Genomic DNA, 226,756 nt, shown 5'->3' on the forward strand with positions numbered 1-226,756 from the left:
CGATCCGGTAGCGGCCCTCGCCCGCGCCGTCGTCGGCGAAGAGCACCGAGCAGGGTCCGCACACGCACCGCACCTCGGCGGCGCCGGTGTCGTACAGATGGGGATGGTCCGGGGCCACGCGGGCGGCGCACAGCTCGCAGACCTCGGCCTCCGCCCGTGCCGCCCGGTCGGCGGCGGAGCGGATCACCCGGGCGAGCGCCCCGTCCGCCGTCACCGCGTCTCCTGGGGCACGGCCCGTTTCTTGATCGTGCTCAGCGGTACGAAAGCGGGCGCCGCCTTGCGGTCGGCGGACTCCGGCACCGTCTCCACCGAGGTCAGCTCGGGGGCGACGGCCAGCACCGCGGCGCGGACCGCCTCCAGGACGTCCGACGAGCCGCCGCCGCACCCGGAACCGCAGCCGCCGGTGCTCAGCCGCACCCGCGCCACCTGTCCGTCGACGCCGGCCCACTCCAGGTCGCCGCCGCGCTCGCGCACGGCGGGCCGCAGCTTCTCGACCGCACGGGCGGCGCGGGTCTCCGCCGGCTCCGGGTGGATCTCGTGCAGCACCATCAGGTGCCCGAGCAGCTCGTCACCGGTGAGGAGGCTTCCCAGCCGTTCGTCGGCGTGGTCCAGGACCCGGGCGAGGGCCTCGCCGTAGACCTCGGTCAGCAGCCGCACCGCCTCCAGCACGGGACCGGGGTTGGCCTCCAGGCCGGCCAGCACCTCGTCGAGACGGGCGAGCCGCGCCTCCACCGCCGGGTCGGGCAGCCGTACGGCGGTGTCAGCCATGGTTGGCCCCGTACGTCGGCGAGTGCACGGTGGTCAGGGTCTTGCCCTTGCCCATGTACATGTGGACACCGCACGGCAGACAGGGGTCGAAGCTGCGGACGGTCCGCATGATGTCGACGCCCTTGAAGTCGTCGGGCCCGTTCTCCTCGAAGATCGGCTGGCCCTGGACGGCGTCCTCGTACGGGCCCGGCGTGCCGTAGATGTCACGCGGGCTGGCGTTCCACGGGGTGGGCGGGTAGGGGTGGTAGTTGGCGATCTTCTTGTCGCGGATCACCAGGTGGTGCGAGAGGACACCGCGCACGGCCTCGTGGAAGCCGCAGCCGATCGACTCGTCCGGCACCTCGAAGTTCTCGAACACCTTCGTGTCGCCGGTCTTGAGCATCCCCATGGCCTCCTCCAGGAACTGCAGGGCCATGGCGGCGGCGTACGCGATGAAGTACGGCCGGGCGCGGTCCCGTTCGAGGGTGTTGCTCCACTTCGGGATGCGCCACTCCAGGGTCGTCTCCGGCAGCTTCTCGCCCTTGGGCAGGGTGATGCGGATGCCGCCGCCGGTCGCCTTCACGTACGGCGTGTCGACGATGCCGCTCAGCGCGGTCGACCAGAGCCGGGCGAGGGGGCCGCCGCCGGTGTCCAGGGCGAGGTGCTCGCCGGTCTCCTGGTGGTACCAGCGCGGGCTCATCACCCAGCTGTAGTTGCCCTCGAAGTCCCGCTTCTGCGGCACCGGGACCGTGGTCTGGTTCCACGGGTGGCGCATGTCGACGGGGTTGCCGAGCGGGTCGTGGGTGACGAAGGGGTCCTCGTTGACCCAGTCCTCGTAGAAGGAGCTGCCCAGCATGATGCGCAGGCCGAGGTTGATGTCGATCAGGTTGTTGGTGACGAGCTTGCCGTCCACGACGATGCCCGGGGTGACGTACATCGCCCGGCCCCACTCGTTCATCGTCGCGTAGCGGTAGTCGACGACGTCCGGGTTCTGGAAGGCGCCCCAGCAGCCGAGGAGGATGCGGCGCTTGCCGACCTCCTCGTAGCCCGGCAGGGCCTCGTAGAAGAAGTCGAAGACGTCGTCGTTCATCGCCACCGCCTTCTTGATGAAGTCGATGACGCGCATCAGCCGGCTGAGGTAGTCGGTGAAGGTGCTCGGCTGCGGCATCGTGCCGACCCCGCCCGGGTACAGCGTGGAGGGGTGCACGTGCCGCCCCTCCATCAGGCAGAACATCTCCCGGGTGATCCGGCTGACCTTCAGCGCCTCCTTGTAGACCTCGCCCTCGAAGGGGTTGAAGGCCTTCATGATGTCGGCGATGGTCCGGTAGCCGTGGACGTCCCCGCGGGGGGCGTCGGTGCGCTCGGCGCGGGCCAGCACACTCGGGTTGGTGGCCTTGACCATCGCCTCGCAGAAGTCCACGAAGACCAGGTTGTCCTGGAAGATCGTGTGGTCGAAGATGTACTCCGCCGCCTCGCCCAGGTTGGTGATGTGCTCGGCCAGCTTCGGCGGTTTCACACCGTAGGCCATCTGCTGGGCGTAGTTGGAGCAGGTGGTGTGGTTGTCGCCGCAGATGCCGCAGATCCGCGAGGTGATGAACCCGGCGTCGCGCGGGTCCTTGCCCTTCATGAACACCGAGTAGCCGCGGAACAGCGACGAGGTGCTGTGGCACTCCACGACTTCCCGGTTGGCGAAGTCGATCTTCGTGTAGATGCCCAGGTTGCCGATGATCCGGGTGATCGGATCCCAGGACATGTCCACGATCTGGGCGGGTTTGCGTCCTGCTTGCCGGGACTCGGTGGTGGTCATCTGCGGTACTGCCCCTCGCTGTTCGGGTTCGGCGGTGTGATGGCGGAATGCGGGACGGGCGCGGTCACCGGCGGGTTCACGCGCGCCAGTGCGGGTCGTAACCGCTGGTCAGCTTCTGCTTGTTGTGGCGCCACTTGGGCTCGTGGTTCACCATGTCGTTGGTCAGCCCGCGCAGTCGGCGGATGACCGCCCCGTACGGCCTGATCACCATCGACGACAGCGTGCCGCCCGGAGGCTCGTCCATGAACGGCATGAAGGCGTCGGGGAAGCTCGGCATGGTGCAGCCGATGCAGATGCCGCCGACGTTCGGGCAGCCGCCGACGCCGGCCATCCAGCCGCGCTTGGGCACGTTGCAGTTGACGACCGGGCCCCAGCAGCCCACCTTCACCTGACACTTGGGGGAGTTGTAGTCCTTGGCGAAGTCGGCCTGCTCGTAGTATGCGGCCCGGTCGCAGCCCTCGTGGACGGTCTTCCCGAACAGCCACTGCGGCCGCAGCATGTGGTCGAGCGGCGGCGGGGGAGCGGTCCCGGCCGCGTGCTGGAGCACCCAGACCAGGGTCTCCATGAAGTTCTCCGGCTGGATGGGGCAGCCGGGCACGTTGACGATCGGGAGGCCCGAGCGGGCCTTGAACTCCCAGCCCAGGTAGTCCGCGAGACCCATGCAGCCGGTCGGGTTGCCCGCCATGGCGTGGATGCCGCCGAAGGTCGCGCAGGTCCCGGCGGCGACCACCGCCCAGGCCCGGGGCGCGAGGTCGTCGATCCACGAGTTCAGCGTCTGCGGCTCACCGGTCTCCGGGTCGTTGCCGAACGACGTCCAGTAGCCGTCGCCCTCGATGATGTTCTGGTTCGGGATCGAGCCCTCGATGACGAGGATGAACGGCTCCAGCTCACCACGGGCCGCCGCCCGGTACGGGGCGAGGAAGTCCTCTCCGCCCAGGCTCGGCGACAGGACCTTGTTGACGAGGTTCACCTTCGGCAGGCCGGGGATGAGCCCGAGAACCACGTCCTCGATGGACGGCTGGCCCGCGGCGGTCAGCGACACGGTGTCGCCGTCGCAGCTCATGCCCTCCGAGATCCACAGGATGGTGATCTCGTCGAACCCCTCCCGGGCGCCGTTGCCGCCGGGCTCGCCCTGGACTTCGGTGGTACCGCTCTGTGTGGTCATCTCTGCGGCCTCCGTTGCAGCCGGTCTCGATTCGAGGAATGGGCCGCGGCCGACGGGGCCGCGAGGGTAGGTGTGGGGGGTACGCCGGTGGCGTTCGGGCGCGGTCGGCCCGGTGGGCCCGACGCGCGCCGGCCGGGCGGCCCCTCAGAGGCGTCCATCGGGCCGCCCCCTCTCCGGCCGGTCGGCCGGACGCGCGGGCCGCGGGGCGTGCGGCCGGGGCGGCTGCACCGGACCGGACGTGCCGGCGCGGTCGATCGGTTCGACCTCGTCGGGCCGGAAGTAGTGGTAGCGGCCGTACCAGTCGTGCAGTTCGGCGGCCGGGTCGTCGTCCACGGTGACGGCCAGGCGCACGCTGCCGTCCACGTCGTGGAAGACCGCGGCGACCTGTGCGGTCCGCCCGTCCAGGAACATGTCCTGGGCGTCGGCGCCCCGCACGCGCGGACGCAGCCGCACCCGGCTGCCGCCGCCGACCGGCACCCCGCCGACGTCCACCGTGTCGGTCGCCGGGGAGAGCCCCTCGTCACCGCCCTCCTGCCACCAGGCGGGCCGCTGGGCGGCCGCCGGACGCACGGCCGCCATCGAGCGGATGGTGCCGTGCAGCCGGGCGAACACCTCGGGCGGCATGGTGTCCACGCGGTCGAGGATGTCCGCGGCCCGCGGATCGGTGGCCCGCGCCTCGGCCTTCTCCTCGTCGGTCAGCAGCATCGTGCGCAGCGTCAGGATCTCGTCGATCTCCGCCGCGTCGTGCAGATCGCCCGGGCTCTCCGGAGCGACCTGCGGAAAGTCGGGGAGGATGATCGGGGCGGACAGCAGCACCGTGCTCGTTCCGCCGTCCCGCGACGCACCGCCGAGCACGGGGAACGTGAACGCGTTGCGGCAGCCGCGGGCCTGCTCGGCGAGGTCCGCGGGCGGATCGACGAGGGACACGAACTCCGCGCCGTCCCCGCCCAGGAGGGTGTGCGTGGCGATCAGCGCGTTCCGCAGGGCCTCACCGCGCAGCGCCCGGGGGTCAGGAACCTCCCCGGTGTTCTCGGTGCGCACCCGCAGCCGGTAGAGGTCCGGCGCGACCGGCTCGGCCACGGCCGTCGTGACGGCGCGCAGCTCCCGGCGGCGGCGTACCGTCCGCCCCGGCCCGGCGGGAAGGGGCGCGTACTCCGTACCGGCGGGTGCGCCGACGGCGACGGATCCGCCGCCGCGCAGCAACTCCGTCAGGGGCAGGACCAGTTCGGTCTCGCGCGGCACCGCTTCCTCGAACGACAGATGGGTGACGCCGTCGTCCGTGCGCAGGGACTCGACCGGGCGGTGCCCGCCGCTCCCGTCGGCCGCCTCCACCTGCTTGTCCTGCATCTGGAGGTACCGCACGCGCACCCGTACGACCGCGTCCTCGCGCCGGGCCCGCAGCAGGACCTGCGTCTCCTGGTACCACGAGTCCGCCGACCCGGAGATCCCGGGCGTCACCGGCCCGTCCCGCTCCACCCAGTCCCGGGGCAGCAGTACCCCGAACTGCCAGCGGACCCGGTTCTTCGGCGAGGACCGGCGGTACGGGTAGAGCAGGTAGCCCTCGTACAGCACGGCGTCGGCGACGGCGCTCAGCTGATCGACGCGGGCGCCCGAAGGGTCGTCCGACGCGTCGGCGTCGTCCACCACCGCGCTCGCCGTGCCCCCCATGCCGACGTGGTCCGCCATGCCGCCTCCTCGTCACCGATGCACCGCGCATCCCTTCCACCACGGTCACACCCGTCACGGACCCTCGCCCCTCCGGCGCACCGACATTGGGCCGGTCAGGGGAATCGGGACGGGGGGACCTGGGGGAACGCACCCGCCGTCGGGGTGCGGTGCGAGCACGCGGCGGCGGAGCCCCTGGTGGGCCGGCGCCGGGGGGAGCGGTGTCAGCCGAGTGGACGCGGTCCGTACAGGGCGTGGTCGGCGCCGGTGGCGAGGGCCCGGTAGCGGTCGCCGCAGGACCAGTGCCACCACTCGGTGGGGTGGTTCACCCGGCCGGAGGCGGTCGGCGCCGCCCCGAGCAGCCGTCGGTCGGCGCGGGCCCCGGGACCGATGCCGGGCGCGTCCGTGCGGCAGGCGCAGCCGCTGTCCTCCGGGCCGGCGTCCACCTCGCTGCCCATGTCGAGTGCGTGTCCGTCGGCGGAGGAGGGTGGGGTCCACCGCCGCTCCCGCGCCGGGCGGTGCGATCTCCGGTGGAGACACGTACCGGCCGGCGGCGTCGCGCACCCGCGTGGCCGGCCGGTCCGGATGCTCGGTGCACAGCCGGTCGGCGTACCGCTCGAAGTGGGCGCGTTGCGGCGCGGGCGGCCGGTACCCCTCGACGAACAGCAGTCGCACGCCGTCCGGCAGCAGCGACAGCGCGGCGAGCAGCCGGGTGAGGACGCTTTCCCGCAGATGCGCGAACGCCCCTGTTTCCTAGGCCCGTCGGGGGCGACGGCGAGGGAGCCTTCGCGGCGGTCGTCGACGAGCCGTTCGCCGCAGTCGACGACCGGAACGGCCGCGATCCTCGGATCAGCCAGGACCACGATGCCGTTCACGGTCGTGGGGTTCACCGCATCCGTGCCGTGGCGATGTGGCCCCGGAAGGCGCAGGGGACGGTCCCGTCGGGCGCCGTGATGTCGCGGACCTCGGCTTGGAAGGCGGTCCGCAGGCGCTCCACGGCCGCCCTGTCGAGCGGGCCGAGGTCGTAGAGGCCGGAGACGGCGGCCCACACCTGTGCCACCGGACCGCCCAAGTCGATGGGCACGGTCTCCCAGTCGACCGCGGCGAAGCCCGCCGGAGCGAGCACCTCGTCGAGTCCCTCGCGGCTCCGCGTCCTTCTGTCACCCAGCGCGGGGATGCGCTGCGAGGCGGGCGCCTCCTCGATCGTGCGCCGCAACAGCCCGAGGAACCGCTCGTACGCCTCCCCGCCGAAGGCGCCGCCTCCGACGACGCACGCCAGAACTCCTCCGGGGGACAGGACCCGGGCGACCTCCGCCACGACCTGCTCGATCTCTCCCATCAGCATCAGCGCCATGTGGGAGACGCAGGCGTCGAAGCTGCCGTCGGCGAAGGGGAGCGTCTGCGCCCGCCCCTCCGCCAAAGCGGCCCCGGACAGCGCCGGTCGAAGCCGTGCCAGCGCCAGAGAGTGCGCAGACAGGTCGAGCCCCGCGAGCCGTCGTCCGTTCTCGCGGGCCAGCAACTCGAGCAGCAGGCCGTCACCGCAGCCCAGGTCCAGCACCCGCCCGCGTCCGGCCACCCGGTCGCACAGGAGTTGATAGCTGGACCTGCCGTCCGGGGCGCGGCCGCCGCCGAACGCCTCCGCGGTCACCGCCGGCCGCTCGGCGTGGAAGGCCTGCAGAAAGGCTTCTTGCGCTGCGGTGGTCGTCATCCGCCCAACCTACGGCGCGGGCCGCACGACGGGGAACGGCACCCGGGGCTCGTCCGCGTCTACGGGCAGGATTCCCCGTACTTGACCGCGTCGAGGGCGACCGGCCGCCCGGTCAGCTTCGTCCCCGCGGCCGGTTTCTGCGTGCAGACCTGCCAGTTCGACTCGATGAGCACGAAACGGCTCGCGCCCGTGGCGTCGTCCACGGTGATCGAGGTGCCGCTGTCGAGTGCCTGGCGGGCGGCCTTCACGCTCTTGCCGCGGAAGTCGGGCATGGTCCCGCCGGCGTCCGGGGAAGCGGCCTGGTCGTGCGCGGGGCACGTCTCGTCGAGCTTGACGGCGCCGAAGTCCAGTTCGGCGTCCGTGGCCCGGACGGTGCCCGCTGCGACGTTCTGCGCGCACACCTTCCAGTCGCGGTCCAGGATCTGCATGCGTGCCCGGCCGAGGGAGTCGTGGGACGTGAGGCGGTGGAAACCGGCGGCCTGGGCCGCGTCCTGGGCGGACTGCAAACCCATACCGACGAAATCGGGCACTGTCCTGCTGCCGCCGTCGGCCTTGCTGTCATGGGTGGACGTCGCGGCGGGGGTGCTGCCGCTGCTTCCGGTCGTGTCGGCCGACTTGCACGCGGTGGCCGTCCCGAGGACGGCGACGACGGCGACGGCGCAGGCGAGCGTTCGGCGGCTCATGGTTCCCCCCAGGGTCGTTCACATGGCGAAGCGGGGTGAGCGTACGCCGGTGCCGTGCCGGGCGGAGGGCGCCCTATGGCGCTGTCACCGGATCGGGTGGTCCGCGGACCGGGGCCTCGCCCCTGCGTCGCTAGGGCTCGGGCAGGCGCTCCACCGTCACCAGGGCCGCGTCGTCGTCGAGGTCGCCGCGGACGTGATGCAGGAGACCGCGGCGCAGCCCGGCCACCATGGCGTCCAGCGGGCGGGTGGCGTGCGCGCGCAGGTGCGCGGGCAGGTCGTGGAATCGGCCACGGCGGTCGCGGGCCTCGACGAACCCGTCGGTGTACAGCACCAGGCGGTCGCCCGGCACGAACGGCACGGTCTCGGCGACGGGCCGCGCGCCCAGCAGGTCACCGAGGCCGAGCGGCGCGCCGGGCTGTCCGGGCTCGAAGGGCCGCACCTCGCCCGCGTGCACGACGTACGGCTCGGGGTGCCCGCAGTGCACGATCCGGGCCAGGCCCTCACCGGGCGGGAACTCCACCAGCAGCGCGGTCGCGAACCGCTCCGTGAACAGGGCGCCCGTCCCGTCCCCCCTCCGATCGTCCGGGGTTCCGTCCACCGCGGTTATCTGGCGCCGGGCCCGCTCGTCCAGTTCCTCCGCCACCGTGGTCAACGAGGGCTCGCGGTGAGCCAGTTCACGGAACGCGCCGAGCAGGGCCGCCGACGCGCCGACGGCCGGCAGCCCCTTGCCGCGGACGTCGCCCATCAGGACGCGCGGTCCGAACGGCGTGTGCAGTGCCTCGTAGAAGTCGCCGCCGATCCGCGCCTCCGACTCGGCCGGCAGGTACACGCCGCGCAGGGCCAGGGTGCCGATGCGGCGGGGCAGCGGGTGCATCAGCGCGCGCTGCGCGGTCTCCGCGACGGAGCGGACCTGATGGAGCTGGCGTTCCCGGCGCTGCCGCAGGGAGCAGGCGGCGAGCGAGGTGAGCCCGACCACCAGCAGGGTGCCGAGGACGACGTCCGAGTCCTGACGGCCGCACTGCCCGGCGTCCCACTGGAGCAGGGCGGTCACCCCGACGGCGGCGCCGGCGAGCACCGCCGTCGCCCGCCACGGCAGCAGTACGGCCGCCAGGACCGGGACGGCCGCCATGACCGGTGAGACGTGCAGCCAGTCCGGTGTGAGCAGATCGGTGAGGGCGACGACCACCATGAGCAGCACGGGCGCGGTGGCCGGCAGCGCGCGTGCGGCGACGAGGCGGTGGGCACGGGGGTGTGCGCCGGGCCGGCGGGCGTGCGCGGGCGGTCCGGCGGGGTGCCGGGCATCGGTGGTCTCGGGGTGGGAGGGACCGGGGATCCGGGTGTGTGAGGTCATCGTCGCAGTGAGGTCCGTAGTGGGGTGGACGTCCGGCGGGGCCGGGCGGGCCGGGGAGGTGGGGCGGGCGCCGGTGCGGAGAGGCGGGTCAGGGCCTGGTCCAGATGGCGGAGCAGACGCCGGTCCTCGGCGTCGGCGCCCGTCGGCTCGGGGGCGGGAGCGCCGAGCCGGGCGACGGCCCGCCGCGCGGCGGGCAGCGCGGGGTGCGGCCGCCCGCCCCGGCAGGAGTAGACGCACAGCGCGGTCGTTCGCAGCAGCCGCGCGTACGGCTCCGCCAGGACGGCGGCGGTGCCGTGACCGCCGGCGACGGCGGGTGGCCGGGACTGAAGCGGTCCAGCGCTGCGGGGTGCGTGTGGGGGCCGCGGATCGCGGTTGTTCCGGGGTCCGCGCACCCAGGGCACACGGCTGACGCGGGCTCCCCGTGGGCGGGGGCGTCGGTGTGTGCCGCGCCGGGGCTGCCCGGGGCGCGCTCGGGAGCGGCCGCCCCGCTCGAGCCGGGGCTCGGTGGGACGTGCCCCTCGCGTGGGCCGGTGCTCGCCGGGTCGTGCCGGTCGCGTGGGCCGGTGCTCGCCGGGTCGTGCCGGTCGCGTGGGCCGGTGCTCGCCGGGTCGTGTCCTGTGCCCGGCTCCTCGGTTGGATCGGTGTTCCCGGGGCCGGGGTGGCCGGGGCTTGCGGCTGGTATCGGGTGCCGGTGGGCGGGGGCGTCGGCGTGTGCCGGGTCGGTGCTGCCCGGGGTGCGCTCGCAAGCGGCCGGCTCTCCTGGGCCGGTGCTCGCTGGTACGTGCCCCTCTCCTGGGCCGGTGCTCGCCGGGTCGTGCTGGTCGCGTGGGCCGGTGCTCGCCGGGGCGTGTCCTGTGCCCGGCTTCTCGGTTGCTTCGCTGTTCCCGGGGCCGGGGTGGCCGGGGCTTCCCAGGGCATGCTCGGGCGCGGCCGCCCGTACCCGGCCGGGGCTGTCGGAGGTGCGGTCGGTGACGCCCCCGCGCGCGGGGCTGAAGCCGGCGTCCGCGCCCGATGCGGCGGACGCCGGGCGCGGGACGCCGGCCGCGGACGGATGGGTGTCCAGGAGCCGGCCCGTCGCCGCCACCCGCCCGGCCACGTCCGTGAGCGTCTCCAGGACCCTGCGGTCCAGGTGCCAGCGGCGGCGCCTGGCCGTGGGCCGGACGTTCCACCGCATGCTCTCGTGCGCCTCGTCGACGGCGGCGCGGGCGCGGGTGAGTGCCGTGTCCAGGTCGTCCTCCCAGGTCGTGCCGAGAACCTTCCGGGGCCGCTCCCGCCGTACGGCCGCGTCGGCCAGGCCGTCGAGGTGCCGGGCGATCAGCACGCGCAGATCCTCCAGGGCTCGCTCGGCGGACCGGACGCGCACGGTGGGGCACAACAGCGCGCTGCACGCCAGACCGAACGCGATGCCCACGACGATCTCCGCGAGGTGGGAGGTCAGCTCGCCGGAGTGCCGGCAGCGGACGAGGGCGTAGGTGATCAGGGCGGTCGTGGGCACATGCAGCCCGTAGTGCCCGAGGAACCCCTGCCGGGCCGACAGCACCGAGGCGAACACGACGAAGCCCAGTCCCAGCATGGCGGGCTCCGCGTACAGCGCGCCGGGCACGGCGACGAGCACCCCGAGGAGGCAGCCCGCGGCGTAGCGCAGGGCAGCGCTGACGGTGCGGGCCACCGTCGTCTCCACGATGAGCAGCGCCGCGACGGCGCCCGCGTACGGATCGGGAGTGTGCAGGAGGGCCGCACACGTCTGCCAGGTCAGGCCCGCCGCCACCGTCGCCCGCGCGGCTTCGGCGCAGCCGGCCCGTGCGACCCGGGCCGTGATCGCGGACACCCCTCCGCCCTGCATGTCTCGTCCGCCTCCTTCCGTCGCCGTGCGGTCCGTCTTCGCGGTCGCGGGCCCCGGAAGGCCCGGCAAGCCGCCCAGGATAATCGGACAAATAGGGCAAGTGGCAAATAGGGAATGTGTATGGCCGGCGAGTGGCGGCGTCCCTCGCCTCGGGTGCGCGACCTGTTCAAACATCAATGACCGGGCCGGTGTTCGGGCCTCTGTCGGGTGCGCGCCGGCGCCCGTACACTGCTCGTCCGCGGTCATGGGGGGCGCGGTCGGTGGGGGGAGCCATCATGTCCGAAAATCCGTACGGTCCCGGCCCGGGGTACTCCGGGCCACCGGTGCCGCCCATGCCGCCGAGCCCACCGCCCATGCCGTCGGCCCCGCCGCCCGCGCCGCCGGACGCCCTGCGGGCCGTCGCGGTCGCGCTGCTCAACCTGAGCGGTCTCGGTCTGGGTTACGCGCTGGTACGGCGCCGGCTGCCGATGGCCGCCTGCTGGGTGGCGACCGCCGTCCTGCTGCTCGCCGTGCTGCCCGCCGACGCCGACGGCGCCCCGGGGGCCGCGCTCGTCGCCTACGCCGCCTTCCTGCTGCTGGCGGCCGTCCACGGCGGGCTCGTCGGACTGCGGACCGCGCTGTCCCGGCCGAGCCGCGCCCCGCTCGCGCTCCTCCTGGGCGTCGTGCTGCTGGCCGTACCGGCAGGTGGTGCCCTCTGGTACGAGGACGCCCACGACGAAGCCGTGGAACAGGCGCTCCTGGACCGGCTGGACCGCGCCGACGACCGGGTGGCGGCCGCCGGACGGCACCCGTTTAGCACCGCCGTGCCGGACTACCGGTCGGCCCTGGAGGTCTACCGCGACCTCGCCGTCGGCCACCCCGGATCCCGCGCGGCCCACCGGGTCCCCGGCAGTCTGCGGACCTACTACACGACGGTGGGCGCGGCCTACGGCCACCAGGACTACTGCGACGCCGTGGAACCCCTCCAGTACCTGCGTACGGTTCCCCGCACCATGCCGGAGGAACGCCTCGGATCGCTCGCCCGGTGGCCCGACGAGCGGCTCGCGACATCGCTGTACGAGTGCGGGTCGCAGCGCCTGGACGCCGGGGAGGCGGACTGGGTGACGCGCTTCGGCGAACTCCTGGACACCTTCCCGCGCTCCGGGCCCGCGGCCAAGGTCGCCCCCGCCGTCGACTCGGCCGTGGCGAAGGCGCAGAAGGACGTGGGCGGGGACGAACCCTGCACGGCCGTCGCGCGGCTGCACGACCTGAGCACCCGGATCGGCGACCTGTCCAAGGCCGCGCAGGACGCGGACGGCGGCCTGGCGAAGTCCGCCGGGCGCGCGGAGAGGAGCGGCGCCGCGGGGGCGTACGCGTGCGGGGTGGACCAGTACGAGGACGGTGACTTCGACGCGGCGCAGAAGACCATGGAGCAGTACGTCTCCGACAACGCGCACGGCGGGAAGCGGGACCGAGCCAAGAAGATCGCCATCGCGGCCGAGGTGGCCCAGACGCTCCCGGCGGCCGGCAAGAAGCTCCCCACCACGGCCTCCGGCGGCAGCATCTCCGTCACGGTCAAGAACGACAGCCCGGACGACATCACCGTCCTCTACACCGGTCCGGTCACCGGCAGCTTCACCCTCAAGGGCTGCGGCGGCTGCAAGGCGTACTCGCTCTCGAGCACGCTGATCGTCGGCTTCAAACCGTGCAGCGACAGCGGCAGGCACTATCCGCAGCGCACCATCGACCTCCCCGTCGGCACCACGTACTTCGTGCACAAGCCGCACGGCACGAGCACCGCGACGCCGGCCTCGGACACGGCCAAGATCCGGTCCGGCTACATCTACACGGAGTGCGCCTACACGACCCGGGGGCTGGGCTCCGGCTACTGAGCCGGGGCACACCGAGAGCGTGAGCGGCGGCGGTGTGCCCGACTCCCGCCGTTCCGCGGTCAGTTACTTTGTCCCGGGAGAGGAAGAAGTCTGCGGGAATCCGTGCGCGACTTCTTCCCAGGTTCGGCGGTCACTGCTACGTTCCCTACGAAAGCCCGACACTGGTGGCCGAAAACTGGCGGGGAGGGGCACGTGAGACGCATGACGGCACGACCGGCGAACACGCACCAGGCCCGGCTGTTGAAGCTGCTGCGTGACGGGGGGCCCAACTCCCGGGCCCAACTGGGTGATCGGATCGACCTCTCCAGGTCCAGGCTGGCCGTGGAGGTGGACCGGCTGCTGGAGACGGGTCTGGTGGTGGCCGACGGCCTCGCCGCCTCCCGCGGCGGCCGCCGTTCCCACAACGTCAGGCTCAACCCGGAGCTGCGGTTCCTCGGCGTCGACATCGGCGCGACCTCGGTCGACGTCGCCGTCACCAACGCCGAACTGGAGATTCTCGGCCATCTCAACCAGCCGATGGACGTCCGGGAGGGGCCGGTCGCGGTCTTCGAGCAAGTCCTGGACATGGCGGGTAAGTTGAAGGCCGCCGGGCTCGCCGAGGGATTCGACGGCGCCGGCATCGGCGTCCCCGGTCCGGTCCGCTTCCCCGAAGGTGTGCCGGTCGCCCCGCCGATCATGCCCGGCTGGGACGGCTTCCCCGTGCGGGAGGCGCTCAGCCAGGAGCTCGGCTGCCCGGTCATGGTCGACAACGACGTGAACCTCATGGCGATGGGGGAGCAGCACGCCGGAGTCGCCCGGACCACGGCGGACTTCCTCTGCGTCAAGATCGGCACCGGTATCGGCTGCGGCATCGTGGTCGGTGGCCGGGTCCACCGCGGCACCACCGGCAGCGCCGGGGACATCGGCCACATCCAGGCCGTACCCGACGGCAGGCCCTGCGCCTGCGGCAACCGGGGGTGCCTGGAGGCCCATTTCAGCGGTGCCGCGCTCGCGAGAGACGCGGTGCAGGCGGCCGGGCAGGGGCTGTCGGCCGAGCTGGCGGCACGTCTGGAGGCGAACGGCACCCTGTCCGCCGTGGACGTCGCCGCGGCCGCGGCAGCGGGCGACGCCACCGCGCTCGACCTGATCCGCGAGGGAGGCACCCACGTCGGCCAGGTCATCGCCGGACTCGTGTCCTTCTTCAACCCCGGCCTGGTGGTGATCGGCGGCGGGGTGACCGGCCTCGGCCACACCCTGCTCGCCGCGATCCGGTCCCAGGTCTACCGCCAGTCCCTGCCGCTGGCGACCGGCAATCTGCCCATCGTTCTCGGGGAGTTGGGCCCCAGCGCCGGTGTGACCGGTGCGGCCCGGCTGATCAGCGACCACCTGTTCTCACCCGCGTAGCCCACAAGGCTGCCCGAGCGGCCGCCAACCGAACACGTCCTCGTCAGCGCACGCCACGCCCGTTCAGCACGCCCACTGACTCGTGTAACACCGCTGCCCGCGCCCCCGCACGACGCCGGCTCCGCCCTGCCCGCACAAGCCCCGCTCCGCCCTGCCCTGCCCTGCTCCGCCCAGCTCCGCGCTGCCTTCCGAGCCGGTGAACGCCCGCCGGCCCGCGGGCGCAGCACGCCCTGCAACCGGCCCGCACGCCCGCCGAGGGGAACCACATGGCACCAGAACCACCCCTGCTCAGCATGTCCGGGATCACCAAGTCGTTCCCCGGCGTCCGCGCCCTGGACGGCGTCGACCTCGACGTCCAGGCCGGTGAAGTGCACTGCCTGCTCGGCCAGAACGGCGCCGGAAAGTCCACCCTGATCAAGGTGCTGGCCGGTGCCCACCAGCCCGACGGCGGCACCATCCACTGGCGCGGCGAGCCGGTCACCCTGCGCTCGCCCATCGCCGCCATGCGGCTCGGCATCGCCACCATCTACCAGGAACTCGACCTGGTGGAGCACCTGTCGGTGGCGGAGAACGTCCACCTCGGCCACGAGCCGACGGCCGCCGGCTTCGTCGTACGGGCGAAGACCGCGCGGACGTCGACGGGCGCCCTCCTCAAGCGGCTCGGTCACCCGGAGATCGATCCGGCCCGGCTGGTCGGGGAGTTGTCGGCCGCCCAGCAGCAGATCGTGTCGATGGCACGCGCCCTCTCGCACGACGTACGGCTCATCGTCATGGACGAGCCGTCCGCCGCGCTCGACCCCGACGAGGTGGACAACCTCTTCCGGATCGTGGGGGACCTCACCGCCGACGGGGTCGCCGTCGTCTACATCTCGCACCGGCTGGCGGAGATCCGGCGCATCGGCGACCGGGTGACCGTGCTCAAGGACGGGCGGGCGGTCGCGGGGGGACTGCCCGCCAAGACCACCCCGACCCGGGACGTCGTCGCCCTGATGACCGGCCGCAACGTCGAGTACGCCTTCCCCGGGCGTCCCGCGCACACCCCCGACGCCCCGCCGGTCCTCGAGGTCCGGGGCCTGGCTCGCGAGGGCGAGTTCGCGCCGCTCGACCTCGACCTGCGGCCGGGGGAGATCGTCGGGCTCGCCGGACTGGTCGGCTCCGGGCGCTCGGAGATCCTGGAGACCATCTACGGCGCGCGCAGGCCCACGGCGGGCCAAGTCAGTGTGGAGGGGCGGACGTTGCGCCCCGGAAGTGTCCGCTCGGCCGTCCGCGCCGGACTCGGGCTCGCGCCCGAGGAGCGCAAGGCGCAGGCCCTGCTGATGCTGGAGTCCGTCACCCGCAACGTCTCGGTGTCCTCCCTCGCCCGTTTCGCACGGGCCGGCTGGGTCGACCGGCGGGCCGAACGGGGCGCGGCACGGGCCGCGGTCCGTGAACTGTCGCTGCGGCCCGACAACCCGGAGGTACCCGTACGCACCCTGTCCGGCGGCAACCAGCAGAAGGCCGTGCTCGCCCGCTGGCTGCTGCGCGGCTGCCGGGTGCTGCTGCTGGACGAACCCACCCGCGGCGTCGACGTCGGCGCCCGCGCGGAACTGTACGCGGTGGTCCGCCGCCTCGCGGACCAAGGCCTCGCCGTGCTCCTCGTCTCCAGCGAGGTGCCCGAGGTGCTCGGCCTCGCCGACCGCGTGCTGGTGCTCCGGGAGGGCCGGGTCGTGCACACGGCCCCGGCCCGGGAGCTGGATGAACACCGTGTCCTCGATCTCGTCATGGAAGGAAGCCCGGCGTCATGACGCAGCCCGTCTCCCCGCCCCGGGACACCACCGGCAAGACAGTGCCGACCGGCGGGCTCCCCGCCTGGCGCGGCCTGCTGGCCCGCGCCGACGTCCGCACCCTGTCGCTGCTCGGCGTGCTCGCCGCGCTCGTCGTCATCGGGGGTGTCACCAAGCCCGACGAGTTCCTCGACACCCGGAACCTGCAACTCGTCCTCACCCAGGCGTCGGTGATCGGCGTGGTCACCGTCGGCATGACCTTCGTCATCACCTCCGGCGGCATCGACCTCTCGGTCGGCGCCATCGTGGCCCTCGCCTCCGTCTGGGCGACCACCGTCGCCACCCAGGAGTACGGATTCGCGGGCATCCTGTTCACCGCGATGCTCGTCGGCCTCGGCTGCGGACTGGTCAACGGCCTGCTCATCGCCTACTGCGGGATGGTCCCCTTCATCGCCACCCTCGCCATGCTGGCCTCGGCGCGCGGTCTCGCCCTCCAGATCACGGACGGCAAAACACAGATCGTCAGCATCGACGGCATCCTCAGGCTCGGCGAGCGCGACTCCTACGTGCTCGGTGTCCCTCCGCTGGTCCTGGTGTTCGCGATCGTGACGATCGTCGGCTGGCTCCTGCTCAACCGCACCACCTTCGGCCGGCGCACCGTCGCCGTCGGCGGCAACTCCGAGGCCGCCCGGCTAGCCGGCATCGACGTCCGCCGCCAGCGGCTCTACCTCTACCTGCTCTCCGGACTGTGCTGCGGCATCGCCGCCTTCCTGCTGATCGTGCTCTCCGGCTCCGGCCAGAACACCAACGGCAACCTCTACGAACTCGACGCCATCGCGGCCGCGATCATCGGCGGCACCCTGCTCAGCGGGGGCCGCGGCACCATCACCGGCTCCGTGCTCGGCGTCCTGATCTTCACCACGATCACCGACATCTTCGCCCTGAACAACCTCCAGAGCGACGTGCAGCAGATCGCCAAGGGCGCGATCATCGTCGCCGCCGTCCTGGTCCAGCGCCGTACCGCGAGCACGACCTGAGAAAGGGTTCACCGCCATGTCGCACATCACCAGTCGCAGAGGACTGCTCTTCGGGACCGCGGCGGTCTCCGCGGGAGCCCTGCTCACGGCTTGCACCAGCAACGACACCGACGACGGCAAGGCCGCCGCGAACGAGCAGCCGGCCGCCGACGACAAGCCCGGCAAGCACGTCACCATCGGCTTCGCCGGCCCCCAGGCCGACCACGGCTGGCTGAACGCCATCAACGACAACGCCAAGAGCCGGGCCAAGAAGTACTCGGACGTCTCCCTGGAGATCACCGAGGGCTCCAACGACACCGCCCAGCAGATCGGCCAGATCGAGACCCTCATCAACAAGAAGGTCGACGTCCTGGTCGTGCTGCCCGCCGACGGCAAGGCGCTCACCCAGGTCGGCCTCAAGGCGATGCGCGCCGGCATCCCGGTCGTCAACCTCGACCGCATCTTCAACTCCGCGCAGGCGTACCGCTGCTGGATCGGCGGCGACAACTACGGCATGGGCCTGAACGCCGGGCGCTACATCGGCGAGAAGCTCAAGGACAAGCCCAACGCCCGGGTCGTCGAACTCGCCGGACTGGACAACCTGGAGCTGACCAAGCAGCGCACCCAGGGATTCGACGACGCCCTGAAGAACTACCCCAACATCAAGAAGGTGGCCCGCCAGGCCGCCGAGTTCACGGTCGAGTCCGGCCAGGCCAAGATGGCGCAACTGCTCCAGGCCCAGTCAAAGTTCGACGCCCTGTGGAACCACGACGACGACCAGGGCGTGGGCGCGCTCCGGGCCATCCAGCAGGCCGGCCGGGACGACTTCCTGATGGTCGGCGGAGCCGGCGCGCTGTCCGCCTTCCAGGCGATCAAGCAGGACAGCGGCGTACTGAAGGCGACCGTCCTGTACCCGCCCACGATGGCCGCCTCCGCGATCGACCTCGCCCGCGCCCTCGGCCAGGGCAAGGGTGTCGGCGGTCTCGCCGAGTTCGAGATCCCGGCGTCGATCACGCTCTACTCGGCCGTCGTCGACAAGACCAACGTCGACCAGTACATGTCCACCGGCTTCCGGTGACCGGTCCCGCCCGCACCCCCCACCGCGCGAGGACGTAAGCCCCCTACCGCGCCACGACCAACAGGAGGACGAGCGCATGGAACAGCCGCAGCCGCAGCCGCAGCCGTCGGCGGAACCAGAGACGGAACCGAGCGCCGGGAAACCCCCGTTGCGTGTCGGCATGGTCGGATACGCCTTCATGGGCGCCGCCCACTCGCAGGGGTGGCGTACCGCGGGACGCGTCTTCGATCTGCCCCGGCAGCCCGTTCTGGCGGCGCTGTGCGGCCGGGACGGCGTGGCGGCGCGGACGGCGGCCGACCGGCACGGCTGGGCGGCCGTCGAGACCGACTGGCGTGCGCTGATCGCCCGGGACGACGTCGACCTCGTGGACATCTGCACCCCCGGGGACAGCCACGCCGAGATCGCGCTCGCCGCGCTGGCCGCGGGCAAGCACGTCCTGTGCGAGAAGCCGCTCGCGAACTCGGCCGCCGAGGCCGAGACGATGACCCGGGCGGCCGAGGAGGCGTACGGTCGGGGGCAGCTGGCCATGGTCGGCTTCAACTACCGGCGGGTGCCGGCCACCGCGCTCGCCCGCCGGATGGTCGCCGACGGCCGGCTCGGCACCCTGCGGCACGTCCGGGTGACGTACCTCCAGGACTGGCTGGTCGACCCCGCCTTCCCGCTGACCTGGCGGCTGCGCAAGGAACACGCGGGCTCCGGATCGCTCGGCGACCTGGGCGCCCACATCGTCGACCTCGCCCAGTACCTCGCGGGGGAGCGGCTGGCCGGGGTGTCGGCCCTGACGGAGACCTTCGTACGGGAGCGGCCGCTGCCGGGCGGCGCGGGCAGCGGGCTGACGGCGATGCCGGCGGCGGGCACGGGCACGGTCACCGTGGACGACGCCGCCCTGTTCACCGGCCGGTTCGCCTCCGGCGCCCTGGCCTCCTTCGAGGCCACCCGGTACGCCACCGGCCGCAAGAACGCCCTGCGCATCGAACTCAACGGGGAACGCGGCTCGCTCTCCTTCGACCTGGAGCGGCTGAACGAGCTGTGGTTCCACGACGCCACGGAGCCGGGGGCGGAGGCCGGCTTCCGCCGCATCCTCGTCACCGAACCCGACCACCCCTACATGGCCGCCTGGTGGCCGCCGGGCCACGGCCTCGGCTACGAGCACACCTTCGTCCACCAGGCCCGCGACCTCGTGCACGCCATCGACGAGGGCCGCCGCCCCGACCCCTCCTTCGCCGACGGACTCCAGGTCCAGCGTGTCCTCGCGGCGGTGGAGGAGAGCGCCGAGAAGAACTCCGTCTACACGTCCGTCGCGGACTGAGGAGGCCCGTCACATGCCCCGCCCGTTCACCCTGTTCACCGGTCAGTGGGCCGACCTGCCCCTGGAGGAGGTGTGCCGCCTCGCCCGTGACTTCGGCTACGACGGACTCGAACTCGCCTGCTGGGGCGACCACTTCGAGGTCGACAAGGCGCTCGCCGACTCCGGCTACCTCGCCTCCCGCCACCAGCTCCTCGACAAGTACGGCCTGAAGTGCTGGGCCATCTCCAACCACCTCGTCGGCCAGGCCGTCTGCGACGCCATCATCGACGAACGCCACCGGGCCATCCTCCCCGGTGACATCTGGGCCGACGGCGACCCCGAGGGCGTACGGCGCCGCGCAGCGGAGCGGATCAAGGACACCGCCCGCGCGGCCGCCGCGTTCGGCGTCGACACCGTCATCGGCTTCACCGGCTCCGCGATCTGGCACCTGGTCGCCATGTTCCCGCCGGCCCCCGAATCCATGATCGAGCGCGGCTACGAGGACTTCGCCGAGCGCTGGAACCCGATCCTCGACGTCTTCGACACCGAGGGGGTACGGTTCGCCCACGAGGTCCACCCGAGCGAGATCGCCTACGACTACTGGACCACCCGCCGCGCCCTCGAGGCCGTGGACCACCGGCCCGCCTTCGGCCTGAACTTCGACCCCTCCCACTTCGTGTGGCAGGACCTCGACCCGGTCGGCTTCCTCTGGGACTTCCGCGACCGGATCTACCACGTGGACTGCAAGGAAGCCCGCAAGCGCCTCGACGGCCGCAACGGCCGCCTCGGCTCCCACCTGCCCTGGGGCGACCCGCGCCGCGGCTGGGACTTCGTCTCGGCCGGACACGGCGACGTGCCCTGGGAGGACGTCTTCCGCATGCTGCGCTCCATCGACTACCGCGGACCGGTATCCGTGGAGTGGGAGGACGCCGGCATGGACCGGCTCCAGGGCGCCCCCGAGGCCCTGGCCCGCCTGCGGACCTACGACTTCGAGCCGCCGTCGGCCTCGTTCGACGCGGCCTTCTCCAGCTGACGCACACGTCGGCTCGTCACGGCTCCGGGATGACGGCGCATCCCGGCGTACGCACCCGCCCCGTACAACCAGCCCCTCTCTGGAGGCCATTCGTGCACGGGAACGACCGCACCACCCGCACCGGAACCCGCAGAACACGCCTGCGCAAGTCGCTCGCCCTGCTCAGCGGTGCCCTGCTCGCGGGCGCCACCCTCACCCTGACCACCCCCCAGGCCGGCGCAGCCGTCACCGGCCAGGACGCCGCCGCGGCGACGGAGGACTTCCAGCAGGTCACCCTCGCCAAGGGGGAGGCGGAGGTCGGCGAGCCGATGTCGCTCGCCGTCCTCCCCGACCGCTCGGTCCTGCACACCTCCCGCGACGGCGAGCTGCGCCTGACGGACGCCGCGGGCAACACCCGCGTCGCCGGCAAGCTCGACGTCTACTCGCACGACGAGGAGGGCCTGCAAGGCGTCGGCGTCGACCCGGACTTCGCCCAGAACCGCTTCATCTACCTCTACTACGCCCCGCCGCTGAACACGCCGGCGGGCGACGCCCCGGAGACCGGCACCGCCGCCGACTTCGCGCCCTTCGACGGCGTGAACCGGCTCTCCCGCTTCGTGCTGGACACCGACGGCACCCTCGACAAGGCCAGCGAGAAGAAGATCCTCGACGTGTCCACCACGCGGGGCCTGTGCTGCCATGTCGGCGGTGACATCGACTTCGACGCGGACGGCAACCTGTACCTGTCGACCGGTGACGACTCCAACCCCTTCCAGTCCGACGGCTACAGCCCGCTGGACGAGCGCGCCGACCGCAACCCCGGCTTCGACGCCCAGCGCACCTCGGGCAACACCAACGACCTGCGCGGCAAGATCCTGCGCATCAAGGTCAACGCCGACGGCTCCTACTCCATCCCGGACGGCAACCTCTTCGCGCCGGGCACGGCCAAGACGCGGCCCGAGATCTACGCCATGGGCTTCCGCAATCCGTTCCGGTTCAGCGTCGACAAGAAGACCGGCATCCTCTACGTCGGCGACTACGGCCCCGACGCCGGCTCCGCAAACCCCGGCCGCGGCCCGGCCGGCCAGGTCGAGTTCGCCCGGGTGACCAAGCCCGGCAATTTCGGCTGGCCGTACTGCACCGGCGCCAACGACCCCTACGTCGACTACGACTTCGCGACGAAGACCTCCGGCGCCACGTTCGACTGCTCCGCGCCGAAGAACGACTCGCCGCACAACACCGGTCTCACCGACCTGCCCCCGGCCCAGCCCGCCTGGATCCCGTACAACGGCCCGTCCGTACCGGAGTTCGGCGACGGCTCCGAGTCCCCGATGGGCGGCCCGGTCTACCACTACGACCCCGCGCTCGACTCGCCCGTGAAGTTCCCCGAGGCCTACGACGGCGACTTCTTCGCCGGTGAGTTCGGCCGCCGCTGGATCAAGCGCATCAGCAGCGACGCCGACGGCAAGGTCCAGTCGATCGACGACGTCCCCTGGAGCGGCACCCAGGTGATGGACATGGCCTTCGGCCCCGACGGCGCCCTCTACGTGCTGGACTACGGCACCTCCTGGTTCGGCGGCGACGACAACTCGGGCCTGTTCCGCATCGAGAACGCCACCGACGGCCACTCCCCGGTGGCCCAGGCCGCCGCGGACCGCACCTCCGGACAGGCGCCGCTGAAGGTGGCCTTCTCCGCGGCCGGCACCAGCGACCAGGACGGCGACGCCCTCACCTACAGCTGGGACTTCGGCGACGGCGCCACCTCGACTGCGGCCGACCCCACCCACAAGTACAAGAAGAACGGCACCTACACGGCCACGGTGACCGCCAAGGACACCACCGGCCGGACCGGCAGCGCGAGCGTCCGGGTCGTCGTCGGCAACACCGCGCCCAAGGTCACCCTGGAACTCCCCCAGGACGGGCAGCTGTTCAGCTTCGGTGACGCCGTACCGTTCAAGGTGAAGGTCACCGACCCCGAGGACGGCAGGGCGGTCGACTGCTCCAAGGTCACCGTCAACTTCATCCTCGGCCACGACACCCACGGCCACCCGCTGACCTCCGCCCAGGGCTGCTCCGGCACCATCCGGACCAGCGCCGACGGCGGCCACGACGAGGACGCGAACATCTTCGGTGTCCTCGACGCCCAGTACACCGACGGCGGGGGCGGCGGCCAGGAAGCGCTCACCACGCACGCCCGCAGCGTCCTCGAGCCCCGCCACCGCCAGGCCGAGCACTTCGGCGACTCCTCCGGCGTCACGGTGACCGCCCGCAGCAGCGCACACGGCGCCAAGGTGGTCGGCGACATCCACAACGGCGACTGGATCTCCTTCACCCCGTACGTCCTGTCCGACGCCAAGAAGATCACCGCGCGCATCGCCTCCGGCGGCGCCGGCGGCACCCTCGAGGTACGCGCCGGATCCGCGACCGGCACCCTGCTGGGCAAGGCCACCGTGCCCGTGACCGGCGGCCCGGACACCTACCAGGACGTCACCGCCGGCCTGTCCCGCGCACCGCGCGGCACCACCACCCTCTACCTGGTCTTCAAGGGCGGCAGCGGTGCCCTGTTCGACCTGGACGACTTCACCTTCACCACCGGCTGAGAGGAGGGCACACCATGCGACCAACGGGCAGAATCACCACCGCGGTGCTCGGTGCCGCCCTGCTCCTCGGCTGTGTGACCGCACCCGCCGTGTCGGACCCGGCCCACCCCAAGCGCGTCCTGGTCTTCTCCAAGACCGCGGGCTTCCGGCACGACTCCATCCCCGAGGGCATCGAGGCCGTCCGGCAGCTCGGCCGGGCGAACGGCTTCACCGTCGACACCACCGAGGACGCGGGCGCCTTCACCGGGGGGAACCTCAGCCGCTACGACGCCGTGGTCTTCATGTCGACCACCGGTGACGTCCTCGACGCCGCCCAGCAGGACGCGTTCGAGGGGTACATCCGGCACGGCGGAGGTTACGTGGGTGTCCACGCGGCCGCCGACACCGAGTACGACTGGGCGTTCTACGGCGGCCTCGCGGGCGCCTGGTTCCAGAACCACCCGGCGATCCAGCCGGCCACGGTGAACGTGGAGGACCGCGCCCACCCGGCGACCTCGCACCTGGGACGGACCTGGGAGCGCACGGACGAGTGGTACAACTACCGCTCCGACCCGCGTGACCGCGCCCACGTCCTCGCCTCCCTGGACGAGACGTCCTACACCGGCGGCACCATGAACGGCGACCATCCGATCGCCTGGTGCCAGGACTACCAGGGCGGCCGCGCCTTCTACACCGGGGGCGGCCACACCAGGGAGTCCTACGCCGACCCCGCCTTCCGGCAGCACCTGCTGGGCGGCATCCGCTGGGTCGTCGGCGACACCCAGGCCGACTGCCGGCCCGAGAACGGCTACCGGCCGCTCTTCGACGGAACCTCCCTGGACGGCTGGCGACAGGCGGGCCCGGGCGGCTTCACCCTCTCCGACGACGGCACGCTCACGTCGACCGGGGGACTGGGGCTGCTCTGGTACACCCCGTCGAGCTTCGGCTCGTACTCGCTCAAGCTCGACTGGAAGGCCGCCGGCGACGACAACTCCGGGGTGTTCGTGGGCTTCCCGTCCTCGGACGACCCCTGGTCGGCGGTCGACAACGGATACGAGATCCAGATCGACGCCACCGACGTGCCCGAGAAGACCACCGGGTCCGTCTACGGCTTCCAGTCCGCCGACCTGAAGAAGCGCGACCGTGCGCTGAACCCGCCGGGGGAGTGGAACACGTACGAGATCCGGGTGCAGGGCGAACGCCTGCGCGTCTGGCTCAACGGCGTGAAGATCAACGATTTCACCAACACCGATCCGGCCCGGAGCCTGCGCGACGGACACATCGGCATCCAGAACCACGGAACCGGTGACGACGTGTCCTTCCGCGACATCCGGATCAAGGAACTGCCCGCCAAGGGCAGGTGAGCGGCGGCGGGCGGGGGACGCCGGACCCCCGCCCGCCGCCCTGGTCCCCCACTCACCCGGGGCTCGCGCCCGTCAAGGAGGCTGCCCATGTCCGCGTCCCTTCCCCGCACCCGCGTGGGAGTGTGGCTGATCGGTGCCCGCGGCTCCGTCGCCACCACCGCCGTGGCCGGCTGCGCCGCCGTAGCGGCGGGCCTGCGCCCGCCCACCGGCATGGTCACCGAGACGCCCCCGTTCGCCGACAGCGGTCTGCCGGCCCTCACGTCGCTGGTCTTCGGCGGCCACGACACGATGGACTGCCCGCTGCCCAAACGGGCGGAGGAGCTGGCCGCGGGCGGCGTCCTGCCGCACGGCCTCCCCGCGGCCGTGGCGGCCGAACTCGCCGCGGCCGACGCGGAGATACGGCCGGGCGGGCCGGCCCCGGGTGACACCCGGAGCACCGAGCGGCTGATCGCCGCCTTCACCGCCGACATCCAGGACTTCGTACAGCGCGGTGGCCTGGAGCGGGCCGTCGTCGTGAACGTGGCCTCCACCGAGCCGGCCGCCGACGGCGCGGCCCTGCCGCCGAGTTCGCTGTACGCGGCGGCGGCCCTGCGCGCCGGCTGCGGCTACGTCAACTTCACCCCGTCGACGGGACTGCACCACCCGGCCCTGGCCGCGGCCGCCGCGGCGAGCGGTGTGCCGTACGCCGGCCGGGACGGCAAGACCGGCCAGACCCTGTTGCGCTCGGTCCTCGGACCGATGTTCGCGCAGCGGGCGCTGGACGTGCGCGCCTGGTCCGGCACCAACCTGCTGGGCGGCGGCGACGGCGCGGCACTCGCCGATCCCGCGGCCGCCGCCGCCAAGAACGCCGGCAAGGAACGCGTCCTCACCGACACCCTCGGCGGCAGCCCCGAGGGCGAGGTCCACATCGACGACGTACCGGCGCTCGGCGACTGGAAGACCGCCTGGGACCACATCGCCTTCGACGGTTTCCTCGGCACCCGCATGGTCCTGCAGACCACCTGGCAGGGCTGCGACTCGGCCCTGGCGGCGCCCCTGGTCCTGGACCTGGCCCGACTGACCCTCCGCGCACAGGAGTCGGGCGCCCGCGGGCCCCTGACCGATCTCGGCTTCTACTTCAAGGACCCGGTGGGGGAGGGGCCTTCGGCGCTCGCGGAACAGTACGCGGCGCTCGTGCGGTTCGGGTGGCGGCTGCGGGGGGCCGCGTGAGCGCCCGGGCCTGGGCCGAACTGCTGCGTCTGCCCGCGCTGTTCACCGTGCCCGGTGACGTGCTGGCCGGGGCGGCGGCGGTACCGGGCCGGCCGGGCGGCCGTACCCTGCTGGCGGCCGCCTCCTCCCTCTGCCTCTACGAGGCCGGCATGGCGCTCAACGACTGGGCCGACCGGGAGGAGGACGCCGTCGAGCGACCGCACCGGCCCCTGCCCTCCGGCCGTGTCCGCCCCGCGGCCGCCCTCGCCGCGGCCGGTGCGCTCACCGCGGCGGGCCTGGCCCTCGCCGCCCGCGCCGGCCGCCCCGCCCTCGCCGTCGCGACGCCGCTCGCGGCGACGGTGTGGGCGTACGACCTGGTCCTCAAACGCACTCCGGCCGGACCCGTGGCGATGGCGGCGGCCCGCGGTCTCGACCTGCTGCTCGGCGCGGCGGCCACCGGGCCGGCGCGGGGGGTGGTGCACCGGGCCCTGCCCTCCGCCGCGCTGCTGAGCGCCCACACCCTGGCCCTGACCGCGGTCTCCCGCCACGAGACCACCGGGGGAGCCGCCCTGCCGCCGCTCACCGCACTGATCACGTCGGGCACCCTGGGGCTCCTGCTCGCCCGTGAACTCCCGGCGGGCCGGGGTGCCGCACCCACCCCCGGCCTGCCGGGCAGCGCCGGCGCCCGGCCACGGACGGGCCGGCCCCCGCTCGGCAGCGTGCTCACCGCCGCCTACACGGCCCTGGCCGCCCGCCCCTACCTCCACGCCGCTCTCCACCCCTCACCCCAGCTCACCCAGCGAGCCGTCGCCGGCGGCATCCGCGCGACCATCCCCCTCCAGTCCGCCCTCTGCGCCCGCGCCGGCGCCCCCGTCGCCGCGCTGTGCACCGCCGCGCTCGCCCCGCTCGCGGCGCGGTTCTCCAGAAAGGTGAGCGTCACATGACCCTCCGTTTCGGGTACGGCACCAACGGTCTCACCGGCCTGCGGCTGGACGACGCCCTCGCCCTGCTCGCCGACCTCGGCTACGACGGCGTCGGCCTGACCCTCGACCACATGCACCTCGACCCGCTCGCCCCCGGCCTCGCCGGCCGCACCCACCGGGTCGCGCAGCGGCTGGCCGAGCTGGGCCTCGACGTCACCGTGGAGACCGGTGCCCGCTACGTCCTCGACCCGCGCCGCAAGCACGGGCCCTCCCTGCTCGACCCGGACCCGGAGGCCCGCGCCCGCCGCGCGGACCTGCTCCTGCGGGCGGTACGGGTGGCCGCGGACCTCGGCGCGCGGGCCGTGCACTGCTTCAGCGGAATCGTTCCGCCCACAGTGGACGAACCGGCCACGGCATGGCAGCGGCTCACCGCGTCCCTCACCCCCGTCCTGGAGGCCGCGGGCACCGCCGGCGTCCCGCTCGCCGTCGAACCCGAGCCCGGCCACCTCCTCGCCACCCTCGCCGACTTCCACCACCTGCGCGCCCTCCTCGGCGACCCACCCGCCCTCGGCCTCACCCTCGACATCGGCCACTGCCAGTGCCTGGAACCCCTGCCGCCCGAGGACTGCGTGCACGCGGCCGCGCCCTGGCTCCGGCACGTCCAGATCGAGGACATGCGGCGCGGAGTCCACGACCACCTCCCGTTCGGGGAGGGCGAGATCGACTTCCCGCCGGTCCTCGCGGCCCTCGACGCCACCGGCTACCAGGGCCTCACGGTCGTGGAACTGCCCCGCCACTCCCACGCCGGCCCCCACCACGCGCAGACCTCACTGCCGTTCCTCCGCCGCGCCGCCGCGAGTCCCGTTCCCGTACCGGAAGGGAGCGCGTCGTGAAAGCACTCCACCGAGACCGCGCCACCGCCGAAGGGAGCACACCGTGACCCACGCGACCGTCGCGGCGTCGCCCTCCCTCGGCGCCCTGCGCGACCACCTCGACGCCCACCCCGACCGGGCCGCCCGCGAGTGGTACCGGCGGGCCCTGGCAGAAGCCGCCGACCATCCCGGCGGACACGGCCCGATCACCGTGTGGGAACTGCGGCTCGCGGAGGCCGGGCGCCGCTGCGGCAGCGGGCACGCCGACGCCGCCCGCGTCCTCATCCTGCACGCGGCCGGCGCCGACACCACCGCCCTCACCCGCGTCTACCGGCAGGGCACCGCCGCCGAACGCCGGGCCGTCCTGCTCGTCCTGCCCCACCTCGTGCCCGGACCGGACGCGCTCCCCCTGGTCGAGGACGCCCTGCGCACCAACGACACCCGGCTGATCGCGGCCGCCGTCGGCCCCTACGCGGCCCGCCACCTGGACGACCACGGCTGGCGGCACGCCGTCCTCAAGTGCCTGTTCACCGGCGTCCCCGTCGACGCCGTTGCCGGCCTCGCCCAGCGCGCCCGCGCCGACGCCGAACTCGCCCGGATGCTCACCGACTTCGCGGCCGAACGCACCGCGGCCGACCGTCCCGTCCCCAGCGGCCTGTACCGCGTGCTGGCCCTGGCCGGCGCGGAGACCCGCAAGGAGTCCTGATGCGCCTGTTCGACCCCCACATCCACATGACCTCCCGGACCACCGACGACTACGAGGCCATGCGGGCCGCCGGCATCCGCGCACTGGTGGAGCCCTCCTTCTGGCTCGGCCAGCCCCGCACCTCACCCGCCTCCTTCCTCGACTACTTCGACTCCCTGCTCGGCTGGGAGCCGTTCCGCGCCGCCCAGCACGGCATCGCCCACCACTGCACGCTCGCCCTCAACCCGAAGGAGGCCAACGACCCGCGCTGCGCCCCCGTCCTGGACGAACTGCCCCGCTATCTCGTCAAGGACCAGGTCGTCGCGGTCGGTGAGATCGGCTACGACTCGATGACCCCCGCCGAGGACAAGGCCCTCGCGGCGCAGCTCCAGCTCGCCGCCGACCACGGCCTGCCCGCCCTCGTGCACACCCCGCACCGCGACAAGCTCGCGGGACTGCGCCGCACCCTCGACGTCGTCCGCGAGTCCGCGCTGCCCATGGACCGGGTCCTGGTCGACCACCTCAACGAGACGACCGTCGGGGAGGCCAAGGACAGCGGCTGCTGGCTGGGCTTCTCCGTCTACCCCGACACCAAGATGGACGAGCGGCGGATGGTGCAGATCCTGCGCTCGCACGGACCGGAGAAGGTGCTCGTCAACTCCGCGGCCGACTGGGGCCGCAGCGATCCGCTGAAGACCCGCGCGGTGGCCGACCTGATGCTGGCCGAGGGATTCACCGCGGACGACGTCGACCGGGTCCTGTGGCGCAACCCGGTCGCCTTCTACGGGCTCAGCGGACGTCTGGACCTCGACGTGGCCCCGCCGGACGCCACCCACGAGGGCAACTCCCTCGCCCGCGGCGGGGAGTGAGGGATGCGCTTCCGGCATCCGGACGGCACGACCGTCCACCTCGCCTACTGCACGAACGTCCACCCCGCCGAGACCCTCGACGGCGTCCTCGCCCAACTGCGCGACCACTGCGAGCCGGTACGCCGCCGGCTCGGCCGCGACCGCCTCGGCATCGGTCTGTGGCTCGCCCACGACGCCGCCCGCGCCGTGGACACCGACCCGTCCGCGCTGCGCATGCTGCGCGGCGAACTCGACCGGCGCGGCCTGGAGGTCGTCACCCTCAACGGGTTCCCCTACGAGGGCTTCGGCTCCGACGAGGTCAAGTACCGGGTGTACCGGCCGGACTGGGCGGATCGCGAGCGCCTGGAGTACACCACCGCGCTGGCCCGGATCCTCGGCACGCTGCTGCCCGACGACGTCACCGAGGGCAGCGTCTCGACCCTGCCGCTCGGCTGGCGCACCACCTGGACCGCCGAGCGCGCCCGCACGGGCCACGAGGCCCTGCGCACCCTCGGCGCCCGCCTGGACGCGCTGGCGGAGCTGACCGGCCGCTCGATCCGCGTCGGCCTGGAACCCGAGCCCGGCTGCACCGTGGAGACCACCCACGACGCCCTGGCCCCGCTCACCGCCGTGCAGCACCCCCGCATCGGCGTGTGCGTCGACACCTGCCACCTCGCCACGTCCTTCGAGGACCCGCGGACCGCACTGGACGCCCTCGCCACCGCACGGATCCCCGTCGTGAAGTCCCAGCTGTCGGCCGCCCTGCACGCCGAACACCCCGGCCGGCCCGACGTGCGCGCCGCGCTCGCCGCGTTCGCCGAGCCCCGCTTCCTGCACCAGACCCGCACCGCCACGCCCGCCGGCCTGCGCGGCACCGACGACCTGCCCGAGGCCCTGAACGGCGACGCCCTCCCCACGACGGCACCGTGGCGCGCCCACTTCCACGTCCCCCTGCACGCCGACCCCGACGGGCCGCTGACCGCCACCCTCCCGGTGCTCCGCGACGCGCTCACCCGCCTCGTCGGCGGACCCCGCCCGCTCACCCGCCACCTGGAGGTCGAGACGTACACCTGGCAGGCGCTCCCGCCCGGCCTGCGCCCCCGCGGCCGGGACCGGCTCGCCGACGGCATCGCCGCCGAACTCGCCCTCGCCCGCGACCTGCTGACCGACCTGGGCCTGAAGGAGCTGCCATGACCGGACCCACCCCGCTGCTGGTCCTCGACGTCGTCGGCCTGACCCCCCGGCTCCTCGCCCACATGCCGCACCTCACGGCGCTCGCCGACAGCGGCTCCCGGGCCCACCTCGGTACCGTCCTGCCCGCCGTCACCTGCGCCGCCCAGTCGACCTTCCTCACCGGGACGCTCCCCGGCGAGCACGGCATCGTCGGCAACGGCTGGTACTTCCGCGAGCTCGGTGACGTCCTGCTGTGGCGCCAGCACAACGGCCTCGTCGCCGGCGACAAGATCTGGGACGCGGCCCGCCGCGCCCACCCCGGCTACACGGTCGCCAACATCTGCTGGTGGTACGCCATGGGCGCCGACACCGACATCACCGTCACCCCGCGCCCCGTCTACTACGCGGACGGCCGCAAGGAACCCGACTGCTACACCAGGCCGCCCGCCCTGCACGACGAACTCACGGGAAAACTGGGCACGTTCCCCCTCTTCCGGTTCTGGGGGCCGGGAGCCGACCTGGTCTCCAGCCAGTGGATCATCGACGCCACCCGGCACATCCTGCACACCCGCCACCCCGACCTGGCGCTCTGCTACCTCCCGCACCTCGACTACGACCTCCAGCGCTACGGCCCCGACGACCCGCGCTCCCTGCGGGCCGCCACCGACCTGGACACGGCGCTGGCTCCGCTGCTCGACGAGGCACGCGCGGAGGGCCGTACCGTCGTCGCCCTGTCCGAGTACGGCATCACCCGCGTCAGCAGGCCCGTCGACATCAACCGCGCGCTGCGCCGGGCGGGTCTGCTGGAGGTGCACACCCAGGACGGCATGGAGTACCTCGACCCGATGGCCTCCCGCGCCTTCGCCGTCGCCGACCACCAGATCGCCCATGTCTACGTGCGCCGGCCCGAGGACCTGGCCGCCACCCGCGCCGCCCTCGACGGGCTGCCCGGCATGGAGCAACTCCTCGACGACGAGGGCAAGAAGGCCCACCACCTGGACCATCCGCGCTCCGGTGACCTGGTCGCCGTCGCCGAACCGGACGCCTGGTTCACGTACTACTACTGGCTGGACGACGCCCGCGCCCCCGACTTCGCACGGCTCGTGGAGATCCACCGCAAGCCCGGCTACGACCCGGTCGAGCTGTTCATGGACCCCCACGACCCGTACGTCAAGGTCAAGGCGGCCACCGCGCTCGCCCGCAAGAAGCTCGGCCTGCGCTACCGCATGGCGGTCGTGCCCCTCGATCCCTCACCCGTCCGGGGCAGCCACGGCCGCCTCCCCCCGAGCGACGACGACGGTCCGCTCCTCCTGTGCTCCACCCCCCGCGCCGTCGGCGACCGCATCGCGGCCACCGACGTGAAACCGCTCCTGCTCCACCTCGCCGGTCTCCGCCCCGAACACCTGTGAAGGAAGGCACCCGTGAACAACACGCCTGACACCGACGACCAGCTGCGCCGCACTCTCGGCATCGGCCGCCGTCGCTTCCTGAGCACCTGCACCGCCGTCGCGGCGGGCGCGATCGCCGCACCCGCCTTCGGCGCGAGCCCCGTCCAGGCCGCTCCCCAGCCGGGCGGTGAGCACGGCAACGGGCAGGTCCTCGTCCCGGCCGACAGGCGCGGCATCATCCTGTACACCGTCCGCGACGCCATCGGCCGCGACCCGCAGTCCACGTCGCTGCCGTCCGGCTTCCGGGAGGTGTTCGAACAGCTCGCCCGGTTCGGCTACCAGCAGGTCGAGTTCGCCGGCTACGGTCAGCACGCCAACGCGCCCGGCGGGGCGAACCTGGAGTCCGTCGAGGGCGCGAAGCAGCTGCGCCGCTGGCTCGACGACCACGGGCTGCGGGCCCAGGGCAACCACGGCTTCATCCCCGGTTCCTGGCCGCTGAGCAGCACCGACCTGGACACCTTCAAGAAGCACCTGGAGATCGCCAACATCCTCGGCATGGCCCACGTGGGCACCGGTGGCGACCCCACCGGCAGTGCCTACCAGGCGGACTGGGACGTGGCCGCCGACAAGTGGCACGCCCTCGGCGAGCTGGCCCGCCGCGCCGGCCTCAAGCTGTACACCCACAACCACGACGCCGCCTACGGCTTCCTCCTCGACGGCGGCCCGCTCGACGCCCAGGGCCGGCCGACCCGCAGCTCCGGCATCCGCAAGCTGGAGTACTTCCTCTCCATCACCGACCCGAAGCTGGTCTGGCTGGAGATGGACATCTTCTGGGCGCACGTGGCCCAGTACAAGTTCCGTACCTACACCGCCCACGACGGCTCGACGCAGACGAACATCTTCGACCCGGCGGGCCTCGTCACCCGCCACGACAAGCGCTACCCGCTCTTCCACGCCAAGGACGGCGTCGTCAACGCGACGAACGGCATGGGCTACGACATGGTTCCGTTCGGCACCGGTGTCATCGACTACCGGACGTTCTTCTCCCGCGTGGGCCACCGCAACTACCACAACCCGATGGTCGAGCAGGACAACGCCCCGAGCTCCACCAGCCCGGGGCAGTCCCTGGAGCACGCGGCGATCGGCTACCGCAACCTGGCCGCGCTGCGCCGCTAGCGGCGGCGCCCGGCACACGAGTGCCTCCCCGGCGACCCCGGGGAGGCACTCGCCCCCTTCTCTCAGCCGGCCGCGAGGTCGGCCCGGAGGCGCACCTGCTCCTCCAGGCGGCGCAGGCTGCCGTCGAGCGCGTCGTTGACCGCCTGCTCGCCCGGGTCGTGGCCGGCCTCGAAGAAGGACAGGTGGACGGTCACCTCGCTGGCACCGCTGCCGATGCCCGCGACCTGCAGCCAGCCGGTGTAGCTGCCCTGCTCCCGGGTGCCCCACTCCAGGCGCATCTGGTCCGGCCGGGCCCGCAGCAGGGCCGCCATGTCCTCCCCGGACCGGTCCTCGTGCACGGTGACGGCAGGCGGGTCCCCCGCGTCCACGTGCAGCGCGTCGGGCAGCCAGGCATCGAGCTGGGAGGTGTTGGCCGCCTGGTCGAAGACGTGCTCGGGCTGTGCGGGCATCGTGCGGGAACGTTCGTACTCGGCCATGGCCGTACCGCCCCTCCGGTCGGAAGTCGTACCCCGACCGCGTGCCCAGTCGGGAGCCACCGAAAAGTCGGCATCCTTCGCGAACGGGACGCGGGAGCGGCCGGTCGTCGCCGTCGGGCCCGTCACAGGCCCAGTGCGATCGCCACGCGGGTCAGCTCGGCGGTGTTGGTGATGTTGAGCTTGGCCCGGATGCGGCGCAGGTAGGCGTCGACGGTGTGCTTGGAGAGTCCCATGTGGCGGGCCGTCTGCAGGTAGGTGCGGCCGGCGGCGATGTGCCGGAGCGTCTCCCGCTCGCGCGGAGCCAGCTCGGGGGCGGGGGCTTCGGTCTGCGGAAGGGTGAGAGTGGCGCTCATGGGGGGTTCCTCCGGCGGGCGGCTCGGGGGTCGCTGTGCTTGCGGGACAGCGGGGAGGTCTCTGACCGTTTAGGGCGTTTTGCCCTTGTTTCAATAGATTGCGCGCCCGACTTCATGAGGATGTCCGCCGACTGTCACAGGCGCGTCACAGGGGCGGGGAGGTGGTTTGAACCACCTCCCCGCCCCTGTGTTCACCTGCGCCCGTGCCGGGCCGCCGTCACGCCGCGGCGTCGCGTACCGCCCGTTCCACCAGGGAGACCCCGTCGCTCATGGACGCGCTGCCGTCGGACAGGGCCGCCACGAGGTACCGGTGCCCCTTCACGGTGACCTGGCCGATGCTGTTGACGTCCCACAGGCCGGTGGTGTTGCGCTGCAGCCAGCCGTTCTTCAGCGCCTGACGGGCGCCCGACCCCGGGTACGCCGAGACCCCCCAGGTCTGCTCGGGCACGACCCTGTTCATCAGGGTGCGGACATAGGTCCGGGACTGCGCGTCCAGGGTGCCGCGGCCCGTCTTCGCGGTTCCGGCGTCGTCGAAGACGGCGCGGAGCAGCCGTATCTGGTCGCCCACCGTCGTCTTCGTCAGTCCCCACCTCGTGCCCGACCCGCCGGTCGTCTCGGTCAGTCCGAGGCGCTTGTTGGCCGCGGCCAGGCCGGGGGCCCGGCCGATCGCGCGCCACAGGGCGTTGGCCGCCGCGTTGTCGCTGCGCCGGATCATCGGCTCGGCGAGTTTCCGTTCCGCGGCCGTCAGATGCCGTCCCGCGTCCTGCGCCTCGAGCAGCAGCGCCGCGAGGATGTCGACCTTGACGATGCTGGCGGTGTCGTACGCCTTGTCCTGCCCGTGGATCACAGGGGTGCGGCCCGTGCCGTCCAGGTCGAGCACGGCCGTCGTGGCGTGCGGCGCCTGCTCCTTGCCGGCCGTGCCGGAGCCGGTGGCGGCCGCCGCCGTCGCGGGTGCCACCAGGCCGAGGGAGAGCAGTGCCGCCGTCGAGGCCAGGAGCGTGCCGGCCGCGGAGCGCGAGGTGGGGGAGGGGTACGACATGGCTCCTGAACGTAGACAAAATGTGCCTCCGGTGACGTGGCCGCCGTCACTTCCGACCCTGTTCGCACCGGATTGTGAGAAGAGCCACCGTCCGGGTCGTCGGTCGCGCATTGGGGTGCTCGCCCGTGCGCGGCGGCGTGTACGCGCGGCCGGATGATCGCCCTCACATATCGTCGCCCGGACACCGACATCCGGAGTGATGATGGACAAATCGGATGAGTTGGTCGGTGTGGCCGAGGGTGTGGCGGTCGTACCCGTCGCCCCGCCCCTGAGCCGCATCCGCCCGTGGCCGTTCGGCGCCGCCCTCGTGCTCACGGCCGGTGCCACGGCCGTCCTGCTCCTCGCGGGCGCCCGCTGGCTGGACCAGCCCGCGGTGCAGGCCTGGCGCACCGTCTGCCTGGCCATCACCGTCCAGGCCCTGCCCTTCCTCCTCCTCGGCACCGCCCTGTCCGGCGCCATCAACGCGTTCGTGCCGGCCGACCTGTTCACCAGGGTGCTGCCGAAGCGGCCCGCCCTCGCGGTGCCGGTCGCGGGAGTCGCGGGCGCGGTGCTGCCGGGCTGCGAGTGCGCCTCCGTACCGGTCGCCGACAGCCTGATCCGCCGGGGCGTGACACCGGCCGCCGCCTTCGCGTTCCTCCTGTCCGCGCCGGCCATCAACCCGGTCGTGCTGACCGCCACCGCCGTGGCGTTCCCGGGCAGCCCCGCCATGGTCGTCGCCCGGCTGCTCGCCTCGCTCGGCACCGCCGCCGCCATGGGCTGGCTGTGGCTCTGGCTGGGCAAGGAGGAGTGGCTGCGGCCCCTCGTACGTCACCGGCACACCGGCCACCGGCACGGCCACAGCCGCTGGACCGAGTTCCGGCTCGGCTTCCAGCACGACTTCCTGAACGCCGGCGGTTTCCTCGTGCTGGGCGCCATGGCCGCGGCCACCTTCAACGTCGCCGTGCCCCGCTCCGTCCTCGACACGTTCTCCGGATCCGCCTGGCTGTCGGTGCTCTTCCTCGCGGCGCTCGCCGTGCTGCTGGCCGTCTGCTCGGAGGCCGACGCGTTCGTCGCGGCCTCCCTCACCGGCTTCTCGCCCACCGCCCGGCTCGCGTTCCTGGTCGTCGGCCCGATGGTCGACCTGAAGCTCATCGCCCTCCAGGCCGGCACCTTCGGACGTGCCTTCGCCTGGCGGTTCTGCGCCGCGACCACGGTGGTCGCGGTCACCGCGAGCGCCCTGATCGGAGGCGTACTGCTGTGAGACGCCCCGTACAGACCATGCTCCTGACACTGACCGGCCTCGGTCTGCTGCACGCGACCCTCCTCACCGACACCTACCTGCGCTACGTGAAGGCCGGACTGCGCCCCCTGCTGATCGTCTCCGGGCTGGTCCTGCTGGTCCTCGGCCTGGCGGGAGCCGCCGTCCGGGGATGGCAGCAGACCGCGGCGGCCGTCGGCCACGAGCACGGCCACGACCACACCGGAACCCCGCGCGTCGCCTGGCTGCTGTTCCTCCCGGCCGTGAGCCTGCTCTTCTACGCCCCGCCCGCGCCCGGCGCGTACACCGCCGCACACGCGAGCGACAAGCCGATCACCGTGCAGCGGGGATTCGCCCCGCTGCCCGCCGGCTCACCCCTGCCGCTGACCCTCACGGACTTCACCAAGCGCGTCCAGCAGGACCGCAGCAGGGCCATCGCCGGCCGCACCGTCCAGCTGACCGGGTTCGCCAGTCCGGCCGGCGACGACGGCTGGTACCTCACGCGGATCATCTTCAGCTGCTGCGCCGCCGACTCCCAGACGGTGAAGGTGCGCATGTACGGCGGTGAGGTGCCCGCGGCCGACACCTGGCTCGCCGTGACCGGGACCTGGCACCCCCAGGGCACCCTCGGCACGAAGACCGCCCCGGCGGCACTCGACGTCCGGGACGCCCGGCCCGTCGCCCAGCCGGTGAACGCCTACACCGACGACCTGCCGCTCCGGCCGTCCTGACCCCGGCCGCGGATGCGCGCTGTCCGCGGGAGGCCGCCGCCCTCATGCCCCCGGCCGCTCATTTCTGGCGGTACGGCGGCACCGCGGGCAGCGTGGAAGGAGGGAACAACGCGCGGGCCGGCGCCCTTGCCGCAGGAGAGGTGGCACACATGGACAGGGAAGTCTCCCAGCCGCGGATCGTGGTGGGCGTCGACGGCTCGCCGTTCTCGTACGAGGCGCTGCACTGGGCCGTACGCTACGCCGCCCTCGTCGGGGGCACCGTGGACGCGGTCACCGCCTGGGAGCTGCCGGGGCTGTACGGATGGTCGGCACCGGCCGTCGACACGGACATCGACGTGGACGAGGCCCGGCAGCGGATGACGCGGGAACTGACCGACGTGCTCGGCGCGGAGGGGGCGGCCTCGGTCAGCACCCACGTGGCCCACGGCAACCCCGCCGAGGTGCTGCTGCGGGCCGCCGAGGGCGCCGAGGTCCTGGTCGTCGGCAGCCGGGGGCGGGGCGGCTTCGCCCGCGCGCTGCTCGGCTCGGTCAGCCAGCACGTCTCGCAGCACGCCGGCTGCCCGGTCGTGATCGTGCGCGCCCCGGCCTCGTGACGCGGCGCCGCCCGCCCGGCGGCCGGCCACCCGCCCCCGCCTGGGACGTCCTTCCGGCGCGCCGTCGCCGCTGAGGGGCCGGTCGGCCCCGGCCGGGGACCACCGGTCCCTCGCCCGGCCGACACCGCGCCACCACGCTGGAACCCGACCGCTCGTCCGGGAGGTGGAGACCACGCCCGCCCGGGGTACCGCGACAGACGACCCGCCGCTCGCCGTCGTACCCGGAGCCCGCCCGACCCTGCCGACCACCATCGGAGTTCCCATGACCGAGAAGGCCGTCCACCGGGACGCCCCCGCACTCACCGACGAGGAACTGCGCACCCTGGACGCGCACTGGCGTGCCGCCAACTACCTGGCCGCCGGCCAGATCTACCTCATGGCCAACCCGCTGCTGACCGAACCGCTGCGAGCCGAGCACATCAAGCCCCGGCTGCTCGGCCACTGGGGCACCTCACCGGGCCTCAACCTCGTGTACACGCACCTCAACCGTGTGATCAAGGCGCGTGACCTGGACGTGCTGTGCGTGTGGGGGCCGGGACACGGGGGACCGGCCGTCCTGGCGGGCTCCTGGCTGGAGGGCAGCTACAGCGAGACGTACCCGGACGTGTCCCGGGACGCGGCCGGCATGGGACGGTTGTTCCGGCAGTTCTCCTTCCCCGGCGGGGTGCCCAGCCACGTGGCTCCCGAGACGCCCGGCTCGATCCACGAGGGAGGCGAACTCGGCTACTCCCTCGCGCACGCCTACGGCGCCGCCTTCGACAACCCCGACCTGCTGGTGGCCTGCGTCATCGGCGACGGCGAGGCGGAGACCGGCCCGCTCGCCGCGTCCTGGCACTCCAACAAGTTCCTCGACCCGGCGCACGACGGAGCCGTGCTGCCGATCCTGCACCTGAACGGCTACAAGATCGCCAACCCGACCGTGCTGTCCCGGCTCCCCGAGGACGAACTCGACGCGCTGCTCCGGGGGTACGGCCACGACCCCCTGTACGTCGAGGGCGACGACCCGGCCGAGGTGCACCGCGCCCTCGCGGCCGCCCTCGACGAGTCCCTGGACCGCATCGCGCGCACGCAGCGCGCCGCCCGGGCGGAGGGGACCGCCGAGCGCGCGGCCTGGCCGATGATCGTCCTGCGCACCCCCAAGGGCTGGACCGGCCCCGCCGAGGTCGACGGCGTACCGGTCGAGGGCACCTGGCGCGCCCACCAGGTCCCGCTGGCCGGTGTCCGTGACAACCCGGCCCACCTCCGACAACTGGAGCAGTGGCTGCGGTCCTACCGGCCGGAGGAGCTGTTCGGACCCGACGGACGGCCCGGCCCCGACGTCGTCGCCTGCGTGCCCGAGGGGGTCAAACGGCTCGGGGCGAGCCCGCACGCCAACGGCGGCCTGCTCGTCCGCGCCCTGCCGATCCCGTCCCTCGACGACTTCGCCGTACCCGTCGACAAACCGGGCACGACCCTGCACGAGCCCACCCGGGTCCTCGGCTCGCTCCTGCGGCAGGTCATGGCGGACACCCGGGAGAGCCGGGACTTCCGGCTCGTCGGCCCCGACGAGACCGCCTCCAACCGGCTCCAGGCCGTCTTCGACGCCAGCGGCAAGGCCTGGCAGGCGGCGACGCTCCCCGTGGACGAGCATCTCGACCGGCACGGCCGGGTGCTGGAGATCCTCTCCGAACACCTCTGCCAAGGCTGGCTGGAGGGTTATCTGCTGACCGGACGGCACGGGCTGTTCTCCTGCTACGAGGCGTTCGTGCACATCGTCGACTCGATGGTCAACCAGCACATCAAGTGGCTGAAGACCTCGCGCACCCTGTCCTGGCGGGCTCCCGTCGCCTCGCTCAACTACCTGCTGACCTCCCACGTCTGGCGCCAGGACCACAACGGTTTCTCCCACCAGGACCCCGGATTCGTCGACCACGTCCTCAACAAGAGCCCCGAGGTGGTCCGCGTCTACCTGCCGCCGGACGCCAACACCCTGCTGTCGGTCGCCGATCACGCGCTCCGCAGCCGCGACTACGTCAACGTGATCGTGGCCGGCAAGCAGCCCTGCTTCGACTGGCTGACGATGGAGCAGGCCCGCGACCACTGCGCGCGCGGCGCCGGAATCTGGGAGTGGGCCGGCACCGAGAACGGCGGCGAACCCGACGTGGTCCTCGCCTGCGCCGGTGACGTGCCCACGCAGGAGGTGCTGGCCGCCGCCCAACTGCTGCGCCGCCACCTGCCCGGCCTCGCGGTACGGGTGGTCAACGTGGTCGACATGACCCGGCTGCTGCCGCGCGACGACCACCCGCACGGCATGAGCGACTTCGAGTACGACGGCCTCTTCACCGCCGACAAGCCGGTGATCTTCGCCTACCACGGCTATCCGTGGCTGATCCACCGCCTCGCCTACCGCCGCATCGGGCACGGCAACCTGCACGTGCGCGGATACAAGGAGTCGGGCACCACCACCACACCGTTCGACATGGTCGTACGCAATGATCTCGACCGCTACCGGCTGGTCATGGACGTCATCGACCGGGTGCCCGGGCTCGCGGTGCGGGCCGCCGCCGTACGCCAGGCCATGGCGGACGCACGGATCCGGCACCAGGCGTGGATCCGCACCCACGGCACCGATCTGCCCGAGGTCGCGGACTGGACCTGGGAGGGCTGAGCGCACAGCGCGCCGGCCGCCGGGACCGTCCGTCCCCGGCGGCCGCTCTCTCGGACGGCCGGGATCCGGGGGGAGGTGCACGATGGTGTAGTGACCCTCGGTGGCCGAAGCCGGGAGACCGTCCCGGTGCCGCTCGCCGTCCGCCCCGCGGGTTCTGTGCCGGGCGAAGAGAACGCGCGGTGCGCGCCGGCCGGCCGCCCCGGCACCCGGACCCCGGTCCGGGCGCGCCGGACGCCGAGCGCACGGGTACGCCCCGAGGCGTGGCCGCCGGCGCACGAGAGGAGGCGGTGACGATGACCCGGACACCTCCCACAACGGTCACCCCGGTACGGCTGTGGCGATGGCGCCGCAACCCGCTCAAACGCCACAGCGACGTCGTCGAGGCCTGGATCGTCCTGGCCACCTGGGTGCTCGTCCTCATCGGCGGGACCCTCGCCGGCATGCTGGCGGCACAGTCCTCCGACGCGGCGTTCACCGCGCGCCGGGCCCAGCTGCACTCGGTGTCCGCCGTGCTGACCGACGACGCGGCGCGGACCCCGCCGTCCTCGACCGGGTACGACGACGGGCGGGTCTGGGCTGCCGTGCGCTGGACCGACCCCGACGGCTCGGTGCACACCGACCGGGCCAAAATCTTCCCGGGCGCCCCAGCCGGGAGCCGGCTGACGGTGTGGGCCAACCGCTCGGACCACGTCGTGCCCGCCCCGGTGACCGGGTCCGCGGCCGACGCCCAGGCGGCCCTCACCGGTGCCATCGTCGCCCCGTCGGCCGCCGCCGCCGTCTGGGCCGCGGGCTGGGTCGTGCGCAACCGGCTCATCCGCCGGCGCATGGCCGAGTGGGACGAGGAGTGGAAGCGGATCGGGCCGCGCTGGGGGACCCCGAGCGGAGCCTGAGCGACGGGACCCGTCCCGGACGGGAGGCGATGGCGCCGGCCGGGCCGTGCGGACAGGGGAGGGCGGGAAGGGCCATCCGCTTCTCGCGGATCCTGATTGCGCGGTGCGCGACTCCCGGCCGCTTCCCCGCGTCTGTTTCGGATCCTTCCCGCCACCACCAGCACACCACGGAATCGGCTCGGGCACCAGGGGCGCACGGCCGGGTTCCGCGACCCCGCCCCCCTTCGGTGCGCCGTCCCTCGAAGGGGTGGTTCCCAAGGCCAGGCCGGAGTGTCGGCGCATGACCGGAAGGCAGCCGGTGAGAAACACGGCATGCAGCAACCGCATCCGGGCAGCCCGTTCCCGGTTCCGCGCACCCCGTCCCCGACCGACGTCGTCTTCACGGCGGACTTCGCCTCCACCGAGCAGTGGGTGGAGGGCCGCTCATGGGCCTATCCCGGCGGCGGCCCGGTGAACCCGGACGACGACAAACTGGACTACCTCGTGACCGACCCCTCCTACTGCCGCACGGGCCTCTTCCGGGCCGTACGCAGGCGGGACGGCAGGTGGAACACGGGGCTGCTGACCACCGAGGGCAGCGACCAGTCGTTCATGGTCCGCTCGGGAGACGTGCTGGAGGCCCGGGTGCGGCTGCCCCGCGAGGTCGGGGCGTGGCCGGCGATCTGGACCTGGCGCGACGGCGACCAGGAGATCGACGTCTTCGAGTACCACCCGGACAATCCGAACCTGCTGGAGTTCGGCAACCATGTGCGCGACACCGGCTCCGCCTTCCGCAGCGACGCCGTACGGCCCGGTGCCTGGATCGACCTGAGGACCGAGTTCGGGGCCGAATCCGTCGTCTGGTGGGTGAACGGCACCCGGGCCTTCGCGGACCGGCGCGGGGTGGGCCGCCGCTGGCACGCGTACCTCATCGTCAACCTGTCGGTGTGCGCGGGCCGCTACCACCCGGCGCCCGCTCCCGGGACGCGCGAGATGTCGTACGAGGTGAGCGGCCTCCTCGTACGCCGTCCCGCGCCGGCCGGGGGAAAGTCCCACGGGGCGCCGCACACCGAGGGCGGGGAGCCGGCCGTGCCGCCGCCCGCCGCCGGCGGGGACGCGGCCGCCCTGGACGACGCGACCGGATGAGCGGGCCGGATCAGGCCGCCATCGCCTCCCGCACGTCCGGGTAGCAGTCGATGAGCGTGGTGAGGCCGACGATCTCCAGGGTCCGCAGGACGGGCCTGCGGACGCCGGCCAGCCGCAGCCACCCGCCGGGATCATGGGCCTGATGGGCGCCGATGAGGACGTTGATGCCGCTGGAGTCCATGAAGGCGACACCGGCGAAGTCCGCGACCGTACGGGCCGCCTCCGGAGGGTCGGGGGCCAGGGCCTGGCGGAGCAGACCCGAGGTGTGGTGGTCGATCTCCCCGGCCAGCGTCACGACGGCGACACCGTCGACGACGGCACGGCTGATCGACAGCCCGTCCGGTTCTGCTGCTTCGTATATGTGTGCAGTGTCTGCCACGCGTTCCTCGACAACGCTCGACGATCCTTGACCACAGCTTCCCCCTCCCCCTGGCTGCCCAGGATCGCGCGGAGGATGCCTGACGGACCCGTCCTCGATCGGCAGGCGTGCGGGCCGGGAACCCGGGTACACGCGGCTCTGTGAACGGGGTGACGAAGTGTGTCCGGAAGGAATCGGGTTCCCTCGGTGAGGGGCCTTTGGGGCCGCGCCGCGAGCCGTTGCAGCTGGCGGTGGAGCTGGACGGTGGCGACGGCGGGTGCATCGCACGGGCCCGCGACCGGGCCGGGGCGTTCCTCGCCCGGGCGCAGGCGGCCCACGGGGTGCCGGTGACGGCCCGCACGATGGATCTGACCCAGCTCGTCGTCAGCGAGCTGGTCACCAACGCCTGCAAGTACGCGCCCGGACCGGTGCTGCTGGTCCTGCGCATCGCCGACGGCGCGGTGGAGACGGAGGTCTGGGACAGCGATCCCGTCCTGCCGGTGGCCAGGGCCGCCGACCCGGGCCGGGTGGGCCAGCACGGTCTGGAGATCGTGATGGCCGTCGTCCAGGGCTTCGAGGTACGGCGGGAACCGGTCGGCAAGCGCATCACCGCCCGCATCGCCCTCTGGGACGACCCCGTCCGGGACGTCGGCGACAGCGCCGCCCACTGACGGACGCGGCACCGCGGTAACGCTCGCCGACCCGTGAGCGCCCGGCGTGCGGGTGTGGTTTCGCCCGCGCCGGCGCCGGAAACCCGGCAGCGCGACGAAGGCCGCCCCGGCATCACGTCCGGGACGCGCCGTCGCGCCGTCGAGGGAAGGGGCGGGGCGATGACCTGGGACCAGACACCCGGCACGGCCCTGGTGACCGGAGCGTCGTCGGGCATCGGCGCCGAGTACGCCCGGCAACTGGCCGAGCGCGGCTGGGACCTGGCCCTGGTGGCCCGGCGGGCCGAACGGCTCACCGCGCTCGCGGACCGGCTGCGCGAGCACACGGGAGCGGCCGTGGAGACGCTGGTCGCCGACCTCGCCCGGCCCGCCGATCTCGCCCGCGTCGAGGCGCGAGCCGCCGCCGACGACGTGACCCTGCTGGTGAACAACGCCGGGATCAACGGGTACGGGCCGTTCGCCGAGGTCGACGCGGCCCTGCTCACCAAGGTGCTCCACGTGAACGTCGTGGTGCCCACGGTGCTGGCCCGCGCGGCCGTCCCGGGCATGCTGACGCGCGGCCGTGGCGCGGTCGTCAACGTCGCCTCGCTGCTGGCGTTCGCGGGGGACCTGGCCCCCGGCCCCCTGCCCCACCGGGCCGTCTACGGAGGCACCAAGGGCTACCTGGTGACGTTCACCAGGACCCTGGCCGCCGAACTCGCCGGCACGCCGCTGCACCTCCAGGTCGTCTGCCCCGGTCTCACCGCCACCGAGTTCCACCTCACGTCGGGCGAGGCTCCCGTACCGGGCGCGGAACGGGTCCACGAGGACGGCGGGATGGCGGCGTCCGACGTCGTCACCGCGTCCCTGGCCGCGCTCGACTCCGGCGAGGCGGTGTGCGTGCCCGGTCTGCGTGAGGCGGAGGCCGTGGATCGTCTCGCCGCCGCGGAACTCGCCCTGCGCGAGGGCTCCGGGCGGTCCCTCGCCCCTCGCTACCGCACCGTGGCGCCCTCGGACATCGGCGGCTGAGCACGGCCCCGCGCGGTCACATCCTGCGCAGGACGACGAGCAGGACGAGCAGCACGGTGGCGCCGGCCGTGGTGCCGTGGGCGACCACCGCCGTGAGCGGGAAGTGCCGTTCGGCCGTGGCACCGCCCTGCGAATGGCGGCCGGAACTCGGCAGCCAGCGCAGCAGCATCATGAAGCCGAACGCGGCGACGATCAGCACCACCGCACAGGCCGCCCAGGCCGAACTCCGCACCCCGCCCACGACATAGGCGGTCCAGGCGGCGAGGCCGGTCACGGCGAGGGCCACATGGCCCAGCACGAGCCACAGCGGCAGCCGTGTCACACCCGGTGTGCGCTGGCGCAGCCCGCCGTGGCGGATCCACACGGCGGCCAGGTAGCCGCCGAGGCCCGCGGTCAGCAGCCAAGCGCACAGAACGAAGAGCCGCATTCGTTTCGCCCCCCTGTCCTGGTACGGCCGGACCCGAAGCGGCGCGAGGTGGCCGCGTTCCTCAGGACAGCGCACGAGGCGGGAGGAGTCCGGACATCCATCCATCGATTCACCCTTAGGGGTGAAAAGAACAGGAGGGTCCCCATATGCGGGAACCCCGCCGGATCCTCTTCTCCGGCGGGGGTTCGGGCTGTGCCGGCCGACGACGGGCCGCGTCCCGGCGGGCGCCCTCAGTTCCGCACCATGACCCGGCTCAGGGCGGCCACGCCGAGCGCCGCGAGGGCGATCTGGATGAGCCATTCGATCCAGTCGACGCCCTTGGTGTCGGCGACACCGAGTCCGGCCGCGATGGCGGTTCCGATGAAGGCGGCGACGATGCCGACCACGATCGTCCAGAGAATGCCGATGTGCTGACGGCCGGGGACGACGAGCCGTCCCAGGACACCGATCACGATGCCGATGACGAGTGCGCTGATGATCCCGGATATCTCCATGGCTGGCAGGCCACCCCTTCGTCGTTGATGGCATACGTGTGCCCGCTCGACATCGCGGCACGCTCACGGGGGCCGCGGTCCGCGCCGTCCGTCCGGAGGTGACACCCTGCCGGAGGGTCTTCCAAAGCCGCGCCTACACTTGGTGAGCGTGTGTGCTCCGACGGTGACGAGCGTGGACGGGAGGGAACCGTGAGGGACGACGGCACCGGCTTCGAGGATCCGCCCGCCGAGGTGCTGTCGGATGCCGCCGCGGCGTTCGGTCTGCTCGCCTCCGCGGCCCGCCTGCACCTGATGTGGGCCCTGTCGCAGGGCGAGAGCGACGTCACGCATCTCGCCGACCGGGTGGGCGGAGCCCTGCCCGCCGTCAGTCAGCACCTGGCGAAACTCAGACTCGCCGGCCTCGTACGCTCCCGCCGCGAGGGCCGACGGCAGGTGTACTACGTCGACGATCCGGACGTCGTCACCCTGGTCCGGGTCATGGTCCGTCAGCTGACGGCACGGCCGCGCCACCGCACCGGGGGAGCGGACCGGCTGCGCGGGACCGGAGCCTGAGACCACCTGCTCGGCGGCGTGGCGCGCATGAGATGCCTCACCTGTGAATTGCGTGTGGATCTGTACGGTTCGCGCCGCGGGTTTGTTAGATTGCGCAACTACGCAACCGAGGTGAACCGCCCCTTCGCCTGCCCGCACACCGCCGCGCAATCCCGTCCGCCCACCGGACGGCCCGGCCCGACGGGCCCGACCGTTCCTGGGAGTGCAGATGAGCGACCCGTGGGACGGTCCTTCCGGTCAGGTCACGCGCAGCCGTGGCGCGCGGGTGCCCGGACAGCGTACGACCGGACCCGACGGGCCGAGGCCCTCCGGCGGCCGGGCCGCGGCCCGGCTCGCCGCCCGCTCCGCCGGCGGCCGGCGGCCCCACCGCGGCCGTCGGGCGGGCCGGGGCAGGCGGATCCTGAAGGTCCTCGCGATATGCCTGTCCGTACTGGTCGTGCTCACCGCGGGCGCGGGCTGGTGGTTCTACGAGCACCTGAACGGCAACATCCACAGCGTCTCGCTCGACGGCAAGGGCGGCACGGAGAAGGCCGACGCGTTCGGCCGCACCCCGATCAACATCCTGGTCATGGGCTCCGACGGACGGACCAGCAAGACCGACTGCAAGCTGGGCGGCGGCTGCCGGACCACCGGCGTGCAGACCGGCAGCAACGCGGACGTGCAGATGGTGATGCACATATCCGCGGACCGTTCCAACGCCACCGTGATGAGCATCCCGCGCGACACCATGACGAAGGTCCCGGCCTGCAAGGACCGGGAGACGGGCCAGTCGACGAACGGCTACTACGGGCAGATCAACAGCGCGCTGCAGTACGGCCCCGCCTGCCAGGTGGCCACCGTGCACCAGCTCACCGGCATCCCCATCGACCACTTCGTGAAGCTCGACTTCTCCGGCGTCGTCAAGATGTCCGACGCGGTCGGCGGGGTCTCCGTGTGCGTCAGCGACGACGTCTACGACACCTACTCCCACCTGAAGCTGTCCAAGGGGACCCACACCCTCAAGGGAGTCGCGGCCCTGGAGTTCGTCCGCTCCCGGCACGGCTTCGGCGACGGCAGCGACCTGGGCCGGACCCTCTCGCAGCACATCTTCCTCAGCGCGATGATGCGCAAGTTCAAGAGCGCCGGCACGCTCACCGACCCCACCGCGGTCTACTCGCTCGCCGACGCCGCCACCAAGGCGCTGACCGTGGACGACGGCCTGGGCACGGTGAAGAAGCTGATCGCGCTGGCCGACGACGTGAACAAGGTCCCCACCAAGCGGATGACCTTCACGACCATGCAGACGGCCCCGGACCCGGCCGACGACAACCGCCTGGTGGTGGGCCCGGGAGCGAAGACCCTGTTCTCGACCATCGCCGGCGACCAGTCCCTGACCACCGGGTCCGGCAAGAAGTCCGGGGCGGCGTCCGCGACCGCGAAGGCCGGGGCGACCGCCTCGCCGGTGCCCGCGTCGGAGATCGCCGTGACGGTGGAGAACGGCACCTCGATCACCGGCCGCGCCTCCGCCGTCGCCGCCGCCCTCGTCGACCAGGGCTTCAGCTCCGCCACCACGGCCAACGCCCCGAGCCCCGCGACGACCACCACCCTCACCTACGGCCCCGGTCGCAAGGACGCCGCCCGGACGGTCGGCGAGGCCCTGGGACTGCCCGCGTCCCATCTGAGGGAGGGGGCCGGCACCGGCCTGACCCTCGTGATCGGCAGCGACTGGCCGCACGGCACCGGCTATCCCGGCGGCTCCTCACCCGCGCCCGCCGACACCAACGCCGCGGTCTCCCACGCACACGCCTCCACGGCCGCCGAGGCCAAGACGTGCGCCAAGGTCAGCCCCTACCGGACCGTCTCCCTGAACGGGATCTCGATGACGCCGTCGCAGGCGTACGCCGCGGCACGGAGCAAGCCCGACTCCGACGAGTGACCGGGCCGGTCAGGGACTGGCGATGTCGAAGCCGTAGCGCAGGGGCTCCTCGGTGACGGTGTAGTCGCGGCGGTAGACGTACACCGCTTCCGCGCGCATCCCCTCGACGGACGCGCCCTCCACCTGGCAGGGGCAGGTCACCTGGATCGTGCGCGGCCGGTCGGAGACCTTCATCCGCAGCCCGTGCGCGGGTCCTCCGTCGAGCACCGCGATCTGCCAGCCGGTCACTTCGGTCGTCTCCACGGCCGACAGTTTAGAGGTTGCGCAAGTCTCCGCCCGGTGAGCCGGATCACGTCCCGGGCGGCCGGGTCCCCCCGTCCGCGGACCCGAGGCCGGGCCGTCGGCTCAGATCTTCCGCCAGCGCGCGTTGCACCACGAGAAGAGCCCGAACGCGGCCAGACCGAGCGCGATCAGGGCGAGCAGCCAGGGGCCGGCGGGCAGATCCCGGAACGCGCGCAGGGTGTCGTCCATGCCCTTGGCCTTGCCCGGCCGGTGCTGGACGGCCGCGACGACAGCGAAGACGCCGGCCACCGCGAAGACGAGGCCGCGCGCCGACCCGCCCGTGACGCCCAGGAAGTCGGTCACCTGCCTGGTCCGCTTCGACATCTCCCCGGTGCGCAGGTCCTCCCGGAACTTCCGCTGCACCGCCCGGAACGCGATCCACAGGCCGGCGCCCACCACGACGAGCCCCGCCACACCGACGAGCCACTGGCCCGCCGGCCACTTGAGCACCATGGCGGTGACGTCGTCGGACTGCTTGTCCGAGGAGCCGCTGCCGCTGCCCCGGGCCCCGGCCGCGTAACTCAGCACCGAGTACGACAGGAAGGCGTAGAACACGGACCGGCCGGCGTTGGCCGCGCGCTTCGACAGCTTGGAACCGTCCGGTCCCGTCCCGCCGAACACGGCCTCCGACAGGCGCCACAGCCCCATGCCGGCGAGCGCGATGCCCACGACCCACAGCAGTACCGACCCGAACGGCTTGTCGGCCAGCTCGCCGAGGGCACCGCCGCGGTCGGCCTGCTGGCCGCCGCCGTCCCCGGCGAAGGCGATCTGGAGCGCGATGACACCCACGAGTACGTAGATCAGCCCGCGTGCCGCGAATCCCGACCGGGCCGCCACCGCCATTGCCGTGCTGTCGGCCGCCCGGCGGGCCCGAAACCGTCCATGCAGTGCCCCAGACTGTGTGCCCATACTTCGCCGATGCCCCCGGCTCGCGGTCCGACACCTGCCCGGGGACCTCCGGCCGGGTCCGCCGCGCTACCCCGTCCGCTGCGAGGCCGCCGCGGTGGGGCGCAGGTCGGCGAGGGTGAGGGGATGGGCGGGCGGGTCGGGCAGGACGAGACGGGACGTGGTGTGCAGGTGGTCGTCGACGTGCAGCAGCTCGCCGGGCTCCATGAGCCGCCAGTGCGGGTTCTCGTCCATGGGCTCGCTGGCCACGACGACGGCGGGACGATCGCCCAGACCCGGCGAGTGCACGCGCATCCGGCCGTGACTGCCGGTGTGGTCGAGATGCCGCGAGCCGTGATGTCCGCCCGCCGGCCGCCGGAGGACGTACAGCTCGTGCGTGGCGGGATAGCGCAGAGCCCACAGCTCACTCGGGGTGACGAGAATGATGTTGAGGGCGTAGAGGGGCAGATTGCCTGCGGTCCAGCGGGCCGCCGCGGCGATCCCGGCGGACACGTCGCCGCTGTTCGCCGCGATCTCCCGGGTCACCAGGGCGAAGAAGCGCTCGGAGTCGGTGTCGCCCTGCACCAGGGAGAGGTCGTCGCCGAGATGGCGGTCGAGTTCGTCCAGCCCTTCGATCACGCCGTTGTGCGCGAGCAGCCGCCCCTGCTGCTCGAAGGGATGGGTGTTGCGGACGTCCAGGCCGCCGGTCGAGGCGAAGCGGATGTGGGCGATGAAGGTGGCCGACTCCACCTGCCGGGCCTCCTGCGCGAACGCGCGGTCCTCGTAGGCGGCGATCGGTGCCTTGTGCACCTCGGGCGTCCCGTCGGGGGCGAAGAACCCCAGACCGGTGCCGTCGGGTTCGCGGTGACTCTGCGCACTGAGGCTGTCGGGGGCGTCCAGCAGCCAGAACGTGGCGGGTGTGCGCAAGGGGGAGCTGCTCAGCCCGAAAAGGCGGCACACGGTGTCCTCCTTCGTCGCCGCTGTACGACCATCGTCGCGCGCCCGTCGCCGCCCCGCACGTGGCGCGGCGCTCCGCGCGGGCGGTGGCGCCCATACGCCGGGGTGCGGCCCACCCCGCAGGTGGACCGCACCCCGCACGGCGTGCCCGGTCGGGCGTCAGCCGCCCACGTGCCAGCTGAATCCGCCGTTGTGCGCGGCGACGGAGAACAGCACCAGCCACAGCACCACGTCGACGATGCCCAGGACGATGCCGGCCTTCGCCATGCCCGCGCCGTTCTTCACCGCCGCCTGCCGTCGGGCCACGGCGCCGAAGACGATCGCCAGCGGGCCGAGGACGATGTTCAGGATGAAGAGCCCGACGATGCCGCAGCACAGGCTCGCGATCGCCAGACCGTTGGTGCCCGAACGGGAGGAACTGGCAGAGTGACTGCCGTAACTCGTCATGACAACTCCAGTGTTGACGGATGTCGGGCCGAACGGCCCCCACACTTCTTGGTTTTCGCTTGACCAACCGGATGCCCTCTTTGCCCGCCCGCATGTCGGCCGGATTCTTCCGGTGGAGACGCCGGGCCGCCGTCGATCTCGCCGAGACAGGCATGCATGGCGACTGTGCGGGTACGCGGCGTGTCGTTGACAACACCGCAGATACGGACCCATCCGGGAGGGGAACACCATGACGACGCAGACCGTGGCGGGTCAGGACACGCGAACGGCAGCCGAGTTGCCGGAACTCGTCGACCCCTCGAGCGTGGCTCCCCGGGACGCGCGGGCGCTGTCCAAGGTGTTCTTCGACCAGCTCGCGGTGCTGGAGGAGGGCACGCCCGAGTTCCAGTACGCGCGCAACACGCTGATCGAGATGAACATGTCCCTCGTCCGTTTCGCGGCGGCGCGGTTCCGCAGCCGGGGTGCGGAGGAGATGGAGGACATCGTCCAGGTCGGCATGATCGGTCTGATCAAGGCGATCGACCGGTTCGAGCTGTCCCGTGAGGTGGAGTTCACCTCCTTCGCGGTGCCGTACATCGTGGGCGAGATCAAGCGCTTCTTCCGCGACACGTCCTGGGCCGTGCACGTGCCCCGGCGGCTGCAGGAGGCCCGCGTCCAGCTGGCTCGCGCGACCGAGGAGCTGCGCAGCCGGCTCGGCCGTACCCCCACGGTCAAGGAACTGTCCGAGCTGATGTGCCTCTCCGAGGACGAGGTCATCGAGGCCCGCCTCGCGGCGAACGGCTACAACTCCGCCTCCCTCGACGCGGCCATCAACAGCAGCGAGGACGGGGAGACGGCTCTGCAGGACTTCCTCGGGACCGAGGACACCGCGCTGGAACTGGTCGAGGACTTCCACGCACTGGCCCCGATGATCGCCGAACTGCCCGAGCGGGACCGCCTGATCCTGCATCTCCGCTTCGTCGAGGAGATGACCCAGGCGCAGATCGGCGAACGCCTGGGCGTCTCCCAGATGCATGTGTCGCGTCTGCTCTCGCGCACCCTGAAGCGGCTCCGGGAAGGCATGCTGACGACCCAGTGAGACCGTCCCCCGGTCGCGGACCGGGCGTACGGCGAAGGCTCCAGGAGGCCGCGGTGACCATGTCACCGCGGCCTCCTTGCCGTATCGCCGTGCGGTATGGTACGAGCTGGTTGGTTCAATCTTCAGCTTGAGGAGGGTCGATGGCTCAGCAGGAGCGAGCTGTCCGGACCCGACGCGCTGTTCTGGAAGCCGCAGCGGCCGTCTTCGCGGAGCGCGGGTACGCGGCGGCCACGATCGCCGAGATCCTCCAGCGGGCAGGCGTCACCAAGGGCGCCCTGTACTTCCACTTCGACTCCAAGGCGGCCCTCGCCCAGGGCGTGTTGCAGGAGCAGATCACCACCGAGTACCACCTGCCCCGCGAACTGAAGTTGCAGGAGTGGGTGGACGCCGGCATGACCCTGGCCAAGCGCCTGCCGCAGGAGCCCATGCTGCTCGCCGGGGTCCGGCTCTCCGCGGACCTCCAGGGACGCGACGTCTTCGGCAGCGCCTGGCCGGCCTGGGCCGAACTGACCGCCCGCGTGCTGGAAGAGGCCAAGGAGCGCGGCGAGGTGCTCTCGCACGTCGTCCCGGAGGAGTCCGCCCAGGTCTTCCTCGGCGCCTGGATCGGGGTGCAGTTCGTCTCCCAGGGCGTGGCGGGCTGGACCGACCTGGACGCGCGGATGTCGGCGTTGTTCAACCACCTGCTCCCCGCGATCGCGGCCCCGTCCGTCCTCGCCCGGCTCGACACCGCCCCCGACCGGGGTGCCCGGGTGATCGCCGAGGTACGACGAAGGCCGAAGGCCCTCGCGACCGCCACCGGCTGAACCACCCGGCCGGATCCGTTCCGCCGCCGCTGTGGGGGGGAGTCCCGCCCGGCCGTGCACCCTTCGGGACGCCGCCGGAAAATCCATGGAGGCGCCGTGGGCTCCGGTGTCATCATGTGCGGCATGACCACGACACGAAAGGCCCGTGCCGCGTAGACGGCCGGGAGAGGTCCGGACCGCCCTTCCCCGGCGGCACCGGACGCACGCCAGGACGACGGTGATCGACGGTCTGTCCCGCGGTGCGCTGGGTGAGATCGACCGGCTCGAACGCGCGCGGACCCACTGGGGACCGGGAGAGGTCGCCACGGCCGTGCGCTTGTGGAAGGACTACGTCCGGACCCCGGAACGCCTGTTGTGGCAGGACCACGAACGGGGCAACACGCACGGGGACTGCTGCGGCGGTGATCCCCGGGAGGCGCGTGCGCTCCTCGACACCGTGATGCGCGCCCTCCCGGCCCGCTCAGCGCGCGAACTCAGGGCCGTCGTCGCGAGGTCCGACCGGGTGTGGGGCTCCGAGGTAGGTTGATCAGGTGAGTTCACTGCCGATGATCCTGCTGCTGTCGGGGAGCCTGCGGGCCGGGTCCACCAACGAGACCGTGCTGCGTACCGCGCAGGCCGTGGGTCCCTCCGCCGGGGTCGCCACTTCGTTCTACGACGGCCTCGCCGGGCTTCCGCACTTCAATCCCGACGACGACAACGACCCCCTGCCCCCTCCGGTGGCCGAACTGCGGGCGGCGATCGAGGGGGCGGACGCGGTCCTCGTCTGCACGCCCGAGTACGCGGGCACGCTGCCGGGGTCGTTCAAGAATCTGCTGGACTGGACCGTCGGCGGCACCGAGATCTGCGACAAACCCGCCGCGTGGGTCAACGCGGCGGCTCCGGGCCGCGGGCAGGGCGCCGAGGCCACACTGCGGTCCGTTCTCGGCTACACCGGCGCCGACATCGTGGAGGCGGCCTGCGTCCGGGTCCCGGTGGACCGGGGCATGGTCGGCCCGGACGGCCTCATCACCGACGAGGAGGCCCGTCGGCGGCTCCGCGCCATCCTCGAGCTGCTGGCCGGCGCGTGCGCCCGCCGACCCAGCGGGCTTGAGTCTCCCGCAGGGGGAGACACCAAGCTGGAGGCATGAACGGCGGAATCCTGTACTCGATAGGCGAACTGGCCCGGCGCACCGGGCTCACGGTCAAGGCGATCCGGTTCTACTCGGACCGCGGCATCGTGCCGCCGGCCGATCGCACCCCGGCCGGCTACCGCCGCTACGGCCAGGACGCCGTGGCGCGCCTGGCGTTCGTCCGGACACTGCGCGAACTCGGCCTCGGCCTCGACGCGGTCCGCCGGGTGGTGGACCAGGAACTCACGCTCGGCCAGGTCGCCACGGAGCACGCCGCCGCCCTCGACCTGCAGATCACGGTCCTGCGGCTGCGGCGTGCGGTGCTGACGGCGGCGGCAGCCACCGGGGAACCCACGATCGAGGGGATGGAACGCATGCACCGGCTCGCCACCCTGTCCGAGGCGGAGCGACACCGCCTGGTGGACGACTTCCTGGGCGCGGTCTTCGACGGCGCACCTCCCCACCCGGGAAGCACCGCGATCCGGCGCTCCCTGACCCCCGAACTCCCCGACCGCCCCACGGAGGAGCAGGTCGCGGCCTGGGCGGAGCTGGCGGAGATGTCCACGGACCCGGGGTTCCGCTCCGGCCTCCGGCGCCTGCTGGACGAGCACGCGGCCGGACAGGGAGGCGGCACCGCCGGACCCCCGCGGCCGGACGTCGTGGCCCTGGCCCGCGACGCGGTGGCGCCGGCCCTCGCCTCGGGGGTCGACCCGGCATCACCGCGGGCCGACCCCGTCGTGGCCGCGCTGACCTCGCGCTGCGCGGCCGCCGTGGGCCGCCCCGACGACGCCCGGCTGCCCGCGCGGCTCCTTCACCGGCTCCGGGCCGCGCGGGATCCGCGGTGGGACCGGTACGTCCACCTGCTCGCCGTGGTCAACGGCTGGCCCGCCCCGCAGCCCCTCGGACCGGTGGTCGACTGGGCCGTCGAAGCCCTGAGCGTCCGGACGGCCCGGTGAAGGTCAGCCGCTCACACTCGTCGCGCCCGTCTCCAGGTGCCCGGTGAACCGCCGCGACCAGGTGGCGTCGGAGTCGACGGTCACCGTGAAGTCGTACCAGCCGTTCTGGTACGCGACGGCGTTGAAGAAGTCCTCCGCGGAGGCGCCCGCTGCGACGGTGTACGTCCACGGGCCGTCGCTGCGGTAGTGGTTCGAGGTGATGGTGAACTTCACCGACGCCGAACCCGAGTTGGTCATCCTGAAGTACACCGCCGGCTTTCCGGTGCCGGGCTCCACGGCGTAACGGGTGCTCACCTCGGCCCCCTTGCCCGCCTTGGTCGCGTCGCCCTCGAAGCGCCGCAGGAAGCGGTTCGGACCGAGCATCGTCAGGTCGTACCTGCCGTCACCGTAGCCCGCGCCGATGGAGAACCAGTCGGAGGCGGTGCCGCCCGCGTCGACGGTGTACTGCCAGGGCGTGGTGTCCCGGTAGGCGCCCGGATGGAGGGAGAAGTGTGCCGCCCGGGTCGCCGGCGCGCCCTGGTTGGACATGGTGAACCAGGCGGTGATCTTCCCGGCGTCCCCGAACTCCAGGCGGTCCAGCCAGCCGTTCGGCTGGTACGGCAGCGCACGCGCCGGGCGCGTGCCGCTCTCCTGGGCGGGCAGGGCGTTGTTCGTGGGCACCGGGTTCGGCAGGGGACCGCAGGTGCTCATGCCGAGGACACCGGTCGCCGGCAGGGTCGCCGGGCCGTACACCGGACGGGCGAAGTCGAAGACCCCGGTGAGGTCGCCGCTCACCCTGCGGCGCCAGTCGCTGATGTTGGGGCACTTGGCGGGCGTGCCCAGCGCGCTCGTCCAGGTCTCCAGGAAGCGCAGCACCGAGGTGTGCTCGAACACCTCCGAGGAGACCCAGCCGCCGCGGGTCCACGGCGACACGACGATCATCGGGACGCGGAAGCCGAAACCGTACGGCACCCCGTTGAGGAACTCACCGGCCGTACCGGCGGGGGGCGCCGGCGGGGGCACGTGGTCGAAGAAGCCGTCGTTCTCGTCGTAGTTGAGGAAGAGGACCGTCGAGTCGAAGACGTCCTGGTCGGCCGCGAGGGCCTGGTAGACGAGGCCGACGAAGTGGGCGCCGTCGCCGGGCGGGGCGTAGGGGTGCTCGGAGAAGGCCTGGTTGGGGACGACCCAGGAGACCTGCGGGAGGGTGCCCGCGACGACGTCCGCCCTGATCGCGGCGGCGATGTCGTCCGGGGTCGAGCCGGTGGCCCTCGGTACGGAGGACATGCCCCGGTCGTACAGCGCACTGCCCGGCTTGGCGCTCGCGAAGGTCTTGAAGTAGGCGCAGCCGTTGTCGCCGTAGTTGTCCGCCGCGTTCTGGTAGACCTTCCAGGTCACCCCGGCGCTCTGCAGGGCTTCGGCGTAGCTCTGCCAGGTCAGACCGGACTCGTCGCCGCCGTCGTAGCTGGACTGGTCGACCTTGCCGCTCCACAGGTAGGTGCGGTTGGGGCCGGTGGCGCTGAGCGTGGAGCAGAAGTAGGCGTCGCAGATCGTGTAGTTGTCGGCGAGCGCGTAGTGGAACGGTATGTCGGACCGGTCCAGGTAGCCGAGAGAGCGGACGTTGCCGACACCCGCGACCCAGTTGTCCATCCGGCCCTTGTTCCAGGCGGAGTGCTGCGAGGACCACGAGTGGGGCAGGTCGCCGTTGCACTGCGCGAGCGCCCCGCCGTCCTTGCCGCCCGCGGGCGGGGTCGCGCTGAGCTTCCACGGGTACTGGCGGCCCGTACCGTTGGGCTGGTTGAAGACGCTGTATCCGCCGTTCAGGGTGATGCCACTGCGGTCGTCGAAGCCGCGGACACCCTTCAGGCGGCCGAAGTAGTGGTCGAAGCCGCGGTTCTCCTGCATGAGGATCACCACGTGCCGAACGTCCTTGATCGTGCCGGTCGCCGTCGCCGTCGCCGTCGCCGTCGCCGTCGCAGGTGCGGCAGCCGCCGTACGCGAGCCGGCGCCGAGCGTCACACCCGCTGCCATGGAAGCGCCGAGCCCCACGAAGCCTCTTCGGCTGATCGGTGTCATTCGCCCCGTCCTCGTCTCAGGGGTGCCCCAGCGGCACATCGCCAAGGTGCCCGGGGCGAGGGTCAGGGTCCATAACGCGCGATGACACAGGGATGAAGAAGGGCGTCCGCTTCACGCTGCCGGCCGGCGGCCCGGGTCGGCCTTCGCCCGGCGGGAGTTGCGGGCCGTGTGGCCGCGCCCCGCCGGGGCAGGATCACCGGGTCCGGCGCCGCCGCCCGGGCACCGGGCGGCACCCGGGGGAGGAGCGCACACGGCGGCGGTGGCCGCCCCACCCCCGCACGAGTTCGGCCGGGCGCGCCGGCAGACCGTTTCCGTCGACGAAGGAGTCCGAGTCCATGACCGATGTCGTAGCCGAAGCCCTGCGGAGCACGCCCGTCGTCGACGGCCACAACGATCTGCCGGTGGCCCTGCGCGCCCGTTCCGGCTACAGCGTCGAGGGCCTCGCGGACGGCCGGCCCGATCTGCACACCGATCTGCCCCGGTTGCGCGCGGGAGGCGTCGGCGCACAGTTCTGGTCCGTGTACGTCTCCTCCGAACTGCCCGAGCCCGAGGCGGTCGTGGCGACCCTGGAACAGATCGACGCCGTGTACCGGCTCGTCGCCCGCTACCCGGACGCCCTGCGCATCGCCTACACCGCCGCCGACGTCGAGAAGTCCTTCGCCGACGGCCGGATCGCCTCACTGCTGGGTGTGGAAGGCGGCCACAGCCTCGCGGAGTCGCCGGGCGTGCTGCGGTCGTACGCGCGGCTCGGGGTGCGCTATGTGACCCTGACACACAACGACAACACCTCCTGGGCCGACTCGGCCACCGACGAGCCCGGTGTGGGCGGCCTCGACGACACGGGGCGCGCGATCGTCGCCGACCTCAACCGCACCGGGATCCTCGTCGACCTCTCGCACGTCGCCGAGTCCACCCAGCGTGCTGCCCTCGCCGCCTCGACCGCGCCGGTGCTGTTCAGCCATTCGTCGGCCCGGGCGCTCAACGACCATCCGCGCAACGTCACCGACCCGGTTCTCGAACTCCTCCGGGACAACGGCGGGGTCATCCAGCTGACCTTCGTGCCCTATTTCATATCGGCTCGAGTCAGCGCGTGGGCCGAGGAGTTGCAGGCGGAGCGCGAACGCCTCGGGCTCGCCGCCGACGCGTGGCGGTGGCCGCGCGCGCCTCGCCCCGGCGAGGACCCGGCGGCGGTCGCCGAGGAGCACGCGGACCTGTTCGACCCCTCCTCCGACGACCGCCTGAGCCGCTGGCTGGAGGCGCATCCGCGGCCCGAGGTGACCGTGGCCGAGGTCGCCGACCACGTGGAACACGCCCGTGACGTGGCAGGCGTCGACCACGTCGGCCTCGGCGGGGACTACGACGGCGTCGACCATCAGCCGGCCGGCCTCGCCGACGTCTCCGGCTACCCGGTGCTGCTCGGGGAACTCGCCGGCCGGGGCTGGTCCCGGACCGAACTGGAGGCCCTCACCGGGCGCAACGTCCTGCGGGTGCTGCGGGCGGCCGAGGAGGCGGCGACCGAGCCGCTCTGGCCGACGGCGCCCCTGCGGTGAGCAAGTTCCCGAAGCGGTACGGGTGTCGGGGCGCGCCGGCTCCGAGGCTGCCCACCGCCCGGTGGACGCGGCTCCGTCGTCGACGGTCGTTCGGCGCCGCACGCCTCGGTCAGGCGCCCGTGGTGGCGGGTGCCCGGAAGTAGTGGCCCGCGTCGAGGTCGGCCAGGAGGCCCGGGCGGGTCGGCTCCCAGCCCAGGAGCTCGCGGGTCAGCCTGCCGGACGCCGGGACGTCGGTGCCCAGGAAGCCGCTCAGCCAGGTGAAGTGCTCCGGCGCGGCCTCCGGGGTCACGGAGGCGACCGGCAGGCCGAGGTGCCGCCCGATCACCTCGGCGACGTCACGGATCGCCACACCCTTCTCGGCCACTGCGTGCAGCACTGATCCGGCGGGCGCCTTCTCGACGGCGAGGAGGAACAACCGGGCGGCGTCGAGACGGTGGACGGCCGGCCAGCGGTTGGCGCCGTCGCCGATGTAGCCGGACACCCCCTTGGCGCGGGCGATCGCGACCAGGGTCGCCATGAAGCCGTGGTCGCCCTCGCCGTGGCACGTGGGGGAGAGCCGCACCACGGAGGAACGCACGCCCCGCGAGGCGAGGTCGAGCGCCGCCTGCGCGGTGGCCGACCGGATCGAGACGGGTGAGCCGTCGACGGTCGGCCGGTCCCGCTCGGTCGCCACCCGCCCCGGCGCGAGGCCGACCACGCCGGAGGCGATGACGAGGGGGCGGTCGGTGCCGGCGAGAGCCTCCCCGAAGACGTCCACGGCCCGGCGGTCGGCCTCGGCGGCGCCCTGGAAGTCGCCGGTGAAGGCGATGTCGTGCTTGAAGGCGAGGTGGATCACGCCGTCGGACGCGGCGGCCGTGTCCCGCAGGACGTCCCGATCGTCGACGGTGCCGCGGACCACCTCCGCCCCGGCCGCGGTGAGCGCGGCGGCGGAGGTGTCGGAGCGGGCCAGCCCGACGACCCGGTGGCCCGCGTCGATGAGCCGGGGAACGACGGCGGATCCGATCCAGCCGGACGCGCCGGTCACGAAAATGCGCATGGGAGAGCTCCCGGACCATTCGATGTCAGTTACTGTCATCGACCTTACATCTGATGGCAGGCACTGTCATCGCGTACGATCGGCCCATGGGCAGATGGGAGCCGAACGCGCGGGGGCGCCTGGCGGAAGCGGCGTTGGAGCTCTACAGCGAGCACGGGTACGAACAGACCACCGTGGCGGAGATCGCCAAGCGGGCCGGCCTGACCGAGCGCACCTTCTTCCGGCACTACGCCGACAAGCGCGAGGTGCTCTTCGCCGGCTCGGGGGAGCTCCAGGACCTCTTCGTGCGGGCGGTCACCGGCGCTCCGGAGCGGGCGGCACCGGTCGACGCGCTGGCGGCGGGCCTCGACGCGGTCTCCGGGGCGTTCGCCGACCGGTGGGAGCACGCGCGCCGACGGCACGCCGTGGTCGTGGCCAACCCGGAACTCCAGGAGCGCGAGCTGATCAAACTCGCTTCGATGTCGGCCGCGGTCGCCGGCGCCCTGCGTGGCCGCGGGGTCACCGAGCCGGCCGCGAGCCTCGCCGCCGAGGCGGGGGTGGCCGTGTTCAAGGTCGGCTTCGAACGCTGGATCGCGGCGGCCGAGGAGGGGGAGATGGCGAGCCTGCTGCGGGCGGCACTCGCCGAGCTGAAGGCGGTGACGGCCGGACACGGGGCCGGCGTCTGACGCTGCCGCTCGGCCTCCGCGGCCCCCGACCAGGGCCGGTTGCGCGGGTTGGGGCGAGGGTGTCCGGGGCACTCGGCCGGGGTTCCGACCCGAGCCCGTGAGAGCCGGAGGCGTCCGTGGCCGTACGTCATCGCCTGATCAAAGCCAGCCCCGCAGCGGTGTGGGAGGTCCTCGCCGACGGCAGCAGGTACTCGGAATGGGTGGTGGGCACGTCGTCCGCGTCCCCCAGGCTCGGCCGGTGGCCGGAGCGGGAGGCGTCGATCGGCTACCAGGTACGGCTCGGCCCGTTCCGGCTGGGCAACGAGACCGTCGTACGGCACTGCGAGGAGGGCTCCCTCCTGGAACTGGAGGCCCACGCGGGCATCCTCGGCACGGCCCGTATCGCGATCGAACTGCGCGAGTGGGGCGAGGACTGTCTGGTCATCGTCGACGAACACCCCCTCCAGGGGGCCGGCGGGGCCCTGCACAACGTCGGCTTCGAGGCGCTGATACAGCTGCGCCACCGCGCCATGCTCGCCCGCCTCGCCAGAGCGTGCGAGGACGGGGAACGTGACCGGGGGCGGGCCGCCCGACGCCTGCCGCGCAGCGGAGGGACTCGCCATGCCTGACGCCGTGGTGATCGGGGCGGGCCCCAACGGGCTCGTGGCAGCGAACCTGCTGGCCGACGCCGGATGGAGTGTCCAGGTCCTGGAGGAGCAGCCGGAGCCGGGCGGCGCGGTCCGCCACGACCGGGGTGTCGACCGGGACTTCGTCAACGACCTCTTCAGCTCCTTCTATCCGCTGGCGGCCGCCTCCCCGATCCTGTCCGCGCTCCGCCTGCAGGACCACGGGCTGCGCTGGAGCCACGCGCCGCACGTGCTGGCGCATCCCCTGAGCGACGGCCGGTGCGCCGTCCTGGACCGGCACATCGACACCACCGCCGACTCTCTGGAGGCGTTCGCGCCCGGCGACGGAGCTGCCTGGCGGCGCCTGTGGGACCTGTGGGACACCATCCGCTCCGATCTGCTGGGCGCCCTGTTCACCCCGTTCCCGCCGGTCCGGGCGACCACCCGGCTGGCCCTGAGACTGCGGGCCGCGGGCGGTCTGCGCACCGCACGCTCCCTGGTCCTCCCGGTGCGCCGGCTGGGCGAGGAGGAGTTCCGCGGCGAGGGCGGCCGGCTGCTGCTGGCGGGCAACGCGCTGCACGCGGACCTCACCCCCGAGTCGGCGGGCAGCGGCGGTTTCGGCTGGCTGATGTCGATGCTCGGACAGACGTACGGCTTCCCCGTGCCGGTCGGTGGCTCCGGCGCCCTCACCGAGGCGCTGGTGCGGCGTCTGGCCGCGCACGGGGGAGAGGTGCGCTGCGGGCAGCGCGTGGCCGCCGTCGCCGTACGCGAAGGGCGGGCCGTGGGGGTGCGGACCGCCGGCGGGGAGACGGTGCCCGCCCGCAGGGCCGTGCTCGCCGACGTGGCCGTACCGGTCCTCTACCGCGAACTCGTCGGCCCCGAGCACGTGCCGGCGCAACTCATGGAGGACCTGCGGCGCTTCCAGTGGGACTTCGCCACCTACAAGGTCGACTGGGCGCTGGACGGGCCGGTGCCGTGGCAGGCCGAGCAGGCCCGCCGGGCCGGGACCGTCCACCTGGCCGACGGCATGGACGAGCTGACCCGCTTCGCCGCGCAGATCGCCATGCACCAGGTACCCGACCGCCCCTTCGCCCTGTTCGGCCAGATGACCCTGTCCGACCCCGCCCGTTCCCCCCGGGGCACCGAGTCCGCCTGGGCCTACACCCACGTCCCGCACGACATCCGGTCGGACGCCGGTGACGAGGGCATCACCGGCGACTGGGGACCCGCGGACCAGGAGCGCATGGCGGACCGCGTCGAACGGCAGGTCGAGCGGTTCGCCCCCGGATTCCGCTCCCGCATCCGCGCCCGCCGCGTCCTCGCCCCGCCCACCCTCCAGGAACTGGACGCCAACCTCCTCGGCGGCGCCATCAACGGCGGTACGACCGCCATGCACCAGCAGCTCGTCTTCCGGCCGGTACCCGGAACCGGCCGCCCGGAGACCCCGGTGGCGGGACTCTTCCTGGCCTCGGCCGGCGCACACCCGGGCGGAGGTGTGCACGGTGCCCCGGGCGCCAACGCCGCGCGCGCCGCACTGCGCGCGCACCGGGCACCCGGACTGGTCCGCGCCCAGCGTCTGCTCAGCCGCCGCGACCGGACCGGGCACCCGGTCTGACCGGCCGTTCCGGCCGGCGCATCCGGACATCCGACACAGCGAGAAGAGGTGCACAGAGGCGGTACGCACCGAGTCCCACGGGCCGGCACCCGGCCACCGCACCAAGGGAGCGCCATGAGCGAGCAGCAGGACGGACCCGACCGCCGGCACCGGCGGCCCGACGGCGTCAGCGACAAGACCGTCGAGGCCCTCGGATCCCTGTCCAAGGCCCTGGAGACCACCGAGCGGGCCCGCGGCCATCTCTACAGCTTCCACCAGCTGACCGGCGGAGCCGACCTGGAACTGGACCGGGCGGTACGACTGCTGAGGGAGGCCGGCCATCCCGAGTGGGCCGACAAGGTCCAGTCCGAGATCCTCGGCCGCAACGTCGTCCCCGGCCACTGGACGTTCCAGATCGTCGAGGCCTACGACGACACCTACTACCGGCCGTTCCGCGAACTCGAACGCAGCGCGGTCGACGAACTCGCCCAGGGCCGGGACCACCTGTACGAGGCGGAGATGAAGGAAGCCCGCCGTACCGCCGGTCATCCGGACCACTCGGCGGTGCCCGGCGCCACCGAGTGGTGAACCGTGCCGGACGCCCGCCTCCGCGGGCATGCCGGTGACCGGTCCGCAGGACAGAAAGGCCCTCCCGTGCGCAGCAGCCCCCTGAAGAACCGGACGGTCGTGGTGACCGGTGCCGCACGCGGCATCGGTGCCGCGCTCGCCCGCGAGCTGGCCGCGCGGGGAGCGAGAACGGCACTCCTCGGCCACGAGAAGGACCTGCTGGAGGAGGTCGCCACGAGCCTTCCCGCGCCCGCCCTGGCACTCGGCGCCGACGTGACCGACCTGCCCGCGCTGGAGGCGGCCGCGCGCGAGGTGCGCGCCCGGCTCGGGCCGCCGTCGGCGGTGATCGCCAACGCGGGCATCGCGGAGGCGGGCCCCTTCGACGCGACCGACCCCGCCGACTGGCGGCGGGTGATCGACGTCAACCTCACCGGCAGCGCGCAGACGGCGCGGGCGTTCCTGCCCGACCTGTACGCCACCGCGGGCTACTACCTCCAGGTCGCCTCCCTCGCCTCTCTCGGCGCCGCCCCCCTGATGAGCGCCTACTGCGCCTCCAAGGCCGGCGTGGAGGCCTTCGCGCACGCGCTGCGGGCCGAGGTCGCCCACCGGGGTGTCGGCGTGGGCATCGCCTACGTCAACTGGACCGACACCGACATGGTGCGCGACGGCGACCGGCAGGCCGCACTGCGTGAACTCCGCGCCCACATGCCGCCCCCCGCCCGGCGCGTGTACAGCGCCGAGACCGTCGTCGGTCGCCTCGTACGCGGGCTGGAACGCCGGCGCACCGCCGTGTACGCGCCGCCGTGGCTGCGTCTGGTGCAACCGGTACGGGCTGTGCTGCCTCCACTGGTGCTGCGCCTGTCCCGCCGTGAACTGGCCCGGCTGGGAGCCGGGGAACCGCTCGTCCCCACCGGGCTGCTCGGTGCCGGGGGCGAGGCCGACCGCGCGGCGACGGGACGCGCCACCTGACCCCCCTGCCCCGTCCGGGGCCGGGGAGACATCGGGCAAGGAAGGAAGACACCATGGCCAGGAAGTCACAGCGCACGTCGGACGACAGGTTCCGCAAGGGCGACAAGGTGGCCTGGAACAGCCACGGTTCGACCGCCGAAGGAGAGGTCGAGCGCAAGATCACCAAGCGCACCGAGGCCGCCGGACGCGAGGTCGACGCCTCCCCCGAGGAGCCGCAGTACGAGGTGCGCAGCGACAAGTCCGGCAACACCGCCGTGCACAAGCCCTCCGCCCTGCGCCGGCGGTGAACCTCACGACACCCAGGTAGGACGGCCACCATGCAGACGTTCCTGCCCGATCCCGACTTCCGGCGCTCCGCACTGCTCCTGGACCGCCGCCGCCTGGGCAAACAGCGGGTCGAGGCCCTCCAGGTCCTGCGCGGACTGACCGTGCCGGGACACGGCTGGCGCAGACACCCGGCCGTGCGCATGTGGAGCGGGTACGAGGAGGCGCTGGTCCGGTACGGCCTGGAGGTCTGCCGGGTGTGGCGGGAGCAGGGCCACCAGGACAGCTGTGCCGCCTCGCTGGTCGCCGGGTTCGCCCACTGCCGCCCGGGCTCGCCCGTGCGCGGGCAGGACGACCTGGCGGCCGCGGGTGAGCTGCCGCCCTGGCTCGGCGACGAGGGCTTCCACCGCAGCCACCAGTCCGCGCTCGTCCGCAAGGACCGCGACGTCTACGCCGACGAATTCCCCGGCGTGCCGGACGATCTGCCGTACGTGTGGCCCGGATCCGACCGGGAACGCGGGGAGGCCACCGTGGACGGCTGACCGGCACGCGGCCTCAGGCCCGTGCCGGGTCGCGGGAGGCCCGCGGCCCGGCTGCCGGGCGAGCGCGGGGCGCGGGGCGCCAGGTGGTGACCAGGGCCGCGGCGAGGAGGAGCTCGGCGACGTCACCTCCGTAGTACATGATCTCCGCACCGCCCTGGACCTCGGGCACCGGAGCGTGGACGTCGGCCCAGAAGCCGCCGTACATCAGCTGCGCGACGACCGAGTGCACGGCGATGGCGCAGCCGAGGAGGACGAGCCGGGTCCGGACGCCCGGACGGCCCGGAGCCGGGTCGGGCCCGGCGACGGCATGGGTGAACAGGCAGCCCGACAGCAGGAAATGGAGGTGCAGCAGCCAGTGGCCGGCCGGACGGTCCATGGCGGCGTTGTAGAGCGGCGTGAAGTACAGGACCGCGAGACTGCCCGTCGACAGCACCAGGCCGACGGCCGGGTGGGCGAGGAACCGGGCCGGGCGGCCGTGCAGGACGCCGGTCAGCCGGCGCGCTCGGGGTGCCGGCAGCACCCGCAGCAGCAGGGTGACCGGAGCCCCCAGTACCAGGGCCGGCGGGGCGTACATCCCGACGAGCAGATGCTGCGCCATGTGCCCGCGGAAGTCGCCGTGCGCCCAGGGCGCCACGGGCGGCAGCAGCGCGACGGCCAGCAGGAACAGCCCGGAGAGGAAGCAGGCGGTACGCCGGCGGCTCCAGCCCCGCACCGGGTTCCGCAGCCGCGCGAGCCGGGCCAGGTGCAGATAGCCGGCGGCCCAGAGCAGCAGGACCAGGGCGGGCAGCAGCGACTCCAGCGGGCCACCGCCCGTGGGGTGGTGCATGTGCGGGGTGTCCGGATGCATCAGGCGGCCCGTCCGGTACCGCCGGCCACCGGTCCGACGGGCCGGCCGCCGCGGGCGAGCAGCCGGCCGCCCGCGACGAGCAGCGCCCCGAGGGCGAGGAAGCCGAGGTCCCACCACAACTGGTGGGGTCCGCCGCGGACGTGGTGGATGCCCAGGATCTGGTGGTCGAGGACGCCTTCGACCAGGTTGAAGACGCCCCAGCCGACCAGGATCCAGCCCCACAGCACCCGTGAGGTCCACACCTGGCGCCGTCCGGCCGTCACCCGGGAGTACAGGATCGCGAGGCCGGTGAGCACGGCGATCCAGCACACGGTGTGGAAGACACCGTCCCAGACGGTGTTCATCCGCAGACCGGAGACGGTGTGCGGGTCGTAGTACCGCACCCCGATGCGGTCGTGATTGGTGCTGGTGAGCATGTGGTGCCACTGGAGAAGCTGATGCAGGAGGATCCCGTCCGCGAAGCCCCCGAGCCCCACCCCCAGCACGATCCCCGGTGACCGCAGACTCGTCGGCGTGCTCTCCACCACGGTTCCGCTCACGCTGGTCGCCCTGCCCCTCTTCTTTGTCGAAGTCGGCCGTCCTCAAGAGGAATTACCAGTTCCCCGCCCCCACCGCCGCAGCATCCTCGGCCATATGCCGACGGGCCCGGGCGCCCTCACCCGGCTTCCGCGAAGAAGTCGCCCAGCGCGGACGCGAGTTCCCCGGGGGCCTGTTCGGCCACGTGGTGCCCGGAGTCGATGCCATGGCCGCGGACGTCGACGGCCCAGCGCCGCCAGACGGCGACCGGGTCGCCGTACAGCTCCTCCAGGTCGTCCCGCTCGGACCACAGGACCAGGGCCGGGCACCGGATCCGCGCCCCGGCGGCCCGGTCCGCCTCCTCGTGCCGCCGGTCGATCGTCAGGCCGGCCCGGTAGTCCTCCAGCATGGCCCGGACGACCCGAGGGTCGCGGACGGCCCGCCGCCACTCGGCGTGGTTCTCCCGCCCCATGGTCTGCGGATCGCCGCGGTACCAGCTGTCCGGATCGGCGTTGATGACGCGCTCGGGGACGTCCGGCTGGGCGAAGAAGAACCAGTGCCACCACCGTGTGGCGAACTCCGCCGTGATCCGGGAGAGGTGCTCGCTCAGCGGCAGGCAGTCGATCAGGGCCACCCGGGACACCGCGCCGGGATGGTCCAGCGCCAGCCGGAGCGCCACCGGGCCCCCGCGGTCGTGGCCGGCGAGCGCGAACCGGTCGTGGCCGAGCTCGCGCAGCACGGCGACGACATCGCCGGCGACGGCGCGTTTGGCGTACCCCGCGTGGTCGGGCGTCGGCTCCGGGCCCCGCGACCTGCCGTAGCCCCGCAGGTCGGGACAGACGACGGTGAAGCCGCGGCGGACGAGGAGTGGGGCGACCCGGTGCCAGGTCGCCGACGTCCGCGGATGTCCGTGCAGCAGCACCACCGGCGGACCCTCGCCGCCGTGGCGCACGAAGATCGACGCGCCGTCCGTCCGTACCCATCCGGCCTCGAAACCCTCGAACACGAACCGGCCCTCCGTCCTGTCGGCCCCGCACACCGCGACGCGGTGCCACGGCTCGCGTGGCACCGCCCGCCGAGGGGTACCCCGTCCGGCGAAGAGCGCACCGGCCCGTGCGGCGGCGCCGGTGCCCGAGCCTCGGGCGAAGGGCGGCCGACCATGTCCGGGAACCACGCCGACCCCGCCGGCGACGCGGTCGACCTCCACTTCATCGGCAACGCGACCGTCCTGCTGCGCTACGGCCCGCTGACCCTGCTGACCGACCCGAACTTTTTGCACCGGGGCCAGTACGCCTATCTCGGTCACGGCCTGGTGAGCCGGCGTCTGACCGAACCCGCCACCGGACCGCACGAACTGCCCGGCCTCGACGGGATCGTGCTCTCCCACTTGCACGGTGACCACTGGGACCGGCAGGCCCGCCGGCACCTGGACCACGACGTCCCGGTGCTGACCACACCCCATGCCGCACGCCGGCTGAAGGTGGTCCAGGGCTTCGGCCGCACGGCGGGACTTCGGACCTGGCAGGCGCTCACCCTCACGCGGGGCGGGACACAGGTCCGGGTCACGGCACTGCCCGGCCGGCACGCCGGCCACCCGGTGCTGCGGGCTCTGCTGCCACCGGTGATGGGCAGCATGCTGGAGTTCGGCCCCGTCGCGGGCCCGCCCCGGCTGCGGCTGTACCTCTCGGGCGACACGCTCGTGTACGACGGCCTCGACGAGATCACCGAGCGCTTTCCCGCCGCCGACCTGGCCGTCCTGCACCTGGGCGGAACCCGGCTGCCCGGCGGCTTCGTGGTGACCATGGACGGTGCGCAGGGCGCGGAACTCGCCCGGCGCCTCGCGCCCCGCAGCATCCTGCCCGTGCACTACCACGACTACACGGTGATGCGCTCGCCGCTGTCCGCGTTCCTGAGCGAGGCGGACAGGATCGGTCTGGGCGACCGGATCGTGCACTGCGGCCACGGCGGACACGCCACGCTCCAGGCCGCTCCCGGAGCGGTGCCGGTGGTCCGCTGACGGCGCGACGGGCCGGTGCGCCCCGACCGGTGGCACCGGTGGGCCGTACCCGGGCACGGACGGGGTATGCGGGACGGCGACGGACCGACGAGTTGTGCCGCGGCGACGCGCCGACGAGCTGTGACGAGGAGTCGCTGATGACCGATGACGCCTACCTGTTCCTCGTGGAGGACCCTGACTCGCCGCTGGGCGTCCCGGTGCCCGCGGTGAGCGAACTGTCGTGCATGGAGACGGCCTCGGTGCGGGCCTGGCTGCACGCCCAGGGTGCGCCGGCCACCTCCCCGCGCCTGCGGGTGGTGGGCCCCGAGGACACGGACGACATTCCCGTCGACGCGGAGCGGCTGCCCGTTCCGCTGAGCGACGAGGAACTGAGCCGGCTGCGCCACCGGAGGGCCCCGGAGACGGTCGCCGCCGTGGAGAACGATCTGCTCGCCTACCGGGACTGCGCCGACGGCCGCGACGAACTGCTCGCACGGGCTCTGGCCGCCGGTGTCACACCGCACCGGATCGCCCGGCTCACCGGCGAGGACCTCGCCGCGGTGACGGCGGCCGCCCAGCGCTGACGCACCCCGGCATGGTCGACAGGGCGGCCGTGATGACGGAGGGTTCACCTCATGTCTGATCTCCAGGAGCGGCTGCCATGCGGTTATCGGGTCCGGTCGGCGGGCCCGGCCGACGCGCACACCGTCCACCGCCTGGTCACCGCCTGCGAGCGGGACCTGCACGGCCGCGCGGTGACCGACTTCGACCGCATCGCCGCCGACCTCGGTGTGCCGGACACGGATCCGGCCTCCGAGGCGGTGCTCGTACACGACGCCGGCGGCGAACCGGCCGGCTGGGGCTGGGTGAAGGGGCGCCGGGCCCGGGTCGACGTCCACCCCGGGCACCGGGGGCTGGGTCTCGGCGGCGCGCTGCTCGACTGGGCGGAGGTACGCGCCCGGTCCCTGGGGAACGACCGCCTGTCCCAGTCGGTCCCGGACAGCGACCCCGGGGCGAGCGCGCTGCTGCGGGCCGGCGGCTACTTCCCGCTCGTCACCGAGTGGCTGCTGGAGATCGGCCTGCCCGCCGGTGCGGCGGTGCCCGGGCCACCGTCGGGAATCGCGCTGCGGCCCTTCCGGCCCGGTGACGAACAGGCGGCGTACCAGGTCACGGAGGACGCGTTCGACGAATGGCAGCAGCGGCGCAAGAGCTATCCCGAGTGGGCCCGGCTCACCGTCGAACGCGCGACGTTCGCACCGGCCGCCTCACCGCTGGCCTTCGCGGACGGCGAGCTGGTCGGCGTCGTGCTGTCCGAGGACGATCCCGGCAGCGTCGACGGATACGTCGAGCGGGTCGCGGTACGGCGGGACCAACGCGGCCGGGGGATCGCCCGCGCGCTGTTGCACGAGGCGTTCCGCACTTTCCACGACCGGGGGAAGCGGTCCTGCACGCTGTGGACCCACACCGACACCGGCGCGCTCGCGCTCTACGAGGGGATCGGCATGACGGTGCGGCGCAGCTCCACGGTCTACAGCAAGGCGCTCATCGTGGTGTGACCCGGCCTTGTCAGCCGTCGGCATCGGCCGTCAGCGGCTCGCTCGCTGGGCGGCCACGATCGTGTCCACGGTCCGGTCCGCACCGGCGAGCCGCTGCACACGCTCCGCGAATCCGGGGAACTGCGACGCGACCTTCGTGAGGAACCGCAACTCCAGGGGCGCCACGTTGAGTTCGGCGACGTCCCGTTCGATCGCCCGTGCCACGCCCCTGACCACCCGGTCCGGCGACACGGTGCGGACGCCGCCCGGCGTCGGTGAGCCCGTCTTCGCGAACATCCCCAGGTCGCGCACGAATCCCGGCTGCACGATCGAGACGCCGACCCCCGTGCCGTGCAGATCCTGGCGGAAGGCCAGCGAGAAGCCGCGGAGTCCGAACTTCGAGGCGTTGTACATGGTCGACGACTTGGTGGCGGCCATACCCGACAGCGATCCGACGAAGCAGATGTGCCCGCGCCCGGCGGCGACCATCCCGGGCGCCAGCAGCCGGGCGAGGATCGCGGGGGCCCGCAGGTTCACCGCGAACGCCCGGTCGATCTGCTCCGGGGTGTAGTCCAGCACGTCGCCGCTGGACGGGAGGGCCGCGTTGGCGACGAGTATGTCCGTGCCGGCCGCCTCCTCGGCGAGGCGCCGCACGTCGTCGGGGTCGGCCAGGTCGGCCAGGACCGTGCGCGCGCCGTACCGGCCGGCGAGGGGTTCGAGAGCCTCCTTGCGGCGCCCGGTGAGTATCAGACGCGCGCCGCGGTCCGACAGCCCGGCGGCGAGTGCGCTTCCGATGCCCCCGGTGACTCCGGTGAGCAGAACTGTTGCCCCGGCAATGTGCACGGCCATCCTCCATGTCTGTTCGTTCGAACGAACAATATGCAGGGCGGGCGGAGCTGTCCACCGGTCCGTCGGGGCGGCCGGGCGCTGATGGAACAATGAGCGGCATGCAGAACGCCGCCCTCGCCGCCCCGACGCGCCAGCGCATCATCCAAGCCGTGCTGCGGATCATCGGTGAGGACGGAGTCGCGGCGGTCACCAACCGGCGGATCGCCAAGGAAGCCGGAGTGTCACTGGGTTCGGTCACCTACCACTTCGAGACCCAGCACGACCTGCTGCGGGAGAGCCTGCTGCACTTCGTGCGCGAAGAGGCGCGGCACTTCACCGAGTTGGCCGACCAGTGCCAGACGGAGGGCATCGCCATCGAGGACGCCGCCTCCCTGGCCGGCCAGGTCGCCTGCGGCACGGTGTTCGACAGCGCCCATCTCGCCCCCTTCGAGCTGTACATCCACTCGGGGCGCGACGAGCGGCTCCGGGAGGCGGCGGCCGAGGCGTTCCACGCCTACGACCGCCTCGCCACCCGGATCCTCACCGCGCTCGGCGTCCCGGACGCGGAACGCCTGGCGGCCACCACGGTCGCCCTGGTGATGGGCCTGCAGCTGCGGCGGCTGGCCACGGGCAGCCCCGCCGACGACCTGGTCGACGCCCTGCTGCTGCTCGTACGCGGGGCCGGTGACCGGCTGCCCGGCCAGGACCGGCCGGCGTGACGGCGACGGCGCGGCCCCGGGCCGGTCACCGCCGGGTCAGGGCAGTCGGCGGCACAGCAGTGCGTCGGGGCCCGGCCTGCTGCCGAACCTCGTGGTGAAGGCGATGCCGGCGGCGTACTCGTCGGCGGCGCACTGCCCCTTGTAGTCGCCCTGGGCGAAGTCGCCGCCCGCGGCGTCGGCGGGCCGGTTGTCCGACCGGTCGAACCACACGGTGCGTCCCGCACCCGCCAGGGGAGCGCGGCCGGGCACGCACAGCGCCGCCGACACGCGCTCGCCGCGCACGCTGTAGCCGGCGAGGAAGCCGCCCGCGGGGCACTGGAGCTTGGTGTACCCGGAGGCCCAGTCGCCGCCGGAGGGGACGTGGCGTTCGTCGGTGACGACCGTCTGGCCGCCGGTGGAGGAGCGGAGGTCGTCCGCGCCGCTGTCGGTGCACAGGCCACGGCCACGGGTGTGGCTGAGGCCGATGAGCCGCAGTCCGTCCGGGCAGGCGGCCTTGTACGCCCCCGGGTCCCAGTCGCCCGTGGCGCGGACGCGCAGGGACTCCGCCGCGTCACCGTGATCGACGGCGAGCATCCGCCACACGGGCACGGGGGCCACGGGGCCGGTCCTGCCCGCGGTCTCCCCGAGGCGCCGCCAGGCCGCACCGCGCCAGTCGTCCGCGTCGAGGACGCCGGAGCGGTGTCCGGCGTCGTCGTAGCGCAGCAGCGCCCAGTCGTCGTGTCCCGCGTGCCCCACCAGCGGCCAGTAGGCGAAGTCGGTGTCGTGGTCGGCGAAGTAGTCGGTGATGTTCGTGAACCAGGTGCGGGCGGCCTGGTTCGTCTCACCGGAGCCGATGCCGAACTCGCTGATCCAGACGGGCGCGGTGTAGTGCCGGCCGGTCTCCTCGACGAAGAACGCCTCGTCCTCCAGGGTCGCGTACAGCTGGTCGCGGTTCAGGTCCTGGTAGCGGGCGTCGTGGGTCTCGCCGATGCCGGTGGCGCCGCTGTGGTGGGGACCGGTGTAGCCGTAGAAATGGGCCGAGTAGACCAGCTTGTGGGCGTCGACGAGGGTGTGGGACAGGGTGCGGGCGGGCGAGAGGACGGGCCTGCCGTGGGGGAGTCCGTCCACGGGGATGCCGGTCCAGTTGATGCCTTCGACGACGATGAGCAGCCTGGGGTCGGCCTCGGTGAGGATGCGGTCGCCGGCCCACTGGGCCGCGGCGTACCAGTCGTGGGCGTCGCCCATGCCCCAGTTCGGGTCGTCCAGCACGTCGCGCCGGACCTCGTTGTAGAGATCGGCGCCGACGACGCGGGGCACGCCGGCGTAGCGCCGGGCCATGTAGACCCAGTCGTCGGCCCACGTCTGCGTGGACTGGCCGCTGTTCCACCGTTCGTTGCCGTCGACACCGCAGCACCAGCGTGAGGTGTTGGTGTGGTTGTTGAGGATCACGGCGAACCCGCTCCGGTCGAGCGCCTCGACCACGGCGTCGTAGACCTCCAGCGGTGTCCTGCCGCGGAGTCGGGGGTTGGCGGCCACGGCGGCGTCGGGGACGGGCGTGGTGCTGTGGATCATCTCGTTGGAGAACGGCAGGCGGACGGTGTTGATGCCCAACTCGTGGAAGTCGGCCATCAGTTGCGGCAGAGGGACACGGTCGAGACCGAGGGGTATGCCGTGGGAGTCCTGGCCCGCGTGGTGGTTGGCGGGGTCCAAGACGCTGCCACTGCCGGTCCAGGACCCTTGTGCGCCGTCCCAGTTGGCCGCCCTCAGCCGGAAGCGGTCGCCCCGGCTGTCGACGATGTAGCGGCCCCGGGTCGACAGGGGCGCCGACCAGGTGCCGGGGTCCGACGCCGCGGCGGTGTGCGCGGCGCGGGCGGGTGGTGACGGGGCGGCGCCCGCCGTGGTGGCGGTGGCGGCGACGAGCAGGAGACCCGCGGCTGTACAGGCCAGGCGGAGGCCGGCAGATGCGATCGGCATAAGGGCAGCCCTCGAACGTGGGGGTGGGGGAGCGCACGGTGGCCGGAGGTGCGGTGCGGCCCCCGGCTGAGCGGAGTCTCCACCACGGCCCGCGCCGAGGGAAGGGCGCGAGCGCGCCTCCGCGCTCGCCCGGAGAGGCCGGGAATAGGTGCAGGCCCCTTCCGGTTGTGGCCGGTGGACCTCGCGGGGCCGGGACCCACCGGGAATGACACGGCAAGGTGTGGTGTTCCGGGTATGTGTGACATGACCCGGTCAATCCAGGGTCCGGATGAAGGGAGAACCCCATGGCCCGCAGCACTCTGCGTCCCGTAGTCAGGCTCAAGTCGACGGCCGGGACCGGCGTCACGTACGTGACCCGCAAGAACCGTCAGAGCCACCCCGACCGGCTCGTCCTGCGCAAGTTCGACCCGGTCGCCGGCAAGCACGTCCCCTTCCGCGAGGAACGCTGACCCACGCCGCCGCCCACCGGGCGGCGGCCACCAGGAGGCAACACCCATGAGGCCCGGCATCCACCCCGAGTCCCGGCCGGTCGTCTTCCGCGACCGCGCCGCCGACGCCCTGTTCCTGACCCGCTCCACCGCGACCGCGTCGAAGACGATCGAGTGGCGGGACGGAAACACCTACCCGCTGATCGACGTGGAGATCTCGTCGGCCGGCCACCCCGTCTACACCGGCAAGGCGCGGGTCGTGGACAGCGCCGGCCGCGTCGAGCGCTTCGAGCGGCGATACGGCCGCCAGGCGGCGCTACGCGGCTGATCACGCCGTAACCACCCAGCACGAGGAGGCCCAGCCATGAAGGTGCGCAAGTCCCTGCGCTCCCTGAAGTCCCAGCCCGGCGCCCAGGTGGTACGCCGCCGTGGCGTGGTCTTCGTGGTCAACAAGAAGAACCCCCGTCTCAAGGCCCGCCAGGGCTGACACGGCTCCCCTGACGGCCACGCACACGCACGGCCCCGGCCGGCTCGCCGCCGGCCGGGGCCGTTCCCCGTGCGTCGTCAGCGCCCCGTTCCGGAGGACGACGTGGGCGTGAAGGGCGTGACCGGACGATCGAGGAGCTCGCCGTCCACGGTGATGTCGACCGCCTCGTTGTAGAACGCGAGCAACCCCCTGACGGCGCCGGCCGCCGGCAGGGGCTCGGCGTAGCTCCACACGATGTCGGCGGGGACGTCCCCCTCGCCGCGCCAGGACCAGTACGCGGCGGTGCCCTTGTAGGGGCAGCCCGTCCGGTGCTCGGTGGGCTCGAACAGGTCCAGGCGGACGTCCTCTCGCGGGATGTAGTAGCGGGTGGGCAGCCCCGTCTCGAACAGGAGGACCGGACGGCCGGTGTCGGCCACGACGGTGCCGCCGATCTCGATCCGCACGTGCCGGCTGCTCGGCAGGGCGTCCACGCGCTTGTACGGATCCCGCGGGTGCACGAAGATCTCCTCTTCCTCCTCGTACCAGTGGTCGAGCCCCCTGCCGGTACGCCGGAACCACTCGAAGGCGATGTGCCCGGCCAGGTCGGCCGCCGGGAACGTCCAGGCCGCGTTCTCCAGCAGCTCGCCGCCGATCAGGAGGTCGTAGAAGACCGTCGAGCCGGTGTGGGCGCCGGTGCGCGGGCTCCCCGCCGGGCGCAGCAGGTCCGTGCGGACCTCGTCGCGCGGGAAGGCGTACAGCGGCACGGGGATGTCCGGCTCCCACACGAGGACGGGACGACGGCTGTCGACGACCGTGACGTCGCCCTTCCGGCCGCGGACCCATCGTGCGCTGGGCTCCCAGCGGAGCCCTTGAGGAGTGCTGCGCGGAGGCTGGGCGGTGCTCGGTGTGGTCATGCCGGATTCTCCCTCTCCCCGGGTGCGCGGGCGACTCCGGCGGCGGACGACGGCCGGCGGGGTCCGCCGTCGTCCGTCGCCGGTCGGGGGCTTCCCGGTCCTTTCCGGACCGGCCGCGGGCGGTGCCCGGGGCCCCGGACCGTCCGTGCGGGACCGCGTGCCGAGCACGGTGCAGGGGCGTAGCGTCCCCGTACGAGCGACGTCCGGCGCGTGCGGTTAAGGTCGTTCCGCGCGTAGCGGGAAGACGAGTCGTATGACATCGCCGTGAGCCGTCCCCACGGGCTGGAGGTGCGGCGTGACCGGATCGGTCGATTCGCCCAGGAGCGCGCAGGCGCGGGACGCGGCGTTCGCCGAGACGGTGCGCCGCACGGGTGCCTCCATCGGTGCCCTCTACCTGCTGGCCCCCGACGGGCAGCAACTGATGCTCGACGTCCTGTGCGGAGCCCCGGCCGAGTTCGCCGCGCCGTGGACGAGGATCCCGGTGACCGCTCCGGCGCCGGTGGCCGCGGCGGTACGTGAGGAGCGGATGGTGTGGCTGGGCAGCCAGGAGGAGCTGGCCCGCGCCTATCCGCGCACCGCCGTGGCGCTGCCGTACCCGCTGGTGCTGGCCGCCGCACCGGTGACCGGCGTGCGTCGCTGGGGCGTGCTGCTGCTCATGTGGCCGGCCACGCGTCCGGCGTACATGACCCAGCGGGAGCGCGGGAACATCGCGTCCAGCTGCGGCCGGCTGGCCAGGCTGTTGGAGGAAGCCGTCGAGGACGGGTCCCTCGCGACCCCCGGCGACCGGCCGCGCGTGCTCCCCGCTGGCTCGGGGTACCGGTCGGCGAGCCCGGAGCTGGCCGCCGCGGACTTCGTCGAACGGCTGCCCGGCGGCAGCTGCGCCCTGGATCTCGAAGGGCGCTTCACCTACCTCAGCTCCGGCGCCTGCGAGTTGCTGGGCAAGGAGGCCGGCGACCTGCTGGGCACTCTGCCGTGGAACTCCCTGCGCTGGCTCGACGACCCCGCCTGCGAGGACCGCTACCGCGCCGCCGTGATCAGCCGCCGGCCCGTCGTCTTCACGGCGTGCCGCCCACCGGACGGCTGGCTGTACTTCCACCTCTTCCCCGACGCCAGCGGCATCAGCATCCGGATCGTCCCCAGCGGTGCGGACACCCCGCCCACCCCGGCACCCCGCCACTGGGGCCGGAGTGTCACCCCGGCCCGCGCGGGGCGGCTCTACCAGCTCACGCACCTGGCCGCCGCGCTGACCGAGGTCGTCGGGGTCCAGGACGTCGTCGACCTCGTCGCCGACCAGATCATGCCCGCGTTCGGTGCCCAGGCGCTCGTGCTGTCGACGGCCGACGCCGGCCGCCTGCGGATCATCGGCTACCGCGGCTACGACCCCCGCACCATCGAGCGTCTCGACGGCCTGCCCGTCGACACCGGGTTCACCCCAGCCGGCCGGGCCATCGGCACCGGCGTCCCGGCGTTCTTCTCCACCCCGGAGGAGATGCGGCGGGCCTACCCCGAAGCCTCGAAGATCAGCCGGAAGCAGGCCTGGGCCTTCCTGCCCCTCGTCGTCTCCGGCCGTCCCGTCGGCTGCTGCATCCTGTCCTACGACCGGCCCCACGAGTTCCCGGCCGAGGACCGCGCCGTCATGACCTCGCTCGCCGGCCTCATCGCCCACGCCCTCGACCGGGCCCGCCTGTACGACACGAAACACGAGCTCGCCCACGGCCTCCAGCAGGCGCTGCTCCCGCGCGCCCTGCCCGCGATCCCGGGACTGCGGGTCGCCGCCCGCTATCTGCCCGCCACCCGGGGCATGGACATCGGCGGCGACTTCTACGACCTCATCCCGCTCGGGGACACGGCCGTCGCCGCCGTCATCGGCGACGTCCAGGGCCACGACACCGCGGCCGCCGCTCTCATGGGGCAGGTGCGCACCGCCGTCCACGCCCACTCCGCCCTCGGCACCGCACCGGATCAGGTGCTCGCCGGAACCAACCGGCTCCTCGGCGATCTCGGCTCCGACCTGTTCACGAGCTGCCTGTACGCCCACCTCGACCTCGCCGGCCGCCGGGTCACCCTGGCCAGCGCCGGACACCCGCCGCCGATCGTGCGCCGGTCCGCAGACGACACCGGCCCGCTCGACGTTCTGCCCGGACCGCTCCTGGGCGTGGACCCCGAGGCCGTCTACCCGGTGACGGAGATCCCGCTCACCCCGGGGCTGATGCTCACCTTCTACACCGACGGCCTCATCGAGCGGCCGGACGTCGACCTCGACGACTCGATCGCCGCTCTCGCACACCATCTGGCCCACGCCGACCACCGGGACCTGGACGCCCTCATCGACGGCGTGGTGGGCCAGGCGGGTTCCCGTGCCCAGCGCACCGACGACATCGCCCTGCTCGTGCTGCACGAGGCGGCGGGCCGGACTCTCTGACCGATGTTCACCATCCGGTCAGCAGAAGGTGGTTGAGGAGCAGGGCGAGGACGGCCTGCGCGGTCAGCCAGGCACGGGGGTGGGACAGGAAGGCGCACGCCGGGAGCAGCCACAGGGCGAACGGCAGCCAGATGCGTTCCGTCTCGGCCTTGCTCATCCCGGACAGGTCGGCGACCAGCAGGGCGGCCAGGGCGGCCGCCACGAGGACGGCGAGACGCGCCCGCGCGGCGGCCCCGTCGGGTGCGGTGCCGCCGTGACGGGTGAGCAGGACCGTGGCGGTGCGGCGCAGGCCCGCCGCTGTGGCGAGGCCCGTGATGAGCACGGTGCAGGCCAGGTTGGCCCACACCCAGTAGCCGTAGGGGCGTTTGCCGCCCACGCCCTGGTAGTAGCGGGTGATCAGCAGGTGGTAGGCCGTCCACCAGTCGAACCCGGCGAGGGCGAACACGACGGGGACCACGGCCAGTCCGGCCACCAGCGGCAGCAGCAGGGCTGGGCGCCGTCGCAGCCCGTCCCGGCCGAGCACCACAACCGCCGCGCCGATCAGCGCGAAGAGCGTCAGGCCGTAGGAGAGGTAGCAGGTCAGACCGAGCAGCAGGCCGGAGCCGGCCGCGCAGGCGAGGGACCGGCGGGTCAGCGCGAGCGCGACCAGGGCCACGGCCCATGCGGCGACGGCCCCGAAATAGGCGTCCGCGGAGGCACCCTGCCACACGGCGGCCGGGGCCAGTACCAGGAAGGGGGCGGCCCACCGCGCCAAAGACTCGTCGGCCAGGGCCCGGACCGCGACGAGCACCGCCACGCAGCCGGTCGCGCCGACCACCACGCACCACATCCCGGCCCAGCCGCCGCCGCGCAGCCCGATCCGGTCGAGCAGGACGAAGGTCAGTGTGGCGCCCGGCGGATGACCGGCCACGTGCGCGGGCCAGGGGTCGGGAGTGCCGCTGACGATGTGGTGGGTGAAGTCCCGCAGGGCGCCCGGGATGTCGCCGAACCGGTCGATGACGCGCAGGTACTCGTTGCGGGTGGTGAGCCGGTCCGCGACGCCCCGCTGCCAGCCGTCGACCAGCGCGAGCGACACGATCCAGGCCGTGCACGTCGCCCAGGCGGCGGCCAGCACCCCTCGCCACGGCAGCCGGGCCGCGAGCGGCGGGCCGTACACGACGGTGGCGGCGGCGACCGCCAGGGCCGCCGGAGTGCCGGGGCCGACGTGCGGATCCCACTCGGCGAGCACCGGCGGCCAGTGCACGAACAGGGTGTGGCGGGTGTCCTGGATGTGGCGGCCGATCAGTACGGCCGCCGTCACGAGCAGGGCGGCGGCACCGGCGGCGTACAGGTCGCGGCGCAGGGAGCGGGTCACGCCCAAACGCTAGGCCGGGGGAGCGGCGACAGACCGCCGTCCGGGCCGGACGTCAGCGTTTCGTCATGGGTGGCGCACCGGTTCTCGGGGGCTTCCCGGCCTACCGTCGGGACATGCGCGACCATCCCCGGCTCCCCACGTCCCCCGGTTTCTGGCGCAGCCCCCTGCGCGGCCCGTGGTTCACCTCCGTGCTCGGCCTCGTCCTGCTCGTCGGCATCACCGTGCTGTTCGTGACCGGCCTGGTGTCGTACGCCGCCTACAACCCGGACCTCGCCCCGGTGAACGACCAGACCCCGGACAAGGGACTCCTCGGCTTCTACCTCTTCGCCTGGCCGACCGGCCCGGTGTGGCTGTACCGGTTCACCCAGGGCGTGCACGTCACGCTCGGCATCACCCTGGTCCCGGTGCTGCTGGCCAAGCTGTGGTCGGTCGTGCCGAGGCTCTTCGCGCTGCCGCCGGCCCGCTCCGTCGCGCACGCGCTGGAGCGGATCTCCCTGTTGCTCCTGGTCGGCGGCGGCCTGTTCGAGTTCACGACCGGAGTGCTCAACATCCAGCTCGACTACGTCTTCCCCGGCTCCTTCTACCCGCTGCACTTCTACGGGGCCTGGGTGTTCTTCGCCGCGTTCGTGGCCCACGCGGTGCTGAAGGCACCGACCGCCGTGCGCACCGTACGGCGGCGGATACGGGAGGGCGCCTTCCCGGAACGGCCGGCCACCCCGGCGGCGGACTCTCCGGCGCCGTCCGACCCGGCGGCGGACTCCCTGGTGTCCCCGCGACCCGATCCGCCCACGGTCTCCCGGCGCGGCGCGCTCGCGCTGGTCGGCGGCGGTTCGCTGCTGCTGTTCCTGACCACCGTCGGCCAGAGCCTCGGCGGCCCCTTCCGCCGTACGGCCCTGCTCGCCCCGCACGGCACGGCAGATCCGGGCGGCGGGCCGAACGGCTTCCAGATCAACAAGACGGCCCGCTACGCCGGGATCACCCCGGCCGACACCCACGACGACGTCTGGCGGCTGGTCGTCACCGGCCGCACCGGCACCGTCCGGCTCAGCCGTGCCGAGCTGCTCCGACTGCCGCAGCACAGCTCGTCACTGCCCATCGCCTGCGTGGAGGGCTGGTCGACCGCCGACCAGTGGTGGCGCGGGGTACGACTGCGCGACCTCGCGGCACGCGTGGGGTACGACGGCGATCCGCCGGACGTGTTCGTGGAGTCCCTGCAACGGCACGGCGCCTTCCGTCGCGCCGCCCTGCGCGCCAACCAGACGGCCGACCCGCGCTCCCTGCTCGCCCTGTACGTCAACGGCGAGGAACTGTCACCCGACCACGGTCACCCGGCGCGGATCATCGTGCCCGCCGCACCCGGTGTGATGAACACCAAGTGGGTGGCCCGACTCACCTTCGGAGACCTGTGATGCCGCGCCGCCCGCTGCCCCTCGGCAGCCCTTTCCAACTGCTGCTGCTCGCCTGCTCTTTCGCGCTCGCGGCCTACGCCGGAGTACGGCTGCTCGCCGGGGACTGGCGGGGCGTGGCGCTGTGGATCGTAGGTGCCGCGCTGCTGCACGACCTCGTCCTGCTGCCGCTGTACACGGCGGCGGACCGGGCGGTGATGCGCGGCCTCGACGCCGGCGGAGGGCGCGCCCGGACGCCGTACGTGCGTGTCCCGGCCGTGCTGTCGGGACTGCTGCTCCTCGTCTGGTTCCCGCTGATCAGCGGGATGGTGAGCGAGCGCTACCGGACGGCCACCGGGCTGTCCCCGGACGGCTTCCTGGCGCGCTGGCTGCTGATCACCGCCGCACTCTTCGGCGGCTCCGGGCTGCTGCTGGCGCTGCGGGTGCGCAGGGCGGCGAAGCACCTGCCGCCCGCCTCCCACTGAGCGACGCGCCGCCAGCCGGCCCTGCGCCCGTGGCGGAGCAGGGCCGGGGTGCCGAGGCGGGCCCAGGAGAACGGGACCCCGTCGGCCCGTAAGGCACCGACGACGTCGACCACCTGCACTTCGGCGCGTTCGTCCACGTTCACCGGAACGGTCTCGGCGATCAGCAGCCCGCCCGGCCGCAGGAGGCCCGCGACGCGCTCCAGCAGGACCGGCGGATTCCCGCCGATGCCGACGTTGCCGTCCATCAGCAGGACGGTGTCCCAGCGGCCCTCGCCGGGCAGCGGCTCGAACACCGAGCGGCGCAGCGCCCGCGCCGCGCCCTCCCCGGACGTGGGCGGCGCCAACCGTCCCACGGTATGTTCGACGGCCGCCTCGCTGACGTCGATCCCGAGCACGGTACGGCCACGGCCGGCGAGTTCCACGACCAGCCGGCCCGGCCCGCAGCCGACGTCGAGCACCGCGCCCTCGCACCGGTCCAGCACCGCCCGGTCGGTCACGTCCGCCTGGGCGCACCAGCGCTCCACCTCCAGCGGCAGCAGCCAGCCGTCCGCGCGGCGCAGGAACAGCGGGCCCCGGCCGGTGCGCAGCGCCGCCGCGTACGGGTCGGCGGCCGCCCACGCGTGCCGGGCGGCGGGCGGGGCGCTCATCGCCGCGCCACCGGCGCGCAGCGGGCCAGCCGCGCGGCGAACCGGCCGTGCGGGGCGAGCGCCGCCACGGCACGGGCGTCGGCGGCGACGTCGACGTCCCGCAGCGCGGGCAGGTCGCGCACCCGCAGCCCGGCGGCGACCAGCCGCTCCCGCTGCAGCGGGCCCGTCACCGGGGTCGACATGGGCACACCCCGCAGCAGCGCCGGATCGGGATCGGCCAGGCCCAGGGCCCAGAAGCCGCCGTCCTCCGCCGGGCCCAGACACGCGTCGCAGTCCGCGAAGTCCACCGTCAGCAGTTCCGGCGTCACCTGGGGGGTGTCCATGCCGATGAGGAGGGCGGGACCGGGACAGTGCGCGAAGGCGTCCGCCAGCCGCTCGTCCAGCCCGCCCGCGCACTGCGGGACGACCTCGAATCCGGGCGGCAGCCAAGGTCCCGGCGACCCGTCGAGAACGAGGACGCGCCGGGACGCGGGCGCGGCCGCCACGGCGTGCAGCGTGTCGGCGAGGGACGCCTCCGCGAGCTGTGCCGCCTCCTCGGGGGAGAACGGCGGGGTGAGCCGGGTCTTGACGCGTCCCGGGTGCGGTTCCTTGGCGATGACGAGCAGGGTGGTCACCGTACGGCCCTCCGGTCGGCGCCGGCCCCGGGGACCGGTGCGTCGGCCAGGACCCGGCGCATGTCCCGCACGGCCTGCCAGGTGCCGCGCCAGGTGCCCGTCACCTTGGACGTACCGGTGCGCGGGAGGTACGGCACGTCGTGCTCGGCGATCCGCCAGCCCGCGTCGGCCGCGCGCACGACCATCTGCAGCGGGTAGCCGCTGCGCCGGTCGGTGAGGCCGAGCGCGAGCAGCGGCTCACGGCGGGCGGCACGCAGCGGCCCCAGGTCGTGCAGGCGCAGGCCGGTACGGCGGCGCAGCATCCGCGCGAGGGCGAGGTTGCCGGCCCGCGCGTGGACGGGCCAGGCACCCCTGCCCCGGGGGCGTCGCCGCCCGAGGACCAGGTCGGCGCCGCCTTCGTGGACCTCCCGCACGAAGGGGACGAGCAGCGAGGGGTCGAGGGAGGCGTCGCAGTCGCAGAAGCAGACGAGGTCGGCGGTGGCCGCGCTCAGCCCGGCGTGGCAGGCGGCGCCGAAGCCGCGCCGCGGCTCGTGCACCACGGTGGCGCCGTGTGCGCGGGCGACCTCGGCCGAGCCGTCGGTGGAACCGTTGTCGACGACGACGGCGCGCCAGCCGGCCGGGATCCGGGCGAGCACCCAGGGCAGGGCCTCGGCCTCGTTCAGGCAGGGCAGCACCACGTCGACGTCCGTAGGAGTGGTCGTCACGCTTCCCAGCCTACGAAGCGGAATCGGGCATAAAGGACAGCTGATCCTTACGAAACACGGACGCCGCTCCCGGGGGCCCGCGACGCGGAGCGCGTGGTGCGAGGGTGGAGCCATGCAACAGCAGCACGAGCAACACGGGGCCGCGGCCGCCGACGCTCCGGCCCGGGTCCTGGTCGTCGACGACGACCCCACCGTCGCCGAGGTCGTCACCGGCTACCTCCACCGCGCCGGCTACGCGGTCGACCGGGCCGGCGACGGCCCGACGGCCCTCACCCACGCCGCCGCGCGCCTGCCCGACCTCGTCGTGCTCGACCTCATGCTGCCCGGCATGGACGGCCTGGAGGTCTGCCGCCGGATCCGGGCCCACGGCCCCGTGCCGGTCATCATGCTCACCGCCCGAGGCGACGAGGACGACCGCATCCTCGGCCTGGAGGTCGGCGCCGACGACTACGTCACCAAACCGTTCAGCCCCCGGGAACTCGTCCTGCGCGTCGAGTCGGTACTGCGCCGCAGCCGCCCCGCCCCCGCCGGGCAACCGCTCGCCGCGGCCGGCCTGTCGGTCGACCCGGACGCCCGCCGCGCCACCAAGAACGGCCGGGAACTCGGCCTCACCCTGCGAGAGTTCGACCTGCTCGCCTTCTTCCTGCGGCATCCCGGCCGTGCCTACAGCCGCGAGGACCTGATGCGCGAGGTATGGGGCTGGGACTTCGGCGACCTGTCCACCGTCACCGTCCACGTCCGCAGGCTGCGCGGCAAGATCGAGGACGACCCGGCCCGGCCCCGCCTGATCCAGACCGTGTGGGGCGTCGGCTACCGCTTCGAGGCCGCCGGGGCGGTGAACTGACCATGCGCGACACCCTCCTCATCGCCCTGTACGCCTTCGCCGGCGCCGCCGCCACCGGACTGGCCGGAGCGGCGGTGCTGCGCCTGATCCGCCGGCGCTCGCTCACCGCCTCGCTCACCGTGGTCGCGGCGGTCGGAGTGGTCGCGATGCTCTCCGGAACCCTCGCCGTCGCCTGGGCGATGTTCCTCTCGCCGCACGACCTGAGCGTCGTCACCACCGTCGTCGCGATGGCGGCCGTCGTCTCCCTGGCCACAGCCCTGCTGCTGGGTCGCTGGGTCGTGGCCCGCAGCCATGAACTCGCCCTGGCCGCACGCTCGTTCGGCGACGGAGGGACCTTCGCGGCCCCCGACGGCCCGGCCACCGCCGAACTCGACTCGCTCGGACGGGAGTTGGCCGCGACCAGCGCCAGGCTCGCCGAGTCCCGCGAGCGGGAGCGGACGCTGGAGACGTCCAGGCGGGAGCTGGTCGCCTGGATCTCGCACGATCTGCGCACCCCGCTGGCGGGCCTGCGCGCCATGTCGGAGGCGCTGGAGGACGGTGTGGCCGCCGACCCCGGCCGCTACCTGAGGCAGATGCGCACGGAGGTCGAACGACTCAACGACATGGTCGGCGACCTCTTCGAACTCTCCCGCATCCACGCGGGCACCCTCCCGCTCACCCCCTCCCGGATCTCCCTGTACGACCTGGTCGGCGACGCCCTGGCCGGGGTCGACCCGCTGGCCAGGGAGCACGGGGTGCGCCTGGTGGGCGACCGGGTCGAGCCGGTGCCGGTCGAGGTGGACGGCAAGGAGATGAGCCGTGTGCTCGGCAACCTGCTCGTGAACGCCATCCGCCGCACCCCGTCCGACGGCACCGTCGCGGTCGCCGCCGAACGCACCGGCGACGGCGTGCTGCTGTCCGTCACGGACGGCTGCGGCGGCATCCCCGAGGAGGATCTGCCGCGCGTCTTCGACACCGGCTGGCGCGGCAGCGACGCCCGGACGCCGCCCGCGGGCGCGGGCCTCGGCCTCGCCATCGTCCGGGGCATCGTGGAGGCGCACGAGGGCCGCGCGACCGTCCGTAACATCCCCGGCGGCTGCCGTTTCGAGGTGACCCTCCCGGCCGCGCCCTGACCCGCTCCGCGCCCCGTGGCTCACTCCTCGCGCAGGCCGGCCCGCGCGAACTCCCGCATGCCCTCGGCGAATCCGACCTCCGGCAGCCAGCCCAGCGCGGTCCGCAGCCGTGAGGAGTCCGCGGTGATGTGCCGCACGTCGCCGAGCCGGTACTCCCCGGTGACCACCGGTTCCGGCCCCCCACACGCGGCGGACAGCGCCGACGCCATCTCCCCGACGGTACGCGGGTCCCCGCTGCCGGTGTTGTAGGCCGTGAGGGCCCCCGGCTCGGTCTCCGCCTCCAGCGCCGCCACGTTCGCCGCGGCCACGTCCCGCACGTGCACGAAGTCGCGTCGCTGCCGTCCGTCCTCGAACACCCGGGGCGCCTCCCCGCGGGCGAGCGCCGAGCGGAAGAAGGACGCGACCCCGGCATAGGGGGTGTCGCGCGGCATCCGGGGGCCGTACACGTTGTGGTATCTCAGCGACACGGCCGACCCGCCCGTGGACCGGGCCCAGGCGGCCACCAGGTGCTCCTGGGCCAGTTTGGTCGCCGCGTACACGTTCCGGGGGTCGGCGGGGGCCTGTTCGCCGACCAGGCCGGGGGCGAGGTCCCGCCCGCACTCCGGGCACCGTGGCTCGAATCGCCCCGCGTCGAGGTCGGCCGCGGCCCGGGGGCCCGGCCGTACGGCACCGTGCCGCGCGCACGCGTACCCGCCCTCCCCGTAGATGACCATCGAACCGGCGAGCACGAGGTGCCGCACGCCCGCGTCGGCCATGGCGGCGACCAGCACGGCCGTACCCAGGTCGTTGCGCGAGACGTACTCCGCCGCGTCGGCGACCCCGTTGCCGAGACCGACCATCGCCGCCTGGTGGCACACGGCGTCCACACCGGCGAGGGCCGTCGCGACGGCCGACGCGTCCCGGACGTCCGCGCCGGGATCCTCCCGGACGTCGTACACGAGCGGTTCGTGACCGCCCGCCCGCAGTGCCTCCACCACATGGGACCCGATGAACCCGGCACCGCCGGTGACCAGTACGCGCATGGGGCCACGCTAGGGCGGGCAGCGCCGGGAACACGGGCGCCGGGCCGCCACGTCACGAATCCGTAAGAGGTACTCGGCCCCCGCACCCCTGCTGACCAGGGGTGCGGGGGCCTTCCGCGGGCGTGCCCGGCGTCGGTCAGTCGCGGCTGCCGCGCCGGCGCCTGAGCCGGACGAGCGCCGTTCCCGCGACGAGGAGGGCGGCGGCGATCCCGGCGACGGTCAGTACCTGGGTGCCGGTGTCGGCCATGCTGCCGCCCTGGTCACTGCCTCCGGTGGGCGACGTGCCGTGGCCGCCGTCGCCGGACGGCGCCGGTGCCGGGGTGCCGGTGGTGGGCGCCGGTGTGCCGGTCGGCTCGGCGGTGGGCCTGCCGGTCGGGCTGCCGGACGGGGTCGGCTTCGCGGTGGGCTTCGGGGTGGGCCTGCCGCCACCGGACCGGCCGCTGTTGTCGCCGCCCATCACGGTCGTGCCGGTCGCCTGGTAGCCGAGCGCCTCGTTGCGCGAACCCCTGGTCACGGAAGGCAGGTTGGGATTCTCGGCACGGAAACGGGCCCGGCCGACCTTGCGCTGCGGCTGCTTGGTCATGTCGACGCCACCGACCGTGTACACCCAGACCTCGCCGCCCACGGGGATCTCGTACTTGAAGTCGCCCTCGGTGTACGACCGCTTCATCTCCTTCCACACGGTCATCTTGTCCCAGCCCGCGTTCTTGCCGCGCAGCGGCCAGCGCTTCACCTGGTCGCTGTCGATGATCCCGCTGAACGAGCCGCCGAAGGCCTTCGGGTCGCGGGCCACGGTCTGGCGGACGTCCTCCGCGGCGATGCGGGCCTTGTACACGCGGCGCAGATCGGCGTACTTGGCGTCCTCGTTGATCTGCTCCTCCACCACCGGCAGTACCGTCTGCCGGTAGACGTCCATGTTGTGGGCCGTCTGCTCCTTGGCCAGGGTGCAGGGCATGCCGCCGCCGGGGCCGGGTGTGCTGTAGTCCTGGGCGACGGTCTGGACCTCCAGCGGGGCGCTGAGGATGTAGGCACCGTCGTCCTCGAAGCGGACCTCGGCCTTCTTCGGGGTGATCCAGTTCCGGGTGGAGCCCATGCAGGGCTTCCCGTCGACCTTGGTGATCCCCTCCCAGAACCGCTTCCCGGCGTCCGTCTTCGGGTCTTCCGCGCGACCGAAGTCGTGATTCATCTCCATGTCGGCCTCGAGCAGGACACGGCCGGCGTCGGTCCTGTCGAACGGCGCCTTCATGATCGTGTCCGGGTCGTCCGGGTTGAGGTTGACCCAGAAGTGGTCGGGCGTCAGAGCGAGCCGGGTGAAGAAGGCGTCCGAGATCAGCTCGTGGGGGCGGGTCTGAACCCCTGTGCGCAGGGCGAGGAAGGTCAACCGGGCGGTGCATGGCCCCCGTTGATGCCACCGCCTTTTCCAGCACAATAACCTCTGACGCCCCGTCACCCACAGCTGATGCACAGCCGCGACGCACAACAACCACAGGATCTTCAGGACCGCTGGGAACCCCCGCGCCGCTTCGGCCTACGCTTCCCACCCATGACCACCGATCCGGCCACGCCCACCCACGCGACCCTCCTCGACCGCTGGCTCGACGATCTGCAGGTGCTCGCCGCACGGCTCGAACAGGTGCATCTGCCCGCCGACTTCCCCTTCGACTACTCGCCCGGCTCCCTGGCCGTCCTGGAGCAGGCCCTGCTCGACGGTGAGCACGACGACGCCTTCCGCCGTGCCGCCACCGCGTACATCGGGGAAGTGCTCATGGACGTCTGCGGCGGCCGGTGGGACATCGATCCCGCGACGGGAGGCGAGGACGGCGATCCGCTCGTCAGCCCCGACCCCGCCCTCGGCCTGCCCCCGCTGTCCGTCGGCACCCTCGTCGACGTCGCCCCCGCCGAAGGCTCCGGCGAGGTGCTGACGCGTGAACGTGACCAGCTCGCCGACGCCGTGTCCGAGCGGCGCCGTACCGTACCGGGCTGGGAGCCGCACAAGGAACGCTCACCGCTGGACCCGATCGGCCCCCAGCCGGCGGACGCATGGCTGCAACTGTGGCTCGCCGAGCGGGAGGAGGCCCACCCGGAGTGGGCGCACCGACTGTTCGGATCCGACGACCCGGGGGATGGCGACTTCACCGCCGCCGGCCTGGACGTGCTGGAACAGCGGCTGCGCGCCCGCTACGGCACCCTCGCCGACTTCGACGCCGATCGGGAGGGACCCTTTTTGCAGGGCGCCGTCTGGTACCTGGGGCAGGTCCTCTGCCGCCACCACGACAGCACCTGGGTGTACTGGGCGATCGAGCCGGACGCCCCGCGCGGCAGCCACCACCACGCGGAGAACCCCTGGTCCGGCATCCCCTTCACGCACCAGCCCCACAAGCGCAAGGCCGGCCCCCGCGACCCCCTCGAGATACTCCGGGGCGTCGTCCGCTACGGCACCGACTACCACCTGACGAAGATCATCGCTGACGTGTAGCCGGGACGCCGGGGTGCCGAGGACCGGCTCCCGCCTCACCGCCCCGCTGCGACGGCGGGCGTGGGCCGGAGCCGGTACCGCTCGCGTCAGCGGGTCAGCCAGGCGGCACCGGTGCCGGCGGTGATCGAGGAGGCGAGCAGAAGACACGCCCACACGGCGTGCCGTCGGAGCAGGGTGCGGCGCAGGTCTGCGTACCGGGCCTCGTACTCGCCGCGCAGGCGCCCCGCCCGGTCGGCGAACGCCTGCAGGGCCTGCCGGGTCAGCCCGAGACGCTGCTCGGTGTAGTGGCGCGTAAGGTCCTCGGCCTGCCCGGTGGTGAGCCAGGGCAGGCGCGCGCAGAGGGCTTCGGCCTCGCGCTGCGCCTGCTCCCGTTCCGCCTGCAGGAGGAGGAACCCCTCGACCTCGTTGGCGAGTTCCCCGCTGCTCCGGTCCGGCGGGGCCCCCTGACCGCGTGGCGACGTCAAGACCGGCCGCTTTCCGGTCCGTGGGTGTCCACGACGTCGCGCCTGGCGAGGTTCGCTTCGTGCTCGAACTCGGCGATCTCGGGGTGGTGCAGGTCGAAGGCCGGGGATTCGCTGCGGATCCGCGGCAAGGTGACGAAGTTGTGCCGGGGCGGCGGGCAGGAAGTGGCCCACTCCAGCGAACGGCCGTAGCCCCACGGATCGTCGACGCCGACCAGCTTGCCGTACCGGCCCGTCTTCCACACGTTGTAGAGGAACGGCAGGATCGACAGGCCGAGCAGGAACGAGCTGATCGTGGAGACGGTGTTCAGGGCGGTGAAGCCGTCGGTCGCCAGGTAGTCGGCGTACCGGCGCGGCATGCCCTCGGCGCCCAGCCAGTGCTGCACCAGGAAGGTGCCGTGGAAGCCGATGAACAGCGTCCAGAAGCACATCTTCCCGAGCCGCTCGTCCAGCATCCGGCCGCTGAACTTGGGCCACCAGAAGTGGAAGCCGGCGAACATCGCGAAGACGACCGTGCCGAAGACGACGTAGTGGAAGTGCGCCACCACGAAGTACGAGTCGGAGACGTGGAAGTCCATCGGCGGCGAGGCCAGGATGACACCGGTCAGACCACCGAAGAGGAAGGTGACGAGGAAGCCGACCGCCCACAGCATCGGTGTCTCGAAGGAGACGCTTCCCTTCCACATGGTGCCGATCCAGTTGAAGAACTTCACGCCCGTGGGTACGGCGATGAGGAACGTCATGAAGGAGAAGAACGGCAGCAGCACTCCGCCGGTGACGTACATGTGGTGGGCCCACACCGTCACGGACAGACCGGCGATCGCGATGGTCGCCGCGACGAGGCCCATGTAGCCGAAGATCGGCTTGCGGGAGAAGACCGGGATGATCTCGGTGACGATGCCGAAGAACGGCAGCGCGATGATGTACACCTCCGGGTGGCCGAAGAACCAGAAGAGGTGTTGCCACAGCAGGGCGCCGCCGTTGGCGGCGTCGAAGACGTGGGCGCCGAACTTGCGGTCCGCCTCCAGGGCGAACAGCGCGGCCGCGAGGACCGGGAAGGCCAGCAGGACCAGGACGGCCGTCAGCAGCACGTTCCACACGAAGATCGGCATGCGGAACATGGTCATGCCGGGCGCGCGCATGCAGATGATCGTGGTGATGAAGTTGACGGCGCCGAGGATGGTGCCGAAGCCGGAGAAGGCCAGACCCATGATCCACAGGTCCGAGCCGAGACCCGGGCTCCGGACGACGTCCGACAGCGGGGAGTAGGCGAACCAGCCGAAGTCGGCCGCGCCCTGCGGGGTGAGGAAGCCACCGACCGCGATGGAGGAGCCGAACAGGTAGAGCCAGTAGGCGAACATGTTCAGCCGGGGGAACGCCACGTCGGGCGCGCCGATCTGCAGCGGCATGATCCAGTTCGTGAAGCCGGCGAACAGCGGCGTCGCGAACATCAGCAGCATGATCGTGCCGTGCATCGTGAACAGCTGGTTGTACTGCTCGTTGGAGACGATCTGGATACCCGGGCGGGCCAGCTCGGCGCGCATCAGCAGCGCCATCACGCCGCCGATCAGGAAGAACGCGAACGACGTGCCCAGATAGAGCGTGCCGATCGTCTTGTGGTCGGTGGTCGTCAGCCACCTCACCACGACGTTCCCGGGCTGCCTCCGCTTGATGGGCAGCTCGTTCTCGTACGAGTCCTCGGCTGCCGCGGCACCGTGGGGGTCGTTGAGGATGCTCACAAGAAGGTGTCTCCAGATGCTCGCGGTTCACATCGTGCGTAAGCCGCCATCCTTTCCGGGCCGGGGGCCGGATGGCGGCGCGGAGCGGCCGAATTGCACCCTTCGGCATGACAGTCCAACCCGACTGGAGTAGCCGGCGCGTCGGCCGTGCGACGACCGCCACTCACGCGCCGCCCCCACGGCGAGCCAGGGCGCCGGCGCGCTGCGGCGGACGAGCGCGGACACCGGACAGCCCCGGCTGATCGTGCTGCGCGGCAACAGCGCCTCGGGGAAGTCCTCCGTCGCCGCCGGTGTCCAGGGAATACTGTCCGCCGCCCGCCCCGCCCCGCCGGCGCCGGAACGGGACCGGCCGGCCTTCCCCGGTGGGAGATCCGAGAGGGCCCCGCGAATCACGAGCGCCCCGCCCCGCCCTCTACAGCGCGCGGGCGATGAGGAGGGCCACGTCGTCGTGGTCGTCGGGGTGGCGCAGGCCGTGGAGGAGGAGGTCGCAGGTCTCCTCCAACGGGCGCCGGGGCTCGTCCAGGAAGCTCAGCAAAACGTCGAGACGGTCGTCTATGGGGTGCTGACGGGTCTCGACCAGACCGTCGGTGTAGAGGACCAGCAGGTCACCGGGGAGCAGTTCGAACGAGGTGGCCTCGAAGGCGATGCCGCCGACGCCGAGCGGGGCAGCGGCGGGCAGATCGAGGAGCGTGGGGGAGTCGCCCCGGACTAGGGCGGGCGGCATGTGTCCGGCGTTGGCGATGGTGCACCGCCTGGTACGAGGGTCGTACACCGCGTACAGGCAGGTGACGATGTAGTGCTCGAGGTCGCAGGTGACCTTGTCCAGGTGCTGGAGCACCTCGGCGGGAGCGAGGTCGAGCTCGGCGTAGGCGCAGGTGGCGGTGCGCAGCCGGCCCATGGTGGCGGCGGCGTCGATCCCGTTGCCCATGACGTCGCCGACCACCAGGGCGGTCTTGTCATCGGCCAGCGAGATGACGTCGTACCAGTCGCCGCCGACCTCGCTGGTGGCCTGCGCGGGCTGGTAACGGGAGGCGACCTCCAGGCCCGTGTGGTGCGTCGAGTGGTCGGGCAGCAGACTGCGCTGGAGGGTCAGCGCGGTGTTGCGGACGCTCTGGAACCAGCGGGCGTTGTCGATGGCCACCGCGGCCCGGCCGGCGAGTTCGCCGGCGAGGACCACGTCGTCGTCGTCGAACGGCGCCGGATTGCGGGTGCGTTTGAGATCGAGGGCGCCGATCACCTCGCCGTGCGCGATCAGCGGAACCGCGAGGTACGAGTGGACGCCGGCCCGGGCCAGCAACGCCCCGGCCTCCGCGTCCCGGGCGATGCGTGGCAGGTCCTGTGCCCGGACGTAGCGGACCAGCACCGGCCGGCCGGTGTGCACGCACAGGGTGACGAGACGGTCGCCGTCGTACGTGGCGAGATCACCGGGCGGGTCGGCGGCACGCTCGGCGACGGTGGGGTGGGCGGCCTTCAGGGCGAGCGCCCGGAAGAGCTCGGGGCCGTTGTCGGGCTTGCGGATGCGGCGGCAGGCCAGCGCGGAGTCGAGGACGTCCACGGCGACCACGTCGGCCAGCGCCGGAGCGGCGATCTCCGCCAGCTCGTCGGCGGTCTGCTGCACGTCCAGGGTGGTGCCGACCCGCGTCGAGGCCTCGGCGATGAGCGCCAGGCGCCGTCGCGCCCGGTCGGCCTCCGCCGCCGCGCGGTGCCGTTCGGTGACGTCGACGACCGAGACGGCCGCGCCGAGGATCCGGCCCCCGGGGTCCGCCAGCCGGTAGAAGGAGAGCGACCAGGCGTGATCGTGCTCGGGATCGGCGGGCGGACGGCCCACGTGGTACTGGTCGATGAGGGGCGTGCCGGTGGTGAGCACCTGACGCAGGGCCGATTCGACGGTGTCGGCGTCCGGGAACGGCAGGGTCTCCCGGAGATGGCGGCCGATGTGGTCCTCGGCGGGGATGCCGTCGATGCGTTCCAGCGCCGGGTTGACCAGCAGGTAGCGCAGGTCGGGGTCCATGAGGGCGAGGCCGATGGGGGACTGGTTCACCAGCTGCTCGCACAGCGCCAGATCCGTCTCGACGCGCTGGAGCAGGGTGTGGTCCGCCGCGATGCCCAGGGCGTAGACGTCCCCGAGGTCGTCCAGCAGCCGCATGGTGCGGAACTCCGTCAGCCGGGTGCTGCCGTCCTTGTGCCGTACGGGGAAGGCGCCGGCCCAGCCGCGGCCGGTCTCCAGCACCTCCGTGAACAGGCTCGACACAGCCTGTAGATGCTCGGGACGCACGAGCAGGCGCGTCGCGTTCTCGCCGAGGGCCTCCTCCGCCGTGTAACCGAAGAGGTCCTCGGCCTGCGGCGTCCAGAAGACCACGCGCCCGCGGGTGTCCAGGGCCACCGCGGCCACGCTGAGCACATCCAGCAGACCGGTCGACCGCGGCGGCTCGGGCCGCTCGTCCTCGTGGCCGGTCCCGAAGGATTCCACTGCCATCCCGGATCCACCTCCACCGGCCGGTCGGCCGGTCTCGCGGTCGGTGCCGGCACGGCCGTGCGGGTATGTGCTGAGGGCCGGTACCCCCATGGTCCTCCCGGCACCGCCGGGGCGCACTGATGGCCAACATTAAGCCCATCGCGTGCATAAATAAGACCATTGTGGTGTAAGGGTCTACATGATGGAATCTCCGCGAAAGGGTATCTCCGCATCTACGTCCGCGGGACCGGGTGACCTCTTCGACGCGTCCAGCGACGCGGCCGCGGTGATCGCGCCGAACGGTGTCGTGCTCGGCTGGACCCTGAGCGCCGAGGCACTGCTCGGCTACCCGGCACGGGAGGTCGTCGGCGGCCCCGCCGCGCACCTGCTGGCCATGCCCGACGATCCCCTGCGAGCCGCGGCCGTCGCCGAACGGTGCCGCGCCGGTCACGGCTGGAGCGGGCTGATCGCCGTACGGCACCGGGACGGCCGCTGCCTCGACGTCCACCTCCTGGTCTCGGCGTCCTTCCGGATCGGCGCGGACGAGTGCTTCCTGGTGTCGGCGCGTGAGCAGCGACCGCAGTGGACGGTCGCCCGGTCCGTCCTCGACGGATTCCTGACCCGCCTGCCGGTCGGCATGGCCGTCATGGACCAGGACCTGCGCTACGTGTGGCTGAACGACACCCTGGAGCAGTTCGGCGGCGTCCCCCGTGAGCAGCGGCTCGGCCGCAGGGTGAGCGACGTGCTGCCCGGACTGCAGGCGGAGGCCCTGGAAGGGCTGATGCGCAAGGCGCTGGCGACCGGAGTGCCGGTGACCGACTACGAGTACGCGGGATGGAGCTGGGCCGACCCGCACCGCCGGCACGCCTTCTCCACGTCGTTCTTCCCGCTGGTGGACGCCGACGGCGCCGCCAGTGGCATCTGTTACCTGGTCCAGGACATCACCGAGCGCTGGACCGCCCGGCAGCTGCTGACGCTCGTCAACGAGGCCGGCACCAGCATCGGCACGACCCTCGACGTGCTGCGGACGGCCCAGGAACTCGCCGACTTCGCCGTCCCCCGCTTCGCGGACTTCGTCGTCGTGGACCTGCTGGAACCCGTCCTCAGCACCGAGGGGCACGGAGCGTGGCTGACCGACGCGGGGCCCCCTCCGGCCACCCCGGCGATGCGCCGTGCCGGCATGCAGTCGGTGCGGGCGGGCTGCCCCGAAGCCGTGGCCCGAATCGGCGAGGAGGTCGGCTTCCTTCCCCCGCCCCGCGACGTGAACATGCTGATCAGCGGAGAGCCGAGGCTCATCCCGGTCCTCGACCCGTCGGACGCCCTGTGGGCCACGGAGGAGCCCGTGCGGGCGGCACGGATCCGCGAGTTCGGCCTGCACACGATGATCGCGGCGCCGATGCGGGCCCGGAACACCGCCCTCGGACTCACCACCTTCGCCCGGTCGCTCAACCCCGTCCCCTTCGGGCCGGACGACGTCCTGCTGGCCCGCGAGCTGGTCGCACGGGCGGCGGTCTGCGTCGACAACGCCCGCCGTTACACCAGGGAGCACATGGCGGCGGTGACGCTGCAGCGCAGTCTGCTGCCGCCCGCCCTGTCCGGCGGCACGGCCCTGGAGGTCGCCTCGTCCTACCTGCCCGCGGACCCGACGGGCGGCGTCGGCGGCGACTGGTTCGACGTGATCCCCCTGTCCGGCGGCCGGATGGGTCTCGTCATCGGGGACGTGGTGGGCCACGGCATCGCCGCGGCGGCGAGCATGGGCAGGCTGCGCACCGCCGTCCAGACACTGGCCGACATGGAGCTGCCCCCCGACGAACTCCTCGCCCACCTCGACGACCTGGTGCTGCGGCTGAGCGACGAGGAGAACGCCGCCGGCTCCGGAGAACACAGCACGACCACCTTCATCGGCGCGACCTGTCTCTACGCCGTCTACGACCCCGTCACCAGGCGCTGCGAGATGGCCCGGGCCGGGCATCCGCCCCCCGTCGTCGTCGCCCCCGGCGGACACGCCTACTTTCCGGAGATCCCCGCCGGGCCCCCGCTGGGGCTCGGCGGCATGGCGTTCGAGGCGACCGAGATCGAACTGGCCGAGAACAGCCTCTTCGGCCTTTACACCGACGGCCTCATCGAGGGCGGCGACCAGGACGTGGAGCGGGGCATGTCCCGGCTCGGCACGGTGCTCGCGCGCACCGGGCACAACCTGGGCACGCTCTGCGCGTCCGCCGTGCACGAACTCGTCCCCGTGCCGCAGCCCGACGACATCGCCCTGCTGCTGGCCCGTACCCACGGCCTCGGCGCCGACCGGCTCGCCACCTGGGAGGTGCCCCCCGACCCGGCCGCCGTGGGCGATCTCCGGACCCGGGCCATCCGCCAGGTCGAGGACTGGGGCCTCGGGGAACTCGCCATGACGACGGAGCTCATCGTGAGCGAGCTGGTCACCAACGCCATCCGGTACGCCGCCCTGCCCATTCGGCTACGGCTGCTGCGCGACGTCCGGCTGACCTGCGAGGTCTCCGACGCCAGCAGCACGGCGCCCCGCCTCAGGCACGCCCGGAGCACCGACGAGGGCGGTCGCGGCCTGTTCCTGGTGGCCCAGCTCTCCCACCGCTGGGGCGTCCGGTACACCGGGGACGGAAAGATCATCTGGGCCGAGCAGGAGATCCCCTGAGACCGCGGGCGGCGGGCCGGCCCGGATTTGCCTTCGAGTGGACTCCAGCAGCCACACTGGGCGCGACGAAGCACGGTTCGAGGACAGGAACGGCGGCACCGATGGCAACGACGAGCAGGGCAGGACACCCGCTGCCGTACGACACCTACCGCGAGGCCGTGGCACGCGAGACCCGCCGCTTCGCCGACACGGTCGCGGGCGCCGACCCGGCGACCGCCGTGCCCTCCTGCCCGGACTGGACCCTGGCCGACCTCACCGTTCACGTGGGGGCGGTGCAGCGTTGGTTCTCCGCACTCCTGACCAGGCGGGTGCAGGAGCCGCCGCGCAGCCGCGAGGTGGACCTGGGGCTGCCGGACGACGTGCGCGACCGGCCGGCCTGGGTGGCGGCCGGTGTCCCCGGCGTGGCGGACGTGCTCGAGGCCACGGACCCCCTGGCCGTGATGTGGGCGTGGGGCGAGGACCAGCACGCCCGGTTCTGGGCCCGCAGGATGCTCTTCGAGACCCTGGTCCACCGCACGGACGCGGAGCGCGCCGTCGGCCGGACGTCCGACGTCGACCCGGCCCTGGCCGCCGACGGCGTGGACGAGTTCCTCGTCAACCTCCCCTACGCCGGTCCCTTCGCGCCCGGCGTGGACAAGCTGCGCGGCGACGGCGAGACCGTCGCCTTCCGGTGCGCGGACGCCGCGGACGGGGTCGTCGAGGAGTGGCTGGTACGGCTGGGCCCGGACGGTTTCCGCCTGCTGCCCCCGGCCGACGGCGAGGCGGCCGCTCCCGCGTCGCACACCGTGGCGGTGCGCGGGCGGGCGGCGGATCTGCTGCTGTTCCTCTACGGCCGGCTGTCGTACGGGGACCCCGCCCTCGACGTCACCGGAGACACCGGGGTCCTCGACCGATGGGTCGCCCACACAGCCTTCTGAGCAGCGCGGCCTGTGCTCTCGACCGCCGGGCGCGCCGCCGGGGTGTCAGCCGTCCGCCCGCGGGAAACCCGGGCGGCATGGCAGCACAGGAGCGGCAGGAGCCTTTCCCCTTGGACCGGCAGGTGGTGGACCGGCTGGTGCCCGTCTGGCTCGCGGAGACGGAACGCCACGATCCCGGGGCCGCCCGCCGGGCCCGGGAGGGCTGGCGGAACGGCACGCTGGGCGGCGAGTGCGCGCAGGACCTGGCCACCTGGGTGACCGCGCGGGTCACCGACACGGCCTTCAACGAGGACGAGGGCCCGGAGGTCGAGGGCCCCGCGCGCATCACGCCCGCGGACAAGGAGTGCGTGCACCGCTGGCTCGCGGCCCAGGGGTATCCGGTCTGACCGCCGGACGGTCCGGCCGGCGGCGCCTCGGCCCTCAGGGGTACGACACGACCGTGGACGGGCTCGTCGACGCCGCCGTTTCCGTCCGTCACGGTGCGCGCGGTCCGCCAGTTCTGCCCGTCGTCCGAGATCCGCACGGTGTGCGCCTTCGCGTAGGAGGCCTCCTACAGCAGCTGCACGTGCCGGAACCGGGTGCGGGTGCCGAGGTCGACCTGGAGCCACCGGGGGTCGCTCCAGGCGCTCGCCCAGCGGGTGCCGGGGTCGCCCGTCGACCGCTTTGGCGGCGGTGCACGGGCAGTCGCCGTGACTCGCCTGGTAGGACGAGGCGCGTACAAGGACAACCCCGGCGTGCTGATGTGGGACGTCGGCAACGAGTCCATCGAGCGGACCGGGTACGCGCCCCACCGCGCCGCGCGCTCACTGGTCACCCGGCGGGCCGAGACCGTGGCCCCGGTGATGCCGGTGCCGGGGACGCCTCGGACGAGGCTCAAGCCGCCTTCGCCGCCCGGGTGTTCGCCGACCCCTTCTTCGGCCGGGTGGTCGCCAGGCTCGTCGGCCACCTGAGGCCGCGCTCGGTGCACCCGGTGCTGATGTTCGCGGAGGCCGCCGAGGGCCGCCAGGAGGTGCTGACGTACCTGCGGCAGCGGCGGGCCGACGGTGCGCTGGTGGTGTCGGGTCACGCCGACGACCCGCTGCCCGCTCTCCTCGCCGAGGCCCGGCTGCCCGCGGTGCTCTTCGCCCGCCCCCTCCCGCCCGGTGCCGCTCGGCTACGTCGACCTGGCGCACCGGGACGGCGGGCGGCTCGCGGCGGAGTATCCGCTCGCCCGCGGCTGCCGCAGGCTCGCCACGATCGCCGGGCCCCTGGCGGCCGCCGCGAGCCAGGAGCGGCTGGCCGGATTCCGTGACACCCTCGCCCGCCACGGACAGCCCTACGTCCCGGTCGCCGAAGGGGGCTTCACCCTGGACAGCGGGGGTGGCGGCGATGGCGACCTGCTGGCCGAACACCCCGAGCCGGACGAGGTGTTAGCCGCCAACGACCTCATGGCCCAGGGCGCCTGCCAGGTGCTGAGGGAGCGAGGCCGGCGGGTGTCGGAGGACGTGGCGGTGATCGGTTTCGACGACTCGGCGGTCGCCGCCGCCTGCCGTCCCGGGCTCACCACCGTCCGCCGGCCCGTCGAGGACATGGCGGCCGACATGGCCCGCCTGCTCGACGAACATCTGCGGGGGCACCCTGGCCGAGCCCACGTCGATCGTGTTCGACCCCCGGCTGGTGGTGCGCGAGTCGGCCTGAGCCCGCCCACGGACGCGCCGTCTCCGCGGGTGGGGGAGCGAGTGGCCGGACCCCCGCCGGGAGGCGTACGATATTCATCGACCGATGAATTTCTGCTCTCCCCGAAGGGCAGGACCGCCATGGAACGCACCACGTGCTGTGTCGTGGGAGGCGGCCCCGCGGGCATGGTGCTCGCCCTGCTGCTGGCCCGGGCCGGCGTCGCCGTGACGGTGCTGGAGAAGCACGCCGACTTCCTGCGCGACTTCCGCGGTGACACCGTCCACCCCTCCACCCTGGCGCTGCTCGACGACCTGGGGCTCGCCGAACGCTTCGCCCAGTTGCCGCAGCGCCGGGTGCGCACCGTCCAGCTGCCGGTCGGAGCCGGCCGCTCGGCGGTCACGGTCGCCGACCTCGCCGTCCTGCGCGGTCCGTACAACTACGTGGCGATGGTGCCCCAGTGGGACCTGCTGGACCTGCTCGCGGACGAGGGCCGCCGTGAGCCGGGCTTCGAACTGCGGATGAACACCGAGGCGACCTCGTTCCTCACCGAGTCGGGACGCGTGAGCGGTGTGCGCTACCGGACGTCGGACGGCCGCACGGGAGAACTGCGCGCCCTCCTCACCGTCGCCTGCGACGGCCGCGGATCACTGGCACGCCTGCGGCCGGAGCTCGGACTGCGCGGCTTCCCCTGCCCGATGGACGCCTGGTGGTTCCGGCTCCCGCGGCACGAGAGCGACCCGCGTGGACTCTTCGGCGGAGCCGGCGACCGCTTCCTGACCGCGATGATCGACCGCGGGGACTACTGGCAGTGCGCCGCGCTCATCCCCAAGGGCACCGACGCCGAGCGCCGCTCCGCCGGACTCCGGCGCTTCCTGGCCGACTTCACCGCCGCCGTCCCCTGGATCGCCGGCCGCACCGGCGCGCTCACCTCGTGGGACGACGTCAAGCTGCTCGACGTACGCCTGGACCGGCTGCGTCGCTGGCACCGGCCGGGCCTGCTGTGCATCGGCGACGCCGCGCACGCCATGTCCCCGGTGTTCGGCATCGGCATCAACCTCGCGGTCCAGGACGCCGTGGCCACCGCCCGCATCCTGGCCGGGCCGCTCCTGCGCGGGCGGGTGAGCCTGCGTGACGTGCGCCGGGTGCAGCGCCGGCGCGGATTCACCACGGTCGCCACGCAGGCGCTCCAGCGGACGGCGCACGCCCGCTTCATCGCTCCTCTGCTGCGGGGCCGGCCGCCCCTCGGCAGTGCGAAGCGCGCCCGGCGTGTCGGGCGGCTGATCGCCGGGATGCCCTGGACGCGGCGCCTGCCCGCCTACTTCATCGCGTACGGCGCACTCCGCGAACGTCCGCCCCAGGAGGCGGTGCGAAGCGGCCGCCCCGTGGCGAGGACCCGGTCAACTCCGCGTGTTTTCCAGGGCATTGACGGCATCCGTGGGCAGCTGCTTCACTGGCGCCGTGGCTGAGCCACTGAACCACCGAGTCGCCCTCCGGTGAACCGCCGGACCGCCGCACCGACGCATCGGAGACCCCGCGTGGCCGTCGAAAGCCTTCCCCGCCGATCCGTGGTCGACCTGCTCGAGGACCGGCTGCGCGAGGACATCCTCGGCGGTACCCACCGACCCGGCTCCCTGCTCCCTCCCGAACGGGAGCTGGCGGCCGGATACGGCGTCACACGCACCACCCTGAAGCACGCGCTGACCCGGCTGGAGAAGGCCGGGCTGCTCAGCACCCGGCACGGCGTCGGCACCTCCGTGCTGGACTACCTGCGGCTCGGCGGTGCCGACCTGCTCCCAATGCTGGCCACGCAGGACTCCGCCTGGCTGAGGGAGGTCTTCGAGGTGCGGCGGCACGTCGGCGCGCTGATCGCCGGCCGGGCCGCCGCCCGGCGCACGGCACGGCAGGCCAGGTCGCTCGAAGAGCTGCTGCGCCGGGTGGCCGAGGCGCCGGACGCCGACGCCACCCAGCTCGCCGACGTCGAGGTGCACCGCGAACTGGCCCGGGCGACCGGCAACCGGGTCTATCTGCTGCTCACCAACACGCTCTTCAACGCCTATCTCCCGGTGCGGGGTGCCCTGCGGTCCCCCTTCGAGGATGCGGCCGGGGCGGCGGCGCGGCTCGCACCCGTCGTGCACGCGGTGGCCGAGGGCCGGGCCGAGGAGGCGCGAGGTGCGGCCGAGACGTACCTGCGCACCACCGAGAAGCTCATGCTGAACTCGCTGAAGCCGGCCCGGCGCAGGGAAGCGGGCGGCCGCCCCGGCTAGCGGATCGCCCCCCTCGACCACGCTCCCGCGACGGGCCGGGACCGTTTCCCGGCCGGTCGCCGTCGCAGGGGCGCGCGTGCGGCTGCCCGCCTGGTTGTCATGCGCGCGCCAAATCGAGACGGCATCGCCGACCCCCACACGCCGTACCCCGTCCCCGCGGTGCGGCGGCCGAACAACAGAAGGAGCACGGTGAGCAGACCCAGCAAGCGGCGCGGCGCCCTGATCGGCATGACGCTGGCCGCCGTCATCGGCACGGCCCAGCCCGCCATCGCCTCGCCCGCACCGAACCCGGCGCGCCCGGCCACCGCGACGCGGCACGCCCAGGTCCACGACGTCGAGGACCGGATCGCACGGTCCCTGTCCTCCTCGCTGGCCGCGCCCGAGTGGAGGGAGCAGGTGCGCACGGCCGCGCTCGGCACACAGGAGGTGGACCTACGGGCCCTCGCCGCCCGGACCGCGGACCCCGCGGGCGAACGGCTCGAGGCCGTGGTCACCACCGCGGACCGGCGCATCGCCGCCCTCAAGGGGCTGCCCGCGACGACCGGGTCCCTGCTGCGCGTACGCCTCGGCGCACCCTCCATGCGCGGGCGTCTCGAAGCCGGCGCCGCGCCGTGGGTCGCCGTCGCGGCGGCCGACGAGCACACCAGGACCATCACGGCCTACGACAGCCAGGGCCGCGCGCACGCCGTGGACGCCACCCGGGTCCCCGACCGCCCCCTCTACGTCCTGGACATCGACGTCTCCAAGGCCCACCGCGCCGGACTGGCGGTGCTGCGCGCGGCCCTCGCCGACAAGGGACTCGCCGCCCCGCGGGACCGGGCCGCGAACGGAGCCGGTGCGGCCGGCTGGTGGGCCACCAAGGTCACGGCCGTCGAGGTGAACGACGACGAGGAGCCCTGGTTCAAGGGTGGCGCCGAGATGTTCGCCCTGGTGACCGGTTTCGGGCCGGACGGCAAGGCCCGCGTCGACTCGGTCGACATGCCGTACCTGGACGACGACGGCACCGTCTACCACCCGAACCAGATCCTGGTGAACTGGTCCAGCTACAAGTACAACCTCGCCGACGTCGTCATGATGGAGGACGACGACGGCACCAACTACAAGGCGCTGGCCCAGGCCCTCACCACCGCCCTGCTCACCGTCACCGACCAGGGGGCGTACATCCCCCTGGTGAACGCGGTGCTGAGCGCGATGCCGGACTCCTGGTTCACCGACGACCCCGACTACGTGGAGTCCTGGTACACCCTGTCCAAGAACTCCACGGGCCGGCTCGACGGAGCCGCGGGCAACGGCTGGATGACCGTGGAACCGTACTTCGTCGAGCAGTTCTGACGCTCGTCCCCGCCCGGCCCCGGGCTCAGGGCGCCGAGCCGTCCGGGTGCGCGCCGCGGTCGCGCAGCCGGGCGGCCAGAACCGCCACGTCGTCCTCCGCGTGCCGGGCGTCGAGGCGGGCGAGCACCGTGTCGAGGACGTCCTCCACCGGTGAGGCGGGGCGGAAACGGACGCCGGCCAGCCGGCCGAGCGAGTGGTCGATGTCCTCACCGCGGCGCTCGACGAGTCCGTCGGTGAAGAGCACGAGGGTCTGCGAAGGGTCCAGCCGATAGGTGGCCGGCTCGTAACCGCCGAGACCGGTGCCCAGCGGCGGGCCGACCGGAACCGGCAACAGGGAGGTGCGGCCCCGCTCGTCCGTGACCGCCGGGGGCAGATGACCGGCGGAGGCGAAGGTCACCTGACCGCGATTGGGGTCGACCTGGGCGATGAGGCAGGTCGCGGGCCGGCGTTCCGGCTCCCCGGCGGCCAGGGCGTCGAGCTGGCGCAGCACACGGTGCGGGGGCAGGTCGGCGGAGGCTACGTAGCGCAGGGCCGAACGGTAGGCCGTCATGTCGACGGCGGCCTCCAGACCGTGCCCCATCACGTCGCCGACCACGAGGAGCGTGCGGCCGAAGTGCAGCCGCACGGTCTCGCACCAGTCGCCACCGATCAGCGTGCTCTGCCCCACGGGGAGATAGCGGGTGGCCACGTCCAGGTTGGGGTGCGGCCGGCCGGGTTCCGACAGCAGCGCACGCTGGAGCTTGCCGACGATGGCACTCACCGCGTCGTGCTCCCGGGCGTGCCGCACGTGGGAGGCGGCATGCTCGGTGAGGAACGCCAGCACCTCGGCCTCCGCCGCGGTGAACGGTGCCGTGTCCCGGGCGCCGACCAGTGCGCCGTAGCAGCGGCCGCCCGCGACCACGGGCACGCAGAGCACCTGTCCGGCATGGCCCGCCACCGGCTGCCCGAGCCTGCTCCCCGCGGTCCCGGCCGCCGACCCCCTGGCCACCCCCTCGGCCCACGGAAGGCCCGGCAGCAGCGCCGGATTGCCGACGACCGCCTCGTAGCGCGAACCGGCACGGCGGCCGAGGCGCAGCACCGCCGCGGCGCCTCCCACCTGCCCGGCGACCTCACGGGTCAGCTCCGCGCACGTGGTGTCCTCGTCGAGCGTGGTGCCGATGCGCGAGGCGGCGGTGCGCAGGGCGGCCAGCCGGGACGGGGTACCGGCCACGGACACGGACCTGCGATCGGGCCCGGTCGGCGGCACCGTCGCCCGCCCGCCGAGCGGTTCGTGACCTTCCGACACAGGCGCCACCCTAGGTGAGGGGCAACCGAGAGCAGGTGACGAACAGGTGTCCTGATGGCGAACACACGCCCTCGCGTCCTCACCTTCCGTCACCGGACCGCGGCCCACCGTGGCGAGCGCGGCCCGGCCGGAAATTCCTGAGGCGAGTTTTCGAACAAGTGTTATCCGGGGCGCCCCCGGCGGTCTCCCAGGCATCGGACACAATCGTTCGGCGTCGAGGACGGGAAGCATTTGATGAGCGCACAGCACGGGGCGGGGTCGGCGGCGTTGGTGATCGCCGCGCGAGAGGGGGACACGCAGGCCCAGGACGCCCTGGTCAACGCGTACCTCCCGCTGGTCTACAACATCGTCGGGCGGGCGCTGAACGGCTCGGTGGACGTCGACGACGTGGTGCAGGAGACCATGCTGCGCGCCCTGCACGGCCTGGACGGGCTGCGGACTCCGGAGCGCTTCCGCTCCTGGCTCGTCGCGATCGCGATGAACCAGGTGCGCACGCACTGGCAGGACCGGCAGAACGCCCCGGGCGCCGTGGACGAGGCCCAGGAACTGGCGGACCCGGGCGCCGACTTCGTGGACCTGACGGTGATGCAGCTCCAGCTCTCCGGGCAGCGCCAGGAGACGGCGCGCGCGACGCGCTGGCTGGAGCCGGACGACCGCGGTCTGCTGTCGCTGTGGTGGCTGGAGTGCGCCAGCGAGCTGACCCGGACCGAGGTCGCCGCCGCCCTGGACCTGTCGACCCAGCACACCGCCGTCCGTGTGCAGCGGATGAAGGCGCAGCTCGAGGCCGCCCGCGTGGTGGTACGGGCGCTCGACGCGCGGCCCCAGTGCGAGGAGCTCGGGGTCGTGCTCGCGTCCTGGGACGGCCTGCCCTCGGCGCTGTGGCGCAAACGAATAGCCAGGCACGCCCGCGAGTGCGTGCGCTGCTCCGGCCTGTGGTCCGGACTGATGCCCGCGGAGGGGCTGCTGGCCGGACTGGCGCTGGTCGGAGTCTCGTCCGCCCTGCTCGCGAGCGTGCGCTCCACCACCGGCGGGATGGCCGCCGCCGGTTCCGCGACCCCGATCGGCGCGTCCGCCGGTACGGGCCCGGGCCGGGGCCGCGCGGCCTCCCGCACCGAGTCGCTGCGCCGGCGGCGCATGCGGCGCCGGGCCGTCAGCGCCGCCGTCGTGGCGGCCTGCGTCGCCGGCGGCGGCTTCTGGTACTTCGGCACGGACTCCGGTGACGGCGCCGCTGGTACGACCGCCGAGCGCGCGGAAGCCACCCCCATAGTGGACCTCTCGGCGCCCAGCCCCGAGGAGAGTTCGCCCTCGGCCTCGGCGTCACCGTCGCCCTCCGCCTCGAAGCCGAAGAAGGCACGCGCCTCCAATTCACCGAGCCCCACCCCGAAGAAGACGACGCCCGCCCCCAGGCGTTCCACCCCGCCGGCTCCCGTGCCGGCCGGTACACCGCAGTCCCAGCCGGCGCCGTCGGACACCGTCGGGCAGGTGGTCGCCCTGGTGAACAAGGAACGCGCGACCGCCGGCTGCGGTCCGCTCACCGAGGACCCGCAACTGGAGAAGGCGGCCCAGAACCACTCCGACGACATGGCCGCGCGCGGCTTCTTCGACCACACCAACCCCGACGGCGCCGACCCCGGGCAGCGCATCACCGCGACGGGCTACCGCTGGTCCACGGAGGGCGAGAACATCGCGCAAGGGCAGCAGACCGCCGCCTCCGTGATGGAGTCCTGGATGAACAGTCCCGGGCACCGCGCGAACATCCTGAACTGCTCCTTCAAGAACATCGGCGTGGGCGTCCACAAGGGCGCGGGCGGTCCGTGGTGGACACAGGACTTCGGTACCCGGATGTGATGCCCGCGGTCTGACGGCAACAGGGGCCGACGCGGACAGGGACACCGGAGGCGGGGCCACCGTGCCGCGCGGGACCCCGGCCCCGTGCGAGCGGCCGGGAGACCGGCCGCCGCTCGCCCCGTTACCGGGTGCCGATGCCCCGCAGGATGCGGAAGGCCCGCAGCAGGGTCGCCGGGCCCGTGTCCGTCGGACCGGTCGCACGGCGCGCCCGGCGCGTCCGCAGGACGGCACGTACCGCGGACAGTGCGGCGCACGCGATGACGGCCGCCTCCAGGTCGGCGTCCGGAGCGTCCGGCGGGAGCCGGCGCCGGACCAGGGCGGTCAGCCGCTCCTCGAAGTCGGAGAAGGCCTGCACGAGGCGGGCCGTGACGACGTTCTCGATGTCCTCCAGCGGATGACTGAGGGCGGACAGGGTGGAGGCCGCGAACGGCTCGGCCGCCTCCAGCAGGGCGTTGCACACCGCGTCCAGGGGCTCCTCGTCCGCCGGACGCCCGGCCAGGGCGTTCTCCACGTACGCGAAGATCTCGACGCCGTCGGGCAGCAGCAGCGCTTCCTTGCTCTCGAAGTAGCGGAAGAACGTGCGTACCGAGACGTTCGCGTGAGCGGCGATGTCCGCGACCGTCGTGGCCTCGAAGCCCCGCTCGCGGAACAGGCGCGCGGCTCCCTCCAGCAGCAGGCGCCGCGTCTCCGCCTTCTTGCGCTCGCGCAGTCCGGCGGGGGCGATCTCGTTCGGCATGGGGCGAGCCTCCGCCATGCTGTCGCGACTGTCAATCGGCACGCGTGTCACGTCAGGGGACCCCGCATCAGCCATATGTCATCCATGCCAATTGTCATGCATGCCATTTCTTCTCTAGAGTTCGCGTCAGTCGTGACACTTTCCTCTGGAGGCCACGGTGCCCCGTTCCTCGCCCCACCTCCCGGCGCCGGCCGAAGCGCCCGCCGGTCCGCGTCCACCGGCCGGACCCGCGCCCGCGCCCGGCGGACTCGGCCGCCTCGGCGCCTTCTGCGCCCGGCACCCCGCAGCCGTCATCGCCGGCTGGCTGCTGGTCCTCGCCGCGGCCCTTGCCGGCCGGCACCTGGCCGCCCCCACGTTCAGCGATCAGGTCAGCCTGCCCGGCACCGCCTCCCACACCGGTGCCGACCTCCTGGCCCGGTCCCTGCCCGACGCGGGCAGGCCCAACGGCAAGGTCGTCTTCCACACCGGCTCCGGCACCGTGGGCGACCGGCGGTCCGCCGTGGACCGGACCGTGGCCGAGCTGCGCGACCTGCCGCACGTCACTGCCGCCTCCGCGCTCGTGACCAGCGACGACGGGCGTACCGCGTACACCACCGTCTCCTTCGACGAGCAGCTGAAGAGCCTCGGTCACGACTACACCGCGCGGCTGGACGAGGCGACGGCGCCCGCCCGGGCGGCGGGGCTGGGCGTCGCGTACGGCGGCGACCTCGAACAGGTGGTGCGGGAACCGGCCGACGACAAGCTCAGCGAGGGTGTGGGTGTCGCCACCGCCCTCGTCATCCTGCTGCTGGCCTTCGGCAGTGTCCTCGCCGCGCTGCTGCCCCTGGTCACCGCCCTGATCAGCGTCGGCGTCGGTCTCGGCATCGTGGGCGTCGTCGCCGCCACCCTCTCCCTCGCCACCTCCGCCACGACCCTCGCGGGCATGATCGGCCTAGGCGTCGGCATCGACTACGCCCTGTTCCTGACCACGCGCTTCCGGCAGGACCTCGTCGAGGGGCGCGATCCGGTCGAGGCCGCGGCACGCACCGCCCACACCAGCGGACGTGCCGTGCTCATCGCCGCCCTGACCGTGGCCGTCGCCATGCTCAGCCTCTACGCCTGCGGACTGACCTTCATCGGGAAGATCGGGCTGGCGGCCACCCTCGCCGTCGTCGTGACCGCCGCTGCCGCCCTCACCCTGGTCCCGGCCGCCCTGGGACTGGTCGGCCGGCGCATCGACCGGCTGCGGGTGCGCCGCCCGGTGGCCGAGAGCACGGGAGCGCGCGACGGCTGGCACCGCTACGCCGGACTCGTCTCCCGGCGCCCGTGGACCTTCCTGGTCGTCGGCCTCACGGTCCTGGGCCTGTGCTCCGTGCCCCTGCTGTCGATGCGCCTCGGCCACGTCGACGCCGGCGCGGACCGGGCCGGCAGCAGCACGCGTACGGCGTACGACTGGATCGCGCACGCCGACGGGCCGGGCTTCGGACCGGGGGCGAACGGACCCGTCCTCGTCGTCGTCGACGTGAGCCGGGCGACGACACCCGCCGACCGGATCTCCCAGGACCTGACCGCCGCCCTCCGGGGCACCCCCGGCGTCGCGTCCGTGAGCCCCGTCAGGGCGAGCCCGGACGGAAAGGTCCTCGCCACCACGGTCACCCCGGCCACCGGCCCGCAGGACCAGGAGACCGGCGCCCTGCTCGACACCCTGTCCGGGCGGACGCTGCCGAAGGCCCTCGACGGCACGGGAGCGAAGGCCTGTCCGACCGGCAGTGTGGCCGGCCAGGCGGACTTCCGCGCCACCATCGGCGAGCGGCTGCCCCTCGTCATCGGCATCGTCCTGGTCCTCGCCTTCCTGCTGCTGACGACCGTCTTCCGCAGTGTGGTGATCCCCCTCAAGGCCGTCGTCCTCAACCTCCTCACCACGGCCGCTTCCTACGGCGTGCTCGTGGCGGTCTTCCAATGGGGCTGGGGGGACTCGCTGCTGGGCCTGTCCGAGCCGGTGCCCATCGAGTCGTACGTCCCGATGATGATGTTCGCCATCGTCTTCGGACTGTCCATGGACTACGAGATCTTCCTGCTGTCCCGGATCGCGGAAGCCTGGAACCGCACCGGCGACAACAGGCTCTCCGTGGGGGAGGGGCTGTCCTCGACGGCGCGTGTCATCTCGGCCGCCGCCTTCATCATGACCGCGGTGTTCCTGTCGTTCACCGCCTCGCCCACCGTGGTCGTGAAGATGCTCGCGCTGGGACTGGCGATCAGTGTGATCGTCGACGCGACGGTGGTCAGGCTGGTCCTGGTGCCGTCGGCCATGTTCCTCATGGGCAGGGCGAACTGGTGGATACCCCGCCGGCTCGACCGGCTCCTGCCGCACGTGCACGCCTGACCGTCCCGCATCCACCCGACCGAACCGGAGCAGAACCCACGTGATCCTCAACCGCCGAGGCAGGACCCTCACCCTGGTCGCGGCCGCCGCGACACTGGCCGCCGTCGTCTGCGCGACCGATCTCCTCGTCGAGCACCGGACCGAGGCGAAGGTCGCCGACCAGGCGTCGCGCAGTCTGCGCCCCGACGGGCCGGTGCACGTCGACCTCACCACCTCGCTCGCCGGACTGCGCACCCTCGGCGGAGACGTCGGTGACGTGGAGGTGAGCGCCGAGGGCGTACACCGCCAGCACGCCGTGATGGACGTGACCGTCCGGCTGAAGGACGTCACGACGGACGGCCGCAGCGCCGGCGGCACCGCCACCGCCACCGTCGGATACGACCAGGTGACCCGGCGCCTGGGGGCACTCGGTGACGGGCTGACGGCCGGCGGCCGGGACGGGGACCTGGTCCTCGGCGGCAGCGTCGGGACCCTGGGGCTGCCGGTCACCGTGCGGGCGAAGGTGTCCACCACGTCCGACGCCTTCACCATCACGCCCACCACGGTCGGCGTCCTCGGCCGGAACGTGCCGGTCGACGACCTCGACGCCCTGCCGGCCGCGTCCGGGCTCAGGGACCGGCTGAAGCCCCGCACGGTCGCCGTCACCGGACTGCCCCGCGGGGTAGCGCTGACCTCCGCCCACGCCACCGGCGACGGCCTCGCCCTGGACTTCTCGATAGCCGCGGGCCCCACACCGAAGGGAGACGGGGAGGCCGCCTGACACCTGGGCGGAAAGGGCCCCCCGAGGGGCGGCGACCGGGAATCAAACGCGCCGATCCCCGGTTGCAGAATGTGTCGTGAGCGGCCGTCGACCGGCCGCTCGTCGACAGTAAGAGGCCGAGTGACCGTGGGGCCGGCACGCCGACGAGCGCGCCGGACCGTGGGTCGAGCGTGAGGGAGCGACCGATGACAGTGGGAACCGAGCGAGCCGTGCTGGCGGGCGGTTGTTTCTGGGGCATGCAGGACCTGATCCGCAAGCAGCCGGGTGTCGTGGGCACGCGCGTCGGCTACAGCGGCGGTGACACGCCGAACGCCACGTACCGCAACCACGGCGACCATGCCGAGGCCATCGAGATCCTCTTCGATCCCACGGCCACCAGCTACCGCGACATCCTGGAGTTCTTCTTCCAGATCCACGACCCGACGACGCGGGACCGCCAGGGCAACGACCTCGGGCGAAGCTACCGGTCCGCCGTCTATTACACCGACGAGGAGCAGCACCGCGTCGCCGTGGACACCATCGCGGACGTCGAGGCGAGCGGTCTGTGGCCGGGCAAGGTCGTCACGGAGGTCGAGCCGGTGGGCGACTTCTGGGAGGCGGAGCCCGAGCACCAGGACTACCTGGAGCGCTACCCCAACGGGTACACCTGCCACTTCCCGCGCCCGAACTGGAAGCTGCCGCGCCGCACTCCGTCCGCCACGAACTGAGGCCCGGCCGCCCTTTCGGGCACCTGCCGAGAAGGTCCCGGCGCACCCCGTGCGCCGGGACCTTCCGCGTCATGCGGACGTCACGACCGCCTCACGCGGCGAGTGCGTGACCCGGGTGCAGCACCACCTTGGTGTAGCCCTCGATCCGCTTGTCGAACTTCTCGTACGCCAACGGGGCGTCCTCCAGCGGCAGCTCGTGGGAGACCACGAAGCTGGGCTTGGCCCGCCCGGCGATGATCATGTCGCGCAACTGGCGGTTGTACCGCTTGACGTTGCACTGACCGGTGCCCATCTGCTGGCCCTTCTCGAACATCTTGCCGATGGAGACCAGCAGCTGGCCCTGCTTGGCGTGCTCGTCGGGTCCGCCCGGGTCGGAGGGCACGTACAGACCCGGTATGCCGAGCATGCCGGTGGGCCGGACCGTCATGACGAGTTCGTTGAGGACGATGGCCGGTTCCTCGTGGCTCGTGTCGTGCGACTGGGCCTGGTAGCCGACGGCGTCCACGCCCTTGTCGGTTCCCTCGCCTCCCGTCTGTTCCCTGATCTGTTCGGCCGGGTCGCCCTTGGTGAAGTCGATGGGGATCGCCCCGATCTCCTCCGCCTTGGCGAGCCGCTCGGGCACGCGGTCCACGGAGAACACCTTCGACGCGCCCCGCAACAGCGCGGAGTAGGCGGCCATCAGACCCACGGGGCCCGCGCCGTAGACGGCCACGCTCTCACCCGGGGTGACCTGGGCGAGTTCGCATCCGTGGTACCCGGTCGGGAAGATGTCGGCGAGCAGCACGAAGTCGGTCTCGAATTCGTCGCCCGGCGGCAGCTTCAAGCAGTTGAAGTCCGCGAACGGCACCCGCAGCAGCTCGGCCTGGCCGCCCTTGTAGGGGCCCATCGCGACATAGCCGTAGGCTCCGCCGGCGAAGCCCGGATTGACCGTCAGACAGAACCCGGTCTTCCCGGCGAGGCAGTTCTTGCAGAACCCACAGGCCACGTTGAACGGCATGACCACGCGGTCACCCTGGGACAAGGAGGTCACACCGCTGCCGACCTCCTCGACGATGCCGAGGTTCTCGTGCCCGAAGACGATGCCGGCCTCCGCTGCGGTGCGGCCCTCGTACATATGCAGGTCGGAACCGCATATCGCGGTCGACGTGACCCTCACCAGCACGTCGTTCGGGTGCTGGATCTGCGGATCATCGACGTCCCTCACCGTCACGCTGAACGGCTTTTCGTAGACGACGGCTTTCACCCTGACCACCTCCGCGGCTGGCGCTGGACGACGGCGGTGGAAAGGCCGCTGCCCGGGGGACGCACAGGTGGAGCGTGGGCCCGCGGTCCATGCCGTGGCCCCCATGCGCTCTTCTCACCGCCGGTACTTACCAGCTAACGACCCCGGGGCAGGGGTTGCAACCCATACGGGCACACACCCTCGGTGTCGCGCACGAGTGCGGATTCATGTGCCGGAGCGCGTCCCTCCGTGGACGGCCGGTGAAGGAATGGTCACGGACTTTTCTTGATCGTTCCTTGGTGATTCAACCAACGCGACGGGCTGCGCGAATGCGTGCGGGTTGCCTCGTGGATGCGTGAGTCCTGTGGAGATCGGCCTCGGCCGGGCCGTCGTCGCGGGATGCGGGGATTGATCTGCTCGCGACAAGTAGGCACGCTCCATGGCGCGAGCAGGACGTCGCCGCTCGCGCCGATCCCCCCACACACAGCACGAGGAGACCCCTCTTGACGGCGCATCACAAACGCATAGGCAGGGCCAAGACCGTCACCGCGATCGCGGCCGCCGCAACCGTCGCGGGCACCGCCCTGTACGTGACCCCCGCCGCGCAGGCGGACCAGCCCGCGGAAGGCGTGGTCTACGGCCTGAACGCCGAAGGAGCCGTGTCCGGCAGCTACATCGTCCTGCTGGACCAGAAGACCTCGGGCGCCGAGAAGCAGGACCTGGCCCAGGAGTACGGCGGCCAGATCAGCCGGACCTACGGCTCGTCGGTCAACGGGTTCTCCGCGGACAGCCTCAGCGAGACGGAGGCCAAACGCCTGGCCGCCGACCCGGCGGTCGCCACGGTGGTGCAGAACAAGAAGTTCCACATCGACGCCACCCAGGACAAGCCGCCGTCCTGGGGGCTGGACCGCATCGACCAGAAGGACACCGCGGGCGACGGCAAGTACACCTACCCCGACAAGGGCGGCGAGGGGGTGACCGCGTACGTCATCGACACCGGCGTACGCATCAGCCACAAGGACTTCGGCGGCCGTGCCGCCTACGGGTTCGACGCGGTCGACAAGGACGACACCGCCGACGACGGCAACGGTCATGGCACCCACGTGGCCGGAACCATCGCCGGTACGGCCCACGGTGTGGCCAAGAAGGCCAAGATCGTCGCGGTCAGGGTCCTCGACGACAACGGCTCCGGCACCACCGAGCAGGTCGTCGCCGGCATCGACTGGGTGACCAAGAACCACAAGGGTCCGTCCGTCGCCAACATGAGCCTCGGCGGAGGCGTCGACCAGGCCCTCGACGCGGCGGTCGGCAAGGCCATCGCCTCGGGCGTGACGTTCGCGGTCGCCGTCGGCAACGAGTCGGCGGACGCCGGCCAGAGCTCCCCGGCGAGAGTCCCCGAGGCCATCACGGTCGCGTCCAGCACCAAGGACGACGCGCAGTCGGACTTCTCCAACTTCGGCAAGACGGTGGACCTGTACGCCCCCGGCTCGGACATCACCTCCGACTGGAACGACAGCGACGAGGGCACCAAGACGATCTCCGGCACCTCGATGGCCACCCCCCACGTCACGGGCGCCGCCGCCGTCTACCTGGCCGGGCACCCGGACGCCACCCCGGCCCAGGTCGCCTCCGCCCTCACCGGCGGTGCGACCGCCGACAAGATCACCAACCCGAGCAGCGGCACGGCCAACAAGCTGCTCAAGGTCATCGAGTAGGTTCCCTTCCCACCCGACCGACCGGACCCCGTGACCCGGTGGTGCCGCCTCCCTGCGGAACGGGCGGCGCCGCCGGGGCGCGGGGTCGCCGGGGCCGGGGACGAGAGAGAGGGGTGCCCGGTAGGGGATCGTCCGGATTCTGGGTCGTAGGGGCGCTCGACGACGAGGACGCGGCCCGGCTCGCGCCGGCCGCGGTGCCGCGATCGAGGCGGCGGCCGCGCGGGAGTCGACCGTGCGGGCGTGGGCACGGTGGACGGAGGACGTGTCGCTCGCGGGCGGCGCGGTGCCCGTCCGGCGCCCCGACGGCGGCGGCACCGAGCAGGCGCTGCGCCTGCTCGACATGCTCGAGGACTCGGCCCTCGACGCCCCGGCCGACGACGGCGCACTCCACGTCCTCGTCCGGTGGGAACGGTTCGACGCACGCGTCGCACCGTTCGCCGCGGCGATCCGCAAAGGACAATCCCGTGGCCGCCCTGTTCCACGGACTCGGCCCCGAGCGCGCCGGGACGCTGCCCGGCCGGCCCGGCGACCCCGTACTGAGCGCCCCCGCCGTACGCCACCACCTGCCCGGTGTCGAAGCGGTCCTCGCCCTGGCCGGCGAGGAACGAACCCGGGCACTGGCCCGGATCGGCGACCGGCCGGGGGACGAGGATCCTCGGCAGCTCCTCGACGGCCCCCTGCGCGTGTGGCGGGAGGCCGCCTTTGCCGGGCTGGGCGTGTTCTCCTCACGCATCCGGCTCTGAGCGGCGGCCCTTCGCCCGACCGGCCCACGTGGGCCGGCCGGCGCCCGGGGCGGCCTGCCATTCCTGGGCGGCCGCCCGTCGGGGGCTCCCGTGCACCGGTCTCAGCCCACCGCCTGGCGTACCAGCGCGCCGATCCTCGCCTCGTCGGCGGCGGTCAGTTCCCTCAGGGCGTACGCGGCCGGCCACATGGTGCCGTCGTCGAGGCGGGCCCTGTCGCTGAAGCCGAGCGTCGCGTACCTGGCGCCGAACTTCTTCGCGCTCTGGAAGAAGCAGACGACCTTGCCGTGCTCGGCGTACGCGGGCATCCCGTACCAGAGCTTCGGCGCGAGGCCGGGCGCGTGCGCCTTGACGACGGCGTGGAGCCGCTCGGCCATGGCCCGGTCCGAGTCCCGCATCTCGGCGATCTTCGCCAGGACGGCCGCCTGGTCCGCCGCCGCCCGGTCCGCCTTCGATCCTCCGCGTGCGGCCGGCCCGACCTCCCGGGCACGCTCCTTCATCGCGGCGCGCTCCTCGTCCGTGAATCCCTCGGACGTGGCGGTACCGGCCGGCTTCTGTGCGTTCTTCACGGTGCGTCCTCCCGGACTGCTGCTGGTGGGATACGACTTCAGGGCGTTCAGGTGCCGAGACGACGGCCTTCCGGGCGGGTACGGCGGCATCGCCGCCGCCGTACCGGTCAGCCCCAAGCGCCGGCGATCTGGCGGGTCGTGGCGTTGAGCCGGTTGAACAGGTTGGTGACGCCGATCATCAGCACGATCGCGGCGAGCTGCTTCTCGTCGTAGTAGGTGGCGGCCGTGTCCCAGACCTCGTCGCTCACCGGGTCGGGACGGTCGGCCAGCCGCGTCGCGGCCTCGGCGAGGGCGAGGGCCGCACGCTCCTCGTCGCTGAAGTACGGCGCCTCACGCCAGGCGGCGACCGTGGCCAGCCCCTCGTCGTCCACCCCCGCCTTGCGGGCGGACTTGACCCCGGCGTCGACACACGCGCTGCAGCCGTTGATCTGGCTCACCCGCAGATGCACCAGCTCCAGCGTCCGCCCGTCCACCCCACCGGAGTGCACGGCCTTGAAGATCTCCTGAACGGGCCGCATCGCGTCGGACAGGACGACGGCGGGGTTCTGCATACGAGACTGCATCGGTCTCCCTCTCTCGGGTCGGTGCCCCGTTGCGGCGGGGCGTGACTCCATGACAGCCCGGCCGGCGCCCCACGACCATGGCGACGGGACACCGTGGGACAGCTGAAACAGCCTTGACCAGCCGGGACTTGGCTGGGAAGACTTGCGCCGTCACGGGACGGGGAGGCGGGGGAACGTGGACGCGCACGAGAGGAACACCCAGACGGACCCACTGGAGGAACTGGCGGCCCGGTTGCGCCTGCTCCAGGAACTCTCCGGCCTCGGGGTACGGGCCCTCGCCCGGGACACCGGCCTCAGCTCCTCCTCACTGTCCCGCTATCTCAACGGGCAGACCGTGCCGCCGTGGCCCGCGGTCGTCGCCCTCTGCCGTCTCGTCCAGCGCGACCCGCGCCCGTTGCGCCCACTGTGGGAACGGACGTCGAACCCGCTGCCGGCGCCGCCGAAGAGCAGCCGCCAGGTGCGGCCGGTGCCACGCAACGACCTGCCGCGCGACGTCCCCGACTTCACCGGACGCGAGGAGCGGCTCGCCGAGCTGCTCGCCGCGGTCGACAGCCACCGGGTGGTGTCCGTCGACGGCATGGCGGGCGTCGGCAAGACCTGCCTGGTGGTGCACGCCGCGCACCGCCTCGCCGTCGACTTCCCGGATGCCCAGCTCTACGTGGACCTGCACGGTTTCACCGACGGCCGGCCCCCGCTCGACCCGGACTCCGCCCTGCGGATGCTGCTCGGCGCGCTCGACGTGCCGTCCGAGAGGGTCCCTCGGGAGGGGCTCGAGCAGCTGGCCGCCTGCTGGCGGTCGGAGCTGGCCCGCCGACGGGTCGTCGTGGTCCTCGACAACGCGGCCGACGCCGACCAGGTCCGCCCGCTGCTGCCCGGCGCCGGTCCTTCCGTCGCCCTGATCACGAGCCGCAACCGGCTCCTCGGTCTGGACGAGGTGCCGCCGGTCTCCCTCGATGTGCTGACCCCGCGGGAGAGTGCGGAGCTGCTGGCGCGGGCGAGCGGCGACCCGGGCGGCCCCGACGGCAGACTGGCCCGTGAGCCGGAGGCGGCCGCCGAGGTGCTGCGGCTGTGCGGCCGGCTGTCGCTGGCCCTGCGCCTCGCGGCGGCCCGGCTGCGGCACCGGCCCGGATGGACCGTGGGCATCCTCGTCGAGCGGCTGGCGCAGGGCGCGAGCGAGTTCGACACCGCGTTCGCCATGTCCGTACGCCAGCTGAACCGGCCCCGGGCCCGGCTGTTCAGGATGCTCGCCCTGCTGCCCGGAGCGACCTTCGACGCGTACGTGGCGGCGGCGCTGGCGGACGTGCCCCTGCACAGCGCGCAGGACATGCTGGAGGACCTGGTCGACGCGCACCTCGTCCAGCAGCCCGCCCCGGACCGCTACCGGCTGCACGACCTGGTGCACCAGCACGCGCGGCGGGCGTCGGCGGAGCAGGACCCCGCGCCCGAGCGCGAACGGGCACTGGGCCGGGTCCTCGACTACTACGTGCACGCGGCGTCCGCCGCCGATGCCGCGATGCCGTTCCTGTCGGCGGGCCGTGCGGTCGCGGCGGGCCGGCCCCCGGCCGCGCTGCCGCGGTTCGCGGACAAGAACGCGGCCTTCGACTGGTTCGTCGGGGAGTACGGCAACCTGATCGCCGCCTTCGAGACGGCGGCCGCCGTCGGCGCCGACGCACATGTGAGCGAGCTGCCGCGGTTCCTGCGCGCCTTCTTCGCGCGGCGCTGCGGCACGACTCACCTGAACGTCCTCTTCGAACGGTCGCTCGCCGCCGCCGAACGCCTCGGGGACCCGGTGCGACTGGCCGAGGCGCACAGCGATCTCGGCTTCGCCCGGTACAACGCGGGCCGGACGGCCGAGGCCGCCGCGTCCTACGAGGCGGCCGGACGCCGGCTGTCCCGGGCCGGGGACGTGCGGGCGGACGCCGAGCTGGCCCTGCGCCGCGGCTATCTGAGCTGGGACACGGGGCACGTCGAGGAGCCGCTCGACCTCTTCCGTCTGGCGGGAAAGCTGTACGAGCAGGCGGGCTGCCCCACGGGCGCCGCGCACGCGGCCGCCTCCGAGGCCTGGGCGATGCTCCAGCTGGGCCACCGTACGGAGGCGGCACGGCTGGCCCGCGAGGTCCTGAGCCTGCCGCACGACGACCCCGGCTGGCCGCCCGCCCTGACCGCCCGGATCACCCTCGGGGTCGCCATCGCCCACGAGGAACCGGACGAGGCCGCGGGGCACCTGCGGCAGGCGCTGACGATCGCCCGCGAGGACGGGCACCTCGACAACCAGGCGTGGTGCCTGAACAGCCTGGGCGTGGCTCTGCGCCGGATGGGCCGCTACGAGGAGGCACTGGCCAGCCACCGGGCGGCGTTCGCGCTGCTGGACGAGTTGTTCGAGGAACACTGGAAGATCCACTACTTGTACGGTTACGGCGAGACCTGCCGCCTCGCCGGCCTGCCCGAGGAGGCGCTGCGACTGCACCGGCAGGCGCTGGAACTGGCTCCGAGGCTCGGCAACCGGTACGCGGAAGCGCTCGCCCACGAAGGCATCGCGGTCGTGCTCGACGGCACGGACCCGGCCGGGGCCGCCGAGCACCGCGCGGCGGGCCGGGCCGTCCTGCGGGGACCCGAATCCGGGTCCTGACCTGGATGGCGGGCCCCGGCACCGCGCGCCCCGGCGACAGGCCGCCGTAGGATCACGGCAGGTCCTCCCCGTGCCGCAGGCACACCATCGCGAGGGCACCGGGGCGACCCGCGGAGGCATCGGCACCATGGACGAGCGGCAGCCCCTCACCGGCGACTCGCTGCGGGCGGCGGCGGACGCGTTCGAGCGGCTGCGGCCACGGCTGTTCGGCATCGCCTACCGCGTCCTGGGCAGCGTGTCCGAGGCCGAGGACGTGGTGCAGGACGTGTGGGTCCGCTGGCAGGGCACCGACCGGAGCGTGGTGCTCGACCCCGGGGCGTACCTGGCGAGGATCGCCACCCGACTGGCGGTCAACGTGGCCCAGTCGGCACGGGTCCGCCGTGAGGCCTACGTGGGCCCGTGGCTGCCCGAACCCGTGGACACCAGCGTGGATCCCCAGGTCGGTGCGGAGCGCGGCGAGGCCCTGGAGCTGGCCGTGCTGCTCGTCCTGCAGCGGCTGAATCCCGTGGAGCGGGCGGCCTACGTCCTGCGCGAGGCGTTCGCCTACGCCTACGACGAGATCGCCGGCATCCTGCAACTGAGTCAGGCCAACACCCGGCAGATCGTCAGCCGGGCCCGCAAACGCCTGGCCGCCGAGCGCCGCGCACCCGTCGACACCGCCCAGCACCGGCGCCTGCTGGACGCGTTCGTCGCCGCCGCACGCCACGGTGACGTGGCCGCACTCGAGAACGTGCTCTCGGCGGACGTCGTGGCGTACGCGGACGGCAACGGCATGCGCGGTGTGGCACGCCTGGAGGTCGGGGGAGCAGCGCGGGTGGCGAGGGTCAGCGCGTTCGCGCGGAAGTTCTTCCCGCGGGCCGTGTACGACGTGGTCGAGGCGAACGGCCGGCCCGCCGTGCTGCTCGCCCAGGACGGAGCCGCCGTCGCCCTGGTGAGCGTCACCGTGGGACCGGACGGGATCGACGGGCTCTACTGGGTGCTGGCGCCCGACAAGCTACGGGCGTACGAGCGGTCGGCACACAGGCTCACCGGGCATCCGTAGCTCCAGCGGGCCACGGGGGCGCCGGCGGGCCGTGGCACCGGCGTGGTGTGCCGAGGCCGGGAAGGCTGTGGTGTGGGGCGGCACGCGCGCCCGTGCGGGTCCGTGGACACACGTGCCGCACCCCCGGTCCGAGGGTCAGTTCCGCTTGAGCCAGTCCTCGTAGCGGGTGGTCACGACGTCCACCGTGTCGTCGCCGGTGAGCACGTCGGGCATCCCCGCGAACAGCCCTGCCGTCTCGTCGGTGACGACGGTACGGCCGTCGGGCTTCACCTCCAGGGTGATCTCACCGAGCCGGTCGAGTCCGTGCACCTCGGGTCCGGCGATGTTGCGCACGCCGTTCGACGGTTCGGCCAGCGCCGCCTCGGCCACGGCACCGGCGACATCGGCGGAGGCGATCGGACGCAGCCGGAGGGAGGGCAGCCGCACCTCCCCGGCCTCGCTGGTCATGTCCATCACCGGAGCGACGAACTCGAAGAACTGGGTGGCGCGCACGATGCTGTACGGGACGCCACTGCCCCGGACGGCTTCCTCCTGGGCGACCTTGGCCCGGTAGTAGCCGTAGTCCGGCACCTGGTCGACGCCGACGATGGAGAGCGCCACATGGTGACGGACACCCGCCTCCTGCTCGGCCGCGCCGAGGTTCTGTCCCGACCGGGTGAAGAAGTCCAGCGCCGGCTCGGCGTCGAAGGACGGGGAGTTCGACACGTCCACGACCACGTCCGCGCCCTTGAGGGCGTCCGCCAGACCCTCGCCGGTGAGCGCGTTGACGCCCGAGGAGGGAGAGGCCGCCACCGCCTCGTGACCCCGACCGCGCAACAGCGCGATCACCTGCGAGCCGATGAGCCCCGTACCGCCGACGACCACGATCTTCATCACTGTCTCCATCCGTTGATTCGGCTTGGCTGACGGACCCCGGTGAAGCCTCACCGGACCCGGTGCGGGAACCCGCACATCAACAGGACAGGACAGCTGCCGGGTCTGTGACAGCCGAGGTGACGCGGATCCCGCCCGCCACGGCGACGCGGGGCCGCTCGGTGCCACGGCCGGCCGCGCGCCTTTCCAGTCTGTGGCCGCGCGTCGAGCCGTGCCAGCCCGGCGTGGCGGCCGGTCACTGGTGGGGGAGGGCCTCCAGCATGGCCTTGGCGGTGGCCGTCGCGTCATAGTCCTCGGCGACTCCCGGTACGAAGACGATGTCGCCCTCGATGTGGCGCGAGCGCAGCGGCGCTATCGCCCGGTATGCGTCCGAGTCCCACCACGCGCGCGCCTCGGTCATCGACGGGAAGCCGATCACCACGACGTGCCCCGGCCAGGCGCCCTCCTTCACCTCGTGCTGTGCGCCGTGCACGAGGAACCGGCCGCCGTACGGTTCGAAGGTCGCGGCGATACGGGCGATGTACTCGGCGATCTCCGGGTGCGGGGCGGCTTCCCGCAGGTGGCCTATCACGTAGGCGGTCATGGCATCCTTCCGGCCGGTCGGCGTCTGACGTCGATGATCATGCCATCGGGTGGGACGCGGGGGCGATTACTTTTCGGGTAAGCGGCCGGCCGCCCGGCGGTGCACCGGTCAGCCGCGAACGCCGGTCCCCGCCCGTCCCCCGGCGGCGGCGTGTCCTTCGCCCGCGCGGTGCCCCGAACGGGAGGCTGCGAGGATGCACGCCGTACTGCACGCACTGTCGATCACCGGGTCCATGACCTGGGAGATCACCTGGGCCCTCGTCCTGGGGTTCACCCTGTCCGCCGTCGTCCAGGCGGTGGTCCGCAAGTCCACCGTCGTCTCACTGCTCGGCGACGACCGGCCCCGCACCCTCGCCGTCTCCGCCGGTCTGGGAGCGGCGTCCTCCTCCTGCTCCTACGCCGCCGTGGCGCTCGCCCGCTCGCTGTTCCGCAAGGGCGCGAACTTCACCGCCGCCATGGCCTTCGAGATCGCCTCCACCAACCTGGTCGTCGAACTGGGCGTCATCCTCGCGCTCCTGATGGGCTGGCAGTTCACCGCTGCCGAGTTCGTCGGCGGCCCCGTGATGATCCTCGTGCTGGCCTTCCTGTTCCGGCTGTTCCTGCGCGAGCGGCTGCTGCGGCAGGCGCGTGAGCAGGCGGAACAGGGTCTCGCCGGGTCGATGGAGGGGCACGCCGCGATGGACATGTCCGTGCGGCGCGGCGGCTCCTTCACCGAGCGCCTGTTCTCCCGCGAGGGCTTCACCGCCACCAGCCACGTGTTCGTCATGGAGTGGGCGGCCATCCTGCGCGACCTGGCCGTCGGCCTGCTCATCGCCGGTGCCGTCGCCGCCTGGGTGCCCGACGCGTTCTGGCGCGCCTTCTTCTTCGAGGGACATCCTCTTGCCGCCAAACTGTGGGGACCCCTCATCGGTCCGGTGGTGGCGATCGCCTCGTTCGTGTGCTCCATCGGCAACGTGCCGCTGGCGGTGGTGCTGTGGCAGGGAGGGATCAGCTTCGGCGGCGTGGTCGCGTTCATCTTCGCCGACCTGCTGATCCTGCCGATCCTGAACATCTACCGGAAGTACTACGGCCGCGGGATGGCGGTCTTCCTCCTCGGCACCTTCTACGTCGCGATGGTCCTCGCGGGGTACTTCGTGGAGTTCGTCTTCGGCGGCCTCGGGCTGATCCCGGACCAGGCCGACGCGAAGGTCCCCATGGAAGGCGTCGGCTGGAACTACACCACCTGGCTCAACATCGTCTTCCTCGCCCTCGCCGCCGTGCTCGTGGTCCGGTTCCTGCGGACCGGCGGGGCGGCCATGCTCCGCATGATGAGCGGCGCGCCGGACCCGGGCGGCGGACATCACTGAGGGCCGATCCCCGCCGGAACGCGCCCAGTTCACACCACGCGAGGCCGGGCCGGCCGTGCCGTGCCCATTGACTCCACCGCGCCGCACTGGTTCAGTGGCTCATCCACTGAGCCACTGGGAGGACGGCGTGGAGGCACTGCCCCGAGAGACCATCGTGGACGTCCTGGAGGGCCGACTGCGGGAGGACATCCTCGACGGACGCCATCCGGCGGGCACTTACCTGCCCCCGGAACGCACGCTCGCCGACGGATACGGCGTCACCCGCACCACCCTCAAGCACGCGTTCGGCCGTCTGACGCAGGCGGGGCTGCTGGAGACCCGGCACGGCGTCGGCACCCGCGTACGGGACTACCTGCGCCTGGGCGGCGCCGACCTGCTGCCCATGCTCGTACGGCACAGCCCCGACTGGGTCGGCGAGGTCTTCGAAGTACGGCGCGGCATCGGCGCCTTGATGGCAGAGCGCGCCGCACTCCGGGCGACCGACCGGCAACGGCAGGAACTGCGCGCCCGGTTGGTGGCCGTGGGCGGCGCGGTGGACGCGGACGCCGTGCAGCTCGCGGACATCGAGGTCCACCGCGCCCTGGCCCGCGCCACCGGCAACCGCGTCTACGTCCTGCTGACCAACACCCTCTTCAACGCCTACCTGCCGGTGCGTGCCGCGCTCAGGGCCCCGTTCACGGACCCCCAGGTGGCCCACGAGCGACTGGAACCCGTGGTCGACGCGGTGACGGCCGGTGACGCGGCGGCCGCCCGGCGGGCCGCCGAACACTATCTGACGGTCACCGAGCGGATCATGCTGGAGGGTCTCGCATGAGCACCGGCACCTCCACGCACCCGGCCGCGCACCGTGGCTCGCCCGTTCGCGGCACGGTCTTCAGCGAGACGATGCTCGGCACCCTGCGGCTCGACGGCGAGGACCGGACCCGGCGGACGCGCCTCGACCTGACCGTCTCTGCCGACCGGGTGCTACGGCCCCTCGGCACGACCGAGGCCCGCGCCACCGGCCGGATACGCGTCGCCGGATGGGCCGACGACCCGGACGTCCAGGGCGAGTTGGAGATCTCGCCAATCGCCCGGCGCCGTATCCGCTATCGCCTCGACTTCACCGCCGACGGCCGCCGGTTCACCCTCGACGGCTGGAAGTCCGTCACCGCACGCAGGCCCGTGACCTCCATGACCGTCCTGCCGTACACCCTCCTCGAGGACGGCGTGCGGATCGGCACCGGTACCCTGCGCTTCCCCCTCGCCACCCGGCTCCTCCCCTTCCTCGCCGGATTCCGGTTCCCCAAGCGGGAGGACCCCGCCGAGTTCCTCCGGCCGCGCTGGCGCGGGGAACCGGGACGCACCGAGGTCTGGTACACCACCGTCACCGACCCGGCCACGGGCGCGGGGCTGTGGCTGCACCACGAGCTGACCGCCCCCGACGACGGATCCGAGCCGTACGCGCACGGCTGGGCCGCGCTCTTCCCCAAGGACGGTCCGGTGCGGCACGCCCGCTTCGGCCCCACCGGGTTCAGCCCCCGGGAGACCGGGTTCAGCGCCGACGGCGTCGAGGTGCGGCCCGGGCGCCTCTCCGGCTCGGCTGACGGCGGCGCACTGCGCTGGGACCTGGCCGAAAAGCCCACCGACGGCCCGCTGTTCACCTTCCCCCGCTGGGCCTGGCGCCGCCCGATGCTGCCGGCCGCCCAGATGCTCCCCGCCGCGCGCGCCCGCTACGACGGCACGTTCGCCCACGACGGCGAGACCCTCACGCTGAGCGCGGCACCGGGCGCGTCGGCGCGCATCTACGGGCACGGCAACGCCCGCCGCTGGGCCTGGCTGCACGCCGACCTCGGCGGGGGAGACGTCCTGGAGATCGTCGCCGCCGTCTCCATGCGCCCCGGCCTGCGCCGGCTTCCTCCGCTGGTGTTCCTCCGGCTGCGCCGGCACGGTCGCACCTGGCCCCGCCGGGCCGAGCGGCCCGCGGCCGGCTGGGCCGGAACGGGACGCTTCCGTGCCGACATCGCCCTGCCCACCTGGACCGTCGTCGGCCGCAGCGGGCTGCGCCGGGTCCGGGTCGAGGTCACCCAGCCCGCGGACCGCACCCTCGCGCTCGACTACACCGACCCCGACGGCCGGCACGCGACGTGCCGCAACAGCGAGCGTGCCGACGCGCACGTCCTGCTGGAACGGTGGTGGTTCGGCGGCTGGCGCACCGAGGCCGAGTGGACCCTCGACGGAACCGCCCACGCGGAGGTGGGCACCCGATGAGCCTCGCCGGACTCGTGTCCGCCCTCATCGCCGACGACGGAGGCGCCGACTGGACCCGCCGCGTCCCCGCCCGACTGGAGACGACGCTCGCCGCCCTGCCGTTCGCCGCCCGGGCCGGGGTCCGGGCGGCGGCGCGCGGCATGGACGCCTACGCCGTCGTGCGCACCGGCCGCACCCTGAGCGCCCTGACCGCCCCCGAAAGGGAGTCCGTGCTGGCGGAACTGGCCGCGCGCCCCGGCCTCCAGCCGCTGCTGGACGTGCTCAAGGTGCCCGTCCTCATGGCGGCCGGCACCGAGCGGATGCTCCAGGACGGCCCCTCCCCGCGCGCCGTCCCGCGCGCGGACCCGCCCCTCGACCTGACGCCCGCGTCCGACTGGCCCGCCCGCTCCACCGCCGACGCGGTGGTCATCGGCTCGGGCGCGGGCGGGGCGACGGCCGCCCGGACCCTGGCCCGCGCGGGACTGGACGTGGTCGTCCTCGAAGAGGGACGGCACCACAGCACCGAGTCGTTCGGCCGGCGCCCGCCCCTGGACCGGTTCACCGAGCTGTACCGCGACGGCGGAGCGACCGTCGCCGTCGGCGCCCCGCCGCTGCTGCTGCCGGTGGGCCGCGCCGTCGGCGGTACGACCGTGGTCAACTCCGGTACCTGCTACCGCACTCCGGACCGTGTCCTGAACCGCTGGAGCAAGGACTTCGGGTTCACGCTCGCCGAAGGCTTCGACCGGTACCTGGACGAGGCCGAGCGCGCGCTGAAGGTGGCCGTCCAGCCTCTCGACGTCCTCGGCGACAACGGCCGTCTGACGCTCGCCGGAGCCCGGGAACTCGGCTGGCGGGCAGCCCCCCTGCGCCGCAACGCGCCGGGCTGCCGGGGCTCCTGCCAGTGCGTGGTGGGCTGTCCCACCGGCGCCAAGCAGAGCGTCCAGCTCTCCGTACTGCCCGACGCCTGCGCCGCGGGAGCACGCATCGTCACCGGGGCGCGGGCCGAGCGCGTCCTCGTCGACGCGGACCGGCCCGGGGGCCCGCGGGCGGCGGGCGTGCGGGTACGCCGGGACGGCGCCGGGTTCGAGATCCTCGCGCCGCTCGTCGTCGTCGCCGCGGGCGCCCTGCAGTCCCCCCAGCTCCTGCGCCGCTCCGGCCTCGGCCGGCACCCGCGCCTCGGTCACAACCTCAGCGTCCACCCGGCCACGAGCGTCGCCGGACGCTTCGCCGAACCGGTCACCGCGTGGAAGGGCGTGCTGCAGAGCGTCGGAGTGGAGGAGCACCACTCGCGGGGCGTCCTCATCGAGGCCACCGCCACCCCGCCCGGGATGGGCTCCTTCGTCCTCCCCGGACTGGGAGCCGAGTTGCGCCGCGAACTGGAGGGCGCCGACCGGCTCGCCACGCTCGGCGCGATGATCGCCGACCGTCCCTCGGGCCGGGTCCTCGGCCGCGACCGCACCCTGCTCCGCTACGACCTGGACCGCCGGGACGCCGGCCGGCTGATGCACGCCGTACGCGCCATGGGCGAGTTGCTGTTCGCCGCGGGCGCCGAGGAAGTGCTCACCGGCATTCCGGCCACGCCCCGGGTGCGTAGTCTCGCGGAGCTGGACACCGTCCTCGCCGGTACCAGCGCGCGGCAACTGCATCTGACGGCGTACCACCCCACCGGCACGGTCGCCGCGGGCGCGGACCCGCAGCGCTGCCCGGCCGACCCGGAGGGCCGCCTGCGCGGTGTGCGGGGGGTGCTCGTCGCCGACGCCTCGGCGCTTCCCAGCTGCCCGCAAGTGAACCCGCAGGTGAGCATCATGGCAGCGGCGCTGGCGATCACCGAGGCGCACACCGGCCGTTGAGCCACGGGCCGGGCGGGCGCGCCCTGTCACGGTCCCGCCGGAGCGGGACGGTGACAGGGCGGCCGGGCCGGCTCTCCCGGGAGCGACCGGGTCAGACGGCGGGTTCGACGGCCTCCTGTTCCGTGCCGCGGGCATGGGCCGGCAGGGTGAGGACGGCCAGACAGGCGAGGGCGGCCACGGCGGCGAAGAAGTAGAAGCCCCACGGGTGCCCGACCCCGGCGGTGACCAGCGCACCCGTGATCGACGGGCCGACGATGGAGCCGATGCGGCCGATACCGGACGCCGAGCCGAGCGCGGTGCCCCGGACGGACGCCGGGTAGTAGTTCGTCACGTAGGCGTACACGAGCACCTGCGCGGAGAAGACGAACACACCGGTGAGGAAGACGACGGTGTCGAGCAGCAGGTCGCTGCCCATCCTGACGCTGAGGGCGGCCAGCATGACCACCGAGATCGCGAACCAGCCGAGCGTGGTGAGCTTGATCCCGCGCCGGTCGGCGACGAATCCGCCCAGCACCAGGCCGGCCACTCCGTCGACGTTCAGGATCAGCAGCTGGGTGACGGACGTGGGGACGGGGTAGCCGGCGTCGTTCATCAGCTTGGGCAGCCAGGTGTTGAGGCCGTAGACCAGCAGCAGGCCCATGAAGGAGGCGACCCAGATGCCGATGCCCGCGCGGAGGTGCTGGGCGAACGGGTCAGCCCGGCACAGCTGCCGCCCGGCCCGCTGACCCGCGCACCCCTCGTGCGCGGACACAGCGGGGCTCGCGGCGCCGGGCTCACACCGCGCCGCTGAGCAGGGGCAGATAGCCGAGGGACTGCCCGGGGGCCGTCGGGTGGTACGACTGCATGGGATCCAGCCAGTCGACGCTGCGCATCCACGGGTTCGCCGAACAGATCTCGTGCCCGGCGAAGGCGGTCCGGGCGTCCGCGAACGTGAACCCGTGGGCGACCGCACGGGCGGCGATCACCGCGTTCAGGCCGTCCACGGCGTCGTTGAGGGCGGCCCGCTCCACGTCCTGGAGACCGCGCGAACAGCCGCCGTGGAGCTGGTAGAAGTGCGGGTAGCCGAGCACCACGACACGCGCGGCCGGCGCCTTGGCCCTGATGGCCGAGTACAGCACCTCGAGATTGCCCGGCAGGGTGCCCGCCACGAACGAGCGGGCCGCGGTGATGGCGGACAGGCAGGCGGTCCGGCCGGGCAGCGCGCAGGTGGCCATGACCCTCGCGAAGCCCGAGTCGCTGCCGCCGACCGTGAGGCTGACCAGTCCGGTGCGCGGCCCCAGCGGGCCGAGTTGCTTCTTCAGCACGTCGCCGGTGTGCGCGCCGTTGCACGCGGTGAAGCTGAACGAGGACGGCGCGTGGGCCGCGGCCCACAGGGCGGGGTACGACCGGGTGCTGCGCAGGCAGGACAGGCCGGCGGAGAGGTAGTCGCCGGCCCCGACACCCGACGAGTAGGAGTCGCCGAGCGCCACGTAGGCCAGGGCTGCCGGGCCGGGCGCCGGACGCGCGGTCGCCGGACCGGCGACGGTGCACACGGCGGCGAGGAGGACCGAGGACACGCGGGACGCTGTGCGGGACTGTCTCATATCCCCCTGATAGCGCGGCCCGGACCGCTCGGCCCGACCTGACCGGCCACGCTCCGTGACCCTGTTGCCGAACACCGGTGCTGGTGCGGCCACCCGGCACGGCCGGGGAAACCGCCTCGGCGCAGCCCCGGCGACGGGCATCCCCGTCCCGCCGGAGTTCACCCGGTGAGCCGTCACCCGTTCGGCGGTACCCACGCGCAGGGTGACACTGCCGGCACCGAGCCGAAATCGCCTGGACGGCGTCAGGTGTTCATGATCGGATTACCGGCCATGACCTCCTTGATCCGCCACATCACCATCGACGCCGCCGACCCCTACACCCTCGGGGACTTCTGGGCCAGGGCCCTGGACGGCTCGCTCGCCGACGACGACTTCCCGGGCGATCCCGAAGCGCTGGTCACGACCCCGGCGGCCACCTTGCTGTTCGTCAGGGTCGACGACCGCAAGACCGTGAAGAACCGCGTGCACTGGGATCTCCAGCCCCAGGACCGCACCCGGGACGAGGAGGTCGAGCGCCTGCTCGAACTCGGCGCCACGCTCCAGGGCGACCACCGCAGGCCCGACGGCACCGGCTGGGTGACACTGCGGGACCCCGAGGGCAACGAGTTCTGCGTGGAACGCAGCGCAGCGGAACGCGCCACGGACTGAGCTCGGAAATTCCCTGGCGTGGCACCCGTCGAGAGCGAACACTCGTCCCATGGCTGACATGGGGGAGTTCCGGGACGCGGTCACGGCATGGGCGGCCGGTGCTCCCGGCGACCCCGCACGGGAGCTGGCCGCGCGGCTGTCCGTCGGGGCGGTCGTACTCCTGGAAGGGCCGAGCGACGTCGCGGCGGTGAGCGCTCTCGCCGCACGCCGTGGCCGGAACCCGGCGGCCGAGGGAGTCTGCGTCCTGTCGATGGGCGGCGCGATGAACGTCGGCCGCTTCGCCGGCCTCCTCGGACCGCCCGGTCTGGGCCTGCGCCTCACCGGACTGTGCGACGAGGCCGAGCGTCGCTACTACGCCCGCGGCTGGGAGCGGGCCGATGTGGCGCGGCAGGAATTCTTCGTCTGCGCGGCCGACCTGGAGGACGAGCTCATCCGCGCACTCGGCGTGACACGGGTGGCGGAGCTGATCGGGGCGGAGGGGGACGAGCGGGCCCTGCAGACGTTCCTGCGTCAGCCCGCCCAGCAAGGCCGCACCTCCCGGCAGCAGTTGCGGCGCTTCCTCGGCACGAAGAAGGGCCGCAAGATCCACTACGGCCGCGTCCTCGTCGAGGCCCTCGACGCCGACCAGGTGCCCGCCCCGCTCGACGCACTGCTCAGCAGCCTCTGAGGGACGGCGCGGGCACGGGCGCGTCACATGTTGATCCTCTGAGCGCTACAGCCGGGCTGGAAGCCTTTGACCAGCGGTGACGCCGCCAGGAAGAGACTTTCTCTGCCCTCCTGGGCCGTCCAGGGGCCGTCAGGCGTTCGCCTCGGCATCTCGGAACACCGTGTCCAGGGCTCGTCGGGCCCGATCGCGACTGCTGGGCATGAGGTGCGCGTAAACCCTAAGCGTCATCGCGGGGTCAGCGTGTCCCAGGTACTCACTGACAGCTTTAATGTTCTCCCCTGCGTCGAGCAGGACCGAGGCATAGAAGTGCCTCAGAGCATGCATGCCATGCTCTCGGGCCGCCGGGTACCGCTCGCCGCTCTCTCGTTCAGGGATGACACCAGCAGCGACCAGGCTGGGCTTCCAGACAGAGTCATTGAAGGTGCCTCGTCGGATGGCCCCGAACTTCCCGGTGAAGATCAGGCGGCAGGTTACAGGCGGGCCATCGAGCGTCTTCCACGGCAAAGTGACCTCGGTCGGTGTGTGCTGAAGCATGTGGGCTTGCAGCCTGTCAGCCACAGCCGCTGGCAGCGGCACATTCCGATCCTTGTTGCACTTGGGCGGTGCGAACACCGGCTTTCCTCCTTGCACCAACTTCACCTGGCGAAAGACGTGCAGGGTGTTGGCGTCGAAGTCCACCGCCTCTGCGGCGAGTCCGAAGATTTCGCCTTGTCGCAGGCCGCATCCGGCACCGACATCTGTCATGGCCTGGTAGCGCTCAGGCAGGGCGGCACGAATCCCAAAGACGCGCTCTGGCAGCCAGGGAATGACGCGCTTGGCTTCTGCCGTCGGCGGTCGGACAGACTTCGCGCTGCATGGGTTCCGCGCGAGGAATCCATCGTCAACTGCTGCGGCGAGGACAGCGCGCACGTTGCCGTAAATATGGACAGCGTAGGTGCCCGGAATCCCTGCGTCCTTCATCTGCCGCAACCAGGTCCTGATGTGAGCAGGCTGGAAAGTGCCAAGAGGCCTTGAGCCAATGTACGGAAAGGCATGCAGCCGAATCTGTCGTTCTGCTGTGTCAAGGGAGTCGATGGTCTGGGAGGCAACCCACCGCTCGGCGTACTGCTGGAAGGTCATGCGCGCACTTTTAGGGTCGATGTACTGGCCGCGTTCCATGTCTGTGCGGACTTGAGCCAGCCAAAGTTCAGCCTCTCTCCGGTGTCGATCGGGAAAGCTCTTGGACTTCTCACTGCCGTCGGGGCCGATGTATCGGGCGCGGTAACGCATACCGTTCCCGTAGCGGTCGGTTTTGACTCGGCGAGACTTACCGTCGGGGCCGCCCTCAGTCTTGTACCAGCGGTCTTGGATGTGGCCAGCCATGTAATGCGAGATCCCTTCTGGGCATGGGTCGGGGAGGGCCACCCTGTGGCCCTCCCCGGAGAGTTGGACGGTGCGGTGTGTCGCCGCGTCAGGCTGCGTCGGCGATGGCGCTCCGTTCGGCGACCCAGTCGCGTACGGCGGCCGGGTCGTAGCGGACGTACTTGCCGACACGGAAGCCGGGAGGACCGATGCGCTTCTTCCGCCACTGGTAGACGGTTTCCTTCGGTACCTCGAACATCTCGGCGATGTCGTCTGGGGTGAGATACCGGTCCGGGAGGCCGGCCCGCAGTGTGGCGCGCGGGTCGGCGCCCGTGTGAGAGGCCGTGCTCATCTGGCTTTGCCTCCTCGGCGGGAAGGGGGATCCGCTGACAGAAATGACAGAACCTCCCGTTCAGGCCGCTGACGTGCTCTTTCATGGCATTGATGATCTTTGACAGAACTGAATTTTTTGCTGACAGAACCTCCCTGGGTGGCGTTGTGTCAGCGCGGCTCAGCAGGGCCCGGGGAGGTTCTGTCAGGTTTTAATTCAGTTCTGTCAAAACGGCGATCATGGTTGTTTGTGCAGGTCAGTGGCCTGCGCCGGGGGTTCTGTCGGTTGTGTCAGCGGGTTGGGGGTTGTGTCAGAGGGCGCGGGTGATGCGGGGGTGGGTTTCGTAGCGCGGGGAGGGTGGCCGCCCGCCGCGCCCGGTGCGTGGTGGGGCGGGGAGTTGGCGGACCCAGCCGTGTTCTTCGAGCAGGCTCAGGGCGGGGTCGAGGTCGCCGATGGCGGGGAAGTCGGCCCGGCGCAGCATCCGGAATAGCTGGCGTTTGGTGAACTGCTCGGGCCGGTTGCTGGCGAGGGTGGTCAGGACGGTTAGGGCTGCGTCGTGGGCGGGGTCGGCGCTCATGACGGTGAAGACGTCCAGGGCGTGGGCGGTGAAGTAGTCGCCCAGTTCGGTTGCGGCGGCCATGGTGGCGGCGGCGATGGGCTTGTGCCAGCCGTCCTCGGGGTGGGCGGCCAGGTGCAGCAGTCCGGCGATGCGGGCCACGGCCCCGTCCCGCTTGGCCGCCCACTTCACGATGGGGGCCAGGGAGCCGTCCGGACCGAGCCGGGATTCCGTGACCCGCTGGAAGGCAAGCAGCACCGCATCGGCTTCCGGGGTGAGCTGCAGGAGAGCGGGGTCGGTCCATCCGGCGAGGGCGATCGTGAGACCGCCCAGCCGCTTGGCGTAGGTGGCGGCCACTTCTTCGTCGAGCAGCTCGGGGGTGAGGTTGCGCCGCCCGACCAGGGAGAGGGGCTTGGAGTAGAGGAACCGGGCGAGCAGGCCGCGCCCGTCGGCTCCGTCGATCCGGTTGAGGGCGTCCAGCACTTCGGGCTGGACGGCCAGGCCGATGGTGACGGCCGGGGCGTCGATGTGCTGGGCTTCGCGGCCTTGGCGGTTGACGCGGATCATGTCGCCTGCGTGGCCTTTGAGGAACATGCCCATGTTGGGCTTACCGGTGTAGCGGCCGGCGATAATGTCGAACAGCTCTCCTTCGGCGCTGAGGCAGGAGATCCGCCCGCCCTGTTCGTGGAGCAGCGTGCCGACGTTCTCAGGCGTGACGTCGTCGGCCACGAGCTGCGGCACTGCGGGCACCGTCATCTCATCGGCCGTCTGCGCCAGGGAGACGGCCTCAGCAGTCAGTTGGCCGCGTTGCTCGGGGTCGGCGTTCGCGGCCTTGGCGGCGGCCTTGTCGGCTGCGGCCTTGGCCAGACGCTGGGTGGTCTCGGCTTCGGCTCGTGCCGGGCCCGACAGCTCGATGAGGGCCTTCTCAGCGGCGAGCAAAGGCCGCATCAGCAGGTCGAACACGGCGGACTTGCGGTTGCCGGGGTCCAGCGCGACGGCGGTGTAGATGTTCACCGGCTCGCGCCAATGCCCGCGCACGCACACCTTCACCCGCCCGCCGGCTGCCGTGGCGATGGCGGCAAGCGCCAGGCACCCGGCGAGGTCGGTCGGGGTCTGGGTCTCCTCAGCGACTCCCTGCACCATGGCGGCCAGCCAGTCGGGCAGAGCGTTGACGGGGAAGGCGGGGAGGGCGGGTCGTGCCTTGAGGGGGACGGGTTCATCCCAGGCAGGGCCGGTGATCTGCTCGGGCTCGATGTGGTCGAACCCTTCCCACAGATCCGATCCCGTGTCGGGGGCAGTCATGCGGCGGTCCTCCCTTCCAGAATCGGTGCGGGCTCACCCGTGCAGGCGGCCTTGTGGGCGCTGTACTCGGCGATCAGGACGGTCACCTTGTCGGCGCCCCGGGCGGTGCCGGTCTGTCCGCAGGTGCAGGCGTAGGCGGCGGTGGGCGCGTGGGCGGTGCGGGTAGACCGGCGAGCACCGTCGTAGTGGTCGCGGTAGACCGGCGGGGCGTAGATGCGAATACCGGGCTGCTCCGGCGTCGGATCGATGCCGGGCCGTACGTCGCGGTTCCATGACCGGTCAGTGCTAAGAGCAGCGACGACGCCCTTCCGGGCGGCTTCTTTCGGCTCGCCAACTGCCGGTGAATGCACGGGCTGTGGAGCGGCTTGCGGCCCGGCGGGAGCGGGGGCTGTGCAATCCAGGTGGGGGGAGTTGGGGCCGGTCATGCGGCTTTCCGCGGTGTGGCGTGGGCGATGACCCAGTCCATGGCGCTGCGGATGGTCGTGCGGCACTCGGCCGGCGGGAGTCCGGTCGCCTCCCCCGCCCCCTGGATTGCCTGCTCCGCCACCTCGCGCGGGAGGTCGCCCCACGCCACGAACCGGGCCACCTTGCAGGCGCCCTTGTGAAGGGTATTGTTGCGGCCGTCCGGCCCGCCCTCGCCCGCCGCGGCGATGACCGCGCATTCGCGTTCCAGCGCGGTGCGCGCGGCCCGGGTGCCGTCCCTGGGCTGCACCGGAATGACGGTCGCGGGCCTGGCGGGCTCGGCGAGCAGCGCGGCCAGCCACTCAGGGAGAGGCGCGACCGGTGCATCGTCGGCTACCTCGTAGGTGCCGGCGGGGGTGGTGCTGCCGGGGGCGACTACGTAGCCGCCCCACGCACGGGTGTCGATGTGCGGCCCGAGACGGTTCGCACTGCACTTCAGCCGCACCCCGGCGGGGGCGGTGAAGTAGAGGTGTTCACCGCGCGCGGTCCGCACCCGGTAGGTGGCGGGGAGCACCTGCCCGGTGCGCTCGCAGAGCGCCGCAAGGGAAGTTGCGCCGTCAGGCGCTCCTTTCGGCTCTTCCGGCTTGACCGGGTCCAGGTCGATGACGAGCAGCCCGGCCGGGCCGGTAGCGATGCCGACGTTGTAGGGCTGGTGCGCCCATGCGGCGTGGATCAGATTCGGGTCGGTGGTGGCCCGCTGCTCGGGGGTTTTGTGGCCGTCTGCGCAGCGTCCGTTGCCGGGGCAGTACTCCTCTGCGTGCCCGGCGGGGCGTTTGCCGTTGGGGCGTAGCGGGATGACGGGCCAGCCGCGCTCGGCCGCTGTCAGTGCTGCGGCGAGCAGGGGCAGGCAGGACAGGTCGGCGGTGAGGATGCTGGGAGGTTCGGGCATGCTGGAGGTCTCCAGTTCTCTTGGGAGTGCTGAGAGCAAGGGCGGCCCCGGTTCCTGGCGGGATGGGGGGCCGCCCTTGGCGTAGCTGCCACCGAGCACGGAGAGGCGGCATGCGCAGCCGCTCCTCCGTCCACTACTAAGTCGCCGGGCTAGCGACGATGGGCGCGATCGTCCGGGAGTCAGACCGGTCCAGAAGGATCCGCCTCGCATGATCGATCCTGGCCGCTATCACGTGCTGCTCGAAGCCGGCGGCCGGCCGGTGGGGCAGTGCGAAGGTCGTGCGGGACAAGTTCCGGTGCTGGGTCAGGGAGTACGGTTCCGTGCCCGGTGCCCGCGTCACCCTCACCGACGAGGCGAGGATGGAGGTGGTGCCGGCCGTCTGGCCCGACCCGCGATAGGGCTGGGCCGGACTACTTGGCCCCGGGGCCGTCGACCTGGGCGTGCCGGACGGCCGAATCGTCGCCTCGCTCGCCCGGCAGGGCTGTCTTCGATCAAGCGGTCCTGAAAGGACGCGAACCTCAGAAGTTGCTCAAGAAGCTTCCCGCCCATGTAGGTCATGTGACAGGTTCATGACCTCTTCGTGAAGGGAAGCGAAGAGTCCGGAACTGAGGGGTATAAATGAAGATTTCACGCAAGGCTGCGTTTCGTACGACGACCATGGTAGTTGCCGCTGCGGCGGCAATGACCTTTTCCATGGGGACTGCCTCCGCTACTAGTTGGGAGGTTGATCACGCTGTGCAGACCTGGAAGTCGTATAACGAGACGGCCGACGGCTGGTGGATGCAGATGGCTGGCCCCACAGGCAACGGACCTGCAATGATTTCCTTCAATTCCGACGGCGACTTCTGGTACCTGATCGACACGAAGGCAGATGGAAAGTCTGCGGCAGTCAAGTGGTACAACTACCGGAACGGTCAGCTGTACCGGAACGGTACGTGCATCCAGAGCCACGGGGCCGGTACGTCCGGTATCTGTAACAATGACTACTACGAAGACAGCACCATTTGGGCTTCGGCCTGCCTTTACGACGGAGAAACCGACAAGTATTCCGACTGCAATCTCCTTGGCTTCACTTTCCGGGTGAGCGACGGAAAGACCACCTGACGACGTAAGTGGGTGCAGAGGGGGGAGGGGCTAGTGCGGCCTTACGGTCGCCCCCGCACCGGGGCGGATCGACCGCGGTAGCGAATGCGGTCCTCTCAGGGGCGGAGTTCGTTGCGGTTGCGGGCGATCAGCCCGTACGCGGGTGCGGTGATCGTGTTGGTCTCCTGCCGGACCGGTCCGGCGTAGTGGTGGTGCGTCGTCGTGCGGGTCGCCTTCACGGCCCGCGCCGCGGAGCCGATCGCGGTGATCACGGCGGCGAGGGCGGCGATGGGGAGGGTGATGAACAGGACGCTGGTGAGGGTCACGGCGGCGAATCCTTGGCAGGCGAGCCAGATCGCGCAGCCGATGCCGACGAACGCCGCCCCCACGCCGATGCCGGCGACCGCGGTTCCGGCGGCCCAGGCGGGGACGATTCGGCTCTCGGGCTGCGTGATCGGGGGCGTGGTGCCGTAGGCGGGCAGCGGGACGGTGTCGCGGTAGGCGGTCGGTATCTGCGCCACGGGCTGGCATGCCTCGGCGATGATGCGCCGGGCCTCGGCGGCGGCTTCGGCGTCGCTCAGGCAGCGGTGCCGGGCGGCGGGCTGGTCGTGGTCGCTCATGGGGGCTCCCTCAGGTGAGGTGGCGGGCGGCGTCGGCGAGGGCGCGGCAGACGGCTTGGATGGGTGTGGCGGCGCCGGTGCGGGCGGTGAAGAAGCCGAACAGGAAGAGCACGAGGGCGCTGAGGGGGCCGACGTAGCGGCCGCGCATGAGGACGAGGGTCAGCAGCCCGAAGACTGCGACGGCGGACAGGGTCACGATCACCGTGGGCCTCCCGGGAAACAGGGCGGGCAGCACCCGCCGGGTGGGGGTGCTGCCCGCTGCTTGCTTGTCGTGTCGCTTGTCGTCTGGCTTGTCGTGCGGCTTGTCGCTTGTCTTGTCTTGTCGCTTGTCGCCTTGCAGGTCACAAGCCGTTTCCGGGCCTCCAGAGCGGCCTAGGCGGCTTCTGTCCGCGTGGGGGTGACAAGCGACAAGCGATCAGCTCTCGCCCGGATCCTTCGGTGCGTGCTGGCGGTGGACGTAGCGGGACTTGGTGCCCTCGCCGATGCGGATGGCGGTGCCGTCGTCGGTCCATGCCTTGAGCCAGCCGACGACCGTCTGACGGTTCGTGCCGTACGGGTCGGCGAGTGCGCGGGCGATCGCGGATGCCCCGGTTCCCTCGCGGCCGGCGGCGAGCAGCGCGGCGAGCGCGGCCTGCTGCGCGGGGTTGGCCTGCTCGCCGCGCAGTGCCGACAGGTTCAGCCCACCCGTCCCGGCCGGCGGACCCGGCTCGGTGTTGGTGTGGGGTTCGGGTGCGGTGGCGAACTCGGCGTCGATCTGCGCCCGGAACCGGCGCAGCACCTCCTCATCCGGTGACGGCTTCTCGTTTCCCTGTCCGCGCAGCGCGGACAGGTTGAGCGTGCCTGCCCCGCCCGCCGGATGTTGGTCTGCCTGCTCGGTGTCGTTGGCGGGGGTGAGGTCGTGCATCCATGCGGTGCGGTCGCTGTCCCAGCGGCGGGCGTAGGCCGTCCCGGCCGCGCTGGCGGACACCGTGTCGAGTCGGGGGTGCCGGTCGGAGGTGGCGACGGTGATCTCGCGAATCTGGCTGGGCTTGATCCGCCATGCCTTGAACAGCGCGGCCGGGGATTCGGGGGTGCCCATGAACCCGGCGCCCTTGTAGGGGGCCTGCTCCACCCGCAGCCCGCGGCGGCCGGGGAACATCTTGCCCAGGTCCATGCCCTCGGTCTCGCCACCCGTCAGGGCAGCGCGGACCTTGGCCTCCCGGCGGATCATCAGGTTGCCGAGCACGCTGCCGGTGGCTCCGAGGGCGGTGAGGACGGTGCGGATGCCCATGGCGCGCAGCATCCGGATGACCTCAAGGATCTTCTTCGCGAGCTGCTTGGTTTGAGGGTCACTGCTGGTCAGGATCTCCGCACCCTCATCAATGACCAGCAGGATCTGAGGAATCTTCGCGCTGATCGGCAGGAGATCTGTGTCCGCTTTCGCCAGCAGTTCCTGGTAGGCCTTCTTGCGGTGCAGCCCCACGGCCAACGCCGCGTCGAGCATGAGCAGGGCTTCGGCGTGAGTGGAGGCGAGCCAGTCGATACCCGGGCGTACGGGCTTGTCGTCGCTGGTCTTCAGCTCACCGTTCAGCGCCGGGAGTACCCAGGGCAGCCCGGCGCTGCCGGCGTTGAGGTCGATCACCCAGGTCAGCACGTCCTGGGCCCGGGCGAACCCGGCGAGGATCGTGTGAATCATGTTCGTCTTGCCCGACCCGGTAGGGCCGACCACGAGAGCACACTGCTCCCGCAGGTAGGCGGAGACGGGGTCGCCGTTGGTGCGGACGCCCCAGGGCAGGCCGGTCAGGACCGAGAGGGGGCTGTAGTCCTCGGGGTAAGGGCAGTCGTCTTTGAGGACGTTGACCGTGGTCACATCCAGGATGGCCCGCCCCTGGTGGATACCCGGGGTCGCGGTGGCGGTGCAGCCGTGCGGCAGGCGGGCGTCCGCGGAGAGCTGCACGGAGTACTGGGCGATGCGGTCGTAGGTGATGCCGCCCTGCGGCTCCAAGTCCAGGGAGTATCCGGTGGCGGTGGGCCACATCTCCACCGCGAGGACACGCACCTTGATCTGGCAGATCCGCTGAATCCGCTCCACCCACTCCGCAGCGATCGCCCGGCGCTCGGCCGACAACTCGGCGGCGATGGCCCGCTGCTCAGCGGCGATCGCCTCCTCCTCCCGAGCCTCCTCGTAGAGAGCGACCGAGCGAGCGGTGGCGCCGATACCGACGCCGATCGTTGCCAGCGACCCGAGGGCGGCCCAGGTCAGGGGCCCGTAGGCCATGGCCCAGGTAGTCCAACCAGCGCCCACCAGCCAGCTGGCAGCGCGGGTAGCGAGGGTGCGGCCGGCATTGCGCACCCGGATCCCGGCGATGGTGTGTCCGAGAGCGCCGGCAGCGCCGACGGCGAGGGCCCAGCCGGGGGGCATGTGGGTGGCGGCGCCGGTGGTGGCGACGGCGAAGGCTCCGGTGGTGGCGGACAGGGCGCCGGTCACGGGTCCGTGACCGGCCGCCCAGTCCAGCACCGGGCCACTCTCGTGCGTGGCGGTGGTGCTCATCTCAGACGTTCCAGCCCTTCTCGGCGTCGTGGCCGTTGCGGGGGTCCTCGTGCCGGGCGATGTCCTGGGCGTGAACCTGCCGGAACAGCGGACCCATGTCCTCGGCGACAGCGACGGCGCTCATCAGGGCGCCGAAGATGTCGGTGAAGCCGTCCGCGACTTCCTTCTCCAGCGGAAACTCGCTGTCGGAGCGCTCGGCAAGGATCTTCATCACGTTCGCCACGCTGGTCAGCGCGGCCGGGAGCCCCTCGACCATGGCCAGGATCTCCATGGCGTTCTCGGGCTCGTAGGCGTTGGCGGCCTGCTCCATCTCGGCAGCGGCCTCTTCGAACTGGAAACCAGACACGAACTGTTCTCCTTCACTCACCTCGGTGGTGTGGGCGGGTACTTCCTCGGCCGGGCGCTGCACCTGCTCTCCCAGGCCCTCGGTGCCGTCCTTGGTGGCCTCCGCATCCACGGCGGCCTCATCGGCGGCCAGGTCCTCGCGGATCGCGGCGTCCCGCTCGGTGCGCTCCTCGGCTGCGACGCCGACCAGCCGCCGGTACAGGCGGCGGCCGGGGTGGATCAGCCAGGGGATGTTGAACTTCCGGCCGATCGGGGTGGTGATCAGCCCGAGCAGACCGAGCGGCAGCGCGAGCAAGGCGGCGAGCAGACGGCGACCGTGGAAGCGGGCCGCGGACCGACGCAACGCCTTCCGGGCCGCCTTGCGCAGCGGCGCCTTACGCACCCTGTCGCGCTGTCCGGCGACTGTGCCGGCCGCCTTCTTGTCTCGCCGGTCACGCTGCTTGCCGATCGCCTTGTCCCGTACCGAACGGGCCTTGCGCACGGCACCGCCCAGCAGGCGGCCCGCCGGGCCTTTCGGCTTGCCGAACCGGTTGGTGCTGCCCGCTGCGGCTTTGGCGTTGCGTCGGGCGTCGGCGACTGCGCGCCGGGCGTTCGTCGTCTGCGCTCGCTGCCCGCCACGGGATCCGGCCGCGGACTGCTGCCCGGCACGCAGGGCCTTTATCTGCCCCAGCCGTGCTGCGGCCTTCCCGGTACCGGCCGGACGCTTGGCGGCGCCCCGACTCAACGCGTTGCGCTTGGTCCGCCCGGCCGTCGTGCTGGCGTGACGGGCGACAGTACCGACGCCACCCCGCTTCGGGGTGTTGCCGGACGGCTTGCCACCCCCGCGACCGGCACGGGAACCGCCCGAGCGACCGTCCCCCGACCGGCCAGTGGCACCCGCCCCGCCGCTCCGGGGGGCGGCGGAGCGTGCGGCGGTGCGTCCGGCAGTGTGGGCCGCGGTGCGTTTGGCGTCGCGGCGGGGGTTGGGCTTGCGGGAGCGGGCGGCGGCGAGCGTGCCGAGGACTACCGCGCCGGTTCCGGCGATGATCGCGGCGATCGGCCCGCCGGCCAGGGCGGCGGCGCCGACCGCGCCGACGGTGCTGTTGGCTCCGGACAGGGCCAGGGGGACGACCGGCCAGCCGCCGGGCGTGTGCTCCACCTCCTTCGCGGTCTCGGACTTCTCGGTGGGTGCGGGGGCGGGCGGGCGGGGCGGTTCGGAGGCGGAAGCCTCGACGGCTACCGGCTCCGTGCTGAGTTCCGTCATGCTGAGAGCACTCCTCATGGGAGTAGGGCCCGGCCGGGACTGTGAGAGGTCCGTCCGGCCGGGCTCGCCAACAGGGCCTATGCGACGCGCTGTTCCTCGGGATAAGCGCACGGGCTGCACATGCCGAGTGAGGTAGGGATGACGTATCCGGCATCCCGGCCGCACTCGGGACACCGGCGCCGTGCGGCGTTCGCCTTCGCCAGGGGCGCCCACTTCGCGGGCGTCATCGGGCGTACGGGCTTGGCCTGGTCGATCGCGTACAGGTAGGCGATGAGCGGGCTACGGCGGCGTCGGGGCCGCTCGAGTTGGGCGGTCACGTCCTGACCACCCGGCCGCAACCCCAGGGCACGGAGTTGCCGGCGGGTGGCCAAGCCGTCAGGTGCCAGCCGCCACCGGTAGACCGGGACGGCACCCATCACCGGCTCGCGATGGCCAGCTCAGCCCCACCCGGCGGCCGGTGCTCGGCATACCGGGCCGACACCCAGCCGACCGACCAGCCGCACAGCTCCGCAGCAGCGCGCACCGACAGTTCCGCGGCGAACGCGGCAGACACGATCCGACGAGCCTCGTCCTCGGGGAGCTTGCTCTCAGCCGGGCCGCGCGCGAGCAGCTCAGCGCGTTCACGCTCGGCCTGCCGCGCATGCTCTTCGTGTTCGCGGCGTTCACGCGCCTGCCGCTCCGCGTGCTCGCGAGCGCGGCGGGCGAGGGCGTCGCGCTCGGCCTGCTCACGCTCCCGCTCACGCTGTTCACGTACCTGTTCACGGTGTTCACGCTCGGCCCGCTCCGCAGCCTGCTGCTCGGCCTGCCGCCGCTGCTCCTCGCGCCAGCGCCGCTCCTCCCGCTCCGCCTGCTCACGGACCAGGGCGGCCTCATGCTCGCGCTGTTCACGGTCCAGCTTCGCCGTGTGTTCGCGTTCTTCACGGGCCTGCCAGCGGTCGGCTTCCGCCCGCTCGCGGGCGGCCCGCTCGGCTGCTTCCCGCTCGGTACGCTGCTGCTGTTCCAGCCGTGCGACCGCTGTGGCGATCGCCCGCCGGTAGGCCAGCGAAGTCTCCGCGGTGGCGATCAGAAGCAGGGGTGCCACGGAGTGGACAGCTACGCCGACCAGGTCTTTCTTCAGTGCGGAGTCGGCGGTGTTGAGGGCGAGGGTCATCAGACCGGTCATCCACCGCAGCACGACGGGCCAGCGTCCGCCGTGGCCGCCCAGGCGGGCGAGGACGTCATCGAGCTTGACCACGATGACCACCGCAGCATCCACCACCAGCGGCAGAATCGGGGCCGTCCAGTCCCAGTCGTCCGCCGTGTGATCGGCCATGAGTGGCGTGACGGTGAGGATCGAGTAGAGCATCGCCCCGCACACGATCAGCCACGTCCCGCCGGACAGGGCGCGCTCTGCTGAACGCGTCTGAACGCTGTTCATGCCGCCCCCTCAACCGGCTGCGGCGCGGGCATCTGAGCCCGGCGGAAACCCTTGGACTCGGCGTTGTAAATGAACGCCGCCAAGCGCCACATGGACGCGGACGCGGGGTGTTCATCCGCAGGCACCCACGGCGTCCCGGCCGCCACGCCATGCGTGCCCGTGTCGGCCACGGCGTCCTCGCGAGAGGCGTAGACGGTGTGCGGCTCGCCGTAGTGCAGCAGCACCGTCAGCGTGCTGCCCTCCGCTGGCCCAGCCTCCAGCTCCGTGCGGAGCCGACGGATTTCGATGGCCTTCAACAGCAGTTCCTGCTCCGTAGCGGACAGTTGCTCCATGGCACGAGCGAGGATGGTGCCGACCTCGGAGGTGGCGGCCTCCGCCCGCTCTGCACGGTCGGTGACGGCGTACAGCTCCCGGATCTGCTGGGACCAGGCGGCGTTCGCCTGCCCCTGCACCTTGCGGGCGTGAGCGAGGGCCTGGTCGGCGTCCTCACGCAGTCGACGCAGACGGCCGGCGGTAACGAGGCGGATCACGCTGCCTCCCCCACGCTGTAGCGGTTCGCCAGGGCGCGTCGGGCGGCCAGCACCTTGCGGCGGGCCCGGCGCAGCCGCCGGGTGTCCACCTCCGTCACCGGACGGTCCAAGGTGCTGATCTGCACGTCCAGCAACTCGACCTCCGCCGCGATGAGCGGGAGCTCCCGCTCGATCGCGTCCAGCTCCGCGGCCGTGGGCTCGCGGTCGTACTCGCTGCCGGTAACAACCGGCTGAAGTGCAACGATGTGCTTCATGGGTCGTGACTCCTTCTGCTCTGGAACGGCCCGACAGCACCCCTCGGAGGGCCTAAGCTCCGAGGGGTGCGCCGTTTGTTGGCTGGGCGGGGTTAGTTCTGCTCGGAGGTGATTCCGAGGGCGCAGTCCAGCTCCGCCTCCACGTTCTGGCACTGGCCGGACTCGATCCGGTCGTAGACCTCCTGGCCCGCGGTGAAGCTCTCCGGGCTGGTCAGGTCGATCGAGTCCTGCACGTTCTCGCCACTCATCAGGGCTCCTGACGTGTCTTGGGCAGGTGGTGGACCCGGCCGGCGTACCGGCCCGCGGCTCCCCTCGCCCCGCCCGTACGACACCGCAACGCGTGCGGGACCGGACGGGCGAGGGAGGCAACCGGCCGCAGCGATGAGTGCGGAAAGGTCGATGAATGCGCGGGCCTCAGCCGCGCTGGCCGCCTTCTTGTCCTGAGGACAGGCGGCAGATCCTCGTCCACTGTTCAGTTCTCAAACAACGACCAACCCGGGGCCCGCGGCGCGCGGCCGCTTAAGCGGCCGCCTTCCGACCACCGCAAGCGGCAGCCATACGGGCGATCCCGAATTATTTGTGCAGGTCAGAGGTGTGCCGTCGGAATGCTTGAGGCCGTTCCGGCCCCGCATTTCGACCTGGCTTCAGATTGACCTAAGTCAATCTGCCTGTCAAGCGCATGCGCCGAGGGAGTCGGAGATTGACCTAGGTCCGGCTACTCTCGGAGGCATGACCGAGAGCCCCGAAGCGCCCAAGCAGACGCCTACGGCCAAAGAGATCGCGGCGGAGTTCCGCAGGAAGATCACCGGCACTGAACCGGCGTACGGACCGGGTGACCGTCTTCCTGCCGCTCGCGCGCTCGCCAAAGAGCGTGGCGTTCAGCTCATGACAGTTCAGAGCGCCTACAGCCAGCTCCGTGACGAAGGGCTCGTCCTCAGTCAGCAAGGGCGTGGCACCTTCGTTCGCGACCCGTCCGTACCCCTCGGCACCGAGCCGGGAAGTAGCCCCGCCTTTTCCGCTCTTGCTGCGGAGCTCAGCACGATCCATGACGCCCTGCGGGTACTTGGGGAGCGGCTCGACCGCCTGGAGCAGCTTGTCGGTAGTGAGCCTCCACCCGTGTCGTGAGGTGGTCGGTGCGCCTTACCAGTCGTTCCATTGCGACGCGCACCTCGCTCAGATGTGCTGTGATCAAAGCAAATTCGGCGGCTGACATGACTTGCAGTTCGTCGCGATGCTCATTGATGCCTGACATGCCAATGAGGATGTGGCCCAGAACGACAGAGGACCCGGACAAAGTGTCCGGGTCCTCTGTCGTTGCAGGTCAGGAGGATTGACGATGTGTCATTTGCTGACCTCTTCCACCGTGTTCAGTACTGCCTGCCATGGAAGGTCGCGGCCTGCCGGCGCCTCGCGCGGTTCATAGAGGGGCCATACGGCCGGGCCGTCTACGACGTGCACGCCGCCGGATCGAAGGGTCTGGACATGGTGCTGCCAAGACGGGTGGCGGACGTGCGCAGCGTTTACGCGAGGGAAGACAACGACGGGCAGCGCGAGCGTGCCGATCGCCTCACCCACCTGCGTCAACGCCTGGTTGTCCATCAGTCCCAGAGCGAGCTTTGCCACCGTGTTAGCCGAGGCGGGAGCGACCACGTAGCAGTCGACCTGCGGATGCGGCCGAGTCTCGCCAGGTAGTCGCGGTTCGTGGCGGACGGGAAGACCCGTCAGCACCTCGAGTCGCTCGGCTTCACCGCTGAGCCTCAGCCAGTGACCGGCGGTCGGCGTGAGTGTGACGGCGACCTGCCATCCGCGCTCGATCGCGGGTTCCACAAAACCGGTGCGTAGCGCCTCCACCCCCCCGGCCGCTGACCCAACGACTCCGAGAACCCCACGGGTCTTTGAACTCACTGCACCGCCCTGCACCGTTGAGCCATCACAAATACTTCAGACGAACGCGAGCCGCCAGAGACGGGGGCCTGCTTGATCAGGTCACGCAAGGTCTCGCGCACCCTGGGATTGTTGCGTACGAGCTGCGGGGACGTGCGCTCAGCCGTGCGCAGCGTCGCAAAGGACTCGTCACCTCGCCCGGCCAGTGACAGCGCGCGTGCGTAGTCGATTCCGTGCGAGACACTGCGCTCTTGCGGCATGTGGTCGACGTCGATCTGACCGTTATCGACCACGAACGAAACGTTGTCCAGGTCAAGCTCCACGGACAAGCGGTGAAGTATCACGTTCGTGGGCCCGAATCCGGTCTGCCAGTAGTTCTCATCGGACCCGAGGTCCTCTGCAAGCTCCTCGGCCCGATTCAGCAAGCTCGTCGCGGTGGTGCGATCCTGGCGGCGAGCAGCCGCCACGGCGGCTCGCAAGTGAATCATGCCCAGCAGGCTCAAGGCTGCCGGGTCGTGCTCGGTGATCTGGGACGACAGCCACGCGGCGGCTGTGTTACCGAGCTCCAGAGCGTCGTCGTAACGGCCATTGGCGAGCAGGGCATGGGTGCCGGAACGCGCGGCCGATACGAGTACGAGGGGATTATCTGACTCGTCAGCAGCCCGCATGGCGCGCTCAGCAGCAAGCCACGAGATGTCTGACTCGCCAATCTTGGCCAGAGTCGTTGCGGCGAGGTGGTGCGTGCGAGCAGATACAGCCCAGCACTCGCCACGATCCTCGCCACGTCGTGCCGCGCGCTCCTCCAATTCCTGCGCGGTCTGCAGAAGAGCCGGGAGGGCCGCGATGACGCTGCCGAGTCGTCCTCCCTGGTAGTCGTTCCACGCGTGCTCCACGCGCACAGCTACCGGGGCAGGCGTCGGAAGCTGAGCCTCAGCCTCAGGCCCGAAGAGCAAGCGAGACAGCCGCCGGGGGCTCATGAGCGCGTCACGCACCGCGGGCACGTCGTCTTGCTGTCGCTCGTCTTCTACGAGCACAGTTTGTCCGAGCAGGTCCCCGAGCGGAACGCGCATGATGCGAGAGAGCTCGGCGAGCATGTCGATACGAGGTGGCTTCCGGCGCCCCGTCTCGATCTTCGCCAACCAGTCGGTGCTCCGGCCGACCAGGCCGGCCAGGACCTCCTGGGTATAGCCGCGCCGCTTGCGGTAGAACGCGATCCGCTCACCGATGCTGAGGTGATCTCCGAGACCACGCATGGCGTTCTGCCTCCTACTACTCTAAGGGGCCGATTTCACCGTATCGAGCCGGTGACCGGGCGGGTAGCAGGCCTTGACTACCGCTCGCCCTAGTCCGAGCGTATTGAGCTGAAGACGGTGAGACCCGGACACTGTGTCCGGGTCTCCGACCTCGTGCTTCACGGAGAAAGCCGGGCCGTCTGTGGGCCGTCCGAGGGCGACCCACAGCGACCAGTAACGACCGTCAACGACCGTGGTGGCGGCGCCACATTGCTGGTCGGCGATTGATCCCTCTGATGTCGCTGCCCAGGCGTCACATGTTGATCATGTGGCCCGCCAGGCCGTGGAGCGCCTCCTTGACGGCCTCGCCGAGCGTCGGGTGGGCGTGGACGTTGCGGGCGACCTCGTGGACGGTGAGGTCCCACTGCTGTGCCAGCGTCAGTTCGGGCAGCAGCTCGGTGACATCGGGGCCGATGAGGTGCCCGCCGATCAGCTCGCCGTACTTCGCGTCGCTGATCAGCTTCACGAAGCCGGTGGCGTCGCCCAATCCGTGCGCCTTGGCGTTCGCGGTGAACGGGAACTTCGCCACCTTGACGTCGTAGCCGCGTTCGCGCGCCTGCGCCTCGGTGTAGCCGAAGCTGGCGATCTGCGGCTGGCAGTACGTGGCGCGCGGGATCATCGCGTAGTCGAGTTCCATGGTCTCGGCGTCCGCGAGCGTCTCGGCGGCGATCACGCCCATGGCCTCGGCCGCGTGCGCGAGCATCAGCTTCGCGGTGACGTCGCCGATGGCGTAGAGGTGCGGGACGTTCGTACGGCAGCGGCCGTCGACCTCGATCGCGCCGCGGTCGGTGACCTGTACGCCGGTGTTCTCCAGGCCGTAACCGGTCACGTTGGGGGCGAAACCGATCGCCTGGAGGACCTTGTCCGCCTCCAGGACCTGCTGGGCGCCGTCCTTGCCGGTGACCGTGACCCGGACCCGGGGTCCCGACTCGTCGATGGCGTCGACGCGCGTGGAGGTGAGCGCCTCGATGCCCAACCTGCGGTACTGCTTGGCGAGTTCGGTGGAGACCTCGGCGTCCTCCAGCGGGGCGAGGCGGTCCAGGAACTCGACGATCGTGACCTTCACGCCGTAGTTGTGCAGGACGTAGGCGAACTCGACGCCGATCGCGCCTGCGCCCGCGATGATGATCGACTCCGGGAGGTCCTCGGCGAGGATCTGCTCCTCGAAGGTGACCACGCGCGCGGTGCGGCGGGTGCCGGGCAGCAGCTTGGGCGTGGCGCCGGCGGCGATGATGCAGTGGTCGAATCCGATGGTGCGCGTGTCGCCCTCGAAGCCGGAGACCTGGAGGGTGTGCGGGTCGAGGAACGTGCCGTGTCCGTCGATCTCCGTGATCCGGTTCTTCTTCATCAGGTAGTGGACGCCCTTGACCCGGCCGTCGGCGACCTTGCGGCTTCGGCGGAACGCCTCGCCGTAGTCGAAGGACACCTCTCCGTCGACGCGGATGCCGAAGGTCCTCGCCTCGCGGGTGAAGATGTGCGCCAGTTCTGCGTTGCGCAGCAGGGCCTTGGTGGGGATGCAGCCCACGTTCAGGCAGACGCCGCCCCAGTACTTCCGCTCGACGACGGCGACGCGTTTGCCGAGCTGGGCGGCGCGGATCGCGGCGACGTAGCCGCCGGGGCCGGCGCCGAGCACCACCACGTCGAAGTGGTCGTCCTGCTCGTCCATCATCGATGCCTCCTCTTCGGGGCGTGTGCCGCCGCGGTCGAGGACCGGTGCCCCTGGCTCCGGCCCGGAGTCGACCGATCGAACGACGCCGGCGAGCGGCGGTTCCGATCGGCGATCATGGACTCTACCCGTGCGCTCGCCGCCCTTCTCGACGGCCGCTACCTGCTTAACTGTTCAACCATCTGGGGCTGTTGCCGGGAGGTCGCGGCACGACGCATCCGGGCCCCGGGATGCGCATCGCCGCGCCGTAGAACTGCGCCGCCGACAGCCCGCCGAGCGCCTGCCGCACCGCTACGACTACTCGGTCCCGGGCGGGACGGGGGTGGCCTGGTGGTAGTACATCCGCCAGCCGGCCTCCCCGTCGCCCCTGCGCCACAGCGAACTGCGGCGCGCCCGCCTGCCGGCGATCGTCGTCTCGTAGGTGAGATGCACCAGCCCCGGAGCCAGTACGGCACCAATCATGCGCGACGGCTCGTACCGTGGGCCGTCCTCGGTGTTGCCGGACATCTCAGGCAGCGCGGCGAGCATCTGCTCGTAGGTCCAACGCCGGCCCGAGGCTCCGACCTCCACGAACTCGGGGTCCAGCAGCCGCCCGGCCAGTTCCCGGGACACCCGTACACGAGGGTCCATGAGCCGCAGCTCACCCTGGATCGCATCGGCCACGTCATCCTGTGCGGTGTGCATACGCCTGCTCCTGCGGTCGTGTCGGTCGGCGGTGTTCCGCGAAGGACAGGATGTGCGGGGCCGCCTCGCGCAGGCTGCGGAAGTGGCGGTGCACGCCCTCCACCGCGGCGGTGGTGTTCACGCCCCACACCGTCATGCCCGCCTCCCGTCCCGACCGCACTCCGGACGGGGCGTCCTCGATGACCAGACAGTCCCGCGGTGCGGCGCCCAGCAGCTCGGCGGCCAGCAGGTAGGGCACCGGAGACGGCTTGCCCTCCTCGACGGCGGCCGCGTCCACGATCAACTCCGGCACCGGCAGCCCGGTCCGCCGGAACCGGCCCCGTACGCGGTGCGCGTAGTTCGAGGTCACCAGCGCCCAGCACCGCGGTGGCAGTCCGCGCAGCAACTCGGCCGCGCCGTCGAAGGCCGTGTAGACGCCGGTCCGGACGTCGTCGTCCTCCAGGTCGTGCAGAGCCGCCAGGCACTCCTGCGGGTCCCGGTCGGGGGCGACCTGGGCGAAGGTCTCGAGCGGACGGGTGCGCAACGCCACTTGGTGGACCTCGTCCGCGTCCAGCCCGTACCGCCGCGCCCATGTCGCCCATACCCGACGCTGGTTGCTCACCGCGTCGATCAACGTGCCGTCGACGTCGAACAGTACGTACTTGCCGCGGTCGGGCCGCGCGGTTTCACCGGTCACTCCTTGATCATGTCAGGCGGGGCCGGTCGAGGGGAGCCGGCCGATCCCCGGATCCACGCCTCCCTTGTGATGCGTCCACTGGACGCGTACTGTGCGTCCGGTGGACGCGTACTCCCTGGACCTGTGAGCGGATGGATGCCCGAGCAGCCGAACCCACGGCACGAGCCGCCGAGCGAGCAGAGCGCCCCGGTGGGCTCGGCGGCCTGGTGGGGCGAGCGGTACGCCGTCCGGGCGCGACAGCGGTCCCGGGCCGGCGGCATCACGCTCGGCGCGATCATGGACGCCTCGCTGCGCATCGCCGATGAGCAGGGCCTGGACGCCCTGACCATGCGCGCCGTGGGCGAGCGGATGGGGCTGCGGCACACCTCTCTGTACCGGCACGTCCCGAGCCGTGAGGCACTGCTCGTGGAACTGGTCGATCACATGCTGGGGGAGATCGCCCTGCCGGACTCCGGCTCAGCCGCCGACTGGCGTGCCGGGACGGCGGCCGGGGCCCGGGAGTACCGGCGTGTGCTGCTTGCCCACCGCGCCCTCGTGCCCCTGTTGACCCGGGGACAACTGCTCGGGCCCCATGCCCTGCGCGCCCGTGAACACGGCCTCCGGCTGCTGACCGAGGCGGGCTGGTCCGCGGAGAGCGCGGTACGGATCTACCTCACGGTCACGCACTACGTCGTCGGCGCCGTGCTCCTGGACACCGGGGGAGCGGCCCGCACACCCGGTGAACGCGCGGCCATGACCGGCCTGTTCACGTCGCTGCCCGCGCGGACACATCCTCTGGTCACCGCCCATGCGGCGCTGCTCAACGGCGTGGACGGCGACGGCGAGTTCGCCTTCGGTCTGCGCTGCCTCCTGGACGGCATCGCCGGAACACGGGAGAGCCACTGATGCCCAGCACCGCCATGCCCACCGGCGACCAGTGGGCCGCCGGGGGAAGCCGTACGACCGTCGACGGGCGGGCGGGCCGGCACACGCTGTTCGTCCGCCAGGACGGTCCGGCCGACGGTCCGCCGGTGACACTGGTGCACGGCTTCCCCACCTCCTCCCACGACTGGTCGTCGACCGTGCCCCGGCTGGCGGCGCACGGGTACCGGATCACCACCTTCGACCTTCTCGGCTTCGGCCACAGCGACAAACCGCGCCGGCACACCTACTCGGTGCTGGAGCAGGCCGACCTGGTGGAGGCCCTCTGGAGCGGCCTCGGCATCGGCGACACGGCGCTCGTCGCCCACGACTACGGCGTGAGCGTGGCGCAGGAGCTGCTGGCCCGCGACCCCGGCCGGATCACCCGCATGGCCTGGCTGAACGGCGGCCTCTACCCGGACCTGCACCGGCCCGTCCGGGTGCAGCGGTTGCTGCACGGACCGTTCGGCCCGCTCCTCGCCCACGCCGTCACCGAACGCGGGTTCCGGGCGACGATGAGCCAGGTGCTGGGCCGACCCGTCCCGCCCGAGGATCTGCACACCATGTGGGAGAGCGTCCGCCGGGACGGGGGCCGCCTGCTGGCTCCGCGGCTGCTGCGCTACATCGACGAGCGCCGCACGCACGAGGCGCGCTGGGTACGGGCGCTCGAAGGCTACTCCGGCCCCACGCTGTTCCTCTGGGGGCCGGCCGACCCGATCAGCGGCGCCCATGTCCTCGACCGTCTCCGGCGCCGCATGCCGTCCGCGACCGTGGCGGAACTGGCCGGGCCACCCGCGGTGGGCCACTACCCGCAGGTCGAGGCCCCGGACGAGGTCGCCGGCCATCTCCTCGACTTCCTCGCGGCCTGAGGGACGGGGGGCGGTGGCCGCCTACAGCCCGGACAACCCGGTTCGCCGCATGCGCAGTTCGGAGCGGACGAGTTCGAGGAGACGACCGGTCCAGTTGCGGCCCCGGCCGCCGTTGTCACCCCAGAAGGCCGAGTGGACGTCGTCGTAGATCACCGTGGCGTCGCCCGTCGCCAGCAGGATGTCGGCCAGCGCGGGATGCTGAGCGAACTTGGCGTGCAGCAGCCTGGTCATCACGGCGACGCGGGCCTGCTCCCACCCCTCGCGGCGCGGTGCCTCGGCCGCGATCCCGCGTGCCGCGGCAGCGGTGTCCGCCGCCGACACCGCCACGGCGATCTCCGGCTGAGCGACCGACAGGGCCCAGTAGGCGTGGGTGACCGAGGGGTGGCCCACCTTCCCCACGGTGATCGGGGCGGGGTAGTCGTTGCGCAGGCCGAGTCGGCCCGGGTCGGGCACCGGCTGGTCCGGACAGGAGTCGTCGAGGTGGACCGCGGGGGCCTGCGGCGCCGCCGGCCCGTCCGCTGCGTCGCGGGCTCGCAGCTCGGCCCTCCGGCGGGCCCGTTCCTCGAAGTACGCGAGGGCCCGGTCGTAGGCCTCCTGTGTGACCGGCGGGTCGTTCGGCAGGTAGGTCCGCCCTCCGGGCCCCGCCACCAGCGTCCGCAGCGGCCAGTCCTTGCTGTCCATGTCGCCCAGCGCGTACCGCCGCCGCGAGGCGGGGACGGCCAGGAACGCGGCGCGTGCCGCGGCCCGGTTCTCCTCCGTCGGATCGGCGAGGAAGACGTCGACGGCGGCCAGGCAGCGGCCCGTCGAGTCGGGGCGCCCGTTGAGCTGGTCGACGGTGTCGCGGACTTCGGCGACCAGCAGTTCGGGGCTGAGCCGACCGCGGGGCTCACTGAACCTCCAGGTCGCCAGGCCGTGCGCGGACGCCCTGGCACCGTCCGGCAGGGTCGTGGCGACCCACCCGGACCGGACCTTCTCCTCGAACTCCTCGATGGTGACCAGGCCCCAGCAGTCGACGAGTCCGTCGGCGTAGATGAAGAGGTCGGTCAGGAAGTGGCTCCCGTTGCGGATGAAGGCGTGCCGCCAGGTCCCGGGTATGCGGACACCGTCCGCGACGCGATAGGTGTTCCGCTTTCCGATCATGCCGTGATTGTGTCGCAGCGGCGGCCGGGGTTCTTCGACTTCTCTGCCGGTACGCCGGTCAGCCGTCCGCGCGCGGGGCGTTCAGGCTGTTCAGCTCGGCGGTGAACTGCGCACCGGCGAGGAGGGCGAGGTTGGACAGCCACAGCCAGATGAGGAAGACGACGACGCCCGCGAGGGAGCCGTAAAGGCGGCTGTAGGTGCCCAGCAGACTGGTGTACAGGGCGAAACCGGCGGAAACGGTCAGCCACAGGGCGGCGGCCAGGCCGCCGCCGGGCAGGCTGTTGCGGCCACGGCGGGCCGCGGCGGGGCCGGTGTGGAAGACGACGACCACCAGGACGGCCACGAGGCACAGCAGCAACGGCCAGCGGGCGATGCTCCAGATCAGCGGCACGGTGTGGTCCAGATGCAGCAGGCGGCCCACGACCTGGGCGATCGGCCCGCTCAGCATCAGCACCAGGGCGCTGAGGACGAGCAGGGTGAGCAGGATCAGGGCGGTGGCCACGATGCGGGGGGCCTTGCGCCAGGGCGAGCGGCGATCGGGCATGCGGTGCATGCGGTGCAGGGCCCGGCGGAAGACCGCCAGATAGCTGCAGGCCGACCACAGGGCGCTCGCGGCGCCGGCGGCCAGCAGGGTCCACGCGGCCGACTGCCGGGCGAGCATGCGACCGAGGACGCCGTGCAGTTCGGCGCCGGACTGGCCCGGAGCGTAGTGGGTGACGTGGGCGACGAACTGTTCGGCGGTGCCGGGGCTGATCAGCCCGAAGGCGAGGACGGTGACGAGCAGCGCCGGCAGTACCGCCAGGATGGCGTAGTACGTCAAGGCGGCCGCGTAGTCGGTGATGTCGTCGTTCCACATCCGCACCGGGGTCCGGCGCAGGGCCGGCCACCACGAGCGGGCGGGCCGGGGGACGTGGCGGCCGGCGCTGCGCGGCCGCCGGGCCGGTGGTGACTCAGCGGACATGCGGCATCCCTAGGGAGGAGTGGCTGTAGGCCGGGCGGACGTCGAGGGTGTGCGGCGCGGCAGCGGAGTGTTCGGCCTCCGCGGCGAGCGCACCGCCTGTGCCGCAGTCCCGGGTTGTCTCCCGTGCCGCGATGTCCGCGGCCTCGACGATTCCCGCCGCCGGCTCGCCCGCCGCCGGCCGGGGACGAGAGCCGGCCGGGGGAGCATGGGATTCCGGTGGTCTCTGCTGGGTGGTCATGCGCACTTCCTCTCCCCGGGCACCCGTGTCACACGCGCGGGGGCCACCATGGGCTTCACTTCGAGGGACACCGGCCGGCGGGCGGGCTGTGACGCACCTTCCCCGAAATCACCCGGCCCACCATCGCGCGGGGTGATCGGTCCGCGAGAAGAGAGGGGAGACGGGGTGCAGGACCGCGCACCGCCGATGCCGAACCGATCTGTGCCTCTACGATCCGGATGATCACCGAACTGGGAGGGGACATGGCCGAGGGCCGGGAGACGGATGCGGTTGCCGAGAGATCGGTGGAGCTGGCCTACCGGCCGACCGTCGGCGATCTGGCGTCCGCGCTGCGGGCACGCGCGCGGAGCACCGGTGCGGGACGGTTCCAGCGGGTGGTGCTGGCCTGGACGCTGGCGATCACGACCGTGGGTGCCCTGCTGTCGGCGGCCGGCCCCGGCCACCGGGACACGCCGGGGCCGCTGTACGCGGGCGTGGTGGCCTTCGTCGCCTTCATGACCGCCGTGCCGTGGTTGAAGGCGCGCCGCCTCCACCGGCTCGCCGAACGGCAGGGGGACATCCGGTGCAGCGTCGACGGCACTGGGCTCCGGCTCACCACCGCGCACAGCTCGGCCCGCCATGACTGGCACCTCTACGCGCGCTATGCCGAGACGCCGGAACTGTTCGTGCTGCTCAGCGCCGACAGGTCAGCCGTCGGATTCGTCGTCCTGCCCAAGCGGGCCGTGGCGGACCCGGAGGAGGTGGACCGGCTGCGCGCGGTCCTCGACCGGCGGCTCGTGCGGGCGGACGACGCCGTGGCGTCCGGCAGCCCGCGGAGCCGGCGCGGGGCCGTCGGCCGCGGGACCGGCTCCGCGGGACTCCTTCTGCTGGGGCTGCTGCTGTACTTCCTCGCCTTCGCCGCCGTCCAGCAGGCCGCGGACCCGGACCGTTTTCCCGGGATCCAGCACAACACCGCCCCGGTGTCGGCGGTCATGCTGGCGCTGGGGACCCTCGCGGTCGTCGGGGCCGGCTGGCTCGTACGCCGGATGCGGACCATGCGGCTCGTGACCGCCGCGCTCGCCGCCGTCGTCCTGCTGGCGGGCGTGGCCGCCCTCTACCGCGTCGGACCGATGCTCCATTGCTGGGGCTCGGCCAGGATCGCCCAAGGGCCCGAGGGCGCCTACGTCTGCTACGACTCCTGAGGGGGCCGGCGGAGGATCGCCTCCTTGGTCGCGCGCACGTCGCCCGACCCGCACCACCGCCGGCCGGTGCCCGGGAGGAGCCGGCACCAGCCCGGATCACCGAGCCGGATTACCGATGCGGCGTCCGCCTTCGGCAGGATGGGCACATGACCGAGATCCGTACACCCCGCCTCCTCCTCCGACGCTGGCACGACGACGACCTCGTGCCGATGGCGGACATCAACGCGGACCCACGGGTCATGCGCTGGATCGACGACGGCTCGGTGCGCGACCTGGACCAGACGGCCGAGGCCATCGAGCTGTGGGAGGAGGAGTGGGACGAGGAGGGCTTCGGACTTTTCGCCGTCGAGCTGCTGGCCTCGGGCGAACTGATCGGTTTCACGGGACTGTCCGTGCCCGAGTTCCTGCCGGAAGTGATGCCCGCGGTGGCGATCAGCTGGCGGCTCGGCTCACAGTACTGGGGCCAGGGGTACGCCTCCGAAGCCGCGCACGCCACCTTGGAGTTCGCCCTTCAGGACCGCGGCCTGGACCGTGTCATCGCCATCGACCGCGTCGGGGACAACGCCTCCGAGAACGTCATCCGCAAGCTCGGCATGGAGCCCGAGCGGGAGACGGCACACCCGGTCCACGGCTACCCGCTGCGCGTCCACGCCATCGATCTCACCGAGTTCCAGGCGTAGACCGGCCGAACCGAGGATCGCCGAGCGGGCCTTGCCTGCGGCCGACGGTCCCCACCGTGAGTGAATCCCTGCCTGCGCATAGGGTGGAGCAGGTAAGTCCACCACCGTGAGAGGTCTGTGATGCCCGAGCTCCCCTCGGACCCCGCCGTCGCACAGTTCGGCCCCCAGGGGCTGCGCCGCATCAGTGTGCCCGCCTCCTACGGAACCGTGCCGGCCTCGGCCCGCACCCACCTCGCGCAGGTCGGTGTGCCGCTGCACGTCGGGCCGTACTTCATCGCGGCGGACGACACCGACGGGCCGACCCTCGGGATGTACACCGGTCACCATGGCGTCGCCCTGCAGGGTGACTGGGCGGAGTGGGTGCGCATCGGCACCGACCGGCTGGCGGACCTGTGCGTCCGCACCGACGGCTCCGTACAGGCCCTCTTCCTCGGTCGCGGGGAAGCCACCCTGTTCGTCAGCTCGGACGTCGCCGCCTTCACCCACTGCGCCGCCGTCCTGGACCGGGCCCTGCCGGTCATCGCCGCCTCGGACGGACTCCGGTCGGCCGCCGAGGCGTTCGCCGCACTGGTGCGGGAGATCCGGCAGATCGACCCGGAGGCCGTCGCCGACCGGGAGAACTGGTGGTCGCGGGTGCTCGACGACATCCGCCACACCCTCAACTTCCCCTTCTCGTCGGCCTTCGAGTACGTCGGCGAGGACGGCGCGAAGCAGATCGTCACCGCCCAGACCGGTCCTGGCCGACTGCACCCCGAGGAGCAGCTGTGGCAGCAGCTCTCGTCCGCCGGGGTGGAGCCCGAGCAGGTCCGCCGCGTCTACTGCGAACTCGAACCGTGCATGATGCCCGGCCACTACTGCGCCGCCTGGCTCCAGGCCGTCTTCCCGCACGCGGAGTTCACGCACAGCTTCGACTACGGCACCACCGCGGAGTCCCGCGAAGAAGGCCTCAAGGAACTCATCACCCATGCCGCACAGCAGGCCCGGCAGTGACGCGCCGCCCGGGCGCCGCGGGAGCGCAGGCCGGTCCATGACCGCGAATCCCGCCCCGCGCTGGTCCCGGCCCGCTTCCGGGCGGGAGCCCGCCGCTGCCGCCCTGCTCTCCTGGCTCCGCGATCCCGGCGCCCCGGGCCTCGCTGTCGTCACCGGCGCCGAGGGCAGCGGCAAGTCGCGGCTCCTCGCCTGGCTGATCGGCCACGGCACCCGGCCCGGCACCGCCGGCGAACGCCGCATCCACGGCTTCGTGCCGCTGCCCGGCCAGACCGCGACCACGGCCGCCTGGATGCTCGGCGACCAGCTGTCGATCGCCGCACGCTCCCCGGGCGACCTGGTGGCCGCGCTCGCCGCCGACCGGCGCCGCACGGTCATCGCGCTGCCCGAACTGCACTCCGCCGAACAGCCCGACGCCCTCGTCGAACTCGTTCTGCGACTCGCCGCGTTGGACCATGTCCGGGTGCTCGTCGAGGTCCGCTCCGGTACGCGATGGGAGCAGGCGCTCAGTGCCGGGCCCTGCGCCCGCATGGACCTGGACGAGCCGCAGTGGACCGACGAGGCCCGCCGCCGGTCCTGGGACGCGGCCCACCCCGTGGAGCCGGCCGGGCACGCGGAACAGGACCCGGGGCAGGAGGATCCGTTCGACCTGGACGACCCCGTCTCGGTCTGCGCCGCCGATCCCTGGAGCGTGACCACCGCGTACGAACGCTCCCAGGACAGCCACGGCGGCCTGCGCGCCGCCTGGCTGCGTGCCGGTGCCTCCCTGACCCGTGAGCAGCCGGCCGCCGAACGCGCCCTGGTCCTCCGCGCCGCCCTCGGCGACGCCGGTGATCCACGACTGGCCGCCGCCCTCGACTCCGCTGCCCGAGACGCCTCCTGGACCCTCGTCCGGCACCGGGTGCGCGGCGACGTCACGCCACCGTGGCCCGGCCCGGTGCGCGCCCTGGCGGCGGGTACCGGCCCCCTGGCCGGGCAGCTCGTCGTCGCCGACCATCAGGGCACCGTGCGTGTCCTCGACGCGGAGAGCGCCCGCGCCACCGGCCGCCTCCCGCACCCCGCGCCCGGCGTCCGCGCCACCGCCGAGCACGGCGACGGCACCGTCACCGTCCTCGACGAGCACGGCCTCCTGCACACCCAGTGCGCCGCCGAGTCCACGAAGCCCAAGGGCCTCGCCGCCCTCCTCGACGACGGCCCCTCCGCGCAGGAGCGACTGCGCGCAGCCCTACAGGAGTACACACAGCGTCAGCAGGAGACGGTCACCGCGCTGACCGGCGCCGGGGACCGTGTCGTCCTCGGCGACGCCGCCGGGACGGTGCACGTCGTGACCGTCGGCGCCGAGCCGCGTACCGCCACCCTGCACCGGGGGCGCGTCACCGCGGTCGCCGGCACCGCCCTGCCCGTCTCCGCGGCGGGAGACACCGTCCTCCTGCTGTACACGGGCGGCGCCGACGGCACCGTACGCGCATGGGCCCCCCACACCGACGCCATGCCCGAGCCGGTGGCCGCCCGCAACTGCGCCGTCGACGCGGTGGCGGTGGCGACGGCCGACGCCGGGCTCGTCCTCGCGATCGCCTGGGCCGACGGTCTCGTCGAACACCGGGCCCTGGACGACGACAGGCTGCGTACCTTCCACCCCGGCAGCAGGGCCCACGCCCTCGCCTTCACGGCGGAAGGGGACCTGGTGGTGGGGACGGACGAGGCACTCCTGCGGCTGCGGGGGCGATGACGGCCACCACGCGGTGAACAGCCGCCCCGCGGGAACGACCACCGCGGGGTGAACCGCCGACGCCTCCATGGCGCCGACCGCCGGGGTACGCGCCGGACCGCCACCGCCACGCCGCCCCGCAGTTGCAGCTCGTTGCATTCCGCATCCGTGTGAGTCCCGGTCAACTCCGTTGCCGTCACCGTCGGATGGGACCCTCGTCACGAAGTCGTGACGCGGCCGGTTTACCCTTGTGTACCTGACAACGTGCCCCTTTGCTGGGGAGCCGGAGACGCAGTAGTCGACGGGGGACGGAGCGCGCGGCCATGGGGCTGGTACTGCCGAGCATCATCGACGAGGCACTCGACCTCATCGGGGTCAACTGGCCCAACGTCGACGAGGACGACTACTTCGAGATGGCGACGTCCATGCGGGACTTCGCCGATCAGTTCGAGGGCAACGGTGGCAACGCGCACAAAGCCGTGACCCGCATCCTCTCCTCCTCCGAGGGCTGGGCCGTCGAGTCCATGCAGAAGCACTGGTCGCACGTGAAGGTCAACCACCTGGAGAAGATCCCCGAGGTGGCGCGGCTGTTCGCGGACGCCTGTGACGGGGTCGGCCAGATCATCCGCGGCATGAAGGTCAAAGCGGGTGTCGAACTCGCCGTACTGGCCGGGACCATCGTGGCCGAACTCGCCGCCGCCCCGGTGACCCTGGGCCTCTCCGCCGCCGCTGCCGCCGGTGAGATCGCGTTGATGCGCACCATCGTGAAGCGGCTCGTCGACGAGGCGGTCGACCAGATAGTCGACGCGCTCATCGCGAAGGTCACCGAGCCCGTCACCGGCAAACTCCAGCAGCTCATATCGGACATGGTCCTCGACCTTGCCGAGGGCGCCTTCAACCCGGGTGACAACCCGGGCGGTATGCAACTGGCCTCGGCGGGCGACTCCGACAGCGGCGGCTCCGGCAGCGGGGGCAAGAAGACGGTCATCGACCACGTCGAGTTCGAGGAGGGCGCCGGCCATGTCTCCCGCCAGGGCAGCGACCTGGGCAGCCAGTCCCGGATCCACCTGGGCAAGTCGAAGCACACCTTCGGCAGGACCAAGGGCAAGGACGTTTTCACCAAGGCGTTCGACGGCATTCTCGAAGATGCCATCGACGGCATGGAGAAGGCCGCCAAGAAGGTCAGCGACCACGTCACCGACACCATCCCGGAGCGTGTGAAGGCCGCCTCCCGGCACCAGAAGCGCAAGGACCACGATGTCGGCGACGAGGCCGACAAGGTCGACGTCAAGAAGGCCAAGCATGACGACGACACGCCCATGTACCTGCTCAGCGACGACGGTTCGATCCGTCAGTTGCACCACGACGGGACCACCAGCCCCGTCCATCACACCGACTCGTCCGGAGTGAACGACGTACTCGGCAACAAGGCCTGGTACCCGTGGAACAACAAGGGCGAGAAGCAGCGCAAGAACAAGCCCGGCAACGGCACGGTCAATTCCACGAAGGTCGCCCCCGGTTCCACCGACCTGGCTCGCGCGGCCCAGCTCGGCCGCTATGCCAACCGCACCGAGCGCCCCGATTCCTACGTCCCCGGCGGCAACTACGCCTCGGCGCTGCACGACGACGGCAAGGGGAACCGTTTCATCCTGGTCGGCGCCAGCGGTGAGGCCCACTCCGAACGTTCCATCGGACACCCGCTGATCAAGAACGGGCACGAGGGAAACGTCCGCGAGCTGTACACGGAACGTGAGCCCTGCCAGAAGAATCCCAAATGCGACAAATATCTCGCGAGGGAATTCCCCGACGACCTCCAGGTCACCCACAGTTCGAAATACGACCAGTCCGAAAAGGATCTGAACGGCGACGAGCTCAGCAAATACAAGAAGGACCGGGAGCACCGCGCCTATGTCAAATGGCTGCACGACCAGTGGGACCAGCACGGTGTCTCCGGCGGCCGCACTGATACAGTGATGAACCTCTCGCCCTCGGACAACAAGTTCGTCCCCTGAGAATCCATTCAAGAATCCATTGAATGTCCTACGGCGTCCGTGGCGCCGCCGACTTCGGAGTTCTGCCAGTGCTTTTCGACGTCACCCGCAGTGAACTCGCCGGCATCTTCGGCGAGGACCGGCTCGCGACCGTGCCCGCCACCGCCTTCCCGCCCTCCGCCGCGGACACGGAGGGCGCCCGCCTCCTGCAGACCGTCGGCGTCCCCACCGGGACGCTCCACCTGCGTGAGCCCGACGAGGATTCCGGTCGGCTGCCCCTCGTCCAGGACGTCGTCGACGTCGAGGACTTCGAGGACGCGGCGGAGGACGCGGGCGAATGGCCCGTCATCGGCTGGCTGCTCAACGCCCATCTCGCCCTGGACCCCGGTTCCGGCACGGTGCACGCCTTCGACGCCGACGAGGAGACCGTGCGGGAGCTCCACACGGACGTCTCCTCCCTCGTCCAGGTCACCCTCCGGTTCCAGCGCCTGCTGGAGGAGTTCACCTTCAGCGGCGACGACGCCGACGAGGAAGCCGACTTCGAGCGCCTGGAGGGCGAGGTCGAGCGCATCAGCCAGGAGACGAGCCGCATCGACCCGCTCCCCTTCCAGGACGACGAGACGGTCTGGTCGGTGGTCGGCGAGGAGATCGCCGCGGGCCAGCGCTTCAAGGGAAACAGCCCGGGAGCCCGCTCGCTCTACGGGTGATCGCCCGAGGGCGGCGCGGGAGGGGTCACCTCGATGCGCGAGCCTCAGGATAATTCGACTGACCGCCGGCCCCGCGCTGCGCCACAATGCCGACATGACCGATGATCCCTCCCGGATGCCCACGGCTCCGCTGCTGCGCCGCCCGTCGGACGGTGAGCTCATCGACGTCGCGGGCGTCGCGCACTTCTTCCGGCTCACCGGGGAGCACACGGGCGGGCGCTTCGCCTTCGAGGAGTTCGCTCTCGCCCCCGGCACCATCGGAGCCAGGCCCCACGTGCACGAAGGACACGACGAGTACTTCTACGTCCTCGAAGGCGAGCTGACCCTGCACACCGGGGACGGAGAGGTGACCGCGGGCCGCGGCCACCTCCTCGCCGCCACCCGCGGCACTCCGCACGGGTTCCGCAACGCGGGACCGGTCGTCGCGCGCGCCCTCTGTCTCTACACCCCGGCCGGCTACGAGAACTACTTCCGCGAGGTGCACGCGGCCGTGAGCGCCGGTGCCGAAGCGACCGACGAACTGCTCGCCGAGTTCCGCGGCCGCCACCGGACCACCTCCCACCCCGTACCCTCGGCACGGTCCGAGGCCGAGCCCGCCACGTCCTGATCTCCCATGACCCAGTCCCTGCCGCAGATACGGCTGCTCCACCCGGGCCACGCCCCCGCACTCCTCGCCTTCGAACGCGAGAACCGGGCCTACTTCGCGAGATCCGTTCCCGACCGCGGGGACGACTTCTTCACCCGCTTCGGCGAACGGCTCCGTGCTCTGCTCGCCGAGCAGGAGGCCGGTGTCTGCTACTTCCACGTCCTGCTCGGCGGCGAGGGCGAGGTGCTGGGGCGGATCAATCTCGTGGACGTGGGGGACGGCGGTGCCGACCTCGGCTACCGGATCGCCGAACGGGCCGCGGGCCGGGGTCTGGCCACCTGGGCCGTGCGGGAACTCTGTCACCGGGCCGCGGGCCGGTACGGACTCACCCACCTGCGCGCGGCGACCACACTCGGCAACGCGGCGTCCCAGGCCGTACTCGCCAAGGCGGGGTTCGCGGTCGTCGGCGAGACACGCCTGTCCGGCCACCCCGGTCTGACGTATCTGCGCACGCTCGGCGAGGTGCCGGCTCCGTCTCCCTGACGTGGACCGAGCGGGTGCCTTCCCCCCCGCCGGACGGTGTCGCCCCGCCGTCGGACGCCGGCACCTCCTAGCCTCGACGGCATGCTACGGCTACCTCCCCACATCCGGGCCTGCCTGTTCGACCTCGACGGGGTGCTCACCCAGACGGCGAAGGTGCACGCGGCCGCCTGGAAGGAGATGTTCGACGGCTATCTCCACGAGCGCGCGGCCCGCGAGGGGGCGCCGTTCGTGCCCTTCGACGCGGTCGACGACTACGACGAGTACGTGGACGGACGGCCCCGCGAGGACGGGGTGCGCACCTTCCTCGCCGCGCGCGGGGTGCACCTGCCCGAGGGATCGCCGGACGACCCCCCGGAGTCGGAGACCGTCAACGGTCTGGGGACGCGCAAGAACGCCCTGGTGCTCCGACGGATCCGCGAGGTCGGGGTGGAGCCCTACGAGGGGTCGGTCCGCTTCGTGCACGCGGTACGCGAGGCCGGGCTGCGCTGCGCGGTGGTGTCGTCCAGCGCGAACTGCCGGGACGTCCTGGCGGCGGCCGGTATCGAGGACCTGTTCGACGAGCGCATCGACGGCGTCGTGGCCCGCGACCGCCGGCTGCGCGGCAAACCCGCCCCGGACACCTATCTGGAGGCGGCACGCGGACTGGACACGGAGCCGGACGCGGCCGCGGTCTTCGAGGACGCGCTGGCCGGCGTCGAGGCCGGACGGGCGGGACGGTTCGGTGTCGTCGTCGGGGTCGACCGGGTCGGCCAGGCGGAGCAGTTGCGGGCCCACGGGGCGGACGTGGTGGTCCGTGACCTGGCGGAACTCCTGGAGTCGCGGTGATCACACATCCCAGCTTCACGGTCGAGCCGTGGTGCCTGCGCGAGACCGAGCTGAACCTGGAGGTGCTCGCCCAGAGCGAATCCGTGTTCGCCCTGTCCAACGGGCACATCGGCTGGCGCGGAAACCTCGACGAGGGCGAGCCCCACGGGCTGCCCGGCGCCTACCTCAACGGCGTCCACGAGCGGCACCCGCTGCCGTACGCCGAAGCCGGCTACGGATATCCCGAGTCCGGCCAGACGATGATCAACGTCACCGACGGCAAGATCATCCGACTGCTGGTGGACGACCACCCGTGCGACCTGCGCTACGGCCAACTGCTGGAGCACGAGCGCGTCCTGGACTTCCGGACCGGTGTGCTCAGCCGTACCGCACGATGGACCTCACCCGGCGGCCGCACCGTCCGGATCACCTCGCGGCGACTGGTGTCCTTCGCCCAGCGGGCAGTGGCCGCCGTGGTCTACGAGGTCGAGCCGGTCGACGGACCGGCGAGCGTCGCGGTCCAGTCCGAACTCGTCGCCAACGAACAACTGCCCAGCATCACGGGCGATCCACGGGTCGCCGCCGCCACCAGGTCACCGCTCGTCGGCGAGGAGTACTTCGCGCAGGACACCCGGCTCCGGCTCGTGCACCGCACCGAGGCCAGCGCGCTGCGGGTCGGAGCGGCGGCCGACCATCTCGTCGAGGGTCCCGGGAGCACCCACTGGACGGCCCAGTGCGAGCCCGACGTCAGCCGTCTGACGGTGACCGCCGACCTGGAGCCCGGGCAGCCACTGCGGCTGGTCAAGTTCGTGGCCTACGGCTGGTCCGGGGAGCGTTCCCTGCCGGCCGTGCACGATCAGGTCGACGGGGCGGTGGCGGCCGCGGTCAGCACCGGCTGGGACGGGCTGGTCGCCGCGCAGCGCGCCTACCTGGACCGGTTCTGGGCCGGCGCGGACGTCGAGGTGGAGGGCGACGCGCAGATCCAGCAGGCGGTGCGGTTCGCCCTCTTCCACGTGCTCCAGGCCGCGGCCCGCGGGGAGAACCGGGCCATCCCCGCCAAGGGGCTGACCGGAACCGGCTACGACGGGCACTCCTTCTGGGACACCGAGTCCTACGTCCTGCCGCTGCTGACGTTCACCGCACCGGAGGCCGTGGCGCCGGCACTGCGATGGCGGCACGGAACCCTGCCGGCGGCACGCGAACGCGCCCGCCAACTGGGGCTCGCCGGGGCGGTGTTCCCCTGGCGGACGATCGAGGGCGCCGAGTGCTCCGCCTACTGGCCGGCCGGGACGGCCGCCTTCCACGTCAACGCGGACATCGCCAACGCCGCGGTCCGCTACGTCATGGCCAGCGGGGACGAGGAGTTCGACCGGGACGAGGGACTCGACCTCCTCGTGGACACCGCCCGGCTGTGGCGCTCCCTGGGTCACCACGACGCCGCGGGCGTCTTCCACATCGACGGGGTCACCGGACCCGACGAGTACAGCGCCATCGCGCGGGACAACCTGTACACCAACCTGATGGCCCGGCAGAACCTGGTGGCCGCGGCGGACGCGGTCGCGCGCCATCCGGACCGGGCCGCGGAGCTCGGGGTCGACGACGAGGAGACCGCCGTCTGGCGGGACGCCGCGGCCCGCATGGCCATGCCGTACAACGAGACCCTCGGCGTCCACGAACAGTCCGCCGGCTACACCCACTTCCAGCGCTGGGACTTCGAGGCGACCCCGCCCGAGAACTACCCGCTCCTGCTGCACTACCCCTACTTCGACCTGTACCGGAAGCAAGTCGTCAAGCAGGCCGACTTGGTCCTGGCGATGATGGAGTTCCCGAACGCCTTCACCGAGGAGCAGAAGGCACGCAACTTCGCCTACTACGACGCGCTGACCGTCCGTGACTCCTCGCTGTCCGCCTGCTGCCAGGCGGTGCTCGCCGCCGAGACCGGGCACCTGCGTCTGGCCTACGCCTACCTGGGCGAGGCCGCGTTGATGGACCTCGACGACCTGGAGCACAACACCCGCGACGGTCTGCACATCGCGTCGCTGGCCGGGACGTGGATCGCGCTGGTCGCCGGCTTCGGGGGCATGCGCCGCCACATCGGCGAGGACGGCAGGCCGAACCTGCTGGGATTCTCGCCCCGCCTGCCCGAAGCGCTCTCCCGAGTGGCGTTCACCGTGCTGATGCGCGGCCGCCGGCTCAAGGTGGACATCGGGCCCACCCATGTGCGCTACCGACTGGTGGAAGGCGAACCACTGGAGGTTCTGCACCACGGGGAGCCGCTCACCGTGACCGCCGGAGCACCGGTGGAGCGCCCGGTGCCGCCCGCCACCGTCCGTCCCGAGCCGCAACAGCCGCGTGGCCGCCGTCCCGCCGGCCTCGCCACCGAGGAGGAACAACTCCGGCCGGAGACACCGGAGTAGTCCGGAGGGGAGCAAGGGGTGGCATACCGGGCCGGCTCGGCGGTGCCACGTTTGTTCCGCCGGGTGCGGGCAACGCGAAGTCCATGACTGAATCGAACGATGACTCGAGCCGGAAGTCCGCGGCGGTGCGCGAGAGCGCGTCCAAGGCGCGGCGGACGGCGGACAAGGCGACGGCACCGGCCGGCCGGGCGGCGAAGAAGGCCGTGACGACCACCGACGGTGCCGTGTCGGCCGCGAAGGCCGGCACCGAGCGTGCGGCCGGGGCGACGAGCGCGGCCGCCCGTACGGCGGCCCAGGGCGTCGAATCGGGCCGGCAGGCGCTGATCACGGCATCCGGCCAGGTCGCGGCCACGGCCAAGACGGCCTGGACGGTCATCGCCCACCGCAAGGTGATCGCCGCCGGTGTGGGCGCGGGGCTCACCGCGTGGACCGCCGCGTCCTATGCGATGGGGCGACGGGCCGAGCGCCAGACGCACGGGCCGCTCACCCGTCTCACCAGCGGACGTTTCTGACCCGTCCACGGACGCGGTCCGACATGTCCACCGGTGGAACAGGACACGCCCGCTCTCCCGGACGCACCAGGGCCGGCCCATCCCCGTCGCACCAGACGGCGGTGGGCCGGCCCCCTGCCGTCGCACGGCCGGTGGGCCGGGGCCCTGCCGTCGTGCGGTCAGTGGGCCGGCCCAGGCCGTTCCTACGGCAGCGGTACGGACCACGGTCGGCGCCGCGGTCCGTACCGGGGCGGGCGGACCGGCGGGTGCCGGAGGCCGGTCCGCCTCGTCCACCGGGGTCAGCCGGTCTTGCTCAGCCGCGCGACGGCCTTGGCGAGACCGTTCACCCAGAGCTGGTTGACGCGGGCGCGCTCCGTGGAGTTCGGGTACCGGTTGGTGCAGGACGGGCCGGGGCCGCCGCCCGACATCAGCTCGCTGCACGGGCCGCTGTAGTGGTCGGGCAGACCCAGCACGTGACCGGTCTCGTGGGCGGCGACACGGATCGAGTCGTACTGCCGGTTCTGCGCGTAGTCCAGGAAGATGTAGCCGCTGCCGTGGCCGTCGGTCGACGCGTACGATCCACGCGAGTCGTTGCCCTCGTAGTAGGCGAAGTCCGCGCCGCCCGAGGTCGCCTGGAGCTTGACGTTCGACACGGAACTGTTCCAGATGGAGGCGGCGCTCGATATCTGGGAGCGGAAGCTCGGCGCCTGGGAGGCGTTGTAGTAGACGGTCACCACCTTCAGGGAGGGCTGGGCGGCCTGCCGCTTCGCCACCGACTTCAGAACGGCGTCGAAGAACGCCTTGTTGCCGGAGTTCTCGGCCGAACCGACGTAGCCGGCGGCGGAGGTGCGGGCCGGGGCCTCGGCGGTGCTCCGGGCACTCGCCGGCGTCGCGGTGCCGAGCGCGGCGGAGGCCAGACCCAGGCCGAGCGCGAGGGCCAGAAGTCTCCTGGAGTTCTTCGGCCGGTCGGGCATGGGGAACGAAGCCATGTGGGGGGCTCCTTCTCGTCCTGTGGGGTTGAACGATCGGTTGCCCTGGAGTCTCCTTCAGTCCAACGGCGCTGCGGATGATGGCAGTTGGGGATAGCGCGGTGCTATCGGCGGCCGGCTCGACACTCGTGCCGCCCGGCTCGGCCGACTCGTCCGGATTCGTTGGAACTTGAACATCTGGTGTACCGACCCGCGCCGCCCTACGCTCCCTCCATGGAGTTGGAGGTGAGGCACCTGCGCGTTCTCTGTGCCATCGCCGACACCGGCAGTCTGCACAAGGCGGCCCGGCAACTCGGCCTGGCGCAACCCTCGTTGAGCACGCAGCTGCGACGTATCGAGCATGCGCTGGGCGCCCCGCTCTTCGTGCGCGCCCGGACCGGCTGCCGGCCGACCCCGCTGGGGCTCGCGGTGCTGAGCCGCGCCAGGCCCCTGGTGGCGGAGTTCGCCGCGATCGTCACGGAGACCCGGGCGGCGGCCGCCCGCGCCGCTGGGGGCTTCCAGCTGCGCATCGGCGCCACGGCGAGCCGGGCCATCCCGGGCTGGTTACGTCTGCTGCGGGCCCGGGTCCCACGGATCGAACCCACCCTCCAGATGAACGTCTCCGCCAACTTCCTGCTCGGCATGGTCGCCGCGGGGCGGCTCGACATAGCGTTCGTGCACGAGGTCGAGGGCAGTCCGCTGCGCATACCGCCCGGGCTCAGCCTGCGCGTCCTCGTCGAGCGCGAGCCGCAGTTCGTCACGCTCGCGGCGGACCACCCGGCGGCGGCCCGTCGGCAGGTACCGCTCGCCGACCTGGCCGGCGACCGCTGGATGGTCGATTCCACGGTCGACGGGGAGTGGGACGCCCTGTGCCGGGCACTGCGCGCGGCCGGACTGGAGTCGGAGATGCTGCACGGCGACTACCTCACCGCGTACTCGCTGGCCGCCACCGGCGAGGTGGTCACGGTGAGCCAGCCCACCGCCCACCCCCGTCCCGACCTCGCGATCCGCCCCCTGGAGGGCGACCCGATCGGCGTACGCCTCCTGCTCGCGGCCCGTACGGAGGCCGAGCTGGACAGCGTCTACCAGGAGTTGGAGGAGTCGTACTGGACGGTGGCCCGCGACGCTCCGGCCTACCGGGAGTGGCTGGAACGGGCACGCGTGCCGCTCGTAACGCTCGACCGCGCCGCCGAGCCCCCGCTCGGCCGACGAAGACCGGGCTGTCCGGCCCAGGCGTCCGCGAGACCGGCGGCCCCCAGCGCCCACTGCTGATCGTCGAGCCGGCGCTCGTCCGGATGGTGTTCACGTCCTCCGTCGCCGGGGTCCTTCCAGCCGGTCTGCAACGCCTCCAAGTCCTTCGTGCGGTCCTTCGCCGAGGCGCCGCGGAACGAGGTGACGGGCACCGACGGACGCGGCTGAGCAGCGGGTGACGCGGGCGCCGCAGGGCGACCGTGCGCCGGGGCCGCCCGCCTGGCCACGAGGCCCGTGCCACGGGTGTCGGCGGCGACAACTATGCTCCCGCGCATGAGCGATGCGGGCAGCGACACCAGCGGTAGACGGGTTGTGGACGGGCGCTTCGAGCTGGAGAAACGGCTCGGCGGCGGCGGTATGGGCATGGTCTGGCTGGCCCGCGACCTGATGCTGCACCGGCACGTGGCCGTCAAGGAGGTCCGGCCGGCCGACCCCGACCTCGCGGAGTACGACCCGGAGGCGGCGCGGCAGCTGCGGGAACGGGTCCTGCGGGAGGCCCGCGCCCTGGCCCGGCTGGACCATCCCAACGTGGTGACGATCCACCACATCGTCGACGGCGGCACGGGCGGCTTCCCCTGGATCGTGATGGAGCTCGTCACCGGCGGCTCCCTGGCCGACCGCCTCGCCCGCGGGCCGATGGACCCCAGGGAGGCGGCACTGCTCGGACGGGAGGTGCTGGCGGCCCTGAGCGCGGCGCACGCCGCGGGCATCGAGCACCGTGACGTGAAACCCGCCAACGTCCTCCTGCGACCCGACGGGCGCCCGGTGCTCACCGACTTCGGCATCGCGGCGATCCGCGAGTCCACGGCGCTCACGGCGACCGGATCGGTGATCGGCACACCCGACTACATGGCCCCGGAACGCGTCTCGGGCCACGACGGCGGGCCCGCCTCCGACCTGTGGTCGCTGGGCATGATGCTGTACACCGCCGTGGAAGGCCGGCATCCGCTGCGAAGGGGTTCGACGTTGGCGACCCTCGCGGCCGTCATCAGCGAGGACATCCCGCCGCCGGTCCACGCCGGCGCGCTGACCGACGTCCTGGCCCGGGTCCTCGTCCGCGACCCCGCCGCACGTCCCGGCGCGCAGGCACTGGAGCGGATGCTGGCGGCCGCGGCCCGTGACGCCGGGACACCGCCGACCTCGTACCAGCTGAGGCCCCCGCCCGTCGTACCACCGCTCCCCGCCCCGGCGACGGTGACTCCCGGTGTGCCGGGTCCCGGCCACGCCACGGCGGCGGACGGCTTCGGCCCGGCGCCCGTGATGCTCCCGGGGCCGTACGACAGCCCGGGGCACACGGTGGCACCGGGTCCCGAGGACGCGCGGCCCGGGTCGACGACCATGCCCGTACGCCGCGGACGCGGCCGGCGCTGGACGTTGGTGACCGTGCCGGTCGTGGGAGTGGCGCTCGCCGGCACCCTCATGTGGACGCTGCGGCCGCACGGGGGCACCCATGACTCCTCCTCCGGGTCGGGGCCCTCGCACTCCGCCGACGCCACCACCGGGGCGGCGACACCGTCCGGATCGGCACGGGTCTCCGCCTCTCCCGCAGGCAAGGAACAGACGGGTGGCAAGAGCCTGTTGACCCCGGACGGCATCCGCACCGCCGTCGAGGCGATCAAGAAGGCGACGGGCCGGGACCGCTTCGGAGGTCTCACGGTGTACCCGGAGTACGTCTCCGCCGACGTGATGGTGAAGGGCAGCGACACCAAGTACGACTCGTACACCTACCGTCCCGGGCAGGGCGTGGAGGAGAGCATCATCCACTCGAAGCTGTTCCCTGGGAAGACCGCCATCACCCTCGAGGGTTTCGACTGGGACGCGGTCCCGGCGCTGATCCGCGAGGCAGGGAAGAAGCTGAACGTCGACCATCCCAAAACGCGCTACCTGGTGCTGGAACTGGCGGACGACGCCTTCGGCACCCCCGACGGCATGGCCGTGTACCTCAGCGACGACTACGGCACCGGCTACCTCCAGGCGGATCGCAAGGGGAAGGTCGTACGGGTGATGCCCGCCGACGACTGAGGGGCGCCCCGGCCGCCGCCCCGCGCCGGCGCGGATCAGTCGAGGAGCAGGGGATCGGGCAGGGACGCCGACCGGTGCATGCACAGCAGGCTGTGCACGACGCCCGAGAGTCCCGACATCAGGCTCGGGGAGAACGCCTCGCGGGCCAGCCCGCCGACGGGACCGCGCTGTTCCAGACCGGTGAGGATCTCACCGTCCAGGTCGTCGGGAGTGCCGAGGTCATCGGCGCCGTCACCGCTCATGGACGTGAGGAACCGCCAGAGGCCGAGGTCGCCGTGGCACAGGGTGTGGCTCCAGCCGAAGCCCTCGGCGGCACAGGCACGGGCGGCCCGGCGGGCCATGTCCAGGTGGGCCGGCTCGCCCGTGCGCCGGTGCAGGTCGAGCATGCCGATGCCGATGCCCGCGCTGCCGTGGCACCAGCTGGTGAAGAAGTCCTCCTCGGCACCGTCGCGGATGTCGAGCCAGTTGCCCTCGCCGGGCTGCCACAGGGACTCCTGGAAGTCGAAGGCCCGCTCGGCGATGTGCCGCCAGGCCCGCCGCTCCGCCGGGGTGCCGGCCCCGCTGAGCGCGAGCCGGGCCAGCGCCCAGCCGATGCCGGTGGCGCCGTGCGCGAACCCGCCGATGCCCTCGGGGTTCAGCCGGGTCGTCCAGCGGGCGCCGCCGGAGTCGACGGCGGCCAGCCGGATCAGCCGGCGGCCGATGTGCGCGGCGACGGACAGCCAGCGGTCCTGACCGGTGGCCTCGGCCAGGCCGAGCAGCGGGACGATGCCACCGGCGGCCCCGTTGAGGAGATCCACCTCGACGTCGTCGTCGACGAGGCGCCCTTCGAGGAGTACGGCCCGTTCGGCGGCCCGCGCCAGCGGCCACGGCTCGTCGAGCACCCGGTGCAGCGCCAGCCACGTCCACACCTGCGACGCGGCCCCGCTGAACGCCCCCGCCGACGGAGTGGGTGTCCGGTCCTCGGTGCCGATCAGCACGCGCAGCGCGCCCTCGAAGGTCTCCTCGACGCCCGCTACGTCGTCCGCCCGGCCGGCGCGGACCTCGTGCACGTACTCCGCGAGCGTGAGCGTCACCCCGCCCTGCCCGGTGTACAGGTCGGCGGGCAGCACCCTGATGGACCAGCCCGCCGGGGTGAAGACCGGGCTGATCCAGGTGACCGTGCCGTCCGCACCGCGCACCGCCCCGTCGCACAGCCGGCGCACCATCGCCGCGGCCAGCCGTCGCCGGCGCGGCTCCCGGTCACGGGCGTGCGGTCGTTCGGCGGCGGCCTGCACCCGTGCGGGCAGCGAACGCTCGTTGAGGTAGGCGCCCACAAGGGCGTCCTGGATCACCGACTCCTCCAGCGCGAAGTCGGCGGCGCGCCAGTCCTCGACGGTGGTCCGTACGACGGCCGCGTCCACGGTGAAGCCGAACATCGGCACGTCACCGGCCAGCATGTCGGCGATCTCGCCGTCGATGGTCCCGGTGTCCGTCGGCGCGCCCGGCAGCACCTCGGCGTTGCGTCGCAGGATGTCCCGGGCCCGTTCCACGGCCGTCTCCTCGTCGTGCAGCGACGCCGGGTGCCACAGCATCCGGCCGATGTCGACGTAGGCCTGGGTCGGCCGCCGGATCCGCCGCACGCGGGCCCCTTCGAAGCGGTGCAGCAGCCCGAGCGGGTCCACCTCGCCGCGCCGCAGATGGGCGGTCATCTCCTGGAAGCCGTCCAGGATCCGGTCCCAGTACGTGCTCAGCACGGGGGCCGGGCTCGGGTGGTTGCCCGCCGTGGGCATAGCCACCAGGTCCACCTCGAAGCGGGCCGCCGCCGTGCCGCCCTCGGCGACCAACGGGTTGGGGATCAGCGGCTGCTGGCCGGGCAGCGCGCCCACGCCGGAGATGTCCACCCCGCCCAGCGCGAATCCGGTGCCCCGCACGGGCAGCAGTCCGGTGCGCAGCACGGTCCGGCGGATGGCCGCCGCCGCCAGGTCGACCGCGTCCCCGCGGCCGCTGGGCGGGAAGGGGGCGGGCGCGTCGAAGAGCGTCTCGGCGTCCACGATCACCGGCACCGGACCCGCCGCGATCATGTTCTCGGCGTGCATGTCGGTGCCACCGGTGAAGCGGAGCACGGCGAGCCAGTGCCCCATGTTCCGGTAGAAGGCGGTGAGTTCCGTGTCGTCCACACAGTAACGGTGCCGCACGAACTCGGCCCATCCGTAGCCCTCCCGCGGGAGGGTGCGGGGCACCCGGATCCGCTCGTTGCGTGGGGGCGCATCGGGGAAGTCCGCGAACAGCTCCTCCAGCAGCGCGCCGAGGGCGACGTCCACCTCGGACCGGCGTGGCTTGTACATGACCGTTCCGCCGGTGAGGTCGACCCGGCTGACGGTCAGGCCGCCTCCGTGGCTGTCGCCCGCCCCGAAGGTGACGGCCCGGAGGCGGCCCGCGGGTGCGCCGAGCATCGGCGCGAGCAGGCCGCGGTCGGCGGCGAGGCGTTCGGCGAGGGCGGCCGTGGCCGCCACCGACATCCGGGCGACGACGGCGATGCGCCGCCCGAGGCTCGGGTAGCGGCCGGCCAGCTTGTCCAGGTAGCCCTCCGCGCCGGCCTGTTCGATGAACGCGTTCCAGGTGGCGGTGTCCGGCGCTCCGGACCGCCCGCTGTCCGGGACACCCTGAGCCATGCGCAGGGCGTGCAGTTCGACGAGGAACAGCCGGGTGAGCTTCGCGTGCAGCGAGTCGAGCAGTGCCGTGTGCCCGGCTTCCAGCAGGACGTCCCGCTCCTCCCCGTGCAGTGCGGTCGCGGCCGCCAGCCGCCGGGCCAGGCCCTCCCGCCACGGACGCGCGATGCCGCGCACGGGACCGTCGAACCACTCCGCCCGTTCTCCGTCGCCCGGTGCCGATGCGTTCACCCTCCACCCTCCCTGTCTCTTCGGACGGCACGCGCCCCGTCGGACGCGTGCCGGGAAAACACGAGAGGTCAGCAGCACCAGCTGCCGCGCGACCCGCTCGGGCTGGAGCAGAAGCCGTACAGGGAGTCGCTCGGGTCGGTGAGCGCGGCCTCCGCGGCGGTGCCGCCGACGTACAGCGGGCCGGCGGGGTTGACCTCGCCGTACGCGGTCTCGGCGCCCGACAACCAGGCTTCGAGCACCGCGGCCGTGCGCACACTGTTCTGAGACATGGGTGGCCTCCGAATTCGCGAGTGAGGGCGGTTCGCCCAGCCCGAGTATCGCCGTGTTCGACGGCCCGTCAGCCGATCAATCAAGCCACTGTCGTGCGGTGGTCCATGGGTGAGCCGGGGCTGCCGGGACGGGGGAGGGGCGTCCGGTGGCACCAGTCCGACTCGCGCGGCGGCGCGGCAGCACCGACGATGAGTCCAAGATCTCCTCGTGCACGTTCCCCACCTGCAAGGAAGACCGCATGCCCTCCCACCGCCGGACCGGCCTCCACAGCGTTCGTCCTCGTTCCCTGGCATCGATCACCTTGACGTGTTGCTGCCTCGCGGCAGCGGGCGTACTCACCGGTTGCGGCAACGGCGGCGGTGGCACCGGCTCCACCGCCAGCGCGACGCCCACCGCCCCGGACACGGCGTCGTTCAGCGGGGCGCCGCCCTCGGCGCTGGCCTCCTCCGCGTCGTCGGCCATCGCCTCCGCCCGGGAGTCGGTCTCGGCGGCCGCTTCCTCGGCGTCGGCCCGCGCCTCGGAGTTCGAGGCCTCGGTGTCGGCCGAGTTCGAGCGCAGGACCCAGGCGGCCCAGAACGCGCTCAAGGGGGTCGAGGGCAGCGGCAACGCGGTGTCCGACGTCGGCATGACCGGCATTCCCAAGGCGCAGACCGGGGGAGTGCTCGCCGTGCTGGTGACCATCACCAACAAGACGAGCCAGAAGGCGTCCTACGCCGTGCAGATCGACTTCGAGGACGCGGACCACCACGTCGTGGAGACCAGGTACACCGGCGCCGAGAACCTCGAACCCGGGAAGAAGGAACAGCCCATCGTCTTCAGCCACCAGCAGTCCGAGCAGAATCTCACCCCTCGACTGGCCAAGGCCCAGCGCTACTGACCGGCCCGTCCGCTCAGCCCTCCGTCAGGGCGGTCAGAAGGCGTAACGAATGCGAAGCCACGGCGCGTGGGCCGCGACCAGGGCGCGCAGGGTCTGTACGGCCTCCGCCTTGACGCGGTGGTCGTACCGGACGTTGACCGCCCCGTTCTCGGAGCGTTTCACCTCCTGAAGGCCCGGCTGCCACAGCACCTCCTCGGCGCGCGGATGCCAGCCGAGGTTGACCTCGTGCAGTTCCCGGTTGTGGGTCAGCATGATCACTTCGGCGGCCGCCTGCTGTTTGACCCGGTCCGGCAGGACGTCGTCGAGCTGCCGCAGCAACTCGGCCCACGCCTCCTGCCAGCCGGGGCGCAGGACGACGGGCGAGAGGTTGAAGTGGACCTCGTAGCCCGCGTCCAGGAAGTCCGCCGCGGCGGCGATCCGCTCGCCCACCGGTGAGGTGCGCACGTCCAGCAGCCGTGAGTCCTCGGCGGGCATCACCGAGAACCGGACGCGCGTCCGGCCGCGCGAGTCGAGCGCCAGCAGGTCGGGGTTGACGTACTTGGTGGCGAAGGAGGCCTTCGCGGTCGGCCACTGACGGAAGGCGTGCACCAGGTCCGCGGTGTTGTCGCAGATCAGCGCGTCCACGGAGCAGTCGCCGTTCTCCCCGACGTCGTAGACCCAGGCCGTCTCGTCGCACTGGTTGGGCTCCCGCTTGGGGCCCTGGCGCGCGATGTGCCGCCCCAGGTGGGCGATGATCCGGTCGATGTTGGTGAAGACGGTGACGGGGGTTCGCGTACCCCTTGCGGCGCGGCACGTAGCAGTAGGCGCAGGCCATCGCGCATCCGTTGGAGGCGCCGGGGGCGATCCAGTCGGCGGGCCGTCCGTTCGGCCGGGTGGTCAGCGACTTCCGCTCACCCAGGACGAGGGTCTCGCCCTTCACCCGCACCCAGCGCTCGACGTTGCCCTCGTTGCCGTGCAGCCCCGGGATGCGCCAGTGGGAGTCCACCTCCACGACGTTCGCGGCCGGGAACCGGGCGAGGATCTCGCGGCCGCGTCGGGACGCCGCGGCCGCGAGATCCGCGTAGATGTGCCGCACCGGCAGCAGACGGTGCGCCGCGGGCGAGTCGCGGAACGGGGGGCGGCCCTCCGGCAGGCGCGCCGGGGTCGTGCCGTCCCCGCCGGGCGTGGCGGTACCGGCCAGCGCGTCGAGACCGAACAGGGCGTCGGAGTCGCCGTCCGGTCCGGCGGCGGGATACGGCATCGGGTGCTCCGCTCGGGCTGGGGGAGGAATGGCCTGAACCAGGTCCAAGCACCCACCGTACGTGAGGAGGCGCGCCGACCCGCGGCGCGCGCCCTGCTCACCTGGCGTCGGCCGGTCCGCCCGGCCGGGCGGACCGGCCACGGGCGGTGCCCGCGGACCGTGCCGGGGCCAGTTGCGCGGCGGCGCTCTCCAGCAGGGTGTCCAGGACGGCCGGGTAGGCGCTGTGCGGCATGCGCGCGGCCAGCAGGGAGGCGGTCGCGGCGATGTGCGGGTAGCTCTCCGCGGGGAGTCGGGCATAGGTGGAGGTCCACATGTCCTCGTCCGCCGCACGTGCCTCCTCCGTCAGGGCGAGCGCTCCGGCGTCGAGGGCCACGAAGGCCAGACTCAGGTCGATGAAGGCGTGGTAGAGCCGGACGGCGGCGGGGTCGGGGAAGCCCGCGGAGCGCAGGATGCCCAGGATCGTCTCGTCGACCGCGATCTCCCGGGGCCGGCCCGTCACCCGGCTCGCGGTCAGGGCGGCGGCGTGCGGGTGGGCGAGGTACGCGGAGTGGATGGCGAGCCCGAGGGCACGCAGGTCCGCGCGCCACGCGCCGGTGGCGGTCCAGCTGTCCAGCGCCCGCCCCATCAGCTCCTCGCCGATGGCCCGGGTCAGGTCGTCCATACCGCCGAAGTAGCGGTACAGGGTGCTCGGGTCCGCGCCGAGCGCGGTGCCCAGCCGGCGTGCGGTCAGGCCGGCGCTGCCGTGTTCGCGCAGCACCCGCAGCGCGGTCCGCACGATCAGCGCCTCGGACAGCACTGTGCCCTGCTGGGTCGGCCGGCGCCTGCGCCGCGCCGCCTCGGGCACCACCTGCTTGGCCATACGGACCACTCCTCCTCGGCGCGCCACGGCGGCACTCCTTATGCCAACGCAGTTGACTTTACCTTGGGCGGTCCCGTTGCATCGGGCGTCCCGCAAAGGCGGGTGCCTTGCGGAGAAAGGTGTCGGACATGCGAGTACTTCTCGTGGGCGCGGGCGGTGTCGGAACCGCCGTCACCCGGATCGCGGCCCGCCGCGGCTTCCTGACCCGCATGGTCGTGGCGGACTACGACCTGAGCCGGGCCGAGGCGGCCGTCTCCGCGCTGAAGGAGCGGGGAGACCGCTTCAGCGCCCGGCGCCTGGACGCCTCGGACGAGGACGGGGTGCGCAGGCTGCTCACGGAGGAGCGCTGCGACGTCCTGCTCAACGCGACCGACCCGCGGTTCGTGATGTCCCTGTTCCGCGCGGCGCTCGCGACGGGCGCGCACTACGTCGACATGGCCATGTCGCTGTCCGCCCCGCACGCCGAGCGCCCGTACGAGGAGTGCGGCGTCAAGCTGGGCGACGACCAGTTCGAACTGGCCGGCCACTGGGCCGAGTCGGGCCGGCTGGCGCTGGTCGGCATGGGGGTGGAACCCGGCCTGTCCGACGTCTTCGCCCGGTACGCCGCCGACGAACTCTTCGACGAGATCGAGGAGATCGGCGTCCGTGACGGGGCCAACCTGACCGTCGAGGGCTATGACTTCGCCCCTTCCTTCAGCATCTGGACCACCATCGAGGAGTGCCTGAACCCGCCGGTGGTCTACGAGAGGGACCGGGGCTGGTTCACCACCGCGCCGTTCAGCGAACCGGAGGTCTTCGACTTCCCCGAGGGCATCGGCCCGGTCGAGTGCGTGAACGTGGAGCACGAGGAGGTGCTGCTCATCCCGCGCTGGGTGGACGCGCGCCGGGTGACGTTCAAGTACGGCCTCGGCGACGACTTCATCGCCAAGCTGAAGACCCTCCACGAGCTGGGCCTGGACTCCACCGCGAAGGTCGGCGTCCCGGGCGAGGGCGGGGCCGTGCGGGTCTCCCCGCGGGACGTGGTCGCCGCCTGCCTGCCGGACCCGGCCACCCTGGGCGACCGCATGACCGGCAAGACGTGTGCCGGCACCTGGGTGAAGGGCACGAAGGACGGAGCTCCCCGCGAGGTGTACCTCTACCACGTGGTCGACAACCAGTGGTCGATGGACGAGTACGGCTCCCAGGCCGTGGTCTGGCAGACCGCGGTGAATCCGGTCGTCGCCCTCGAACTCCTCGCCACCGGCGCCTGGTCGGGCAAGGGAGTCCTCGGCCCCGAGGCCCTGCCGCCCCGCCCCTTCCTCGACCTGCTCACCGAGTACGGCACTCCCTGGGGCCTGCGCGAGCAGGGCTGAGGCCCGGCTCCGCGGCCCACGCCGCCACCGGTGTGGTGAGGGCGAGGGCGCAGGGACGACGAAGCCGCCCGCCGGGTATGCCCCGGGCGGGCGGCTGCTGCCGTAGCCGTTCAGAGATCGAGGTCGGCGGCGGCCGAGGTGTCCTGGGCCGCTGGACGACACCGGCAGGAAGCCGGTGACGGGATTCGAACCCGCGTTTCCCGCTGTGCAGGCGAAGTAGCCGCTGCCTGCGCACCTGAACGAGCACCACCCTAGTGCGCGGCCGCCCCGCGGGACACCTCATTTGTCGGCGCGGTTCAGCGGCGTCGCTCGGCGGGCCCGGTCACCGGTCCTGCGCCAGCCGCTCCTTGTCCGCCTTGAGTTTCCGCCACACCGTGCCGAGCGCCTCCAGGTCGTGCTCGTCGAGGAGATCGGTGAACACCGGCGCCAGGACCTCACGGCGGGTGGCGTCGGCCCGCTCGAAGAGGCGGTGGCCCTCGTCGGTCAGCGAGATCTCGACCGACCGTGCGTCACGCGCGGACGGGGTGCGGCTGACGAGGCCGCGGGCCTGGAGGGCGTCGACCACCCGCGAGACCTGGCTGCGGCTGAGCATGGTGCTGTTGCCGAGGACGGACGCGGGCACCGGATCGGGGCTGGAGGCCAGCCAGAGCATGACCTCGAACCAGGACACCGGGAGGTCGTGCGCCTTGGTGAGGGCCCGGTCGACGCGTTCGGTCATCACGGTGCCGGCCCAGACGAGCCCGTAGAAGGCGTAGTCGGCGGCGGCCATCTCGGCCTGGGGCAGCTTCTTCGGCATGCGTCGAAGTATAGGCGGGGTTGCGTGTGCACACACATAAAGCTATGTTGTGTGTGCACGCACATAAACCACGTGCTTCCGATCGCTCGAAAGGCCCCCCATGTCCGCCACCCCCCGCACCGTCCTCATCACCGGTACCTCCTCCGGTATCGGCCTGGCCGCCGCCGTGGCCGCCGCCCGGGCGGGCTGGCGCACGGTCGCCACCCTCCGCGACACCACCCGCGCCGACGCGCTGCGCAAGGCCGCCGCCGAAGCGGGCGTGGAGCTCGACATCCGCCGCCTCGACGTCACCGACGAGACCTCGGTCACCGCCGCGATCGACGGTGTGATCGCCGACTACGGCCGCCTGGACGCCGTCGTCAACAACGCGGGCGCCGGCCACCTGGGCACCCTGGAGAACGACTCCCTCGCGGACGTCCGCAAGGTGATGGAGGTCAACTTCTTCGGTGTGCTCAGCGTCTCCAAGGCCGCGCTGCCGCATCTCCGCGCCGTCGGCGGCCGCCTGATCACCGTCACCAGCGTCGGCGGTGTCGTCGGCCAGCCGTTCAACGAGGCCTACTGTGCCGCCAAGTTCGCCGTCGAGGGCTACATGGAGAGCCTTGCCCCCGTCGCCGGGACGCTCGGTGTGAGCGTGTCCGTCGTGGAACCCGGCGCAGTGGCGACCGAGTTCGTGAACAACATCGGCGTCGACCTCGAAGCCGGTATCGACGCCGGCGCGTACACCGACGCGCTGCGCCACTACATCGACCGCACCGTGGAGCAGTTCCTGGACGGCACCGCGCAGACCCCGGCCGGTGCGGCGGAGGCGGTCATGGAGGCCCTCGACGCCGAGCGGCCCGCGTTCCGGATCCAGACCACCGACTGGGCCCGTGCCTTCGTCGGCACCAAGCTGGCCGACGTCGACGGCTCCGCGGTGCAGTCCCTCACGGGTTCCTGGGTCGGCTGACCGGTCGCGCGGTCGCCCGACCGGGCCCGGGCGCGGCTGCGGTTCCGGCGCCGGGGCGCGCGGGTCAGCCGGCGCCCAGCGAGGTGAGCAGGCGGGCGCAGCGGGCCGTCATCTCGGCCGCGCTCTGGTCGGGGTGGTCGGACCACCAGCGCATCACCGCCGCCACCGTGTACTGCCAGACGTGGTCGAGGAGCTGGTGGTCGAGCGGGTCGTCGTGCCCGGCGTGGCTGAGGAGGACCGCCGCGCCGGCCGCACCCATGGCCGCGAGGCGCCCGCGGTAGAACTGCACGGCGTCGCGCGTCTCACCGGCCGGCGGCAGGGCCGGGTCGTAGAGCACCGCCCAGGCGTACCGGCAGTCCTCGACCGCGGTGAAGATCGCGGACAGCGTGTCCAGCGCGTGCTGCGCCGATCCGCTGCGCGTCCCGGCGGCGGCCACGGCGTCCACCAGCAGGCCGCCCACCCGGTGGACGCAGGCGAGGTACAGGCCGTCCTTGGAGTCGAAGTAGCTGTACACCAGCGGCTTGGAGATCCCCGCGCGCAGCGCGACGGCCGCGACGGACACCCCCGTGTAGCCCTTGCTGCCGAACTCCTCCAGCGCCACGTCGACGATCTGTCGCTCCCGGTCGGCGCGGGAGACGCCCTTCGTTCCGGCCTTGCCCATGGGCCCGATCCTACCCCACGATATGACCGCACAGTAATTTACCCATGGGTCAATTGGCGGGAGTGGTGTCATGACGCGTTCGTGGTGGGGCTGGGGCAATGCCGAGGACGCGGTGAAAGGCGCCGAACTCGAGGCGCTGCTCGAACGTGCGCGCATGTTGATGCCGGGGGAACTGGCGGATCACGAGCCGCCGGACATCGCCTCGCTCGGCCTGCCCGCGCCCCGGGTGACCGCGCCCGCCTCCCTGGCCGGCCTGTGCTCCGCCGACCCGTGCGACCGGGCGGCGCACGCGCACGGCAAGGCGTTCCGGGACGTGGTGCGCAACCTCCAGGGCGACCTGCGCCATGTGCCGGACCTCGTGGCACGGCCGCGCGACGAGCGCGAGGTGGTCGACCTCCTCGACTGGTGCACGCGCGAGGGCATCGCGGTGATCCCGTTCGGCGGGGGCAGTTCGGTGGTCGGCGGGGTCGAGCCGCGCTTCGACGGCCGCCCCGGCGTGGTCACCGTGGACCTGGAACGACTGGACCAGGTGGTGGAGATCGACCGGACGAGCCGGGCCGCCCGTATCCAGGCAGGCGTGTTCGGACCGCGATTGGAGGACCAGCTGCGCCCCCACGGGCTGACCCTGCGTCACTTCCCGCAGTCCTTCGAGTTCTCCACGCTCGGCGGTTGGCTCGCCACGCGCGCCGGCGGGCACTACGCGACGCTGTACACGCACATCGACGACCTGGTCGAGTCGATGCGCGTGGTCACGCCGAGCGGGGTCAGCGCGTCGCGGCGGCTGCCCGGCTCCGGCGCGGGACCGTCACCGGACCGCCTCTTCCTCGGCAGCGAGGGCACGCTGGGCATCATCACCGAGGCGTGGATGCGGGTGCAGCGACGTCCTCGGTGGCGCGCCAGGGCGTCGGTCCGTTTCGGCGAGTACGCGGCGGCGGTGGCCGCCACCCGGGCGATCGCGCAGAGCGGGCTGAACCCGGCGAACTGCCGCCTCCTCGACGCGGCCGAGGCCCTGCTCAACGCGGGCGCGGACGTCGGCGGCGGGCTGCTCGTCCTCGCCTTCGAGTCGGCGGACCACCCGGTCCACGCCCGACTGGAGAGGGCCCTGGAACTCTGCCGTGACCACGGCGGTCAGCCGTCGGGCATCACCTCGGGCGAGGCGCCCGGCCACGCCGGGGGAGAGCCGGACGGCCACTCCGGCGCCGGGTCCGCGGCGGAGAACTGGCGCTCGTCGTTCCTGCGCATGCCCTACCAGCGCGACGCGATGGCCCGTCACGCGGTGATCGCCGAGACGTTCGAGACGGCGTGCACGTGGGACAGGTTCGACGCACTTCACCGGGCGGTCACCGAGGCGGCCCGGCAGGCCATGTACGAGGTCACCGGCACCGGCGTGGTCACCTGCCGGTTCACCCACGTCTATCCGGACGGACCGGCGCCGTACTTCGGCGTGTACGCCCCCGGCCGCTGGGGGAGCATGGTGAGCCAGTGGGACCACATCAAGGCGGCGGTGTCCGAGGCGATCGAGACGCACGGCGGCACGATCACCCACCACCACGCGGTCGGCCGCGACCATCGCCCCTGGTACGACCGCCAGCGCCCCGGCCCCTTCGCCGCGGCACTGACGGCCGCCAAGACCGCCCTCGACCCGGCCGGCGTCCTCAATCCCGGTGTGTTGCTGCCGACCCCGTGAGCCGGCCGCCGGAAGGGCGCCGTGCCGGTCCGGTCAGACCGGCGCGGTGAAGGTGTAGCTGCCCGCGGGCACGTGATAGGTCGCCGAACCCGTCGGGACGGCCTGGGCGGGGGCTGTGATCGACTGCGGTCGGGACGTGGGGACCGTGACCGCGGCGAAGGTGTTGGCCGGCACCGTCACCCGCAGGGTGAGCTGGGTGCCGGTCACCGACCAGGTGCTCGCCGCGGTGCCGAAGGGCGTGTCGTAGGTGCAGTCGGCGGAGGTGAGCCCCCCGCCCGGCCGTGGAGCGATGCGCAGGGAGGCGTAGCCGGGGCTCGCGGGGCCGAGTCCGCCGACGTACCGGTAGAGGAAGTCACCGACCGAGCCCAGGCCGTAGTGGTTGAACGAGTTCATGCCCGGATCGTTGAAGGAACCGTCGGCACGGATGCCGTCCCAGCGCTCCCAGATCGTGGTGGCACCGTGGTCGATCATGTAGCCCCAGCCTGGGAAGCCGCGTTGCAGCAGGATGCGGTACGCGGTGTCGGCGTGCCCGTGGTCGGCCAGCACGGGCAGCAGGTTCTCGACGCCGAGGAAGCCCACGCTGAGGTGCCCGCCGCTCGCGGTGACCTTGGCGGCCAGCTTGTCCGCGGCCGGCTGGACCAGGGACGCCGGGAGCAGTTCGAAGGCCAGGGCCAGCACATAGCCGGTCTGGGTGTTGCCGCGCACCGTGCCGTCGCCGGAGACGAAACGGGCGCTGAAGGCGGCCGCCACCTGGTCGGCGAGCCGCCCGTACGACGTGGCCTCGGCCTTGCGGCCGGTGGCGGCGGCCATGTGCGCGACCAGCCGGGCCGACCGGGCGAAGAAGGCGGTGCAGATGACGTCCTGGGCGGTGTTGTCGTCGACGTTGAGCCAGTCGCCGTAGGTCTGCTGATTGCGTATCAGGTCACTGCCGGCGGTGCCGCGCAGGTAGTCCACCCATTTCGCCATGGCCGAAAAGTGTCGGTCGGCGACGGTGAGGTCGCCGAAGCGCTGCCACAGCGTGTAGGGGATGATCGTGCCCGCGTCGCCCCAGCCGGCGGTGCCCGAACCGTTGATCACCGCGGGAGCGACATCGGTGAAGGCGCCGTTGGACTGCTGGGCGTCCACCAGGTCGTCCGCGAATTTGGCGAAGAAGGTGTGGGTGTCCAGGTTGAACGTGGACGTCGCGCAGAACGCGGCGATGTCGCCCGTCCAGCCCAGACGTTCGTCCCGCTGGGGGCAGTCGGTCGGGATGGAGAGCATGTTGCTGCGCTCGCCCCACACGATGTTGTGCTGGAGCCGGTCGAGGAGGGGCTCGGAGGTCTGGAACGAGCCCGGCTGTCCCGCGTCCGTCCACGCCGCGCGACCGGTGACGGTCGACTCGTCGGGTGTGAACCCCTCGGGCAGGCCGGTGAGTTCCACGTAGCGGTAGCCGTGGACCGTGAACCGGGGCTCGTACGTCTCCGCGTCCCCGGTGCCGGCGAGGGTGAACCGGTCGGTGGCCTGGGCGGCGCGCAGGTTGGCCGTGTACAGCGTGCCGTCGTGATCGAGCACCTCGCCGTGCCGGACGGTGACCGTCGTACCGGCGGCCCCGCGGACCGAAATGCGGTTCCAGCCCGTGAAGTTCTGCCCCAGGTCGAAGATCCACACCCCGGTCTTCGGCTGGGTGACCGACACGGTACGGAACTCGTGCTGCACGGTGACCCCATTGTCCACCTGGGCGACCAGGTGGGGCGCGGTCCCGTCCCGTACGGTCGCGGGGGCCCAGCCGCTGTCGTCGAAGTCGGCCGCGTCCCAGCCGTCGACGTGCAGACGGGCGTCGTAGGACTCGCCCTGGTACAGATCGTCCGCGGTGATGGCCCCGGTCGCCGTCCTCCAGTTGCCGTCGGTCGTCACCCACTGGGTGGTGCCGTCGGTGAAGGTGAGAAGCAGCTGTGCCGAGTACCAGGGCTGTGTGCCGTACCGCTGGCTGCCGGCGAAGCCCAGGCTGCCGGAGTACCAGCCGTTGCCCAGCCAGGCGCCGAGCGCGTTCCTCCCCTGGCGGATCCGCTCGGTGACGTCGAAGACCTGGTACTGCACACGTTTGGTGTAGTCGGTCCAGCCGGGGGCGAGCACGTCGTCGCCCACCCTCGCACCGTTGAGCCGGGTCTCGTGCAGCCCGAGCGCCGTCGTCAGCAGCCGGGCGGACGCCACCGGTCTGCGCACGGTGAAGGTTCCCCGCAGGAGCGGCGCGGGCCGCACGACGCGTACGTTCGATCCCCACGGCCCACCGCCGTAGGGCGCGACCACCCGTACGGCCGGCCAGCTCCGGTCGTCGTATCCCGTGCCCTCCCAGCCGGACGGCGCGTCCCGGTACGACTTCCACGAGCCGTCCGTCACCACGGTGGGACCGCCGGTCACCGTCAGCTTGGCGATCAGACCGGCAGGGGACTGGCTCGAGTTCCGGCTCGCGATCGCGATCGTGTTGGCGCCACTGGTGAGTTGGGCGGTGACATCGACGAGTGCGGCGCTCTTCCACGAGTCGGTCACGCGTGTCGAGGCGCTCACCAGCACTCCGTTGACCCAGACGTCCGCCGTGTCGTCACCGGTCACGATCAGCGTGGCGCCGGCCGGTGGGCCGGTCACCGTGAAGGTGCGCCGGAAGTACCGGGTCTCGACGGGGCGTCCCGCCCCGGGATCACCCTCCGGGTACCAGATCCACGCGGCCCCCGACAGGTCCGGTCCCGGAGGCCGGCCGATGAACGCGGCCCGCCACTCGTCACCGGCCGCCGGCAGCCCGGTCTCGAACCACTGGCGGTCGCTCCAGGCGCTCGCCCGGCCCCGGGTGTCCCACACGCGTACCCGCCAGAAGTAGCGGGTCAGGCCGGCGAGGTGCCCACCCGCGTAGACGAGGTCGACCTGCCGGTCGGACGCGACACGGCCGCTGTCCCACACGTCGCCCGTGCCGTCGGCCGTCGACGAGACCTGGATCTGGTACGCCGCCTGCCGCTGCTGCGGTGCCGTCGAGTCGAGTTTCCAGCCGAACCGCGGCTTCGCGGCGTCGACGCCGAGCGGACGCGTGCGGTGCTCCACGGTGCGGGCGGCCACGCTCAGCGGTGACGCGCCCGAGAGGTCGGGAGCGGCCACGGCGGAGTACCAGGGGGCGATGCCGTAGGCGCCCAGGTCCCGGGCGGCGGACCAGCCGTCGTCGCCGGAGCCGGGCTGCTCCCACCCCTCGGTCACCGTCCTGGCGGCCGACCAGCGGGCGTCGGTGACGACATCGGCCGTGCCGCCGGCGGTCTGGACCCGCAGCCGCCCGATGACGCCGGCCGGCCCGCCTTGATTCCGGCATGCCAGCGCGAGGGTGTTGGTCCCGGACGTCACGGCGGGACGCAGGTCCACGTAAAGGGAGTCTCGCCATGAGTCGGCCACTCGGGGGGAGGCGGCCAGCGGCTTTCCGTTGAGCCACACGTCGACCGTGTCGTCCCCCGTGACGACGAGATGGGCGTCGGTCACCTCGCCCTCGGCGACGGTGAACCGGGTGCGGAAGTAGCGGTGCCCGGTGGGTGCGTCGCTGCGCGGATCCCCTTCCGGGTACCAGATCCACCGAGCGGGGGACAGGGCGACGGGTTCGGCGTCCGACGGGCGGGCGGCCGCCTGGGCGCGGCCGGAGAGCGCGCCGAAGGTTCCGGCGGTGAGGGCACCCACGGCGAGTGCCGATCCCGTGCCGAGGAAGTGGCGCCGGCTGAGCGGCTGCCGGTCCTTCGATGCGGACGCGTCCGGTGCGGGGGGTGTGGGCTGACCGGCCAACGGAGTACTCCTTCACTCGGGCGGGGCGGAGCGGAGTGGGGCCAAGAGGGATTGAAACGTTTCAAACGCTTGATGCGGTCGCAAACTAGGGGAGTTGTCGGTGGTCCGTCAAGAAGTGGGAACGCAGCTTTCCAGCCGGTTCCGGGCGGGCGCGGGCGACGGCCGGAGTGCGGTCCGGGCACACCGGCGCGGGTGACCGCGTCGCCGTTTTCCCCTGCCGCAATGAGCAAGCGCTTAGTAACATGGGCGACGGATGATCCACGCGACAGGGAGGAACCGCCATGACGCCGGTGCCGGAGGCCGAGGCCTTCTACGTACGGGAAGCCGCCGACCGGTTTTCTCCCACCGCCTGCACGCGGGGTCCCTGGGACGCGGACTCCCAGCACGCGGGCCCCCCGGCCGCCCTGCTCGCCCTGGCCGTCGACGAACGGCCGGGCGCCCGGCCGGACATGCGGATCACCAGGCTCACCTACGAGATCACGCGCCCGGTCCCGATCCGTCCGCTGACCGTGACCACGCGTGTACTGCGTGCCGGGCGCAGCGTCGAACTCGTGGAGGCCGTGGTCGCACCCGACGGCGGCCCGGAGGTGATGCGGGCGACGGCCCTGCTGATGAAGACCGTGCCGGGCTCGGTGCCGGAGGTGGCGCCGGGCCGCCGGGTGCCCGGGCCCGAAGCCGCGCCCGCGAAGGCGTTCTTCCCCGTTCCGTGGGACCAGGGCTACCACACGGCCATGGAGGTGCGCTTCGCCGCCGGGTCGTTCCTGGAGGCGGGCCCCGCCACGGCCTGGATGCGCATGCGGGTCCCGTTGGTCGCGGGCGAGGAGATCAAGCCCCTCAGCCGGGTGCTCACCGCTGCCGACTCGGGCAACGGCGTCAGCGCCGCGCTGGACTTCCACCGCTACGTCTTCGTCAACGCCGACCTCACCGTCGGCCTGCACCGCCACCCCGAGGGCGAGTGGGTCTGCCTGGACGCCCGGACGATGGTGGACGGCGCGGGCATCGGCCTCGCCGCATCGGAGCTGCACGACGAGAAGGGCCCGCTCGGCCGCAGCACCCAGAGCCTGTACGTGGCCGCCCGCGGCTGAGGCGGCCGGACCGGTCCGGCCCGCCCCGGCCCGGAAGGGTGCCGCCCGGGCGGTGGCTTCGACGGGCGGCGGGCCACGCCGGACGCGTAGGCTCGGGTACGTGGCAGACATCCCCGATGAGCTGATCGCGTTGGAGTGCACCGCCGAGGCGGCACGCGCTCGTCTGGCGGGCCTGACCGGTGACGAGTACGAGGCGCAGGTGCGTCGCTGGCGCGCCGCGCAGGACGCCGTACAGGCGGCGATCGGCGCGCACGCCGAGGCCACGGGCGCCGGCCGGACGGACGTGGAGCGTGCGGTGCAGCGGGCGGTGCGGTGCGCGCAGGAGGATCCGGCCGTCGAGTAGCCGGGGACGGCGGCCCGGCTCTTCCGCGGGCGGTCGGGGCCGGGCGGGGAGGGCTGGGCGCGGTGGCCGAACTGGTGGTGTTCGTCGGCCTGCAGGCGTCGGGGAAGTCCACCTTCTACGAGCGGTGCCTTCGCGACGGTCACGTGCGGGTCGGCAAGGACGCCTTCCCGCGGTCGGCCCGGCAGCAGAAGCGGCAGATGCGGCTCGTGACGGAGGCGCTCGCGGCCGGGCGGTCCGTGGTGGTCGACAACACCAACCCCTCACCAAAGGAGTGGGACCCGTTGCTGGCCGCGGCCCGCGCCCACGGCGCCTCGGTCAGCGCCTACTGGTTCCCGCCCGACCTCGCGGGCTCGCTGCGCCGCAACGCCGCGCGCACCGGACGCGTCCGGGTGCCCGACATCGGCGTCCACGCCACGCTACGACGCCTGCGCCGACCCACGCCGGCCGACGGCTTCGACGCGGTGTACGACGTCCGGTTCGACGGACGGGGAGGCTTCCAGGTGCGTGTGCCGGAGGAGCCCTGATGCTCCCGGCCGGCGGCGCAAGCGTTCGTTGTCGGCAGAGAGGCGCCGCAGCGGACAGGGAGAGGCTGTCGGCGCCGGTCGACGGGGCGTACCCGACGCGTCGGCCGGAACGAGGCTCCCCGTGTCCGGCGGCGGCGCACCCGAGGCGATCGGCGTGTCTTGCCAGTGCACGGTGCCCGGCGCAGGCTGGTGTCATGGGCGGTCAGGACGGCCCCACGCTCATCAGTTCCGTACAGCGCGCCTTTCGCCTGCTGGAAGCGGTGAGCGCGCACGAGAACGGTGCGCCGGCCAAACAGCTGGCGCGCGAGACGGGGCTGCCCCTGGCCACCGCGTACCACCTGCTGCGCACGCTGGTCCACGACGGATACGTGCGCAAGCTCGCTGACGGCGGCTTCGTCCTGGGCGACAAACTGCAGGCCCTGCACGTCGCGGGACGCGATCAGGCGCTCCTCAGCCGCGTCCGCCCCACCCTCGCCGCGTTGCGCGACGAACTGGCGACCGCCACCTACCTCACGTTCTACGAAGAGGGCGAGATCAGGGTCGCCGAGATCGTCGACGGCCCCCGGGCGCCCCGCGTCGACCTCTGGGTGGGGTTCGAGGACGCCGGGCACGCCACCGCCCTCGGCAAGTCCGTGCTCCGCGAGCTGGACGAGGAGTCCCGCCGGGACTATCTGTCCAGGCACCACCTCTCCGACCTCACCCCGCGGACGATCACCAGCCGCCCGGAACTGCTCCGCAGGATCGAGGGGTCCCCCCTGGCCCCGGCCGTCACCGACCTGGAGGAGTACGCACTCGGCACGGTGTGCGTCGCCGTACCCGTGTACTGCGGGGACACGCTCGGCTCGCTCGGCGTCTCGCTGCCCGTGGAGCAGCACTCCCGGCTGCCGGAGATCCGGTCCCGTCTGCTCCCCACCGCGGACCGCGTCACCAGGAGCCTCTCGCTCACTATCTGAAATCCCGCTCCTTGTGAGCACCTCACCCGAACCCGTTTGCTTGAGTACACGGACATTTCGGGAACACCTTCCGCCTCTCGGGGGGTGTCCGTCGTACAGGTGAGGATCGCGCGGACCCATGAGCCACACCCGAGACCCTGGTCACGGCCACCGCCCCGGGTGGCCGTTCGGCAACGAGGTGGGCAGGTCCGGTTCCTGGTTGCGAGGGCGGGCCGCCCCGCAGCTCGCCGCCGGCCTGCCGGTGCTGCCGGTGCTGGTCGTGGTCGGCATCGTGATCGTGGACGCCGTCGGCGGCGCCGGGATGATCTGCCTTCCGGTCCTGGTCGTCGGGCCCGCGCTGGCGGCCGCCACGAACGGGCCGCGCGGTGTCCTCCTCGTCGGCCTGCTCGCCGCCGCCCTGGGCGTCGCGCTCGGCAGTGACGGCCTTCCCGGCCGCGAACTGTCGGCGCTGCTCGCGGCCCTGCTGGCCGTCACCCTGGCCAGCTGCCTCGCCAGCGCGCTGCGGCGGCGCCGGGAACGTGTGCTCGCCGCCGTCCGCTCGGTGGCGGAGGCCGCCCAGCAGGCCCTGCTGGCGCCCGTCCCGGAGACGGTGGGTCCGTTCCAGGTGGCGGTCCGCTACAGCGCGGCGGCGGCGGAGGCCCGTATCGGAGGTGATCTCTACGCCCTGGTGCCCACGCCGTACGGGGTCCGGCTGATCGTCGGCGACGTGCGGGGCAAGGGGCTGCCGGCCGTGGGCACCGCGGCGCTCGTGCTCGGTGTCTTCCGCGAGGCCGCCTACGACGAACCCGACCTCCTCGCCGTCGTCGGCAGGATCGAGCGGAGCCTCGCGCGCAACCTCGGCACCGACGACTTCGTCACCGCGGTGGTCGCCGGTTACCCGCGCCCCGGGGAACTGGAAGTGGTCAACTGCGGACACGGACCCCCGCTGCGGATATCCCCCTCCGGCGAGGTCGACGCGGTGCACCCCACCCATCCCGCTCCGCCGCTCGGGCTGCGCGCCCTGTCCGGCGAGGCGCCGCGCCTCCAGCGCCTGTCCCTGGCCGACGGGGACCAGCTGCTGCTGTACACCGACGGGGTCACCGAGGCCCGCGACCACACCCGCGAGTTCTATCCGCTCGCCGACGGCCTGGCCCGGCACGTCTCCGACGATCCGGCCCGCACCCTCACCGGGCTGCACAACGAGCTGCTGGCGCACGTGGGCGGCCGCCTCCACGACGACGCGGCTCTGCTTCTGCTGCGCAAGGAGCCCGTGCCGCAAGCGGCACTCTGCGCACAACCGGCACCCTGCTCGTAACCGGCACCGTGCTCGTGACCGGCACCGTGCTCGTGACCGGCCGGGAAGGCCGAGCCGAGGCAAGGCAGCCGGCATGGAGAAGCCGGCCGGGCCCTGGGGATCGTAGGGCCCGGCCGGCTGGTCTGGGGGTCAGTGCGTGACGAGGTCCGCCCATCGGCTGAAGCCTCCCGCGTGGGCGCGTATCCCGTGCCGCGCGGCGAGCGCGTGCACGATCTCCTCGCCGCGCCCGTGCTCGTCCGGGTCGAGGCCCAGTCCGGGCTGGCCCGCCGGGAGCGCGGGCCCCGCGTCGGTGACCTCGACGCGCAGCGTGCCGGAACCGTCGAGCTGGACCCACGACAGCCGCAGTACGGCCGGGGGTACGGCGTGGATCAGCGCGTTGGTGACCAGTTCCGACACCACGAGGAGCGAGTCCTCGACGATCTCGGGGGACACGTTCCATTCGGCGAGGACCGCGCCCACGCGCCGGCGAACGGCCGAGACGGCCCCGGCGACGTGCGGCAGCGGACAGACATGCTCGCATGCCTCCCGAACCAGCGTATCCAGCTGTATCGCCATGCTTGTCTCCTGGGTGATCACCGCCCCGGTGAGGGGGCGCCGGGCCGAGGCAGGATGCCGACCTGTATGCACGCTAGGAAGTGGAACGGTGGCGGTCAATGAACGGCGGTCGGCATTACCGAACACCGCATTTCGGAAGTAACGAAACCGCCGTCATGCACGACCGGCGAACCCCTCCCGGCAGTAATAGGCTCGCTTCATGGCCGGACCGGTCCAGTCGATCGAACGGGCGGCGGCGATCCTGCGTCTGCTCGCCGGGGGACCGCGCCGCCTCGGGCTCGGCGAGGTCGCGGCGTCACTCGGTCTGGCGAAGGGCACGGCCTACGGCATCCTGCGCACCCTGCAGCACGTGGACTTCGTCGAGCGGGACGCGGCGACCGGGAAGTACCAGCTCGGAGCCGCCCTCCTGCACCTCGGCACGAGCTACCTGGACGTCAACGAGCTCAGGTCCCGCTCGATCAACTGGGCCGACGCCCTGGCCGCCCGTAGCGGGGAGGCCGTACGCCTGGGCACCCCGCTGGAGGGCGAGGTCCTCGTCATCCACCACGTCTTCCGGCCGGACGACACCCTCCAGACCCTGGACGTGGGCGCACTGCTGCCGATGCACGCCTCGTCGCTCGGCAAAGTACTGCTGGCCTACGGGACCACGTCCCTGGAGCCGGCCAAGGACGTGGAGCTGGAGGCGTACACGCGGCACACCCTGGTCCTGCCGGAGCAGCTCGGCCGGGCCCTGACGGAGGTCCGGGAAGTCGGATGGGCCGCCGAGATCCAGGAAATGAGCATGGGGGAGGCGGGGCTCGCCGCGCCGATCCGCGGGCACGGCGGCCTCGTCGTCGGTGCCATCGGCCTGTCCGGCCCGGTGGAGAGGATCTGCGACAGCCAGGGGCACCCCCGGTCGAGTCTGATCACCCTGCTCCGAGAGGCCGCACGGGCGATCTCCAGAGAGCTGGGCGCCGCCCGCTGGTAGGCCCGGCCCGCTCGTCCCCGACCGCCAGGAGGCAGACCGGTCATGGTGGAACGGTACGTAATGTCCATCGATCAGGGCACCAATTCCACCCGATGCATTCTCTTCGACCACCGCGGGCGGCTGGTGTCGGTCGCCCAGCACGAACACCAGCAGCACTTCCCCCGGCCGGGCTGGGTCGAGCACGACGCCGTCGAGATCTGGCACAACCTGCAACGCGTGGTCCCCGAAGCGCTGTCCGTCGCGAGTGTCGAAGCGGACCGGATCGCCGCCGTCGGACTCGCCAACCAGCGGGAGACCGCCGTGGTCTGGGACCGGCGGACGGGCGCCCCGATCGGCAGGGCCATCGTCTGGCAGGACACCCGCACCGCGTCCCTGGTGGACGAGCTCCGGCGGGACCCCGGCGACGAGTACTTCATGGAACGCTGCAGCCTGGTGCCCTCCACCTACTTCTCGGCGCTACGGCTCCGCTGGCTGTTCGACAACGTCAAAGGGCTGCTGGAGCGCGCACGGGACGGCGAGGTGCTGTTCGGGACGATGGAGAGCTGGCTGATCTGGAACCTCACCGGAGGTCCCGACGGCGGACTGCACATCACCGACGCCACCAACGCCAGTCGCACCATGCTGATGAACATCCGCACCCTCACCTGGGACGACGAGCTGCTGGCGCTCTTCGGCGTGCCCCGTCCGATGCTGCCCGAGATCAGACCGTCGGCCGAGACCTACGGGGAGGCACGCTCGCTGCTCCCGGGTGTCCTCATCACCGCGGCCCTCGGCGACCAGCAGGCCGCCCTCTTCGGCCAGACCTGCTTCTCCCCGGGCGAGGCCAAGTGCACGTACGGAACGGGCAGCTTCCTGCTGCTCAACACCGGCACGGAACTCATCCGGTCCCGGCACGGACTCCTCACGACCGTCGCGTACAAGATCGGGGACCAGGCGCCGGTCTACGCCCTGGAGGGCTCGATCGCCGTGACCGGCTCCCTCGTCCAGTGGTTCCGCGACCGCCTCGGCCTGATCAGCAGCGCGCCCGAGATCGAGACCCTCGCCCGGACCGTCGAGGACAACGGCGGCTGCTACATCGTGCCCGCCTTCTCCGGCCTGTTCGCACCCCGCTGGCGCAGCGACGCGCGAGGCGTCATCGTCGGCCTCACCTCGTACATCACCAAGGGCCACCTGGCCCGAGCCGTCCTGGAGGCCACGGGCTGGCAGACCCGCGAGGTCGTCGACGCCATGAACGCCGACTCCTCGGTCGCGCTGAAGCAGCTCAAGGTAGACGGCGGGATGACGGCGGACAACCTGCTCATGCAGTTCGTCGCCGACGTGCTCGACGTCCCCGTGGTCCGCCCGATGGTCGCCGAGACGGTCTCCCTCGGCGCCGCCTACGCCGCGGGCCTCGCCGCCGGCTACTGGCCGGACCTCGAAGTGCTGCGCCGCAACTGGCACCGGGCCGCGCAATGGCTGCCCGCTATGGACCCCGGCCGGCGGGAGTACGAGTACGAGGACTGGCAACGAGCCGTGGAACGGTCCCTGGACTGGGTGAGACAGCCACGAACCCCGTGACCCTCCCCCCACGGCTGGGCTCTCCTCCACCTGCCTGCGGACGTACGACCGCCCCGGCAGCCGCCTGGACCGCCGGGGCGACCGTGAACCCGTGGTGCTCGGAGCGGTCAGCGGGAAGGACCCGCGTCTCCGGGCCGGATCCGGCCACGCCAGGCACCGGACTCCGCCCCGCGCTCCTCGATGTACCGCTTGAACCGCTTCATGTCTCCCTTGACGCGCCGGTCGATCGTGCCGAGCAGGTCCGCGGCCTTCTCCGCCGCCCCGCCGGACTGCACCTCCATCACCAGCTCCACCCTGGTGTGGTCGTCGTCCAGCCGCTCGAAGTGGACCATGCCCCGCTGGCTGGTGTCCCCGGTGGTGGTGCGCCAGGTGATGCGTTCGTCGGGAAGCTGGTCGACGATCTCGGTGTCGAACTCCCGCCGTATTCCGCCGATCTTCGTGGTCCAGTGATTGTGCCGGTCGTCGAGCTGCCTTACCTCCTCGACGCCTTCCATGAACTGCGGGAACTGGTCGAACTGCGTCCACTGGTTGTAGGCCGTGTGCACCGGGACGTCGACGTCCACCGCTTCTTTGACCGTGCTCATCTGTGTGCCTCCGTTGTCGCCGGGCGACTGGGGAAGGCCCGCCGGTCCCGACGGACCCGCGCGACGGGTACCCCGCCGGCCGAGGGTGACGACCGCGGTCCGAGATCCGCTCCCGTCACTCGTCCCGTTCCGGCGAAAGTGCCTGAACTGGATCTTTCCGGAGGTTGATCAGCGTGTGGTGCAACGGTGGGCGGTCGGCTGCGACGAGTGCCGTTCTCGCCGGGGCGGTGCTCGTCTCCTGCCTCGCGGCCGCCCCGGCCGTCGCCGGCGACGGCAAGGACGACGCGCACGGCAGGGTCTCGGTCGTCCACCGACCGGGTGAACGAACGGGTCGCGCTCCCGCACGACCTGACCGTGAAAGTCACCGGCAAGGTGCCCCCAGGGGTCACGGAAGCGGTCACCCAGCCCGACGGCAGGACGATCTACGTACCCCCGGCGTTCCTGACCCAGATCGAAGGCGTGCCCGGGGGGTGGTCGAGACCGTCAAACGTCCCGCGGTCCTTCCGCAGGCCCGGTACGACACCCACGACCCGACAGCGCTCTCGGTGCAGTTCGTCCTCGGCCACGAGCTGGGGCACGCCCTGCGGCGCCGGCTCCAACTGGCGAACCTCGGCTTCGAGGAGGATGCCGCGGACGGGTTCGCCTCCTTCTCCACCGTCAACGACTCCGGAGCCGGCCCGTCGCCGGCGGCCGCCCTCCTCTTCGACCAACTCGCCCGTGACGAAGGCGAACTGACACTGGAGGGGCTCTCCAGCGATCACCCCGTCACCCAGCAGCGGGTCTTCGCCTTCCTCTGCCACCTGGCGGGAAGCGACCCGAAGAAGTACGACGACCCCCTGGTCGGCGCGGGCTACCTGCCGAAGACCCGTGCCCTGTTGTGTCCGCAGGCATGGGCGATGTTGGACCACGGCTGGTGGACCCAGCTGCAGCCGCATTTCACCCGAGGCGTTCGAGGAGCGGGGGGACAGGGCGCGGGCGAAGGCACACGAGCTCCTGGTCGCGGAGACGAAGGCCCTCGCGGACGAGCTCGACGAGATCCGCACCGGGCAGTGAGCCCGACTCGCCGGTAGGGCACAGCACTTCGTACGAACTGGGTGCGTTCCGGGTTTGCCCGTGTGCGATGCGAAAACAGCCAATCGTGCGGGCGACTTGCCGACGCCTTGACGATCCGTTCCCTGAGCGTTCAACTGACTGTCTGTGTATGCGTTGTGTGTGCTCCCTAAGGTTCCTGAGCGTTGCGGAAGAAGGGACTCATGGACGCACTCCTAGCGGTCCGGGCGCGCGGGATCACCAAGTGCTTCGGCGAAGTCGTCGCACTCGACGGCGTCGACCTGGATGTCGGACAGGGCCGGATCCACGGTCTCGCCGGGCCCAACGGCGCCGGTAAGACGACCCTGTTGGGCCTCCTGCTGGGTCTGGCCGTCGCCGACGGCGGCCGTCTCGACATCCTCGGCACCACGGTCGGCCGGGCGCTCTCGGCCCCGGAGGGTGTCGCCGGCTTCGTGGACGGGCCAGGCCTCTACCCTTCGCTCACCGCCAGGCAGAACCTCGTCGCACTGGCCGCCCTGCATGGCCGTGACAGGCGGAAGGGCATCGACGCTGCGCTCGAACAGGTCGGCCTCACCGATGTCGCCGACGACCGCACCCGTGGCTTCTCGCTCGGCATGCGCCAACGGCTCGGCCTGGCCGCCGCCCTGCTCACCAGGCCCCGGCTGCTCGTGCTCGACGAGCCCTCCAACGGCCTCGACCCGGCCGGCAAGAAGCATGTGCACGGCGTCCTCGGCCGGCTGGCCGAGGCCGGAACCGCCGTCGTGCTGTCGAGCCACCGCATGGACGATCTCGAGGTGTTGTGCTCGGACGTCACCATCCTCGCCACCGGCCGGGTCGTCTTCTCCGGGCCGCTGGGCAAGCTGGCCGCCGAGAACGGCGAACTCGACTACCGGATCCGCACGTCCGACCCCCGGACCGCACGCCGACTGGCCGCCGACGCGCCGGGGGTCGTCGTCGAGACCGGGACACGGCCCGGCGACGAGGCCCTCGTCGTCCGCGCGCTGGTGGCCGCCCTCGACGAACTGGTGGCGCGGCTCGTGCGGGCGGGAGTCGCCGTGCGGGAGCTCGCCCCCGTGGTGTCGCCGCTGGAGGCCGCGTTCCTCGCCCTCACCGAGCAACAGGAGGCCGGCCGATGAGCGCGACCGCCGTGGAGGACGACGTCGCCCCCGCCCGCCGCGTCCCGGTTTCCCGCGGCTACCGCTTCGAACTGACCAAACTGGTCGCCCAATGGCGGATCCGCCTGCTGGTCCTCGCCTGCTGGGTCGCACCGGCGCTCTTCGTCGCCGGGGTGAGCCAACAGGGCACCCTCCCCTCCGACACCCTTTTCGGCCGCTGGATGCACGCCACGGGATGGGCCGGACCGCTGGTGGTGCTCGGTTTCGCGGGTACCTGGGCACTCCCGCTGCTGACTTCGGTGGTCGCCGGCGACGTCTTCGCCTCCGAGGACCGGCTCGGCACCTGGCGCCATCTGCTCGTCGCGGTCCGCTCGCCGCGGCGGATCTTCGCGGCGAAGGCACTCGCCAGCCTCACCGTCATCCTGCTTCTCGTGGCCGGCCTGGCGTGTTCCAGCGTGGCCGGCGGGATCGCTGCGGTCGGCAACCAGCCCCTGGTCGGCCTCGACGGCCACCTGCTGGCACCGGGCGAGGCCGCGGGGAAGGTGCTCCTCGCCTGGGTCTGCGTGATCGCCCCCACCCTGGCCCTCGCCGCGATCGGTCTGCTCGGGTCGGTCACGCTGGGACGGTCCCCGATGGGCCTGCTGCTGCCCGCGCTCGTCGCGTTCGTCATGCAGCTCGCCCAGATGCTGCCGCTGCCCGTCGCCGTACGGATCGCACTGCCCAGTTATGCGTTCATCGCCTGGAACGGTCTGTTCACTCACCCGGCACAGCTCGGTCCGCTGCTGATCGGCGTCACGGTCAGTCTGGTCTGGGCCGTGCTCGCGACGGTACTGGCCCATCTGCTCTTCCTACGACGCGACTTCACCAACCCGGGCTACGACGGCTCCGGGCGCCGTGCGGTGACCGCGGGCGTCCTGCCCCTCGCCGGGCTGACCGCCGTGACGGTCGCGGTCGTCTCCGTGACGACCGGGGCGGAGGGGTCCGGCATCGAGCAGGACAAGGTGCAGCGCTCGGTCGCCACGGCGTTCGCGCACCTCTACCGGCTGCAGACCGACGAGCTCAACCGCCCGGACGTCGCCGAAACGCAGCTGAAGGCCACGGCGACGTGCGACAAGGGCAGTGTCAGGGTCGCCGCCGAGGGGCCGGGCAATGACTGGCGGTGTGTCGTCTCCTGGCACCTCCCCGGTGTCGAGGCAGTGGGGTCGGCCATCTACCAGCTGGACGTCACCCCGGACGGTCGTTTCATGGCCGACGGCGACGGACCGAAGGAAGTGAACGGCTACTTCCTGGTCCGCACCCCGACCGGGGACGCACCCAACCCGCTGTGGCAGTTCGACGGCAACGTCGAGCTGCTCGCCCCGTCGAAGGGATAACTCCATGCAGGTAACACGCCGTCGTCGGCGTGTCGGGAAGGACGACCTGCCCGGCCTTCTCGGTAGACGCATCGGTCGCCGGATACCTCTGGTGACAGCAGGCACCACGGCTCTCGCCCTCGTGGCAGCCGGTGTCGCCTTCGCCCAGACCCACCAATTCGGTACCGACCAGGTCGGCCAGACGACCGACCGCGGTCAGGTCGTCTCCAGCGACCAGTACATCGCCCCCTACGGCGACCGCCTCGTCGTCGACAACGGCAAGATCATGTCGTCCTCGGTCAGCCCGGACGGCAGCCACCTCGCCGCCTCGGTCACCGACGGCGGCAGCGCGCTCGCCGTCGTCGACCTGAAGGACTGGAAGGTGCAGCAGCTCGTCGGCACCTCCGCGGCGTCGACCCCGCGACTGAGCAGCAACTCAGTCGGCCAGGAAGGCCCCACCTACTCGCCCGACGGCTCGCAGCTGTGGCTGGGCCAGACCGACGGCTACACCAGGTTCACCGTGAACCCGGACGGCAGCGTCGCCGACCCCAAGGCCGTGAGCATCCCGGCGGACGGCGCCAAGCACGCGCTGGTCGGCGAGGCCGTGTTCTCGCCCGACGGGTCCACCGTGTACTCCGCGGTCAACGGCCAGAACAGGGTGGTCTCCATCGACGCGGCGACCGGCGCCGTCAAACAGACCTGGGCCGTCGGCAACGCCCCGCGCGACATGGCCCTCGTCGGCTCCAAGCTGTACGTCGGCAACGAGGGCGGGCGCCCGGCGAGGCCCGGCGACACCACCATCAACTCGTACGGCACCCAGGTGCCCGCCGACCCGAAGACCGCCGCGACCACCACCGGCACGGTCAGTGTCATCGACGTGGCGCACCCGTCGGCCTCCGTCGAGAGCATCGACGTAGGACTGCACCCGACCGCCCTGTACGCCAAGAAGGGCGCGCTGTTCGTCACGAACACCGCCACCAACGACGTGTCGGTCGTCGACACCGCCACCGACGAGGTCGTACAGACCATCGCCACCCAGCCGTGGCCCGAGGCGTCGGTGGGCTACGAGCCCGACGGGGTCACCCTCACCGACGACGGCCATCTGCTGGTGACGCTCGGCCGCGCCAACGCGGTCGCCGTCTACCGGTACAAGTCCCCGCAAGAGCCCGTGAGTTATGTCGGGCTGCTCCCGACGGACTACTTCCCCGCGGAGATCGCCACCGTCGGCGACCAGGTGGTGGTCTCCAACACCCGCGGTGTCGACGCCCGCCGCCCCACCACCAGCGGTGGTCACGGCACGCACGACACGACGTCGAGCGTGCAGCGGTTCACGCTGCCGCGCGACAGCGTCGTCCGGTCCCAGACGGCCAAGGTCTTCCAGCAGAACGGCTGGACCCCGGGCTCGGTCAAGCTCACCAAGGGCCACGGCAAGGCGCGGCCGGTGCCGGTCCCGGCGCGGCTCGGCGAGCCCTCGACGATCAAGCACGTCTTCCTGCTCGTCAAGGAGAACCGGACCTACGACCAGGTCTTCGGTGACGTCCCGGAGGGCAACGGGGACCCGTCGCTGGCGCAGTTCGGTGCGAACGTCACGCCGAACCAGCACGCGCTGGCCGAGCAGTTCGGCCTGTACGACAACACCTACGACATCGGCACGAACTCGGCCGAGGGCCACAACTGGCTGATGCAGGCCGACGACCCGGAGTACACCGAGTCCTCCGCGGGCGAGTACGCGCGCAGCTACGACACCGAGGACGACGCCCTGGGCCACCAGCGGACCGGGTTCATCTGGACGGGTGCGCAGGCGGCCGGCAGGTCCGTGCGCGACTTCGGCGAGTTCCAGCAGTTCCTGACCAAACCGTCGGGCGCGAGCTGGCAGAACCTGTACTGCGACGCCAAGAACATGGCGTCCACCGGGCAGGACACCGCCTACCCGCTGAACTCCTCCTCGCCGATCCCCTCCCTCAACGACGTGTCCGTGCACGGGTTCCCGAAGTTCGACACCAGTGTCCCGGACGTCTACCGGACCGAGATCTGGAAGCGCGACTTCGAGCGGAACGGGCCCGCGAACCTCAACATGTTCTGGCTTTCCAGCGACCACACCGGCGGTCCCGCGGGCGCGGCCGCCCAGGTCGCGGACAACGACCTGGCGGTCGGCCGGATCGTGGACGAGATCACGCACAGCGAGTACTGGAAGGACTCCGCGATCTTCGTCGTCGAGGACGACTCCCAGGCCGGCCTCGACCACGTCGACGGCCACCGCGCCCCGATCCAGATCATCAGCCCCTGGGCGCGGCACGGCGGTGTCGACAGCCGCTACTACACCCAGATCACCGTGATCCGGACCATTGAGCAGATCCTCGGGATCCACCCGATGAACCAGAAGGACAGCGCGGCCAGCCCGATGCGCGGGGCGTTCACCCGGCACCCGGACTACACGCCGTTCGAGGCGCTGCCCAACCGGACCTCCCTGACCGACGGCCTGAAGACCCCGCCGTCCTGTGGCCTGGACACCCCGGCACCGCAGGACCCGCACGCGGCGGCCGTGCCGTCGGCGAAGGTGCCGGCGGACAAGCAGGCACTCGCGGCGAAGTGGGACAAGTGGAAGTCGAAGCAGCGGCTGACCGGACCCCACGCGGTGCCCGACTTCGCCAACCCCGCACAGATGAATCACCTCACCTGGTACGAGACGCACGAGTGGCGGAAGCCGTACCCCGGCGAGCACAGGATCTACGCGCCGGATGACGTACCGGGCGCCTACCTCCCCTCGGCGGAGTCCGACGGCTGACCCGTCCGACCGCCCCGGGGCCCCTGTCCGCCAGCACGGCCGGGCAGGGGTCCCGCCCGTTCCCGCTCCCGTCCCGGCGGCTCCGGCACACCCCTCCGGCGCCACCTGACCGAAAGACTGTTCCCTTTGACGGGGTGTGCCAGGTAGGGTCGTGCTCTGAGCGATCTTGTACGGAGGTGCCCCGGATGCACGACAACACACGCACTCGCCGGGGCAGGCCACCTGGGAGCCGCGCGCCGGAGGGTGAACTCACCGTCCGCCAGCAGGAGATCGTCCGGTTCATCGCCCGTGCCGTCCGGAGCCAGGGCTATCCACCGTCCATGCGGGAGATCGGCGAGGCCGTACAGCTCGCCAGCACCTCCTCGGTCGCCCATCAGCTGATGGCCCTCGAACGCAAGGGCGTCCTCTACCGCGACCCGCACCGGCCCCGCGCCTACCGTGTGCGGCCCTCCTGGGCCCCCGATCTCGACGCCCGGGGTCAGACGCCGGTCGACGTACCGCTCGTCGGCCGCATCGCCGCCGGCGCGCCCCTGCTCGCCGAGGAGATGGTGGAGGACGTCTACAGCATGCCCCGCCAGGTGGTGGGCGAGGGCGAGCTGTTCGCACTGACGGTCTCCGGTGACTCCATGATCGAGGCCGCGATCTGCGACGGCGACATCGTGACCGTGCGACGGCAGGACAGCGCGGATCACGGGGACATCGTCGCCGCACTCCTGGACGACGAGGCCACGGTGAAGCAGTTGCGGCGCCGGGACGGGCGGGTGTGGCTCATGCCGCGCAATCCGGCGTACGAGCCGATCCCCGGCGACCAGGCACAGATCCTCGGCAAGGTCGTGGGCGTCCTGCGCGTGCTCTGAGGCCGGCCACCGGGTCCGGACGGGACCCGGGGCGGCCGACCGCTGTCAGCCCGCGGTCACGGCGAGGCGGGAGGCGAGGTCCGGCCCGCGGCCTTGTAGGCGGGCGGGAAGGTGAGTTTCAGACCCTGCTCCTCCCCGTGCACGCTGAGCACGGTCTGCAGTCCGAGGCCCAGCAGCGCCTTCTTCACCGGTGCGGCGGCGACCAGTTCGCGCGGCAGGGCCATCAACAGCTTGCCGGGCCGGCCCGTGGTGGTGCTCGCGTCGAAGAACATCAGCCGCCGGTCGGTGAGCGCCCAGTACATCGGACGCGGCTGGACGGTGGCGATGACCGTCCCCGCGGTGAGGGCACCCACCAGCGCGGTGGTCAGCACGCGGCGTTTCACGGAGACCGAGCCGACCTTGGCGAGGGAGGTGGCCTCGACCTGCTCGCCCTCGACGAGCAGGGGGGTGACGGACTGGAGCAGTTGCTGCCTGCGCCGGGTGTTCATGAGGGTCCTTGCGGTGTTCCGAAGGCACGCAGGTGCGCCGTGCCGGTGCGCGTGGCGGATGCGCCGGTGACGTTACGGGCGATCACCCTGCGCCCGAACCAAGACCATGTCATGAATCCTTAAAGCCGCAGGGAGCGCGGCCGCGACCGGCTCGTCGGGTGGCGGTTCGCCAGCCGGTCGCCGAGCGGCGGCCCTTGCCGGTTCCCTGGCCGAGGGGGCCTGTACTCCCTGGTAACTTCTGGTCATGATCATTTCGCTCCGCTTAACCCGACCCGCCTGCGCCGCGGCGACCGCCGCCCTCGCCCTGGCCGTGCTGCCCGCCACGCCCGCCACCGCGGCCGACCCGGCGACTCCGCATCTCGACGCGGTGGAACGCACGCTGCGCGACGTCTCGCCCGGCCTCGAAGGGGACGTGTGGGAGCGGACGAGCGGCAACCGGCTCGACGCCCCGGACGACGACCGGACCGGATGGCTGCTCCAGACTCCCGGCTGCTGGGGCGACGACGCCTGCGAGAACCGCACCGGCACCGAGCGCCTGCTGGCCAGGATGACCCAGAACATCGCGCGGGCCACGCGAACCGTCGACATCTCCACCCTCGCGCCCTTCCCGGACGGCGCGTTCCAGGACGCCGTCGTCGCGGGCCTGAGGTCCGCCGTCGCGTCCGGCCACCACCTCAAGGTCCGGGTCCTCGTCGGTGCCGCGCCCGTCTACCACATGAACGTGCTGCCCTCGAAGTACCGGGACGACCTGCGCGGCAAGCTCGGCCCGGCCGCCGACGCCGTCACGCTCAACGTCGCGTCGATGACGACGTCCAAGACGGCCTTCTCGTGGAACCACTCCAAACTCCTGGTCATCGACGGCCGGTCCGCCATCACCGGCGGCATCAACGACTGGAAGGGCGACTACCTCGACACCGATCATCCGGTCACCGACGTGGACCTCGCCCTGACCGGCCCCGGCGCCGGTACGGCCGGCCGCTACCTGGACCGGCTCTGGAAGTGGACCTGCGACAACAAGGGCAACGTCGCCGCCGTCTGGTACGCCGCCTCAGCCGACGCGGACTGCATGGCCGGCATGGAGCAGGACACCAACCCCCGTGCCGTCGGCCCTACGGGTGACGTACCGGTGATCGCCGTAGGCGGTCTCGGCGTCGGCATCCAGCACGCCGACCCCGCCTCCACCTGGCGTCCGGCCCTGCCGGGCACGTCCGGAACCCGCTGCGGGATCGGTCTGCACGACAACACCAACGCCGACCGTGACTACGACACGGTCAATCCCGAAGAGAGCGCCCTGCGTTCGCTGATCTCCAGTGCGACCGGCCACATAGAGATCTCGCAGCAGGACCTCAACGCGACCTGCCCCCCACTGCCCCGCTACGACACCCGTGTCTACGACGCCCTCGCCGCCAAGCTCGCGGCCGGTGTCAAGGTACGCATCGTCGTCAGCGACCCCGCCAACCGTGGCGCCGTGGGAAGCGGTGGCTATTCGCAGATCAAGTCCCTGTCCGAGATCAGTGACGTGCTGCGCGACCGGCTCGCCCGGGTCACCGGCGACGGCCGCAGCGCCACGGCGGCACTCTGCTCGAACCTCCAGCTCGCCTCCTTCCGCGGCTCGGCGAGCGCGAAGTGGGCGGACGGCCACCCGTACGCCCAGCACCACAAGCTCGTCTCGGTCGACGGCTCCGCGTTCTACATCGGCTCGAAGAATTTCTACCCGGCGTGGCTGCAGGACTTCGGCTACATCGTGGAGAGCCCCGACGCCGCCCGGCAGCTCGACACCGAACTGCTGACCCCGCAGTGGACCCACTCCAAGGAGGCCGCCACCGTCGACTACGAACGGGGTCTGTGCAACATCTGACCCGTCCGGCCGGGCGGCCGCCTTCTCCGGGCGCCCGGTGGCTTCGCGGTCACCGGAGGCCGTCGCGACGGCACTCCCGAGCCCACCGAGAAGCGGCCCGTCTCCAGGCCGGCGGCCAGTTCAGCGGTCGTCCGCTCCACGGTCCGGGCGCTGGAATCGATGCATGACCTTCTGCACGACATCGTTCTGCGATTCGGCCTCCGGGAGACAGGGCGGTACGAATCCGGAACGGATCCAGACGAAGAAGGTGTCGGTGTGCATATGGACGGTGGGTCGCCCCGCCGTGCCGGCCAAAGCCTCGGCCACGGTCGACTTTCCGGCTCCGGGCGGCCCACCGAGCAGGACGAGCCCACCGATCGGGGAATCTCCACGTGCGTCCTGCTTCGACAATTCCTGGTGGCCTGTTGGGGATGCAGGGGGAGCCTGAGCGGAAGAACTTGCGTCAGGGAGCGGGTCGGGTGAGGTGGGTCACGGCAGCCCGAGGGCCGGGCCATGCGGCTCCGGGGAGGGCGCGTCCGGACGCGCACGATCCGGCCCGCGGGATGTAGTTGAACGCGTTCAAAATTCCTGTCACCATGCGGTCTGTCGGCCGGACACTGGCGAGAGGACCCCGACATGACGAGCTCGCTTCTCACCCCGCGAGGCCGTGTGCGCACGCCTGCGGCGGACGGAGCCGTGGCCGCGGGGAGCACGGCCGCGACGCGGATCCTCGACTGGCGGCATCCGGAGGTCTCCGCGCTGCTTCGGAAGATCGACGTGCCGGAAGTCCCGGCTTCCGCCCACCGGATCACGGCTCTGCGCCGGGCTCACCGATGGATCGCGGCGGCGGTGCGGCCGGTGTACTCGGTTCGGGACGAGCTGCCGGTGTCGGAGGTGCTGCGCCGCCGTCGGGGTTCATGCAGTCAGCGGCTGGCGGTGCTGGAGTCCGTGGCGCGTGCGTCGGGAGTGCCCACGCGGGTGCGTGGTCTGCTGGTCGACGGACGGTTCTGGTATCCGCGCTTTCCCCGGTTCCACCGGTTGGTTCCGGACCAAGTGGTCCTCGCGTGGCCGGAGTTCCGGCTGGACGGACCGTCGTCGGCCGGCCGTCGCGGCGCGCCCTGGTTGACGGTCTCCGAACTCTTCGGTGGACTCGACGAGTTGGGCGTCGCGGGCGGTGGCGGCTTCACCAACGCCGGCGCGGAGACCCTCTTCGAGGCGTTGTCCAGGACGGCCGTCGACTGGGACGGCGCGACCGTCTGCCCGGCCGGCGGCGCCGGGTGCGACCTGTCGGGGTACGTCCTGGCCGACCTCGGCGAGTTCGACTCACGTGACGAGCTCTTCACCCGTCACGGGCAGACCCTCTGCGGGATGGCGAGACTGCTCGCCGAGCCCGTCATGAGCCGCCGTTCCGCGGGCGCCTAGCGCGGCGTCGCGTACGGCCCACACCGGCTCTTGCGCGTGTGCGGCCGTGTGAACGGCCGGGGCGCGACGGTTCGCGCGCGGAAGGGGCTCGGCCGGCGCTCTGCCGGTACGCTGCTGGTCGTTCGAACGAACAAAAAGCCTTGCTTGACAGGTACGCGACAGTAGGGGGTGGCGCGGTGCCGAACGACCAGGGAGCCGACAGATACGCGGCGCAGGAGGCCGGCGGGCCGGCGAGTCGCCGTGTGCACCGCCGTGACGTGCTGCGCCTGGGCACACTGCTCTCCGCCGGCGGCCTCGCGGCCATGCTGCCCGCGGAGGTGGCCAGGGCCGACACCCAGGGGGACGGCGGCAAGGTGACCCGGACCTACCAGGGTCACTCCCCGATGGGCTTCGACCAATGGGCGTACCTCGACATCGACGTCCCGGCCGGCGTGAACCGCATCTCGGTCACCTCGGCCTTCGAACCCTTCGTCCTCGTCCCGGGCGTCATGTCCAACGTCCTCGACCTGGGGATCTTCGGCCCGTCGGGATTCCGCGGCTGGTCCGGCGGAGCCAGGCGGGACTTCACCCTCTCGGCGGCGGACGCCACCCCCGGCTACGTGCCCGGGCCGGTCGAAGCCGGGAAGTGGACCGTCGCCCTCGGTCCCATCGTCTACAAGGCCACCGGCATGAAGTGGGAGGTCGGCGTCACCCTCGAATACGGCCCCCCGCTGCGGCAGACCCCCTACGACCTCCTGCCCGACTCGGTGCGCGGCCGGACCGCCGGCTGGTACCGCGGCGACCTGCACCTGCACAGCGTCCATTCGGACGGCGCGCGGACCGTCGACCGGATGGTCGTGGACGCCCGCGGCAGCGGGCTCGACTTCATCGCCACCTCGGACCACAACACCAGTTCCACCGGCGTGTCCTGGCACGGGAACATCCCCTCGGACCTCCTGGTGATCAACGCCGAGGAGGTCACCACCCGTCATGGCCACTGGCTCGCCGTGGGACTGCCGCAGGGGGAGTGGGTGGACTGGCGGTACGCACCGGGCGACCGGGGCGCACTCGACCGGCACGTCCAGCGGGTGCACAGCCTCGGCGGCCTCGTGGTGGCCGCCCATCCCACCACTCCCGGGCCCGGCTCCTTCTGGGAGTTCGGCCTGGACCACGTCGATGCCATGGAAGTGTGGAACGGCCCCTGGACCCTCGACGACGCGGCCAACGTCGCCCTCTGGCACGGCGTCCTGTGTGCGGGCAAGCGCCTCCCAGGTCTGGGCAACAGCGACTCCCACGCCACGACCGACACCATCGGCCTGCCGCACAACGTCGTCCACGCCTCCGCGCTGTCCACCACCGCGATCCTGACCTCGCTGCGGCAGGGCAGGTCCTACGCCGCCGAGTCGGCGTCCGTCACCGTGGACTTCACGGCCAGTGGAGCCGGCCGCACCGCGGGGCCGGGTGAGGAACTCCCCCTGGGCTTCTTCGACGCGGTCGACGTCACCGCCTCGGTCTCCGGCGCCCCCGACACCGTGGTCACCCTCTACACCGAGTGGGGGATCATGGCATCGACCGCCATCGGGGCGGGCGGAACGGGACAACTGCGCTGGCGCGGCTGGGGCAAGGCCTCGCTGTTCGCCCGTGCCGAAGTGCGCCGCCTGCAGCCCGGCTCCAGCACCCTGGACCAGATGGTGGCCATCACCAACCCCGTCTGGTTCTACGCCGCCAACCGGCCGCCGTACGCCGTGGAGAAGCGGGTCCTGTTCCAGAGCGCCCGGAAACCGGACGGCAATTGGACCGGCATGAGACCCCTGCGCGGTGTCGCGAGCGAGTCCGCCTTCGCCGGGATCCAGGTCTCCGCCGCCGGGATGCCCGACGGGTCCGTGCAGGTCCTCGGGCTGCAAACGGACAACAGCCTATGGTGGGCGACTCTCGACGGCCCGTCCCTGTCCCGGCCGTGGCAGCGCCTCGACGGCCCCGGCGGGCAGAAGGACTTCACCGCCCGCGAGGCGGCCGTCGGCGCCCTGCCCGACGGGACCAGTCAGATCGTCGCCACGAGCATGGACGGCACGCTGTACCACCAGCAGCGCCGCGCCGACGGCACCTCGGCGGGCTTCCGCCCGGTTCCCGGCTTCACCCCGGGCAGCACCTGGGGTGCCACCAAGGTCGCCCTGGCCGGCATGCCCGACGGCTCGACCCAGGTCCTGGCGTACCACACCGACGGGGCGATGCACCTGATCATCCGCCGCCGGGACGGGTCCTGGACGCCGTGGACGCGTCCGGCCGGGTTCGGGGGTGCGGCCACCTTCTCCGGTCCGGCCCTGTCCATCACGGGTCTGCCGGACGGCTCTTCCCAAGTCGTGGCGATCGGCCTCGACGGGAACGTCTACCACCAGGTGCGCCACCCCGACGGGCGGTGGGACGGCTTCGCACCTCCGGCGGGCGTCGGCGCCGGCCGTATGGGCGCCAGCAGTGTCGACATCGCCGGTATGCACGACGGATCGGCACAGGTGGTCGTCGTCGGCCGCGACGGTACGGTCCGGCACAACATCCGCAAGGACGACGTCTCCTGGTCCGGCTTCGCCCAGATCGCCGGCCCGAGCGGAATCGACCCCTTCCCGGCCGGCCAGGTCCGCATCACCGCCCTGCCGGACGGCACCGCCCAGGTGCTGGGCATCAGTGCCGCGTAGGCGTCGCCGCCATCGGAGCCGGCCCTGGCACGTGCAGGTCACGCAGCAGATCCGCCATCACCCCGGCCGGCAGTGACGGGTTGGCGGCGGCCGCCTCGGCCACCTGGTGGTCGTCGTCCGCGAGGAGTCCGGTGAGGACCGATGGCGGCAGCGCGGGGTGGGCGGCGGCCACCTGCCTCGCCCGGCTGTCCGTCAGGCAGGCGAGCAGCGCCGGGACCGTGGCGTCGTGGTGCCGGGCGACCTCGCGGAAGACCTTCTGCACCGGCGGTTCGTGCCGGGTCAGCTCCTCCAGCAGGCCCGGCGAGGCATCCGGGTTAGCCGCCACCCTGGCCGCGACCCGGGCGCCGTGCCGGGCGACCATGTCCCGCAGCCGTCCCTCGGACAGACCGGGGTGCGGCGCCACGGACTTGACCACCTTGGCGTCCGGGTCGGCGGCGAGTGCGTCACGGACCTCGGCCGGCAGATCGCGGCGGTGGGCGACGAGCATGCGTACGACCGGATGCGCGGACGCCGCCAGCTCCGCGACCTCCGCGGCGGTGGCGGCCGCGATCCGCGGCAGCAGCGTCGGGCCGATCCTCGTGGCACCGGCCACGGCGGTGAGTACGTCGATCGGGACGTTCGGGTTGTGCGCCAGGCTGCGCTGTACCTCGTGGCCCTGGTCGACGGCCAGCACCCGGGCCAGGGTGCCGTCGATCCCCGGATTCGCCGCCAGTTCGGCCCGGACCGCGGGCAGGGGATCCTCCGCGAGCCGTGCGCCGACCGTCGCCGGCAGATCGGGCCGGGCCGCGAGCGCGGAGCGCAACTCCGTCGAGGGGTGACCGGCGAGCCGTACAGCGGCGTCGATCGGCGTGGCGGGATTCCGCAGAGCCGCGTACAGCGTTCCGTGCACGGTGGACTGGTGGGAGCCGTCGCAGGCGGCGTCCGGGGGCAGATCGCAGTCGGGCCGCGGGCAGTCCCGGGGGTGCACGAAGGGCGTCCGTTCGCGGTCGCAGACCAGGCAGCGCCGCACCGGTGGCATCCCCTCGCCGGTGATCAGCATCGCCAGTACGGCCGGGGGTGCCACCTCGTTGGCGGCCACCGCACGGCGGACCTCGGCATGCGGATGTCCCGCCAGCCGGGCAGCCGTCTCCGGCGTCGTCCACAGCGCGAGTTCCGCGACGACTCGTACGTCCGGGTCGGCGGCGAGTGTCTCCGTCACGTCCGCGGGCAGGGCCGCGCAGGAGGCCAGCTTCTCCCGGTGCTCGGCGACCGGATGCGCCGCCAGGAGCCGGGCCCACTCGGGCCGGCCGGCTCCCTCGTCCAGCAGGGCGAGGGCGGCGTACGGCTGGTTGACGGGATCGACGTCATCGGCGGTCAGCCGGCCTTCACGGACGAGTCGTACGGCGATGTCCTCACCACGCGCGGCCAGTGCGGCCACCCGCGCAGGGCTGAGATCCCCGCGAGCGGCGAGCTCCTCGCCGAGGTCGGCGTCCGCGGCGGATATCAGCCGGTCGAGCAGGTCGGGCGGCAGGGACGGGTTGCCGGCGAGGCCGTACAGAAGGTGGTTCACGCGCACATCCTGCTGGAGTCCGCGTCCATAGGCTCGTGTATTCCGCGGGCGGGGGAGGCGGGCACCGCCCTCGGTGTCCGCCTCCCCCGCCCGTCCGAGCCGGCTCCGGAGACCGCGATCAGTGGCCCAGCAGCAGCCCCGACGCCGAGACGTCGGCGCGGATGCCGTCCTTGCCCACCGCCACGCGCTGGAGGCGCAGGTCGCCCGCGGGCGGTTTCGGCAACTGGAACGCGAAGGAGAAGCGGTCCGCGATCTGCGGGCGGGTGAGCTTGGTCAGCGCCGTGAGCAGCGACAGATCCAGGCCCAGCCGTTCGAGGAGCCGGGGATGGGCCAGCGCCGCGTCCACCAGGTTGACGCGGGTCAGGCGGTGCAGGAAGCGCGGCGCACCGGTCAGCCGGTGCAGCCGGTCCTCGTCGTGCAGCGCCGCCCGCACCGCGCTGTCGGGGACGCCCAGGCGGTGCACGATCTCCGGGATCGACAGGAACGCCTTGATCTTCTCCGCCTCCCGGGTCAGCCGGCGCGCAGAGGCGCGGGTCAGGTGCAGCCCCTCGGTGGGCCCGGTGCCGGGCCGGTACGTCGCGAGATCGCCGATGTCGAGCCGCATTCCGTCCACGGAGGCCGCGATGCCGCGATCCCCGTCGCGCCGGATACGCGTGTCGGCCCGTACCCGCAGATCGCGTCCGGCGATGCGCAGCGATCCCCGAGCCCGGACGCTGCCGGGCCCGTGGGCGGTGAAGGCGACCTGGGAGGCGCCGAGTTCACGGTTCATGTCGGCGAAGGAGAGGAGGACGCGGCCGTGCATCCGCCTAACGAGGGCGCCACGGACGGCGGTTGGCCCGTCACCGTCGATGCGGATGTCGTCGGCGTCGGCCGTCACCTTGGTGAGGGTGACCCGTCGGGCCGGGATGTCGGGCACGGTGACCTGGACCGAGTCCAGGCGCCGTGCGGCCAGCTGGGTGAGGAAGGGAAAGCCTCCGATCCGTACCTCCGGGGCGGCGGCGAGGTCCAGTTCGTCCTTGAGCCGTTCGGAGGCCTTGTGCTCCGCGTAGAGCAGGGCCCAGCGATCGGCCAGGGTGACGAGGCAGGCGAGGGTGAGGGTCCAGGCGAGGAGCCTCACGATCGTGGGCAGGCCGGTGGCGCGGTTGCGACGGCGGCTGCCCCGCCGGTGGTTGGGCGGCGCCCACGGCTCCTCGGAGTCGTCCTCGCCCCGGGGCCCGGTGGCGTCGTCGGCAAGGAGGTCGTCCAGCGGATCGTCCGCCAGTGACGCCAGTTCGTCGTAGGGATTGCGGCTGGGTGGAACCCTTTCGGTGGCAGGGCCGTCCGACTGGGCAGGTGGATGCGTCTGTATGTGGGGGGTACGCATCGGTAGATTTGATCATATACCGCCACCCGAACCGCAAGTCCTTCACCGAATCAGGCGCGAAAGAGGCCGGTTGGTGTTCGTGCGCCCCTTCGCACATGACTAGGGCGCAATGCCGGTGCCGGCTGCCGGTGTCGTCCCGATCGGTGACCGGGTGGTCGAGGGGGATGTCGTCTCCGGGGTGGCCGATCGGGGGACTGCCCGCGCGTACCGGCGACCCGACGATCGTGGCGTGAGCACTTCCCCCATCGGGTCCGGGACCCATCGGACCCGGGGAAGGATCTTCGACAGAAAGCTGTACGCGCATGATGGCAGCGTTGGCATCACGCTCCGGGCCCGCGGCCGTCGCTGCGGCCTCCTGGTCGGCTCATGACACCTGGCTGATGACCGTGGTGGGTCTCTCCGTCGTCCTGGTCGTCGTCCTCGTCAGCTGGGCGAAGCTGCACGCCTTCCTCGCCCTGACGCTGGGCGCCTTCGCCGTCACGGTGCTGTCGGGGCAGGGCGTCGCCCGGGCGGCCGGTGCCTTCACCACCGGCTTCGGCGCCACGGCAGGCCAGGTGGGCGTCCTCATCGTCCTCGGCGCGGTGTTCGGACGACTGCTGGCGGACTCCGGTGGCGTCGACCAACTGGTGTCGGCGCTCACGCGACGGGTGGGCCCGAAACGACTGCCCTGGGCCGTGACCGGCATCGCCTGCCTCGTCGGACTGCCGATGTTCTTCGAGGTCGGGTTCGTGATGCTGGTGCCGCTCGTGCTGCAGATCGCGCGCCGTGCCGGCCAGCCGGTGCTGAGGATCGGCGTACCGGCGGTGGTCGGCCTGGCGACCGTGCACGCCCTGGTGCCGCCGCACCCCGGCGTCCTGGCGGCCATCACGGCCGTGCACGCCGACACCGGCCTCACCCTGCTCTACGGCCTGGTCATCGCGATTCCCTGCGCCGTCGTGGCCGGCCCGCTGTTCACCGCCTACATCTGGCCCCGAGTGGCCGCCCACGTGCCGGAGGCCGCGCTCGCGGCCTTCACCGCCGATGCCCCGGCACCCGCCGCCGTGCCTCTCAGGCGGGTGGTCCGGCTCAGGGCGCCGGCCGTGGCACCCGTACCGGCGGCCGCGGCGTCACCGATCCCGATGGCCGCCGCCGGCGGCCCGCCCGTGTCGGCGGCCGTCGTTCCCCCGGCCGCCCCGGCCGGCCCGCCCGAGCGGACGGCGCGCGAGCCTCGCGCCGAGGACCGGACGGCGCCGGGCGGGGGCCGGCGCACACCGCCTTTCGCGGTGACACTCTGTACCGTCCTCCTGCCCGTCGTGCTGATGATGCTCGAGGCCGCGTCCGGCACGTTCCGCCTGGGGCACGGATTCGTGGCCCGGGCGATCGCCTTCACGGGCACCCCCGTGGTGGCTCTGCTCCTGGCCGTCCTGGTGGCACTGGCCGTCTTCGGCTGGGCGGCGGGAGCTTCGAGACGGCGGGTGCACGAGACGCTGACGCGTTCCTTTCCGCCGATCGCGGGGGTGCTGGTGATCGTCTGCGCGGGCGGCGGATACTCCGCGGCGCTGCGCGGCGCCGGGATCGACGCCGTGATCGGTGAGGCCGCCCGGGACCTCCACATCCCGCTGATCCTGCTGGCCTGGCTGGTGGCCGCCCTCATGCGCGCGGCGACCGGCTCGGGCACGGTGGCCACGGTCGCCGCGGGCGGCATCGTCGCGTCGATGGCACACGGCCTGAACGCCCCGCACGCGGCCCTGCTCGCCCTGGCGCTCGGCTCCGGTGCGGTCTTCCTCGGCCACGTCAACGACGCGTCGTTCTGGATGTTCAAGGAGTACTTCGGGCTTTCCGTCGGCGGCACGCTGCGCACCTGGACGGTTTCCCACATGCTGATCTCGCTGCTGTCGCTGGGCGGAATCCTTCTGCTGAATGCCTTCGCGGCGTGAGGGCCCGATCGACGCGGAGCGCGGGGCAGGTCACCGCCGACCTGTGCTAAGGTCTACCCGTTGCAGTTGTGGTACCCATGAACCTATGTGCGCCTGACGGGAATGCTTATCCTTCAGGCGCATTATTTGTTTTCCCGGCGTTTCCGGATGGGGCCTCTGCCTACCAGAAGGAGAACGTCATGGCACAGGGAACCGTGAAGTGGTTCAACTCTGAAAAGGGTTTCGGCTTCATTCAGCAGGACGGCGGCGGCCCCGACGTCTTCGCCCACTACTCGAACATCGCGTCCCAGGGCTTCCGTGAGCTCCAGGAGGGCCAGCGGGTCAGCTTCGACGTGACGCAGGGCCAGAAGGGCCCGCAGGCGGAGAACATCGTCCCCGCCTGATCGCCGGACGCGTAATCCGCTCACCGGGGTCCGCACCGACATGGTGCGGATCCCGGTTTGTGCTGTTTCCAGGAAGGCAGACAACCGCATGTCCCGCAGGCCCCAGAAGTCGAACCGGCGAGCCTCGTCACCCCCACCGTCCTCGTCGGCGCCGACGGAATTCCGGCTGCCGGAAAGCACGACGCCCGCGCTTCCCGCCGTCGAGGACTTCGCCGGTCTCGACATGCCCGCAGGGCTGCTGAAGACCCTCGCCGCGCAGGGCGTGACCACCCCTTTCCCCATCCAGGCCGCCACCCTGCCCAACTCGCTCGCCGGCCGTGACCTGCTGGGACGCGGACGGACCGGCTCCGGCAAGACCCTCGCCTTCGGGCTGGCGCTGCTGGCCCGCACGGCCGGCCTGCGCGCGGAGCCCAAGGCACCCCTCGCCCTCGTGCTGGTGCCCACCCGCGAACTCGCCCAGCAGGTGACGGACGCGCTGACCCCCTACGCGACGGCGGTCAACCTCCGGCTGGCCACGGTGGTCGGCGGGCTGTCCATCACCAAGCAGGCCGGCACGCTGCGGCGCGGCGCCGAGGTGGTCGTGGCGACTCCGGGCCGCCTCAACGACCTCGTGGAACGCGGGGACTGCGTGCTCGACGCCGTACGCATCACCGTGCTGGACGAAGCCGACCAGATGACCGACATGGGCTTCCTGCCGCAGATCACCAAGCTGATCCAGCAGGTGCGGCCCGACGGCCAGCGCATGCTCTTCTCGGCGACCCTGGACCGCAACATCGACCGTCTCGTGCAGCGGTTCCTGACGGACCCCGTGGTGCACTCCGTGGACCCGTCCGCCGGCGCGGTGACCACGATGGAGCACCACGTGCTCCACCTCCAGGACGAGACCGACAAGAAGGCCGTCACCACGCGCATCGCGGCCCGCGACGGCCGGGTCATCCTCTTCCTCGACACCAAGCGGTCCGCCGACCGGCTCGCCAAGCGGCTCCTGGCCGTCGGCGTCCGCGCGGCGGCGCTCCACGGCGGCCGCTCGCAGCCGCAGCGCACCCGCACCCTGGAGCAGTTCAAGAACGGCCAGGTCACCGCGTTGGTGGCGACCAATGTCGCGGCCCGTGGCATACACGTCGACGACCTCGACCTCGTCGTGAACGTCGACCCGCCGACGGATCACAAGGACTACCTCCACCGGGGCGGCCGTACGGCCCGTGCCGGCGGCTCCGGCAGCGTGGTCACCCTGGTGCTCCCGGAGCAGAAGCGGGACGTCACGCGGCTCATGTCGGACGCGGGCATCCGCCCCCGGGCGGCCCGCGTCAAGTCGAGCGACACGGCACTCATCACCATCACCGGCGCCCGCGAGCCCTCCGGCGTGCCCGTGACCATCGAGATCCCCCAGCCGACCGCACCCGCGGCGTCCCGCCCGAACCGCAAGGCCGGCACCGAGCCCGGCGCCCGGCCCGGTCGTCGGCGCCGCAGCGGCGGCGCGGCCAAGGCGGCGACGGCCGCGGCTGCCGGGACGGGGGAGCGGGGAACGGACCGCCGGGCCGCCGCCGGGGCGGCAGCGGCCGGTGGCACCTCCGCGACCGGCCGCCGCCGTTCCCCCCGCAGGACGGGCGGCGGCGGGGCCACGGGCGGTGCCGCAGGCGCGGTCGGCCGTGGCTCCGACCGCCGAGGCGGCCGCCGCACCTCCTCCTAGGGATGTGCCCGAGCGGTCCGGTCCGCCCGCTCACGCAGCGCGGACCGGACCGCTCGCCCGTTCCCGGTGACCTTCGCGGTCGGTGGGCCGTCAGCCCGGGAACCGTCCCGTGGAGCGCAGGTGCCAGCGTCGTTCCGCGTACGCCAGGTCGTCGCGCCACAGGCGTCCCGCGGCACCGCGTACGAGAGGACGCAGAGCCGGGGCCGCGCGGCGCGCCATCGCGAACCCCCGGCGGTGGGACGTGGCGACGACGGCCTCGACGACGGCCGTGCGCGGGCGGCCCCGGCCGTCGGGACCGAGAGGGGTGGCATGGGTCTCGACGACCGAGCCCTGCCCCTCCCCGTCGGTGATGCGCATGACGACCGTGCGGGGCTCGGGCGCCGTGAACACGGCACGCACGGGAACGACCAGCCGGCCGGCGACCTTGAAGGAGACGTCGACGGTGAAGCCGTCCTCCGCGCCCCCCGGGTTCTCCGGCTGGTCCACCACCGTCAGGTCGACGAACGAATAGGGGTGGAACCAGGCACCGTGCCAGGGGTCCAGCCGGTTGGCGACCACGTCCTCGGGTTCGCAGACGCCCGTGCCCACGTAGACCGCGCTGAGGGAACGGGCGAGGTCGGGACGCGGGGGCAGGACCGGGGCGTCCAGCGGTGGTTCGTCCCCGATGTCGTCGAGCCGTACCCACAGCAGGACCCCGTCGTCGTGCACCGGAAGCGGCTGCCACCCGGCGAACGGCGTGCCGTCCAGGCTCAGACCGTGCCAGTGGCACACGAGGGTGCCGCAGCGCACCGGACTGTCCTTCAGCGGCGCGCCCAGATGGGGGCAGATCCCGGGGCCCGCCGCGGGACGGCCGTCGGCCGCACGCCAGACGACCACCTCGCGTCCCGCCACCGTACGGGCGAGGGGACGGTCGTCCCGCAGACCGCGCGAGGCGCCGACGACGTACCAGTTGCCCGACGGGCGTGCCTGGGCGCGCTTGAGCGCGTCGGCGATCAACGCGGGCTTCGCTTCGCGCCACGTGGGGCGTTGCCGCTCCCAGGAGACGGGCTGCCGGCGCAGGGAGAGCGGGAGGCGGCTCCGCCGTCCCGGCCGCATGGGGTTCACGCGACCTCCTGATGTGTGTGCGGTCGTACGGACTCCGTGGACAGGGCGGTCGGCGGTGTTGGTACCGCGCCGGCGGAGCGGTGGGTGCGGCGGGCGTCCTCGCGTGCGCGCAGCCGGGCCGCGATCACCCGGAAGAGCCCGTCGGCGGCGACCACCGCGCGTCGTCGGCGCGGAACCACGGCCCTGCGGTGCAGCACCGTGTACCCGTCCCGGGCGACGGCGTCGAGGATGCCGCTGTACAGGATGAACGCGGTACGAATGCACGGCCTGGACACGGGATCCAGCATGGCGAGACCCGGTAGCGCCTCGCGGTACACGCCCCGGGTCAGCGCCTCGAAGTCCTTCAGCGCGGCGGTGACACGCGGGTCGGTACGGCCGGTGTCCCGGCTCCAGTGGAGCAGCGCCCTGTCGACCCCGTGGGAGTCGAGCAGATCGGCGGGCAGGTACACCCGGCCCCGGTCGAGGTCCTCGCCCACGTCCCGGAGGAAGTTGCTCAACTGGAAGGCCACGCCCAGGGCGGCCGCGTGCGGCGCGGCCTCCGCACGGGGCACGACGGTTCCCAGGACCGGGAGCATCTGGAGTCCGATGACGGCAGCGGAACCGTGCATGTAGCCGCGCAGGTCGGCGTACGTGGGGTAGTCGGTGACGACCAGGTCGGCGCTCATGGCGGCCATGAAGTCGCCGAAGTGCCGGTGGGGGATGTCGTAGCGGCGAGCGGTGTCGGCCAGGGCGAGCACGACCGGTTCGCGGCTGCGCCCGCTGCGCAGTCCGTCGGCGAGGCTCTCCCACAGCGTGGCCAGCGCCGCCACCCGCCGGCCGGCGTCGAAGTCCGGGTCGAGGGAGTCCACGATGTCGTCCGCCCAGCGGGCGAAGCCGTACAGGGCGTGCACGGCGGGCCTGCGCTCGATCGGCAGGAGCCGGGTGGCAAGGAAGTACGTCTTGCCGTGGCGCGCGTTGAGTGCCCGGCATCGGCGGTAGGCCTCGCGCAGCGTCTCGTCCGTGATGCCTGCCGCCGAGAGTTCACGGGTGGTCATACGGCGGTCTCCTTCGTGCACGGTGACGAGGCGGGCGGCGGTGACGAGGCGGCCGGCGGTGGCGGGTGCGGTGACGACCCCGGTGCGGGCCGCGAGGACGACGTGCGCGACGACGTGTGCGGGGAGGCGGAGGCGGGCCGGGCGACGCCGGTGATCCGTGCCGCGGCCAGCTTTCCCGACAGCAGCACGGTCGGTACGCCGACACCCGGGGTGGTGCCGCAGCCGGCCAGGACGGCGTTCTCCGTGCCGCGCACCAGGTTGCGCGGGCGGAACGGGCCGGTCTGCGCGAAGGTGTGGGCAGCCGAGAACGGGGTGCCGGCCGCATGGCCCTGCGCGTGCCAGTCGGCCGGGGTGACGAGGCACTCCTTGTCGATGGCGGCCTCGATGCCGTCGAGGCCACGTCGCTCCAACTCCCGTAGGAGATGGGCACGGTAGCGAGGCGCGAGGTCCGTCCAGGCGCGTGCGCCGGGTCCCAGGTCGGTGTTGGGGCAGGGCGCGAGGATGTAGTGCAGGTGCCGGTCCGCTGGAGCGAGCCCGGGATCGGTGGCGGTGGGCCGGGTGATGAGCAGCGAGGGATCGCTCATCAGGTTGCCCTGGCGGGTCAGTTCGTCGAAGGTGCTGCGCCAGGCCCGGCCGAAGGAGATGGTGTGGTGGGCGAGTCGGGGCCAGGTGCGGTCGGTGCCCAGGTGCAGCACCACGGCGGAGGGGGAGTGGCGCAGCCGCAGGGGGCGGCGGGGCCGACGACCCAGCAGACCGTAGACGACGGGCAGGTCCGGGGTGAGGACGACGGCGTCGCACGGGATCCGCCCCTGGTCGGTGACGACCGCCGTGACCCGCTCTCCGGAGCGTTCGAGTCGTGTCACCCGTTGCCCGAAGCGGAGATCGGCGCCCGCGTCGGCGGCGGCGTCCGCCATGGCCCGCGGCAGCGCGTGCATGCCGCCCCGGGGGAAGTACACGCCGGCGACGGTGTCCATGTAGGCGATGACCGCGTACGCCGCCAGGGCCCGGGCCGGCGGCACCCCCGCGTACAGGGCCTGGAAGGAGAACACCCGGCGCAGCCGTTCGTCGCGCAGGAAGTGGCCGATGCGCGCGTCCAGCCTGCCGAACCCTCCGAGTGCCGCCAGTCGTGCGAGGTCGCCGTTGAGCAGGGCCAGCGGGGAGTCGAAGTTGGCGTCGATGAAGCGGCGGATCTGCACCCGGTAGAGCCGTTCCAGCCACGCCCGCAGTCGCCGGTAGCCCGCCGCTTCCGCGCTGCCCGCGAAGCGCTCCACCTCCGCGGCCATGGCCTCGCCCTCGGTGTGCACGTCCAGGGAGCTGCCGTCGGCGAACAGGGCTCGGTAGGCGGGGTGCAGGGGGATCAGGTCGACCCGGTCGTACAGGCTGTCGCCGACCGCCGCGAAGGCCTCGTCGGCGAGCTCGGGCATGGTCAGCACGGTGGGACCGGTGTCCAGGCGATAGCCCGCGAGGTCCAGCCGCCCGGCACGCCCGCCGGGCAGGGGGTCACGCTCGACCAGGGTGACGCGGCGGCCCGCGCCGAGCAGATGCAGGGCGGCCGACAGTCCGGAGAGTCCCGCGCCCACGACGACGACGTGATCGCTGCGGCCGGGCAGGACGCGGTTCATGCGCGGGAGTCCTCCGAGTGCGAGGCGACCAGGGACAGGGGTGTGCCGTGATGCGGTGCGGGGGCCGTGGCGCGGGTGGCCGGACCCGTCGTCGTGGACGCGGCCTGACCGTCGGGCGGCGACGCGTGCGGGCGGCCGGCCGAAGCGCTCGCCGCGGACGGGTGCGGGTCGGCGGTCGCGCCGTTCGGCGGGGATCCCTGCGCACGGGCGCCCGGACGGTTCGCCGGGGCTCCTTCGGGCGGGCCGGCCGGACCGAGCTGCGTGCCGCCCGCCGCGGCCACGAGGAGATCCCTCAGCCGGCCCGCGCCCGCGGGGTCGAGGGGGACGGCGTCGAAACGGCGCAGGCCCTGAGCGACGAGTCGGCCGGCCTTCGCCTCGACGGTCGCCAGCGCCCCCGTGCGCCGCAGGATGTCGCGCACCTCCTCGAGGTCCGCCGGCGACAGATCGTGTTTGCCGAGCGCCCGCTCCAGCACCGTCAGGGCGAGGCGGTCCCCGGCCGCTTCCGCCCGGGCCCGGGCCAGTGCCGTCAGACACGTCGACTTGCCCTCGCGGATGTCCCCGCCCGCCGGCCTGCCGGTCTCCTCGCCGTCGAAGAAGACGTCGCCGACGTCGTCCCGCAGTTGGAAGGCCATGCCGATACGGCGGCCGGCCGAGCACAGCGCGCCCGTCGTGGCCTCGTCGGCCCCCGCCAGCGCCGCACCCAGCGCCAACGGGCGCTCCACCGAGTACAGCGCGCTCTTGAGGCAGGCGGAGCGCAGCGCCCGCAGCAGTGAGCGGGAGCCCGTGATCTGCCCCTTGAGGTCGAGGTACTGGCCCGCCACCATCTCCGTCCGCAGATCTCCCCAGAGCCGCCGCACCAGGTGCCCGGTACCGGCCGGCAGCGCCGTCCCGGCGACCAGGTCGTCCGCCCAGGCGAGAGCGAGATCCCCGGCGAGGACCGCCGCCGCCTCCCCGAACCGCCCGGCACGATCCGGCGCGACGGCCGCGCCGTACTGGGCACCGATGTCGGCGTGCAGCGCCGGCCTGCCCCGGCGGCGGGGCGAACGGTCCATCACGTCGTCCTGGACGAGCGCGCAGGTCTGCAGGAGTTCCACCGCGGCTCCCAGCCGCAGGGCCGCCACGGCCGACGTGTCGTCACCGCCGCCGCAGGCGCGCATGGCCCACCACAGCAGCTGCGAGCGGACGCGCTTGCCACCCCGCTGGGTGAAGTGCGCGACCCGCAGGGCGAGGTCGTCCGCGAAGACCGGGTCCACGGCCCGGGACCGCTCCAGCCGTTCGGCCAGTTCCTGATCCAGGACGCGACTCACGGCCGCGCGCACGTCCCGGTCGGCGGCACGGGCCCCCGCGGACCCGTCCCGCCCACCGCGTCGATCCGGTTCCGGGCGGTCGGCCGACGGCCCGCCCCGTGCGGCGTCGGACGCCGGAGACCCGTGGGAGCCGTCCGACCCACCGGGACCGCCGGAGCGTTCCCGGACGGGCGAGCGGGCCAGGGCGACCAGTCGGAAGGCGGGCGGCGGCCCGGCCTCATGGTGGTCCGTCGCCTGTGTCGGACGCATCGCGGTTCCTTTCGTCCTGATCGCGGACAGCTCCGTTGAGCAGGCATTCGCTCCGCGCTCCGCGAACGGATGCGGAAGAGGGGGCCGAAGCGCGGCGGGCGGACGGCGCATGACATTCCCTCCAGACTCGCCCGACTCGGCGACGATCGCCTGTCGCATTCGAGTGACCCGCATCCGAAGGGGCACACGGGCGGGAACATCGGCCAGGTGCGCGATCACAGAAGCGGGCCGCAACAGCAGAGGGAGGCAGCCGTCGTGGAGCGGACGGATGTGGCGATCGTCGGGGCGGGGGCGGCCGGCCTTTCCCTGGCGCACCGTCTGTCGGGGCACCTGCCCGGCAGACGCATGCCCTCGGTGGTCCTGCTGGACGCCCCTCCCGGACCACTGCGCCCTCCGCGGCGGACGTGGTGCTTCTGGGAGAGCGGCATGAACCGCTTCGAAGCCGCCGTCACCGCCAGCTGGCGCTCCCTCCGGGTGCGCCCGTCGACCGGCGCGCCCGTCACCGGGGACATCTCCCCCTTGCGTTACAAGCTGATCCGGTCCACCGACTTCGAAGCCCTCGTCGACCGTGACCTGCTGCTCAGCCCCAACGTGCGGCGCCGGGAAGCGACCGTCGAAACGGTGGAGGACGTCAGCGGGGGAGCCCAGATCCGCTTCCGGACGGCCGACGGACGGCCGGGCGTCCTGCACGCCCGATGGGTGTTCGACTCGCGCCCCCTGCACAGCGTCCCGGCCGCCCGCACCACCCTGCTCCAGCACTTCCACGGCTGGTTCGTCCGCACGGACCAGCCCGTCTTCGACCGCGACACCGCGGAGCTGATGGACTTTCGCACCCCCCAGCCCGACCAGGGCCTCTCCTTCGGCTACGTGCTGCCCATGAGCCCCAGCGAAGCCCTGGTGGAGTACACCGAGTTCTCCCCGCGCGTCCTGACGGCGGAGGGCTACGAGGACGCCGTACGGCACTACGCCGAGGACGTCCTGCGGCTCGGCGACATCGAGGTGATCTCGACCGAGACCGGAGTCATCCCGATGACGGACGGCCCGGTCGCGCGACAGGTGGGGCAGTCCGTCTTCCGCATCGGCACCGCAGGCGGCGCCACCCGCCCGTCCACCGGGTACACCTTCGCCGGACTGCAGCGACAGACACGGTCGATCGCGGCCGCCCTGCGACGGGGCCGCCGTCCCGTCCCGCCACCCGCCCACTCGGCACGCTCCCGGGCCATGGACGCCGTACTGCTGCGAGCCCTGGACAGCGGTCGGGTCGACGGCCCGGCGCTCTTCTCGCGGCTGTTCGCGAGCCTGCCCATGAACCGCCTCCTGCGTTTCCTCGACGGCCGAACCCGCCTGACCGAGGACCTGACCATCGGCCTGCGCACGCCGGTCGGTCCCATGCTCCGATCCGCGCTGGAACTGCCCGTCCTGCCCCGCCGCCCCTTCGACCAGCCCTGACCCCCTCCGCGCACCCCGCCTTCCTGGAGACCGCATGACCCTGCTGCACGACGAGAGCCTCGCCACGGCGTTCGACCACGCCGCCCGCAGCTATGACACGCTGGTGGCCGCCAACCCCGGATACCACGCACACCTGCGCCGTTCGGTGCGCCGACTCGGCCTGCCCGGACACGGCGAAGGGCTGCGCGTGCTGGACCTCGGCTGCGGCACCGGTGCCTCGACCGCCGCGCTGCGGTCCGCGCTGCCGGCCGCCGACATCACCGCCGTCGACGCCTCCGCCGGCATGCTGGAACGCGCCGCGGCCAAGCCCTGGGCGGCCGATGTGTCCTTCGTGCACGCGCCGGCGGAGCGCCTGGCCCAGGCCGGTGTGCGGGGCCCCTTCGACGCCGTCTTCGCCGCCTACCTCTTCCGCAACCTCGCCGACCCCGACGCCGTACTGAGCACGGTGAGCGCGCTGTTGGAGCCGGGCGGACGGCTCGGAGTGCACGAGTACACGCTCAGCGGCCGGCCCGTCGACCGCGCGGTGTGGACAGCGGTCTGCCGGGGCATCGTCCAGCCTGTGGCGACCGTGCTCGGAGACGGCGGGCTCTACCGTCATCTGTGGCGCAGCGTCGTCGAGTTCGACACCGCACACCGGTTCGCCGAACGGCTGCGTGCCGCGCGCTTCGAACAGGTCAGGACGCTACCGCTGCCGGGCTGGCAGACGGGCATCGCGCACACCTTCGTCGCCCGGCGCGCCGACTCGGTGCCGCGGGAGGCGCGATGAACCGCTCCGGTCAGGCCACGGGACGAGCGGCCGCTGCACCCCCGGTACGCGGCGGGACGTGCGCCGACCGCGCCGACCGTACGCGCCGGGCGGCGCGATGAACGCCGCCCGCCGGCCCGACGGCTCCCGCCGCGGCCGCGATCGCCGCGCCCGCCTGCTGCCGGCACGCCCGGGTACCGCGCGCGTCACCGGCCCCCGCCCCACGACCGCCGTCGTGGGAGGGGGCATCGCCGGACTGGCCGCGGCCACGGCACTGGCCGAACGGGGGGTGGCGGTGACCCTGTACGAGCGCGAGCCCTGCCTGGGCGGACGCGCCGGCGGATGGCCGATCGACCTCGCGGACGGCTCCTCCACCACCATGAGCCGCGGCTTCCACGCCTTCTTCCGCCAGTACTACAACCTCCGCGGTCTGCTGCGCCGCACCGACCCCCGGCTCGAACGCCTCACCGGGCTCCCGGACTACCCGCTGCGGCACAGCGAGGGCATGCGCGACAGCTTCCGCCACGTCCCGCGCACCCCGCCGTGGTCCGCGCTCGGCTTCGTCGCACTCAGCCCGTCCTTCGGCCTGCGGGACCTGCGCGCGATGAACCCGGTCGCGGCCCTTCCTCTGCTGGACGTTCGCGTCCCCGAGGTGTACGCGCGCCTCGACCGCACCAGCGCCCACGACTTCCTCGAAGCCGTCCGCTTTCCCCCGATGGCCCGCCACCTGGCCTTCGAGGTCTTCTCCCGCAGCTTCTTCGCCGACCCGCGGCAGCTGTCGGCGGCGGAGATGGTGCTGATGTTCCACATCTACTTCCTCGGGTCCGCCGAGGGACTGTTGTTCGACGTCCCCCGAGCCCCGTTCCAGGCGGCCCTGTGGGAACCGTTGGCCGACTACGTGCGGCGGCACGGCGCCGACGTACGGACCGGCACACCCGTCGAGAACATCACGCCCACCCCGGACGGCGGCTACGTGCTCACCGCCGCGGGCGGGGAACGGCGTCACGACACCGTCGTGCTCGCACTCGACGCCTCCGGCCTGCGCTCCCTCATCGGCAGCTCGGAGCGTCTCGGCGACCGCCAGTGGCGCGAGAGCGTCCGACGCCTGCGCAACGCGCCGCCGTTCCTCGTCACCCGCCTCTGGCTGGACCGCCCCGTGCGCCGTGACCGGCCCGGCTTCCTCGGCACCAGCGGGTACGGGGGCCTGGACAACATCAGCGTCCTGGAACGCTACGAGGACGACGCGGCCCGGTGGGCGGCGCGGACCGGTGGTTCGGTCGTCGAACTCCACGCGTACGCGGTACGGCCGGACGCCGCGCGCGACGTCGAGGAGAAGCGGCTGATCGAGCAGCTGCACCGCGTGTACCCGGAGACCCGCGAAGCCGGCACCGTCGACGTCCGCCACGAATGGCGGGAGGACTGCCCGCTGTTCCCCGTGGGCGGCTACCTCGACCGGCCGCCCGTACGCACACCCGAACCCGGACTCGTCCTGGCGGGCGACCTCGTCCGCACGGACCTGCCGGTGGCCCTGATGGAACGCGCGGCCACGAGCGGGTTCCTCGCCGCGAACGCCTTGCTGGAGCGGTGGGGAGTGCGGGGGCAGACGCTCTGGACGGTACCGGACCGGGGACGAGGTCCCGTGCTGCGCACGCTTGCCCGGTGGGGGAGCGCCTGACCGGACCCGGCGTGGCCGGTGCGTCACCGCCCACGTCGACCGCCAGGCCGTCGAGCCGGAGCCCCGCCGCCTGTGCACGGCCCGCGAGATCGAGCACCTCGCCGGCGTCACCTCCGCCGCGATTCGCGCGGACCCCTCGAAGGGCCGGTGGCCTGAGCCCGACGACCGCTCAGGCCCCGCGCACCGCTGGTACGGCGCCAGCGTCACCGTCACGGTCGGACAGCCCACCAGCACCGGCCGGGAAGCCGGCAGCGAGAGTGGGTGCGGTCCGTCGTCGGCTCGACGGGCCGCGCTCGACTCGCCGTGACAGGTGACGGCGTCGCAGGCTGGTACCTACCTCTAGGGTTCACCGCGCCCGCGCGCCACCGTCGTAAGGAGCACCCATGAACTCCCGCCTGGACGGACGCACCGCCGTCGTCACGGGTGCCAGCAAGGGCATCGGACTGGCCGCCGTCGGCGCCCTCGCCCGAGCCGGGGCCACGGTCGTCGCCGGCTCCCGCACCTCCACTCGCGAACTCGACGCCCTGGTCGAGCAGGGCACGGTCACCTGGGTGCCCGTGGACCTCGGCACGTCGACGGGGGCCGAGCAACTCGTCGAGGCGGCACAGGGCCGCGTCGACGTTCTGGTGAACAACGTGGGTGCCGCGCCGGCCCGCACCGGCGGCTTCCTGTCCGTGACCGACGACGACTGGCAGCACGTCCTCGACATCAACCTGCTCAGCACCGTACGGGTCACCCGTGCCGCCCTGCCGCTCATGGCGGAGGCCCGGCAGGGTTCGATCGTCACGGTCGCCTCCGTCAACGCGACCCTGCCCGACCCCATGGTGATCGACTACAGCGCTTCCAAGGCCGCGGTGGTGGCCTTCTCCAAGGCCCTGTCGAAGGAGGTCGGTCCGCAGGGCATTCGCGTCAACACCGTCAGTCCTGGTCCGGTGCAGACGGACCTCTGGCTGGCCGAGGGAGGTGTCGCGGAGACCATCTCCGCGGCCGCCGGCGTCAAGCCGCGCGACGTGGTCGCGCAGGCCGCCGCCTCGACCGTCACGGGCCGCTTCTCCAGCCCGGAGGAGGTCGCCGAGGTGATCCTCTTCCTCGCCGGCGACCTCTCGCGCAACATCACCGGAAGTGACGTGATCATCGACGGTGGCTTCATCCCGACCTGGTGACCGGCCGCGGTGCGAAGATGCAGCGCCTTCGGCCCCCGCGTAGCGTGATGCGGGAACGAAGTCCCGCGAATGATCTCGCGCCCCCACGCGCGCATTCGCCGGTTGCGCGCGTCCGATCAGTCAGCCATCACCGAGGTACGCGCGGTCGAGCGGAGGTACGGCAATGGGTACGGTCACCACCGACGACGGCACGGTCATCTTCTACAAGGACTGGGGCCCCCGCGACGGCAGGCCCGTCGTCTTCCACCACGGATGGCCGCTGAGCGCCGACGACTGGGACAACCAGATGGTGTTCTTCCTGTCGCACGGCTATCGCGTCATCGCCCACGACCGTCGTGGACACGGTCGGTCCGGTCAGCCCGCCACGGGCCACGAGATGGACACCTACGCCGCCGACGTGACCGCGTTGACCGACGCGCTCGATCTGCGGGGGGCCTGCCACATCGGGCACTCGACCGGCGGCGGTGAGGTGGCGCGCTACGTCGCCCGCGCCAAGCCGGGCCGCGTCTCCAAGGCCGTGCTCGTCAGCGCGGTGCCGCCGATCATGGTGAAGTCGGACACCAACCCGGGCGGCCTGCCGATCGAGACGTTCGACGGGTTCCGGGCGGCCCTGGCCGCCAACCGCGCCCAGTTCTACATCGACGTTCCCACGGGGCCGTTCTACGGCTTCAACCGTCCCGGAGCGAACGTGTCGCAGGGGCTGATCGACAACTGGTGGCGGCAGGGAATGACGGGCGCTGCCAACGCCCAGTATGAGTGCATCAAGGCATTCTCCGAGACCGACTTCACGGAGGACCTCCGGCAGATCGACGTCCCTGTCCTCGTGGCCCACGGAACCGACGACCAGATCGTCCCGTACGAAGACGCCGCGCCGCTGTCGGTCAAACTCCTCAGCGACGGCACGCTGAAGAGCTACGACGGGCTGCCGCACGGGATGTTGTCGACCCACCCCGACACCGTCAACCCCGACATCCTGGCGTTCCTCGAGTCCTGAACACACCGGAGTGAGCGACAGCGACAGTCCGCACGGCGCGACCGGCCCGAACCGCGTCCTGGAGAGCCCGATCGTCGGGATGTCTCCCTGGATCGTCTTCTCCGGCTGGATCATCCAGATACTGGGCCATCGTGGCGGCCATTCGCTTCACCGACTGGTACCCGAAGGTGGTCCGGGCCCGGGTCCTGCGGGAGCACGGGGAACCGGTCGCCGAGGAGCCCCGGCTCTCCGGTCTGCTGCTGCCCCTGGCCGGCCTGCTCGTTCCGGTGGGGATCGCCGTCCTCGTCCTCGAGGACACATGGGGCGGCCTGTCCCTCATCGTGCTCGGCTCCGTACTCGCCAGGACCCTGCGTGACCGAGCCGCACACCCCGTGGGTGCGGGAGGGGCTGTAGCGTGACGGCGAAGCGCAACCCCGGCCCGTGAAGTGTGGTGTGTTCCCGATGGCGTCCGCTCCCGGCAGGTTCATCCGGCAGATCCGGCTGACCCCGGGCGTCGACGACAGCCGCTACCCCTTCAGCCTTCCCGCCGTGCGGCGGCTGGCGCGTTCCGGGGCGCTCACCCTGCCGCCGGGGGTCACGTTCCTGGTGGGGGAGAACGGTGCCGGCAAGTCGACGCTGATCGAAGGGATCGCCGTGGCCGCCGGGTTCAACCCGGAGGGCGGCAGCCGCAATTTCAGGTTCGCCACCCGCGCCACCGAATCCGAGCTGGGTGAGCACCTGATCCTGGCCTGGGACGTCCGCAAGCCGCGCACCGACTTCTTCCTGCGGGCGGAGTCCTACTACAACGTGGCCAGCGAGATCGAACGGCTCGACGCGGCCGGAGGACGGCCACTGCTGCCGGCCTACGGCGGAGTGTCCCCGCACGAGCGATCCCACGGAGAGGCGTTCCTCGATCTGGCCACCCACCGCTTCGGACCCTCGGGACTGTATCTGCTGGACGAGCCGGAGGCCGCCCTCTCCGTCCAGAGCTGCCTCGCCCTTCTGGCGCGTATGCACGAACTCGCCGCGCAGGGCAGCCAGCTCCTGGTGGCCACCCACTCGCCGGTGCTCCTCGCCCTCCCGGGCGCGACCATCCTGGAGATCTCCGACGACGGCGGACTGGAGCGGGTCGCCTTCGAGCAGGCTCTCCCCGTCCGTCTGACCCGCGAGTTCCTCGAAGCACCGGGCCGGTTCCTGAAGAACCTGCTGGGCACGGGCGGGACCGAGGCGAGCCCCCACAGCTGGTACTGAACGCCGAGGCAGGAGCCGCGGCGGCCGCGGTTCACGGTCCGGGCCGGCGGCCCCAGGCGGTGATCATGCCGGGGGAGAGGTCGGCGAGCGAGGGTGAGGAGAGGTAGTCCAGCGCGTCGTCCAGTTCGCCCGCCGTCAGTGCGCTGCCGGATTCGAGGGCGTCGCGCATGCTCAGCCAGGTGTTCTTCCAGAACGCGGTGATGGGGGCGTCGACGGTCAGCGGGGGCAGGACGACCTCGGCGCCGACGTCGGCCAGCCCCAGCCGGCTCAGGATGTGGGGATAGTCCGTCATCCAGGTGATGTCGGTTCCGATCGTGTCCCGCAGCACCTGCCACATCGCCTCCATGGCCCGCCGGTAGGCGGTGTGGGGCGAGTCGGCGGTGGTCAGGTCGAGGGCGTCGCCGACGACCAGCCAGCCTCCCGGGGCCACCCAGCCGGCCAGGCGCGCCAGCACCTCCGCGTGCTGGGGCAGGTGCATCAGGACGAATCGGCAGTGGACCAGGTCGAACCGGCCCGGGTCCAGCGCCGGGTCGGTGATGTCCCCGGCCATCGTCCGCAGCCCGCTGTCCTGGGCGGGGCGCACGAATCGGGGGTCGCGGTCGAGGGCCAGCACCTCGTCGGCGCCGGCCTCCTCGGCCAGCCAGCGGCTGATCGTCCCGGTGCCGGCGCCCACGTCGAGGCAGCGCCACCCGGGGCCGACGCCCAGGGCGGCCAGGCGCGCCCGGCTCACCGTGTCGTAGGCCAGGGCGCCGTAGTCGATACGCTCGGCCTCCCCGGCCCGGTCAGGGGGGAAGAGGTCTTCGCCGTAGTGCCCGCCCTCCACTGCAACTCCTTCCCACCCCTCGTCAGAAGGGGCCCCGTGTGCCGGCGGCCGAGCCGCGATGCACCAGTGTCGGCGTGAGTTCCGAGGGGCGGGCGGGCGACGGGCGGCGGTGTCCCCCGGATGGCGGCGAACCCGAACGCGGGCAGGGCGAGTTCCGTGCGGGACCAGGACAACCTTCGGCCGATCCCGATCGTCATTCGATCATGTCGCAGATTCTCAACGGCCGTCGCTCCAGCGCGAAGTTCGACTCGGACGGCGTCCGCATCACCCGCTCCGGCCAGCAGGTCGACATACCGCTTCCCGCGATCGAGGCCGTCCGGGCCGCGGAGGCCCGGACCGTCGAGATCGTGCTCACCGACGGTACGGTCCACCGCGTCGAGGGAGACAACCCGACGGCCACCACCGCCTTCGTCGATGCCCTGAGCTCCGTACTGCCCGAGAAACGGGACCCGTCCAGCCGCGCCGTGGTCACCGACACGAGCGCGCCGCGCGACCCGGTCCTCTACGTCAGCGGGGCCCTGCTCGCACTTCTGGCGCTCGGCTACATCGGGTACGCGGTGTGGGTGACCCGCTCGCACGGAGCGCGGGTGGTCGGAGTGATCATCGGTCTGCTGCCCCTCCTGTTCGGCGCCGCCATGCTGTTCACGGGCGTGCAGGAGGCCTTCCGCCGGATCGTGCTGGCCCGGCGCGGCATCACCGTTCTCGCCGAGGCCGTCGGCAGGGAGGGCAAGAAGAACGTCGTGTACCGGTACACGACCGTCGAGGGCGCCGACCGTACGTACTCCTGCAAGCGGAACCGGCAGCGCATCCACGTGCTGTACGACCCGCAGGCGTCCTGGCGGGCCATACACGCGGACTGGCTGCCGTTCGTGCTGGGCCGGGTCGTCGTGCTGATCCTCGGGTCCTTGTTCTGGCTGTTCGTCGGCGTCGTGATGATCTTCGGAGTGCTGTGGTGACCCGCGGCCGATCACGGCCCGGTGGCCCGGTGGCCCGGTGGCCTAGAGGCCGCCGCGGTACGCGCTGCGGAGGAGGTCGACCACGCCGAGGACGACCGCGGTGTCCGTACGCCCGCAGCTGCCGTCGATCAGACCGGCGACCGCTGCGGCCAGCCGCTCGGCGTCGAACTCCGCCCCGCCTCTCGCCATGTTCAGCACCCTGTTGAGCTGCTCCAGGCGTACGGCGGTCTTCAGCCCGTCGCCTGCCTTCCACGGTTCGGCCAGCACCAGGGGGATGAGCTGCCGCACTTGTTCGGCGCCGAGCGTGGTGCAGGCGGTGCGCACCGCGTCGATGAAGCGGGGCACCCCCCACAGCACCAGGGTCAGCTCCTGCAGAGCCGTGGTGAGCGTCGCCTTCCGCGTGACGGCGACGGAGCTGTTGCGGACGTCGAGGACGGACGGGAGGAAGACGCTGAACGAGCCGCGCATACGGTTGACCGAGTGTGCCTTGAACACCAGCCGGTAATTGGTGAGGAAGGCGCGGCCGCCGATGGCTTCCTTGCCGTCCATGCCGACCAGCCACATCAGGTCGTCGAAGGCGAACCGGGAGAGCCCCGACTCCCGCACGTCGATCACCGCGTTGGCGTTCTTCTGCAGGACTATGTGTTCGCCGGGGAACAGGTCCTCGGGCGGAAAGGACAGGAACGACAAGGTCTTCCTCCGTCTACGTTTCGTTGTGCCGTCGGCCGGTGCGAACGCGTCCCCGCGACCGGCACTAGCTCCGTCTGCGCGTCACCAGCGCGACGACCGTGCCGATCCCCGCGGCCAGCAGCCCGAGCCCGCCGAAGACGAGCGGCAGCAGCCAGAGAGAGGCGAACCCGTTGATCCGCGCGTCCTCGGGGGCGTCAGCGCGGTAGAGCACCTCGACCCGCTCACCCACCTCGTACGAGGGCGGGTTGGCACCCGTGGAGCTGCGGAACCGCGTCGGTGTGCCTTGCGCCGGTGTGAACTCGACCACCGGGTACGCCGCGGGCCGGTCGTCGCTCCGGTTCCGCCGGGAGGAACTGCTGTGGTCCTTCCGCCACTCCAGGTCGACCACCGTTCCCTGGGCGCGCTTCGCGTCGCTCAGGAGCGAGATCGACTGCCCCGCGAGGACAAGTCCGATGACCAGGAACACCGACCCGAACGCGATCGTCCCGAAGATGATCCACCGGCGGGCCTTTCGCCCGCGCGCCTGCACCTGCACAACGCCCCTCTCACTCGTTCGGAGTGAGAGGGACGCTATCCCAGTGGTCCCGGTGGCCTTACTCCCACCCCGGAACATGGGTGGCCCCGCACGTGCCCTATGGCTCGGTGGGCGGGCGCGTCGTCGACCGGTAGGAGTTCCAGTCGGCCCGGCCGCCCTCGCCCAACACGCTCACGTCGGCCGCGAGTTCGGTGCGGGGACGGGTGCGCAGTTCGCGTCGCGCGACCCGGGCGACCACGGCCGGGAAGAACGGCCGCAGGGGCTGGCACCAACGCAGCCACGGCGGTGCGTAGATGTAGGGGGCGCGCCGGGCGATGCCGGTGGTCAGCCACTCGGCCACCTGCTCCGGTGCGTGGACGCGGCGTGCGAAGCCGGGCTGGTGGCGGCGCAGGGCCTTGAGCACGGGATGCTCGTCGATGCCGGCGACCATGTCGGTGTCGGTCCAGTGGAGGTAGGCGACACCGACGGCGATCCGGTCGGGCTCGACCTCGCCGCGCAGGGCCTGGGCGAAGGATTCCGCACCGGCCTTGGAGGCGCAGTAGGCACTCATCATGGGGGCGGAACCGAAGGCCGCGGTGGAGGCGATCTGGAGGAAGAAGCCATGCCTGGCCGCCAGTTGGGGGAGGAACGCCCTGGCCGTGTTGGCGGATCCGACGAGATTGACGTCGACGACCCGCTCCCACAGGTCCGCCGGAGTATCGGCGAACGGGCCGCCCGCGGCGATGCCGGCGTTGGCCACGACCACGTCGGCCGGGCCCAGCTCGTCGGCCACCCGTCGGGCGGCGGCCGCCAGCGCGGCGCGGTCGGTGACATCGGCCTCCACACACATGCTCCGGTTCGGCAGGGAGTCCGCCGTCCGGCGGAGGGTCTCCTCCTCGCGTCCCAGCAGAGCGAGGCGCATGCCGGCGTCGGAGAGCTGCCTCGCCAGAGCCGCACCGACCCCGCGCGCGGCTCCGGTCACGACCGCGACCCGCCCACGCAGGGGTGCGAGGGCTGCGGAGCGGTGCCCGCCCACGCCGAAGATGTCGCGCATGTGTCGTCCTCATCCACCAGTTTGCCGGATCACGCAGCCGTCAATCGACGTATGCCTCACGAGCGGCACGCCCTAACGGTGGGCGGGGCCGCTTCGCGCCCCGGCGTGGCCTGTCCGGAGCCGCCCGACGGTCGGACGCTGCGAGCGCTGCGGGTGCACCGTCGGGCCGAAGGCCCGGCCGTTCGGCCGGGGGAGTGGTGTCGCCTGAGTAGGTGTACTCAGGCGGGGCCGGCCGGGAACCGGCAGAATGCCCGCCATGATGTCGGGAGAGCCGGCCGGAGGGGCACCTCGGGGCCTGGGCGGGGGAGAGCACATGACGTACCGGCGCGCGGTGATACCGGCACTGGTCGGTGGACTGCTGATCACACTGCTGTTGTGGTGGGCGGGGGCCAGCACGCGAGCACTGCAACTGCCCGGAACTGGTACCGTGTTCGACGCCCAGTCCGCGAGCGAACTGCGACGCTGGCTGGCGCCCTGGGCGTACCCGTCCCGGGGCATGCCGCTGTCCGGCGGGTCCACGGAGACGACCTGGACCGCAAGCACCCAGTACGCCGATCTGTACCGCACCGCCATGCAGATCAGGTACGTGGCGGTCTTCGCGTTCTTCCTGGCGGGCGCGCTGCTTCTGCTCCGCAGGATTCCGCCGACGCGGGGCCGTACGCCGGCCACGCTGCTCGCGCTGTGGGCCTGGGGGCCGGTGGCCGGAACGCTGGCGGTGACGGTCTCCGCACCCTGGCTGATCGCC

206 protein-coding genes and 6 pseudogenes (2 of these 212 cut by a window edge) are annotated in these 226,756 nt (G+C 72.5%); 122 read left to right on the forward strand and 90 right to left on the reverse strand.

Annotated features, from left to right (window positions below):
* The 10 genes and pseudogenes from BLW57_RS36265 to BLW57_RS41005 all read right to left on the reverse strand — a co-directional run.
* Positions 1-214 carry the beginning of a DUF5947 family protein gene (locus BLW57_RS36265; RefSeq protein ID WP_093479929.1) on the reverse strand. 383 nt of this gene lie to the left of the window's left edge, so 214 of the gene's 597 nt are visible here — the first part of the coding sequence; it begins with the start codon at positions 212-214; the stop codon falls past the left edge of the window.
* Positions 211-768, reverse strand: a complete 558-nt coding sequence (locus BLW57_RS36270; protein ID WP_093479930.1) for a NifU family protein — start codon at positions 766-768, stop codon at positions 211-213. The genes BLW57_RS36265 and BLW57_RS36270 overlap by 4 nt, the downstream gene beginning before the upstream one ends.
* The gene (locus tag BLW57_RS36275) at positions 761-2,554 is read right to left on the reverse strand and encodes a nickel-dependent hydrogenase large subunit (RefSeq protein ID WP_073895537.1); all 1,794 of its coding nucleotides are present in this window, start codon (positions 2,552-2,554) and stop codon (positions 761-763) included. Before BLW57_RS36275 ends, BLW57_RS36270 begins: the two co-directional genes overlap by 8 nt.
* A 76-nt stretch (positions 2,555-2,630) precedes the next feature.
* Complete coding sequence (locus tag BLW57_RS36280; protein WP_093479931.1) at positions 2,631-3,719, reverse strand: NADH-quinone oxidoreductase subunit B family protein; 1,089 nt, start codon at positions 3,717-3,719, stop codon at positions 2,631-2,633.
* Between the two features lie 144 nt (positions 3,720-3,863).
* The gene (locus tag BLW57_RS36285; protein ID WP_256339677.1) at positions 3,864-5,405 is read right to left on the reverse strand and encodes a hypothetical protein; all 1,542 of its coding nucleotides are present in this window, start codon (positions 5,403-5,405) and stop codon (positions 3,864-3,866) included.
* 203 nt (positions 5,406-5,608) lie between these two features.
* A pseudogene (locus BLW57_RS36290) lies at positions 5,609-6,259 on the reverse strand (M15 family metallopeptidase).
* 11 nt (positions 6,260-6,270) lie between these two features.
* The gene (locus tag BLW57_RS36295; RefSeq protein ID WP_093479932.1) at positions 6,271-7,092 is read right to left on the reverse strand and encodes a class I SAM-dependent methyltransferase; all 822 of its coding nucleotides are present in this window, start codon (positions 7,090-7,092) and stop codon (positions 6,271-6,273) included.
* 59 nt (positions 7,093-7,151) lie between these two features.
* Positions 7,152-7,775: a PASTA domain-containing protein gene (locus tag BLW57_RS36300; protein ID WP_093479933.1), complete on the reverse strand. Its 624-nt coding sequence runs from the start codon at positions 7,773-7,775 to the stop codon at positions 7,152-7,154.
* Between the two features lie 130 nt (positions 7,776-7,905).
* Complete coding sequence (locus BLW57_RS36305; RefSeq protein ID WP_093479934.1) at positions 7,906-9,126, reverse strand: PP2C family protein-serine/threonine phosphatase; 1,221 nt, start codon at positions 9,124-9,126, stop codon at positions 7,906-7,908.
* A gap of 88 nt (positions 9,127-9,214) precedes the next feature.
* Positions 9,215-10,969, reverse strand: a complete 1,755-nt coding sequence (locus BLW57_RS41005) for an FUSC family protein (protein WP_093479935.1) — start codon at positions 10,967-10,969, stop codon at positions 9,215-9,217.
* A gap of 332 nt (positions 10,970-11,301) precedes the next feature.
* On the opposite strand from BLW57_RS41005, the gene BLW57_RS36315 reads away from it, so the two are divergent.
* The 17 genes from BLW57_RS36315 to BLW57_RS36395 all read left to right on the forward strand — a co-directional run bounded on the left by BLW57_RS36315 (position 11,302) and on the right by BLW57_RS36395 (position 32,576).
* Positions 11,302-12,840, forward strand: coding sequence for a hypothetical protein (locus BLW57_RS36315; protein ID WP_093479936.1), 1,539 nt, complete (start codon positions 11,302-11,304; stop codon positions 12,838-12,840).
* A 201-nt stretch (positions 12,841-13,041) separates the two neighbouring features.
* Positions 13,042-14,223: an ROK family transcriptional regulator gene (locus BLW57_RS36320; RefSeq protein WP_093479937.1), complete on the forward strand. Its 1,182-nt coding sequence runs from the start codon at positions 13,042-13,044 to the stop codon at positions 14,221-14,223.
* 266 nt (positions 14,224-14,489) lie between these two features.
* Complete coding sequence (locus BLW57_RS36325) at positions 14,490-16,007, forward strand: sugar ABC transporter ATP-binding protein (protein ID WP_093479938.1); 1,518 nt, start codon at positions 14,490-14,492, stop codon at positions 16,005-16,007.
* Complete coding sequence (locus BLW57_RS36330; RefSeq protein WP_093479939.1) at positions 16,004-17,023, forward strand: ABC transporter permease; 1,020 nt, start codon at positions 16,004-16,006, stop codon at positions 17,021-17,023. The genes BLW57_RS36325 and BLW57_RS36330 overlap by 4 nt, the downstream gene beginning before the upstream one ends.
* A 16-nt stretch (positions 17,024-17,039) precedes the next feature.
* Positions 17,040-18,080 carry a substrate-binding domain-containing protein gene (locus BLW57_RS36335; RefSeq protein WP_093479940.1) on the forward strand — a complete coding sequence of 347 codons (1,041 nt, stop codon included), beginning with the start codon at positions 17,040-17,042 and terminating at the stop codon, positions 18,078-18,080.
* A 76-nt stretch (positions 18,081-18,156) separates the two neighbouring features.
* Entirely contained in the window at positions 18,157-19,389 is a 1,233-nt protein-coding gene (locus tag BLW57_RS36340) for a Gfo/Idh/MocA family protein (protein WP_093479941.1), read from the forward strand.
* 13 nt (positions 19,390-19,402) lie between these two features.
* Positions 19,403-20,401: a sugar phosphate isomerase/epimerase family protein gene (locus BLW57_RS36345; RefSeq protein ID WP_093479942.1), complete on the forward strand. Its 999-nt coding sequence runs from the start codon at positions 19,403-19,405 to the stop codon at positions 20,399-20,401.
* A 92-nt stretch (positions 20,402-20,493) separates the two neighbouring features.
* Positions 20,494-22,980, forward strand: coding sequence for a PQQ-dependent sugar dehydrogenase (locus BLW57_RS36350; RefSeq protein ID WP_093479943.1), 2,487 nt, complete (start codon positions 20,494-20,496; stop codon positions 22,978-22,980).
* 14 nt (positions 22,981-22,994) lie between these two features.
* Positions 22,995-24,323: a ThuA domain-containing protein gene (locus BLW57_RS36355; RefSeq protein WP_093479944.1), complete on the forward strand. Its 1,329-nt coding sequence runs from the start codon at positions 22,995-22,997 to the stop codon at positions 24,321-24,323.
* Between the two features lie 87 nt (positions 24,324-24,410).
* Positions 24,411-25,532, forward strand: coding sequence for an inositol-3-phosphate synthase (locus BLW57_RS36360; protein WP_093479945.1), 1,122 nt, complete (start codon positions 24,411-24,413; stop codon positions 25,530-25,532).
* Positions 25,529-26,455, forward strand: a complete 927-nt coding sequence (locus BLW57_RS36365; protein ID WP_371127825.1) for an SCO3242 family prenyltransferase — start codon at positions 25,529-25,531, stop codon at positions 26,453-26,455. Before BLW57_RS36360 ends, BLW57_RS36365 begins: the two co-directional genes overlap by 4 nt.
* Positions 26,452-27,327 carry a sugar phosphate isomerase/epimerase family protein gene (locus BLW57_RS36370; RefSeq protein WP_093479947.1) on the forward strand — a complete coding sequence of 292 codons (876 nt, stop codon included), beginning with the start codon at positions 26,452-26,454 and terminating at the stop codon, positions 27,325-27,327. Before BLW57_RS36365 ends, BLW57_RS36370 begins: the two co-directional genes overlap by 4 nt.
* 43 nt (positions 27,328-27,370) lie before the next feature.
* A complete protein-coding gene (locus BLW57_RS36375; protein ID WP_093479948.1) occupies positions 27,371-28,012 on the forward strand; it encodes an EboA domain-containing protein in 642 nt (213 codons plus the stop codon).
* Entirely contained in the window at positions 28,012-28,860 is an 849-nt protein-coding gene (locus tag BLW57_RS36380) for a TatD family hydrolase (protein ID WP_093479949.1), read from the forward strand. Before BLW57_RS36375 ends, BLW57_RS36380 begins: the two co-directional genes overlap by 1 nt.
* Before the next feature lie 3 nt (positions 28,861-28,863).
* Complete coding sequence (gene eboE, locus BLW57_RS36385) at positions 28,864-30,033, forward strand: metabolite traffic protein EboE (protein ID WP_093479950.1); 1,170 nt, start codon at positions 28,864-28,866, stop codon at positions 30,031-30,033.
* Positions 30,030-31,421: an alkaline phosphatase family protein gene (locus BLW57_RS36390; RefSeq protein ID WP_093479951.1), complete on the forward strand. Its 1,392-nt coding sequence runs from the start codon at positions 30,030-30,032 to the stop codon at positions 31,419-31,421. The genes eboE and BLW57_RS36390 overlap by 4 nt, the downstream gene beginning before the upstream one ends.
* 12 nt (positions 31,422-31,433) lie before the next feature.
* Positions 31,434-32,576 carry a sugar phosphate isomerase/epimerase family protein gene (locus tag BLW57_RS36395; RefSeq protein ID WP_093479952.1) on the forward strand — a complete coding sequence of 381 codons (1,143 nt, stop codon included), beginning with the start codon at positions 31,434-31,436 and terminating at the stop codon, positions 32,574-32,576.
* A gap of 62 nt (positions 32,577-32,638) precedes the next feature.
* Here the strand turns inward: BLW57_RS36395 and BLW57_RS36400 are convergent, their stop codons facing one another.
* The 3 genes from BLW57_RS36400 to BLW57_RS36410 form a co-directional block, all read right to left on the reverse strand.
* Positions 32,639-33,052 carry an SRPBCC family protein gene (locus BLW57_RS36400; protein WP_093479953.1) on the reverse strand — a complete coding sequence of 138 codons (414 nt, stop codon included), beginning with the start codon at positions 33,050-33,052 and terminating at the stop codon, positions 32,639-32,641.
* A 122-nt stretch (positions 33,053-33,174) separates the two neighbouring features.
* A complete protein-coding gene (locus BLW57_RS36405) occupies positions 33,175-33,405 on the reverse strand; it encodes a response regulator transcription factor (RefSeq protein WP_093479954.1) in 231 nt (76 codons plus the stop codon).
* Between the two features lie 217 nt (positions 33,406-33,622).
* Positions 33,623-34,444, reverse strand: a complete 822-nt coding sequence (locus tag BLW57_RS36410) for a serine hydrolase (protein ID WP_093479955.1) — start codon at positions 34,442-34,444, stop codon at positions 33,623-33,625.
* A 202-nt stretch (positions 34,445-34,646) separates the two neighbouring features.
* Between BLW57_RS36410 and BLW57_RS36415 the strand changes: the two genes are divergently transcribed.
* The 6 genes from BLW57_RS36415 (at position 34,647) to BLW57_RS36440 (ending at position 41,667) form a co-directional block, all read left to right on the forward strand.
* Entirely contained in the window at positions 34,647-35,684 is a 1,038-nt protein-coding gene (locus BLW57_RS36415) for a permease (RefSeq protein ID WP_256339682.1), read from the forward strand.
* Positions 35,681-36,412: a TIGR03943 family putative permease subunit gene (locus BLW57_RS36420; protein WP_093479956.1), complete on the forward strand. Its 732-nt coding sequence runs from the start codon at positions 35,681-35,683 to the stop codon at positions 36,410-36,412. The genes BLW57_RS36415 and BLW57_RS36420 overlap by 4 nt, the downstream gene beginning before the upstream one ends.
* A gap of 149 nt (positions 36,413-36,561) precedes the next feature.
* Positions 36,562-37,005, forward strand: a complete 444-nt coding sequence (locus BLW57_RS36425) for a universal stress protein (protein ID WP_093479957.1) — start codon at positions 36,562-36,564, stop codon at positions 37,003-37,005.
* A gap of 262 nt (positions 37,006-37,267) precedes the next feature.
* Positions 37,268-39,652 carry a phosphoketolase family protein gene (locus BLW57_RS36430; protein ID WP_093481076.1) on the forward strand — a complete coding sequence of 795 codons (2,385 nt, stop codon included), beginning with the start codon at positions 37,268-37,270 and terminating at the stop codon, positions 39,650-39,652.
* Between the two features lie 293 nt (positions 39,653-39,945).
* A complete protein-coding gene (locus BLW57_RS36435; protein WP_093479958.1) occupies positions 39,946-40,542 on the forward strand; it encodes an Rv1733c family protein in 597 nt (198 codons plus the stop codon).
* 312 nt (positions 40,543-40,854) lie between these two features.
* Positions 40,855-41,667, forward strand: coding sequence for a LamG domain-containing protein (locus BLW57_RS36440; RefSeq protein ID WP_256339683.1), 813 nt, complete (start codon positions 40,855-40,857; stop codon positions 41,665-41,667).
* 10 nt (positions 41,668-41,677) lie between these two features.
* Here BLW57_RS36440 and BLW57_RS36445 read toward each other — a convergent pair whose 3' ends face one another.
* A complete protein-coding gene (locus tag BLW57_RS36445; protein WP_176985858.1) occupies positions 41,678-42,046 on the reverse strand; it encodes an STAS domain-containing protein in 369 nt (122 codons plus the stop codon).
* 197 nt (positions 42,047-42,243) lie between these two features.
* On the opposite strand from BLW57_RS36445, the gene BLW57_RS36450 reads away from it, so the two are divergent.
* Both BLW57_RS36450 and BLW57_RS36455 read left to right on the forward strand, forming a co-directional pair.
* Positions 42,244-42,696 carry an ATP-binding protein gene (locus BLW57_RS36450; protein ID WP_093479959.1) on the forward strand — a complete coding sequence of 151 codons (453 nt, stop codon included), beginning with the start codon at positions 42,244-42,246 and terminating at the stop codon, positions 42,694-42,696.
* Between the two features lie 159 nt (positions 42,697-42,855).
* A complete protein-coding gene (locus BLW57_RS36455) occupies positions 42,856-43,701 on the forward strand; it encodes an SDR family NAD(P)-dependent oxidoreductase (protein ID WP_093479960.1) in 846 nt (281 codons plus the stop codon).
* Positions 43,702-43,717: 16 nt separating this feature from the next.
* Here BLW57_RS36455 and BLW57_RS36460 read toward each other — a convergent pair whose 3' ends face one another.
* Both BLW57_RS36460 and BLW57_RS36465 read right to left on the reverse strand, forming a co-directional pair.
* Positions 43,718-44,128 (reverse strand): hypothetical protein, encoded by a 411-nt coding sequence (locus BLW57_RS36460; protein WP_093479961.1) that lies wholly within the window; start codon positions 44,126-44,128, stop codon positions 43,718-43,720.
* A gap of 230 nt (positions 44,129-44,358) precedes the next feature.
* Positions 44,359-44,622 carry a GlsB/YeaQ/YmgE family stress response membrane protein gene (locus BLW57_RS36465; RefSeq protein ID WP_093479962.1) on the reverse strand — a complete coding sequence of 88 codons (264 nt, stop codon included), beginning with the start codon at positions 44,620-44,622 and terminating at the stop codon, positions 44,359-44,361.
* Positions 44,623-44,811: 189 nt separating this feature from the next.
* Here BLW57_RS36465 and BLW57_RS36470 point away from each other — a divergent pair, with 189 nt between their 5' ends.
* Both BLW57_RS36470 and BLW57_RS36475 read left to right on the forward strand, forming a co-directional pair.
* Entirely contained in the window at positions 44,812-45,174 is a 363-nt protein-coding gene (locus tag BLW57_RS36470; protein WP_093479963.1) for an ArsR/SmtB family transcription factor, read from the forward strand.
* Positions 45,175-45,382: 208 nt separating this feature from the next.
* Positions 45,383-47,089, forward strand: coding sequence for an LCP family protein (locus BLW57_RS36475; RefSeq protein WP_256339685.1), 1,707 nt, complete (start codon positions 45,383-45,385; stop codon positions 47,087-47,089).
* 9 nt (positions 47,090-47,098) lie between these two features.
* Here BLW57_RS36475 and BLW57_RS36480 read toward each other — a convergent pair whose 3' ends face one another.
* From BLW57_RS36480 to BLW57_RS36495, 4 genes are all read right to left on the reverse strand, one after another.
* Positions 47,099-47,332 (reverse strand): hypothetical protein, encoded by a 234-nt coding sequence (locus tag BLW57_RS36480; RefSeq protein ID WP_256339686.1) that lies wholly within the window; start codon positions 47,330-47,332, stop codon positions 47,099-47,101.
* Positions 47,333-47,434: 102 nt separating this feature from the next.
* On the reverse strand, positions 47,435-48,214 hold the full coding sequence (locus BLW57_RS36485) for a DUF1206 domain-containing protein (protein ID WP_093479964.1): 780 nt from the start codon (positions 48,212-48,214) through the stop codon (positions 47,435-47,437).
* A gap of 132 nt (positions 48,215-48,346) precedes the next feature.
* The gene (locus BLW57_RS36490) at positions 48,347-49,216 is read right to left on the reverse strand and encodes a class II glutamine amidotransferase (protein ID WP_093479965.1); all 870 of its coding nucleotides are present in this window, start codon (positions 49,214-49,216) and stop codon (positions 48,347-48,349) included.
* Between the two features lie 156 nt (positions 49,217-49,372).
* Complete coding sequence (locus BLW57_RS36495; protein ID WP_093479966.1) at positions 49,373-49,660, reverse strand: DUF4190 domain-containing protein; 288 nt, start codon at positions 49,658-49,660, stop codon at positions 49,373-49,375.
* A 229-nt stretch (positions 49,661-49,889) separates the two neighbouring features.
* On the opposite strand from BLW57_RS36495, the gene BLW57_RS36500 reads away from it, so the two are divergent.
* The 5 genes from BLW57_RS36500 to BLW57_RS36520 all read left to right on the forward strand — a co-directional run bounded on the left by BLW57_RS36500 (position 49,890) and on the right by BLW57_RS36520 (position 53,606).
* Complete coding sequence (locus BLW57_RS36500; RefSeq protein ID WP_093479967.1) at positions 49,890-50,738, forward strand: RNA polymerase sigma factor SigF; 849 nt, start codon at positions 49,890-49,892, stop codon at positions 50,736-50,738.
* 140 nt (positions 50,739-50,878) lie between these two features.
* Positions 50,879-51,541, forward strand: coding sequence for a ScbR family autoregulator-binding transcription factor (locus tag BLW57_RS36505; RefSeq protein ID WP_093479968.1), 663 nt, complete (start codon positions 50,879-50,881; stop codon positions 51,539-51,541).
* Positions 51,542-51,758: 217 nt separating this feature from the next.
* Positions 51,759-52,067, forward strand: coding sequence for a hypothetical protein (locus BLW57_RS36510; protein WP_093479969.1), 309 nt, complete (start codon positions 51,759-51,761; stop codon positions 52,065-52,067).
* Positions 52,068-52,071: 4 nt separating this feature from the next.
* Positions 52,072-52,668 (forward strand): NADPH-dependent FMN reductase, encoded by a 597-nt coding sequence (locus BLW57_RS36515; RefSeq protein ID WP_256339687.1) that lies wholly within the window; start codon positions 52,072-52,074, stop codon positions 52,666-52,668.
* Complete coding sequence (locus BLW57_RS36520; protein ID WP_093479971.1) at positions 52,665-53,606, forward strand: MerR family transcriptional regulator; 942 nt, start codon at positions 52,665-52,667, stop codon at positions 53,604-53,606. Before BLW57_RS36515 ends, BLW57_RS36520 begins: the two co-directional genes overlap by 4 nt.
* Before the next feature lie 3 nt (positions 53,607-53,609).
* Here the strand turns inward: BLW57_RS36520 and BLW57_RS36525 are convergent, their stop codons facing one another.
* Positions 53,610-55,658, reverse strand: a complete 2,049-nt coding sequence (locus BLW57_RS36525; protein ID WP_093479972.1) for a phosphocholine-specific phospholipase C — start codon at positions 55,656-55,658, stop codon at positions 53,610-53,612.
* 335 nt (positions 55,659-55,993) lie between these two features.
* Between BLW57_RS36525 and BLW57_RS36530 the strand changes: the two genes are divergently transcribed.
* Entirely contained in the window at positions 55,994-57,208 is a 1,215-nt protein-coding gene (locus BLW57_RS36530; protein WP_093479973.1) for a dipeptidase, read from the forward strand.
* Between the two features lie 109 nt (positions 57,209-57,317).
* Here the strand turns inward: BLW57_RS36530 and BLW57_RS36535 are convergent, their stop codons facing one another.
* Positions 57,318-58,244 carry an SDR family oxidoreductase gene (locus BLW57_RS36535; protein ID WP_093479974.1) on the reverse strand — a complete coding sequence of 309 codons (927 nt, stop codon included), beginning with the start codon at positions 58,242-58,244 and terminating at the stop codon, positions 57,318-57,320.
* 86 nt (positions 58,245-58,330) lie between these two features.
* On the opposite strand from BLW57_RS36535, the gene BLW57_RS36540 reads away from it, so the two are divergent.
* The 7 genes from BLW57_RS36540 (at position 58,331) to BLW57_RS36570 (ending at position 63,450) form a co-directional block, all read left to right on the forward strand.
* Entirely contained in the window at positions 58,331-58,909 is a 579-nt protein-coding gene (locus BLW57_RS36540; protein ID WP_093479975.1) for a TetR/AcrR family transcriptional regulator, read from the forward strand.
* Between the two features lie 116 nt (positions 58,910-59,025).
* Entirely contained in the window at positions 59,026-59,517 is a 492-nt protein-coding gene (locus tag BLW57_RS36545; protein WP_093479976.1) for an SRPBCC family protein, read from the forward strand.
* On the forward strand, positions 59,510-61,129 hold the full coding sequence (locus BLW57_RS36550) for a phytoene desaturase family protein (RefSeq protein WP_093481080.1): 1,620 nt from the start codon (positions 59,510-59,512) through the stop codon (positions 61,127-61,129). Before BLW57_RS36545 ends, BLW57_RS36550 begins: the two co-directional genes overlap by 8 nt.
* Positions 61,130-61,243: 114 nt before the next feature.
* Entirely contained in the window at positions 61,244-61,696 is a 453-nt protein-coding gene (locus tag BLW57_RS36555) for a hypothetical protein (protein ID WP_093479977.1), read from the forward strand.
* Positions 61,697-61,762: 66 nt separating this feature from the next.
* Positions 61,763-62,644, forward strand: a complete 882-nt coding sequence (locus BLW57_RS36560; protein ID WP_093479978.1) for an SDR family oxidoreductase — start codon at positions 61,763-61,765, stop codon at positions 62,642-62,644.
* 53 nt (positions 62,645-62,697) lie between these two features.
* Complete coding sequence (locus BLW57_RS36565; RefSeq protein ID WP_093479979.1) at positions 62,698-62,931, forward strand: hypervirulence associated TUDOR domain-containing protein; 234 nt, start codon at positions 62,698-62,700, stop codon at positions 62,929-62,931.
* A 30-nt stretch (positions 62,932-62,961) separates the two neighbouring features.
* On the forward strand, positions 62,962-63,450 hold the full coding sequence (locus BLW57_RS36570) for an MSMEG_6728 family protein (protein ID WP_093479980.1): 489 nt from the start codon (positions 62,962-62,964) through the stop codon (positions 63,448-63,450).
* A 13-nt stretch (positions 63,451-63,463) separates the two neighbouring features.
* Here the strand turns inward: BLW57_RS36570 and BLW57_RS36575 are convergent, their stop codons facing one another.
* From BLW57_RS36575 to BLW57_RS36585, 3 genes are all read right to left on the reverse strand, one after another.
* A complete protein-coding gene (locus BLW57_RS36575) occupies positions 63,464-64,276 on the reverse strand; it encodes a cytochrome c oxidase assembly protein (RefSeq protein ID WP_256339689.1) in 813 nt (270 codons plus the stop codon).
* 20 nt (positions 64,277-64,296) lie between these two features.
* Positions 64,297-64,836 (reverse strand): DUF2243 domain-containing protein, encoded by a 540-nt coding sequence (locus BLW57_RS36580; protein WP_093479982.1) that lies wholly within the window; start codon positions 64,834-64,836, stop codon positions 64,297-64,299.
* 116 nt (positions 64,837-64,952) lie between these two features.
* Positions 64,953-65,819 (reverse strand): alpha/beta fold hydrolase, encoded by an 867-nt coding sequence (locus BLW57_RS36585; protein WP_093479983.1) that lies wholly within the window; start codon positions 65,817-65,819, stop codon positions 64,953-64,955.
* Between the two features lie 153 nt (positions 65,820-65,972).
* On the opposite strand from BLW57_RS36585, the gene BLW57_RS36590 reads away from it, so the two are divergent.
* The 3 genes from BLW57_RS36590 (at position 65,973) to BLW57_RS36600 (ending at position 68,365) form a co-directional block, all read left to right on the forward strand.
* Complete coding sequence (locus tag BLW57_RS36590; RefSeq protein WP_093479984.1) at positions 65,973-66,830, forward strand: MBL fold metallo-hydrolase; 858 nt, start codon at positions 65,973-65,975, stop codon at positions 66,828-66,830.
* A gap of 137 nt (positions 66,831-66,967) precedes the next feature.
* A complete protein-coding gene (locus BLW57_RS36595) occupies positions 66,968-67,393 on the forward strand; it encodes a DUF6003 family protein (RefSeq protein ID WP_093479985.1) in 426 nt (141 codons plus the stop codon).
* Positions 67,394-67,444: 51 nt separating this feature from the next.
* Positions 67,445-68,365, forward strand: coding sequence for a GNAT family N-acetyltransferase (locus BLW57_RS36600; RefSeq protein WP_093479986.1), 921 nt, complete (start codon positions 67,445-67,447; stop codon positions 68,363-68,365).
* 30 nt (positions 68,366-68,395) lie between these two features.
* Here BLW57_RS36600 and BLW57_RS36605 read toward each other — a convergent pair whose 3' ends face one another.
* A complete protein-coding gene (locus BLW57_RS36605; RefSeq protein ID WP_093481081.1) occupies positions 68,396-69,187 on the reverse strand; it encodes an SDR family NAD(P)-dependent oxidoreductase in 792 nt (263 codons plus the stop codon).
* A 104-nt stretch (positions 69,188-69,291) separates the two neighbouring features.
* Between BLW57_RS36605 and BLW57_RS36610 the strand changes: the two genes are divergently transcribed.
* The gene (locus BLW57_RS36610) at positions 69,292-69,891 is read left to right on the forward strand and encodes a TetR/AcrR family transcriptional regulator (RefSeq protein ID WP_073895670.1); all 600 of its coding nucleotides are present in this window, start codon (positions 69,292-69,294) and stop codon (positions 69,889-69,891) included.
* Positions 69,892-69,927: 36 nt separating this feature from the next.
* Here BLW57_RS36610 and BLW57_RS36615 read toward each other — a convergent pair whose 3' ends face one another.
* Positions 69,928-71,844 carry a glycoside hydrolase family 5 protein gene (locus BLW57_RS36615; protein WP_093479987.1) on the reverse strand — a complete coding sequence of 639 codons (1,917 nt, stop codon included), beginning with the start codon at positions 71,842-71,844 and terminating at the stop codon, positions 69,928-69,930.
* Positions 71,845-72,128: 284 nt separating this feature from the next.
* Here BLW57_RS36615 and rpmG point away from each other — a divergent pair, with 284 nt between their 5' ends.
* Genes rpmG through ykgO form a run of 3 tightly spaced genes read left to right on the forward strand, consistent with a single transcriptional unit; the run spans position 72,129 to position 72,759 of the window.
* Entirely contained in the window at positions 72,129-72,293 is a 165-nt protein-coding gene (rpmG, locus tag BLW57_RS36620; protein WP_093479988.1) for a 50S ribosomal protein L33, read from the forward strand.
* Between the two features lie 46 nt (positions 72,294-72,339).
* Entirely contained in the window at positions 72,340-72,600 is a 261-nt protein-coding gene (locus BLW57_RS36625; protein ID WP_093479989.1) for a type B 50S ribosomal protein L31, read from the forward strand.
* A gap of 36 nt (positions 72,601-72,636) precedes the next feature.
* The gene (ykgO, locus tag BLW57_RS36630) at positions 72,637-72,759 is read left to right on the forward strand and encodes a type B 50S ribosomal protein L36 (RefSeq protein WP_073895679.1); all 123 of its coding nucleotides are present in this window, start codon (positions 72,637-72,639) and stop codon (positions 72,757-72,759) included.
* Between the two features lie 77 nt (positions 72,760-72,836).
* On the opposite strand, the gene BLW57_RS36635 is transcribed toward ykgO, so the two are convergent.
* Positions 72,837-73,652: a DUF427 domain-containing protein gene (locus tag BLW57_RS36635; protein WP_093479990.1), complete on the reverse strand. Its 816-nt coding sequence runs from the start codon at positions 73,650-73,652 to the stop codon at positions 72,837-72,839.
* 295 nt (positions 73,653-73,947) lie between these two features.
* Between BLW57_RS36635 and BLW57_RS36640 the strand changes: the two genes are divergently transcribed.
* Positions 73,948-76,074 carry a SpoIIE family protein phosphatase gene (locus BLW57_RS36640; protein WP_256339691.1) on the forward strand — a complete coding sequence of 709 codons (2,127 nt, stop codon included), beginning with the start codon at positions 73,948-73,950 and terminating at the stop codon, positions 76,072-76,074.
* Positions 76,075-76,081: 7 nt separating this feature from the next.
* Here BLW57_RS36640 and BLW57_RS36645 read toward each other — a convergent pair whose 3' ends face one another.
* Positions 76,082-77,428, reverse strand: coding sequence for a hypothetical protein (locus BLW57_RS36645; protein WP_093481083.1), 1,347 nt, complete (start codon positions 77,426-77,428; stop codon positions 76,082-76,084).
* A 113-nt stretch (positions 77,429-77,541) separates the two neighbouring features.
* On the opposite strand from BLW57_RS36645, the gene BLW57_RS36650 reads away from it, so the two are divergent.
* On the forward strand, positions 77,542-78,837 hold the full coding sequence (locus tag BLW57_RS36650) for a molybdopterin-dependent oxidoreductase (protein ID WP_093481084.1): 1,296 nt from the start codon (positions 77,542-77,544) through the stop codon (positions 78,835-78,837).
* Positions 78,838-79,153: 316 nt separating this feature from the next.
* Here BLW57_RS36650 and BLW57_RS36660 read toward each other — a convergent pair whose 3' ends face one another.
* The 3 genes from BLW57_RS36660 to BLW57_RS36670 are packed head-to-tail and all read right to left on the reverse strand — an operon-like array spanning position 79,154 to position 81,272.
* The gene (locus tag BLW57_RS36660; RefSeq protein WP_093479992.1) at positions 79,154-79,945 is read right to left on the reverse strand and encodes a class I SAM-dependent methyltransferase; all 792 of its coding nucleotides are present in this window, start codon (positions 79,943-79,945) and stop codon (positions 79,154-79,156) included.
* Positions 79,942-80,559: a TIGR04282 family arsenosugar biosynthesis glycosyltransferase gene (locus BLW57_RS36665; protein WP_093479993.1), complete on the reverse strand. Its 618-nt coding sequence runs from the start codon at positions 80,557-80,559 to the stop codon at positions 79,942-79,944. The genes BLW57_RS36660 and BLW57_RS36665 overlap by 4 nt, the downstream gene beginning before the upstream one ends.
* Positions 80,556-81,272 carry a glycosyltransferase family 2 protein gene (locus BLW57_RS36670; RefSeq protein WP_093481085.1) on the reverse strand — a complete coding sequence of 239 codons (717 nt, stop codon included), beginning with the start codon at positions 81,270-81,272 and terminating at the stop codon, positions 80,556-80,558. The genes BLW57_RS36665 and BLW57_RS36670 overlap by 4 nt, the downstream gene beginning before the upstream one ends.
* A gap of 103 nt (positions 81,273-81,375) precedes the next feature.
* On the opposite strand from BLW57_RS36670, the gene BLW57_RS36675 reads away from it, so the two are divergent.
* Together BLW57_RS36675 and BLW57_RS36680 are read left to right on the forward strand one after the other, a co-directional pair.
* Complete coding sequence (locus BLW57_RS36675; protein WP_093479994.1) at positions 81,376-82,107, forward strand: response regulator transcription factor; 732 nt, start codon at positions 81,376-81,378, stop codon at positions 82,105-82,107.
* 2 nt (positions 82,108-82,109) lie between these two features.
* On the forward strand, positions 82,110-83,219 hold the full coding sequence (locus BLW57_RS36680) for a sensor histidine kinase (RefSeq protein WP_093479995.1): 1,110 nt from the start codon (positions 82,110-82,112) through the stop codon (positions 83,217-83,219).
* A gap of 20 nt (positions 83,220-83,239) precedes the next feature.
* On the opposite strand, the gene BLW57_RS36685 is transcribed toward BLW57_RS36680, so the two are convergent.
* Together BLW57_RS36685 and BLW57_RS36690 are read right to left on the reverse strand one after the other, a co-directional pair.
* The gene (locus tag BLW57_RS36685) at positions 83,240-84,241 is read right to left on the reverse strand and encodes an NAD-dependent epimerase/dehydratase family protein (RefSeq protein WP_093479996.1); all 1,002 of its coding nucleotides are present in this window, start codon (positions 84,239-84,241) and stop codon (positions 83,240-83,242) included.
* Positions 84,242-84,377: 136 nt separating this feature from the next.
* Positions 84,378-85,622 carry a hypothetical protein gene (locus BLW57_RS36690; protein WP_093479997.1) on the reverse strand — a complete coding sequence of 415 codons (1,245 nt, stop codon included), beginning with the start codon at positions 85,620-85,622 and terminating at the stop codon, positions 84,378-84,380.
* A 162-nt stretch (positions 85,623-85,784) separates the two neighbouring features.
* On the opposite strand from BLW57_RS36690, the gene BLW57_RS36695 reads away from it, so the two are divergent.
* Positions 85,785-86,717, forward strand: coding sequence for a hypothetical protein (locus tag BLW57_RS36695; protein ID WP_093479998.1), 933 nt, complete (start codon positions 85,785-85,787; stop codon positions 86,715-86,717).
* Between the two features lie 86 nt (positions 86,718-86,803).
* Here the strand turns inward: BLW57_RS36695 and BLW57_RS36700 are convergent, their stop codons facing one another.
* On the reverse strand, positions 86,804-87,181 hold the full coding sequence (locus tag BLW57_RS36700) for a hypothetical protein (RefSeq protein WP_176985859.1): 378 nt from the start codon (positions 87,179-87,181) through the stop codon (positions 86,804-86,806).
* Complete coding sequence (gene ctaD, locus BLW57_RS36705) at positions 87,178-88,917, reverse strand: aa3-type cytochrome oxidase subunit I (protein ID WP_176985860.1); 1,740 nt, start codon at positions 88,915-88,917, stop codon at positions 87,178-87,180. Before ctaD ends, BLW57_RS36700 begins: the two co-directional genes overlap by 4 nt.
* Before the next feature lie 202 nt (positions 88,918-89,119).
* On the opposite strand from ctaD, the pseudogene BLW57_RS43185 reads away from it, so the two are divergent.
* Positions 89,120-89,215 (forward strand): annotated as a pseudogene (locus BLW57_RS43185) (kinase); the annotation flags it as partial.
* Positions 89,216-89,329: 114 nt separating this feature from the next.
* Here BLW57_RS43185 and BLW57_RS36710 read toward each other — a convergent pair.
* Positions 89,330-91,393: a SpoIIE family protein phosphatase gene (locus BLW57_RS36710; protein WP_093479999.1), complete on the reverse strand. Its 2,064-nt coding sequence runs from the start codon at positions 91,391-91,393 to the stop codon at positions 89,330-89,332.
* 181 nt (positions 91,394-91,574) lie between these two features.
* On the opposite strand from BLW57_RS36710, the gene BLW57_RS36715 reads away from it, so the two are divergent.
* From BLW57_RS36715 to BLW57_RS36750, 7 genes and pseudogenes are all read left to right on the forward strand, one after another.
* Positions 91,575-94,037 carry a SpoIIE family protein phosphatase gene (locus BLW57_RS36715; protein ID WP_093481087.1) on the forward strand — a complete coding sequence of 821 codons (2,463 nt, stop codon included), beginning with the start codon at positions 91,575-91,577 and terminating at the stop codon, positions 94,035-94,037.
* Positions 94,038-94,138: 101 nt separating this feature from the next.
* The gene (locus BLW57_RS36720) at positions 94,139-94,954 is read left to right on the forward strand and encodes a maleylpyruvate isomerase family mycothiol-dependent enzyme (protein WP_093480000.1); all 816 of its coding nucleotides are present in this window, start codon (positions 94,139-94,141) and stop codon (positions 94,952-94,954) included.
* Between the two features lie 77 nt (positions 94,955-95,031).
* Complete coding sequence (locus tag BLW57_RS36725; RefSeq protein ID WP_093480001.1) at positions 95,032-95,340, forward strand: hypothetical protein; 309 nt, start codon at positions 95,032-95,034, stop codon at positions 95,338-95,340.
* A 252-nt stretch (positions 95,341-95,592) separates the two neighbouring features.
* Positions 95,593-96,631 (forward strand): annotated as a pseudogene (locus BLW57_RS36735) (LacI family DNA-binding transcriptional regulator).
* Positions 96,632-96,750: 119 nt separating this feature from the next.
* On the forward strand, positions 96,751-98,076 hold the full coding sequence (locus tag BLW57_RS36740; RefSeq protein WP_093480002.1) for an FAD-dependent oxidoreductase: 1,326 nt from the start codon (positions 96,751-96,753) through the stop codon (positions 98,074-98,076).
* A gap of 69 nt (positions 98,077-98,145) precedes the next feature.
* Positions 98,146-98,874 carry a FadR/GntR family transcriptional regulator gene (locus BLW57_RS36745; RefSeq protein ID WP_093480003.1) on the forward strand — a complete coding sequence of 243 codons (729 nt, stop codon included), beginning with the start codon at positions 98,146-98,148 and terminating at the stop codon, positions 98,872-98,874.
* Positions 98,875-99,063: 189 nt separating this feature from the next.
* A complete protein-coding gene (locus BLW57_RS36750) occupies positions 99,064-100,206 on the forward strand; it encodes a DUF3103 family protein (protein ID WP_256339693.1) in 1,143 nt (380 codons plus the stop codon).
* Positions 100,207-100,231: 25 nt separating this feature from the next.
* Here BLW57_RS36750 and BLW57_RS36755 read toward each other — a convergent pair whose 3' ends face one another.
* A complete protein-coding gene (locus BLW57_RS36755) occupies positions 100,232-101,416 on the reverse strand; it encodes a PP2C family protein-serine/threonine phosphatase (RefSeq protein WP_256339694.1) in 1,185 nt (394 codons plus the stop codon).
* Positions 101,417-101,725: 309 nt separating this feature from the next.
* On the opposite strand from BLW57_RS36755, the gene BLW57_RS36760 reads away from it, so the two are divergent.
* Positions 101,726-103,339 (forward strand): sigma-70 family RNA polymerase sigma factor, encoded by a 1,614-nt coding sequence (locus BLW57_RS36760; RefSeq protein ID WP_093480005.1) that lies wholly within the window; start codon positions 101,726-101,728, stop codon positions 103,337-103,339.
* 121 nt (positions 103,340-103,460) lie between these two features.
* Here the strand turns inward: BLW57_RS36760 and BLW57_RS36765 are convergent, their stop codons facing one another.
* Positions 103,461-104,075: a TetR/AcrR family transcriptional regulator gene (locus tag BLW57_RS36765; protein WP_093480006.1), complete on the reverse strand. Its 615-nt coding sequence runs from the start codon at positions 104,073-104,075 to the stop codon at positions 103,461-103,463.
* A 157-nt stretch (positions 104,076-104,232) separates the two neighbouring features.
* Here BLW57_RS36765 and BLW57_RS36770 point away from each other — a divergent pair, with 157 nt between their 5' ends.
* From BLW57_RS36770 to msrA, 3 genes are all read left to right on the forward strand, one after another.
* Complete coding sequence (locus tag BLW57_RS36770) at positions 104,233-106,437, forward strand: MMPL family transporter (protein ID WP_093480007.1); 2,205 nt, start codon at positions 104,233-104,235, stop codon at positions 106,435-106,437.
* Positions 106,438-106,477: 40 nt separating this feature from the next.
* Positions 106,478-107,197 (forward strand): LmeA family phospholipid-binding protein, encoded by a 720-nt coding sequence (locus tag BLW57_RS36775; RefSeq protein WP_093480008.1) that lies wholly within the window; start codon positions 106,478-106,480, stop codon positions 107,195-107,197.
* Positions 107,198-107,382: 185 nt separating this feature from the next.
* Positions 107,383-107,904: a peptide-methionine (S)-S-oxide reductase MsrA gene (msrA, locus tag BLW57_RS36780; RefSeq protein ID WP_093480009.1), complete on the forward strand. Its 522-nt coding sequence runs from the start codon at positions 107,383-107,385 to the stop codon at positions 107,902-107,904.
* Positions 107,905-107,995: 91 nt separating this feature from the next.
* On the opposite strand, the gene BLW57_RS36785 is transcribed toward msrA, so the two are convergent.
* Positions 107,996-109,147 carry a glutathione-independent formaldehyde dehydrogenase gene (locus BLW57_RS36785; protein WP_093480010.1) on the reverse strand — a complete coding sequence of 384 codons (1,152 nt, stop codon included), beginning with the start codon at positions 109,145-109,147 and terminating at the stop codon, positions 107,996-107,998.
* A 482-nt stretch (positions 109,148-109,629) separates the two neighbouring features.
* Here BLW57_RS36785 and BLW57_RS36790 point away from each other — a divergent pair, with 482 nt between their 5' ends.
* Positions 109,630-110,841: a S8 family peptidase gene (locus BLW57_RS36790; protein ID WP_093480011.1), complete on the forward strand. Its 1,212-nt coding sequence runs from the start codon at positions 109,630-109,632 to the stop codon at positions 110,839-110,841.
* A 464-nt stretch (positions 110,842-111,305) separates the two neighbouring features.
* Positions 111,306-111,584: a hypothetical protein gene (locus BLW57_RS36795; protein ID WP_093480012.1), complete on the forward strand. Its 279-nt coding sequence runs from the start codon at positions 111,306-111,308 to the stop codon at positions 111,582-111,584.
* A gap of 101 nt (positions 111,585-111,685) precedes the next feature.
* Here BLW57_RS36795 and BLW57_RS36800 read toward each other — a convergent pair whose 3' ends face one another.
* Both BLW57_RS36800 and BLW57_RS36805 read right to left on the reverse strand, forming a co-directional pair.
* Positions 111,686-112,081, reverse strand: a complete 396-nt coding sequence (locus BLW57_RS36800) for an iron chaperone (RefSeq protein ID WP_256339869.1) — start codon at positions 112,079-112,081, stop codon at positions 111,686-111,688.
* 176 nt (positions 112,082-112,257) lie between these two features.
* Entirely contained in the window at positions 112,258-112,713 is a 456-nt protein-coding gene (locus BLW57_RS36805) for a carboxymuconolactone decarboxylase family protein (protein WP_093480013.1), read from the reverse strand.
* Between the two features lie 175 nt (positions 112,714-112,888).
* On the opposite strand from BLW57_RS36805, the gene BLW57_RS36810 reads away from it, so the two are divergent.
* The gene (locus tag BLW57_RS36810; RefSeq protein WP_093480014.1) at positions 112,889-115,342 is read left to right on the forward strand and encodes a tetratricopeptide repeat protein; all 2,454 of its coding nucleotides are present in this window, start codon (positions 112,889-112,891) and stop codon (positions 115,340-115,342) included.
* 127 nt (positions 115,343-115,469) lie between these two features.
* Entirely contained in the window at positions 115,470-116,384 is a 915-nt protein-coding gene (gene sigJ, locus BLW57_RS36815; RefSeq protein WP_093481090.1) for an RNA polymerase sigma factor SigJ, read from the forward strand.
* A gap of 135 nt (positions 116,385-116,519) precedes the next feature.
* Here sigJ and BLW57_RS36820 read toward each other — a convergent pair whose 3' ends face one another.
* Positions 116,520-117,257: an SDR family oxidoreductase gene (locus tag BLW57_RS36820; RefSeq protein WP_093480015.1), complete on the reverse strand. Its 738-nt coding sequence runs from the start codon at positions 117,255-117,257 to the stop codon at positions 116,520-116,522.
* Positions 117,258-117,492: 235 nt separating this feature from the next.
* Entirely contained in the window at positions 117,493-117,840 is a 348-nt protein-coding gene (locus BLW57_RS36825; RefSeq protein WP_093480016.1) for a DUF1330 domain-containing protein, read from the reverse strand.
* 193 nt (positions 117,841-118,033) lie between these two features.
* Between BLW57_RS36825 and BLW57_RS36830 the strand changes: the two genes are divergently transcribed.
* The 4 genes from BLW57_RS36830 (at position 118,034) to BLW57_RS36845 (ending at position 123,264) form a co-directional block, all read left to right on the forward strand.
* Positions 118,034-119,185 carry a permease gene (locus BLW57_RS36830; RefSeq protein ID WP_093480017.1) on the forward strand — a complete coding sequence of 384 codons (1,152 nt, stop codon included), beginning with the start codon at positions 118,034-118,036 and terminating at the stop codon, positions 119,183-119,185.
* Positions 119,186-119,279: 94 nt separating this feature from the next.
* The gene (locus BLW57_RS36835) at positions 119,280-119,999 is read left to right on the forward strand and encodes a FadR/GntR family transcriptional regulator (protein ID WP_256339695.1); all 720 of its coding nucleotides are present in this window, start codon (positions 119,280-119,282) and stop codon (positions 119,997-119,999) included.
* Positions 119,996-121,435 carry a hypothetical protein gene (locus tag BLW57_RS36840; RefSeq protein ID WP_093480019.1) on the forward strand — a complete coding sequence of 480 codons (1,440 nt, stop codon included), beginning with the start codon at positions 119,996-119,998 and terminating at the stop codon, positions 121,433-121,435. Before BLW57_RS36835 ends, BLW57_RS36840 begins: the two co-directional genes overlap by 4 nt.
* Positions 121,432-123,264, forward strand: coding sequence for a GMC family oxidoreductase (locus BLW57_RS36845; protein ID WP_093480020.1), 1,833 nt, complete (start codon positions 121,432-121,434; stop codon positions 123,262-123,264). Before BLW57_RS36840 ends, BLW57_RS36845 begins: the two co-directional genes overlap by 4 nt.
* Before the next feature lie 91 nt (positions 123,265-123,355).
* On the opposite strand, the pseudogene BLW57_RS36850 reads toward BLW57_RS36845, so the two are convergent.
* Both BLW57_RS36850 and BLW57_RS36855 read right to left on the reverse strand, forming a co-directional pair.
* Positions 123,356-124,003, reverse strand: a pseudogene (locus tag BLW57_RS36850) (MFS transporter); the annotation flags it as partial.
* A gap of 34 nt (positions 124,004-124,037) precedes the next feature.
* On the reverse strand, positions 124,038-124,847 hold the full coding sequence (locus tag BLW57_RS36855; RefSeq protein WP_093480021.1) for an SGNH/GDSL hydrolase family protein: 810 nt from the start codon (positions 124,845-124,847) through the stop codon (positions 124,038-124,040).
* A 270-nt stretch (positions 124,848-125,117) separates the two neighbouring features.
* Here BLW57_RS36855 and BLW57_RS36860 point away from each other — a divergent pair.
* Positions 125,118-125,486 (forward strand): annotated as a pseudogene (locus tag BLW57_RS36860) (VOC family protein); the annotation flags it as partial.
* Positions 125,487-125,544: 58 nt separating this feature from the next.
* Positions 125,545-126,162, forward strand: coding sequence for a TOPRIM nucleotidyl transferase/hydrolase domain-containing protein (locus BLW57_RS36865; RefSeq protein WP_093480023.1), 618 nt, complete (start codon positions 125,545-125,547; stop codon positions 126,160-126,162).
* A 129-nt stretch (positions 126,163-126,291) separates the two neighbouring features.
* On the opposite strand, the gene BLW57_RS36870 is transcribed toward BLW57_RS36865, so the two are convergent.
* From BLW57_RS36870 to BLW57_RS36890, 5 genes are all read right to left on the reverse strand, one after another.
* On the reverse strand, positions 126,292-127,524 hold the full coding sequence (locus BLW57_RS36870) for a tyrosine-type recombinase/integrase (protein WP_093480024.1): 1,233 nt from the start codon (positions 127,522-127,524) through the stop codon (positions 126,292-126,294).
* Between the two features lie 88 nt (positions 127,525-127,612).
* Positions 127,613-127,855 (reverse strand): helix-turn-helix transcriptional regulator, encoded by a 243-nt coding sequence (locus tag BLW57_RS36875; protein ID WP_093480025.1) that lies wholly within the window; start codon positions 127,853-127,855, stop codon positions 127,613-127,615.
* Between the two features lie 289 nt (positions 127,856-128,144).
* Positions 128,145-129,692: a YfjI family protein gene (locus BLW57_RS36880; protein WP_093480026.1), complete on the reverse strand. Its 1,548-nt coding sequence runs from the start codon at positions 129,690-129,692 to the stop codon at positions 128,145-128,147.
* Positions 129,689-130,117 carry a hypothetical protein gene (locus BLW57_RS36885; protein ID WP_256339697.1) on the reverse strand — a complete coding sequence of 143 codons (429 nt, stop codon included), beginning with the start codon at positions 130,115-130,117 and terminating at the stop codon, positions 129,689-129,691. Before BLW57_RS36885 ends, BLW57_RS36880 begins: the two co-directional genes overlap by 4 nt.
* A complete protein-coding gene (locus tag BLW57_RS36890) occupies positions 130,114-131,043 on the reverse strand; it encodes a bifunctional DNA primase/polymerase (protein WP_093480027.1) in 930 nt (309 codons plus the stop codon). Before BLW57_RS36890 ends, BLW57_RS36885 begins: the two co-directional genes overlap by 4 nt.
* Before the next feature lie 618 nt (positions 131,044-131,661).
* Here BLW57_RS36890 and BLW57_RS41010 point away from each other — a divergent pair.
* Positions 131,662-132,147, forward strand: coding sequence for a hypothetical protein (locus BLW57_RS41010; RefSeq protein WP_143051637.1), 486 nt, complete (start codon positions 131,662-131,664; stop codon positions 132,145-132,147).
* A gap of 95 nt (positions 132,148-132,242) precedes the next feature.
* Here BLW57_RS41010 and BLW57_RS36900 read toward each other — a convergent pair whose 3' ends face one another.
* The 9 genes from BLW57_RS36900 to BLW57_RS41645 form a co-directional block, all read right to left on the reverse strand.
* Positions 132,243-132,746 (reverse strand): hypothetical protein, encoded by a 504-nt coding sequence (locus BLW57_RS36900; protein WP_093480029.1) that lies wholly within the window; start codon positions 132,744-132,746, stop codon positions 132,243-132,245.
* Positions 132,747-132,756: 10 nt separating this feature from the next.
* On the reverse strand, positions 132,757-132,948 hold the full coding sequence (locus BLW57_RS36905; RefSeq protein ID WP_093480030.1) for a hypothetical protein: 192 nt from the start codon (positions 132,946-132,948) through the stop codon (positions 132,757-132,759).
* A gap of 213 nt (positions 132,949-133,161) precedes the next feature.
* Positions 133,162-135,276, reverse strand: coding sequence for a hypothetical protein (locus BLW57_RS36910; RefSeq protein ID WP_093480031.1), 2,115 nt, complete (start codon positions 135,274-135,276; stop codon positions 133,162-133,164).
* A 1-nt stretch (position 135,277) separates the two neighbouring features.
* Positions 135,278-136,864, reverse strand: a complete 1,587-nt coding sequence (locus BLW57_RS41840) for a hypothetical protein (RefSeq protein WP_218138123.1) — start codon at positions 136,862-136,864, stop codon at positions 135,278-135,280.
* A gap of 77 nt (positions 136,865-136,941) precedes the next feature.
* Complete coding sequence (locus tag BLW57_RS42645) at positions 136,942-137,280, reverse strand: RRQRL motif-containing zinc-binding protein (RefSeq protein WP_093480032.1); 339 nt, start codon at positions 137,278-137,280, stop codon at positions 136,942-136,944.
* The gene (locus tag BLW57_RS36925) at positions 137,280-138,281 is read right to left on the reverse strand and encodes a DUF2637 domain-containing protein (RefSeq protein ID WP_093480033.1); all 1,002 of its coding nucleotides are present in this window, start codon (positions 138,279-138,281) and stop codon (positions 137,280-137,282) included. The genes BLW57_RS42645 and BLW57_RS36925 overlap by 1 nt, the downstream gene beginning before the upstream one ends.
* Positions 138,278-138,811 (reverse strand): hypothetical protein, encoded by a 534-nt coding sequence (locus tag BLW57_RS36930; RefSeq protein ID WP_093480034.1) that lies wholly within the window; start codon positions 138,809-138,811, stop codon positions 138,278-138,280. Before BLW57_RS36930 ends, BLW57_RS36925 begins: the two co-directional genes overlap by 4 nt.
* Entirely contained in the window at positions 138,808-139,065 is a 258-nt protein-coding gene (locus BLW57_RS36935; protein ID WP_093480035.1) for a DUF6284 family protein, read from the reverse strand. The genes BLW57_RS36930 and BLW57_RS36935 overlap by 4 nt, the downstream gene beginning before the upstream one ends.
* Before the next feature lie 92 nt (positions 139,066-139,157).
* A complete protein-coding gene (locus BLW57_RS41645; RefSeq protein ID WP_176985861.1) occupies positions 139,158-139,313 on the reverse strand; it encodes a hypothetical protein in 156 nt (51 codons plus the stop codon).
* A 481-nt stretch (positions 139,314-139,794) separates the two neighbouring features.
* On the opposite strand from BLW57_RS41645, the gene BLW57_RS36940 reads away from it, so the two are divergent.
* The gene (locus BLW57_RS36940; protein WP_093480036.1) at positions 139,795-140,190 is read left to right on the forward strand and encodes a GntR family transcriptional regulator; all 396 of its coding nucleotides are present in this window, start codon (positions 139,795-139,797) and stop codon (positions 140,188-140,190) included.
* 216 nt (positions 140,191-140,406) lie between these two features.
* On the opposite strand, the gene BLW57_RS36945 is transcribed toward BLW57_RS36940, so the two are convergent.
* The 5 genes from BLW57_RS36945 to BLW57_RS36965 form a co-directional block, all read right to left on the reverse strand.
* Positions 140,407-140,892, reverse strand: a complete 486-nt coding sequence (locus BLW57_RS36945; RefSeq protein WP_256339698.1) for a flavoprotein — start codon at positions 140,890-140,892, stop codon at positions 140,407-140,409.
* A gap of 74 nt (positions 140,893-140,966) precedes the next feature.
* On the reverse strand, positions 140,967-142,202 hold the full coding sequence (locus BLW57_RS36950) for a helix-turn-helix domain-containing protein (RefSeq protein ID WP_093480038.1): 1,236 nt from the start codon (positions 142,200-142,202) through the stop codon (positions 140,967-140,969).
* A 292-nt stretch (positions 142,203-142,494) separates the two neighbouring features.
* Positions 142,495-143,907, reverse strand: a complete 1,413-nt coding sequence (gene lpdA / locus BLW57_RS36955) for a dihydrolipoyl dehydrogenase (protein WP_093481093.1) — start codon at positions 143,905-143,907, stop codon at positions 142,495-142,497.
* 297 nt (positions 143,908-144,204) lie between these two features.
* Positions 144,205-144,591: a nuclear transport factor 2 family protein gene (locus tag BLW57_RS36960; protein WP_093480039.1), complete on the reverse strand. Its 387-nt coding sequence runs from the start codon at positions 144,589-144,591 to the stop codon at positions 144,205-144,207.
* The gene (locus BLW57_RS36965; RefSeq protein WP_093480040.1) at positions 144,572-145,267 is read right to left on the reverse strand and encodes an HAD-IA family hydrolase; all 696 of its coding nucleotides are present in this window, start codon (positions 145,265-145,267) and stop codon (positions 144,572-144,574) included. The genes BLW57_RS36960 and BLW57_RS36965 overlap by 20 nt, the downstream gene beginning before the upstream one ends.
* 135 nt (positions 145,268-145,402) lie before the next feature.
* On the opposite strand from BLW57_RS36965, the gene BLW57_RS36970 reads away from it, so the two are divergent.
* Together BLW57_RS36970 and BLW57_RS36975 are read left to right on the forward strand one after the other, a co-directional pair.
* The gene (locus tag BLW57_RS36970; protein WP_176985862.1) at positions 145,403-146,152 is read left to right on the forward strand and encodes a TetR/AcrR family transcriptional regulator C-terminal domain-containing protein; all 750 of its coding nucleotides are present in this window, start codon (positions 145,403-145,405) and stop codon (positions 146,150-146,152) included.
* The gene (locus tag BLW57_RS36975) at positions 146,152-147,036 is read left to right on the forward strand and encodes an alpha/beta fold hydrolase (RefSeq protein WP_256339699.1); all 885 of its coding nucleotides are present in this window, start codon (positions 146,152-146,154) and stop codon (positions 147,034-147,036) included. Before BLW57_RS36970 ends, BLW57_RS36975 begins: the two co-directional genes overlap by 1 nt.
* A 21-nt stretch (positions 147,037-147,057) precedes the next feature.
* Here BLW57_RS36975 and BLW57_RS36980 read toward each other — a convergent pair whose 3' ends face one another.
* The 3 genes from BLW57_RS36980 to BLW57_RS41015 are packed head-to-tail and all read right to left on the reverse strand — an operon-like array spanning position 147,058 to position 149,375.
* Positions 147,058-148,176: an NADAR family protein gene (locus BLW57_RS36980; RefSeq protein ID WP_093480042.1), complete on the reverse strand. Its 1,119-nt coding sequence runs from the start codon at positions 148,174-148,176 to the stop codon at positions 147,058-147,060.
* Positions 148,177-148,234: 58 nt separating this feature from the next.
* A complete protein-coding gene (locus tag BLW57_RS36985; RefSeq protein WP_093480043.1) occupies positions 148,235-149,137 on the reverse strand; it encodes a YihY/virulence factor BrkB family protein in 903 nt (300 codons plus the stop codon).
* The gene (locus BLW57_RS41015) at positions 149,127-149,375 is read right to left on the reverse strand and encodes a hypothetical protein (RefSeq protein WP_143051638.1); all 249 of its coding nucleotides are present in this window, start codon (positions 149,373-149,375) and stop codon (positions 149,127-149,129) included. The genes BLW57_RS36985 and BLW57_RS41015 overlap by 11 nt, the downstream gene beginning before the upstream one ends.
* Positions 149,376-149,593: 218 nt before the next feature.
* Between BLW57_RS41015 and BLW57_RS36990 the strand changes: the two genes are divergently transcribed.
* The 11 genes from BLW57_RS36990 to BLW57_RS37040 all read left to right on the forward strand — a co-directional run bounded on the left by BLW57_RS36990 (position 149,594) and on the right by BLW57_RS37040 (position 161,491).
* Positions 149,594-150,556, forward strand: a complete 963-nt coding sequence (locus tag BLW57_RS36990) for a YcxB family protein (protein ID WP_093480044.1) — start codon at positions 149,594-149,596, stop codon at positions 150,554-150,556.
* 146 nt (positions 150,557-150,702) lie between these two features.
* A complete protein-coding gene (locus BLW57_RS36995) occupies positions 150,703-151,236 on the forward strand; it encodes a GNAT family N-acetyltransferase (protein ID WP_093480045.1) in 534 nt (177 codons plus the stop codon).
* 120 nt (positions 151,237-151,356) lie between these two features.
* The gene (locus BLW57_RS37000) at positions 151,357-152,226 is read left to right on the forward strand and encodes a nucleic acid/nucleotide deaminase domain-containing protein (RefSeq protein WP_093480046.1); all 870 of its coding nucleotides are present in this window, start codon (positions 151,357-151,359) and stop codon (positions 152,224-152,226) included.
* A gap of 37 nt (positions 152,227-152,263) precedes the next feature.
* The gene (locus tag BLW57_RS37005; RefSeq protein WP_093480047.1) at positions 152,264-153,952 is read left to right on the forward strand and encodes a P-loop NTPase family protein; all 1,689 of its coding nucleotides are present in this window, start codon (positions 152,264-152,266) and stop codon (positions 153,950-153,952) included.
* A gap of 302 nt (positions 153,953-154,254) precedes the next feature.
* Positions 154,255-155,943: a WXG100-like domain-containing protein gene (locus BLW57_RS37010; RefSeq protein WP_093480048.1), complete on the forward strand. Its 1,689-nt coding sequence runs from the start codon at positions 154,255-154,257 to the stop codon at positions 155,941-155,943.
* Positions 155,944-156,011: 68 nt separating this feature from the next.
* Positions 156,012-156,629 carry an SUKH-4 family immunity protein gene (locus tag BLW57_RS37015; RefSeq protein WP_093481095.1) on the forward strand — a complete coding sequence of 206 codons (618 nt, stop codon included), beginning with the start codon at positions 156,012-156,014 and terminating at the stop codon, positions 156,627-156,629.
* Positions 156,630-156,723: 94 nt separating this feature from the next.
* Positions 156,724-157,236 (forward strand): cupin domain-containing protein, encoded by a 513-nt coding sequence (locus BLW57_RS37020; RefSeq protein WP_093480049.1) that lies wholly within the window; start codon positions 156,724-156,726, stop codon positions 157,234-157,236.
* Positions 157,237-157,242: 6 nt separating this feature from the next.
* The gene (locus BLW57_RS37025; protein WP_093480050.1) at positions 157,243-157,758 is read left to right on the forward strand and encodes a GNAT family N-acetyltransferase; all 516 of its coding nucleotides are present in this window, start codon (positions 157,243-157,245) and stop codon (positions 157,756-157,758) included.
* Between the two features lie 81 nt (positions 157,759-157,839).
* Positions 157,840-158,583, forward strand: a complete 744-nt coding sequence (locus BLW57_RS37030; protein ID WP_093480051.1) for an HAD family hydrolase — start codon at positions 157,840-157,842, stop codon at positions 158,581-158,583.
* On the forward strand, positions 158,580-160,979 hold the full coding sequence (locus tag BLW57_RS37035; protein ID WP_093480052.1) for a glycoside hydrolase family 65 protein: 2,400 nt from the start codon (positions 158,580-158,582) through the stop codon (positions 160,977-160,979). The genes BLW57_RS37030 and BLW57_RS37035 overlap by 4 nt, the downstream gene beginning before the upstream one ends.
* 83 nt (positions 160,980-161,062) lie before the next feature.
* Positions 161,063-161,491, forward strand: coding sequence for a hypothetical protein (locus BLW57_RS37040; protein WP_093480053.1), 429 nt, complete (start codon positions 161,063-161,065; stop codon positions 161,489-161,491).
* Positions 161,492-161,769: 278 nt separating this feature from the next.
* On the opposite strand, the gene snpA is transcribed toward BLW57_RS37040, so the two are convergent.
* Positions 161,770-162,459, reverse strand: coding sequence for a snapalysin (snpA, locus tag BLW57_RS37045; protein WP_093480054.1), 690 nt, complete (start codon positions 162,457-162,459; stop codon positions 161,770-161,772).
* 213 nt (positions 162,460-162,672) lie between these two features.
* Here snpA and BLW57_RS37050 point away from each other — a divergent pair, with 213 nt between their 5' ends.
* Positions 162,673-163,710: a LysR family transcriptional regulator gene (locus BLW57_RS37050; protein ID WP_093480055.1), complete on the forward strand. Its 1,038-nt coding sequence runs from the start codon at positions 162,673-162,675 to the stop codon at positions 163,708-163,710.
* Positions 163,711-163,962: 252 nt separating this feature from the next.
* Positions 163,963-165,711: a serine/threonine-protein kinase gene (locus BLW57_RS37055; protein ID WP_093481096.1), complete on the forward strand. Its 1,749-nt coding sequence runs from the start codon at positions 163,963-163,965 to the stop codon at positions 165,709-165,711.
* Between the two features lie 35 nt (positions 165,712-165,746).
* Here the strand turns inward: BLW57_RS37055 and BLW57_RS37060 are convergent, their stop codons facing one another.
* Both BLW57_RS37060 and BLW57_RS37065 read right to left on the reverse strand, forming a co-directional pair.
* Positions 165,747-168,590, reverse strand: coding sequence for a type 2 lanthipeptide synthetase LanM family protein (locus tag BLW57_RS37060; protein WP_093480056.1), 2,844 nt, complete (start codon positions 168,588-168,590; stop codon positions 165,747-165,749).
* 68 nt (positions 168,591-168,658) lie between these two features.
* The gene (locus BLW57_RS37065; protein ID WP_218137927.1) at positions 168,659-168,859 is read right to left on the reverse strand and encodes a DUF6229 family protein; all 201 of its coding nucleotides are present in this window, start codon (positions 168,857-168,859) and stop codon (positions 168,659-168,661) included.
* A 239-nt stretch (positions 168,860-169,098) separates the two neighbouring features.
* On the opposite strand from BLW57_RS37065, the gene BLW57_RS37070 reads away from it, so the two are divergent.
* Positions 169,099-169,737 (forward strand): hypothetical protein, encoded by a 639-nt coding sequence (locus BLW57_RS37070; protein WP_256339701.1) that lies wholly within the window; start codon positions 169,099-169,101, stop codon positions 169,735-169,737.
* Between the two features lie 33 nt (positions 169,738-169,770).
* Here the strand turns inward: BLW57_RS37070 and BLW57_RS37075 are convergent.
* Both BLW57_RS37075 and BLW57_RS37080 read right to left on the reverse strand, forming a co-directional pair.
* A pseudogene (locus BLW57_RS37075) lies at positions 169,771-170,977 on the reverse strand (spore photoproduct lyase family protein).
* Between the two features lie 97 nt (positions 170,978-171,074).
* Positions 171,075-171,836, reverse strand: a complete 762-nt coding sequence (locus tag BLW57_RS37080; protein ID WP_093480057.1) for a TetR/AcrR family transcriptional regulator — start codon at positions 171,834-171,836, stop codon at positions 171,075-171,077.
* Between the two features lie 128 nt (positions 171,837-171,964).
* Here BLW57_RS37080 and BLW57_RS37085 point away from each other — a divergent pair, with 128 nt between their 5' ends.
* Entirely contained in the window at positions 171,965-173,188 is a 1,224-nt protein-coding gene (locus BLW57_RS37085) for a saccharopine dehydrogenase family protein (RefSeq protein ID WP_093480058.1), read from the forward strand.
* Positions 173,189-173,510: 322 nt separating this feature from the next.
* Here the strand turns inward: BLW57_RS37085 and BLW57_RS37090 are convergent, their stop codons facing one another.
* A complete protein-coding gene (locus BLW57_RS37090) occupies positions 173,511-173,984 on the reverse strand; it encodes a MarR family winged helix-turn-helix transcriptional regulator (protein WP_093480059.1) in 474 nt (157 codons plus the stop codon).
* A gap of 100 nt (positions 173,985-174,084) precedes the next feature.
* On the opposite strand from BLW57_RS37090, the gene BLW57_RS37095 reads away from it, so the two are divergent.
* Positions 174,085-174,930: an SDR family NAD(P)-dependent oxidoreductase gene (locus BLW57_RS37095; protein ID WP_093480060.1), complete on the forward strand. Its 846-nt coding sequence runs from the start codon at positions 174,085-174,087 to the stop codon at positions 174,928-174,930.
* Between the two features lie 64 nt (positions 174,931-174,994).
* Here BLW57_RS37095 and BLW57_RS37100 read toward each other — a convergent pair whose 3' ends face one another.
* Positions 174,995-175,591 carry a TetR/AcrR family transcriptional regulator gene (locus BLW57_RS37100; protein WP_093480061.1) on the reverse strand — a complete coding sequence of 199 codons (597 nt, stop codon included), beginning with the start codon at positions 175,589-175,591 and terminating at the stop codon, positions 174,995-174,997.
* Between the two features lie 70 nt (positions 175,592-175,661).
* On the opposite strand from BLW57_RS37100, the gene BLW57_RS37105 reads away from it, so the two are divergent.
* A complete protein-coding gene (locus BLW57_RS37105) occupies positions 175,662-177,278 on the forward strand; it encodes an FAD-binding oxidoreductase (protein ID WP_093480062.1) in 1,617 nt (538 codons plus the stop codon).
* A gap of 33 nt (positions 177,279-177,311) precedes the next feature.
* On the opposite strand, the gene BLW57_RS37110 is transcribed toward BLW57_RS37105, so the two are convergent.
* Complete coding sequence (locus BLW57_RS37110; protein WP_093480063.1) at positions 177,312-181,064, reverse strand: family 78 glycoside hydrolase catalytic domain; 3,753 nt, start codon at positions 181,062-181,064, stop codon at positions 177,312-177,314.
* Positions 181,065-181,345: 281 nt separating this feature from the next.
* Between BLW57_RS37110 and BLW57_RS37115 the strand changes: the two genes are divergently transcribed.
* From BLW57_RS37115 to BLW57_RS37135, 5 genes are all read left to right on the forward strand, one after another.
* Complete coding sequence (locus BLW57_RS37115) at positions 181,346-182,149, forward strand: thioesterase family protein (protein WP_176985863.1); 804 nt, start codon at positions 181,346-181,348, stop codon at positions 182,147-182,149.
* 100 nt (positions 182,150-182,249) lie between these two features.
* Positions 182,250-182,492 (forward strand): hypothetical protein, encoded by a 243-nt coding sequence (locus BLW57_RS37120; protein ID WP_176985864.1) that lies wholly within the window; start codon positions 182,250-182,252, stop codon positions 182,490-182,492.
* Positions 182,493-182,554: 62 nt separating this feature from the next.
* Positions 182,555-183,016: an ATP-binding protein gene (locus BLW57_RS37125; RefSeq protein ID WP_256339702.1), complete on the forward strand. Its 462-nt coding sequence runs from the start codon at positions 182,555-182,557 to the stop codon at positions 183,014-183,016.
* Positions 183,017-183,210: 194 nt separating this feature from the next.
* A complete protein-coding gene (locus BLW57_RS37130) occupies positions 183,211-183,969 on the forward strand; it encodes an IclR family transcriptional regulator (RefSeq protein WP_093480064.1) in 759 nt (252 codons plus the stop codon).
* A gap of 118 nt (positions 183,970-184,087) precedes the next feature.
* Positions 184,088-185,263 (forward strand): PP2C family protein-serine/threonine phosphatase, encoded by a 1,176-nt coding sequence (locus BLW57_RS37135; RefSeq protein ID WP_176985865.1) that lies wholly within the window; start codon positions 184,088-184,090, stop codon positions 185,261-185,263.
* 129 nt (positions 185,264-185,392) lie between these two features.
* On the opposite strand, the gene BLW57_RS37140 is transcribed toward BLW57_RS37135, so the two are convergent.
* Positions 185,393-185,818, reverse strand: a complete 426-nt coding sequence (locus BLW57_RS37140) for an ATP-binding protein (RefSeq protein WP_093480065.1) — start codon at positions 185,816-185,818, stop codon at positions 185,393-185,395.
* Between the two features lie 199 nt (positions 185,819-186,017).
* On the opposite strand from BLW57_RS37140, the gene BLW57_RS37145 reads away from it, so the two are divergent.
* Together BLW57_RS37145 and glpK are read left to right on the forward strand one after the other, a co-directional pair.
* Positions 186,018-186,785 carry an IclR family transcriptional regulator gene (locus BLW57_RS37145; protein WP_093480066.1) on the forward strand — a complete coding sequence of 256 codons (768 nt, stop codon included), beginning with the start codon at positions 186,018-186,020 and terminating at the stop codon, positions 186,783-186,785.
* 42 nt (positions 186,786-186,827) lie between these two features.
* Positions 186,828-188,342 carry a glycerol kinase GlpK gene (glpK, locus tag BLW57_RS37150; RefSeq protein ID WP_093480067.1) on the forward strand — a complete coding sequence of 505 codons (1,515 nt, stop codon included), beginning with the start codon at positions 186,828-186,830 and terminating at the stop codon, positions 188,340-188,342.
* Between the two features lie 107 nt (positions 188,343-188,449).
* Here the strand turns inward: glpK and BLW57_RS37155 are convergent, their stop codons facing one another.
* On the reverse strand, positions 188,450-188,926 hold the full coding sequence (locus BLW57_RS37155; RefSeq protein ID WP_093480068.1) for an SRPBCC family protein: 477 nt from the start codon (positions 188,924-188,926) through the stop codon (positions 188,450-188,452).
* A gap of 470 nt (positions 188,927-189,396) precedes the next feature.
* Between BLW57_RS37155 and BLW57_RS37160 the strand changes: the two genes are divergently transcribed.
* The 5 genes from BLW57_RS37160 (at position 189,397) to lexA (ending at position 196,085) form a co-directional block, all read left to right on the forward strand.
* The gene (locus tag BLW57_RS37160) at positions 189,397-189,996 is read left to right on the forward strand and encodes a DUF4344 domain-containing metallopeptidase (protein WP_256339704.1); all 600 of its coding nucleotides are present in this window, start codon (positions 189,397-189,399) and stop codon (positions 189,994-189,996) included.
* Between the two features lie 183 nt (positions 189,997-190,179).
* Positions 190,180-191,112 (forward strand): ABC transporter ATP-binding protein, encoded by a 933-nt coding sequence (locus tag BLW57_RS37165; protein WP_093480069.1) that lies wholly within the window; start codon positions 190,180-190,182, stop codon positions 191,110-191,112.
* The gene (locus BLW57_RS37170; RefSeq protein ID WP_093480070.1) at positions 191,109-192,464 is read left to right on the forward strand and encodes an ABC transporter permease; all 1,356 of its coding nucleotides are present in this window, start codon (positions 191,109-191,111) and stop codon (positions 192,462-192,464) included. The genes BLW57_RS37165 and BLW57_RS37170 overlap by 4 nt, the downstream gene beginning before the upstream one ends.
* Positions 192,465-192,468: 4 nt before the next feature.
* A complete protein-coding gene (locus tag BLW57_RS37175) occupies positions 192,469-195,228 on the forward strand; it encodes an alkaline phosphatase family protein (protein ID WP_093480071.1) in 2,760 nt (919 codons plus the stop codon).
* A gap of 185 nt (positions 195,229-195,413) precedes the next feature.
* Positions 195,414-196,085 (forward strand): transcriptional repressor LexA, encoded by a 672-nt coding sequence (gene lexA / locus BLW57_RS37180; protein WP_093480072.1) that lies wholly within the window; start codon positions 195,414-195,416, stop codon positions 196,083-196,085.
* 56 nt (positions 196,086-196,141) lie between these two features.
* Here the strand turns inward: lexA and BLW57_RS37185 are convergent, their stop codons facing one another.
* A complete protein-coding gene (locus tag BLW57_RS37185) occupies positions 196,142-196,573 on the reverse strand; it encodes a hypothetical protein (RefSeq protein ID WP_093480073.1) in 432 nt (143 codons plus the stop codon).
* 244 nt (positions 196,574-196,817) lie between these two features.
* On the opposite strand from BLW57_RS37185, the gene BLW57_RS37190 reads away from it, so the two are divergent.
* Positions 196,818-198,431 (forward strand): phospholipase D-like domain-containing protein, encoded by a 1,614-nt coding sequence (locus BLW57_RS37190; RefSeq protein ID WP_093480074.1) that lies wholly within the window; start codon positions 196,818-196,820, stop codon positions 198,429-198,431.
* A 120-nt stretch (positions 198,432-198,551) separates the two neighbouring features.
* Here the strand turns inward: BLW57_RS37190 and BLW57_RS43190 are convergent, their stop codons facing one another.
* Positions 198,552-198,821 carry an AAA family ATPase gene (locus BLW57_RS43190; RefSeq protein ID WP_218138124.1) on the reverse strand — a complete coding sequence of 90 codons (270 nt, stop codon included), beginning with the start codon at positions 198,819-198,821 and terminating at the stop codon, positions 198,552-198,554.
* A 225-nt stretch (positions 198,822-199,046) separates the two neighbouring features.
* On the opposite strand from BLW57_RS43190, the gene BLW57_RS37195 reads away from it, so the two are divergent.
* Positions 199,047-199,832: a transglutaminase domain-containing protein gene (locus tag BLW57_RS37195; protein ID WP_093480075.1), complete on the forward strand. Its 786-nt coding sequence runs from the start codon at positions 199,047-199,049 to the stop codon at positions 199,830-199,832.
* A 242-nt stretch (positions 199,833-200,074) separates the two neighbouring features.
* Positions 200,075-202,501: a CehA/McbA family metallohydrolase gene (locus BLW57_RS37200; protein WP_093480076.1), complete on the forward strand. Its 2,427-nt coding sequence runs from the start codon at positions 200,075-200,077 to the stop codon at positions 202,499-202,501.
* Here BLW57_RS37200 and BLW57_RS37205 read toward each other — a convergent pair.
* Together BLW57_RS37205 and BLW57_RS37210 are read right to left on the reverse strand one after the other, a co-directional pair.
* Positions 202,488-204,050, reverse strand: a complete 1,563-nt coding sequence (locus BLW57_RS37205; protein ID WP_093480077.1) for a hypothetical protein — start codon at positions 204,048-204,050, stop codon at positions 202,488-202,490. The two genes, BLW57_RS37200 and BLW57_RS37205, sit on opposite strands and share 14 nt — an antisense overlap.
* Before the next feature lie 118 nt (positions 204,051-204,168).
* Positions 204,169-205,413 (reverse strand): LmeA family phospholipid-binding protein, encoded by a 1,245-nt coding sequence (locus tag BLW57_RS37210; RefSeq protein WP_093480078.1) that lies wholly within the window; start codon positions 205,411-205,413, stop codon positions 204,169-204,171.
* Between the two features lie 314 nt (positions 205,414-205,727).
* On the opposite strand from BLW57_RS37210, the gene BLW57_RS37215 reads away from it, so the two are divergent.
* From BLW57_RS37215 to BLW57_RS37225, 3 genes are all read left to right on the forward strand, one after another.
* Complete coding sequence (locus BLW57_RS37215; RefSeq protein ID WP_176985866.1) at positions 205,728-207,329, forward strand: GntT/GntP/DsdX family permease; 1,602 nt, start codon at positions 205,728-205,730, stop codon at positions 207,327-207,329.
* Between the two features lie 179 nt (positions 207,330-207,508).
* Positions 207,509-207,712: a cold-shock protein gene (locus BLW57_RS37220; RefSeq protein ID WP_073895899.1), complete on the forward strand. Its 204-nt coding sequence runs from the start codon at positions 207,509-207,511 to the stop codon at positions 207,710-207,712.
* A gap of 88 nt (positions 207,713-207,800) precedes the next feature.
* The gene (locus BLW57_RS37225) at positions 207,801-209,402 is read left to right on the forward strand and encodes a DEAD/DEAH box helicase (protein ID WP_093480080.1); all 1,602 of its coding nucleotides are present in this window, start codon (positions 207,801-207,803) and stop codon (positions 209,400-209,402) included.
* 90 nt (positions 209,403-209,492) lie between these two features.
* On the opposite strand, the gene BLW57_RS37230 is transcribed toward BLW57_RS37225, so the two are convergent.
* The 4 genes from BLW57_RS37230 to BLW57_RS37245 are packed head-to-tail and all read right to left on the reverse strand — an operon-like array spanning position 209,493 to position 214,718.
* A complete protein-coding gene (locus BLW57_RS37230) occupies positions 209,493-210,497 on the reverse strand; it encodes a Rieske (2Fe-2S) protein (RefSeq protein ID WP_093481103.1) in 1,005 nt (334 codons plus the stop codon).
* Positions 210,498-210,502: 5 nt separating this feature from the next.
* Entirely contained in the window at positions 210,503-211,540 is a 1,038-nt protein-coding gene (locus tag BLW57_RS37235; RefSeq protein WP_093480081.1) for a phytoene/squalene synthase family protein, read from the reverse strand.
* Positions 211,537-213,162, reverse strand: coding sequence for a phytoene desaturase family protein (gene crtI, locus BLW57_RS37240; protein WP_093480082.1), 1,626 nt, complete (start codon positions 213,160-213,162; stop codon positions 211,537-211,539). Before crtI ends, BLW57_RS37235 begins: the two co-directional genes overlap by 4 nt.
* The gene (locus BLW57_RS37245; RefSeq protein WP_093480083.1) at positions 213,159-214,718 is read right to left on the reverse strand and encodes a polyprenyl synthetase family protein; all 1,560 of its coding nucleotides are present in this window, start codon (positions 214,716-214,718) and stop codon (positions 213,159-213,161) included. The genes crtI and BLW57_RS37245 overlap by 4 nt, the downstream gene beginning before the upstream one ends.
* Positions 214,719-214,973: 255 nt before the next feature.
* Here BLW57_RS37245 and BLW57_RS37250 point away from each other — a divergent pair, with 255 nt between their 5' ends.
* The 7 genes from BLW57_RS37250 (at position 214,974) to BLW57_RS37285 (ending at position 221,974) form a co-directional block, all read left to right on the forward strand.
* On the forward strand, positions 214,974-216,167 hold the full coding sequence (locus BLW57_RS37250; protein WP_093480084.1) for a lycopene cyclase family protein: 1,194 nt from the start codon (positions 214,974-214,976) through the stop codon (positions 216,165-216,167).
* A 34-nt stretch (positions 216,168-216,201) separates the two neighbouring features.
* A complete protein-coding gene (locus BLW57_RS37255; protein WP_093480085.1) occupies positions 216,202-216,933 on the forward strand; it encodes a methyltransferase domain-containing protein in 732 nt (243 codons plus the stop codon).
* A 97-nt stretch (positions 216,934-217,030) separates the two neighbouring features.
* Positions 217,031-218,587 carry an FAD-dependent oxidoreductase gene (locus BLW57_RS37260; RefSeq protein ID WP_093480086.1) on the forward strand — a complete coding sequence of 519 codons (1,557 nt, stop codon included), beginning with the start codon at positions 217,031-217,033 and terminating at the stop codon, positions 218,585-218,587.
* 383 nt (positions 218,588-218,970) lie between these two features.
* On the forward strand, positions 218,971-219,750 hold the full coding sequence (locus BLW57_RS37270; protein ID WP_093480088.1) for an SDR family NAD(P)-dependent oxidoreductase: 780 nt from the start codon (positions 218,971-218,973) through the stop codon (positions 219,748-219,750).
* Positions 219,751-219,913: 163 nt separating this feature from the next.
* Entirely contained in the window at positions 219,914-220,744 is an 831-nt protein-coding gene (locus tag BLW57_RS37275) for an alpha/beta fold hydrolase (protein WP_093480089.1), read from the forward strand.
* A 131-nt stretch (positions 220,745-220,875) separates the two neighbouring features.
* On the forward strand, positions 220,876-221,142 hold the full coding sequence (locus BLW57_RS37280; protein WP_093480090.1) for a hypothetical protein: 267 nt from the start codon (positions 220,876-220,878) through the stop codon (positions 221,140-221,142).
* Between the two features lie 43 nt (positions 221,143-221,185).
* A complete protein-coding gene (locus BLW57_RS37285) occupies positions 221,186-221,974 on the forward strand; it encodes an AAA family ATPase (RefSeq protein WP_093481104.1) in 789 nt (262 codons plus the stop codon).
* Between the two features lie 31 nt (positions 221,975-222,005).
* On the opposite strand, the gene BLW57_RS37290 is transcribed toward BLW57_RS37285, so the two are convergent.
* Complete coding sequence (locus BLW57_RS37290; RefSeq protein ID WP_093480091.1) at positions 222,006-222,797, reverse strand: class I SAM-dependent methyltransferase; 792 nt, start codon at positions 222,795-222,797, stop codon at positions 222,006-222,008.
* Positions 222,798-223,000: 203 nt separating this feature from the next.
* On the opposite strand from BLW57_RS37290, the gene BLW57_RS37295 reads away from it, so the two are divergent.
* Complete coding sequence (locus BLW57_RS37295; RefSeq protein ID WP_093480092.1) at positions 223,001-223,753, forward strand: DUF3592 domain-containing protein; 753 nt, start codon at positions 223,001-223,003, stop codon at positions 223,751-223,753.
* A 42-nt stretch (positions 223,754-223,795) separates the two neighbouring features.
* On the opposite strand, the gene BLW57_RS37300 is transcribed toward BLW57_RS37295, so the two are convergent.
* The 3 genes from BLW57_RS37300 to BLW57_RS37310 form a co-directional block, all read right to left on the reverse strand.
* On the reverse strand, positions 223,796-224,443 hold the full coding sequence (locus BLW57_RS37300) for a hypothetical protein (RefSeq protein WP_093480093.1): 648 nt from the start codon (positions 224,441-224,443) through the stop codon (positions 223,796-223,798).
* 64 nt (positions 224,444-224,507) lie between these two features.
* Entirely contained in the window at positions 224,508-224,972 is a 465-nt protein-coding gene (locus tag BLW57_RS37305) for a DUF3592 domain-containing protein (protein ID WP_256339705.1), read from the reverse strand.
* A 103-nt stretch (positions 224,973-225,075) separates the two neighbouring features.
* Positions 225,076-226,011 carry an SDR family oxidoreductase gene (locus BLW57_RS37310; protein ID WP_093480095.1) on the reverse strand — a complete coding sequence of 312 codons (936 nt, stop codon included), beginning with the start codon at positions 226,009-226,011 and terminating at the stop codon, positions 225,076-225,078.
* A gap of 313 nt (positions 226,012-226,324) precedes the next feature.
* Between BLW57_RS37310 and BLW57_RS37315 the strand changes: the two genes are divergently transcribed.
* Positions 226,325-226,756, forward strand: partial view of a hypothetical protein gene (locus BLW57_RS37315; RefSeq protein WP_093480096.1) — the start only. The gene runs 732 nt beyond the window's last position; only the first 432 of its 1,164 coding nucleotides appear in the window; the start codon lies at positions 226,325-226,327; its stop codon lies beyond the right edge, outside the window.

The organism is Streptomyces sp. 1222.5 (assembly GCF_900105245.1).
Taxonomy (GTDB): Bacteria; Actinomycetota; Actinomycetes; order Streptomycetales; family Streptomycetaceae; genus Streptomyces; species Streptomyces albidocamelliae.

Excerpts from the sequence above, each read along its gene's own strand:
- BLW57_RS36270 (WP_093479930.1), bottom strand. The coding sequence starts at position 768 with ATGGCTGACACCGCCGTACGGCTGCCCGACCCGGCGGTGGAGGCGCGG.
- BLW57_RS36275 (WP_073895537.1), bottom strand. The coding sequence starts at position 2,554 with ATGACCACCACCGAGTCCCGGCAAGCAGGACGCAAACCCGCCCAGATC.
- BLW57_RS36280 (WP_093479931.1), bottom strand. The coding sequence starts at position 3,719 with ATGACCACACAGAGCGGTACCACCGAAGTCCAGGGCGAGCCCGGCGGC.
- BLW57_RS36285 (WP_256339677.1), bottom strand. The coding sequence starts at position 5,405 with ATGGCGGACCACGTCGGCATGGGGGGCACGGCGAGCGCGGTGGTGGAC.
- BLW57_RS36295 (WP_093479932.1), bottom strand. The coding sequence starts at position 7,092 with ATGACGACCACCGCAGCGCAAGAAGCCTTTCTGCAGGCCTTCCACGCC.
- BLW57_RS36300 (WP_093479933.1), bottom strand. The coding sequence starts at position 7,775 with ATGAGCCGCCGAACGCTCGCCTGCGCCGTCGCCGTCGTCGCCGTCCTC.
- BLW57_RS36305 (WP_093479934.1), bottom strand. The coding sequence starts at position 9,126 with ATGACCTCACACACCCGGATCCCCGGTCCCTCCCACCCCGAGACCACC.
- BLW57_RS41005 (WP_093479935.1), bottom strand. The coding sequence starts at position 10,969 with ATGCAGGGCGGAGGGGTGTCCGCGATCACGGCCCGGGTCGCACGGGCC.
- BLW57_RS36315 (WP_093479936.1), top strand. The coding sequence starts at position 11,302 with ATGCCGCCGAGCCCACCGCCCATGCCGTCGGCCCCGCCGCCCGCGCCG.
- BLW57_RS36320 (WP_093479937.1), top strand. The coding sequence starts at position 13,042 with ATGACGGCACGACCGGCGAACACGCACCAGGCCCGGCTGTTGAAGCTG.
- BLW57_RS36325 (WP_093479938.1), top strand. The coding sequence starts at position 14,490 with ATGGCACCAGAACCACCCCTGCTCAGCATGTCCGGGATCACCAAGTCG.
- BLW57_RS36330 (WP_093479939.1), top strand. The coding sequence starts at position 16,004 with ATGACGCAGCCCGTCTCCCCGCCCCGGGACACCACCGGCAAGACAGTG.
- BLW57_RS36335 (WP_093479940.1), top strand. The coding sequence starts at position 17,040 with ATGTCGCACATCACCAGTCGCAGAGGACTGCTCTTCGGGACCGCGGCG.
- BLW57_RS36340 (WP_093479941.1), top strand. The coding sequence starts at position 18,157 with ATGGAACAGCCGCAGCCGCAGCCGCAGCCGTCGGCGGAACCAGAGACG.
- BLW57_RS36345 (WP_093479942.1), top strand. The coding sequence starts at position 19,403 with ATGCCCCGCCCGTTCACCCTGTTCACCGGTCAGTGGGCCGACCTGCCC.
- BLW57_RS36355 (WP_093479944.1), top strand. The coding sequence starts at position 22,995 with ATGCGACCAACGGGCAGAATCACCACCGCGGTGCTCGGTGCCGCCCTG.
- BLW57_RS36360 (WP_093479945.1), top strand. The coding sequence starts at position 24,411 with ATGTCCGCGTCCCTTCCCCGCACCCGCGTGGGAGTGTGGCTGATCGGT.
- BLW57_RS36370 (WP_093479947.1), top strand. The coding sequence starts at position 26,452 with ATGACCCTCCGTTTCGGGTACGGCACCAACGGTCTCACCGGCCTGCGG.
- BLW57_RS36380 (WP_093479949.1), top strand. The coding sequence starts at position 28,012 with ATGCGCCTGTTCGACCCCCACATCCACATGACCTCCCGGACCACCGAC.
- eboE (WP_093479950.1), top strand. The coding sequence starts at position 28,864 with ATGCGCTTCCGGCATCCGGACGGCACGACCGTCCACCTCGCCTACTGC.
- BLW57_RS36390 (WP_093479951.1), top strand. The coding sequence starts at position 30,030 with ATGACCGGACCCACCCCGCTGCTGGTCCTCGACGTCGTCGGCCTGACC.
- BLW57_RS36400 (WP_093479953.1), bottom strand. The coding sequence starts at position 33,052 with ATGGCCGAGTACGAACGTTCCCGCACGATGCCCGCACAGCCCGAGCAC.
- BLW57_RS36405 (WP_093479954.1), bottom strand. The coding sequence starts at position 33,405 with ATGAGCGCCACTCTCACCCTTCCGCAGACCGAAGCCCCCGCCCCCGAG.
- BLW57_RS36410 (WP_093479955.1), bottom strand. The coding sequence starts at position 34,444 with ATGTCGTACCCCTCCCCCACCTCGCGCTCCGCGGCCGGCACGCTCCTG.
- BLW57_RS36415 (WP_256339682.1), top strand. The coding sequence starts at position 34,647 with ATGGACAAATCGGATGAGTTGGTCGGTGTGGCCGAGGGTGTGGCGGTC.
- BLW57_RS36425 (WP_093479957.1), top strand. The coding sequence starts at position 36,562 with ATGGACAGGGAAGTCTCCCAGCCGCGGATCGTGGTGGGCGTCGACGGC.
- BLW57_RS36430 (WP_093481076.1), top strand. The coding sequence starts at position 37,268 with ATGACCGAGAAGGCCGTCCACCGGGACGCCCCCGCACTCACCGACGAG.
- BLW57_RS36435 (WP_093479958.1), top strand. The coding sequence starts at position 39,946 with ATGACCCGGACACCTCCCACAACGGTCACCCCGGTACGGCTGTGGCGA.
- BLW57_RS36440 (WP_256339683.1), top strand. The coding sequence starts at position 40,855 with ATGCAGCAACCGCATCCGGGCAGCCCGTTCCCGGTTCCGCGCACCCCG.
- BLW57_RS36455 (WP_093479960.1), top strand. The coding sequence starts at position 42,856 with ATGACCTGGGACCAGACACCCGGCACGGCCCTGGTGACCGGAGCGTCG.
- BLW57_RS36460 (WP_093479961.1), bottom strand. The coding sequence starts at position 44,128 with ATGCGGCTCTTCGTTCTGTGCGCTTGGCTGCTGACCGCGGGCCTCGGC.
- BLW57_RS36465 (WP_093479962.1), bottom strand. The coding sequence starts at position 44,622 with ATGGAGATATCCGGGATCATCAGCGCACTCGTCATCGGCATCGTGATC.
- BLW57_RS36475 (WP_256339685.1), top strand. The coding sequence starts at position 45,383 with ATGAGCGACCCGTGGGACGGTCCTTCCGGTCAGGTCACGCGCAGCCGT.
- BLW57_RS36485 (WP_093479964.1), bottom strand. The coding sequence starts at position 48,214 with ATGGCGGTGGCGGCCCGGTCGGGATTCGCGGCACGCGGGCTGATCTAC.
- BLW57_RS36495 (WP_093479966.1), bottom strand. The coding sequence starts at position 49,660 with ATGACGAGTTACGGCAGTCACTCTGCCAGTTCCTCCCGTTCGGGCACC.
- BLW57_RS36500 (WP_093479967.1), top strand. The coding sequence starts at position 49,890 with ATGACGACGCAGACCGTGGCGGGTCAGGACACGCGAACGGCAGCCGAG.
- BLW57_RS36505 (WP_093479968.1), top strand. The coding sequence starts at position 50,879 with ATGGCTCAGCAGGAGCGAGCTGTCCGGACCCGACGCGCTGTTCTGGAA.
- BLW57_RS36520 (WP_093479971.1), top strand. The coding sequence starts at position 52,665 with ATGAACGGCGGAATCCTGTACTCGATAGGCGAACTGGCCCGGCGCACC.
- BLW57_RS36525 (WP_093479972.1), bottom strand. The coding sequence starts at position 55,658 with ATGACACCGATCAGCCGAAGAGGCTTCGTGGGGCTCGGCGCTTCCATG.
- BLW57_RS36530 (WP_093479973.1), top strand. The coding sequence starts at position 55,994 with ATGACCGATGTCGTAGCCGAAGCCCTGCGGAGCACGCCCGTCGTCGAC.
- BLW57_RS36535 (WP_093479974.1), bottom strand. The coding sequence starts at position 58,244 with ATGCGCATTTTCGTGACCGGCGCGTCCGGCTGGATCGGATCCGCCGTC.
- BLW57_RS36540 (WP_093479975.1), top strand. The coding sequence starts at position 58,331 with ATGGGCAGATGGGAGCCGAACGCGCGGGGGCGCCTGGCGGAAGCGGCG.
- BLW57_RS36550 (WP_093481080.1), top strand. The coding sequence starts at position 59,510 with ATGCCTGACGCCGTGGTGATCGGGGCGGGCCCCAACGGGCTCGTGGCA.
- BLW57_RS36555 (WP_093479977.1), top strand. The coding sequence starts at position 61,244 with ATGAGCGAGCAGCAGGACGGACCCGACCGCCGGCACCGGCGGCCCGAC.
- BLW57_RS36565 (WP_093479979.1), top strand. The coding sequence starts at position 62,698 with ATGGCCAGGAAGTCACAGCGCACGTCGGACGACAGGTTCCGCAAGGGC.
- BLW57_RS36570 (WP_093479980.1), top strand. The coding sequence starts at position 62,962 with ATGCAGACGTTCCTGCCCGATCCCGACTTCCGGCGCTCCGCACTGCTC.
- BLW57_RS36575 (WP_256339689.1), bottom strand. The coding sequence starts at position 64,276 with ATGCACCACCCCACGGGCGGTGGCCCGCTGGAGTCGCTGCTGCCCGCC.
- BLW57_RS36590 (WP_093479984.1), top strand. The coding sequence starts at position 65,973 with ATGTCCGGGAACCACGCCGACCCCGCCGGCGACGCGGTCGACCTCCAC.
- BLW57_RS36595 (WP_093479985.1), top strand. The coding sequence starts at position 66,968 with ATGACCGATGACGCCTACCTGTTCCTCGTGGAGGACCCTGACTCGCCG.
- BLW57_RS36600 (WP_093479986.1), top strand. The coding sequence starts at position 67,445 with ATGTCTGATCTCCAGGAGCGGCTGCCATGCGGTTATCGGGTCCGGTCG.
- BLW57_RS36610 (WP_073895670.1), top strand. The coding sequence starts at position 69,292 with ATGCAGAACGCCGCCCTCGCCGCCCCGACGCGCCAGCGCATCATCCAA.
- BLW57_RS36615 (WP_093479987.1), bottom strand. The coding sequence starts at position 71,844 with ATGCCGATCGCATCTGCCGGCCTCCGCCTGGCCTGTACAGCCGCGGGT.
- rpmG (WP_093479988.1), top strand. The coding sequence starts at position 72,129 with ATGGCCCGCAGCACTCTGCGTCCCGTAGTCAGGCTCAAGTCGACGGCC.
- BLW57_RS36625 (WP_093479989.1), top strand. The coding sequence starts at position 72,340 with ATGAGGCCCGGCATCCACCCCGAGTCCCGGCCGGTCGTCTTCCGCGAC.
- ykgO (WP_073895679.1), top strand. The coding sequence starts at position 72,637 with ATGAAGGTGCGCAAGTCCCTGCGCTCCCTGAAGTCCCAGCCCGGCGCC.
- BLW57_RS36635 (WP_093479990.1), bottom strand. The coding sequence starts at position 73,652 with ATGACCACACCGAGCACCGCCCAGCCTCCGCGCAGCACTCCTCAAGGG.
- BLW57_RS36650 (WP_093481084.1), top strand. The coding sequence starts at position 77,542 with ATGCGCGACCATCCCCGGCTCCCCACGTCCCCCGGTTTCTGGCGCAGC.
- BLW57_RS36660 (WP_093479992.1), bottom strand. The coding sequence starts at position 79,945 with ATGAGCGCCCCGCCCGCCGCCCGGCACGCGTGGGCGGCCGCCGACCCG.
- BLW57_RS36675 (WP_093479994.1), top strand. The coding sequence starts at position 81,376 with ATGCAACAGCAGCACGAGCAACACGGGGCCGCGGCCGCCGACGCTCCG.
- BLW57_RS36680 (WP_093479995.1), top strand. The coding sequence starts at position 82,110 with ATGCGCGACACCCTCCTCATCGCCCTGTACGCCTTCGCCGGCGCCGCC.
- BLW57_RS36685 (WP_093479996.1), bottom strand. The coding sequence starts at position 84,241 with ATGCGCGTACTGGTCACCGGCGGTGCCGGGTTCATCGGGTCCCATGTG.
- BLW57_RS36695 (WP_093479998.1), top strand. The coding sequence starts at position 85,785 with ATGACCACCGATCCGGCCACGCCCACCCACGCGACCCTCCTCGACCGC.
- BLW57_RS36710 (WP_093479999.1), bottom strand. The coding sequence starts at position 91,393 with ATGGCAGTGGAATCCTTCGGGACCGGCCACGAGGACGAGCGGCCCGAG.
- BLW57_RS36715 (WP_093481087.1), top strand. The coding sequence starts at position 91,575 with ATGGAATCTCCGCGAAAGGGTATCTCCGCATCTACGTCCGCGGGACCG.
- BLW57_RS36720 (WP_093480000.1), top strand. The coding sequence starts at position 94,139 with ATGGCAACGACGAGCAGGGCAGGACACCCGCTGCCGTACGACACCTAC.
- BLW57_RS36725 (WP_093480001.1), top strand. The coding sequence starts at position 95,032 with ATGGCAGCACAGGAGCGGCAGGAGCCTTTCCCCTTGGACCGGCAGGTG.
- BLW57_RS36740 (WP_093480002.1), top strand. The coding sequence starts at position 96,751 with ATGGAACGCACCACGTGCTGTGTCGTGGGAGGCGGCCCCGCGGGCATG.
- BLW57_RS36760 (WP_093480005.1), top strand. The coding sequence starts at position 101,726 with ATGAGCGCACAGCACGGGGCGGGGTCGGCGGCGTTGGTGATCGCCGCG.
- BLW57_RS36765 (WP_093480006.1), bottom strand. The coding sequence starts at position 104,075 with ATGCCGAACGAGATCGCCCCCGCCGGACTGCGCGAGCGCAAGAAGGCG.
- msrA (WP_093480009.1), top strand. The coding sequence starts at position 107,383 with ATGACAGTGGGAACCGAGCGAGCCGTGCTGGCGGGCGGTTGTTTCTGG.
- BLW57_RS36800 (WP_256339869.1), bottom strand. The coding sequence starts at position 112,081 with ATGAAGGAGCGTGCCCGGGAGGTCGGGCCGGCCGCACGCGGAGGATCG.
- BLW57_RS36805 (WP_093480013.1), bottom strand. The coding sequence starts at position 112,713 with ATGCAGTCTCGTATGCAGAACCCCGCCGTCGTCCTGTCCGACGCGATG.
- sigJ (WP_093481090.1), top strand. The coding sequence starts at position 115,470 with ATGGACGAGCGGCAGCCCCTCACCGGCGACTCGCTGCGGGCGGCGGCG.
- BLW57_RS36820 (WP_093480015.1), bottom strand. The coding sequence starts at position 117,257 with ATGAAGATCGTGGTCGTCGGCGGTACGGGGCTCATCGGCTCGCAGGTG.
- BLW57_RS36825 (WP_093480016.1), bottom strand. The coding sequence starts at position 117,840 with ATGACCGCCTACGTGATAGGCCACCTGCGGGAAGCCGCCCCGCACCCG.
- BLW57_RS36830 (WP_093480017.1), top strand. The coding sequence starts at position 118,034 with ATGCACGCCGTACTGCACGCACTGTCGATCACCGGGTCCATGACCTGG.
- BLW57_RS36840 (WP_093480019.1), top strand. The coding sequence starts at position 119,996 with ATGAGCACCGGCACCTCCACGCACCCGGCCGCGCACCGTGGCTCGCCC.
- BLW57_RS36845 (WP_093480020.1), top strand. The coding sequence starts at position 121,432 with ATGAGCCTCGCCGGACTCGTGTCCGCCCTCATCGCCGACGACGGAGGC.
- BLW57_RS36855 (WP_093480021.1), bottom strand. The coding sequence starts at position 124,847 with ATGAGACAGTCCCGCACAGCGTCCCGCGTGTCCTCGGTCCTCCTCGCC.
- BLW57_RS36865 (WP_093480023.1), top strand. The coding sequence starts at position 125,545 with ATGGCTGACATGGGGGAGTTCCGGGACGCGGTCACGGCATGGGCGGCC.
- BLW57_RS36870 (WP_093480024.1), bottom strand. The coding sequence starts at position 127,524 with ATGGCTGGCCACATCCAAGACCGCTGGTACAAGACTGAGGGCGGCCCC.
- BLW57_RS36875 (WP_093480025.1), bottom strand. The coding sequence starts at position 127,855 with ATGAGCACGGCCTCTCACACGGGCGCCGACCCGCGCGCCACACTGCGG.
- BLW57_RS36880 (WP_093480026.1), bottom strand. The coding sequence starts at position 129,692 with ATGACTGCCCCCGACACGGGATCGGATCTGTGGGAAGGGTTCGACCAC.
- BLW57_RS36885 (WP_256339697.1), bottom strand. The coding sequence starts at position 130,117 with ATGACCGGCCCCAACTCCCCCCACCTGGATTGCACAGCCCCCGCTCCC.
- BLW57_RS36890 (WP_093480027.1), bottom strand. The coding sequence starts at position 131,043 with ATGCCCGAACCTCCCAGCATCCTCACCGCCGACCTGTCCTGCCTGCCC.
- BLW57_RS41010 (WP_143051637.1), top strand. The coding sequence starts at position 131,662 with ATGAAGATTTCACGCAAGGCTGCGTTTCGTACGACGACCATGGTAGTT.
- BLW57_RS36900 (WP_093480029.1), bottom strand. The coding sequence starts at position 132,746 with ATGAGCGACCACGACCAGCCCGCCGCCCGGCACCGCTGCCTGAGCGAC.
- BLW57_RS36910 (WP_093480031.1), bottom strand. The coding sequence starts at position 135,276 with ATGAGCACCACCGCCACGCACGAGAGTGGCCCGGTGCTGGACTGGGCG.
- BLW57_RS41840 (WP_218138123.1), bottom strand. The coding sequence starts at position 136,864 with ATGACGGAACTCAGCACGGAGCCGGTAGCCGTCGAGGCTTCCGCCTCC.
- BLW57_RS42645 (WP_093480032.1), bottom strand. The coding sequence starts at position 137,280 with ATGGGTGCCGTCCCGGTCTACCGGTGGCGGCTGGCACCTGACGGCTTG.
- BLW57_RS36925 (WP_093480033.1), bottom strand. The coding sequence starts at position 138,281 with ATGAACAGCGTTCAGACGCGTTCAGCAGAGCGCGCCCTGTCCGGCGGG.
- BLW57_RS36935 (WP_093480035.1), bottom strand. The coding sequence starts at position 139,065 with ATGAAGCACATCGTTGCACTTCAGCCGGTTGTTACCGGCAGCGAGTAC.
- BLW57_RS41645 (WP_176985861.1), bottom strand. The coding sequence starts at position 139,313 with ATGAGTGGCGAGAACGTGCAGGACTCGATCGACCTGACCAGCCCGGAG.
- BLW57_RS36940 (WP_093480036.1), top strand. The coding sequence starts at position 139,795 with ATGACCGAGAGCCCCGAAGCGCCCAAGCAGACGCCTACGGCCAAAGAG.
- BLW57_RS36950 (WP_093480038.1), bottom strand. The coding sequence starts at position 142,202 with ATGCGTGGTCTCGGAGATCACCTCAGCATCGGTGAGCGGATCGCGTTC.
- lpdA (WP_093481093.1), bottom strand. The coding sequence starts at position 143,907 with ATGGACGAGCAGGACGACCACTTCGACGTGGTGGTGCTCGGCGCCGGC.
- BLW57_RS36960 (WP_093480039.1), bottom strand. The coding sequence starts at position 144,591 with ATGCACACCGCACAGGATGACGTGGCCGATGCGATCCAGGGTGAGCTG.
- BLW57_RS36970 (WP_176985862.1), top strand. The coding sequence starts at position 145,403 with ATGCCCGAGCAGCCGAACCCACGGCACGAGCCGCCGAGCGAGCAGAGC.
- BLW57_RS36975 (WP_256339699.1), top strand. The coding sequence starts at position 146,152 with ATGCCCAGCACCGCCATGCCCACCGGCGACCAGTGGGCCGCCGGGGGA.
- BLW57_RS36980 (WP_093480042.1), bottom strand. The coding sequence starts at position 148,176 with ATGATCGGAAAGCGGAACACCTATCGCGTCGCGGACGGTGTCCGCATA.
- BLW57_RS36985 (WP_093480043.1), bottom strand. The coding sequence starts at position 149,137 with ATGTCCGCTGAGTCACCACCGGCCCGGCGGCCGCGCAGCGCCGGCCGC.
- BLW57_RS41015 (WP_143051638.1), bottom strand. The coding sequence starts at position 149,375 with ATGACCACCCAGCAGAGACCACCGGAATCCCATGCTCCCCCGGCCGGC.
- BLW57_RS36990 (WP_093480044.1), top strand. The coding sequence starts at position 149,594 with ATGATCACCGAACTGGGAGGGGACATGGCCGAGGGCCGGGAGACGGAT.
- BLW57_RS36995 (WP_093480045.1), top strand. The coding sequence starts at position 150,703 with ATGACCGAGATCCGTACACCCCGCCTCCTCCTCCGACGCTGGCACGAC.
- BLW57_RS37000 (WP_093480046.1), top strand. The coding sequence starts at position 151,357 with ATGCCCGAGCTCCCCTCGGACCCCGCCGTCGCACAGTTCGGCCCCCAG.
- BLW57_RS37005 (WP_093480047.1), top strand. The coding sequence starts at position 152,264 with ATGACCGCGAATCCCGCCCCGCGCTGGTCCCGGCCCGCTTCCGGGCGG.
- BLW57_RS37010 (WP_093480048.1), top strand. The coding sequence starts at position 154,255 with ATGGGGCTGGTACTGCCGAGCATCATCGACGAGGCACTCGACCTCATC.
- BLW57_RS37020 (WP_093480049.1), top strand. The coding sequence starts at position 156,724 with ATGACCGATGATCCCTCCCGGATGCCCACGGCTCCGCTGCTGCGCCGC.
- BLW57_RS37025 (WP_093480050.1), top strand. The coding sequence starts at position 157,243 with ATGACCCAGTCCCTGCCGCAGATACGGCTGCTCCACCCGGGCCACGCC.
- BLW57_RS37030 (WP_093480051.1), top strand. The coding sequence starts at position 157,840 with ATGCTACGGCTACCTCCCCACATCCGGGCCTGCCTGTTCGACCTCGAC.
- BLW57_RS37040 (WP_093480053.1), top strand. The coding sequence starts at position 161,063 with ATGACTGAATCGAACGATGACTCGAGCCGGAAGTCCGCGGCGGTGCGC.
- snpA (WP_093480054.1), bottom strand. The coding sequence starts at position 162,459 with ATGGCTTCGTTCCCCATGCCCGACCGGCCGAAGAACTCCAGGAGACTT.
- BLW57_RS37050 (WP_093480055.1), top strand. The coding sequence starts at position 162,673 with ATGGAGTTGGAGGTGAGGCACCTGCGCGTTCTCTGTGCCATCGCCGAC.
- BLW57_RS37055 (WP_093481096.1), top strand. The coding sequence starts at position 163,963 with ATGAGCGATGCGGGCAGCGACACCAGCGGTAGACGGGTTGTGGACGGG.
- BLW57_RS37065 (WP_218137927.1), bottom strand. The coding sequence starts at position 168,859 with ATGTCTCAGAACAGTGTGCGCACGGCCGCGGTGCTCGAAGCCTGGTTG.
- BLW57_RS37070 (WP_256339701.1), top strand. The coding sequence starts at position 169,099 with ATGCCCTCCCACCGCCGGACCGGCCTCCACAGCGTTCGTCCTCGTTCC.
- BLW57_RS37080 (WP_093480057.1), bottom strand. The coding sequence starts at position 171,836 with ATGGCCAAGCAGGTGGTGCCCGAGGCGGCGCGGCGCAGGCGCCGGCCG.
- BLW57_RS37085 (WP_093480058.1), top strand. The coding sequence starts at position 171,965 with ATGCGAGTACTTCTCGTGGGCGCGGGCGGTGTCGGAACCGCCGTCACC.
- BLW57_RS37090 (WP_093480059.1), bottom strand. The coding sequence starts at position 173,984 with ATGCCGAAGAAGCTGCCCCAGGCCGAGATGGCCGCCGCCGACTACGCC.
- BLW57_RS37095 (WP_093480060.1), top strand. The coding sequence starts at position 174,085 with ATGTCCGCCACCCCCCGCACCGTCCTCATCACCGGTACCTCCTCCGGT.
- BLW57_RS37100 (WP_093480061.1), bottom strand. The coding sequence starts at position 175,591 with ATGGGCAAGGCCGGAACGAAGGGCGTCTCCCGCGCCGACCGGGAGCGA.
- BLW57_RS37105 (WP_093480062.1), top strand. The coding sequence starts at position 175,662 with ATGACGCGTTCGTGGTGGGGCTGGGGCAATGCCGAGGACGCGGTGAAA.
- BLW57_RS37115 (WP_176985863.1), top strand. The coding sequence starts at position 181,346 with ATGACGCCGGTGCCGGAGGCCGAGGCCTTCTACGTACGGGAAGCCGCC.
- BLW57_RS37130 (WP_093480064.1), top strand. The coding sequence starts at position 183,211 with ATGGGCGGTCAGGACGGCCCCACGCTCATCAGTTCCGTACAGCGCGCC.
- BLW57_RS37135 (WP_176985865.1), top strand. The coding sequence starts at position 184,088 with ATGAGCCACACCCGAGACCCTGGTCACGGCCACCGCCCCGGGTGGCCG.
- BLW57_RS37140 (WP_093480065.1), bottom strand. The coding sequence starts at position 185,818 with ATGGCGATACAGCTGGATACGCTGGTTCGGGAGGCATGCGAGCATGTC.
- BLW57_RS37145 (WP_093480066.1), top strand. The coding sequence starts at position 186,018 with ATGGCCGGACCGGTCCAGTCGATCGAACGGGCGGCGGCGATCCTGCGT.
- glpK (WP_093480067.1), top strand. The coding sequence starts at position 186,828 with ATGGTGGAACGGTACGTAATGTCCATCGATCAGGGCACCAATTCCACC.
- BLW57_RS37155 (WP_093480068.1), bottom strand. The coding sequence starts at position 188,926 with ATGAGCACGGTCAAAGAAGCGGTGGACGTCGACGTCCCGGTGCACACG.
- BLW57_RS37165 (WP_093480069.1), top strand. The coding sequence starts at position 190,180 with ATGGACGCACTCCTAGCGGTCCGGGCGCGCGGGATCACCAAGTGCTTC.
- BLW57_RS37170 (WP_093480070.1), top strand. The coding sequence starts at position 191,109 with ATGAGCGCGACCGCCGTGGAGGACGACGTCGCCCCCGCCCGCCGCGTC.
- BLW57_RS37175 (WP_093480071.1), top strand. The coding sequence starts at position 192,469 with ATGCAGGTAACACGCCGTCGTCGGCGTGTCGGGAAGGACGACCTGCCC.
- lexA (WP_093480072.1), top strand. The coding sequence starts at position 195,414 with ATGCACGACAACACACGCACTCGCCGGGGCAGGCCACCTGGGAGCCGC.
- BLW57_RS37185 (WP_093480073.1), bottom strand. The coding sequence starts at position 196,573 with ATGAACACCCGGCGCAGGCAGCAACTGCTCCAGTCCGTCACCCCCCTG.
- BLW57_RS37190 (WP_093480074.1), top strand. The coding sequence starts at position 196,818 with ATGATCATTTCGCTCCGCTTAACCCGACCCGCCTGCGCCGCGGCGACC.
- BLW57_RS37195 (WP_093480075.1), top strand. The coding sequence starts at position 199,047 with ATGACGAGCTCGCTTCTCACCCCGCGAGGCCGTGTGCGCACGCCTGCG.
- BLW57_RS37210 (WP_093480078.1), bottom strand. The coding sequence starts at position 205,413 with ATGCGTACCCCCCACATACAGACGCATCCACCTGCCCAGTCGGACGGC.
- BLW57_RS37220 (WP_073895899.1), top strand. The coding sequence starts at position 207,509 with ATGGCACAGGGAACCGTGAAGTGGTTCAACTCTGAAAAGGGTTTCGGC.
- BLW57_RS37225 (WP_093480080.1), top strand. The coding sequence starts at position 207,801 with ATGTCCCGCAGGCCCCAGAAGTCGAACCGGCGAGCCTCGTCACCCCCA.
- BLW57_RS37230 (WP_093481103.1), bottom strand. The coding sequence starts at position 210,497 with ATGCGGCCGGGACGGCGGAGCCGCCTCCCGCTCTCCCTGCGCCGGCAG.
- BLW57_RS37235 (WP_093480081.1), bottom strand. The coding sequence starts at position 211,540 with ATGACCACCCGTGAACTCTCGGCGGCAGGCATCACGGACGAGACGCTG.
- crtI (WP_093480082.1), bottom strand. The coding sequence starts at position 213,162 with ATGAACCGCGTCCTGCCCGGCCGCAGCGATCACGTCGTCGTCGTGGGC.
- BLW57_RS37245 (WP_093480083.1), bottom strand. The coding sequence starts at position 214,718 with ATGCGTCCGACACAGGCGACGGACCACCATGAGGCCGGGCCGCCGCCC.
- BLW57_RS37255 (WP_093480085.1), top strand. The coding sequence starts at position 216,202 with ATGACCCTGCTGCACGACGAGAGCCTCGCCACGGCGTTCGACCACGCC.
- BLW57_RS37260 (WP_093480086.1), top strand. The coding sequence starts at position 217,031 with ATGAACGCCGCCCGCCGGCCCGACGGCTCCCGCCGCGGCCGCGATCGC.
- BLW57_RS37270 (WP_093480088.1), top strand. The coding sequence starts at position 218,971 with ATGAACTCCCGCCTGGACGGACGCACCGCCGTCGTCACGGGTGCCAGC.
- BLW57_RS37275 (WP_093480089.1), top strand. The coding sequence starts at position 219,914 with ATGGGTACGGTCACCACCGACGACGGCACGGTCATCTTCTACAAGGAC.
- BLW57_RS37285 (WP_093481104.1), top strand. The coding sequence starts at position 221,186 with ATGGCGTCCGCTCCCGGCAGGTTCATCCGGCAGATCCGGCTGACCCCG.
- BLW57_RS37295 (WP_093480092.1), top strand. The coding sequence starts at position 223,001 with ATGTCGCAGATTCTCAACGGCCGTCGCTCCAGCGCGAAGTTCGACTCG.
- BLW57_RS37310 (WP_093480095.1), bottom strand. The coding sequence starts at position 226,011 with ATGCGCGACATCTTCGGCGTGGGCGGGCACCGCTCCGCAGCCCTCGCA.